General features: G+C 33.6%; 219 protein-coding genes and 3 tRNA genes (2 of these 222 only partly in view). 118 read left to right on the plus strand and 104 right to left on the minus strand.

Annotation, left to right across the window (positions count from 1 at the left end; genetic code table 11):
• The 4 genes from PQ462_RS17990 to PQ462_RS18005 form a co-directional block, all read right to left on the minus strand.
• A protein-coding gene (locus tag PQ462_RS17990) for an efflux RND transporter permease subunit (protein WP_012026827.1) crosses the window boundary here: on the minus strand, positions 1-1538 show its beginning. Its footprint begins 1630 nt before the window's first position; only the first 1538 of its 3168 coding nucleotides appear in the window; it begins with the start codon at positions 1536-1538; its stop codon lies off the left edge, out of view.
• A 120-nt stretch (positions 1539-1658) separates the two neighbouring features.
• Positions 1659-2741 (minus strand): efflux RND transporter periplasmic adaptor subunit, encoded by a 1083-nt coding sequence (locus PQ462_RS17995; protein ID WP_012026828.1) that lies wholly within the window; start codon positions 2739-2741, stop codon positions 1659-1661.
• Between the two features lie 173 nt (positions 2742-2914).
• Complete coding sequence (locus tag PQ462_RS18000) at positions 2915-3292, minus strand: hypothetical protein (protein ID WP_274251044.1); 378 nt, start codon at positions 3290-3292, stop codon at positions 2915-2917.
• A 168-nt stretch (positions 3293-3460) separates the two neighbouring features.
• The gene (locus PQ462_RS18005; RefSeq protein ID WP_274251045.1) at positions 3461-3871 is read right to left on the minus strand and encodes a GNAT family N-acetyltransferase; all 411 of its coding nucleotides are present in this window, start codon (positions 3869-3871) and stop codon (positions 3461-3463) included.
• Positions 3872-4040: 169 nt separating this feature from the next.
• On the opposite strand from PQ462_RS18005, the gene PQ462_RS18010 reads away from it, so the two are divergent.
• Entirely contained in the window at positions 4041-4604 is a 564-nt protein-coding gene (locus PQ462_RS18010) for an outer membrane beta-barrel protein (protein ID WP_274251046.1), read from the plus strand.
• A gap of 52 nt (positions 4605-4656) precedes the next feature.
• Here the strand turns inward: PQ462_RS18010 and PQ462_RS18015 are convergent, their stop codons facing one another.
• From PQ462_RS18015 to PQ462_RS18035, 5 genes are all read right to left on the minus strand, one after another.
• On the minus strand, positions 4657-5274 hold the full coding sequence (locus PQ462_RS18015; RefSeq protein WP_274251047.1) for a hypothetical protein: 618 nt from the start codon (positions 5272-5274) through the stop codon (positions 4657-4659).
• Between the two features lie 156 nt (positions 5275-5430).
• A complete protein-coding gene (locus PQ462_RS18020) occupies positions 5431-5823 on the minus strand; it encodes an ACT domain-containing protein (protein WP_274251048.1) in 393 nt (130 codons plus the stop codon).
• A gap of 17 nt (positions 5824-5840) precedes the next feature.
• Positions 5841-7712: a M1 family metallopeptidase gene (locus tag PQ462_RS18025; protein WP_274251049.1), complete on the minus strand. Its 1872-nt coding sequence runs from the start codon at positions 7710-7712 to the stop codon at positions 5841-5843.
• A 216-nt stretch (positions 7713-7928) separates the two neighbouring features.
• Positions 7929-9509, minus strand: coding sequence for an NADP-dependent glyceraldehyde-3-phosphate dehydrogenase (locus PQ462_RS18030; protein ID WP_121360419.1), 1581 nt, complete (start codon positions 9507-9509; stop codon positions 7929-7931).
• A gap of 75 nt (positions 9510-9584) precedes the next feature.
• Positions 9585-9896 (minus strand): rhodanese-like domain-containing protein, encoded by a 312-nt coding sequence (locus tag PQ462_RS18035; protein ID WP_012026835.1) that lies wholly within the window; start codon positions 9894-9896, stop codon positions 9585-9587.
• A gap of 401 nt (positions 9897-10297) precedes the next feature.
• Between PQ462_RS18035 and PQ462_RS18040 the strand changes: the two genes are divergently transcribed.
• Together PQ462_RS18040 and PQ462_RS18045 are read left to right on the plus strand one after the other, a co-directional pair.
• Positions 10298-10924: a Crp/Fnr family transcriptional regulator gene (locus tag PQ462_RS18040; RefSeq protein ID WP_274251050.1), complete on the plus strand. Its 627-nt coding sequence runs from the start codon at positions 10298-10300 to the stop codon at positions 10922-10924.
• A 309-nt stretch (positions 10925-11233) separates the two neighbouring features.
• Positions 11234-12019, plus strand: a complete 786-nt coding sequence (locus PQ462_RS18045) for a sulfite exporter TauE/SafE family protein (RefSeq protein ID WP_274251052.1) — start codon at positions 11234-11236, stop codon at positions 12017-12019.
• A gap of 152 nt (positions 12020-12171) precedes the next feature.
• Here PQ462_RS18045 and PQ462_RS18050 read toward each other — a convergent pair whose 3' ends face one another.
• The 7 genes from PQ462_RS18050 to PQ462_RS18080 form a co-directional block, all read right to left on the minus strand.
• Positions 12172-12621, minus strand: a complete 450-nt coding sequence (locus tag PQ462_RS18050) for a GNAT family N-acetyltransferase (protein WP_274251054.1) — start codon at positions 12619-12621, stop codon at positions 12172-12174.
• Between the two features lie 179 nt (positions 12622-12800).
• Positions 12801-13214, minus strand: coding sequence for a helix-turn-helix transcriptional regulator (locus tag PQ462_RS18055; protein WP_274251055.1), 414 nt, complete (start codon positions 13212-13214; stop codon positions 12801-12803).
• A 127-nt stretch (positions 13215-13341) separates the two neighbouring features.
• Positions 13342-13779 (minus strand): hypothetical protein, encoded by a 438-nt coding sequence (locus PQ462_RS18060; RefSeq protein WP_274251056.1) that lies wholly within the window; start codon positions 13777-13779, stop codon positions 13342-13344.
• Entirely contained in the window at positions 13780-14229 is a 450-nt protein-coding gene (locus PQ462_RS18065) for a Panacea domain-containing protein (RefSeq protein ID WP_274251057.1), read from the minus strand.
• Between the two features lie 242 nt (positions 14230-14471).
• Positions 14472-15548, minus strand: coding sequence for a cytochrome d ubiquinol oxidase subunit II (cydB, locus tag PQ462_RS18070; RefSeq protein ID WP_274251058.1), 1077 nt, complete (start codon positions 15546-15548; stop codon positions 14472-14474).
• A gap of 2 nt (positions 15549-15550) precedes the next feature.
• Positions 15551-16897 carry a cytochrome ubiquinol oxidase subunit I gene (locus PQ462_RS18075; protein WP_274253731.1) on the minus strand — a complete coding sequence of 449 codons (1347 nt, stop codon included), beginning with the start codon at positions 16895-16897 and terminating at the stop codon, positions 15551-15553.
• Positions 16898-17204: 307 nt separating this feature from the next.
• Positions 17205-17795, minus strand: a complete 591-nt coding sequence (locus PQ462_RS18080) for an HD domain-containing protein (RefSeq protein ID WP_274251059.1) — start codon at positions 17793-17795, stop codon at positions 17205-17207.
• A 203-nt stretch (positions 17796-17998) separates the two neighbouring features.
• Between PQ462_RS18080 and PQ462_RS18085 the strand changes: the two genes are divergently transcribed.
• From PQ462_RS18085 to PQ462_RS18200, 24 genes are all read left to right on the plus strand, one after another.
• Positions 17999-19414 (plus strand): MBL fold metallo-hydrolase, encoded by a 1416-nt coding sequence (locus PQ462_RS18085; protein ID WP_274251060.1) that lies wholly within the window; start codon positions 17999-18001, stop codon positions 19412-19414.
• 120 nt (positions 19415-19534) lie between these two features.
• Entirely contained in the window at positions 19535-20098 is a 564-nt protein-coding gene (locus tag PQ462_RS18090; RefSeq protein ID WP_274251061.1) for a YeeE/YedE family protein, read from the plus strand.
• Positions 20099-20108: 10 nt separating this feature from the next.
• Positions 20109-20588, plus strand: a complete 480-nt coding sequence (locus PQ462_RS18095; RefSeq protein ID WP_121360413.1) for a DUF6691 family protein — start codon at positions 20109-20111, stop codon at positions 20586-20588.
• Positions 20589-20608: 20 nt separating this feature from the next.
• A complete protein-coding gene (locus tag PQ462_RS18100) occupies positions 20609-21127 on the plus strand; it encodes a GNAT family N-acetyltransferase (protein ID WP_274251062.1) in 519 nt (172 codons plus the stop codon).
• 177 nt (positions 21128-21304) lie between these two features.
• Positions 21305-22882 carry a glycerol-3-phosphate dehydrogenase/oxidase gene (locus tag PQ462_RS18105; protein ID WP_274251063.1) on the plus strand — a complete coding sequence of 526 codons (1578 nt, stop codon included), beginning with the start codon at positions 21305-21307 and terminating at the stop codon, positions 22880-22882.
• Between the two features lie 290 nt (positions 22883-23172).
• On the plus strand, positions 23173-23634 hold the full coding sequence (locus PQ462_RS18110; protein ID WP_274251064.1) for a MarR family winged helix-turn-helix transcriptional regulator: 462 nt from the start codon (positions 23173-23175) through the stop codon (positions 23632-23634).
• Between the two features lie 4 nt (positions 23635-23638).
• Positions 23639-24271: an NAD(P)H-dependent oxidoreductase gene (locus tag PQ462_RS18115; protein ID WP_274251065.1), complete on the plus strand. Its 633-nt coding sequence runs from the start codon at positions 23639-23641 to the stop codon at positions 24269-24271.
• A 32-nt stretch (positions 24272-24303) separates the two neighbouring features.
• The gene (locus tag PQ462_RS18120; RefSeq protein WP_012026853.1) at positions 24304-24870 is read left to right on the plus strand and encodes a YceI family protein; all 567 of its coding nucleotides are present in this window, start codon (positions 24304-24306) and stop codon (positions 24868-24870) included.
• Between the two features lie 204 nt (positions 24871-25074).
• The gene (locus PQ462_RS18125) at positions 25075-26352 is read left to right on the plus strand and encodes a hypothetical protein (protein WP_274251066.1); all 1278 of its coding nucleotides are present in this window, start codon (positions 25075-25077) and stop codon (positions 26350-26352) included.
• Positions 26353-26652: 300 nt separating this feature from the next.
• Positions 26653-28053: an anthranilate synthase component I family protein gene (locus PQ462_RS18130; RefSeq protein WP_274251067.1), complete on the plus strand. Its 1401-nt coding sequence runs from the start codon at positions 26653-26655 to the stop codon at positions 28051-28053.
• A gap of 94 nt (positions 28054-28147) precedes the next feature.
• Positions 28148-28588, plus strand: coding sequence for a hypothetical protein (locus PQ462_RS18135; protein ID WP_274251068.1), 441 nt, complete (start codon positions 28148-28150; stop codon positions 28586-28588).
• A gap of 89 nt (positions 28589-28677) precedes the next feature.
• Entirely contained in the window at positions 28678-29244 is a 567-nt protein-coding gene (locus tag PQ462_RS18140; RefSeq protein ID WP_274251069.1) for an anthranilate synthase component II, read from the plus strand.
• A 138-nt stretch (positions 29245-29382) separates the two neighbouring features.
• Positions 29383-30375, plus strand: coding sequence for an anthranilate phosphoribosyltransferase (trpD, locus tag PQ462_RS18145; protein ID WP_274251070.1), 993 nt, complete (start codon positions 29383-29385; stop codon positions 30373-30375).
• A gap of 79 nt (positions 30376-30454) precedes the next feature.
• Positions 30455-31234 carry an indole-3-glycerol phosphate synthase TrpC gene (gene trpC / locus PQ462_RS18150; protein ID WP_274251071.1) on the plus strand — a complete coding sequence of 260 codons (780 nt, stop codon included), beginning with the start codon at positions 30455-30457 and terminating at the stop codon, positions 31232-31234.
• Between the two features lie 98 nt (positions 31235-31332).
• Positions 31333-31965, plus strand: coding sequence for a phosphoribosylanthranilate isomerase (locus PQ462_RS18155; protein WP_274251072.1), 633 nt, complete (start codon positions 31333-31335; stop codon positions 31963-31965).
• An 11-nt stretch (positions 31966-31976) separates the two neighbouring features.
• Positions 31977-33158, plus strand: a complete 1182-nt coding sequence (gene trpB / locus PQ462_RS18160; protein WP_274251073.1) for a tryptophan synthase subunit beta — start codon at positions 31977-31979, stop codon at positions 33156-33158.
• 69 nt (positions 33159-33227) lie between these two features.
• Positions 33228-33548 (plus strand): gamma-glutamylcyclotransferase family protein, encoded by a 321-nt coding sequence (locus tag PQ462_RS18165; RefSeq protein ID WP_012026862.1) that lies wholly within the window; start codon positions 33228-33230, stop codon positions 33546-33548.
• Positions 33549-33554: 6 nt separating this feature from the next.
• On the plus strand, positions 33555-34292 hold the full coding sequence (locus tag PQ462_RS18170) for a carbon-nitrogen hydrolase family protein (protein WP_012026863.1): 738 nt from the start codon (positions 33555-33557) through the stop codon (positions 34290-34292).
• 188 nt (positions 34293-34480) lie between these two features.
• Positions 34481-35242: a tryptophan synthase subunit alpha gene (trpA, locus tag PQ462_RS18175; RefSeq protein WP_121360405.1), complete on the plus strand. Its 762-nt coding sequence runs from the start codon at positions 34481-34483 to the stop codon at positions 35240-35242.
• Between the two features lie 18 nt (positions 35243-35260).
• Positions 35261-35974, plus strand: coding sequence for a hypothetical protein (locus tag PQ462_RS18180; RefSeq protein WP_274251074.1), 714 nt, complete (start codon positions 35261-35263; stop codon positions 35972-35974).
• 176 nt (positions 35975-36150) lie between these two features.
• The gene (locus PQ462_RS18185) at positions 36151-36780 is read left to right on the plus strand and encodes a TetR/AcrR family transcriptional regulator (protein ID WP_073408693.1); all 630 of its coding nucleotides are present in this window, start codon (positions 36151-36153) and stop codon (positions 36778-36780) included.
• The gene (locus PQ462_RS18190) at positions 36770-38089 is read left to right on the plus strand and encodes a TolC family protein (protein WP_012026867.1); all 1320 of its coding nucleotides are present in this window, start codon (positions 36770-36772) and stop codon (positions 38087-38089) included. The genes PQ462_RS18185 and PQ462_RS18190 overlap by 11 nt, the downstream gene beginning before the upstream one ends.
• Before the next feature lie 12 nt (positions 38090-38101).
• Positions 38102-39181: an HlyD family secretion protein gene (locus PQ462_RS18195; RefSeq protein WP_274251075.1), complete on the plus strand. Its 1080-nt coding sequence runs from the start codon at positions 38102-38104 to the stop codon at positions 39179-39181.
• A 3-nt stretch (positions 39182-39184) separates the two neighbouring features.
• A complete protein-coding gene (locus PQ462_RS18200) occupies positions 39185-40774 on the plus strand; it encodes an MDR family MFS transporter (protein WP_121360403.1) in 1590 nt (529 codons plus the stop codon).
• A 265-nt stretch (positions 40775-41039) separates the two neighbouring features.
• Here the strand turns inward: PQ462_RS18200 and yaaA are convergent, their stop codons facing one another.
• Positions 41040-41798, minus strand: a complete 759-nt coding sequence (gene yaaA / locus PQ462_RS18205) for a peroxide stress protein YaaA (RefSeq protein WP_274251077.1) — start codon at positions 41796-41798, stop codon at positions 41040-41042.
• Between the two features lie 343 nt (positions 41799-42141).
• Here yaaA and PQ462_RS18210 point away from each other — a divergent pair, with 343 nt between their 5' ends.
• Positions 42142-43629 carry a CCA tRNA nucleotidyltransferase gene (locus PQ462_RS18210; protein ID WP_274251078.1) on the plus strand — a complete coding sequence of 496 codons (1488 nt, stop codon included), beginning with the start codon at positions 42142-42144 and terminating at the stop codon, positions 43627-43629.
• A gap of 15 nt (positions 43630-43644) precedes the next feature.
• Positions 43645-44670, plus strand: coding sequence for a COX15/CtaA family protein (locus PQ462_RS18215; protein WP_274251079.1), 1026 nt, complete (start codon positions 43645-43647; stop codon positions 44668-44670).
• 247 nt (positions 44671-44917) lie between these two features.
• Here the strand turns inward: PQ462_RS18215 and PQ462_RS18220 are convergent, their stop codons facing one another.
• The 9 genes from PQ462_RS18220 to PQ462_RS18260 form a co-directional block, all read right to left on the minus strand.
• A complete protein-coding gene (locus tag PQ462_RS18220; protein WP_274251080.1) occupies positions 44918-45685 on the minus strand; it encodes a LytR/AlgR family response regulator transcription factor in 768 nt (255 codons plus the stop codon).
• Between the two features lie 38 nt (positions 45686-45723).
• Positions 45724-46116 (minus strand): 2TM domain-containing protein, encoded by a 393-nt coding sequence (locus PQ462_RS18225; RefSeq protein WP_316251608.1) that lies wholly within the window; start codon positions 46114-46116, stop codon positions 45724-45726.
• Complete coding sequence (locus tag PQ462_RS18230; protein WP_044048154.1) at positions 46107-46424, minus strand: 2TM domain-containing protein; 318 nt, start codon at positions 46422-46424, stop codon at positions 46107-46109. The genes PQ462_RS18225 and PQ462_RS18230 overlap by 10 nt, the downstream gene beginning before the upstream one ends.
• A complete protein-coding gene (locus tag PQ462_RS18235) occupies positions 46415-46744 on the minus strand; it encodes a 2TM domain-containing protein (RefSeq protein ID WP_012026876.1) in 330 nt (109 codons plus the stop codon). Before PQ462_RS18235 ends, PQ462_RS18230 begins: the two co-directional genes overlap by 10 nt.
• Positions 46728-47045 (minus strand): 2TM domain-containing protein, encoded by a 318-nt coding sequence (locus tag PQ462_RS18240; protein WP_073408698.1) that lies wholly within the window; start codon positions 47043-47045, stop codon positions 46728-46730. Before PQ462_RS18240 ends, PQ462_RS18235 begins: the two co-directional genes overlap by 17 nt.
• A gap of 2 nt (positions 47046-47047) precedes the next feature.
• Positions 47048-48385, minus strand: coding sequence for a 2TM domain-containing protein (locus PQ462_RS18245; protein WP_274251082.1), 1338 nt, complete (start codon positions 48383-48385; stop codon positions 47048-47050).
• An 18-nt stretch (positions 48386-48403) separates the two neighbouring features.
• A complete protein-coding gene (locus PQ462_RS18250) occupies positions 48404-49024 on the minus strand; it encodes a hypothetical protein (protein ID WP_012026879.1) in 621 nt (206 codons plus the stop codon).
• Positions 49025-49069: 45 nt separating this feature from the next.
• Positions 49070-49477 carry a DUF2141 domain-containing protein gene (locus PQ462_RS18255; protein WP_012026880.1) on the minus strand — a complete coding sequence of 136 codons (408 nt, stop codon included), beginning with the start codon at positions 49475-49477 and terminating at the stop codon, positions 49070-49072.
• Between the two features lie 340 nt (positions 49478-49817).
• Entirely contained in the window at positions 49818-51977 is a 2160-nt protein-coding gene (locus PQ462_RS18260) for a TonB-dependent receptor (protein ID WP_274251083.1), read from the minus strand.
• Positions 51978-52116: 139 nt separating this feature from the next.
• Between PQ462_RS18260 and PQ462_RS18265 the strand changes: the two genes are divergently transcribed.
• From PQ462_RS18265 to PQ462_RS18300, 8 genes are all read left to right on the plus strand, one after another.
• Positions 52117-52575: a DinB family protein gene (locus PQ462_RS18265; protein WP_012026882.1), complete on the plus strand. Its 459-nt coding sequence runs from the start codon at positions 52117-52119 to the stop codon at positions 52573-52575.
• A 191-nt stretch (positions 52576-52766) separates the two neighbouring features.
• Entirely contained in the window at positions 52767-53342 is a 576-nt protein-coding gene (locus PQ462_RS18270; protein WP_274251084.1) for a sugar O-acetyltransferase, read from the plus strand.
• Positions 53343-53732, plus strand: a complete 390-nt coding sequence (gloA2, locus tag PQ462_RS18275) for an SMU1112c/YaeR family gloxylase I-like metalloprotein (protein ID WP_274251085.1) — start codon at positions 53343-53345, stop codon at positions 53730-53732.
• Between the two features lie 321 nt (positions 53733-54053).
• Positions 54054-55334, plus strand: a complete 1281-nt coding sequence (locus PQ462_RS18280; RefSeq protein ID WP_274251086.1) for a chloride channel protein — start codon at positions 54054-54056, stop codon at positions 55332-55334.
• Positions 55335-55421: 87 nt separating this feature from the next.
• Positions 55422-56021 carry an HPP family protein gene (locus PQ462_RS18285; protein WP_274251087.1) on the plus strand — a complete coding sequence of 200 codons (600 nt, stop codon included), beginning with the start codon at positions 55422-55424 and terminating at the stop codon, positions 56019-56021.
• A gap of 193 nt (positions 56022-56214) precedes the next feature.
• The gene (locus PQ462_RS18290) at positions 56215-56757 is read left to right on the plus strand and encodes an IS1096 element passenger TnpR family protein (RefSeq protein ID WP_012026887.1); all 543 of its coding nucleotides are present in this window, start codon (positions 56215-56217) and stop codon (positions 56755-56757) included.
• A gap of 93 nt (positions 56758-56850) precedes the next feature.
• Positions 56851-57216 carry a four helix bundle protein gene (locus PQ462_RS18295; RefSeq protein ID WP_274251088.1) on the plus strand — a complete coding sequence of 122 codons (366 nt, stop codon included), beginning with the start codon at positions 56851-56853 and terminating at the stop codon, positions 57214-57216.
• Between the two features lie 36 nt (positions 57217-57252).
• Complete coding sequence (locus PQ462_RS18300) at positions 57253-58311, plus strand: nucleoid-associated protein (RefSeq protein WP_012026889.1); 1059 nt, start codon at positions 57253-57255, stop codon at positions 58309-58311.
• A gap of 83 nt (positions 58312-58394) precedes the next feature.
• On the opposite strand, the gene PQ462_RS18305 is transcribed toward PQ462_RS18300, so the two are convergent.
• Both PQ462_RS18305 and PQ462_RS18310 read right to left on the minus strand, forming a co-directional pair.
• On the minus strand, positions 58395-58976 hold the full coding sequence (locus PQ462_RS18305) for a TetR/AcrR family transcriptional regulator (RefSeq protein WP_274251089.1): 582 nt from the start codon (positions 58974-58976) through the stop codon (positions 58395-58397).
• Positions 58977-59048: 72 nt separating this feature from the next.
• Positions 59049-59801 (minus strand): SDR family oxidoreductase, encoded by a 753-nt coding sequence (locus PQ462_RS18310; RefSeq protein ID WP_012026891.1) that lies wholly within the window; start codon positions 59799-59801, stop codon positions 59049-59051.
• A gap of 230 nt (positions 59802-60031) precedes the next feature.
• Between PQ462_RS18310 and PQ462_RS18315 the strand changes: the two genes are divergently transcribed.
• Entirely contained in the window at positions 60032-62401 is a 2370-nt protein-coding gene (locus PQ462_RS18315) for a GAF domain-containing protein (RefSeq protein WP_274251090.1), read from the plus strand.
• Positions 62402-62539: 138 nt separating this feature from the next.
• Here PQ462_RS18315 and PQ462_RS18320 read toward each other — a convergent pair whose 3' ends face one another.
• Positions 62540-63715, minus strand: a complete 1176-nt coding sequence (locus PQ462_RS18320; protein ID WP_274251091.1) for a Pycsar system effector family protein — start codon at positions 63713-63715, stop codon at positions 62540-62542.
• Between the two features lie 27 nt (positions 63716-63742).
• Between PQ462_RS18320 and PQ462_RS18325 the strand changes: the two genes are divergently transcribed.
• Entirely contained in the window at positions 63743-67474 is a 3732-nt protein-coding gene (locus PQ462_RS18325) for a metallophosphoesterase (RefSeq protein WP_274251092.1), read from the plus strand.
• 109 nt (positions 67475-67583) lie between these two features.
• Here the strand turns inward: PQ462_RS18325 and PQ462_RS18330 are convergent, their stop codons facing one another.
• Together PQ462_RS18330 and PQ462_RS18335 are read right to left on the minus strand one after the other, a co-directional pair.
• The gene (locus PQ462_RS18330; protein WP_274251093.1) at positions 67584-68450 is read right to left on the minus strand and encodes a hypothetical protein; all 867 of its coding nucleotides are present in this window, start codon (positions 68448-68450) and stop codon (positions 67584-67586) included.
• Positions 68451-68562: 112 nt separating this feature from the next.
• The gene (locus PQ462_RS18335; RefSeq protein ID WP_012026896.1) at positions 68563-69615 is read right to left on the minus strand and encodes a hypothetical protein; all 1053 of its coding nucleotides are present in this window, start codon (positions 69613-69615) and stop codon (positions 68563-68565) included.
• 107 nt (positions 69616-69722) lie between these two features.
• On the opposite strand from PQ462_RS18335, the gene PQ462_RS18340 reads away from it, so the two are divergent.
• From PQ462_RS18340 to PQ462_RS18350, 3 genes are all read left to right on the plus strand, one after another.
• Complete coding sequence (locus PQ462_RS18340; RefSeq protein WP_274251094.1) at positions 69723-70631, plus strand: ABC transporter ATP-binding protein; 909 nt, start codon at positions 69723-69725, stop codon at positions 70629-70631.
• Positions 70632-70638: 7 nt separating this feature from the next.
• Positions 70639-71475, plus strand: a complete 837-nt coding sequence (locus PQ462_RS18345) for an ABC transporter permease (protein WP_274251095.1) — start codon at positions 70639-70641, stop codon at positions 71473-71475.
• Positions 71476-71547: 72 nt separating this feature from the next.
• Complete coding sequence (locus tag PQ462_RS18350; RefSeq protein WP_274251096.1) at positions 71548-73836, plus strand: T9SS type B sorting domain-containing protein; 2289 nt, start codon at positions 71548-71550, stop codon at positions 73834-73836.
• Positions 73837-73945: 109 nt separating this feature from the next.
• Here the strand turns inward: PQ462_RS18350 and typA are convergent, their stop codons facing one another.
• Positions 73946-75742 (minus strand): translational GTPase TypA, encoded by a 1797-nt coding sequence (gene typA, locus PQ462_RS18355; protein ID WP_012026900.1) that lies wholly within the window; start codon positions 75740-75742, stop codon positions 73946-73948.
• 168 nt (positions 75743-75910) lie between these two features.
• Here typA and PQ462_RS18360 point away from each other — a divergent pair, with 168 nt between their 5' ends.
• On the plus strand, positions 75911-77620 hold the full coding sequence (locus PQ462_RS18360; RefSeq protein ID WP_274251097.1) for a PAS domain-containing sensor histidine kinase: 1710 nt from the start codon (positions 75911-75913) through the stop codon (positions 77618-77620).
• A gap of 7 nt (positions 77621-77627) precedes the next feature.
• Positions 77628-78038 (plus strand): response regulator, encoded by a 411-nt coding sequence (locus PQ462_RS18365; protein ID WP_012026902.1) that lies wholly within the window; start codon positions 77628-77630, stop codon positions 78036-78038.
• Positions 78039-78194: 156 nt separating this feature from the next.
• On the opposite strand, the gene rpsT is transcribed toward PQ462_RS18365, so the two are convergent.
• The 4 genes from rpsT to proS all read right to left on the minus strand — a co-directional run bounded on the left by rpsT (position 78195) and on the right by proS (position 80346).
• Positions 78195-78446 carry a 30S ribosomal protein S20 gene (gene rpsT / locus PQ462_RS18370; protein ID WP_012026903.1) on the minus strand — a complete coding sequence of 84 codons (252 nt, stop codon included), beginning with the start codon at positions 78444-78446 and terminating at the stop codon, positions 78195-78197.
• 154 nt (positions 78447-78600) lie between these two features.
• Positions 78601-78672: transfer RNA gene (locus tag PQ462_RS18375), tRNA-Glu, on the minus strand.
• Positions 78673-78717: 45 nt separating this feature from the next.
• Positions 78718-78789 (minus strand) — tRNA-Glu (locus PQ462_RS18380).
• A gap of 78 nt (positions 78790-78867) precedes the next feature.
• Complete coding sequence (gene proS, locus PQ462_RS18385) at positions 78868-80346, minus strand: proline--tRNA ligase (protein WP_274251098.1); 1479 nt, start codon at positions 80344-80346, stop codon at positions 78868-78870.
• A gap of 102 nt (positions 80347-80448) precedes the next feature.
• On the opposite strand from proS, the gene PQ462_RS18390 reads away from it, so the two are divergent.
• From PQ462_RS18390 to PQ462_RS18410, 5 genes are all read left to right on the plus strand, one after another.
• Positions 80449-81486, plus strand: a complete 1038-nt coding sequence (locus PQ462_RS18390; RefSeq protein ID WP_274251099.1) for a hypothetical protein — start codon at positions 80449-80451, stop codon at positions 81484-81486.
• 49 nt (positions 81487-81535) lie between these two features.
• Complete coding sequence (locus tag PQ462_RS18395; protein WP_274251100.1) at positions 81536-83041, plus strand: OmpP1/FadL family transporter; 1506 nt, start codon at positions 81536-81538, stop codon at positions 83039-83041.
• 160 nt (positions 83042-83201) lie between these two features.
• On the plus strand, positions 83202-84515 hold the full coding sequence (rimO, locus tag PQ462_RS18400) for a 30S ribosomal protein S12 methylthiotransferase RimO (protein ID WP_012026907.1): 1314 nt from the start codon (positions 83202-83204) through the stop codon (positions 84513-84515).
• 41 nt (positions 84516-84556) lie between these two features.
• On the plus strand, positions 84557-85105 hold the full coding sequence (locus tag PQ462_RS18405; RefSeq protein WP_012026908.1) for a hypothetical protein: 549 nt from the start codon (positions 84557-84559) through the stop codon (positions 85103-85105).
• 31 nt (positions 85106-85136) lie between these two features.
• Complete coding sequence (locus PQ462_RS18410) at positions 85137-86042, plus strand: N-acetylmuramoyl-L-alanine amidase (RefSeq protein ID WP_274251101.1); 906 nt, start codon at positions 85137-85139, stop codon at positions 86040-86042.
• A gap of 410 nt (positions 86043-86452) precedes the next feature.
• On the opposite strand, the gene PQ462_RS18415 is transcribed toward PQ462_RS18410, so the two are convergent.
• From PQ462_RS18415 to PQ462_RS18450, 8 genes are all read right to left on the minus strand, one after another.
• Positions 86453-87544: an outer membrane beta-barrel protein gene (locus PQ462_RS18415; RefSeq protein WP_012026910.1), complete on the minus strand. Its 1092-nt coding sequence runs from the start codon at positions 87542-87544 to the stop codon at positions 86453-86455.
• Between the two features lie 596 nt (positions 87545-88140).
• Positions 88141-89106, minus strand: coding sequence for a glycoside hydrolase family 5 protein (locus tag PQ462_RS18420; RefSeq protein WP_274251102.1), 966 nt, complete (start codon positions 89104-89106; stop codon positions 88141-88143).
• Positions 89107-89116: 10 nt separating this feature from the next.
• Positions 89117-90352 (minus strand): glycoside hydrolase family 27 protein, encoded by a 1236-nt coding sequence (locus PQ462_RS18425; protein ID WP_274251103.1) that lies wholly within the window; start codon positions 90350-90352, stop codon positions 89117-89119.
• Positions 90353-90471: 119 nt separating this feature from the next.
• A complete protein-coding gene (locus PQ462_RS18430) occupies positions 90472-91434 on the minus strand; it encodes a T9SS type A sorting domain-containing protein (protein ID WP_274251104.1) in 963 nt (320 codons plus the stop codon).
• A gap of 194 nt (positions 91435-91628) precedes the next feature.
• On the minus strand, positions 91629-92666 hold the full coding sequence (locus tag PQ462_RS18435; RefSeq protein ID WP_274251105.1) for an IPT/TIG domain-containing protein: 1038 nt from the start codon (positions 92664-92666) through the stop codon (positions 91629-91631).
• 18 nt (positions 92667-92684) lie between these two features.
• Complete coding sequence (locus PQ462_RS18440; RefSeq protein ID WP_121360383.1) at positions 92685-94283, minus strand: RagB/SusD family nutrient uptake outer membrane protein; 1599 nt, start codon at positions 94281-94283, stop codon at positions 92685-92687.
• 13 nt (positions 94284-94296) lie between these two features.
• Positions 94297-97488 carry a SusC/RagA family TonB-linked outer membrane protein gene (locus PQ462_RS18445; protein ID WP_149206458.1) on the minus strand — a complete coding sequence of 1064 codons (3192 nt, stop codon included), beginning with the start codon at positions 97486-97488 and terminating at the stop codon, positions 94297-94299.
• Between the two features lie 312 nt (positions 97489-97800).
• Positions 97801-98679, minus strand: a complete 879-nt coding sequence (locus PQ462_RS18450) for a helix-turn-helix domain-containing protein (RefSeq protein WP_073408829.1) — start codon at positions 98677-98679, stop codon at positions 97801-97803.
• A gap of 307 nt (positions 98680-98986) precedes the next feature.
• On the opposite strand from PQ462_RS18450, the gene PQ462_RS18455 reads away from it, so the two are divergent.
• From PQ462_RS18455 to PQ462_RS18490, 8 genes are all read left to right on the plus strand, one after another.
• Positions 98987-100123 carry a glycoside hydrolase family 26 protein gene (locus PQ462_RS18455; RefSeq protein ID WP_274251106.1) on the plus strand — a complete coding sequence of 379 codons (1137 nt, stop codon included), beginning with the start codon at positions 98987-98989 and terminating at the stop codon, positions 100121-100123.
• A gap of 40 nt (positions 100124-100163) precedes the next feature.
• The gene (locus PQ462_RS18460) at positions 100164-101555 is read left to right on the plus strand and encodes an MFS transporter (protein WP_274251107.1); all 1392 of its coding nucleotides are present in this window, start codon (positions 100164-100166) and stop codon (positions 101553-101555) included.
• A 31-nt stretch (positions 101556-101586) separates the two neighbouring features.
• A complete protein-coding gene (locus tag PQ462_RS18465; protein ID WP_274251108.1) occupies positions 101587-102777 on the plus strand; it encodes a glycoside hydrolase family 130 protein in 1191 nt (396 codons plus the stop codon).
• Positions 102778-102783: 6 nt separating this feature from the next.
• On the plus strand, positions 102784-103974 hold the full coding sequence (locus PQ462_RS18470) for an AGE family epimerase/isomerase (protein WP_274251109.1): 1191 nt from the start codon (positions 102784-102786) through the stop codon (positions 103972-103974).
• Between the two features lie 3 nt (positions 103975-103977).
• Complete coding sequence (locus PQ462_RS18475) at positions 103978-105207, plus strand: glycoside hydrolase family 26 protein (protein ID WP_274251110.1); 1230 nt, start codon at positions 103978-103980, stop codon at positions 105205-105207.
• A gap of 147 nt (positions 105208-105354) precedes the next feature.
• Positions 105355-106644 (plus strand): glycoside hydrolase 5 family protein, encoded by a 1290-nt coding sequence (locus PQ462_RS18480; RefSeq protein WP_274251111.1) that lies wholly within the window; start codon positions 105355-105357, stop codon positions 106642-106644.
• A 36-nt stretch (positions 106645-106680) separates the two neighbouring features.
• Positions 106681-106821 (plus strand): hypothetical protein, encoded by a 141-nt coding sequence (locus PQ462_RS18485; RefSeq protein ID WP_274251112.1) that lies wholly within the window; start codon positions 106681-106683, stop codon positions 106819-106821.
• Between the two features lie 97 nt (positions 106822-106918).
• Positions 106919-108898, plus strand: coding sequence for a glycoside hydrolase family 97 protein (locus PQ462_RS18490; protein WP_274251113.1), 1980 nt, complete (start codon positions 106919-106921; stop codon positions 108896-108898).
• Positions 108899-109025: 127 nt separating this feature from the next.
• On the opposite strand, the gene mgrA is transcribed toward PQ462_RS18490, so the two are convergent.
• From mgrA to PQ462_RS18510, 4 genes are all read right to left on the minus strand, one after another.
• On the minus strand, positions 109026-109982 hold the full coding sequence (mgrA, locus tag PQ462_RS18495; RefSeq protein ID WP_274251114.1) for an L-glyceraldehyde 3-phosphate reductase: 957 nt from the start codon (positions 109980-109982) through the stop codon (positions 109026-109028).
• A gap of 359 nt (positions 109983-110341) precedes the next feature.
• Complete coding sequence (gene bglX, locus PQ462_RS18500; protein WP_274251115.1) at positions 110342-112639, minus strand: beta-glucosidase BglX; 2298 nt, start codon at positions 112637-112639, stop codon at positions 110342-110344.
• Positions 112640-112845: 206 nt separating this feature from the next.
• Positions 112846-114225 (minus strand): sialate O-acetylesterase, encoded by a 1380-nt coding sequence (locus PQ462_RS18505; protein ID WP_274251116.1) that lies wholly within the window; start codon positions 114223-114225, stop codon positions 112846-112848.
• Positions 114215-115276 (minus strand): SGNH/GDSL hydrolase family protein, encoded by a 1062-nt coding sequence (locus PQ462_RS18510; RefSeq protein WP_274251117.1) that lies wholly within the window; start codon positions 115274-115276, stop codon positions 114215-114217. The genes PQ462_RS18505 and PQ462_RS18510 overlap by 11 nt, the downstream gene beginning before the upstream one ends.
• A gap of 259 nt (positions 115277-115535) precedes the next feature.
• Between PQ462_RS18510 and PQ462_RS18515 the strand changes: the two genes are divergently transcribed.
• Positions 115536-116045 carry a C40 family peptidase gene (locus PQ462_RS18515; RefSeq protein WP_274251118.1) on the plus strand — a complete coding sequence of 170 codons (510 nt, stop codon included), beginning with the start codon at positions 115536-115538 and terminating at the stop codon, positions 116043-116045.
• 126 nt (positions 116046-116171) lie between these two features.
• Here PQ462_RS18515 and PQ462_RS18520 read toward each other — a convergent pair whose 3' ends face one another.
• Positions 116172-117743, minus strand: coding sequence for a L,D-transpeptidase family protein (locus tag PQ462_RS18520; protein ID WP_274251119.1), 1572 nt, complete (start codon positions 117741-117743; stop codon positions 116172-116174).
• 147 nt (positions 117744-117890) lie between these two features.
• A complete protein-coding gene (locus tag PQ462_RS18525) occupies positions 117891-118307 on the minus strand; it encodes a DUF1573 domain-containing protein (protein ID WP_274251120.1) in 417 nt (138 codons plus the stop codon).
• A 164-nt stretch (positions 118308-118471) separates the two neighbouring features.
• Between PQ462_RS18525 and PQ462_RS18530 the strand changes: the two genes are divergently transcribed.
• From PQ462_RS18530 to PQ462_RS18540, 3 genes are all read left to right on the plus strand, one after another.
• The gene (locus PQ462_RS18530) at positions 118472-119740 is read left to right on the plus strand and encodes a sensor histidine kinase (RefSeq protein WP_274251121.1); all 1269 of its coding nucleotides are present in this window, start codon (positions 118472-118474) and stop codon (positions 119738-119740) included.
• Complete coding sequence (locus PQ462_RS18535) at positions 119737-120423, plus strand: response regulator transcription factor (RefSeq protein WP_274251122.1); 687 nt, start codon at positions 119737-119739, stop codon at positions 120421-120423. Before PQ462_RS18530 ends, PQ462_RS18535 begins: the two co-directional genes overlap by 4 nt.
• A gap of 87 nt (positions 120424-120510) precedes the next feature.
• Entirely contained in the window at positions 120511-121278 is a 768-nt protein-coding gene (locus PQ462_RS18540; protein WP_274251123.1) for an MBL fold metallo-hydrolase, read from the plus strand.
• Here PQ462_RS18540 and PQ462_RS18545 read toward each other — a convergent pair.
• Positions 121273-123489 carry a B12-binding domain-containing radical SAM protein gene (locus PQ462_RS18545; protein WP_274251124.1) on the minus strand — a complete coding sequence of 739 codons (2217 nt, stop codon included), beginning with the start codon at positions 123487-123489 and terminating at the stop codon, positions 121273-121275. The genes PQ462_RS18540 and PQ462_RS18545 overlap by 6 nt on opposite strands.
• Before the next feature lie 150 nt (positions 123490-123639).
• Positions 123640-124917: an MFS transporter gene (locus tag PQ462_RS18550; RefSeq protein ID WP_012026938.1), complete on the minus strand. Its 1278-nt coding sequence runs from the start codon at positions 124915-124917 to the stop codon at positions 123640-123642.
• A gap of 271 nt (positions 124918-125188) precedes the next feature.
• Between PQ462_RS18550 and bshC the strand changes: the two genes are divergently transcribed.
• The 3 genes from bshC (at position 125189) to PQ462_RS18565 (ending at position 128809) form a co-directional block, all read left to right on the plus strand.
• Positions 125189-126778, plus strand: a complete 1590-nt coding sequence (gene bshC / locus PQ462_RS18555) for a bacillithiol biosynthesis cysteine-adding enzyme BshC (protein WP_274251125.1) — start codon at positions 125189-125191, stop codon at positions 126776-126778.
• A 118-nt stretch (positions 126779-126896) separates the two neighbouring features.
• On the plus strand, positions 126897-128168 hold the full coding sequence (locus PQ462_RS18560; protein ID WP_274251126.1) for an acyltransferase family protein: 1272 nt from the start codon (positions 126897-126899) through the stop codon (positions 128166-128168).
• Positions 128169-128389: 221 nt separating this feature from the next.
• The gene (locus PQ462_RS18565; protein WP_012026941.1) at positions 128390-128809 is read left to right on the plus strand and encodes a nucleoside-diphosphate kinase; all 420 of its coding nucleotides are present in this window, start codon (positions 128390-128392) and stop codon (positions 128807-128809) included.
• Between the two features lie 159 nt (positions 128810-128968).
• On the opposite strand, the gene PQ462_RS18570 is transcribed toward PQ462_RS18565, so the two are convergent.
• Together PQ462_RS18570 and PQ462_RS18575 are read right to left on the minus strand one after the other, a co-directional pair.
• Positions 128969-129265 (minus strand): DUF721 domain-containing protein, encoded by a 297-nt coding sequence (locus PQ462_RS18570; protein ID WP_012026942.1) that lies wholly within the window; start codon positions 129263-129265, stop codon positions 128969-128971.
• Positions 129246-129686, minus strand: a complete 441-nt coding sequence (locus PQ462_RS18575) for a hypothetical protein (RefSeq protein WP_073408741.1) — start codon at positions 129684-129686, stop codon at positions 129246-129248. Before PQ462_RS18575 ends, PQ462_RS18570 begins: the two co-directional genes overlap by 20 nt.
• Before the next feature lie 232 nt (positions 129687-129918).
• Between PQ462_RS18575 and PQ462_RS18580 the strand changes: the two genes are divergently transcribed.
• The gene (locus PQ462_RS18580) at positions 129919-130989 is read left to right on the plus strand and encodes a serine hydrolase domain-containing protein (RefSeq protein WP_274251127.1); all 1071 of its coding nucleotides are present in this window, start codon (positions 129919-129921) and stop codon (positions 130987-130989) included.
• 72 nt (positions 130990-131061) lie between these two features.
• Here the strand turns inward: PQ462_RS18580 and PQ462_RS18585 are convergent, their stop codons facing one another.
• From PQ462_RS18585 to PQ462_RS18640, 12 genes are all read right to left on the minus strand, one after another.
• Complete coding sequence (locus tag PQ462_RS18585) at positions 131062-131241, minus strand: hypothetical protein (protein WP_274251128.1); 180 nt, start codon at positions 131239-131241, stop codon at positions 131062-131064.
• Between the two features lie 6 nt (positions 131242-131247).
• A complete protein-coding gene (gene ftsY / locus PQ462_RS18590) occupies positions 131248-132201 on the minus strand; it encodes a signal recognition particle-docking protein FtsY (RefSeq protein WP_012026945.1) in 954 nt (317 codons plus the stop codon).
• Positions 132202-132465: 264 nt separating this feature from the next.
• Positions 132466-132618 (minus strand): DUF4295 domain-containing protein, encoded by a 153-nt coding sequence (locus PQ462_RS18595; RefSeq protein WP_012026946.1) that lies wholly within the window; start codon positions 132616-132618, stop codon positions 132466-132468.
• A 75-nt stretch (positions 132619-132693) separates the two neighbouring features.
• The gene (gene rpmG / locus PQ462_RS18600; protein WP_008253902.1) at positions 132694-132876 is read right to left on the minus strand and encodes a 50S ribosomal protein L33; all 183 of its coding nucleotides are present in this window, start codon (positions 132874-132876) and stop codon (positions 132694-132696) included.
• A gap of 27 nt (positions 132877-132903) precedes the next feature.
• Complete coding sequence (gene rpmB, locus PQ462_RS18605) at positions 132904-133140, minus strand: 50S ribosomal protein L28 (RefSeq protein ID WP_008468080.1); 237 nt, start codon at positions 133138-133140, stop codon at positions 132904-132906.
• Positions 133141-133211: 71 nt separating this feature from the next.
• Entirely contained in the window at positions 133212-134465 is a 1254-nt protein-coding gene (locus PQ462_RS18610; protein WP_274251131.1) for a competence/damage-inducible protein A, read from the minus strand.
• A 162-nt stretch (positions 134466-134627) separates the two neighbouring features.
• Positions 134628-134972 (minus strand): Hpt domain-containing protein, encoded by a 345-nt coding sequence (locus PQ462_RS18615; protein WP_012026948.1) that lies wholly within the window; start codon positions 134970-134972, stop codon positions 134628-134630.
• Complete coding sequence (locus PQ462_RS18620) at positions 134972-135583, minus strand: fumarylacetoacetate hydrolase family protein (RefSeq protein WP_274251132.1); 612 nt, start codon at positions 135581-135583, stop codon at positions 134972-134974. Before PQ462_RS18620 ends, PQ462_RS18615 begins: the two co-directional genes overlap by 1 nt.
• Before the next feature lie 83 nt (positions 135584-135666).
• Complete coding sequence (locus tag PQ462_RS18625; protein WP_274251134.1) at positions 135667-136437, minus strand: 3'-5' exonuclease; 771 nt, start codon at positions 136435-136437, stop codon at positions 135667-135669.
• Between the two features lie 206 nt (positions 136438-136643).
• Positions 136644-137999 carry a dihydrolipoamide acetyltransferase family protein gene (locus tag PQ462_RS18630; RefSeq protein ID WP_274251135.1) on the minus strand — a complete coding sequence of 452 codons (1356 nt, stop codon included), beginning with the start codon at positions 137997-137999 and terminating at the stop codon, positions 136644-136646.
• An 83-nt stretch (positions 138000-138082) separates the two neighbouring features.
• Positions 138083-139246: a glycosyltransferase family 2 protein gene (locus tag PQ462_RS18635; RefSeq protein ID WP_274251136.1), complete on the minus strand. Its 1164-nt coding sequence runs from the start codon at positions 139244-139246 to the stop codon at positions 138083-138085.
• A gap of 31 nt (positions 139247-139277) precedes the next feature.
• Positions 139278-140459, minus strand: a complete 1182-nt coding sequence (locus PQ462_RS18640) for a hypothetical protein (protein WP_274251137.1) — start codon at positions 140457-140459, stop codon at positions 139278-139280.
• Positions 140460-140579: 120 nt separating this feature from the next.
• Between PQ462_RS18640 and PQ462_RS18645 the strand changes: the two genes are divergently transcribed.
• Positions 140580-141170 (plus strand): hypothetical protein, encoded by a 591-nt coding sequence (locus tag PQ462_RS18645; RefSeq protein ID WP_274251138.1) that lies wholly within the window; start codon positions 140580-140582, stop codon positions 141168-141170.
• Positions 141171-141257: 87 nt separating this feature from the next.
• Here the strand turns inward: PQ462_RS18645 and PQ462_RS18650 are convergent, their stop codons facing one another.
• Positions 141258-142445 (minus strand): DUF5009 domain-containing protein, encoded by a 1188-nt coding sequence (locus PQ462_RS18650; protein WP_274251139.1) that lies wholly within the window; start codon positions 142443-142445, stop codon positions 141258-141260.
• Between the two features lie 125 nt (positions 142446-142570).
• Here PQ462_RS18650 and PQ462_RS18655 point away from each other — a divergent pair, with 125 nt between their 5' ends.
• Positions 142571-143308, plus strand: coding sequence for a tyrosine-protein phosphatase (locus tag PQ462_RS18655; protein ID WP_274251140.1), 738 nt, complete (start codon positions 142571-142573; stop codon positions 143306-143308).
• Here the strand turns inward: PQ462_RS18655 and PQ462_RS18660 are convergent.
• On the minus strand, positions 143305-144717 hold the full coding sequence (locus PQ462_RS18660) for an undecaprenyl-phosphate glucose phosphotransferase (RefSeq protein WP_274251141.1): 1413 nt from the start codon (positions 144715-144717) through the stop codon (positions 143305-143307). The two genes, PQ462_RS18655 and PQ462_RS18660, sit on opposite strands and share 4 nt — an antisense overlap.
• A 125-nt stretch (positions 144718-144842) precedes the next feature.
• Here PQ462_RS18660 and PQ462_RS18665 point away from each other — a divergent pair, with 125 nt between their 5' ends.
• The 5 genes from PQ462_RS18665 to PQ462_RS18685 all read left to right on the plus strand — a co-directional run bounded on the left by PQ462_RS18665 (position 144843) and on the right by PQ462_RS18685 (position 149765).
• Positions 144843-145814: a T9SS C-terminal target domain-containing protein gene (locus PQ462_RS18665; RefSeq protein WP_274251142.1), complete on the plus strand. Its 972-nt coding sequence runs from the start codon at positions 144843-144845 to the stop codon at positions 145812-145814.
• Positions 145815-145905: 91 nt separating this feature from the next.
• A complete protein-coding gene (locus PQ462_RS18670) occupies positions 145906-147768 on the plus strand; it encodes an ABC-F family ATP-binding cassette domain-containing protein (RefSeq protein ID WP_274251143.1) in 1863 nt (620 codons plus the stop codon).
• A gap of 122 nt (positions 147769-147890) precedes the next feature.
• On the plus strand, positions 147891-148385 hold the full coding sequence (locus PQ462_RS18675; protein ID WP_274251144.1) for an FKBP-type peptidyl-prolyl cis-trans isomerase: 495 nt from the start codon (positions 147891-147893) through the stop codon (positions 148383-148385).
• Between the two features lie 19 nt (positions 148386-148404).
• Positions 148405-149187: a class I SAM-dependent methyltransferase gene (locus PQ462_RS18680; RefSeq protein WP_274251145.1), complete on the plus strand. Its 783-nt coding sequence runs from the start codon at positions 148405-148407 to the stop codon at positions 149185-149187.
• A 176-nt stretch (positions 149188-149363) separates the two neighbouring features.
• Complete coding sequence (locus PQ462_RS18685; protein WP_274251146.1) at positions 149364-149765, plus strand: XRE family transcriptional regulator; 402 nt, start codon at positions 149364-149366, stop codon at positions 149763-149765.
• Between the two features lie 349 nt (positions 149766-150114).
• Here PQ462_RS18685 and PQ462_RS18690 read toward each other — a convergent pair whose 3' ends face one another.
• On the minus strand, positions 150115-150774 hold the full coding sequence (locus PQ462_RS18690) for a DUF6565 domain-containing protein (RefSeq protein WP_274251147.1): 660 nt from the start codon (positions 150772-150774) through the stop codon (positions 150115-150117).
• A 290-nt stretch (positions 150775-151064) separates the two neighbouring features.
• On the opposite strand from PQ462_RS18690, the gene PQ462_RS18695 reads away from it, so the two are divergent.
• The 8 genes from PQ462_RS18695 (at position 151065) to PQ462_RS18730 (ending at position 160067) form a co-directional block, all read left to right on the plus strand.
• On the plus strand, positions 151065-151757 hold the full coding sequence (locus PQ462_RS18695) for an ABC transporter ATP-binding protein (protein ID WP_012026964.1): 693 nt from the start codon (positions 151065-151067) through the stop codon (positions 151755-151757).
• A 114-nt stretch (positions 151758-151871) separates the two neighbouring features.
• Positions 151872-152441: a cob(I)yrinic acid a,c-diamide adenosyltransferase gene (locus PQ462_RS18700; protein ID WP_012026965.1), complete on the plus strand. Its 570-nt coding sequence runs from the start codon at positions 151872-151874 to the stop codon at positions 152439-152441.
• Positions 152442-152658: 217 nt separating this feature from the next.
• Complete coding sequence (locus PQ462_RS18705; RefSeq protein ID WP_007138072.1) at positions 152659-152880, plus strand: DUF2795 domain-containing protein; 222 nt, start codon at positions 152659-152661, stop codon at positions 152878-152880.
• An 87-nt stretch (positions 152881-152967) separates the two neighbouring features.
• Positions 152968-156312 carry a preprotein translocase subunit SecA gene (gene secA, locus PQ462_RS18710; protein ID WP_274251148.1) on the plus strand — a complete coding sequence of 1115 codons (3345 nt, stop codon included), beginning with the start codon at positions 152968-152970 and terminating at the stop codon, positions 156310-156312.
• Positions 156313-156533: 221 nt separating this feature from the next.
• The gene (locus PQ462_RS18715; RefSeq protein ID WP_274251149.1) at positions 156534-156911 is read left to right on the plus strand and encodes a hypothetical protein; all 378 of its coding nucleotides are present in this window, start codon (positions 156534-156536) and stop codon (positions 156909-156911) included.
• A 112-nt stretch (positions 156912-157023) separates the two neighbouring features.
• Complete coding sequence (locus tag PQ462_RS18720; RefSeq protein WP_274251150.1) at positions 157024-157824, plus strand: MbnP family protein; 801 nt, start codon at positions 157024-157026, stop codon at positions 157822-157824.
• A gap of 158 nt (positions 157825-157982) precedes the next feature.
• Positions 157983-159026, plus strand: coding sequence for a cytochrome-c peroxidase (locus tag PQ462_RS18725; protein ID WP_274251151.1), 1044 nt, complete (start codon positions 157983-157985; stop codon positions 159024-159026).
• An 81-nt stretch (positions 159027-159107) separates the two neighbouring features.
• On the plus strand, positions 159108-160067 hold the full coding sequence (locus tag PQ462_RS18730) for a hypothetical protein (RefSeq protein WP_012026970.1): 960 nt from the start codon (positions 159108-159110) through the stop codon (positions 160065-160067).
• Between the two features lie 86 nt (positions 160068-160153).
• Here PQ462_RS18730 and PQ462_RS18735 read toward each other — a convergent pair whose 3' ends face one another.
• The 4 genes from PQ462_RS18735 to cysC form a co-directional block, all read right to left on the minus strand.
• On the minus strand, positions 160154-160816 hold the full coding sequence (locus tag PQ462_RS18735; protein ID WP_012026971.1) for a TrmH family RNA methyltransferase: 663 nt from the start codon (positions 160814-160816) through the stop codon (positions 160154-160156).
• 62 nt (positions 160817-160878) lie between these two features.
• Complete coding sequence (locus PQ462_RS18740; RefSeq protein WP_274251152.1) at positions 160879-161847, minus strand: sulfotransferase family protein; 969 nt, start codon at positions 161845-161847, stop codon at positions 160879-160881.
• Between the two features lie 11 nt (positions 161848-161858).
• Positions 161859-162542, minus strand: coding sequence for an aspartyl/asparaginyl beta-hydroxylase domain-containing protein (locus tag PQ462_RS18745; RefSeq protein WP_274251153.1), 684 nt, complete (start codon positions 162540-162542; stop codon positions 161859-161861).
• A 123-nt stretch (positions 162543-162665) separates the two neighbouring features.
• A complete protein-coding gene (gene cysC / locus PQ462_RS18750; RefSeq protein WP_274251154.1) occupies positions 162666-163190 on the minus strand; it encodes an adenylyl-sulfate kinase in 525 nt (174 codons plus the stop codon).
• 166 nt (positions 163191-163356) lie between these two features.
• Between cysC and PQ462_RS18755 the strand changes: the two genes are divergently transcribed.
• From PQ462_RS18755 to PQ462_RS18770, 4 genes are all read left to right on the plus strand, one after another.
• Positions 163357-164058, plus strand: coding sequence for an SIR2 family NAD-dependent protein deacylase (locus tag PQ462_RS18755; RefSeq protein ID WP_274251155.1), 702 nt, complete (start codon positions 163357-163359; stop codon positions 164056-164058).
• A complete protein-coding gene (locus tag PQ462_RS18760) occupies positions 164055-164747 on the plus strand; it encodes a sterol desaturase family protein (RefSeq protein ID WP_274251157.1) in 693 nt (230 codons plus the stop codon). Before PQ462_RS18755 ends, PQ462_RS18760 begins: the two co-directional genes overlap by 4 nt.
• A gap of 89 nt (positions 164748-164836) precedes the next feature.
• Positions 164837-166183, plus strand: coding sequence for an adenylosuccinate lyase (purB, locus tag PQ462_RS18765; RefSeq protein WP_274251158.1), 1347 nt, complete (start codon positions 164837-164839; stop codon positions 166181-166183).
• Positions 166184-166313: 130 nt separating this feature from the next.
• Positions 166314-168551 carry a cation:proton antiporter domain-containing protein gene (locus tag PQ462_RS18770; protein WP_012026978.1) on the plus strand — a complete coding sequence of 746 codons (2238 nt, stop codon included), beginning with the start codon at positions 166314-166316 and terminating at the stop codon, positions 168549-168551.
• 175 nt (positions 168552-168726) lie between these two features.
• Here the strand turns inward: PQ462_RS18770 and PQ462_RS18775 are convergent, their stop codons facing one another.
• The gene (locus PQ462_RS18775) at positions 168727-169365 is read right to left on the minus strand and encodes a peroxiredoxin (RefSeq protein WP_073408764.1); all 639 of its coding nucleotides are present in this window, start codon (positions 169363-169365) and stop codon (positions 168727-168729) included.
• Between the two features lie 111 nt (positions 169366-169476).
• Positions 169477-170388: an AEC family transporter gene (locus tag PQ462_RS18780; RefSeq protein WP_274251159.1), complete on the minus strand. Its 912-nt coding sequence runs from the start codon at positions 170386-170388 to the stop codon at positions 169477-169479.
• A gap of 103 nt (positions 170389-170491) precedes the next feature.
• On the opposite strand from PQ462_RS18780, the gene PQ462_RS18785 reads away from it, so the two are divergent.
• From PQ462_RS18785 to meaB, 5 genes are all read left to right on the plus strand, one after another.
• Positions 170492-171058 (plus strand): Crp/Fnr family transcriptional regulator, encoded by a 567-nt coding sequence (locus tag PQ462_RS18785; protein ID WP_274251160.1) that lies wholly within the window; start codon positions 170492-170494, stop codon positions 171056-171058.
• Positions 171059-171112: 54 nt separating this feature from the next.
• A complete protein-coding gene (locus PQ462_RS18790) occupies positions 171113-171577 on the plus strand; it encodes a DoxX family protein (RefSeq protein ID WP_274251161.1) in 465 nt (154 codons plus the stop codon).
• 149 nt (positions 171578-171726) lie between these two features.
• Positions 171727-172134: an RrF2 family transcriptional regulator gene (locus PQ462_RS18795; RefSeq protein ID WP_012026981.1), complete on the plus strand. Its 408-nt coding sequence runs from the start codon at positions 171727-171729 to the stop codon at positions 172132-172134.
• Between the two features lie 58 nt (positions 172135-172192).
• Positions 172193-172834, plus strand: coding sequence for an NAD(P)-dependent oxidoreductase (locus PQ462_RS18800; RefSeq protein WP_012026982.1), 642 nt, complete (start codon positions 172193-172195; stop codon positions 172832-172834).
• A 287-nt stretch (positions 172835-173121) separates the two neighbouring features.
• Positions 173122-174213 (plus strand): methylmalonyl Co-A mutase-associated GTPase MeaB, encoded by a 1092-nt coding sequence (meaB, locus tag PQ462_RS18805; RefSeq protein WP_274251162.1) that lies wholly within the window; start codon positions 173122-173124, stop codon positions 174211-174213.
• Between the two features lie 26 nt (positions 174214-174239).
• On the opposite strand, the gene PQ462_RS18810 is transcribed toward meaB, so the two are convergent.
• The 4 genes from PQ462_RS18810 to PQ462_RS18825 all read right to left on the minus strand — a co-directional run bounded on the left by PQ462_RS18810 (position 174240) and on the right by PQ462_RS18825 (position 178673).
• Entirely contained in the window at positions 174240-174776 is a 537-nt protein-coding gene (locus tag PQ462_RS18810; RefSeq protein WP_274251163.1) for a hypothetical protein, read from the minus strand.
• Positions 174777-174955: 179 nt separating this feature from the next.
• Positions 174956-176896 (minus strand): LTA synthase family protein, encoded by a 1941-nt coding sequence (locus PQ462_RS18815; RefSeq protein ID WP_274251164.1) that lies wholly within the window; start codon positions 176894-176896, stop codon positions 174956-174958.
• A gap of 42 nt (positions 176897-176938) precedes the next feature.
• The gene (locus PQ462_RS18820; protein ID WP_012026986.1) at positions 176939-177166 is read right to left on the minus strand and encodes a hypothetical protein; all 228 of its coding nucleotides are present in this window, start codon (positions 177164-177166) and stop codon (positions 176939-176941) included.
• 121 nt (positions 177167-177287) lie between these two features.
• Entirely contained in the window at positions 177288-178673 is a 1386-nt protein-coding gene (locus tag PQ462_RS18825; protein ID WP_012026987.1) for an MATE family efflux transporter, read from the minus strand.
• A 190-nt stretch (positions 178674-178863) separates the two neighbouring features.
• Between PQ462_RS18825 and PQ462_RS18830 the strand changes: the two genes are divergently transcribed.
• A complete protein-coding gene (locus PQ462_RS18830) occupies positions 178864-179379 on the plus strand; it encodes a hypothetical protein (RefSeq protein ID WP_012026988.1) in 516 nt (171 codons plus the stop codon).
• 168 nt (positions 179380-179547) lie between these two features.
• Positions 179548-180483, plus strand: coding sequence for a DUF6268 family outer membrane beta-barrel protein (locus PQ462_RS18835; RefSeq protein WP_274251165.1), 936 nt, complete (start codon positions 179548-179550; stop codon positions 180481-180483).
• Between the two features lie 2 nt (positions 180484-180485).
• On the opposite strand, the gene PQ462_RS18840 is transcribed toward PQ462_RS18835, so the two are convergent.
• The 3 genes from PQ462_RS18840 to PQ462_RS18850 all read right to left on the minus strand — a co-directional run bounded on the left by PQ462_RS18840 (position 180486) and on the right by PQ462_RS18850 (position 183692).
• A complete protein-coding gene (locus PQ462_RS18840) occupies positions 180486-181199 on the minus strand; it encodes a LytR/AlgR family response regulator transcription factor (protein ID WP_121360335.1) in 714 nt (237 codons plus the stop codon).
• A 284-nt stretch (positions 181200-181483) separates the two neighbouring features.
• The gene (locus tag PQ462_RS18845) at positions 181484-182470 is read right to left on the minus strand and encodes a sensor histidine kinase (protein ID WP_274251166.1); all 987 of its coding nucleotides are present in this window, start codon (positions 182468-182470) and stop codon (positions 181484-181486) included.
• 343 nt (positions 182471-182813) lie between these two features.
• On the minus strand, positions 182814-183692 hold the full coding sequence (locus PQ462_RS18850) for a PPK2 family polyphosphate kinase (RefSeq protein WP_274251167.1): 879 nt from the start codon (positions 183690-183692) through the stop codon (positions 182814-182816).
• 93 nt (positions 183693-183785) lie between these two features.
• Here PQ462_RS18850 and PQ462_RS18855 point away from each other — a divergent pair, with 93 nt between their 5' ends.
• From PQ462_RS18855 to PQ462_RS18890, 8 genes are all read left to right on the plus strand, one after another.
• Positions 183786-184622 (plus strand): DUF6929 family protein, encoded by an 837-nt coding sequence (locus tag PQ462_RS18855; protein ID WP_274251168.1) that lies wholly within the window; start codon positions 183786-183788, stop codon positions 184620-184622.
• A 76-nt stretch (positions 184623-184698) separates the two neighbouring features.
• Positions 184699-186855 carry a prolyl oligopeptidase family serine peptidase gene (locus PQ462_RS18860; RefSeq protein ID WP_274251169.1) on the plus strand — a complete coding sequence of 719 codons (2157 nt, stop codon included), beginning with the start codon at positions 184699-184701 and terminating at the stop codon, positions 186853-186855.
• 195 nt (positions 186856-187050) lie between these two features.
• Entirely contained in the window at positions 187051-187551 is a 501-nt protein-coding gene (locus PQ462_RS18865) for an RNA polymerase sigma factor (protein ID WP_012026995.1), read from the plus strand.
• Positions 187552-187553: 2 nt separating this feature from the next.
• Complete coding sequence (locus PQ462_RS18870) at positions 187554-188531, plus strand: hypothetical protein (RefSeq protein WP_274251170.1); 978 nt, start codon at positions 187554-187556, stop codon at positions 188529-188531.
• 79 nt (positions 188532-188610) lie between these two features.
• Entirely contained in the window at positions 188611-190740 is a 2130-nt protein-coding gene (locus PQ462_RS18875; protein WP_274251171.1) for a vWA domain-containing protein, read from the plus strand.
• 55 nt (positions 190741-190795) lie between these two features.
• Positions 190796-191383: an LURP-one-related/scramblase family protein gene (locus PQ462_RS18880; protein ID WP_274251173.1), complete on the plus strand. Its 588-nt coding sequence runs from the start codon at positions 190796-190798 to the stop codon at positions 191381-191383.
• A 113-nt stretch (positions 191384-191496) separates the two neighbouring features.
• Positions 191497-192213, plus strand: coding sequence for a 3-ketoacyl-ACP reductase (locus PQ462_RS18885; protein WP_274251174.1), 717 nt, complete (start codon positions 191497-191499; stop codon positions 192211-192213).
• Between the two features lie 71 nt (positions 192214-192284).
• Positions 192285-192794, plus strand: coding sequence for a hypothetical protein (locus PQ462_RS18890; RefSeq protein WP_121360328.1), 510 nt, complete (start codon positions 192285-192287; stop codon positions 192792-192794).
• A 51-nt stretch (positions 192795-192845) separates the two neighbouring features.
• Here the strand turns inward: PQ462_RS18890 and mtaB are convergent, their stop codons facing one another.
• Positions 192846-194180, minus strand: coding sequence for a tRNA (N(6)-L-threonylcarbamoyladenosine(37)-C(2))-methylthiotransferase MtaB (gene mtaB, locus PQ462_RS18895; protein ID WP_274251175.1), 1335 nt, complete (start codon positions 194178-194180; stop codon positions 192846-192848).
• A gap of 487 nt (positions 194181-194667) precedes the next feature.
• Here mtaB and PQ462_RS18900 point away from each other — a divergent pair, with 487 nt between their 5' ends.
• Positions 194668-195189, plus strand: a complete 522-nt coding sequence (locus PQ462_RS18900) for a hypothetical protein (RefSeq protein WP_044048609.1) — start codon at positions 194668-194670, stop codon at positions 195187-195189.
• Between the two features lie 77 nt (positions 195190-195266).
• On the opposite strand, the gene PQ462_RS18905 is transcribed toward PQ462_RS18900, so the two are convergent.
• From PQ462_RS18905 to hisS, 13 genes are all read right to left on the minus strand, one after another.
• Positions 195267-195794 carry a GNAT family N-acetyltransferase gene (locus tag PQ462_RS18905; RefSeq protein WP_274251176.1) on the minus strand — a complete coding sequence of 176 codons (528 nt, stop codon included), beginning with the start codon at positions 195792-195794 and terminating at the stop codon, positions 195267-195269.
• Between the two features lie 6 nt (positions 195795-195800).
• On the minus strand, positions 195801-196604 hold the full coding sequence (locus tag PQ462_RS18910) for a Cof-type HAD-IIB family hydrolase (RefSeq protein ID WP_274251177.1): 804 nt from the start codon (positions 196602-196604) through the stop codon (positions 195801-195803).
• Between the two features lie 77 nt (positions 196605-196681).
• Positions 196682-196900 (minus strand): putative signal transducing protein, encoded by a 219-nt coding sequence (locus tag PQ462_RS18915; RefSeq protein ID WP_012027005.1) that lies wholly within the window; start codon positions 196898-196900, stop codon positions 196682-196684.
• A gap of 29 nt (positions 196901-196929) precedes the next feature.
• Positions 196930-197745, minus strand: coding sequence for an alpha/beta hydrolase (locus tag PQ462_RS18920; RefSeq protein ID WP_274251178.1), 816 nt, complete (start codon positions 197743-197745; stop codon positions 196930-196932).
• Positions 197746-197774: 29 nt separating this feature from the next.
• The gene (locus tag PQ462_RS18925) at positions 197775-198359 is read right to left on the minus strand and encodes a hypothetical protein (RefSeq protein WP_274251179.1); all 585 of its coding nucleotides are present in this window, start codon (positions 198357-198359) and stop codon (positions 197775-197777) included.
• Between the two features lie 68 nt (positions 198360-198427).
• Positions 198428-199093 (minus strand): DEAD/DEAH box helicase, encoded by a 666-nt coding sequence (locus PQ462_RS18930; RefSeq protein WP_073408783.1) that lies wholly within the window; start codon positions 199091-199093, stop codon positions 198428-198430.
• A gap of 101 nt (positions 199094-199194) precedes the next feature.
• Complete coding sequence (locus PQ462_RS18935) at positions 199195-200358, minus strand: sigma-54-dependent transcriptional regulator (protein ID WP_012027009.1); 1164 nt, start codon at positions 200356-200358, stop codon at positions 199195-199197.
• A gap of 115 nt (positions 200359-200473) precedes the next feature.
• Entirely contained in the window at positions 200474-201790 is a 1317-nt protein-coding gene (locus tag PQ462_RS18940; protein ID WP_274251180.1) for an ABC transporter permease, read from the minus strand.
• Between the two features lie 90 nt (positions 201791-201880).
• Positions 201881-202810, minus strand: coding sequence for an ABC transporter ATP-binding protein (locus tag PQ462_RS18945; protein ID WP_274251181.1), 930 nt, complete (start codon positions 202808-202810; stop codon positions 201881-201883).
• A gap of 161 nt (positions 202811-202971) precedes the next feature.
• Entirely contained in the window at positions 202972-204078 is a 1107-nt protein-coding gene (dnaJ, locus tag PQ462_RS18950) for a molecular chaperone DnaJ (RefSeq protein WP_012027012.1), read from the minus strand.
• 81 nt (positions 204079-204159) lie between these two features.
• Entirely contained in the window at positions 204160-204738 is a 579-nt protein-coding gene (locus PQ462_RS18955) for a nucleotide exchange factor GrpE (protein ID WP_012027013.1), read from the minus strand.
• 312 nt (positions 204739-205050) lie between these two features.
• Positions 205051-205121: transfer RNA gene (locus PQ462_RS18960), tRNA-Trp, on the minus strand.
• 120 nt (positions 205122-205241) lie between these two features.
• Positions 205242-206669, minus strand: coding sequence for a histidine--tRNA ligase (hisS, locus tag PQ462_RS18965; RefSeq protein ID WP_274251182.1), 1428 nt, complete (start codon positions 206667-206669; stop codon positions 205242-205244).
• A 238-nt stretch (positions 206670-206907) separates the two neighbouring features.
• Here hisS and PQ462_RS18970 point away from each other — a divergent pair, with 238 nt between their 5' ends.
• Positions 206908-208152 (plus strand): ABC transporter permease, encoded by a 1245-nt coding sequence (locus PQ462_RS18970; RefSeq protein WP_012027015.1) that lies wholly within the window; start codon positions 206908-206910, stop codon positions 208150-208152.
• Between the two features lie 74 nt (positions 208153-208226).
• Here PQ462_RS18970 and prmC read toward each other — a convergent pair whose 3' ends face one another.
• The 3 genes from prmC to PQ462_RS18985 are packed head-to-tail and all read right to left on the minus strand — an operon-like array spanning position 208227 to position 210416.
• Positions 208227-209081: a peptide chain release factor N(5)-glutamine methyltransferase gene (prmC, locus tag PQ462_RS18975; protein ID WP_274251183.1), complete on the minus strand. Its 855-nt coding sequence runs from the start codon at positions 209079-209081 to the stop codon at positions 208227-208229.
• A gap of 35 nt (positions 209082-209116) precedes the next feature.
• A complete protein-coding gene (locus PQ462_RS18980; protein WP_274251184.1) occupies positions 209117-209926 on the minus strand; it encodes an FG-GAP repeat protein in 810 nt (269 codons plus the stop codon).
• 4 nt (positions 209927-209930) lie between these two features.
• On the minus strand, positions 209931-210416 hold the full coding sequence (locus PQ462_RS18985; protein WP_274251185.1) for a GNAT family N-acetyltransferase: 486 nt from the start codon (positions 210414-210416) through the stop codon (positions 209931-209933).
• Between the two features lie 127 nt (positions 210417-210543).
• Between PQ462_RS18985 and ribD the strand changes: the two genes are divergently transcribed.
• The 3 genes from ribD to PQ462_RS19000 all read left to right on the plus strand — a co-directional run bounded on the left by ribD (position 210544) and on the right by PQ462_RS19000 (position 212904).
• The gene (gene ribD / locus PQ462_RS18990; RefSeq protein WP_274251186.1) at positions 210544-211593 is read left to right on the plus strand and encodes a bifunctional diaminohydroxyphosphoribosylaminopyrimidine deaminase/5-amino-6-(5-phosphoribosylamino)uracil reductase RibD; all 1050 of its coding nucleotides are present in this window, start codon (positions 210544-210546) and stop codon (positions 211591-211593) included.
• Entirely contained in the window at positions 211586-212188 is a 603-nt protein-coding gene (locus PQ462_RS18995) for an HAD-IA family hydrolase (protein WP_274251187.1), read from the plus strand. Before ribD ends, PQ462_RS18995 begins: the two co-directional genes overlap by 8 nt.
• 83 nt (positions 212189-212271) lie before the next feature.
• Complete coding sequence (locus tag PQ462_RS19000; RefSeq protein ID WP_274251188.1) at positions 212272-212904, plus strand: IMPACT family protein; 633 nt, start codon at positions 212272-212274, stop codon at positions 212902-212904.
• Positions 212905-212935: 31 nt separating this feature from the next.
• On the opposite strand, the gene PQ462_RS19005 is transcribed toward PQ462_RS19000, so the two are convergent.
• On the minus strand, positions 212936-213340 hold the full coding sequence (locus PQ462_RS19005) for an acyl-CoA thioesterase (protein WP_011921524.1): 405 nt from the start codon (positions 213338-213340) through the stop codon (positions 212936-212938).
• 187 nt (positions 213341-213527) lie between these two features.
• Between PQ462_RS19005 and dnaA the strand changes: the two genes are divergently transcribed.
• The 12 genes from dnaA (at position 213528) to scpA (ending at position 224185) form a co-directional block, all read left to right on the plus strand.
• Entirely contained in the window at positions 213528-214955 is a 1428-nt protein-coding gene (gene dnaA / locus PQ462_RS19010) for a chromosomal replication initiator protein DnaA (RefSeq protein ID WP_011921525.1), read from the plus strand.
• 8 nt (positions 214956-214963) lie between these two features.
• Positions 214964-215431, plus strand: a complete 468-nt coding sequence (locus tag PQ462_RS19015) for a low molecular weight protein-tyrosine-phosphatase (protein WP_073408795.1) — start codon at positions 214964-214966, stop codon at positions 215429-215431.
• A gap of 55 nt (positions 215432-215486) precedes the next feature.
• Positions 215487-216200, plus strand: coding sequence for an SAM-dependent methyltransferase (locus PQ462_RS19020; RefSeq protein WP_073408796.1), 714 nt, complete (start codon positions 215487-215489; stop codon positions 216198-216200).
• Between the two features lie 13 nt (positions 216201-216213).
• On the plus strand, positions 216214-216732 hold the full coding sequence (locus tag PQ462_RS19025; protein WP_274251189.1) for an energy transducer TonB: 519 nt from the start codon (positions 216214-216216) through the stop codon (positions 216730-216732).
• Positions 216716-217843 (plus strand): methionine aminotransferase, encoded by a 1128-nt coding sequence (locus PQ462_RS19030; protein ID WP_274251190.1) that lies wholly within the window; start codon positions 216716-216718, stop codon positions 217841-217843. The genes PQ462_RS19025 and PQ462_RS19030 overlap by 17 nt, the downstream gene beginning before the upstream one ends.
• 74 nt (positions 217844-217917) lie before the next feature.
• Positions 217918-218799 (plus strand): SDR family oxidoreductase, encoded by an 882-nt coding sequence (locus PQ462_RS19035; protein ID WP_053474060.1) that lies wholly within the window; start codon positions 217918-217920, stop codon positions 218797-218799.
• A 251-nt stretch (positions 218800-219050) separates the two neighbouring features.
• Positions 219051-219659, plus strand: coding sequence for a uridine kinase (gene udk, locus PQ462_RS19040; RefSeq protein WP_121360312.1), 609 nt, complete (start codon positions 219051-219053; stop codon positions 219657-219659).
• 106 nt (positions 219660-219765) lie between these two features.
• The gene (locus PQ462_RS19045) at positions 219766-220098 is read left to right on the plus strand and encodes an FtsB family cell division protein (RefSeq protein ID WP_011921532.1); all 333 of its coding nucleotides are present in this window, start codon (positions 219766-219768) and stop codon (positions 220096-220098) included.
• Positions 220099-220115: 17 nt separating this feature from the next.
• Positions 220116-221477 (plus strand): methylmalonyl-CoA mutase subunit beta, encoded by a 1362-nt coding sequence (locus PQ462_RS19050; RefSeq protein ID WP_274251191.1) that lies wholly within the window; start codon positions 220116-220118, stop codon positions 221475-221477.
• 42 nt (positions 221478-221519) lie between these two features.
• Complete coding sequence (locus tag PQ462_RS19055) at positions 221520-221756, plus strand: hypothetical protein (protein WP_121360310.1); 237 nt, start codon at positions 221520-221522, stop codon at positions 221754-221756.
• Positions 221746-222036: a type II toxin-antitoxin system RelE/ParE family toxin gene (locus tag PQ462_RS19060; protein ID WP_274251192.1), complete on the plus strand. Its 291-nt coding sequence runs from the start codon at positions 221746-221748 to the stop codon at positions 222034-222036. The genes PQ462_RS19055 and PQ462_RS19060 overlap by 11 nt, the downstream gene beginning before the upstream one ends.
• A 16-nt stretch (positions 222037-222052) precedes the next feature.
• Complete coding sequence (gene scpA, locus PQ462_RS19065) at positions 222053-224185, plus strand: methylmalonyl-CoA mutase (RefSeq protein ID WP_274251193.1); 2133 nt, start codon at positions 222053-222055, stop codon at positions 224183-224185.
• A gap of 51 nt (positions 224186-224236) precedes the next feature.
• Here scpA and PQ462_RS19070 read toward each other — a convergent pair whose 3' ends face one another.
• The 4 genes from PQ462_RS19070 to dapF all read right to left on the minus strand — a co-directional run bounded on the left by PQ462_RS19070 (position 224237) and on the right by dapF (position 227828).
• Entirely contained in the window at positions 224237-224881 is a 645-nt protein-coding gene (locus PQ462_RS19070; RefSeq protein WP_011921535.1) for a hypothetical protein, read from the minus strand.
• 509 nt (positions 224882-225390) lie between these two features.
• Positions 225391-226431, minus strand: coding sequence for an endolytic transglycosylase MltG (gene mltG, locus PQ462_RS19075; protein WP_274251194.1), 1041 nt, complete (start codon positions 226429-226431; stop codon positions 225391-225393).
• A gap of 10 nt (positions 226432-226441) precedes the next feature.
• Positions 226442-226975 carry a GNAT family N-acetyltransferase gene (locus tag PQ462_RS19080; RefSeq protein WP_274251195.1) on the minus strand — a complete coding sequence of 178 codons (534 nt, stop codon included), beginning with the start codon at positions 226973-226975 and terminating at the stop codon, positions 226442-226444.
• Positions 226976-227045: 70 nt separating this feature from the next.
• Positions 227046-227828, minus strand: a complete 783-nt coding sequence (dapF, locus tag PQ462_RS19085; protein ID WP_121360305.1) for a diaminopimelate epimerase — start codon at positions 227826-227828, stop codon at positions 227046-227048.
• A gap of 174 nt (positions 227829-228002) precedes the next feature.
• Here dapF and PQ462_RS19090 point away from each other — a divergent pair, with 174 nt between their 5' ends.
• The gene (locus tag PQ462_RS19090) at positions 228003-229403 is read left to right on the plus strand and encodes a trypsin-like peptidase domain-containing protein (RefSeq protein ID WP_149206387.1); all 1401 of its coding nucleotides are present in this window, start codon (positions 228003-228005) and stop codon (positions 229401-229403) included.
• Positions 229404-229611: 208 nt separating this feature from the next.
• On the plus strand, positions 229612-230686 hold the 5' portion of the coding sequence (locus PQ462_RS19095) for a glyceraldehyde-3-phosphate dehydrogenase (protein ID WP_274251196.1). Its footprint extends 374 nt past the window's final position; 1075 of the gene's 1449 nt are visible here — the first part of the coding sequence; it begins with the start codon at positions 229612-229614; its stop codon lies beyond the right edge, outside the window.

Below are 230686 nucleotides of genomic sequence, written 5' to 3' on the forward strand. Positions count from 1 at the left end.
CTATTTGCAGGTGTTTTCTTTTTAGGCTGTCCGTGATTGTTTTTTAACATCATCGCACAAAGTGCTGGTGTCAATGTCAATGCCACAATACCCGAAAGAATAATCGCTGTTGCCATAGTTACAGAGAACTGTCTGTAGAATACCCCAACAGGACCAGACATAAATGCAACCGGAATAAATACAGCCGCCATTAAGAACGTAATCGCAATAATTGCCCCCGCAATTTCATGCATAGCTTTTTTAGTTGCCTTAAACGGCGAGAGGTGTTCTTCTTCCATCTTGGCGTGAACGGCTTCGATAACCACAATCGCATCATCGACGACGACCCCAATTGCCAATACTAAAGCAAATAACGTAATCAAGTTCAATGAAATATCAAAGAATGTCATGAAAACAAAAGTTCCCACTAACGATACCGGTACTGCAATCGCCGGAATTACTGTCGAACGCCAGTCTCCTAAGAAAAGGAATACTACTAAACCTACCAGAATAAAGGCTTCAACAAGCGTGTGAATTACTTTTTCGATAGAAGCATCAAGGAATTTAGAAACGTCATACGAAATTTCATAATCCATTCCTTTTGGAAATCTTTGTTTGATTTTTTCCAGTTTAGCCTTAACTTCTTCAATAACCTGATTCGCGTTACTACCAAAAGATTGTTTTAATACGATCGCTGCAGATGGTCTTCCATTCAAATTAGAATAGATATCATACATCGAGCTTCCAAATTCAACTTTAGCAACATCTTTCAATCTTAAAAGCTCTCCGTTTGGATTTGCTTTTACTACAATATTCTCATATTGCTCTTTTGTCGTAAAACGTCCAGAATATTTTAATACATATTCGAATGCCTGAGAACGTTTACCAGAACTCTCTCCTGTTTTACCCGGAGAAGCCTCCAAACTCTGACTAGATAATGCTTCCATTATTTCATCAGCAGAAATTTTATATGCTAACATACGGTCTGGTTTCAGCCAGATACGCATTGCATATTCACGTGTCCCTAAGATATCTCCAGAACCAATACCGTTTACCCTTTTTAATTCAGAAAGTACATTGATATCGGCATAGTTGTATAAGAACTTCATGTCGGTATTTTTGTCTGTACTGTAAAGGTTCACGTACATCAACATACTCGGTACTTCTCTCGTAATTTTAATACCTTCACGAATTACCAAAGGAGGAAGTTTATTAGTAACAGAAGCTACACGGTTTTGCACGTTAATAGCTGCCTGATTTGGATCTGTACCTAAGTTAAAAACTACTTTAATTGTAGCCTCACCATCGTTTCCAGCATCAGAAGCCATATATTTCATTCCCGGAACCCCGTTTAGAGCTCTTTCCAGCGGAATAACAACCGCCTTAATCATCAGCTCACCGTTAGATCCAGGATAATCTGCAGTAACGTTCACCATTGGCGGTGAAATTGTAGGGAATTGGGTAATTGGTAAATTCAATACCGACAATACCCCTAAGAAGACAATAATCAACGATATTACTATCGACAGAACAGGTCTTTGAATAAATTTATTAAACATTTTTGTATTTTTTAAATGATTAAACTTATTGAAGTTTAAAATGTTTCAAGTTTCAGGTTTCAAGTTTCAGGTTCAGTACGTAACTTGAAACCTGAAACTTGACACTATTAAAACAAAAAACTATTCTGCTTTTAAACGTAAATGATTCATTACCTCTTTAGGCGATTGGTAATCATATTTGATTTTGTCGTTTTCTTTTACTTTCTGAACACCTTCAAGTAATATTCTGTCATTTTCTGAAATACCGCTTTTAATTACGTATAAATCAGGAATTTCACCAGTAATTGTAATTTCTCTTGAACTAACTTTATCGTCCTTACCTACTACAAAAACATATTTTTTATCCTGAATTTCGTAAGTCGCTTTTTGTGGAATTACAATAGCATTTTTAAGAGGAACATTCATTTGAACCTGTCCTGTTTCGCCATTTCTAAGTAATTTTCCAGAATTTGGAAATCTTGCTCTGAAAGCGATATTTCCTGTTTCGTTATTGAATTCACTTTCTATAACTTCAACATTTCCTTTATCTTTAAAAATATCTCCGTTTGCTAATACTAAAGCTACTTTGTTATCAGCACGATCTTTAATATTGGTTTCATACTGAAGATATTCTGGCTCCGAAACGTTGAAGTAAGCAAACATCTGGCTGTTGTCTGAAAGACTTGTCAGCAATTCGCCTTCGTCGATTAAACTTCCTAGTTTTAAAGGAATACGGTCAATTGTTCCGTCAAACGGAGCTCTGATTTCTGTAAATGATAAATGAAGTCTTGCTAATGATACTTCTGCTTTTGCAGATTGCAGTTTAGCCTGAGCAACGCTCAATTCGTTTTTAGAAACGATATTTTTATCTGCCAGTAATTTAGAGTTCTGTAATTCAATTTCTGCTGATTTTTGTTCAGACTGTGCTTTAAGCAGTTCAGCCTCATACATATTTGGCATAATTTTAAACAACAGTTGTCCTTTTTTTACAAACTGTCCTTCATCAACGTATATATTTTGTAAAAACCCTTTTTCCTGGGCACGCAATTCGATATTTCGAACTGATTTTATTTGTGATACATATTCTTTTGTAAACGAAGTATCGATTTTAACCGGATTAGTAACGGTAAATTTTTCAACTTCTTCTTTTTCTTCTTTTTTAGATGTACAGCTCGTTAAGCACACCAAGGCCATTAAGCCTGTGAAAACAATGATTTTTTTCATGATTAGTTTGGAAATTAAGCGATTGAAGCTTTGGAATGAAAATTCCTTTTGGATGTTAAAATGCATCAGTCAGCCTTAGTCCAGACCTTAACTTTGATATAAGCAGAAGTAGAAAATATACAACAGCAAGATACGCAGAGATCCAACTCAGGTAACCGATGTATATTGTAAAATCAAATTCTTAATACTCGTTGAGTAATATAGATAGGATTTGAATGCCCTAAGAAAGGGACAGAAATTTTTAAACGATTAGAATCATTCGCTGCAGACTGATCTGAAAGTGCCAGATATAAAGCGTCTACCAAACTATACGAAGCAGTAAAATACTTGTTCGTTAGTATATTAGTATCATCACCGCCAAGAAGATCCTCTTCAATATCAACATCAGCATCTTCAATTATTGAACTGCCTCGATCCTGATTGGTAAATTTAACTCGGTGTTTTTGCAGATGATGGTGATTATGAGCACCAAAAGTATTGGCATTCAAGTATTGGCCTCCGCCAAACAGAAGCATATTCATGAATACTAAAAATACTATTAACTTTCTCATTTCGGTGCGAAAGTAATAAAAGAATTAAAACAAAAAAAGAATTTTTAACAAGGTTTAACAGTTACTTAAAACGAAAACGTTTTCTTTTATTTAATATTCAGCAATAATCTTGTTCATTATCCTACATTTTTTGACATATACCTAAAAATCAATAATTTACACATATGCTCAGGAAAGCATAATTTCCATTATTGTAAATTCCTGATCTGCTTTTACAAAAGTTTTAAAAGTATCATTCATTCCAAATTTTTCATAAAATGCCTTTTTGCTGCTTCTGGCGTTACACCATACTCTTTTTAAGTCTCTGCTTTCTGCAAATTCGAAAATGTATTTTAAAAGACATGATGCAATTCCTTTTCCCTGATATGCTTCTAAAGTGGCTAATTTCCTAAACTGCATTTCTTTTCCTTCAATAAAACAAGAAACGATAGAAATTAATTTCTCTTCTTCAAAAACTCCAAAATGAAACCCTGAATTGTCTTCTTCTAATTGTACAAATTCAAAAGGCTGATGCGGCCACATTACTTTATGTCTAATCTGCCAGGTTTGCGAAGCTTGAATTTCTTTTATTTCCATCATTATATTTTTGAGATAAATCAAAATTAAGACATTTAAATTTCAACTAAAAAACCAAAATAGTATTTACAATCCATTCATTTAAAAAAATTACAAAAAATAAAATCAGATAAATCGTTCAATTTAAATCATTTATATCTAATTTTATATTACAAAAGCAAATAATCCCGTTATGAAAAAATTCCTTTCAGCCGTTTTTTTCTGTATTTGTGCAAACGGTTTTGCACAACTAATACAAATTGGACCTCAAATTTCTACTAATATTACGTCGGTAAATACAAAAAATTTCAGCTCAGATCATACCAATACCGGAATTGGTTTTGCAGCATTTGCACGTGTCAATCTTCTATTATTTTATGCTCAGGGTGAATTTGGTTATGCAAAATCTAATTTCAGTGTTTACCAAAACGGTATTGGTGAAACTGAATTTAAATTAGCTGGTACAGATGTATCACTAATTGCAGGGTACAAACTTGTACCTCTTGGAAAAGCAGGGAATGTGAGACTTTTTGCGGGCTATAATTGGAAAAATTATTCAGAGACGAAATCGAGTAACAATCTTAATTCTATTGATCTGGAAAAAAACAATCACAGTGTTTTGGGAGGAGTTGGTGTTGATATCTGGAAGCTGACTTTTGATGTAAGATATCTTGCCGGATTAAGTGATATTGATTCTTCTAATGGTGAAATTAAAACCGGAATAACTAATTTTTCTCTCGGATATAAATTTTTATAAATAAAAAAGGAATCTAAAATTAGATTCCTTTTTTATTTATTTAGATTGAAGCTTAAATAGCTTTTTTATAAAATACTTCTTCGTTGTTTTCTGTAATTTTTTCTACTCCTTTTTCTCCTTTTTTTGCAATATTAATTACATGAAGAACTTTTGATTTATCATCAACTGTACAATTCCAAATTGTACCATCTGATAAAATAAATGCTGAAAATAAAGCGTCTGATTTATCCATGTTGTAATACACCAAATCTTCAGTTTTTATAAGTTTTTTGGCTTTTGTTTTACGATCTACTTCATAAAACAAAATTTTATTATTACCAATTTCTACTAATTCATCAACTAATTTGTTCTTAAAATTGTCATTAGCATTTACAGTCCAGCTTGGCTTATCGCCAGTCATGAGCCAAGTACCATTTACTTTCTCTAAAATTTCTTTTCGTAAAATTTCTTTTAAGCTATCTACTTTTTTAATTGATTCCTGACCTATTTCATTTTCGGGTCTAATTTTAGATGCGATTGAAAATTGGTCTAAAGCATTTACAAAATCTGATTTTTTGTAATAAGAAACGGCCAATTCGTATTTATTTTTCTGGAATTTAGCCTTAGCATCATTTTGTGCAGCAATTTTCAGTGAAAACAACAAAATAATAAGAATTAAATAATTTTTCATTGGTTTATGGGTGTTTTTTTATTTTTTGCAAACGTAGTGAATAAAACTTTCTTACAAATACGGTTTTCCGTAATAAAGTATCAAAAAAAGCCAAATCTTTTTTAAGATTTGGCTTTCTCCTTATGTTGCAAGTAAAAAAGATTACTCCATATAAATTTAATTTGAAAATGAATTTAAAATTTTCATTGCTTGTGTAATATCTTTCTTATTTACAAAAATATGATCGTGATAAAACGCGGCTACAACATTGCAGCTTATTTCATGATCTGAAAGTGCTTTTGAAAAAGCAGCAGTTAAACCAACTGCTTCTAATGAAGAATGTACAGAAAGTGTAATCCAGGACATTACAACAGAATATTCTAAATTAAATTTATCAGCAGTTTCTTTTTTTAGAATCAGCGTTATGGCTTCATCTTCTCTAAAGATCATTGCAATTTCATCTAAATTTAGATTCTCTAATTTTTGGACTTTACAAAAAACATAATCCCCAGACTTATGTTCGGGTTTCATGCTTTTTAGTAACGTTTGTAAATCCTTTTCTCCAGACATTTTATTTATTTTGATTGTTATTTACTGTTCCAAATGTTATCATCCGGCGTTGCATCTAAAAATATTCCGCCGTCAACAGTCACTTTTTTAATTTGTTTTTTAGTATTAACTGCTACCTGTGCCGTTTTTTGATTTTTCTCCCAAACAGAAGGTGTTTCGTGAATTGTTTCTGTTGAGTTATCAGCATAAACCACAATCACATCAAACGGAATGGCAAAACCGCCTTTGTTTTGGATTGAAACAATATTTTTGGAAACATTTTTAACAGATATATCAATATAATTATTGGTAAAAAACCAGTTATTAAAAAACCAATTTAAGTTTTTGCCTGAACCTGTATTCATCGAATTGAAATAATCCCAAGGAATTGGATGTTTTCCGTTCCAGGTATCCATATAATGGTGAAGCGATTTTTTAAACAAATCATCTCCAAGCATATCTTTTAGTGCTAAATAAGACAGAGAAGCTTTTCCGTAAGAGTTATTTCCATAACCCGGACCAGAAACCTGTGTAGACATTGAAATTATAGGCTGATCTTCTTCTGTAGATTTATCGTTAATGTAGTATTCAACTCTAAATTCTTTGTAGAATTTATCCGCTGCTTCTTTTCCATGCTCAGCAATTCCAATTAAGTATTCAAAAGTTGTTGCCCAGCCTTCATCCATGTATGCATAACGGGTTTCGTTGATTCCCATATAAAACGGAAAATAAGTATGCGCTACTTCGTGATCCTGAACTAATTGAGCAAATTTTGGATCATTCATCTGCGAATCGTTACACATCATTGGGTATTCCATATCAGCAAACCCTTGAAAAGCAGTCATTTTAGAATACGGATACGGAATTCCAGGCCAGTTATTTGAGAACCAGTCTAAGGCAAACTGATTGTTTTTAACTGAGTTTACAAAGTCGGTTCCTTTAATATCATAAGCTGCCTGAACACTCGCGCGGCGGTTTGTTTTTTTATCTACCAAAACACTGCTGGCATCCCATAAATAATGATCACTTAAACCAAAACAGACATCAGTAATATTTTTGGCTTCAAATTTCCAGATATTCCATTCGTTTTGTTTGGTTACAATACCGCTTTTCATTTCCTGTTCGTTTGCAACATGCAGAATTTCATCTGTTGAATATGATTTTTTAAGACGTGCTGCAAACTCCGGCTGTAAAACCTCATCTGGATTTAAGAAATCACCAGTCGCATAAACCACAAAGTTTTTTGGTGCTTTTACAGAATAAACATAATCATTAAAGTCGTTATAAAATTCCTGACGATCTGTATGAGGAATTCTGTCCCAGCCGTTGTAATCATCAAAAACAGAAACTCTTGGATAACTGTAGGCCACAAAAAAAGTACTTTCGTCTATTTGCCCTTCTCTGCCGCTTTCTTTTGATAAAGGATAATTCCAGTCGATATTAATAGTTGTTTTAGAATGCGGTGCAAGTGCTTTTTTTAGCTTTACGTTTCCAACAGTTCCCCAATTTCTGGCATTTTCATTATAGGTTTCTCCAGCTACTTTAAGAGACGTAAGCGTTAAACCATTACTTAAAAAATCCTCGCTTACATCGCCGCTTCTTGGTGCAGATGGTTTATGAAGATTGTTTACAAAACGAATAACCAGATTTCTTAAACTGTCATTGCTGTTGTTTTCATAAATAATGGTTTCTGTTCCCGAAACTATTTTGGTTTTGGCATCAACGGTAATATCCATAGTATATTTACCATGATTCTGCCAATAATTTTTTCCCGGTTTTCCGTCTGCAGAACGGGTGCCTTTGGCATAAGCTGCCTTAATGTTTCTTGGCATATAAAGCTCTTGTGCAAATCCTGTTTGAGCCAGAATTAGAAAAGCAGTGAATGCAAGATGAATTGATAGTTTTTTCATAAGCTGGTTTTTGGTTTTATAAAATTTAAGTTTTTTATATAAGACCTTATTTTTAAAATAAAGTTACAAAATTGATAAAATTTATCTTCAAAGTTACAAAATCAAAAAACTTAACAGCTTAGAACCTTAATATCCCAGCACTTAAAAAAAAGAAAAACCGTCTGATTCTTATAAAGAAAAAGACGGCCTGCTACAATTAATATATAACCTTGATGCTTACAAGATATAGTCGGTATTAATAAAATTCGACTCTTTGCTGTTTAACAATTCCTGCAGAATTTCATTGTTATAAGCGATATCTTTTGAAGCGACAAACGTACGAATTGAGAAAGAGCGCAAAGCATCTGGAATACTTAATGTTCCTACTGCAGAATCTTTACGACCTGTAAATGGGAAAGCATCCGGACCTCTTTGGCAAGAACTGTTTAAGTTTACACGGCATACTAAGTTTACCAAAGCATCAATAAGCGGTGCAAGGGTTTTAATATCTTTTCCGAACAAACTTACCTGCTGTCCGTAATTAGATTCGGCCATATCTTCTAAAGGTTCCTGAATATCTTTGAAAGAAATAATTGGAACTACTGGACCAAACTGTTCTTCGTGATACACACGCATTTTACTGTTTACCGGATATAAAACGGCTGGAAAAATATAATTCTCTGAATGTTTTCCTCCTTTTTCGTTCAGGATTTTTGCTCCTTTGCTTACAGCATCGTCAATTAATCCCTGAATGTAATTTGGTTTTTCAGTTTCTGGAAGCGGCGTTAAAGACACTCCTTTTTCCCACGGATTTCCAAATTGCAGCGCATCTACTTTTTCAGAGAATCTTTTATTGAATTCTTCTCTGATTGATTCGTGAACGTAAAGAACTTTTAAAGCCGTACAACGCTGCCCGTTAAAAGACAAAGTTCCTGTAATACATTCCTGAATTGCCAAATCTAAATCGGCATCCGGAAGAATAATTGCCGGGTTTTTAGCTTCAAGACCTAAAATTAAACGAAGTCTGTTTTTATTTGGATGCTGATCCTGCAAAGCAATCGCCGATTTACTGTTTCCAATTAATGCCAAAACATCAATTTTACCAGATTTCATAATTGGCGAAGCTACTTCACGTCCTCTTCCGTAAACAATATTGATAACTCCTTTTGGAAAACTGCTTCTAAAAGCTTCTAATAATGGCGAAATACATAAAACACCATGTTTAGCAGGTTTAAAAATCACGGTATTCCCCATAATCAAAGCCGGAATCAACAATGAGAAAGTTTCATTTAAAGGATAATTGTATGGCCCAAGACATAAAACTACTCCAAGAGGCCCGCGGCGAATCATAGCGTTTACACCTTGCACTTTTTCAAAATGCGAACTGCGTCCGTTTAATTCTTTATAACTGGCAATGGTATCATAAATATATTCAACGGTTCTGTCAAACTCTTTTTGAGAATCACCAAGGTTTTTCCCAATTTCCCACATCAAAAGCTTAACCACTTCTTCGCGGGTTTCTTTCATTTGTTTAACGAAATTCTCCATGCATTTAATACGGTCAGCCACTTTCATGGTTGGCCATAAACCTTGTCCTTTATCATAGGCTGCATTTGCTGCTTCAACAACTTCTGCTGCTTCAGCTTCGGCCATAAAAGGAATTGATCCTAATAATGTAGGCGTGTATTTTTCTGTAGAAGAAATGGTAGAAAACACAGGAGTGGTTTGTCCTGTCCATTGTTTTAATTCACCATTTACAAGATAAGTATCTTGATTTATAAGGGTTTTAATCTCAAACTCTTCGGGTATTAAACTCATAATCTGGTAATTTTTGTTTGGTTATTAATAGTTTTTTTAATGAAAAAAGAGGCTTTTTGTGCCTCTTCTTCTTTTTTATGGTTGTACGGTTTCGCCTTCCCAGTCCAGTATACCACCAAGCAGATTGTAGGCATTTTCTATACCTAACTCGTTCATAATCTGACATGCTTTAGCACTTCTGGCTCCAGAACGACAATACACATAGTAGTTTTTATTTTTATCTAATTCTTCGATTTCATAAATAAAAGCCTGACCTTTATTGATATCAATGTTTAAAGCATTTTCAATATAGCCGTCATTAAATTCGTCTTCAGTTCTTACGTCCAGTATAACTGCATTCTCGTCAGCAGCAAGCTGATTAACCCAATCTTCTTGTGATAAATTCATAATATGTGTTTTTTGTAAAATTACGACGTTTCTATTTATAAAAAACGTACCAAATGCGATTTCGATTATTATTCTCAGAAAACGTTTTAGAGAAAGTATTATAATCAGTGATTTACAAATTTACTTACTATTTTTAAAATTATAGTCTGCAAAATCGATAGAAAATAGGATTTTTTCATTTACATAAAATTCAACCTAAATCTAGTTTTCTGACAATTAATATAACCTGAATCGATTATCTTTGTAAAAAATTATAATTTTTAATCTCTTTTTGACAAAACAAACAAGACACAAACATTAAAGTTTTTTATTTCCAGCCATTAAGAAATGAAGGTAAATTAAGCTTAATGAAACTTAATCGCTTAATGGTTAAATGTTGTTTCTATTTTTAAATCTCTCTAATGCAAAATTCATTAAAAACCATCTTTCCTAATTTTTCCAGCGAACTTATTGCCACTATTGAAGAAAACGGAAGTCTTCAGGATTTTGAAGCCGGAACTATTTTAATGCGCACCGGACAGTACATTAAAAATACGGTTTTGATAACCAAAGGAAAAATCAAAATTTATCGTGAAGGCGAAGATGGAGGCGAATTTTTAATGTATTATCTGCAACCCGGACAAGCCTGTGCTATTTCGATGATCTGTACCCCCAAAAGCGAAAAAAGCCAGATTATGGCAAAGGTTGTCGAAGATGTTTCGGTCATGATGATTCCGCTGCAAATGATGGATAAATGGATGATGGAACACAGATCGTGGTACGAATTTGTAATTGAAACCTATAGAAGCCGTTTTGAAGAAGTCCTGGAAGTTGTAGATAATATCGCTTTCCGTTCTATGGATGAGCGTTTGGAGTTTTACCTAAAAAGACATTCTGATGCCTGCGGCTGTTCTGAAGTAAATCTTTCACATCAGGAAATTGCAACCGAATTAAATACCTCCAGAGAAGTTGTTTCGAGATTGCTGAAAAAAATGGAACAGCGCGGTTTGGTAAAACTTAACCGAAACCAGATTGAATTACTAAAATAATATTGGCTCACGGATTTTACGGATGAAACGGGTTCACGCTGTTTTTCTTTTTGCCACAGATTAAAAGATTTACACAGATTGTTTTGTCACATTGAGCGAAGTCGAAATGCTTTGCGGGCTCTCGACTTCGCTCGAACTGACACACTTTATCTTAAATTTTTAAACACATAGAATCTTAACATTCCGCGACAACCCGTTTCATCCGTAAAATCCGCGGTCCAAAATTCACCTGCAAAAAAACATCTGTATGTGATAAATGTTACTGTAGGTTTCTAATTTCCGAAGCAACTTTGCATAAAAACAAATGCAATGGAATATTTAGGATATTTTGCTTCAATCATAATCGGGATTTCTCTTGGCTTAATTGGCGGAGGCGGTTCTATTCTTACTATTCCTATTTTAGTCTATTTATTTAAAGTAAATCCGGATCAGGCAACTTCTTATTCTTTATTTATTGTTGGGATGACGGCATTATTTGGAAGTTACAGCCATTACAAAATGGGAAATCTAAAGCTAAAGTCAGCATTGTATTTTGCTGTTCCGTCTGTAATTTCAATATTGATTATCCGCGAAGTTATTTTTCCGCAGATAGCTTCGACTATTTTCTCAATTGCGTCTTATTCAGTTTCAAAAGATTTTCTAATTATGATTGTCTTTTCGATTTTGATGATAACAGCGGCGATTTCGATGATCAAGAAAAATCAGTCCGAAATAAAAAGCACCGAAACCAATTACACTCAGCTAAGCATAATTGGTTTTTTGGTTGGAATCATAACAGGATTTCTTGGCGCCGGAGGAGGATTTCTCATTATTCCTGCCCTTTTATTTTTCGCCAAATTACCTATGAAACAAGCCGTTGGAACTTCATTATTAATCATCACCATTAATTCTTCAATAGGTTTTGGCGGCGATTTATACATCGGAACTCCAATTGATTATACATTTTTATTAGGTGTTTCAGGAATGGCGCTTTTGGGAATGTTTATCGGAAGCCAGCTATCTAAAAAAATCGACGGCGCGAGATTAAAACCATTATTTGGCTGGTTTGTTCTCGTAATGGGATTTTATATTATTACAAAAGAAGTTTTATTTTAATTCGAATTAGTTTGCACTTGTAAAGTAGTCTTTGTCAAGGTTTTTAATTTTGGCAAAGATGAAAACTAAAAAATCCATTTATTTTAGGGAATAAACGGATTTGTATTTAAATTAAGTTTTTTCTAATATTTTAAATTACAGTCAATTATTTATCAGTTTCTCCACCAATGATAATAATTGTGAAGTCCATCATATTCAAAACCGCATCGAGGATATAATGTATTCCCAATATCATTTGTTTTTTCAGTTTCAAGCATTAAACCACACGCTCCAGTTTCTTCACACCATAATTTACTTCGGTCAATTAAAGCCACAGATAATCCTTTACCTCGATAATCCGGATGTACAAAAAGATCGCTCAAAAGCCATTGTTTTTGCAGTTTTGTATAATGAAATAATTTGTAGAGCTGCACGAACCCAACCGCTTTTTCATTAATCGTTACTAAAAAAATATCCGACTCATTATTCAATAATCGTTCTTTAAGAAATGCTTTTCCTTTTTCTACATCAGATTCCTGACGATAAAAAACACGATAAAGATTAAAAAGTTCAGCTGTTTCATTAAGATCTTCAATACTTGCTTTTTTGATTTTGTAATCCATTGTTAAATGCTTTAGTTAAAAAAGCGAAAGTATGGCAAACCACAAGCTTACTTATAGTCCAGTTTACAGAAAACAAGGTCATCCAGCATTCTGCCAAAGTATTAACCTCAATAAAACTAAAAATCCGTTTATTTCTAAAAATAAACGGATTTGTATTTTTTGGGTAAAACTTAAAGTTTTTATTTTTCTTTATTCAATAGCTTTTCCAGATATTCAACTTTTTCTTTTTCAGCCTGAACTAATTCTTTTTCAGCCAAAACCAAACGCTCGTAAAGTTCAACCATCTTATCTAAAGGATTGAATGTGCAAGAGTTATTCGTTATAAAACTATCTGAAACAGTTTCATTAAAAGTGTTAAAATAATTAATCACATTTTCTTCAGAAAAATTTTCAATTGCTTCTATTGTAACGCCAAGTGCTTTTGCTATATCCAAAAGTCTTTCACGATCTACTGTTTCACTCGCTTCAATATTCGAAACAGTCTGCTGTGTAATCCCCATTTCAAATGCTAATGCGTCCTGTTTCATTCCTTTAAGCTCTCTAATTCGGCTTATGTTTCTTCCTATATGTCTAGATTTTTCTGCTACGCTCATAATTCAAAGATATTTAAAATTCTTGAAAAAATATTGGAATTAGTAAAATACACTTTGTCTTATGTATAATACAAGTTCGTGCATTTTGATTTAAACAAAAATATAATTTTTCTGACAAAAAAATCATCTAAACTATTTTCTTTTCTGTAGTTTTAGCATTTGGTTTTCTGTAAAATAAATATCTCAAAACCAAAGTATAAAAAGTAAAAATTGATGTCGTTAAAGTTCCTACAACAAATAAAAACTCAGTTTGTGATAAAATAAAGAATTTGTACGATGCGCCTGCTCCGTGCAGTAAAATAACAAGAGCAATAAAAATAGCCCATCTTGACGAAAAAATAAAAGCTTTTTTAGCATTTTCCTGTCTTAGCTTTCGCTCTAAACTTTCGTTTGCCTGCTCAATTTCAAATCTTTTTAATTCAATATATTCCGAATGGCTTTTCGGATCATAAGGTCTCATTAAATGTTGTTCTTTTTCGGCTTCTTTGGTAACATCTTTTGGAATATTAATAATATCGTTTCCTAAAGCACTTTCGGGTAATTTTTCTGCCAGTGTTTTTTCCATTTAACTATTTAGTTTTTCCTTATAATATTCTTTAATAATATCATTGCCAATAATTACATTGTGCGTTCCGTCCCAAGTCTGTGACCACGGACTTCCTTCTTCATGCGTTAAAGCCGAAAGCTGTAATCCTGATAAACCTTTATAATTATTCCAGATTTTTTTTAGAAACTCTTTGTCTTCTTGTTTCAATGGAGTTTTAGCCGAAATATTAATCAAAAACGGATCAACAGGATCTTTTCCAAACATTCGTATTTCGTAATACAAATCAGGAATAACCGAACCGTATTTCCAGGCCTGCACTTCATTATCGAAAAGAGGTTTTCCGGTAATTCCTAAATGCCAGCCGTGCGAAATGTAAGTAAGCTTGAGCAGTTTCATTGGGTCAAGTCCCTGACCTTCTTCTTCCGCCAGCTCAATAAAATATTTGGCTATATCAAAACAATTATACATTTGCTGTCTTTTAATTTCTCTTGTAACAAAACTAAGAAAAAGGAGATGAAATCCAAATTTGTAAAACTATATCTACAACATTTTTCTTTTTTGATTTTCAATGAATGCCTCTTTTCTTAGCCAGAGACAAATAATGTATATAAAATTCGGCTAAAGCCTTTTTCATCTCAAACAAAAAACCTCCAGTTAAAACTGGAGGCAGTTGATTTTATATTCAAAATAAAAATTCGGTATTAAAAGCATCAATGTTCCCCATACCCAATATCATCCATTTTACCGCTAAAAACGCGATATTGAATAATAAAGTAAATAATTACCAGAAACAAAGCGATAAAAAACCAGCTCAATCCGGCGCTTAATCCGTATTCATGAGCAGCGGTGTTGTAAATCGTTAACGACGGATTTACATTATTGGTTGATGGCAGAACATTCGGAAAAATCGAAACAGCTGTCGAAGCAAATCCGCCTACTAAAAATAAAGTTGAAAATATAAATCCGTGGCCGTCTTTTTTAAAGGAACGTACTTTAAATAAACCCGCAATGCCAACAAAAGTTAAAAGCGGGAAAAACCACAAAATAGGATTTTCAACAAAATTATGAAACGGTTTCGGCTCGATAAAATGCCAGATTTGTAATGATATACAAACTAAAACGAGCAAAACAATATTTAAGGCAAAAACCACTTTTCTAAGTTTTGGGTTCAACGATGAATTTGTTTTATAAATAATCCAGTTGGCACCGTGAATTGTTAGAGCAACCACACTCACAATTCCTAAGAAAAGCGTAAACCAGTCGATAATTCCTAATTCATTTGCCTGCGGACTAAAAGTCGGATTCCACAAAGGCAGAAAGAAAAAATGAGGTTCCTGAGTAGAAACGCCATTTTGAACCATTCCGAGATTGACACCGCGGACAATATTTCCTAAAGCGATTCCGAAGAATAAAGCCAAAAGCAGACTCGCAATCCCGAAAGCTTTATCCCAAATACTTTCCCACATAGGATTATGAATTTGCCCGCGCATTTCTAATCCGATGGCACGGAAAATCAAAAGCCATAAAATCATAATCAACGGCAGATAAAAACCGCTGAAAGAGGAAGCATATAAAGTTGGGAAAGCAAAAAATAAAACACCTCCGGCTGCAATAAGCCAGACTTCATTGGCATCCCAAAACGGACCAATGGCACTTGTAATTGCTTTTTTATCTTTTTCTGTATCAGCAAAAAATAAATGAATTATTCCTGCTCCAAAATCGTAGCCGTCTAAAACCAGATAAACAGCCAGGATTCCCATTAAAACTACGTACCAAAAAAATTCCATACTTATATTTTTTCTGATGAAAGGTCCACATTATGAGGTCCTTTATTAATAATTTTTCCAACTAAAAGCAAAAACAACATTCCCAGTAAAAGGTATAAACCAATAAAACCCAGTAATGTAAATAAGGTATTTCCGGATGAAACCGTTGGCGAAGCGCCGGCAGCAGTTCGCATTAAATTATAAACCAGCCACGGCTGTCTTCCTAATTCGGCCGTATACCAGCCTGTTGTATTGGCAATATATGGAAATGGCATCATAAACATTAAAGACCATAAAATCCATTTGGTTTGGAATAATTTCCCTCTGATTAATTGGAAAAGGGAAATAACCATTAATCCAATAAAAACCGTTCCAAGTCCTACCATAATATGATACGCATAATACAATCCCGAAATATTGGTTGGATGCAGATCTTCTTCAAACTGATCTAAACCTTTAATTTCCTGTTCCCAGTTTCCGTAAGTCAGGAAACTTAAAATATTAGGAACGGCAATTTTATTATCGAGTTTTTTGTCTTTTACATCGGGCTGTCCTATTAAAACAATTTCAGAACCTTTTTTCTCGGTATGAAAAATTCCTTCCATTGCAGCAAAAGTTACAGGCTGATATTTTACAACATTTTTAGCCAGTAAATCTCCGGTTGGAACTGCTACAATTACACTCGAAATAAGTCCGAAGATAACTCCCGTTTTTAGGAACAATTTCCCAAAAGAAACATTCTTCTGGCTCAAAATATAAAAAGCACCAATTCCTGCTACAACAAAAGAACTCGTAACTAAAGAAGCAGCCTGATTGTGTAAATAAGAAGGCCAAAGCCAAGGATTAAGGAATAAAGCCTGAAAATTAGTCAGAACAAATTTTCCGTTTTCGAGGATTTCATATCCAACAGGATTCTGCATCCAGGAATGTGTGGCTATAATTAAGTAACCGCTGGCCCAGGAGCCAATCATAATTAATAATCCGGTTACAAAATGCCATTTATGGCCAAGGAGTTTTTCTCCAAATAAAAATAATCCCAGAAAAGAGGATTCGAGAAAGAAAGAAAACATTCCTTCCATTGCGAGGGTCTGGCCTATGATTCCTCCGGTTAATTCGGAGAATTTTGCCCAGTTGGTTCCAAACTGAAATTCCATTGGAATTCCTGTTACCACACCCATTGCAAAATTGAGGGCAAAGATTTTCATCCAGAAATGGGTGGCGTGATTGTATTGTTCGTTATTAGTTTTTAAGTATTTCCATTTGAAGTAAACAATGATGAGTGAAAGACCCATTGTAAGCTGCGGAAAAAGATAATGAAAAGTAATGGTGAAGGCGAATTGCATTCGGTCATAAAAGAGCATTTCTTCCATAATGGTAATTTGTTTATGAAGTTCCACAAATTTAACCATTAGAACCCGAATTAACGCCCTTTAAAAAAAGTTTATCACCTGATATTTGTTAAACTTTTCAACAATTTAAAGGGTAAAAATGACACTTGCCATTTTTTGAGTTACATACAGTTTGTCATTTCTCCCTTTAGTCGAAATGACAATATTGCGTTTAGATTTACTTGCACAACATAACCCGTGGTTTCAACCACGGGAACACAATGCATATCATCATACGTTTCCTGCGGTTGAAACCGCAGGCTATGTTTGATTAGGTGGTTATTTTTGATTATTTTTCTAAGATACCTTTTTCAACGCTTTCGTTAATCAAACCTTCGGCGTAATTCCATAAAGATGTTGAACCATTTTTTATAACGCTCTTTTTCTCGTAAACCTTATTATACTTTACACCAAACTCTTTCCATGTTCCGCCATTGTTAGAAGTATTCTGCAATAAAGGTTCTAATCTGTCCATAGATCTGGCAAATTTAGCTTCGTTGGTTTCTCCGGCTTCAAATTCTTCCCAAATAGTTATAAAGTCTTCAGCTTGTTTTTTAGGCAGTAAACCAAAAATACGATTCGCTGCTAATCGTTCTTCATCTGTATTATCATGACTTTTTAACGTATCATACATGAAAACATCTCCAGCATCGATTTCTACAATGTCATGAATCAAAACCATTTTTACAACTTTCAAAACGTCAATAGGCTCATTAGAATGTTCTGCCAGAACAATTGCCATTAACGCCAGATGCCAGCTGTGTTCTGCATCATTTTCGCATCTGTCGCTGTTGAATAATTTTGTTTTGCGCTGAATGTATTTTACTTTATCAATTTCTTTTATAAAAGCAATTTGATCTAATAAGTCTTTTGTGTTCATTTTATTTTTTATTTTGAAATGACATTCGTCATATGCAAAATTAAAGCTTAAAGCGTAATTGCTCAATTTTAAATACACTTATATTAAAGCATATGGCAAAATCCGCATTATTTTACACAAAAACCTAATTTCTGTAACATTAGTCACCTATTTTTTTAAAAAACAAAACTACCTTTGTATCCCATCATTTTACAACACCTATCATGAAAATAGAACAAATTTACACCGGATGCTTAGCACAAGGTGCATATTATATCACTTCAAATGGCGAAGCGGCCATTATTGATCCGCTTAGAGAAATACAGCCTTATTTAGATCGTTTAGAACGCGACGGAGTAAAGCTGCAATATATTTTTGAAACGCATTTTCACGCTGATTTCGTTTCTGGACACGTTGATTTAAGCAAAGAAACCGGAGCGCCAATTGTTTACGGTCCAAATGCAGCCTGCGAATTTGACTGCATTTCTGCAAAAGACGGACAGGAATTTAAAGTTGGAAAAGTAACGATCAAAGTTTTGCACACTCCGGGACATACTATGGAGAGCACTACTTTTTTACTTATTGACGAAAATGGAAAAGATCACGCTATTTTCTCCGGAGATACTTTATTTATTGGCGATGTAGGCCGTCCGGATTTAGCTCAAAAAGCTTCTGGAATGACTCAGGATCAATTGGCGGGAATTTTATTTCATTCGTTAAGAGATAAAATCATGACGCTGGCTGATGATGTAATTGTATATCCTGCTCACGGTGCGGGAAGTGCCTGCGGAAAAAATATGAGTAAAGAAACGGTTTCGACTATTGGAAATCAAAAAGCTACAAATTATGCTTTGCGCTCTGATATGACCGAAGCAGAATTTATAAAAGAAGTTACTGACGGATTATTGCCTCCTCCGGCCTATTTTAGTATGAACGTTGCCATGAACAAACAAGGTTACGAAAGCTTTGAAACAGTTTTACATAACGGAATGAAGTCTATTAAAGCTGAAGAATTTGAGGCTGTGGCCGAAGAAACCGGGGCTTTAATTTTAGACACACGCAAAAGCGGTGATTTTGCCAAAGGATTTATTCCGCAGTCTATTAATATTGGAATCAACGGTGATTTTGCACCGTGGGTTGGAACTTTAATTGGAGACGTAAAACAACCTATTATATTAGTAACCGAAGCTGGCTTAGAAGAAGAAACCGTTACGCGCTTAAGCCGTGTAGGTTTTGACTCAATTATTGGGCATCTTGAAGGCGGTTTTGAAGCCTGGGAAAAAGCAGGTTTTGAAATTGATACGGTAAACCGAATTTCAGCAGAAGAATTTGCCGGGAAATTTAATATCAAAGAAGACAAGGTTATTGATGTCCGCAAGGAAACAGAATATGAGGCAGAACATATCGAAGATGCTTACAGTAAGCCTCTAGCTTATATTAATGACTGGGTGAAAGATATTAACCCAAATGAGCATTTTTTCCTGCATTGTGCCGGCGGTTACCGCAGTATGATTGCAGCTTCTATTCTTCAAGCACGCGGATTTAGAAATTTCAGCGAAGTTGACGGCGGTTTTGGAGCAATTTCTAAAACCAATATCCCAAAATCAGATTTTGTTTGTCAAAGTAAAGTATTAAAATAATTAAAGGTGCTAAGTTACTAAGACACTAAGGTTCTGAGGTTTTCAAACTTAGTATCTCAGGGCCTAAAAAAAATAAACCTTAGTAACTTTAGTATCTTAGCAACTTAGAACCTTATAAATATGCTAGAAATTATTAAAGAACCATGGCCTTGGTACGTAGCTGGCCCGCTAATTGGATTAACAGTTCCAATTTTATTAATTATCGGGAATAAATCTTTCGGGATTAGTTCGTCTCTGCGACATATTTGCGCGGCTTGTATTCCGTCGAATATTTCATTTTTTAAATACGACTGGAAAAAAGAAAGCTGGAATTTATTCTTTGTTTTCGGAATATTTCTGGGCGGTATAATCGCAGCGTATTTGTTATCTAATCCAAATCCGGTAGAAATTACTCCTGAACTTTCAGAACAATTGGCTTCTTACGGAATTACAGATCATACTGGTTTAGTTCCGGTACAGCTGTTTTCATGGGAAAGTTTGTTTACACTTCGCGGATTTATTATGATGGTCGTGGGCGGATTTTTAGTTGGTTTTGGAACACGTTATGCTGGCGGATGTACAAGCGGACATGCGATTATGGGAATATCAAATTTACAATGGCCTTCGGTTGTAGCTACAATTTGTTTTATGATTGGCGGTTTTGTAATGTCACTTTTGATTTTACCATATATTCTTTCACTTTAAAATTTTTAAAATGAGCAATTTAGAAAATAAAAATACAGACAGCGAAGGAATCAACGCAAGTCATAAAAAAGAAACAGCATTCGCAAACCTTAAATATTTAATCGTTGGAATCTTTTTCGGTATTGTATTCGTAAAAGCCGAAATCATCAGCTGGTTTCGTATTCAGGAAATGTTTCATTTGCAGTCATTCCACATGTATGGTGTAATTGGAAGTGCCGTTGCTGTTGGAGTAATTTCAGTATTTCTGATTAAAAAATTAAACATCAAAACCCTTCAGGGCGAAAAAATCGAAATTCAGCCTAAAACTTTCAATAAAGGACAAATCTACGGAGGCCTGATGTTTGGTTTTGGATGGGCAATTACAGGGGCTTGTCCAGGTCCTCTTTTTGCTCAAATTGGTACCGGAGCAACAGTAATCGTGGTAACTTTAGTAAGTGCCATTGCAGGAACTTGGGTTTATGGTTTGATAAAAGATAAACTGCCTCATTAATTTTTTATATAATCCAAAAAATGAATTCTACTCAACAATTAGTTTTACGAAAAGCAGTCATTTCTGAAATACCTGCTATTTGGGAAATATTGCAGGATGCAATTGAACAAAGAAGACTAGACGGAAGTACACAGTGGCAGGACGGTTATCCAAATGAGCTTACCATTAAAAATGACATTGAAAATGGTTATGGCTATGTGCTTACAGAAAATGAATCTATTTTATGTTATGCTGCTATTATTTTTGGTAAAGATCCTGCTTACGAAAATATCGAAGGCAAATGGCTTAGCGATGGTGATTATACTGTTGTACACCGCGTAGCAGTCTCGAAACTAGCAAAAGGAAAAGGAATTGCTACAAAATTATTTGAAAAAATTGAAGGCTTATCTATTGAAAATAACATTTACAGCATAAAAGTTGATACTAATTTTGATAATGTTCCAATGCTTAAAATTTTAGACAAATTGAAATATACTTATTGCGGTGAAGTCTATTTAAGAGGCTCTGCAAGAAAAGCATTTGAAAAACTGCTGCATTAAAATATAGTTCACAAAATATTCGATAACCCGACAGATTTTAAAAATTTGTCGGGTTTATTTTTTCACCATGCTTGAAACCTGAAGCCTAAAACAAATAAAAACCAGAAACTTTTTTCTTCATCAATTTTTAATTTCATTTCGTTAAGTTTGCTTTAAACAAAAAGTCCCGTAAAAAATATGAATCGTTCAGAGCAGTTACTAAAACTACAAAATACCGAAAATTGGGACGTAATAATTATAGGCGGAGGAGCCAGCGGTTTAGGAACCGCAATCGATGCTGCCAGCCGAGGCTATAAAACCATCTTACTTGAAGCTGTAGATTTTGCCAAAGGAACTTCCAGCAGAAGTACCAAATTAGTTCATGGAGGTGTACGATATTTGGCGCAGGGAGATGTACATTTAGTTAGAGAAGCATTAAAAGAGCGAGGTTTACTGGCACAAAATGCAAATCATTTGGTAAAAAATCAATCTTTTGTTATTCCAAATTACCATTGGCTAAGCGGTTACTTTTACACCATTGGATTAAAAATTTATGATCTATTATCAGGAGGTTTAAGTTTGGGGAGTTCTAAATATCTTTCAAAAAAGAAAACTATCGAAATGCTTCCAAATGTAGAAGAAGACGGACTTGTAAATGGTGTTATTTATCATGACGGGCAATTTGACGATTCTCGTTTGGCTGTAAATCTGGCTCAGACTGCGGTAGAAAACGGAGCTTGTGTTTTAAATTATACTAAGGTTGTTAATTTATTAAAGGATAATAACAATCAAATCACCGGCGTTCAGGCAGTTGATCAGGAAACCGGAATAAACTATAACATAAAAGGTGCAATTGTAATAAATGCAACAGGAGTTTTTACAAATGCCATCATGAAGCTAAACGATAAAGTTTACAAAAAATATATAGTGCCGAGTCAGGGAATTCATTTAGTATTTGATAAATCTTTTCTCCCGGGCGAACATGCTTTGATGATTCCAAAAACAAAAGATGGAAGAGTTTTATTTGCTGTTCCGTGGCACAATCACGTTGTAGTAGGCACAACCGACACTTTAATTAAAAAACAAAGTTTAGAACCTATTGCTTTAGAGAGCGAAATTGAATTTGTGCTTGAAACAGCGCAGCGATTCCTTGCCAAAAAACCAACAAGAGCCGATGTATTATCTGTTTTTGCAGGTCTGCGTCCGTTAGCAGCCCCAAAAGAAGAAGGCAAAAGCACGAAAGAAGTTTCCAGAAGTCATAAAATTATAGTTTCAGAAACTGGTTTAATAACCATAACAGGAGGAAAATGGACTACTTACCGAAAAATTGCCGAAGACATCATTGACAAAGCAATACTAAAAGGAAAACTTCCCAAAAAACCTTGTATTACGCAACACTTAAGCATTCACGGAAATAAACCTACGACGACTCTTGATAGAGAAGATCACTTATATATTTATGGTTCTGATATTGCAAAAATACTCCAGCTGCAAGAAGAAGAACCAGAATTAAAGGAAAAACTCCATCCTGATTATGAATTTACATTGGCAGAAATTGTTTGGGCTGTACGTTATGAAATGGCAAGAACTATAGATGATATTCTGGCAAGACGTGTTCGATTATTGTTTTTGAATGCCAGAGCTGCAATTGAAGTATCTGAAAAAACCGCAAGGGTAATTGCAAAAGAACTTGGACATGATGAAAATTGGATCGCTAAGGAAATTGCAGATTTTAAAGCGACAGCTAAAGGATTTTTTCTCTCAGAATTTCGATAAGCAGTTCAAAATCAAAGTATATTTAAACTCCCCTCTATTTATGGTTAAAAAAATTAGTCTTACAAAAATGCCTCAGCAATAAAAATACTTAAATTTGAATATTGTAGTTTAACTTTAAGTTAAATGTCAAAATATCAGCTATTTAAATTCAAAAAATAAATTAACTTTAGGCATTAATAATCAACTATTTATACGGTTGTTTTTCACATTAACAAATAATTAACAAAACACTTGTATATACAACTATTAAAAGTTATACATTTGTATATACAAATTATACACTTACGACTATGACAATTGAAGAGGTTATTAAGAGTACAGTTAAGATGGATAATGCGAAAAAAGTTATTCTGAACATTATGTACACACAAAATGTGATTCAGGATCATTTCAACGAGATAATGAAACCGTATGATTTGTCTGGAGAACAATATAATGTGCTGCGTATATTAAGAGGACAAAAAGGAAATCCTGCTAATATGTGTGTTATACAAGAACGTATGCTGGCAAAAACAAGTAATACAACACGATTAGTTGACAAATTATTACTAAAGGAACTAGTAACAAGAAACGTTTGTCCGGACAATCGCAGAAAGATTGAGGTGCTGATTACACAAAAAGGACTTGATGTTTTAAAAGAATTAGATCCCAAAGTAGATGCGCACGAGCGTGCATTTGCCGAGAATATAAGTACTGAAGAATTAGAATTATTAAATAAATTATTAGAAAAATACCGAACCCAACAAAATTAATATTATGAGCACATTATTAGACAATCTAAAATGGAGATATGCAACAAAGAAGTTTGATGCAACAAAAAAAATATCTGCTGCAGATTTAAATACTTTAAAAGAAGCTGTAAGATTAGCTGCTTCTTCATACGGATTACAACCTTATAAAGTAATTATTGTAGAAAATCCAGAAATTAGAGAAAAGTTAAAAGCAGCAGCTTATGGACAAACTCAAATTACTGATGCTTCTCAATTATTCATTTTTGCAAACGACTTAAATGCAGGACCAGAATCTGTTGCTGCTTATATTAAAAACATCAGCGAAACAAGAGGTGTTCCTGCTGAAGCTTTAGGCGGATTTGCTGATATGATGAATGGCGTAATTTCAAACTTATCACAAGAAGCTAAAAACATCTGGACAGCAAAACAAACTTATATTGCTTTAGGAACTTTATTAGCTGCTGCTGCAGAATTAAAAATCGACGCTACGCCAATGGAAGGATTCAATCCTGCTGCGTTTAACGAGATCTTAGGTTTCGATAAATTAGGTTTAAACGCTTCGGTTATTGCAACTGTAGGTTACAGACATGATGAGGACGATACGCAGCACTTCAAAAAAGTTAGAAAATCTCACGAGGAATTATTTATCACTATATAATTATTTACAAATCTAAATTCAATTTTAACAACATGAAAAATTTAAAAACAATTGCAATTGCATTATTCGTAGCTGCTGCTGGTATTTCAGTAAACGCACAAACTAAAAAAATCGACGTAAAAGCTTCTACTATTAAATGGGTAGGTAAAAAGGTAACTGGAGAACACTCAGGAACTGTAAACTTTAAAGACGGTGCTGTAGTTTTCAAAGGAAAAAAATTAACAGGCGGTTCATTTACTGTTGATATGACTTCATTAACAGCTACAGATTTAACTGGAGAATACCAAGGAAAATTAAACGGTCACTTAAAAGCTGACGATTTCTTTGGAACTGATAAATTCCCAACTTCTAAATTAGTTTTCAAAACTATTGGTGCTAAATCTGCTGACGTTTATACTGTAACTGCTGATTTAACTATTAAAGGAATTACTAAACCAGTAACTTTTGACATCACTGTAAACGGAAACACTGCAACAACTGCTTTCAAAGTTGACAGAACTAAATACGATATTAAATACAACTCTGGTAACTTCTTCGAAAACTTAGGAGACAAAACTATCAATGACGATTTCGAATTAGCTGTATCTTTAAAATTCTAATTAAGGCTTACTAATTTATATTATAAGAAAAACCCCGGCAGTTTGATTCTGCCGGGGTTTCTTTTTTTTATTACTTTTCAAAAAAATAACGTTCTTAATATTGTAATAACACTTTCATAACAACCATCCCCGTATTGATTAACATACGGCCTCTAATTTTGAGGAAAATAAAAACTCAAAAACTAGAAACTCAAAATTATAGTTATGAAAACAAAATTACGAATTGTATTTTTCGCTCTGATTACCAGCTTTTTTATACACGCACAACAACAGCCAAAAGGAATTATTGGAACTACAAACTGGATGAACAATTGGACAAATTTTAAACCAGCCATAAATGAATATAACGAAGCAACTAATATAATTGCCGGAACAATTGATAAAGATACCCGATTAGTAAAACGTAATACGTATCATTTAGTTGGTGTTGTGTATGTTACCAATAATGCAACTTTAACCATAGAACCAGGAACAGTAATTCGAGGCGACGATAAAACCTGCGGCACTCTTGTAATTACAAACGGAGCAAAAATTATGGCGGAAGGTCTTGAAACTGACCCAATTGTTTTTACATCAGAAAATGAAAAAAACAATAGAAAGCCAGGCGACTGGGGCGGAATTATTATTTTAGGAAAAGCGCCTATAAATACTTTGGGAGGCATCCACACTTTACCTTTTGACCTAGAACCAACCTTAAATCATTATGGAGGTCAGGATCCAGAAGATAATTCTGGAGTTATGAAATATATTAGAATTGAATATGCAGGACGAAAATTAAGTGCTTCTAAGGAATTAAACGGACTTTCTTTAGCCGGAGTGGGAAGAAAAACAGTTTTAAGCAACATTCAAATCAGTTTTTCAAATGATGATTCTTTTGAATGTTATGGAGGCGACTTGAATATGAGTAACTTAATCTCATACAGAACAACTGATGATGATTTTGATTTTACACAAGGTGCACAAATCAATATTACAAACAGTATTGCTGTTCGTCATCCGTTCTCATCAGACATTTCAGGATCAAGATGTTTTGAAGTAGATTCATACGATAAAGTTCAAAATACAGATATGAGCAAAAAAATGACAAAAATTAATGCTTCAAATATCACTTTAATAAATTTAGAAGAAAACAATCAGGGCTTGGTTAGAGAATCTATTTATGTAAGAGAAAATACATTTTTTAACTTAAACAATAGTATTGTTTCTGGTTTTTCGCCTTTTGTTTTATTAGAAGGAAACATTGGAAACGGAAATGAAAACTTAGCAAAAATGAGTTTTAAAAATACCATAGTTAACAATTGTAATGGAGGAATTACGAGCGAATCATCAAGTTCAGATGCATCAATTCAAAACTTTTACAATCCAAATTCTGGTCTTGAATACACAAAAATGAAAAATATAGAATTGTTTATAACGCCAAATATCAAAGGAAACCCAGATTTTAGAGCAAACGTAAACAACACGCTGGCAATTGGAAATTAAGCTTTTAGTCAAAAATTAGAATTTAAAATTTAACAAATTTCAAAGATTAGAAAAGTTTTTTTTGAAAATTTATGTATTCTAATTCAAATTACATTTATATCTTTGTCACATCAAAATAAAGAAATGAGAACAATAATGAACAATACTTGGTGGTGGAAGAATTTACGTCAAACGTCGTGAACGAAGCTTCCTATGGTATTTTCAAAACTATAAATATAAAAGGCTTGTCATCACGACAAGCCTTTTTTTTTGGCCGGAACTCTAACAGAAAAATATATTAAAACTAAAAAACAACATACATTGAAACCGTTTATACTCAACACACATTACAAACAAATTCTGGCAGATACCATTACGCCGGTAAGTATTTATTTTAAAATAAGAGATAAATTTCCAAATAGTTTATTGTTGGAAAGCAGTGATTATCACGGAAATGACAATAGTTTCTCGTACATCTGTTGTAATCCTATTGCAACAATAAAAATTGAAAACGAAACCATTTCAAAAACTTTTCCAGACGGAACTTCAGAGCAAAATACAATTGATGCTTCAACCAATATTCCAGAAGTAATTCAGGAGTTTTCGAATCAATTTAAATCAGAAAAAAACGACTTTAAATTCATCAATAATGGTTTATTCGGATACATTTCATATGATGCTGTCCGCTACTTCGAAAAAGTTTCAATTGCCAAAAAAGACAATGCAACTTCAATTCCTGATGTATTTTATGCGGTTTACCAAAACATCATTGCGATTAATCACTTTAAAAATGAAGCCTATATTTTCTGTCACAGTGTTGACGGAAGAAATAACATTTCTGAAATCGAACAATTATTGCAGTCAAGAAATATTGCTTTATACAAATTCACTAAAGAAGGTGAAGGTTTCTCTAACCTAACCGATGAAGAATTCAAACACAATGTAGCTTTAGCAAAAAAACACTGTTTTCGCGGCGACGTTTTTCAATTAGTTTTATCACGTCGTTTTACACAAGGTTTTAAAGGTGATGAATTTAATGTTTACAGAGCTTTACGAAGCATCAATCCTTCTCCTTACCTATTCTTTTTTGATTATGGAGATTTCAAAATATTTGGCTCTTCACCCGAAGCACAAATTATTGTAAAAAACAGAAAAGCCGAAATTCATCCAATTGCAGGAACTTTCAAAAGAACAGGAAATGATGAACGTGATGCGCTTTTAGCAAAAGAACTTTCTGAAGATAAAAAAGAAAACAGCGAACACGTAATGCTGGTAGATTTAGCCAGAAATGATTTAAGCCGCAACGGACATGATGTAAATGTAGAAAAATACAGAGAAGTTCAGTTTTTCTCTCATGTAATTCACTTAGTTTCAAAAGTTACAGGACATTTACATGACAAAGCTACAACTATGCAGGTCGTTGCAGATACTTTCCCGGCAGGAACATTAAGCGGTGCGCCTAAACACAGAGCGATGCAGTTGATTGAAGATTACGAAAAAACAAATCGTAATTTTTACGGAGGTGCAATTGGAGTAATGGATTTTGACGGAAACTTTAACCACGCGATTATGATTCGAACTTTCCTTTCAAAAAATCATCAATTGCATTGCCAGGCTGGTGCCGGAATTGTAGCCAGTTCTGACGAAGAAAGCGAAATGCAGGAAGTTTATAATAAATTAAGAGCCCTAAATACAGCGCTTGAAATGGCGGAGAAAATATAGTTTCAAGTTTTTTTGGTTTCAGGTTTCAAGTTGTTCGAACGTGAAACTTGGAAACCATGAACAATTAACCACAAACCATTAACTATAAATAATTATGAAAAAAGCAGTATCAATTTTAGTTTTAATCATTGCCATGACATCTTGTAATTCAGAGAAAAAACACAATCCGATTGAAGGAACCTGGCGTCTTATATCAGCAGAAACGACAGAAAAAGATTCAACTTTTTCTACTTTCAATTCAAAAACAAAAATGATTAAAATTATAAATGAAACACATTTTGCTTTTTTCAATCATGATTTAAATAATGGAAAAGATTCAACAAATGCAGTTTTCTTTGGCGGAGGCGGAAAATACACCTTAAAAGACAGCACATATACAGAAAATCTGGAGTTTTTCAATAACAGACAATGGGAAAACAACAAATTTGAATTTACAGTAAAAGTTAAAAACGACACATTGATTCAAAAAGGAATCGAAAAAATAGAAAAGTTAGGAGTAGATCGAATTATTACTGAAAAGTACGTTCGAGAGTAAAAAATAGTTTCAGGTTTAAAGTTTCAAGTTTCACGTTCCAATAACTTGAAACCTGAAACAAGGAAAACTTGAAACAAAACAAAAACACAATGAAAAAAATATTAGTTATAGACAATTACGATAGTTTCACTTATAATTTAGTACACTATCTTGAAGATTTAAACTGCGAAGTAACCGTTTACAGAAACGACGAATTTGAAATTGACGAAATCGCTTCTTTTGATAAAATATTACTTTCTCCTGGTCCCGGAATTCCAGATGAAGCAGGTTTACTAAAAGCGGTAATCGAAAAATACAGTCCAACCAAAAGTATTCTTGGAGTTTGTTTAGGACAACAGGCAATTGGAGAAGTTTTTGGCGGAACACTTTCTAATCTTGATAAAGTGTACCATGGAGTTGCTACAAATGTAAAAACGGTAGTTTCAGACGAAATTTTGTTTGAAAGTTTAGGAAATGAATTTGAAGTTGGAAGATATCATTCTTGGGTTGTTGATGCTAATTTACCTAATGATTTAGAAGCAACTTCGATAGACGAAAACGGGCAGATTATGTCTTTACGACACAAAAATTATGATGTTAGAGGCGTTCAGTTTCATCCGGAAAGTGTTTTAACACCAAAAGGAAAAAGGATTTTAGAGAATTGGATTAACAGCTAGTCGAAAGTTTTAAAGTCGAAAGTCATAAAGTCAAAAAAGGTCTTTCGCTATTTTAAAACTAAAAAACACAAGAAAAAAATGAATTACAAAGTCAAGGACTTTAAGACCTTCGACTTTAGACTTTAAGACTAAATTTCAATGAAAACTATATTAAACAAATTAATCAACCACGAAGTGCTTTCTAAAGAAGAAGCAAAACAAGTATTGATTAATATTTCAAGCGGACAATACAACCCAAGTCAGATCTCGGCATTTTTGACCGTATTTATGATGCGAAGCATTACGATTGACGAACTTTCTGGCTTTCGCGAAGCTTTATTAGAATTATGCATCCGTATCGATTTATCTGCATATAACACAATCGATTTATGCGGAACAGGCGGTGATGGAAAAGATACCTTTAATATTTCGACCTTAGCTTCTTTTGTAGCAGCAGGAGCTGGAATAAAAGTTGCCAAACACGGAAATTACGGTGTTTCTTCTATTTCAGGATCAAGCAACGTAATGGAAAAAATGGGAATTAAATTCAGCAACGATCCTTCATTTTTAGAAAAATGCATCGATCAGGCTGGAATCTGTGTTCTGCACGCTCCCCTATTTCACCCAGCAATGAAAAACGTTGGACCAATCAGAAAAGAACTGGCAGTAAAAACTTTCTTTAATATGTTAGGTCCAATGGTAAATCCATCATTTCCACAAAATCAGCTGGTCGGTGTTTTCAACTTAGAACTGGCAAGAATGTATGCGTATTTATACCAAAATACCAATGTAAATTTCACAATCCTGCATTCTCTTGATGGTTATGATGAAATTTCCCTAACCGGGCCAACAAAAATTATTACCAGCCACATGGAAGGAATGATAAAACCAGAAGATTTTGGCATTCGTCTTTTATCTCAATCTGAAATTGAAGGCGGAAAAACCATTGAAGAATCAGCCGAAATTTTCACCAATATTATTTCAAGAAAAGGAAACGAAGCACAAAATAATGTTGTTTGTGCCAATGCGGCAATGGCAATTGCAACAGTTACAAAATGTTCTCCTCAAGAAGGATTTGAATTAGCAAAAGAAAGTTTATTATCAGGAAAAGGATTAAAAGCTTTACAAAAATTACAGGAATTAAGCAGGTAAAAAATTGTTTCAAGTTTCAGGTTCCAAGTTTCAAGTTGTTGGAACGAACCTGAAACTTGAAACCTGAAACAAACAAAAAATGAATATTTTAGATAAAATAATAATAGATAAAAAACGAGAAGTTATTCTAAAGAAATCCATTATTCCGGTTTCTCAGCTGGAAGCTTCGGTGTTTTTTAATAAACAAACTATTTCTTTAAGTCAGAAATTAAAACAAAGCAATTCAGGAATTATAGCCGAACACAAACGTCGTTCACCTTCAAAATCAATCATCAACAACAATTTTACAGTTGAAGAAGTCGTAAAAGGATATGAAAATGCTGGTGCCTGCGGGATTTCGGTTTTAACAGACGGGAAATATTTTGGCGGCTCTTTAGACGATTTACTTTTAGCCAGAGCGAGCGTAAATATTCCACTTTTGCGAAAAGAATTTATTGTAGACGAATACCAAATTTTAGAAGCAAAAGCACACGGAGCCGATTTAATTCTATTAATCGCAGCGGTTTTAACCCGTGAAGAAATCAAATCTTTATCTGAATTTGCCAAAAAATTAGGTTTAGAAGTTTTACTGGAAGTTCACAATCAGGAAGAATTAGAAAAATCAATTATGCCAACTTTAGACATGATTGGCGTTAACAATAGAAACCTGAAAACTTTTGAAGTAAGTCTGGATTTCAGCAAAGAGTTAGCATCGCAAATTCCGGACGATTTTGTAAAAGTTTCAGAAAGCGGCATTTCATCAATAGAAGCCATTCAGGAACTAAAACCATACGGTTACAAAGGTTTCTTAATAGGAGAAAACTTCATGAAAACCGAAAACGCCGGTCAAGCAGCTGTTGACTTTATAAGTCAGCTGTAAGCTATAGGCTATAAGCTTTTAGCAAAAAGTAAATAAAAAAATCAGCACAAAGCAAAAAGCCTAAAGCCTATTGCTAAAGCTTAAAGCAGTATAAAAAAATGAAACTCAAAATATGCGGTATGAAATATCCTGAAAACATTCTCGAAGTAGGTGCACTCCTGCCCGATTATATGGGATTTATTTTCTGGGAAAAATCCGCGCGATATTTTAACGGAACCATTCCTGAACTTATAAAAACAGTCAAAAAAGTAGGTGTTTTTGTAAATCAAAGTCTGGAAGAAATTTTAGAAAAAGTCGTACAACACAATTTACAAGCCGTTCAGTTACACGGAAATGAATCCGTTGAATTTTTATCGGAACTAAAAAAACAATTATCAAAAAAAATCGAAATCATAAAAGTATTTTCAGCCGATGAAAATTTTGATTTTGAAATTATAAAACCTTTCGAACCATTCTGCGATTATTTTCTATTTGATACAAAAGGAAAACTACCCGGCGGTAATGGAACAACTTTCGACTGGAGCATATTAAAAAAATACAATTCGAAAAAGCCTTTCTTTTTAAGCGGCGGTATTGGAATGAAAGAATTAAAAGCCATCGAAGAAATTTCAAAAAGCAGTTTGCCTATTTATGCAGTCGATGTAAATAGTAAATTTGAAATTGAACCAGGGCTTAAAAACAGAAATTTATTTAGCAATTTCAAACGAAAATTTGATGTTGCCAACTTTTAAAATTTAAAAAAATGAGTTTTAACGTTAACGAAAAAGGATATTACGGGGAATTTGGAGGAGCTTACATTCCAGAAATGTTATATCCGAATGTAGAAGAACTACGCCAAAAATACTTAAGCATAATGGACGAACCTGATTTTAAGGCAGAGTTCAACCAATTGCTTAAAGATTATGTAGGACGCCCTAGTCCGCTGTATTTTGCAAAACGCTTATCAGAAAAATACAATACAAAGGTTTATCTAAAAAGAGAAGATTTAAACCATACCGGAGCACATAAAGTCAACAACACAATCGGGCAGATTTTATTAGCAAAACGTTTGGGTAAAAAAAGAATTATTGCCGAAACCGGTGCTGGTCAGCATGGTGTAGCAACAGCAACTGTCTGCGCTTTAATGGGAATCGAATGCATCGTTTATATGGGAGAAATTGACATTGCACGTCAGGCACCAAACGTTGCGCGTATGAAAATGCTTGGCGCAGAAGTTCGTCCGGCTCTTTCAGGTTCAAGAACCTTAAAAGATGCTACCAACGAAGCAATTCGTGATTGGATTAATAACCCTGTAGATACACATTATATCATTGGATCGGCAATTGGCCCGCATCCTTACCCTGATATGGTAACACGTTTTCAGAGTATTATTTCAGAAGAAATAAAATGGCAGTTAAAAGAAAAAGAAGGACGCGAAAATCCTGATTATGTTGTTGCCTGCATTGGCGGCGGAAGTAATGCCGCAGGAACGTATTATCACTTTCTGCACGAACCGAAAGTTGGAATTATTGCTGTTGAAGCTGCCGGAAAAGGTGTTGACAGCGGACACAGTGCTGCAACCAGTAAATTAGGAAAAGTTGGTGTTATTCACGGTTGTAAAACGCTGTTAATGCAGACTCCAGACGGACAAATTACTGAACCGTATTCGATTTCTGCCGGACTTGATTATCCTGGAGTTGGGCCTTTGCACGCACATTTAGCACAAACCGGGCGCGGCGAATTTTTCTCTGTAACAGATGATGATGCTATGAATGCTGGTTTGCAGCTGACAAAACTTGAAGGAATTATTCCTGCTATTGAAAGCGCTCATGCCTTTGCTGTTTTGGATCAGAAAAAATTCAAACCAGAAGATATTGTAGTGATCAGTCTTTCTGGACGTGGAGATAAAGATTTAGATAATTATATTGATTACTTTAAATTGTAATAAAAATTGTAATTTGGACGTTGGTTTTTAAAATCGCTAACGCAAACAATAACAAGAAAAATCATAATTATGGAACTATTATTTTCATACGGAACTTTAAGATCAAAACAAATTCAAATGCAGATTTTTAATAAAGTTTTAAGCGGAACACCAGACCAAATACTGGGTTTTAAACTTAAGAGTTTACAAATAGAAGAAGAATTTGGAATGGCAGATTATGTTGTTGCAGTACCAAGCGAAAATCTGGAAGACATTATACATGGTGTTGTTTTTGAAGTTTCTAGTCAAGAAATGTTAAAAGTAGATCAATTCGAGTCTAACTCATACAAAAGAGTTCAAGTAAAATTAAAATCAGGAAGAATTGCCTGGGTTTACACAGAAAACAAATAATTAAAAATGATTCTAGCGGCAGCACAGACCAAACCTAAACGAGGCAATATTGCTTCAAATTTATTAGACCATTACAAACTCATTGAATTGGCTGCTCAAAATGGAGCACAATTAATCGCTTTTCCTGAAATGTCGATTACAGGATATGAAAGAGAAAATGCTTTGGAACTGGCTTTCGCCGAAGATGATTACAGAATAGATCACCTGAAAGATTTAGCGACGGACAATAATATTATCATTATTGCCGGCGCTCCAATCTTAATTGAAAATCAGTTATTTATTGGTGAATTTATTATTTCTCCAAACGATTCGGTTTCTATTTACACGAAACAGTTTTTGCATGAAGGCGAAGATGAATTTTTCCAGTCTTCGTTTGACAATAATCCGATGATTACGATTGAAGATCAAAATATTTCATTTGCAATTTGTGCAGATATTGACAATCCGAAGCATCCTGAAAATGCAGAAAAAAATAATGTCGACATTTATATTGCCAGTATTTTCTTTTCTCCAAACGGAATCCCGAATGCTTACAGAGATTTAAAACATTATGCTGAAAAACATAAAATGAATGTTTTGATGTCGAATTTCAGCGGTGAATCTTGGGGTTCACCATCCGCTGGACAAAGTGCTTTCTGGAATAATAAAGGAGAATTGATCGGGCAAATGAATGATTCTGACTCTGGATTATTATTGGTTGAAAAACAAAATGATAATTGGACAAGTAAGGTTTTAAAATTTTAAAAAATTATATCAGAATTGGATAGATTACAAAGGTTTTTCTCGCAGATTTAGCAGATTTTATTAGATTTCATTAAAAAAAATCTGCGCGAATCAGCTTAAATCAATTTAAATCTGCGTGAAATATTTTTCAAATAAACTTAATATACCTACAAGGTTTTGAAAGCCTTGCAGTAGAAAAACATATCAAAATGAACAGAATAACTCAAAAATTACAAGAAGATAAAAAAATCCTTTCGATCTATTTTTCTGCGGGATATCCAAATTTAAATGATACCGTGCAGATTATTCAGGATTTAGAAAAAAACGGAGTTGATTTAATCGAAATTGGACTTCCTTTTAGTGATCCTTTGGCAGACGGACCAACTATTCAGGCGAGTTCTACACAGGCACTTCATAACGGAATGACAACTCAAATTCTTTTTGATCAGCTTCAAAACATCCGCGAAAGCGTAAAAATTCCATTAATCATTATGGGATATTTCAACCCGATGTTACAATACGGAGTTGAAGCTTTCTGTAAAAAATGTGCTGAAATTGGTATTGATGGTCTAATCATCCCAGATCTTCCGGTTGATGTTTATGCTGATGAATACAAAGCCATTTTCGAAAAATACGGTTTAATTAATGTATTCCTAATTACACCTCAAACTTCAGATGAGCGTATTCGTTTTATCGACAGCGTTTCAAACGGATTTATTTATATGGTAAGTTCTGCGAGTGTTACAGGATCACAAAGTGGTTTTGGAGATGTTCAGGAAACGTATTTTGAAAGAATTTCAAATCTAAATTTAAAAAATCCTCAAATTGTTGGTTTTGGAATTTCAAATAAAGAAACTTTTAACCAAGCCACTAAATATGCAAAAGGAGCTATTATTGGAAGTGCTTTTATCAAACATTTAAGCGAAAGCGGCAGTGGGAAAATTGAAGAGTTTGTTGGAGAAATTCGATAAATAGATTTTAAAAAATTAATGAAATATTTTAAAAGCCTCATATTTATAATAGCTCTCTTCTTAAATATGAGTTGTGATTTCAGTTGGGAAATTTCAGAGCTTTTTGTTCAAAAAATTGAAAATTCCTCAAAAGTTATTTATAAATATGATGCTTGGGGAGGACGCGATTCATACAAATTTGGATATGCTATTTTAGATTCAACCAATGTATTTGATGTTAACAATGTTGAATCATTACCTTTTCAATATTTTGAAAGCATACCAACAAAACAAAATATTTTTGGTGTTATCCCAGAAGAACTTGATGATCAAATAAATCCTAAAAAAATCTTTATACCTTTAAAAATTAAGGATAGTGACGAAAAAGGAATTAAAATTAGAGCTAAGATATTTCAAAATGAAGGTTTTGTACATAGAAGTCAAGGTTACAAACAATATCAATTTGAAGCATTTAAAGAATCTCGCGATAGTATTTTCTTTTATAATTTAAATGACATTAAGAGTTTAGAACCTGAACATTTAGACATTTTAAAATTCAAAAGGACAAATATTTTCATCAGGACTAAAACCTCAAATATTGTTTCTGCCATATCGATTGAAGATTTAAAACTATCTCAAAAAGATGAAATTATTTCTAATATCCGATATGACCTAACACCTAAAAACAAAACTAAAATTGAGTCATTTTCCAATATAGGGATTTTCAAACAAGTAAAGCTGCCTAAAGATTAATTGAAATATTAAGCCTGAAAAAATAGAGTTTTCAGGCTTTTTTATTTTAACTAATTAAAGCACGAATTAACATAAATTATCGAAAACGGTTTATGTTAATATTGTGTTAAAACAAAATTAAACAAGCGTTTAAATTAAACAACTGTTTAATTTTGCATTCGATTAGAAACAATACCATGTCACAGATCGAATTAAACGACAAAAAAATTCAAATACTTAACGTTGCAGAAAAGCTGTTTTCTGAGAAGGGATTTGAGGGGACATCTATACGGGACATTTCAAAAGAGGCAAAAATTAACATTGCCATGGTTTCGTATTATTTTGGTTCAAAAGAAAGACTTCTGGAAGCTTTAATTCTTTACAAAACTGTTGATTTAAAATTACAACTCGAAAACTTACTACAAGAAAACATTGAACCTCTTGATAAAGTCAATAAATTAATCGAAATTTACGTTAACAGAATCTGCCTTAACAAAGGGATTTACAGGGTTTTACATTTTGAACTTTACAACAAAAAGAGAGAAAAAAGCCTGCAGGCATTTACTGAACTTAAAAAAGGAAACTTAAAGTCAGTTGAAAGCATTATCAAGCAGGGTCAGGATCAGGGAGTTTTTAGAAAAGATGTTAATATCCAACTTATTACACCAACCATTATCGGTACCTTTTTTCACTTTCATATGAACCGTTCATTCTTTGAAGAATTATTGGGGTTAAAAACAGAAGAAATGTTTAACAATTACATTAACAACGATCTAAAAAAGCACATTCAACAAACTATAAAAGCGCTACTTGTTTATGAAAATTAGTCAATTAATGCTCTTTGGAGTTTTCTTTATCGGAATTTCTTCAATAGAAGCACAAGAAAAAACAAGTTTAACTTTAGATGAAGCCGTAAAAATGGCCTGGGAAAAAAGTAACGAAGTTACGCTTGCCAACACTAAGGTAAACTCGAAAAAATACGAATTACAATCGGTTAAGAATAACCAATATCCTGATTTAAAAATTTCCGGACAATATCAGCGTCTTACAAAAGCTTCGATTGATATGCCAGGTCAGGGTGAAGGTGCTTCTTTGGCATCTCCAGATCGTGCGATGCTGGGAATGGCAAATTTAAGCCTTCCTATTTTTGCCGGATTTAAAATCCAAAGCAGTATAGACGCATACGAAAGTTTATACGAAGCTGAAAGCGTTAACGCAGCAAAAACAAAAGAGGATGTTGCTTTAAAAGTAATTACCTACTATACAGCTTTATACAAAGCACAAAAAACTTTGGACGTTTTAAATGAAAACCAAAAAAGTGCAAAACAGCGTGTTACGGATTTTATTGAATTAGAGAAAAACGGAATTATTCCGAGAAATGATTTATTGAAAGCCCAATTATTGGTTTCAAAAACACAATTATCAATTGATGAAGCTAACAATAATATCAATAACATTAACTTTTATCTAACGACATTACTTAAATTAGAGCCATCTGTAAAAATTCAGGTTAATGAAGATGATTTCTTTAATTTAAAAACAACCAATGCACCAACATCTGATGCTTTGGCACTTGAAAACAGAAAAGATTTAGAGGCTATTCGTTTACAGCAAAGAGCTTCTGAAGCCAATGTTAAAATTGCAAAAGCGGGCTATTATCCAACACTTTCGTTACTTGGAGGCTATACAGCTTTAGATCTTAAAGACATTATTACTGTAAAATATGCTATGAATTTTGGTTTAGGTTTATCTTATGATTTATCTGGTATCCTTAAAAACAGCTCTCATGTAAAAGAAGCAGAAAGCAAAGCTCTTGAAGTAAAAAACACAGAAGCAATTATGACGGATCGCATAAAAGTTGAAGTTCAAAAATCTATTGAAGATTACGACTTAGCGATCAATCAAAGTGTTGTTTATGAAGAAGCATTTCAACAAGCTGCAGAAAATTACAGACTTGTAAAAGATAAATTCGACAATGGTCTTGCCGATACCAATGATTTGGTTGAAGCTGATGTTGAACAATTAAGTGCAAAAATTAATACAGCTGTAGCAAAAGCAACAATTATTCAAAAATATTACGAATTACTTTCAGTATCAGGACAATTATCACAATCATTCAATCTTTCTAAAATATAATCGATAGCTCTCATGGAAAAGAAAAAGACAAATAAAAAATTCATCATCATACTTGCAGTTCTGATTTTAGGAGGCGGAACTTATGGAATCACTAAATATTTACATTCACAAGCTCACGAAGAAACAGATGATGCTCAAATTGAGAAAAGAATGAACCCAATTATCCCGAGAGTTTCTGGATATATTAGTAAAGTGTATGTGAAAGATAATGACTATGTAAAAAAAGGAGATACTTTATTTACTATCGATAAGAGAGATTATCAATTAAAAATTGATGAAGCAAATGCTGCATTGTTAGGAGCTGAAGGTCAATTTGAAGCAGCAAAAGCTGATATTGGAAGTGCAAATGCAAGCATTTCAGTATCTGACGCTCAAATGAGATCTGCATCTGGTTCTATCGAAAGTGCAAAAATCAGATTAAGACAGCTTACAAACGATTTTAACCGTTACAACAATTTATACAAAACTCATACAATTACAAAACAGCAATTCGAACAGGCTCAGGCTGCAAAAGATGAAGCTGAAAATCAAGTACGTGTTTTAGAACAGCAGCAAAGAGCAAGCTCTTACCAAAAATCAGTTATTCAGTCAAAATCTAAAGTTTCTGATAAGCAGACAGAAGTTGCAGCTGCAAACATCAAAAAAGCAAAAACAATGCTTGATGTTGCTCACTTAAACCTTTCTTATACAGTAGTTACAGCTGCTATCGACGGTCAGGTTTCTAAAGTAGATATTCAGCCGGGACAATTGGTGCAGCCAGGACAATCATTATTCTATATCATTAATAATAATGAAGCCTGGGTTGTAGCTAACTTTAAAGAAACACAATTAAACAAAATGGTTGTGGGACAAAAAGTAGGTTTAAAAGTTGATGCTTATCCAAACTATGAGTTTAAAGGAACTGTATCTTCTTTCTCTCCTGCAACAGGATCTCGTTTTTCATTATTACCTCCTGATAATGCAACAGGAAACTTCGTAAAAACAATTCAGAGATTACCAGTAAAAATTACTATAGACGAATCTAACGATCCTGAGAAAGTAAAACTTTTAAGACCAGGAATGAACGTTGACGTTGATGTACATTTAAAATAAAACATGGCAGGAGCAGTACAAGCAGACGACGATTTAGTAGAATACGGTTTCAGACGTGTTATCATTACGATTACAGCAGTGCTTTGTGCACTGTTGGAAATTGTAGATACTACGATTGTAAACGTAGCGCTGACAGACATGCGCGGAAGTCTTGGTGCTACCTTGACTGATGTGGCATGGGTTATTACAGCATACGCAATTGCGAATGTTATTGTAATTCCGATGACGAGCTGGCTATCACAGCAATTTGGAAGACGTAATTATTTTGTGGCTTCCATTATAATATTTACAGTCTGTTCTTTTTTGTGTGGTAATGCCACAAATATTTGGGAACTTGTAGCTTTCCGATTCGTACAAGGTATGGGCGGTGGAGCATTGCTGGTAACAGCCCAAACGATTATTACAGAAAGTTATCCCGTAGCAAAACGTGGAATGGCACAGGCTATTTACGGAATGGGTGTAATTGTAGGTCCAACTTTAGGTCCGCCTTTGGGAGGATATTTAGTAGATAATTATTCTTGGCCTTATATATTTTATATCAATATCCCATTGGGAATTATTGCTACTATTTTGGCTTTAACGTTTGTTAGAAGTCCGAAATATGGAGAAAAATTAAAAGCCAATCAGGTTGACTGGTGGGGAATTATTCTGTTGAGTACCTTTATTGGTTCTTTACAATTCGTATTAGAACATGGGCAGCAAGACGACTGGTTTAACGATTCATTAATCGTAACCTTAAGTGTTGTTACCGTTCTTGGATTGGTTTTATTTATCTGGAGAGAGCTTACTTATAAACATCCAATCGTAAACTTAAGTGTTTTAAAAGACGGAAACTTAAGAATTGGAACCATAATGTGTTTTATTCTTGGTTTCGGTTTGTATGGTTCAACATTGATTATCCCGATTTATACACAGTCTATTTTAGGATGGACAGCTACTGATGCCGGTTTATTATTAATTCCAGGGTCTATCACAACGGCAATTATGATGCCTTTTGTTGGAAATATGATTCAGAAAGGTGTACCGCAAGGATATATGGTTGGAGTAGGATTTTTAATTTTCTTCTTCTTTACTTTCATGATGTACAGCCGTATGACACCTGATACTGGAGTTGAACATATGTACTGGCCTTTAATTTTAAGAGGAATTGGTTTAGGATTACTTTTCGTGCCTATTACGACACTTTCCCTTTCAACTTTAAAAGGAAAACAAATTGGTGAAGGAGCAGCATTTACAGGAATGATGCGTCAGTTAGGCGGATCTTTCGGTATTGCTATTATTACCACTTTCATCACACGTTTCAGCCAGTCACACAGAGTGGATTTAATTAATAATTTAGATCCAGCCAAATTTGAAGTACAACAGCGAATTGCAGGAATGCAGCACGCATTCATGGCAAAAGGATATAGCGCAGATGTTGCTTTGAAAAAAGCATATCAGGCTATAGAGTATTCTGTAATGAAACAAAGTACTGTAATGGCTTATATGGATATTTTCCTTTATCTGGGAATCATGTTTTTATGTTGCATACCGATTATTCTCTTTATCAAAAAAGGGAAGAACAAAATTAATGCAGCCGACGCAATGCATTAATAATAATAATTTTATAATACGCAGAAACGCCGAATTCATCATTTAGAATTCGGCGTTTATTTTTTTATAGTCGCAGTGTGCAGTGGCAGTATTCAGTTTATAAACTTTGCATAAACCTTTATGTCTTGCGGTAAAAACTTAGTATCTTTTTTATTTCATCTCTGCAGGGATTAAAATCCCTGCCTACAATATGCCCCGATCCTTCGGCTCTCTAGCAAAAAAACCTTTGCCACTTTGCCACTTTGAATCTTTGTCCCTCAAAAATCTATCTTGTAAAAACTAAATGACTTCCCTTAGAAAGATTAGCGTCAAACTGATATCCTTCGTAATTAAAGCCTTTTAAGTCGTCAATAGTTTCTGCATTCGTATCAATGATATAACGCACCATCATCCCTCTCGCCTTTTTGGCAAAGAAACTAATCATTTTTAATTTTCCGTCTTTATAATCTTTAAAATCAGGAGTAATAACTGGAACTTTCAATGCTTTTACGTCAACAGCAGAAAAATATTCATTACTCGCTAAATTCACGAATAATTCATCCTTTTTCAATTCTTTATTTAAAGCTTTGGTGACAGTGGGTTTCCAAAACTCATGCAAGTTTTTAAACTCACCAACCGGCATTTTAGTTCCCATTTCTAAACGGTACGCCTGCATTAAATCAAGCGGTTTTAAAAGACCATAAAGTCCCGACAAGATTCTTAATTTATCTTGTAAAGCATCTAATTTTTCTAACGGAATCGTATAAGCGTCTAAACCTGTATAAACATCACCGTCAAAAGTATAAACTGCCGGACGTGCATTTTCTGGAGTAAACGGAGTTTTCCAATCCTGGTTGCGTTTCCAGTTTAAATCAGCTAATTTGTCTGAGATAGACATTAATTCTGATAATTCAGAAGGCTTTTTTGTTTTTACAACTTTATGAACCACTCTCGCTTCTTTTAAAAATGAAGGTTCAGTATATTGAGATGTTGGTAATTCTTTTTCGAAATTCAGTGATTTCGCTGGCGATATAACGATTTTCATTTGTGCATTTTTGTATGACTCAAAAATACAAATTGAAATTTTAAAAATTAGAGATTGTAATTGATTTGTTTTATAGTTCTATTTTTTAAGCCACGAATTCACGAATTTCCACAAATTTTTCTCTCATGCAGTTTACAAAGATTTTTTGCCACAGATTAGAAAGATTCTCACAGATTTTTTAATCATTTTAATCCTTTAATCTGTGGCAGAAAAAAATGGTGGAAACTGGTGTAATTCGTGGCAGCCATTTCTATTTTAATAAAAATCTGCACTACAAAATGTGAAATTGTTCAAAAAAGTGAGCTCTAGATTATAATAGGCATTTTCTATGTTGTAAATTTGCATGCATTTTATTTCTATTAAAATTAGAAATGCTTTTTATTCAAAAACTGAATTCGTGGCGATACAAACAAATTATAAAACTGCTTTACAAAACAAAATCTTCGATGTTATTTCGAAAGCTTCTCAGGAATTAAAAGTTGACTCTTATGTGATCGGCGGATTTGTTCGTGATTTACTTTTAAACCGAGGTTCTAAAAAAGACATTGATGTTGTTGCAGTTGGAAGCGGCATCGAATTAGCTCTTAAAGTTTCAGATTTACTTCCGAACAAACCAAAAGTTCAGGTTTTTAAAACTTACGGGACAGCGATGCTTCGTTTTGAAGATACTGATATCGAGTTTGTAGGCGCCCGAAAAGAATCTTATACCCGAGACAGCCGAAATCCGATTGTCGAAAACGGAACTTTACAAGACGATCAAAATCGTCGTGATTTTACGATCAATGCATTGGCTTTATCTTTAAACGAGAATAATTTCGGAGATCTTCTGGATCCGTTTAATGGTTTAACCGATTTAGAAAATAAAACAATCAAAACGCCTTTGGATCCAGATATTACGTATTCTGATGATCCTTTGCGAATGCTTCGTGCCATTCGTTTTGCAACGCAGTTGAATTTTGAAATTGAAGAAAATTCCCTGAATGCCATCACAAAAAATGCTGATCGCATCAAAATAATTTCTGGTGAAAGAATAGTTGATGAATTAAACAAAATTCTTTCTACACCAAAACCTTCAACTGGATTTTTACTTTTATACAAAACCGGACTTTTAGATTTAATCTTACCTGAATTAACGGCGTTGAATCAGGTGGAAGAAATTGAAGGTCATACACATAAAAACAATTTTTATCATACACTTGAAGTTGTTGACAACATCTGCCCGAACACAGACGACGTTTGGCTTCGCTGGTCGGCATTACTGCATGATATTGGAAAAGCACCTACTAAACGTTTTACAAAAAAACAAGGATGGACTTTTCACGGACATGAATTTTTGGGAGGAAAAATGGCAAAGAAAATCTTCGAACGTTTGCACATGCCATTGAACCATAAAATGAAATTCGTTCAAAAAATGGTTATCATGAGTTCACGTCCCATTGTTTTGGCGCAGGATATTGTAACCGATAGTGCAGTTCGTCGTTTGGTTTTTGATGCTGGTGAAGATGTAGAAAACTTAATGACTTTGTGTGAAGCAGATATCACAACCAAAAATCCGTCGAAATTCAAGAAATATCATAAAAACTTCGAAATCGTCCGCAAGAAAATTGTAGAAGTCGAAGAACGCGATCATGTACGTAATTTTCAGCCGCCTATTTCCGGCGAAGAAATTATGGAAATGTTTGATTTAAAACCTTCAAGAGAAATCGGAATTTTGAAAGAAGCTGTAAAAGAAGCAATTCTGGAAGGCGATATTCCAAATGAATATCAAGCTGCTTATGATTTTGTGATTAAAAGAGCGGCGAAATTAGGCTTAAAAAAAGTTGAGAAATAAGTAGTATTTAATAAAATGAAAAAAGAGAATAAATCGGTAATCCTTTGGTTACTATCAGGTTGTGTTTTATTATTTTTAATGGTCGTAGTTGGCGGTATCACGCGTTTAACCAATTCAGGTTTATCTATGACCGACTGGCATTTAGTAACCGACACCTTCCCGCCGCTTACAGATGCAAAATGGCAGGCTGCATTTGATGAATATAAAAAATTTCCTGAGTACCAAAAAATCAATATTCACAACGATTTTCAGCTTTCAGATTATAAATTTATTTATTTCTGGGAATGGTTTCACCGTTTCATCGGCCGTATTATTGGATTGGTTTTCTTTGTTCCTTTTGTTTACTTTTTAGCAAAAAAGAAATTAGATACTCCAACTATTAAAAAATGTATCGTTCTTTTGGCAATGGGAGCATTCCAGGGATTTTTAGGATGGTTTATGGTTCGCAGCGGATTAATCGATAATCCAGATGTAAGCCACTTTAGACTTTCTCTGCACTTGACATTCGCATTTATAACTTTTGCGTATACACTTTGGGTTGCGCTTGATTTAATTTATCCGGAACGAAATATCAACAAGATTTTACCTTTAAGAAATATTGCCCGTTATGCTTTAGCCGCTTTATTAATTCAGATTATTTACGGCGGATTTGTCGCTGGACTAAATGCCGGATTAATTCACAATCACTGGCCTTTAATGAGCGATGGCGAGTTTATTCACGAATCGGTTTTTATTGAGCAGTCGAGCTTGATTAAAAATTTAATTGAAGGAAAAAGCGGTGTTCAGTTTGTACATAGAACTTTTGCTTATGCAGTTGTTGCTGTTATTCTTTTTCTTTTCTTTAAAAGTAAAAAATATACACTTACAAGAACGCAGTCAAACGGAATCAATACTTTAGTTGTTTTTGTTTTTATTCAATTCTTACTTGGAGTATTTACATTATTATACAGCGTTCCTTTGGCTTTAGGATTAATTCATCAAATTATGGCGTTTTTCCTTTTGAGTGCCATGACGTATACTTTACACCGATTAAGCAAATAAAATAGTATATTAACATAAAAAAGCTGTCTTAAAAGGACAGCTTTTTTATATGCTTCAGAGAAGCAAAATATATAAATGTTTTACAGCATCAAGCTCCGGAGGAGCGGTATGTTTTTTCTACATTCTTAATATATGCCGCTCCTCCGGAGCTTTTTTCATTTGCTTATTGTAATTCTATAAGTATTTCACCCCGCTGGGGCTATTATCGATAAAATGAATTAAAATCTGCTGAATTTTTGTTTGGATTTTATCCCAGCCAACCTTTAAAATCTTGCACTTTCTCACGGCTCACGATTACCTCATCATCTTTGTAACTCGGCAGAATAACTTTTAAACGGGAATTGGTGTAAACCTGAATTTCTTTAATTGCTTTTAATGGAACAATAAATTTTCTGCTTACGCGAAAGAAATCCTTTTTATCTAATTCCTGTTCCAGAATTTCTAAAGTAGAATCGATTAAATAATCACGGTTTTCAAATGTATGAATGTATGTTCCTTTGTTTTCACTAAAAAAACATTCGATTTCTTCTATGTTTATTACTTTTAAATGCTGCCCGATTTTAACCGTAAAACGCTTTTTATATGTTTTCTCAAACGGATTTGACAACATCTGTCGAATTTGCTCAAAATCTAACTGCATGTTTGAATTTTCTGCCGGAGCTTTGGGAATCCTTGATTTAAATTTTGTGACAGCAGCTTCAAGATCATCTTCATCAATTGGTTTTAAAAGATAATCAATACTGTTTAATTTAAAAGCTTTTAAAGCATACTCATCGTATGCTGTTGTAAATATAATTGCGCTTTTGATATCTATTTTCTCAAAAATTTCAAACGATAAACCATCTGACAGCTGAATATCCAAAAAAATCAAATCCGGATGCTGGTTGTTTGAAAACCACTCTACCGATTCTTCAACTGAGTGAAGCATCGTTTCTACTGTAACATCTAACTTTTCAAGTTTTCTTTGCAGCAATCTCGCTGCGGGTTTTTCGTCTTCTATAATTAATGTGATCATTTACTATATTGTAAAATTTGAAAAATATTAAATCAAAATTACTCCCATTTATTGGTATTTGCAGCTTCTTTTTCCATGTATTTTTGGATTTTTTTCTGCTCCCAGTCTGAACTGAAGAAAATATCACGCCCAAAAACTGATAATCCGTGTGCAGCTAGACCAATTCCCCAGAAAAATGCTGTAGAATAAGTCTGCCAATCAGTTAAACCGCTTGAGTGAATTCCTTCGGTAAAAAGTTCTTTATTTAAATTGGCAATAATAACAATAATATTTACAAATATATAAACTCTTAAATGCGAGTAAAATCCTCTCAGTCTTTTTACTTTTCTGTAAGCATTATTATAACTTTCATCTGAACTGAACTCCTGTCCGTATTGTTCATACATTCTTCTTCTAAAACGTCCCATGTCTTTATCTTTAATTATGTCCACTTATTTTTATTCTCTTTTTCTTTTTCCATGAATTCTTTTATTTTTCTTTCTTCCCAGTCTTTTCCAAGAACCGGAAAAACTTCAAAAACTTTTAATCCATGAAAAACAACTCCAATTCCCCACCACATCAAGGGCCAGAAAAACCATAAATATTTTGGAGAAGTATATAAATTAATAAAAATCAAAATTGCATTTACCAGTACATAAGCAACTAGATTTCCATAAAATCCTTTAATTCTTTCGACTTTCTTTTTGGCTAAAAAGTATTTATCTTCTTCATTAAAATTCATTTCCATAATTACTCCCATTTTTGTGTTTTATTTTTCTTTTCTAATAGACTTTTCAATTTGCGTTCTTCCCATTCTTTTCCAAAAATCTTAAAAGAAACAAAGACGTCAATGGCAGAACCTATATAAACTGCTGACCAGATAATAACTACTACAGGGTTTAAAAACTGAATAGGAAAGAAATTTAAAGGCAGTTGTGAATACTCTTTCAATAAAAATAAAGTCAGACCAATGATATATAGAAATGTATGTTTGTAGAATGACTTTAGCTTATGAACTTTTTTAACTGCTAAATCCTGAAGTTCTTTTTGTTCATTATTTGTATTAAAATCTGTTTCCATCTTTATTTTCAAATTTTTGATTTTCTTTTTCCAGAATTTCTCTAATTTTTCTTTCTTCCCATTTTTTATTGAAGAAAGGCGGGTAACTAAAAACCTGCAGTCCGTGTAAAATTATTGCTATTCCCCACCCCATCAAAGACCATATATACCACAAATATCCCGGCGAAGTCATATAATTTACCACTATTACAATTGGGTTAACCAAAACATATACTGTTAAATGCTCATAGAATTCTCTTATTTTCTTGACTCTTTTTTGAGCCTGATAATAACGTTCTGCTTCTGTATAATTAGGTTCCATAATTATTTCCAGTTTTTTTGATTGTTTTCTTTTTCCAGAATTTCTCTAATCTTTCTTTCCTCCCAGTCAGAACTGTAACCAAAAACTTTAAAAGCATGCATGGCTACTCCAAATCCCCAGCCTAAAGCTGAAAACCAAAACCATTGAAATCCCGGTGAAAACCTTAAATTAATAAACACTAAAAACGGAATTACACAACAGTATGAAATCACATTTCCGTAAAATCCTTTTAATTCTTCGACTCTTTTTTTAGCTCTGTAATAAGCTTTTGCTTCGTCGTTATATTCTGCACTTACATCCATGACGGTTATTTGTTTAGTTAAAATTGGAATTTTAACAGAGAAGTTTTTTTCATCCTGCTGAATCATCACTTTCCTATCGGTTATAATTCCGTAACGATTTACAATATTCTGCAGTCCAACACCTTGTCTGTCCTGCAAAACTTCTTTTTTCTGAAGATCATTTTGTATAACCAAATAATCTTTATCAACAAAAATTCGAATATGTAATGGTTTTTGTTCGCTCACTACATTGTGTTTCACTGTATTTTCAAGCAAAAGCTGTAAGGACAACGGCACTACTTTAGCATCAGGATTTATGTTCTCTGTTGGAAGTTCATAAAACAAACTGTTTTCGAAACGCATTTTAAGCAGATTCATATATGTTTTTGCAAACGATAATTCATCTTCTACAGAAACCAGTTCTTTATCTTTCTGCTCCAGAACATATCTGTAAATTTTAGATAAAGATGTTGTAAAACGCTGCGCATTGTCCGGGTTTTCTTCAATCAAAGAGCTTAGAACATTTAAGCTGTTAAAAAGAAAATGCGGGTCGATTTGATTTTTTAAACTTTCGAATTTAGCATTTGCCGTTCCCGCAATAATCTTTTGCTGTATAACTTTATTTTCCTGGTATGCCTTGTAAAAATGCAAGGCATGAAATCCTAACAGAATAATAAAAGCTATAACCGCATTTTCTATATATGTAGAAGCTTCTTCATTAGCCAGAAAACTTAAAATGGATCGTCTTTCAATTACTACATTTGTAAAAACCCGAAGGAGAAAAACAAAGAAAATCGAAACAACAAATGAACTTACAAAACCTATAAAAATTCTTTTATTAGAAAATCTGCTGTCTTTAAAAACCTTATCTAAATACACAAATAGAGAAGCATTAACAATATACAATACAACGCTGTAAAGCATACAGTACAAGAAAAATATGTACAGGTTATTGTTGAAAATTGCCGTTCCAAATGAAGCAAAACGAATCAGAAAGGAGAATAGAAAAACGATTCCGCCTACTAACAACGCCTTAAGTAGATTTGGTTTTAAAGTCATTATTTCTTTTGAATTAAATTATTTACAAGTTTTTTGGATTTCCAAAGCTCTGTCTAATCCCCATTTTGGAGAAAAAGGAGTAGCCGGTTTAAAAGTAGCAAAAAGTTCAATAGATTTATCAACCTGCGCGCATAATGGTTTTGTATCAACACCTGTCCATTTTGCTCCTCCTAACTGATAATCTGCCTCTCCAAAAACCGCTCTTGGATTATTAGGATCAATCGCTTTTGCTTTTGCATAAGCTTCCATCACTTTGCCAGAATATTTCATTCCGTTTGTCATTGGGTCAGCTACAACATATCCTGTATAAATTAAAGCCTGCAATACATACAATTCTGCATTGTTTTGATCTTTAATAAACTCTACATCTAATGCATCCTGTGCTTTTGTTAACAGCAGATCAATTTTAGTTTTGTCTTTTTCAGTAAAAACAGCTGTTGTATTGATTAGGGCAATATAATAATTTGGCAAATAACTGTTTTTTTCTGCAGCAGCAATTCTTTCAAATAATGCCGAAGCTTCTGCATTTTTTCCCTCTTTCCAAAGTCCGAAAGCTTTAGTCATTCCTTGTTCAAACTGTGTTTGAGCTGAACTTATTACTACTACAAATAATGCGATTAAAGTGATGATTTTTTTCATTTTATAAGTTATTTAATGGTTTGTTTATATGGATTAGTTATATATTTAGAATTGAATTTCGATTTTTGAATCTTTACTGACATCAAATTTAGCATCTTTATACGAAGGCGGCCCCATAAATCCTTTTGCATTGTTTGAAGCTGCATATTCTTCAGATGGAATTCCCATTGCATTTCTGTCAAGTTTTCCGTTGATGTTTTCATCATGATAAGTCGAGATGGCGTATTCTCCTGCAGGAAGATTATCAAAAGTTACAACTGCTTTATTATTTACAATTTCAGAATTAAGGCTTTTGTAAGTTGTTTTAAGAAACGTCCCTTCTGAATTATATAGTCCTACTTTAACAATTCCTGTATTGTTTTTTAAACCCGAAACAGCAACAGTTAATTTTACATTTTGAGCAGACATTAAGCTGCAGATAAATAAAATGGTTATTGTAATAATTTTGGTCATGATTTCTATTTTTTTAAGGTTCTGAGTTACTAAGGTTCTTAGGTTCTAAGTTTTTTTGTTGATGATTAAAACTCTTTTTTAAGGTTTAAAGGTTCAGAATTACAAAGTGGCAAAGATTTAATCTTCTTATTATTAAAATTTATGCCTTTGTCACTTTGTTTCTTTGTTCCTTTTAATTTATACTTCAAAAGTATACTGGTTTTTAGTCTTTTAAAATTAAATGCTGCTGAGTTGTTGATTTTGGTTACTGAATTGTTTTTTTAAGCTGCTAAGGTTCTGAGATACTAAGGGACTAAGTTTTTTCCTTAGTACCTTAGTAACTTAGCATCTTAGAACCTTTTTAAAGATTCTTCAACTGATTCTCATTTTTATTCTGGCTGATGGTCCAGAAGAAACCAATAAAGAAGAATCTATCAGCAGTTGGAACAACAGCTTGTCTTTGATAAACACCGCTGGCGTCTGGTACTTTTGCATAATCGTATCCAAAAACATTTTGAGTTCCTAAAACATTCGAAACTGAGAAATAAAGGATTTTTTGTGTGGTTAATAAATATGCCCAGTTAAAACTCAAGTTATTGTATGATTTTGTTTTTCCGTTCATAAATTGTGTCTGGTTTGGATCGTTGTACGGACGTCCTGTGCTGAAACTATTTGTGAATCCGATTTGTGATTTCCAGTCTGTAATAAAATATTTTGTTACAACAGATAAATTATGATTGGCTACAAAACTTGGAGTTGCCATAGTTGGAAAATTCTTGTATTGTCTTTCTGAATCGATGTATGAATATGAAATCCAATATTCTAAATTTTTGTACAAATTACTGTCTCTCCAAAAAATATCTAATCCTTTTGCATAACCTGAACCGTTGTTATTGAAAACCGAATTGTACTGAATATCTCTTGTATCGTATTGAACTAAATTGCTGTAATCTTTATAATAAGCCTCTGCTCTAAAAGTTTGTCCCGGCTGAGTAAACTGGTAATTTAAAATATAGTGTCTCGCTTTTTCACTTTCAAACTGATGGTATTTTGAATACTTAATATAATCTACAACTGGTGTCTGCGAAAAATCTCCGTAAGCAAATGAAAACTGGCTGCTTTTTGAAACTTTATAAGCTAATGAAGCTCTTGGTGCAATATTATTTTCGTTTAGTAAACTATTATTAGAATATCTAAAACCAACTTTCATTGCCAGTTTTTTAGAGAATAAAATATCTGCTTCTGTATAAGCTGCAAAAATGTTAGAATCATAACCATTTGAAACATCAATAGAAACATTATCATTAAAATTTTCATTGAATTTTGTAATAAAATAATCTGTACCAAAAGACAGTTTAAAATGATTTGAGATTTTTTTCTGCAATTTCAATTTTAACTGAGCAGCATTTTCATTGCTGTCAACATCATTAATATCGTATTTGATTTTGTTTTTGCTGTAACCGTAGCTTATTCCAGACGTTAACTGCCAGCCTGTTCCAAAAGTTCCTTTATAAGATGAGTTTAAGTAAAAGTTATTGTTGTTTAAATCTGTTCTGATTGGGTTTTCGAAATTCACATTTTTCTGGTTCAAATCGAATCTTTCAGAATCAAAAGAGGCATATAATTTGAAAATTCCGTTTGTAAAATTGTATCTGTAAACCGTTTCACCGCCAAGTGACTGATAAGGGCTGTTCCATTTTACATTTTGAGGAATTACTGCCTGATATGGCGCCAGATTGATATAAGCCATATTTACACTCAAAGAACTTTTTTTGAATTTTTGAGTATTTCCTAAACTCAAACCAACAGTCATTAATCCAATATCTGTTTTTTCATGATCTGCCTCATCCTGCGTATTTAAAAGTAAAACACTTGACAAAGCTTCACCATATTCTGCCGAATAACCACCAGTAGAAAATGCTATTCCGCTGAATAAGAAAGGAGAAAAACGGCTTCTGGTTGGTAAATTGTTCGTTGTTGCTCCATAAGGCTGTGCTACACGAATTCCGTCAACAAAAGTCTGCGTTTCGCTCGCTTCACCACCACGTACGAATAAACGTCCGTCTTCGCCAACACTTTGTGTTCCCGGTAAAGTCTGTAAAGCAGCCACTATATTTCCGGCAGAACCGGCAGTTGTAACAATATCGAGCGGTTTTAAAACCGAAACTCTTGCTTTGTCTCCAGATTCTAAAGTTCCGGCTGTAATAACAACTGCGTCCAGAGCATTTATGTTTTCTCTTAATTTAACCGTTTGATCTTTATAATTGGCAACATCAATTTCCTGTTTGAAAGTTTCGAAAAGTAAAAAGCTTACTACTAAAAATTTGTTGCCGGTTTCTGTAGTTTCAAAAGAAAACTCTCCCGTTTCAGAACTTGTAGCTCCGTCGTAAGTTCCGTCTAAATAAATATTTGCACCGGCAACCGGTTTTCCTTTTTGATCTACTACTTTACCTGAAATAATATTTTGAGCAAAAGTAAAAGTGCTAAGTAATAATAAAATAAAAGTAATTCTGGTTTTCATGATATTGGTTTTTGATGAGACAAATGTATTTTAACATTTCCTGTTAAAAAATATATAATAACCCAATTGTAGATTTTTAAGGATGAGTTGTAAATGACTAATTTGTATCTTAGCTAGGAATTCTAAAAAATTACCATTTATGTCAGAAAGCACCAGAATTTCAAATTTATATCAGTCCATTTATAATGGAAATCCTTGGCTGGAAGTAAACCTGGACAATACTTTAAAAAATGTCACGGCAGAACAAGCATACAAAAAAATAAACCCTAATCTTAATACGATTTGGGAAATTGTGAATCATTTGATACAGTGGAGAAGAAACATTTTAGAGCGAATGCAGGGCGAAGTAACCAAAACTCCGGATCATAATTATTTTGTTCCCGTTTTAGATCCCTCTGAAGCTGCTTGGGAACAGTCTCTTCAAACCTTAGCAAAATCACAAGAATCATGGAATGCATTTTTTGAAGATTTTGATGATGCCGATCTGGCAAAAATATACGTTAATAACGGCCACAGTTATTATGAACATCTGCACGGAATTATTCAGCATGATGTGTATCATTTAGGGCAGATTGTTATTTTAAAGAAACTGCTTTAAAAATTCATAATCATCAAAAAGTCTCTTTCAGTTTCATTTTTTTAGCAGTAAGTTCTGCAGGATTTGCTCAGGAAACTGAAACAAAATACGATGATAATAGGGCAAAATCCTTAAATGCCGATGAATACAGAATGTAAGGAAATCACAAGAATACAGGATAAGATCGCCAAGACGAAAATGTAATACACAATATGAAAACTGAAAAAGAAAAAATGATCTCTGGCGAATATTATAACGCCTTTGATCCTGAATTGGTAAAAGGACGCCGAAATGCTAAAAATCTCCTTCACAGCCTCAATGTAAAAGAATACAGAGTTACCAAAAAAGCAAAAGAAATTCTAAAGGAACTAATTCCAAATACCGGAGCCGGTTTTTATATCGAACCTCCTTTTCATTGTGATTATGGTTATAATATTTTTTGCGGAGAAAATGTATACTTTAATGTGAACTGTGTGGTTTTAGACTGCGCTCCTGTAAATATTGGATCAAATGTGTTTATTGCGCCAAATGTTCAAATTTACACGGCTTCGCATCCGCTTGACGCTGAATTAAGAAAATCACTGGAAAATGCTTATTCCGTTACAATTGGCGATGACTGCTGGATTGGCGGAAATTCGGTTATCTGCCCCGGAGTTACAATTGGTAAAGGCTGCGTTATTGGAGCCGGATCTGTAGTTACCAAAGATATTCCAGACAATTCGCTGGCAGTTGGAAATCCCGCAAAAGTAATTCGAAAATTAAATCAGGAATCTGAAACAAAAAAATAAATGCTTACCCTTAATAAAGTTCACCATATTGCCATTTTATGTTCTGATTACGAAAAATCTAAATATTTCTATACTCAGATTTTAGGCTTAACGATTATCCGGGAAATCTATCGTGAAGAACGCCAGTCTTATAAATTAGATTTGGCTTTAAACGGCACTTACGTTGTAGAATTATTCTCTTTTCCGAATCCTCCAAAACGTCCTTCACGTCCAGAAGCCGTTGGACTGCGCCATTTAGCATTTGAAGTAATTAATTTAAATGAAACTGTTGCTTTTTTAACCTCAAAAAACATCGAATCAGAACCGATAAGAATTGATGAAACTACAAACAAACGTTTCACTTTTATTGCAGATCCTGATTTACTGCCTATTGAGTTTTATGAGAGATAGGTGTTAAGGTTTAAAGGTGCAGAGGAACAAAGGGACAAAGGTTTCTCATTTATTGCTATAATTATAATATAGAGTTTGTCATTTCAAAAGAGAAATCTTTACAGAAAATGGTAGAGTTTCTTAAGATTTCTCCTTGGTCGAAATGACAAACATGAGAAAAAACTTTGCGTCTAGTACTTTTAAAGCAAAACTTAATTCGAGAGAATTTTCTTATTTATATCCATTTTAACACACTAAATTGAAGATTTCCTATAAAAAACCGAATTTGATGCTTAATTTTGTAATCCGCATAAAAAAAGTGCGGATTCAAATTTACTTCTGATGAACAAAACGGCGCAAATCAAAAAAAATCATCAATTTATCAAATTCCGAAAATTAGTTATTGTTTCTATTTTAATTGGCTTTCTGTCAGCTTTCCTCGGAATATCACTTAAAAAAATAACCGAATATTACGAAGAAATCTTCTTTCACGAAGTATCAGTTCATCCTATATTTTATATCGTTTTTCCGGTTTTTGGGTTATCAATAATTTATTTCCTGAGACAAAATCTTTTTAAGAAAAAAGAAAATAAAGGCATCAAAGAAGTTTTTGAAAGTACGGCTTCAAAATCTAAAAACCTCCCATCTTATAAAATTCCATCTCACTTTATAAACGGATTATTGACTGTTATTTTTGGAGGTTCAACCGGAATTGAAGTTTCAACAGTTGTTGCAACGGCAACGATTGGTTCTGTTGCCCATGAAAAAGAAAATGTTTTCCGCCAGTACAAAACCGAATTAATTTGTGCGGGTGTAGCAGCTGGAGTTACAGCACTTTTCAGCAGTCCAATTGCAGGAGTTTTGTTTGCTTTTGAAGTAATTTCACGAAAAGTGACACGAGCTTTTGTTATCTCTAATTTAATTTCTGTTTCGATTGCTTTTGGTTTGCTTACCATTTTAAAAGAAGAACCTTTATTTGCGGTTTCAATTGTATCCTGGCAGTTAAAAGCAATCCCATATTTTATTCTTCTTGGAATTTTGGCGGGAATGAATTCGGTGTATTTAACTAAATGTGTTTTATTCTTCAAATCTCAATTCGGAAAAATCGATACGCATTATTATAAAATCATTATTGGTTCAGCTGTTTTAAGTGTTTCGCTATTCTTTTTCCCTCAATTATACGGAGAAGGATATCATGCTGTTAAAGGAATTTTTGGAACTTCATCTCAGCTTCCTTTAACCATAACTTTGGCACTGACTTTTATTGCAATATTAATTTTAAAACCTATAGTTACATCCATTACATTGGCTTCAGGAGGCGACGGAGGTGTTTTTGCACCTAGTTTATTCATCGGAGCTTTTTTAGGATTATTACTGGCCTCGGTTTTAAACAGCTTTTTTCATGTAAATGTAATTCCGGTCAATTTTATGATTCTCGGAATGGCAGCCGTTTTAAGCGCCAGCATTCACGCACCTTTTACCGCTATCTTTTTGGTTTGCGGCTTAACAAACGACTATACTTTGTTTTTACCAATTCTTGCCGTTTGTTTAATTTCAAAATATACTGCAAAAACAATTTATCCTTATACAGTATACAGTTACGCTCCAAGCTTGACTAAATAATTTCAGACTAATCATAAAATCTGAAGATTAAAAACATACAGCAAAGTATATTTAAAAGCATAACGAGTAAAATATAATACCACAATAATGCCAACTGAAAAAATAAAAAGAAGCTATCGCAAAACACGTTACATTCTTTACAAAGAAACTTTAATTGATTATAAAGAACACTTTTGGTCATTTTTAGGTTCTTTCGTTGGAATAGGAATTTTAGCTTACGTTCAATCGATGCATTTTTCCGGAAGCGATGCCGTTTATTTAATTGGCTCTTTTGGAGCTTCAAGTGTTTTAGTTTACGGAATTATCCAGAGCCCTTTTTCTCAGCCAAGAAATTTAGTTGGCGGACATGTTTTTTCTGCTCTTGTTGGCGTAACCGTAAATAAATTGGTTCCGGATATTATGTATATCGCAGCACCGCTGGCGGTATCGATCGCCATAATTCTAATGCAGATTACCAAAACACTTCATCCGCCTGGAGGAGCAACGGCTTTAATCGCTGTTATTGGTACCGAAAAAGTAAAAGCTTTAGGTTACATGTATGTGCTTTCGCCTGTTTTTACAGGAGTTATGATTTTACTTTTAACCGCATTGGTTTTTAACAATATGACTTCAAGCAGAAGCTATCCAAGCCACAGCACGTATCACAAACATTATCATAAAATTAGAAAGAGATTGACAGGTAGATAGTTTTGAACTATTGTATGTTACCCTGAGCGAAGTCGAAGGGTTTTCTCGTTGTATTAGGGCTTCGACTCCGCTCAGCCTGACAGTCGACAGACTTAATCAGAAAAATGAAAAAATCTTTTCAACAAATCGTAATTCACAATTCGGATTTCGTTTTTTATATTTTACCTTTGACCTCTCAATAAAAACAAAGATTATGGTTTATAAATTTAGAGTAATTCTAGACGCCGAAGAAGATATTTTTAGAGACATTGCAATTCTTGAAGACGATACTCTTGAAGATTTACACAATGCAATCTTCAACGCTTTTGGTTTTGACGGATCTGAAGTGGCTTCATTCTATACTTGTGATGAAACTTGGAATCAGGAAGATGAAATTCCTCTTTTTGATACAGGAGATGTTCCTGGCGAAATAAGAACCATGAACGATTATCCGTTGTCTAGTATTTTAGATAAACAAAATACAAAGATTATCTACGTTTACGATTTCATCAGCATGTGGACTTTCTTAGTAGAATTAGCTGCTGTTGAAGATGAAGCTGTTGGAGCAACTTACCCGGAAACTTTATTTTCTCATGGTGAAATGCCAGACGAAGCTCTTGAAAAAAACTTTGAAGCCGATGATATGCACAACGATATCTACGGAGAATTTGAAGACGACCTAGATGAAGACGATCTAGACATGTTCGAAGGAGATGACAGTTTCGAGGATTATGGATTTGAGGAGAATTGGAATTAGTTTTTTGAGGTTCTAAGGTTCTGAGATGCTAAGGTTCTAAGGTTTTAAATTGAGGGATTTTTCTTATTTTTATATTTAATTTAAAAATAAGAAATGAGCAATTTTAGAACTTTATTGGTTTGGCAGAAATCTATGACCTTGATTACCAAAATTTATTCCTTAACAAACAAATTTCCCAAAGAAGAAGTCTTAGGACTAACTTCACAAATTAGACGCAGTTCGATTTCTATTCCCAGCAATATTGCCGAAGGATATGGAAGAGAAAGTGACAAAGAACTTTTACGGTTTTTAAGTATTTCAATTGGTTCTCTGTTTGAAATGCAAACGCAATTAGAAATAGCAAAAAACATATCTTATCTAAAAGAAGAAGATTTTAACAAATTATACGAGGATAGCCGCGAAGTAGAAAGAATGTTAGTTTCTTTTATAAAAAAAATAAAAGACAGAACTAAACCTTAGTACCTTAGCATCTTAGAACCTCAGCACCTTAAAAATATGATCAACCTATTCAACACCCACATCGACACGCTGGCAATACACCGCGTGGGAAACAAAAGCCGTAATGAGGCTATTTTTTTATCAGAGCAGCCATTTAATTTAAATGATGAGATTGTTCCTTTGATAAAAGAATTCTTTTTTAAGCCTTTTAGAGAGAAAGAAGAAAACTATTATCAGTTTGCACACGAAGTGGACTTGGACTACAACGACATGTTTAAATATGCAACTGAAATTTTTGCTAATCCGGCTAATGTTCATGAGGTTTCTAAAAAAATCACAAAACATTTATACGAGCAGTCAAATCACCCGCACATTAAAAACGGAGAGGTTTATGTTACTTATTTAACAAATCTGAGTATTGATAACAATGTTGTTGATGCAATTGGAATTTTTAAAAGTGAATTACAAGCCGACTTTTTACAGTTTGAAGAAAACGGAAGCAACCTGGAAATGATCCTGCAGCAAGGAATTAACCTGAGCAAACTAGACAAAGGATGTTTAATTTTTAACTACAAAAAAGAAGAAGGCTACAAAATCCTGACTGTAGACAGCAACCGTTATGATGCGCGTTACTGGTTAGAGCACTTTTTGTCTGTAGACGCTTTTGAAGATGAAAATTTCATCACTAAAAAATATTTAAAATTCTGCCAGAACTTCGCAAAAGACGTTGTTTTGCCAGCTGAAGACAAGAAAGAGGAAGTAATGTTTATGAACCGATCTGTGAATTATTTCGCTAAAAATGATCAGTTTGAAGAGCAGAATTTCTTGAATGAAGTATTAGACAATCCTGAATTAATTCCTGAATTTAAAAACTATAAAGTTGATAAAGGAGAAAAATACAGCATCGAAGATGTGACCTCATTCCCTATTGCAAACGCAGCAGTTTCTGACGCTAGAAAATCAATTAAAAACGTTATTAATCTGGATACTCATATTCAGATTAAAATGGATTTTATTAACCCTGAAAGTGCAGAAAAATTTGTTGAAAAAGGCTGGGATGAAGAAAAACAAATGTATTACTACTTAGTGTATTTCAATAAAGAAGAAAAAAGCTAAGAAGTTTTCATTTTCTATTACTTACTTAAAACAAAAAACGGCAGTTACAAATGTAACTGCCGTTTTTTATTGAAATTGATTTTCTAAAACAATGCGAAAATCGATTTTAAAATATCATCATAAACTTGTTTGTCTCTCTCGCCTGCTCTCGCCAAAACCCTTATTCCGGAGTAATTGTTAAAAATAAAACGAGCTAAAGATCTGGCTTCTTGCTTAGACGAAATCTGCCCCAGCTCCTGCCCCTTTTTTACAGCTGTGTAAAAAACTTCTTCCATGATTTTTCGGTTATCGTTTACAATTTTTGCGATATCAGCATCATGCATAGCAAGTTCTACAGCTGAATTTACCATAAAACAACCTTTCGTAATTCGGTCTTCGAGACTTTCTACTACAGCCAGCTTAAAAATTACGCTAAGTGTTTCTTTTATATTTGTTGCTGTTTCGAGTATTTCTTTAATCTTAATATAATTTTCATCATGATATTTTTTTAAAGCTCTGGCAAACAGTTTCTGTTTATCGCCAAAAGTATCATACAAACTCGAACGGCTTAATCCTAAATGATTTACCAAATCCTGAGCAGAAGTTCCGTTATAACCTTTGTACCAAAAAATTTCAATTGCTTTATCTAAAACCTGATCTTCATTAAATTCTTTCGCTCTAGCCATGATATTCAAATTAAATTCTTTTACAAAGATATTAAAAATACGGAACAATCGTTCCTGAATAAGTCAAAAAAATTATAATACTGTATTTACAGTAAGTCCGCCGTCAACAACAATTTCTGTTCCTGTAATAAATGATGAATCATCAGAAGCAAGAAAACTAATTGTTTTTGCAACTTCAGAAGCCTGACCAAAACGTTTCAACAAAATCTTTTCTCCCAAAGCTGCTCCTAAACCTTCTACTTCTTCTTTTTCTAAACCTACTTTACCATACAAAGGGGTTTCAATTGGACCAGGAGAAACTGCATTTACTCTGATTTTTCTTGAAGCTAATTCGGCAGCAAATATTCTGTTTAAAGATAAAACTGCTGCTTTGCTTGCTCCATATACACTTGAACCCGGCATTCCTAATTGAGCATTTACAGAAGTGTTAAAAATAATAGAACCTCCGTCATTTAAAATTGGCAGTACTTTTTGAACTGTAAAATAAACTCCTTTTACATTAACATTCATTATACTGTCATAATGTTCTTCTGAAGCTGAGTCTACCGGAGCAAAAGCAGCAATTCCTGCATTCAGGAATAAAATATCAACTTTCCCAAATTTTGCTTTTACTTCTTCTACTAAATTATCAATTGATTTTAAATCAGATTGGTCTGCCACAATTCCAGTAACATTTAATTCTGTTTCTGCTTTTGCCAAAGCTTCTTTGTTTCTTCCTGTTACAATTACTTTTGCACCTTTTGATGCTAATTCGGCAGCAGCTGCGTACCCAATTCCACTATTTCCACCTGTTACGATTGCTACTTTGTTTTCTAAATTTTTCATTTTATTTGTTATTTAAGTTATTGATTATTCAATTATTATGGTACAAAGATACAATAACGGAACGATCGTTCCGTTATTGTTATTGTTAATTTTTAGTTAAAATAATTACGCGGTTAGAAAAACGCCTATTTACAAGGGCTTATGTCTATGAAACTATAAGCGAAAGAAATTGTAAAATGCCGTTGATTCTTAATTTATGCTTAATTTTGTATTTCAAAAAAAATTATCAGATGGATCGACACGTACCTAAAGAAAGTCCTTTCGAAACGATAATCTCATTTCATAAACTAATTGAATCTTTTGAAGAAATTGCTTTATCTGATGTTGATTACCGATCTAACTATGCCAAAGCCATTTTAAAAGAAATTGATGCTTTTCCGGAATTTAGAACCGGAATTCGTGATCTTAATTCTATTCGAAACAATGAAGCTTTAATTAAAAATATAGCTGCTGATTTATTTCCAACGGCTCTGACTCACAACGAAATAAAAGCAATTACAATTCCGTTTCAAAACATCTCGTTTAATTATACAGAACGTTTCAAAAAAATTCTGCGTAATGCCGGAGATGAATTTTATATGGAAATTCGTGATTTTGATGATCATCAATTTTATGTAAACAACTGTTGTTTGATTTTGGCATATCATTACAATCAAAATGTAGATTTCAGCAAACCTTTTTTCTACGATATTCCTGATGAAGAAGGTGTAGAAAGACATTATAGAATCATGTACAATGCTGATTTCATGGAAATTATTCCTACCGAAAAATCAGTAGAACTTTCACAAGATGACATCGATCAATTGATAGACAACTACAATGATATTGATTTATGGAAATCTAAATTTCCTCCGGGAAGCTGGATTTTAAAAGGTTTTGGAATTGTTTCTTTATTTGATGCTACTACAGAAAGTGCTATTTCTACATTAAAAAGTAATTTATTAAAACCAGACAATACGAGAGTAACTTCTACAGATATTGTAGAAAATATCTTTAGATCTATTTTTAAAATTCCAAGTTTAAAAGTGGGTTTTATAATTTACAATCCTGAGGAAGAAAAGTTTATCAGACCAATGAAGTTTGATAATCATATGGAAAGTTATCTTTTGAAATCAGATCAGGAAATGGATTGCAAAAATGCTTTTTTTGGCTGTTCATTCGAGAATCTTCTGGATAACAAAGAACCTTTTGTCATTTCGAACGTTAAAAAATTTATTGAAGAATCCAGTAATAAAAAACTTGGCGAGCATTTGCTTAAACAAGGTATTCAAAGCTGTGTTTTTGCTCCGGTAATTAAAGACGATCATTTATTAGGAATTGTCGAATTGGTTTCTGAAAACCCTAGAGATTTAAACAGTGTAAATGCAATAAAATTAGATTTGGTTTTACCGTATTTAACTGATACCATCGATCGTTACAATACTGACATGCAGCATCAGATTGAAGCGATTATTCAGCGTGAGTACACAACAATTCACCCAAGTGTATATTGGAAATTTAGAAAAGAGTCACAAAATTACTTTCAAAATATAAGCCATACTAAAGATTACATTTTTAAGGAAATCGTATTTAAAAATGTATTCCCTTTATATGGTCAAATAGATATTAAAGGTTCTTCTGAACATAGAAATGAAACGGTTAAAATTGATTTAAAAAATCAATTGACTGCCTTGTTGGAAATTTTCGACAATCAGGACCCAAATTCTAATCTGGTACTTTTAGAACAAAGAAAATTTGAATTAGAATCGCTTAGAAGTGAATTAGATTTTCCGCTGAAAGCAGATATGGAACAACATATTCAGCGTTATATCGAAGAAGAAATTCACCCGATCCTGAAAAACACAAAAAGCAATGCTAAAAACGAAAAGTTAGAAGAATTGTATTTTGAAAGTCTGGATGAAAAAACAGGAATGTTTTATCAGGAAAGAAAGAAATTTGATAATGCAATGTCGATTATCAATAAAAAACTGGCTTCGGTTTTAGATAAAAAACAAGTTGAAGCACAGCAGATTTATCCGCATTATTACGAGCGTTTTAAAACTGATGGTGTTGAACATAATTTATACATTGGGGCATCGATTTCGCCAACAAAACCCTTTGATATTATGTACCTGCATAATCTGCGTTTATGGCAGCTGCAGACTTTATGCGAAATGGAATTAGAACATCATCAGCTTAAAGAATCGCTTCCGTATGAATTGGATGTGACTTCGCTGATTTTGGTTTTTAGTTCTCCGCTTTCTATTCGTTTTAGAATGGATGAAAAACGTTTTGATGTTGACGGAACCTATAATGCCAGATATGAAGTTGTAAAAAAACGTATCGATAAATCGCATATTAAAGGAACTAACGAACGTATTACTGAAAAAGAGAAAATTACAATTGTTTATTCTCAAAATAGTGAAGAAGCTGAATATTTAAAATACATTAAATATTTACAGCACAAAAAAATTCTTGAACCTTCAATAGAGCAATTTGAAGTCGAAGATCTTCAGGGAGTTTCTGGTTTAAAAGCAATTCGCGTAAAGGTGATTAACAACACCAATGCTTCAAAAATGAAAAAAATTACCTATCAGGATTTATTAGATGAGCTCAACTAAATAGCTGGTCTTTTTTCCATTTAAACACATATAAACATACCAGTTTCTATATAATATTTTAAAAAAGCTTTGTCAAGTTTTAAACTTCGACAAAGCTTTCTGTATTTTGAGCTACATATAAGAGACTAATTTGAAAAACTAAATTGATTTAAAAGCAATTACAAATGAAATTACAGTTATAATTAATCCGAACATGAAAAAGTTGTAAGCAATTCTCAGCAGATTATATTTTCGCTGTAAAACCAATCCAAGGTAATACAAATCTTTAATCATGGTCGAATAAAGATAATCTCGGTCTTTCATCATTTCATTCATTGCCCAATCGTAATCTTCAAGAGGCATTTTATAGAAATTTCCAAAAAACATTAAATTGACTTTTCTGGCTTCAACATCACCTCGTGTAAAAAATCCCGAAGTTACTTTTGGCCTTGTAGAAAGAATTGCAAAAATAATTGTGATAACACTCGACATCAGCATAATAAATGTCGGCACCACCAAATGGGCGTTTTTTGGACTGTCAAGTTTTGGAATAATTGTAGAAAGTGCGATCGAAATAATAATTGCATTTACAGACAATAAAATATTCGCTTTACTATCGGCAATACCGCTTAAACGAGTATGGTTTCCAAGCGTAACACGAAACAAAGTATCAATACCGCGCTCTGGTTTTTCTTTGTCTTTCTTTTTATTGTCTTCTTCAATTGCAGCGGCAGCTTTTAATTCTTGTTTGTTTATTTTTTTCTGAATCAAAAGCAGGTTTTTTTCTTTTAAAGGCTGCCATTTTCTTAAAGCATAATCCGTATAGAACCTGTGTTTATTTAATAAAAAATTCAGATTTTCTTTTGTCCACTCTGCATTTGTAAAACTAACTATTCCTGTGTTTTTTAATTCTAAACGCAGTAATTCGCAGGTTGTCGTATACTCAGTTCCCATTAAATGGGCATAATCTGCATCTTTTATAATTTTTTCTAAATGCGTTTTAGGTTCATATTCTTTTGCCGTAGCCAGAATTAAGCTGGAAACAAGTTCTATAAACTTATCTGATTTTCCTTTTTCTTTTAAAAAATCAGATGCAATTTTTACACTCTTGCTTTCATGGTTTTCATAACCATCAACATATCCTGTGTCATGAAACCAAGCTGCCACTAAAAGTGCCTCTTTATCATCATGTTCAACATCTTCTTTTTTACATAACTCTTTTACCGCAGTAACAACTGTGAAAGTATGGTTAAAATTATGATAAGAATATAAATTAGAAAGTTTATCTTTGAGTAAATTACTGACGAAATCTTCGGATTGTTCTATTAGATTCATAAAAGAATATTTTTACACCACTAAATTATGAAATTGTTTTTGGATAATCATTTTATTGCTAAGATTAAAAACTTTTCATTAGCAATTATAACACTGCTTTTCATTTATTCCTGTGCAACGCGCAAAGCGCAATATGGAAAAAATGTGAGTGCTAACGAAACTGAAAACGCAACAGATACTATAAAAATTGCCCATACTTTTTATCTTGTTGGAGATGCCGGAAATGCTGACGAAGAACAGGCGCAGCAAACATTAGAATTATTGCATGACAGGCTTAAAAAAGCCAGTAAAAAATCGACTCTTCTTTTTTTAGGCGATAATATTTATCCAAAAGGTTTTCCGGCTGATAAAAATGCTGAAGATAAAGAACTTGCAGAAACCAAACTCAAAAATCAGTTAAAACTGGCTAAAGGTTATAAAGGCAAAACCATTTTTATTCCCGGAAATCATGATTGGTACAGCGGTATTAAAGGGCTCGAAAGTCAGGCCGATTTTGTGACAAAAAAACTAGATGATAAAAAAGCATTTCTGCCAAGAAAATCCTGTGCCATTGAAGATGTCAAAATTGATAGCATTACAACGTTAGTAACCATTGACAGTGAATGGTTTCTGGAAGATTGGGATAATCACCCCACTATCAACGACAATTGCGAGATAAAAACCAGAGAAGCTTTTTTTGAGGAGCTTGAAAATATCTTAAATAAAAATCAGGAAAAAACAGTTGTTCTTGCCATTCATCATCCTTTGCTGAGCAACGGAACGCATGGAGGACAATTCTCGTTAGAGAAGCAGTTATTTCCGTTAGAGAAAAAAATTCCGCTTCCGGTAATTGGTTCTTTCATCAATTTACTGAGAAAAACTTCTGGAGTAAGTCCGCAGGATATTCAAAACAAACAATATACTATTTATGCCAAGCGAATTAAAACGCTTTTGCAGAAACAGAAAAATGTAATTGTAGTTTCGGGTCACGATCACAATTTACAATATATCAGCAAAGAAAATATTCAGCAGATTATCAGCGGAGCCGGTTCAAAATCTGAAGCTGCGAGAGCAATCAACGAAAATGATTTTTCATACGGAGGCAATGGTTACGCAGCCTTAACTTTGTATAAAAGCGGCGATGCTAAAGTTTCTTTTTATGGAAATGAAAATAATAAAGAGAAACTGCTTTTTGAAAAAGAAATTATAAAAGCTAAAGAAATCAATTGGGCTTCGGATATTCCGAATAAGTTTCCTTCAAGAATTACAACTTCTATCTATTCAGCCAAAATGACCGATAAAAGTTTGTTTCATAAATTCCTGTTCGGACAGCATTACAGAAAATACTACAGTATGCCAATTGATGTAAAAGCAGCAACTGTAGATACTTTAAAAGGCGGATTGAAACCTATTCGCGAAGGCGGCGGGCATCAATCTGTTTCTTTAAGAATGTCTGATCCAAAAGGACGTGAATACGTATTGCGAGGCATGAAAAAAAGTGCAACGGTATTTTTACAATCTGTGGCTTTTAAAGACCAATATGTAGTAAATGATTTTGAAGATACTTATACAGAAAGTTTCTTGTTTGATTTTTATACAACTTCGCACCCGTATGCTCCGTTTGTAATTGGCAGTATGTCTGATAAGATTGGCGTTTTGCATACTAATCCAATTTTATATTATGTACCAAAACAAAATGGTTTAGGAGAATTTAATGCCGGATTTGGAGACCAGCTTTATATGGTAGAAGAAAGACCGGCTGATAACCATTTAGACGGAAAGAACTTTGGAAATCCAAGTAATATAATTGGTACTGATGATATGATGCTGAATTTACACAAAGATGAAAAATACAGTGTTGATGAAAAGGAATATATAAAAGCCCGTTTGTTTGATATATTAATTGGCGACTGGGACAGACACAGCGACCAATGGCGCTGGGCAGAATTTAAAAAAGACGGTAAAGTTATTTACAGACCAATTCCGCGTGACAGAGATCAGGCTTTTGTAAAGTATGATGGTGCTTTACTTTCTATTTTAATGAATATTCCGGCACTTCGCCATATGAGAAGTTTTAAAGACCGAATTGGCAATGTGAAATGGCTGAGCAGAGAACCGTATCCAATGGATTTGGCTTTTTTAAGAACATCAGGCGAAAAAGAATGGGTTGAACAGGCTAAATTTATTCAGGAAAATTTATCTGACAGCGACATCGAAAATGCTTTTAAAAATATGCCTAAAGAAGTACAGGATGAAACGGTTGCTGAAATTATCCGAAAACTAAAAAACAGGAAAAAAGATCTTCAAAAATATGCTGTTAAATATTCTGATGTTTTAAGTAAAACAGTTATGATTGCCGGAACTGATAAAAAAGATAAATTTGTTTTGAACCATAATGCTAAAAAAAGCATTGAAGTTCAGGTTTACAGAGTTAAAAAAGACGGCGATGAATTGCAATACTCAAAAACACTTACTGATGCTAAGACCAAAAACTTATGGATTTATGGTTTAGATGATAATGATGTTTTTGAAGTAAAAGGCGATCAAAAATCAAAAATTAAAGTTCGTTTAATAGGTGGTCAGAATAATGACACTTACAATATTGAAAACGGAAGAAAGGTTATTGTTTACGATTTTAAATCAAAAGAAAACACTTATAACCTAGATTCTAAAACGCAGACGCAGCTGACAGACGATTATGATGTTAACTTGTATAATTATGAAAAACCGAAATATAACGTAATTTCAGGTCTTCCAAATATTGGATTTAATCCTGATGATGGCGTGAAATTGGGTATTAATTTAAATTATACGGTGAATAATTTCAAGCAGAACCCGTATACGCAAAGACATGTTTTAAATGCCTTTTATTATTTTGCAACTGGTGGTTTAGAATTTAATTATGCCGCACATTTCCCTGGTTTGTTAGGAAAATGGGTTATTGATGTTGAATCACTTTATACTACGCCAAATTTTGCAATGAACTATTTTGGATACGGAAATGAATCTCAATATGATGATGACCTAAGCATGGATTACAACCGTGTTCGTATTCGTAAATTTAATGCTTCTGGAGCCATTAGACACGTTGGAAGATACGGAAGCGAATTTAGCATTCAGCCTATTTTCCAGAGAATGACAGTTGAGGAAACGAGTAATAGATTTATTGACACTCCAAATATTGTAAATCCGGATGTTTTCAGCAGTCAGAATTACGGAAGTTTGAAAGTAAAATATCTTTTTAAAAATTCTGATTTTGCTGCCAAACCAACTCTTGGAATGTATTTTATGATTGCCGGAACTTGGACAACTAATTTAGAGGAAACCAAGAAAAATTTCCCAACGCTTGAAAGTGTTTTAGGTTTTACTCACCGAATTGACAAAAACGGTAAACTGGTTTTAGCAACTTATCTAAAAGGAAAAGCTATTTTAAATAATAACTACGAATTCTACCAAGGTGCTTCACTTGGAGGAGATACTGATTTACGTGGTTTTAGAAATGAACGTTTTTTAGGAAATTCATATTTTTCTCAAAGTTCTGATTTGCGTTTAAGCATAGGCAGAATTAGAAAAACAATTGCTCCGTTTACTTACGGAATTCTAGGCGGTTTTGATTATGGAAGGGTTTGGCTTGACGGCGAAAATTCAAGAAAATGGCATCAGGATTACGGAGGCGGACTTTGGTTAAATGCCATTAATGTTTTAACTGCCAGAATCTCGTACTTTAAATCTCCTGATGAAATTGGACGGGTTATTTTTGGAGCAGCGTACAGCTTTTAAAAAGCTGCTAAGGTTCTAAGATACTAAGATGCTAAGCCGCAATTTCACGATTTTATTTAAATATAATTCGTGAATTCGCGGCTAACTTTTTTATTAACATCTTAGAAACTTAGTGACTTAGAAGCTTAAACTCATAAATATTCCCTCCTATTTTATCAGCTTTTTCATCTGCGATTAAAAGGGTGTTGTTGTCTTTAAAAACGATGGCTTCTTTTTGAGAAAAATGATTTAGATTTAATTCTGTTTGAGTTCCTTTATGAAATAAATCTCCTTTAAAACCTTTAAATAAAAGGACTTTATCATGGCTTAACAAAGCCACTTTTTTTCCGTCAGGACTTATTGATGCACTGGTCAAAACACAATGATTGTAATTATTGCAGGTTTTAAACTCTCCTATTTTTACTGCTTTTTGAGTTCCGGCTGCATTTTTGATTTTGTAGATAAAAGCTGTTCCGTCAAAACCTTTGCTTCTGTTTTTTGTAAAAAGGTAGAAATAACCATTTTGTTCAAAAAAACCTTCAACATCATAAAACATTTCTTTTTTCTTTGGCGGAAATTCAGTTTGTTCAGGATAAGAGAATGAGATTTTATATTCGGCGGAAGCCACATCTTTACTTAACTGATTTTTGGCAATTTTGTAAATACACAAATCTCTGCGTTTGTTATCATTGTTTCCAAAATCCCCAATATAAATATTTCCGGCTTTATCTTTTGTAATATCTTCCCAATCAACATTTGAAGCGTTTGATATTGTAATCGTTTTTTCTAATTTCCCTTTAGAATTGATGGCATAAAGAGCATTTTTATTACCGCTGTCTTCAAGAGTATAAATTATATTGGTTTCGGGAAAATAAGTAATTCCCGAAACTTCTTTTAATTTCTTCGGCAGCGAATAAAGCGTTTTCAAATCGTTGCCTGATTGCTGCTGACAAGCCAATAAAACTATAGAAACAGCTATTAAAAAAGTTTTTTTCATAAGATTGTTTTTTTTTATTCAGCCACAGATTTCAGAGATTATAATGATTAAAGAATTGCAAAAAATCATTTTAATCTGTGAATCCCGATAACTATCGGGAGTAGCTAAAACTTTAAACTAAGTTAGTGTTTTTAAAATTACGGGTAATAAATTCAAAAGCAGCGTGCATGATATGTCCCATTGATTTGGCATTTTTAAATTTCATATCGTTGGTATATCGGTACAATTCCATTTTTAACTGATCTAAATGTTCTTGTGTCGAAATGGTATCGTGGCACATTATGTTCAGTAATTTTTTTATTCTGGTCTCGGCAGAATGAATACGTTTTGCAAGAATTGCTCTTTCTTCGTCTTTGTACTGAATAATTGAACGTTCTTCTAATTTCTCTTTAATCAGTTTAATCATTGGATAATTTTCCTTGAAAAACTGCGGACGATAAACTTTAAAATTACCTTCGTAACACTGCTGGTCAAAATCAATTGGACGTATTTTATAAACTACCTGATCAAAATCGTGAATTGGGACAATTACATAATTGTACGCTCTCATATCGCCCAAGAGCCTAATCATACAGCGTTCGTTGAATTTTACAAACTCTTTCGCTATTTGTGCTTTTTCCATTTCGGTACATTTGTCCAGCAAAGTATCCATAAAAACATCGCCCGGAATCCCAATAATGTGTTCCTCGATTAAAGTATCGTTATAAACCAAAAAGTTGATTTTGTCCGGCGAAAGTATATCTTCTAACTCTAATCCGTAAATTCTCGAAGCATCAGCCTTTTTTATGTAGAAATGAACGTAATTGTCATTTAGAATATTTCTTACTTTAATTCGAAATGGTTTTGAATTTCCAAAAGTGCAATAGTCAATGGCATCAACATTTAGATACTGAATAATCTCATTGTTTCCATCAGAATGTAAAAGAGAATAGATTTTTTTGAGATTTAGATCGATTTCATTTCTTTCAAATTCACTGTAATAAACCCGAATCCATAGAGTATCGGTTTCATTTTTATCATAAACATTAATCGAACCGGAAAACCGCAGTAAGTCATCATAAAACACAGAAACTTTCGAAATACGCTCGAATCTGTCTAAATAACTTAAAAGTGGCTGTGTTAAAGGAAAAGACGGTTTTTTTAACACCATTAAAGGTTCGCTCATTTTGAATATCTTTATTACAAATTTACATCAATAAGATTATAAAAATAAATTTGGCGTAACAATATGTAAGTTGATTCGTCTTACTTAAAACTAAAACCGAAATAAATTTGGAAACCATCCTTACTATTCAGAATCTCAGTAAAAGATACGGGCGAATTCAGGCTCTTAAAAATGTATCTTTTAGCATACAAAAAGGCCATGTCTACGGAATTCTAGGCCCTAACGGAAGCGGAAAATCAACTACTCTTGGAATTGTTTTAAATGTTGTAAACAAAACTTCGGGCGATTATAAGTGGTTTGACGGAAATATTGAAACGCATGAAGCTTTAAAAAAAGTTGGTGCTATTATCGAGCGTCCAAATTTTTATCCATACATGACGGCCGAAGAAAACCTTAAACTGGTTTGTAAAATTAAAAGTATTGATTATTCTAAAATTAAAGAAAAGCTTGATCTTGTTGGTTTAACCGAAAGAAAAGATTCAAAATTCAGCACTTTTTCTTTAGGTATGAAACAGCGTCTGGCTATTGCGTCTGCACTTTTAAATGATCCTGAAATTTTAATTCTCGATGAACCAACAAACGGTTTAGATCCGCAGGGAATTCATCAGATTAGAGATATTATTAAAGAAATTGCTTCGCAGGGAACTACCATTTTACTGGCTTCGCACTTATTAGACGAAGTAGAAAAAGTATGTTCGCACGTTATTGTTTTGCGAAAAGGCGAAGTTTTATATTCTGGTTCTGTAGATGGAATGTCTGCTAATGAAGGTTTCTTTGAAATTTCTTCAAATGATAACGCTGCATTGAAATCTGTTTTAGAAGGGCATCAGGCAGTAGCACAAATTAAAGATGAAGACGGAAAGGTTCTGGTGTATTTAAAATCTGACTTATCAGCTTCAGAATTGAATCAGTTTTTATTCTCAAAAAACATTGTTTTAAGTCATTTGATAAAACGTAAAAATAGTCTGGAAGCACAGTTTTTAGAATTAACCAAAAATACCAATCCAAAAATCTAACTAAGCCATGAACAGACTTATCTCTATAGAATTGCAAAAAATCTGGATGAACAAAGCCAGCCGCATCTTAACATTAACGTATTTTATCCTGCTTTCTTTTATCGCTTTAATTGCCTCAATTAAATTTGATATTGGTCCATTCAAATTTCATTTGGCCGAAATGGGAATCTTTAATTTTCCTTTTATATGGCATTTTAATACTTATGTAGCAGCTATCTTAAAATTGTTTCTTGCTATTGTAATTGTTTCTATGATGGCTAACGAATACAGCTATGGAACATTAAAACAAAACCTGATTGATGGTTTAAGTAAAAAAGAATTTATACTCTCAAAATTCCTTACAGTTGTTTTATTTGCATTTATCTCAACTGTTTTCATTTTTGTTATGAGTTTAATATTGGGATTGATTTTCTCTTCATACACTGAAATTGGTATTATTTTTAGCGATTTAGGTTATCTTCTTGCCTTTTTTGTAAAATTAACCGGATTCTTTTCTTTCTGCTTATTCCTTGGGATTTTAGTAAAACGCTCTGCTTTTGCATTAGGTTTTCTTTTAGTGTGGAATATAATCGAAACCATAATTAGAGGTTTCTTAGCTTTTAAGGTTTTTCCGGGAAGTGATATCGACAAAAAAATTACTCAGTTTCTTCCTTTAGAATCTATGTCAAATTTAATTGTTAATCCAGGTCCAAGATTATCTCTATTAAAAAATATTGGATCTCAAATGGGAATTGATACTGATATCGATTATAGTGTAAGCTATTTTGCAATTCTAATTGTATTAGTCTGGACATTTTTATTCATATACTTTTCTTACAAACTATTAAAAAATCGAGATTTATAGTATATTTGCTATACTATGAATTATGCAAGAAGTTTTTTTATTATTCTATTTTTATGCATTTCATCTTTAACGATGAATGCTCAAGTTATAACTATTGATGATACAAAAACACCACAGCAGCTCATTGAAGATGTTTTAGTTAACAGCTCGTGTGCTGCTGCCTCGAATTCCACCGGAAAAGGCGATACTTTTAGACCCGGAAAACAAAGCTTTGCTTATTTCAACAGAAACGGAACGAGTTTTCCTTTTGAAGAAGGAATAATTTTAGCAACGTCAACAGCTCAAAATGCGAGCGGTCACTTTGTCAGCAATCCAAATGATGGTGCTGATGACAGTGTTTTATGGGGTCGCGATACCGATTTGGATCAAACATTAGGTATAAATTCGATAAACACAACAGTTCTCGAATTTGACTTTATTGCAAATACAAATTCTTTGAGTTTTAATTATATTTTCGCTTCAAATGAATATCAATATAATTTTCCCTGTACCTATTCTGATGGATTTGCTTTTTTAATCAAAGAAGAAGGAACAGCTGATCCTTATAAAAATTTAGCCGTAATACCCAATACAAATATTCCTGTTTCTTCTGTAAATATTCACCCGAAAATTGAACCGGGAGTAAGTGTGGGAGGCATTAGTTATCAAGGCTGCGCAGCTTCAAACGAAAGTTACTTTAACGGTCTAAATACAAATACAAGTCCAATAAATTTTGCAGGGCAAACCGTTGTAATGACTGCTTACAGTACAGTAACTGCAGGAAAAAAATACCATGTAAAACTCGTAATTGGAGATGCTGATGTTAGATATCAGACTTCGGCAATTTTCCTTGAAGCTGGAAGTTTTGCTTCAAAAATTGCTCTTGGAGAAGATCGTACAATTACAAATAACAATCCGGCATGTTTTGGAGAAAAAATTACTTTAGACAGTAAACTATCATCTGCTGATTATACTTTTAAATGGTATAAAAAAGAAAACCCTGCTGTTAATCTAAGTTCAGCTTCAACTTATGATGTTACAGCCACAGGAAATTATGTCGTTGAAGCCACCGCAATAGGGACAACTTGTGTATTATCAGGAGAAATAAAAATTGATTATGCTCCTGAAATCCTTTCAACAAATACTACACTTTTACAGTGTGATGATAATACAGATGGGATTTCGATTTTCAACTTAAGCAAAGCCAATAATATTGTAAAAAACAATGTTACCAGCATTACTAATGAAGGATATTATGTAACATTAGCCGATGCTCAGACAAAAAACAACAAAATAACAACGCCTAATAATTATACCAATACGGCAAACAATCAAGTTGTATATGCTCGTTTAGAAAATCAATTTGAATGTTTTAAAATTGCCGAAGTAACATTACAAATCGCTGCAACATCAATTGCTGATCCTGCTCCTATAAGTACTTGTGATGGAGATGAAACCCAGGATGGACTGTATCAGTTTGATCTTAATGCTGAAGTTACTCCGAAAATCACGGCAGGACTTCCGAGTGGTTTAACTGTAAATTATTATTTGACTGCCAATGATGCTTTAACAGAAACAAACCCGCAATTAAATATCTTTAAAAACACAACTCCTTATAATCAAACTATTTACGCCCGAGTTGTAAATGGCCCGGATTGTTATGATGTTGTACCTGTTCCTCTTGTGGTAAATACTTTTGATCCGCCAAATTTTGAAAATGAATCTAAGTTTTTATGCAAAAATGATCAAATCACTTTAACCGTTGCAACTGGATTCAGCAGTTATTTGTGGAGTAATGGAGAAACTTCAAATTCAACAATAATTACTACTCCCGGCGATTACTCCGTAACAGTAAAAGATGCAAACGGCTGTGAAAAAACTAAAAAATTTAAAGTCATATTATCAGAACCTGCTACAATAACAAATGCTGCTGTTAAAGATTTTTCCGGAAATGACAATTCTGTTTTAATAGAATATACCGGAACCGGAAACTACGAATTCTCTTTAGACGGATTAACTTTTCAAGATAATCCTTTGTTTAGAGCTGTTGCAACAGGAACTTATAATGCAATTGCAAGAGATAAAAATGGCTGCGGATTATCAAATTCATTTTTGTTATATGTTTTAGATTATCCTAGATTTTTTACTCCAAACGGAGACGGTTATAATGACTTATGGGTTATCGAAGATTCTAATGTACTGCCTAATTACACAATTCATATTTTTGACCGCTATGGGAAATTTTTAAAAGAGATGAATCAAAACAGTCCAGGCTGGAACGGGTTATTTAATGGACAGCAGCTTCCGTCTGATGATTATTGGTTTACTTTGACCTTTGCAGACGGCAGAAATGTAAAAGGACATTTTAGCTTGAAAAGATAATGTATTTAAATTTCAATACTTGAAATTCTAAAGTCCGAACTATACCTTAAAAAAAAATCCCAAACTCCTACTGGAATTTGGGATTTTTTATATTGAAAGTTAAAACTAATTAGATTTTATATCTTTTTCTATCAGTTTCACTTAAGTAAATCTTTCTTAAACGAAGAGATTTTGGAGTAACTTCAACATACTCATCTTTTTGAATGTACTCTAAAGCTTCTTCTAAAGAGAATTTGATAGCTGGAATAATTCTAGCTTTATCATCTGCTCCAGAAGAACGTACGTTAGATAGTTTTTTCGTTTTAGTAACGTTAACCGTCATATCGTCACTACGAGTGTTTTCTCCGATTACCTGACCTTCATAGATATCCTCGTTAGGATCAACGAAGAATTTACCACGATCTTGTAATTTATCGATAGAGTAAGGAATTGCTTTTCCGTTTTCCATAGAGATTAATGAACCATTGTTACGTCCAGGAATTTCTCCTTTATATGGTTCGTACCCAATGAAACGGTGTGCCATAATAGCCTCACCAGCAGTTGCAGTAAGCAATTGATTTCTTAAACCGATAATTCCACGAGATGGAATGTTAAATTTAATGATCATACGCTCACCTTTACCTTCCATAGAAAGCATTTCACCTTTACGGATTGTTACAAATTCAACCGCTCTACCTGAAAGATTTTCTGGTAAATCGATAGTTAATTCCTCAATTGGCTCACATTTAACACCATCAACTTCTTTGATGATAACTTGCGGCTGACCAATTTGAAGCTCATACCCTTCTCTTCTCATTGTTTCGATAAGAACAGATAAGTGAAGTACACCACGACCAAAAACCATGAATTTATCAGCAGAATCAGTTTCTCCAACTTTCATCGCTAAGTTTTTCTCAAGCTCTTTTGTTAATCTTTCACGGATATGTCTAGAAGTAACAAATTTACCTTCTTTACCAAAGAAAGGAGAATCGTTAATTGTAAACAACATACTCATTGTTGGCTCATCGATAGCAATTGTTTGTAAAGCTTCCGGGTTTTCAAAATCTGCGATAGTATCACCAATTTCGAAACCTTCAATACCTACAACAGCACAAATATCTCCAGCAACAACTTCTTCAACTTTTCTACGGCCTAAACCTTCGAAAGTGTGTAATTCTTTAATTCTTGATTTGATAACTTTACCATCTCTTTTTACTAAAGAAATTGGCATTCCTTCTTTCAAAGTACCTCTTTCAAGACGTCCGATAGCGATACGACCTGTAAAAGAAGAGAAATCTAAAGATGTAATCAACATTTGTGGAGTACCTTCAGAAACTTTAGGAGCAGGAACATTAGCAATAACCATGTCTAATAAAGGCTCTATGTTTTCTGTTTGGTTTTTCCAGTCATCAGACATCCAGTTGTTTTTAGCAGAACCGTAAACAGCAGGGAAATCTAATTGCTCTTCTGTAGCACCTAATTCAAACATTAAGTCAAAAACTTTTTCGTGTACTTCTTCCGGAGTACAGTTTTCTTTATCAACTTTATTAATTACAACGCATGGTTTTAAACCTAAGTCAATAGCCTTTTGCAATACGAAACGCGTTTGCGGCATCGGCCCTTCAAAAGCATCTACCAGCAAACATACACCATCGGCCATGTTCAATACACGCTCAACTTCACCTCCAAAATCCGCGTGGCCTGGAGTGTCGATAATGTTGATTTTTGTTCCTTTGTACTGAACAGAAACGTTTTTAGAAGTAATAGTAATACCTCTCTCACGCTCTAAATCGTTATTATCAAGAATTAAATCACCTGTATTTTCGTTTTCACGAAATAATTGACAGTGATACATAATTTTATCAACCAAAGTGGTTTTACCGTGATCGACGTGGGCAATAATTGCAATATTTCTAATAGATTCCATTTGTGATTTTTAATGGGTGCAAAAGTACACTTTATTTTCTAAAAAAAAATGTTTCTGCGATAGTTTGCGTATATACAAGTAATTAGTTCATTAAAACAGTGTTAATTTACCCTCCAAAATGAACTTTACTTATTGTTTAATTATAGTTAATTTAACTATATTTGAGTGATGAAAAGTAAAACTCTCCAAATTACTCTTGTTTACGTTATCATATCGCTAATTATGGCAATTGTATGTCATAATTTAATAACTGACTACTTTTTTCAAACTAAATACTCTTATTTATTTTTCATAAAAGATGTTTTTTTCATAATAGCTACTGCATTTATTTTCAAATACATACTTTCAAGAAACGAAAAGAAAAATATTTCAGTTTTTAAAAAATTAAAAAAAACAAATGAAGAAATAAAAGAGTCGAATGAAAAATATGACATAGTTGCAAAAGCAACAAGCGATACTATTTGGGACTGGAAAATACAGGAAGACCGAATAAATTGGAACAAAGGCATCGAGGGTATTTTTGGCTATAATCCGGAAGAAGTTGGAAAAACTTCAAAATGGTGGTTTGATAAAATTCACCCGGAAGATAGTATCCGAATGTCAATAAAACTATATTCATTTATTGAACAAAAAACTGAAAAATGGCAGGATCAATATCGATTTAGATGTGCAGACGGAACATATAAATATGTATTGGACAGAGGTTTTTTACTTAAAGATGAAAACGGAAGAGCTATCAGAATGATTGGAGCGATTCAGGACATCACCAAACAAAAAGAGGAAGAACAGCGATTAAAACTTTTAGAAACTGTAATTACACAATCTAAAGACTCTATTCTTATTACCGAAGCTAATTCTGAAGATCGAAAAATCCCAAGAATAGTGTATGTTAATCCCGCATTCTCTCAAATGTCCGGGTACGAGTCAAACGAAATAATTGGAAAATCTACCAATATATTCAAAGGACCAAAATCAGATTCAGAAGAATTAAAAAAACTTTTAAGAGCTATTAAAAACGAAGAAGAATGTGTTATAGAAACCATAACCTATACAAAATCTAAGGAAGAATATTGGGTGCGTTTTGCCATGATTCCAATTTTCAACAACGAAGGTATAATTACACACTGGATTTCTATACAACGAGACATTACTGACGAGAAAAAGCTGGAAACAGAAAAAGAACATCTTATTCGTGAACTTACACAAAACAATAAAGATTTAAAACAGTTCTCTTACATCACCTCACACAATCTTCGTGCACCATTATCAAATTTAATTGGACTTTTAAATCTTATAGAAGATATTCCAATTGAAAACGAGGAACTTGAAGAAATTCTGGCAGGTTTCACAAAATCAACTCATTTATTAAATGAAACAATAAACGACTTGGTAAAAGTTATCATAATAAAAGACAACCCATCAATGCAAAAAGAGGAGGTTTCTTTAAAAGAGGTTTTTGAAAATGTTTTTAGCCAATTGTCTTTTCAAATCGAACTTCACAAACCTATTATAAAACTTAAATTTGACAAAGTACCGCTTTTAAATACAAATAAAGCGTATATTGAAAGTATTTTACTGAATTTACTAACCAATTCAATTAAATACAAATCAGAAAACAGAAAACTAAAAATATCAATTACTGCTGAGCAAATAGATCATCAGGCGATACTTACGTTCAAAGACAATGGAATTGGGATTGATTTAGAAAGAAACAAAGACAAAGTTTTTGGTCTTTACCAAAGATTTCATAATTATCCCGACAGCAAAGGACTAGGTTTATATCTTGTAAAATCTCAGGTCGAAACCATGGGAGGAACAATTTCTATAGACAGTGAAGTTAACAAAGGCACCACATTTACTATAACTTTTAAAAACTAAATTCATTATGTTTGAGCAAATCTTATGCATTGACGATGACCCAATTACGTTGATGCTGTGTAAAAAAGTAATTTCAAAATCTTCCTTTGCAAATGAAATTATTACTGCTCAAAATGGAGAAGAAGCTCTTCATCACTTCAATACTTTAAAATACAACAACAAAAATAAAGTAGAAAAAAAACCAGAATTAATTTTCTTAGACTTAAACATGCCGATTATGGGCGGATGGGAATTTTTAGATCACTTTACATCTGAAGCTTACTCCGAGTTTAATACAGCAAAAGTTATTGTATTGTCATCTACAATTGATCCTGAGGATTTAGCTAAAGCAAAAAAATATCCTATAATAATAGACTTTCTTTCAAAACCAATTACACAGGCAATGCTTGAATATCTCAAAAAGAAAATTGGGATATAAAATTTAAATCAATATTTAATTCCAATACTTTTTTACTTATTTCATTCAAAACTTCAGACATATTGATTCAGGAATTTTAAACCAAAATTCCAATAATAACTAAACAAAAAAAAGTCCTCGAAATGAGGACTTTTTATATCTTATAATTGTATTTAATTACAATTTAGCAACGTGTTTCGTTAATTTAGACTTCAAGTTAGAAGCTTTATTATCATGAATGATGTTCTTTTTAGCTAATTTATCAATCATAGAGATTACAGTTGATAATTTTGCAGCAGCATCAGATTTATCAGTAGCTAATCTTAATGCTTTAATAGCATTACGAGTAGTTTTATGCTGATATCTGTTAAGAACTCTTCTCTTTTCGTTACTTCTGATTCTTTTTAATGCTGACTTATGATTTGCCATTTTCTTTTAATTTTAGATGTAATAATTATTATAAATACTAGTTAAAAAAGAAAAACCTCCCACAACTGTAAAACAATCACTTTGGTTTTAACTAATAAAACAAGAACCGAGACACCAATTTTTGTTTTACAAAACTTATTTACAACTAATTCTGTAGTCCGTAGGGGAATCGAACCCCTGTTACCAGGATGAAAACCTGGCGTCCTAACCCCTAGACGAACGGACCAATATTCTCCTAAGTTGGAAACTTTTCAATATGTAATATAACTTGTAGTCCGTGGGGGAATCGAACCCCCCTTACCAGGATGAAAACCTGGCGTCCTAACCGATAGACGAACGGACCGCGCTTCTGTATTGCGGATGCAAAGATACATCTATTTTTTATTTGCGCAATACCTAATGCAAAAAAATCTATATTTTTTTAATAAGCCTTAGCAAAAAGCACTCTTTTAGAAGAAGGATTCCCAGTAAACACACAGGTTCCCACCTCTTCAACAGCGTCCAAAGGGATACAGCGAATGGTCGCTTTTGTCAAATCTTTTATCTTTTCTTCTGTAGCTGCAGTTCCATCCCAATGAGCCGAAATAAAACCTCCTTTACCTTCTAAAACTTCTTTAAATTCCTCAAAATTATTTACTTCTGTAATATGAGTATTTCTATAAGTCAAAGCTTTGTCAAATAAATCCTTTTGAATCTGCTCTAATAAATCATTCACATGATCCACTATTTTTTCAGCAGCCACAACTTCTTTTGATAAATTATCACGTCTTGCAACCTCAAAAGTTCCGTTTTCTAAATCTTTTGGACCAACAGCAATTCTAACAGGAACACCTTTTAATTCCCATTCAGCAAATTTAAATCCTGGTTTTTGAGTTGTTCTATCATCATATTTTACAGAAATCTTAAGTTTTCTCAATTTAGCAGTCAATTCATTAACCGCTGCTGTAATTTGAGCTAATTGTTCATCTGTTTTATGAATAGGTACAATTACAACTTGTATTGGAGCTAAATTTGGAGGCAGCACCAATCCCTGATCATCAGAATGTGTCATAATTAAAGCTCCCATCAAACGAGTAGAAACTCCCCATGAGGTTCCCCAAACGTGCTCTTGCTTTCCTTCTGCATTAGCAAATTTCACATCAAACGCTTTTGCAAAGTTCTGACCTAAAAAGTGTGAAGTTCCCGCCTGTAAAGCTTTTCCATCCTGCATCAAAGCTTCAATACAATACGTTTCATCTGCTCCTGCAAAACGCTCTGTTTCAGTTTTAAAACCTTTTACAACCGGAATTGCCATGAAGTTTTCTGCAAAATCAGCATAAACATTCATCATTTTCTCCGATTCCTCAATTGCCTCGTCTTTTGTAGCGTGAGCCGTATGTCCTTCCTGCCATAAAAATTCGGCAGTTCTTAAAAACAAACGTGTACGCATTTCCCAGCGAACCACATTTGCCCATTGATTAATAAGTAAAGGTAAATCTCTATAAGACTGCACCCATCCTTTATATGTAGACCAAATAATCGCCTCACTTGTTGGACGAACAATAAGCTCTTCTTCTAATTTCGCATTAGGATCAACCATAAGTTTCCCTGGTCTGTCCTCGTCATTTTTCAGCCTGTAATGCGTTACAACAGCACATTCTTTTGCAAATCCTTCAGCATTTTTCTCTTCAGCTTCGAACATACTCTTCGGCACAAATAAGGGGAAATAAGCATTTTGATGTCCTGTTTCTTTAAACATTCTATCTAACTCTGCCTGCATCTTTTCCCAAATTGCATAGCCGTATGGTTTGATTACCATACATCCTCTAACTCCTGAATTTTCAGCTAAATCTGCTTTAACAACCAGCTCATTATACCATTTGGAATAATCTTCTGATCGTGTAGTAAGGTTCTTACTCATATTATATAGTTTGGCACAAATTTTGTTTTAAATAATTTTAACTAAATAGTTTGACAAAACTAACTATTTTTGTAATGTGCAACAATAAAAAACACCACAGATATGAAAACTTATACTACTCTCCGCCAAAACTCAAGTCATTTTTACTTAATTGGATTACTGAGTTTTCTTTTAGCATCATGTGGTTCTTACCAAAACACATCTTATTATGACAGCGATGGTGTTTATGGTAATTCTACCAACAGATATGCTCAAACAAACAATACCACAGCAGCAAACAATCAATATAGAGACTACTTTAGATCACTTCAGGATGATGATCAGCCAACTGAAATTTTCACTGATGTAGACAATTATGGTAATTATTCTGAAAGCGACAGCACAAGAACCGCTTCTACAGCTTACCCAGCATGGGGAAGCAGTAATTCAGATGTATCTGTAAACGTATATACTACTCCAAACTGGTCATTCGGATTAGGCTGGGGATATCCTTATTATGGATGGGGTTACGGCGGATACTGGGGCGGAGCCTACTGGGGAGCTGGATGGGGTTATCCAGGATATGCCTGGGGATACCCTGGCTACTGGGGACCAGGATGGGGTTATCCAGGATACTGGGGAGGCGGCTATTACGGAAACTATTCATACAGCTACGGAAGAAGAGGATCTGCTGCTTACTACAACAACAGATATTATTCTTCAAACAGAGCATATGCTTCTAACAGAAACTACCTTTCAAACAGAAATTATTCTACCAACAGAAATAGTTTCTCTAACCGAAACAGCTATACTACAAACAGAAATTACACCAATAGATCAAACAGCTATTCTGATTACAGAAGAAGTTCATCTGTAAATGGAAGAACTTACGATAGTTCGAGCCCAAACTTCACAAATAGAAGAAGCTATTCTACTCAAGGCCAAAACAGCACTTACGATTATTCTAATAGAAGATCAAGCAGCAGCACCATGCCTTCAAACAGAAGCTACAACAACAGCAGTAACAGCAATTCATCAAGAAGCTACTCTCCTAGCCCATCACGTTCAATGAACAGCGGAGGAGGAAGCATGAGATCATCTGGCGGCGGCGGTGGCGGCGGAGGAAGATCTTACGGTGGCGGAGGAGGCGGAAGAAGGTAACATTTTCGCCCTTTTTCCAATCTAATATCACACTCTAAATACTTACCCAATGAAAAAAATATTATTCCTATTTATTACAGGACTGACTTTCAGCGTCTCATATTCTCAGGGAGTTTCTGACGCTGTACGATATGCACAAGACAATTTGACCGGAACTGCAAGATTCAGAGCAATGAGCGGTGCTTTTGGAGCTGTTGGAGGAGATTTATCTGCCATTACTGTAAATCCTGCCGGATCTGCCGTATTTAACAACAACCAGGTTGGAGTTTCTTTTAGCAATCAAAATGTTAAAAACAACTCTAACTATTTCGGAACTCAAACTTCTGACAAAAAGAATTCTTTTATTTTAAATCAAGCCGGAGCTGTTTTTGTTTTTAAAGACCATAATCAGAATAACGGATGGAACAAAATTGCAATTGGTGCCAGTTACGAAAACACTAATAATTTTGACAATAATATTTTTTCTGCCGGCACAAATCCAACAAATTCTATTGGATCATATTTTGTAAATTTTGCTAATGGAATTGAATTAGGAAACATAACCGGAATTCCTTACAGAGATCAGTTTTACAACGAACAACAGGCTTACTTTGGATATTACGGACACGTAATTAATCCTGTTAACGAAAACAGTAACACAAACACACAATACACATCAAACGTTCCTGCAGGTGGAAACTACTATCAAGAAAACAACATTTACACAACAGGATACAACAGTAAATTAAGTTTCAATATTGCAAGTTCTTATAAAGACAGACTTTATTTCGGAGCAAACTTAAATGTGCACGTTACAGATTATAGAAGATCAAGCAGTTTTTACGAAGACAACTCTAATCCGTTACAACCTACTGCGACTATTTCTAATTTACGTTTCAACAATGAACTTTATACATACGGAAACGGCTTTTCTTTTCAGCTAGGAGCTATTGCAAAAGTAACAGAAGCATTCAGACTTGGTTTAGCTTATGAATCGAATACCTGGTACAGTCTTTATGACGAAGTATCTCAAAGCCTTGGCACAACAAGACAAGCAACTGGAGGACCAGAAATTTTTGAAAATATAAATCCAAACGTTGTAAATGTATACGAATCTTATACATTACAAACACCAGGCAAATTTACTTTCAGCGGTGCTTATGTTTTTGGAAAATCAGGCTTAATTAGTGTTGATTACTCAATTAAAGACTACAGCAACACTAAATTTAAACCAACAAATGACACAGGGTTTAGAGGAGTTAACAACGACATCAGTAATCAGCTTACTACTGCCGGAGAATTAAGAGTTGGTGCCGAATACAAAATAAAACAATTGAGTTTACGAGGCGGATATCGTTTTGAAGGAAGTCCTTATAAAAACGGAACTACAATTGGAGACTTAAACAGCTATTCTGGAGGTTTAGGATACAGCTTTGGTTCTACAAAATTAGATCTGGCTTACTCTTATTTAGAAAGAAAATCTAACCAAGGTTTCTTTACAACAGGACTTACTGACGGCGCAAACATTACATCAAAGTTAAACAATGTGACTTTGACCTTATTATTTGAATTGTAATTAAGAATAAATAGATGAATGGAAATTTCCGTCAGGTTTACTTGGCGGATTTTTTTTGACTGAAAATTACTAGAAACCTTCATAAAAAACATCTAAATGAAACCGAAACAAGCGGTGTTTGAATAAAAAAGTGTAATTTTGCACTCCAATTTATAAAAGTATGAGAACCAAGTCTTTAAAAAAGAACAAAATTAACGTAATCACTCTTGGGTGTTCAAAAAATGTATATGACAGTGAAGTGCTTATGGGACAACTTCGTGCTAACGGAAAAGAAGTTACTCACGAAGCCACTGCTAAGGATGAAGGAAACATTATTGTAATTAACACTTGCGGATTTATTGATAACGCGAAGGCTGAATCAGTAAACATGATTTTGGAATATGCTGATAAAAAAGACAAAGGTTTAGTTGATAAAGTTTTCGTTACCGGATGTTTGTCTGAGCGTTACAGACCTGATTTAGAAAAAGAAATTCCAAATGTGGATCAATATTTTGGCACAACTGAGTTACCTCAATTATTGAAAGCTTTAGGAGCCGATTATAAACATGAATTATTAGGAGAAAGATTAACTACAACTCCTAAAAATTATGCCTATTTAAAAATTGCCGAAGGATGCGACAGACCTTGCAGTTTCTGCGCAATTCCGTTAATGAGAGGTTCGCATGTTTCTCAGCCAATTGAAAAATTAGTTAAAGAAGCACAAGGTTTAGCTAAAAACGGCGTTAAAGAATTAATATTAATTGCTCAGGATTTGACTTATTACGGTTTAGATCTTTATAAAAAGAGAAATCTGGCAGAATTATTAGAGGCTTTAGCAGCTGTTGAAGGAATTGAGTGGATTCGTCTGCATTATGCTTATCCTACTGGTTTCCCAATGGATGTTTTGGAATTAATGAAACGCGAACCAAAAATTTGTAATTATATTGATATTCCATTGCAGCATATTTCAGATTCAATTTTGAAATCAATGCGTCGTGGTACAACTCAGGCTAAAACAACTCAGTTATTAAAAGATTTCCGTGCTGCAGTTCCGGGAATGGCAATTAGAACTACTTTAATTGTAGGATACCCAGGAGAAACGCAGGAAGATTTTGAAATTCTGAAAGAGTTTGTTCAGGAAATGAAATTTGACAGAATGGGATGTTTTGCATATTCACATGAAGAAAACACTCATGCTTACTTACTTGAAGACGATGTTCCGGACGATGTAAAACAGGCAAGAGCAAATGAAATCATGGAGCTTCAGTCTCAAATTTCATGGGATCTAAACCAAGAGAAAGTTGGGCAAGTATTTAGATGTATAATTGATAGAAAAGAAGGTGCTCATTTTGTAGGAAGAACAGAATTTGACAGCCCGGATGTTGATAACGAAGTTTTAATTGACGCATCTAAACATTATGTAAAAACAGGCGAATTTGTTAATATCAAGATAATTGAAGCAACAGAATTTGATTTATACGGAGAACCTGCTTAAATTTACCGTAAACAATTGCTAACGCAGACAAAAATATTTTTATGAAACCTATACAAAACTTAATTATTTTAGTTTTTACTTTATTCTGTTTCAACTCTGTTTCTGCTCAATACGGAAATGGATATGGAAATGGTTACGGCGGGTACGGTAACGGTTATGGCGGATATGGAAGAGGCGGCGGAATGGGAATGGACAGAAGCATGATGTCTGGACCACAAGCCAACACCAGTAAACCAAAAGAAATTCCTGTTGAAGAGACTGCAGCTAAAATTGTTGAACAAATGAAACCGGCTGTTAATCTTGACGAGCTTCAGTCAATTGCAATTACAAATGTTTTTGCTGACGGTTTAAGAGAACAAGGAATTCTTTTAAAAAATGAAAGCAGTTCTCAGGATCAGAAAATGGAACAAATGAAAGCTTTAAAAGAAAGCATGACAAAAAAAATCACTGCTTTTTTAAATCCAGATCAAGTAGAGAAATATACTGCTTTTATGGAAAATTTTAAAGAAATAAAAAAGCCAAAATCAAAGAAGAAAAAAGATAAAGACAACAAAGAGGAAGAAAAACCAGCTGAAAAAATTCAGGAATAATTGTTCTAAACCTCATAAAATGTAAACTATCATGGTAAGAAAACATTTTTGTTATCTAATCTTAGCAATTATCATAACTTCTTGCTCAACAAATCCATATAAGACTACTGAAAAGGCATACGACCAGCAGTTAAAGACTTTAGAAAATCAAATTACAAGCAAAGAAGCGCAGGCAATACCGTCTATAAGTCCGGTTATTATCGACACTACTTATGCATCGCAGCTTGGCATTATAAAAGATACTTTATCAAAAACAGGGTCTACTTCTTTATTAAACGGAATTAGCACAGAATGGATTGGTACTGTAAACTTTAACTTAAGAAAACCAAGTTTTGTAATTATTCATCATACTGCACAGGATTCTTTGCAGCAAACTATCAATACATTTACAAAAACAAGAACTCAGGTAAGTTCTCACTATATTATTTCTGAAAATGGAAAAGTAGTTCAAATGCTGAATGATTATTTAAGAGCATGGCACGCAGGAAATTCAACTTGGGGAAAAAACACTGATTTGAATTCTTCATCTATAGGAATTGAACTTGATAATAATGGTTTTAAACCTTTTACAGAAGCTCAGATAAGCAGTTTGGTTGCTTTGTTGACAAAACTAAAAAAAGATTACAACATACCAACTCAAAACTTTTTAGGTCATGCTGATATCGCACCAGGAAGAAAACAAGATCCAAGTGCTTTATTTCCGTGGAAAACATTAGCCGAAAAAGGTTTCGGAATATGGCCGGATGCTGTTCTTGAAGAAGCACCATTTGATTTTAAAATTGAACCTGCATTAAGAATTATTGGTTATAACACTAAGAATCTTTCAGCAGCAATTCAGGCTTTTAAACTGCATTATATCCAAACTGATACAACTGCAACGCTTGACCGCAAAACAATTGATACGATATATTCTATATATAAAAAACAGATTCAGTAAAGACATCAATTAATAAATATATAAACGCATTTCTAATTTTATAGGAATGCGTTTTTTTTCGCCACAGATTAAGAGATTATAAAGATTATTATTCTCTTCTCTAGGCTTATTTTTGCCTCGAATTTCACGAATTTTCACTAATTATTTACAGAGTAACAAGTACGTAAAAATGTATTTCAAAGTTTGTGTAAAGAAAATTTGTTAAAGATTTTTCATCCTGCTGTATAAAAACAAGCAAAATTTAATTCGCGGCAATTCGTGAAATTCACGGCAAAAAACCTCAACCAAAGATTAAACAATCAATTTAATTCTTTTATCTCTAATCTATTAGGAACAGCAATAAAAAAGCTGCCAAAACATTAATATGTTTCGACAGCTCCAAAAAAAAAAAAAAATATCAATCTTTATCTCTAGAAAGAGTATGTTGTAGCAATTAATCCGAAGAATGAACCTCCTGTTGGAGCACCATCTTTATCTAAAAAGATATCTTCAGAAGCAGCGTCGTATCTTAACTCGGGAATTATTGTCAATTTCCCAACTTTATAGTTTAATGAAATTGTATTGGCAAATACACTTGATCCTGTTAACGTTCCTAAACTTGGAGCAGCATCTTTAGCATCAAAATATTCCATTCTGTAAGCTAATAACAATGATGGGCTGAATGAGTAATTTGCGTATCCTACTAATGAGAACCATTCACCGTCTAACGTACTGTCAAAATCATGTTTTGTTTTAGCATACGTTGCATTTAAACCCAATCCGAAACTATCGCTGATGGTTTTTGAAGCAGTTAAATCGAACTGTGTTTTATTTTCATTTGAAACAGGAATCAAACTTCCCGGCGTAGGGTTTGTACTTCCTGATGTAAAATTTAAATAAGCACTTCCAGTTTCACCTATATACCCAACTTGTCCGATATATGTTTTTTGGCTTGATCCGGCATCCATTGCAGATTTAAAGTCAGTTGGGTTGGTTATACCCAGCATGGCAGTAAATTTACCTGCAGTATATTGTGCTTTTACCCCTGTATTAAAAAATGGCCCATAAGAGAAAGCGTATGACATACTGTAGTTTTTATTGTCTACAGCATCTAACACTTCGTATCCAATGTGAGTACCAAAACTACCCGCAACAACTTTAAATTCATCTGTAATCTGGTAAGTAAAAAATAATTGTTTAATTAAAAATTTAGCATTAATATCTTTATCTGTTGTTTCATTGTATGAAAATTCCCCTGCTCTTTTCCCGAATCCTAAGTCAACAAAAACAGAAGCTTTCCCGAAAGTATGACTTGCTTCGATGGAAGCCATTCCTAATTCAAATGAATCCTGTGAGTTGGTAAAGCTCGTTAATCCATTCATTTGTTTAGAAAAATCATATTTATAGTATGCATCTGCAGACCCTCCCCAAGTTGTTGCCGGCGGAGTTGATGTTTCATCCTCTTGCGCAAAAGCAAAAGAACTCGTTAACGTGGCAGCTAAAACGTAAAATACTTTTTTCATGTGTTAATTGGTTTTTAGTTATTAATTGATTTTGGTTAGTTAATCTTTTATATATCTATTTAATAGTATAAGTCATTTTTAAAACCTTGAATCTTCCCCTAAAACCTCTTCATTTTCATTAGCGAATTTATTAACTTTTGTATGAGTAGAATAATTGAAAACTACTTTTTTGACGTTTTCAATGAAGAATTATGGATTACAAAAATTAAACTGCCAATAATTGTTATTTGGCATTTATAGCGTTTTGTTTTTGAAAAATCAATAACGTATTTCCAACATTAAAACCAAAAAATACAGGGTAATTCAAAATTTACAACGAAAAAACAGACACAAAATAGACTTAAAAACAATATTAAAAACCAAACACCCATAAAAAAATAGGGGGTATCTATTAAAAATAAAAAAACAACAAACAAAACAACTCAATTTTAAGCCTATCAAAAACCTCACAAACAGATAATAATTTTTCTTACAAAAATTTACATTCAAAATTCACTCATTTAAACATCCTTGACTATCAAATTTTAGAGAATATAAAAACAAAAAAGCCTGCTCAAATTTGAACAGGCTTTCAATTTATATAAAGAGCTTTTTTATTACTCTTGATTATATTTTCTTAAAAACTCTCTAACCTTGATTCCAGATTCTTTTAAATCTTCATCTTTCCACTTCCCTTCAGATTTTGCTGATTTTTTCAGAATAGAACATGTTTCGTCTTTATCAGAAACTGACCAGGTAATCCAGCTGAGTTTTTTAGCTTCCATCCAGTCAATATATTCCTGCCAGGCTTTTACATTTAGCGGCCCGTCTCCAGAAGCTTCCATTCCTGCTGATTCTGAAATAAAAATCGGCAGACCTCTTTTTATTGCTTCATCTGTTTTATCTCTTAAATCTTTACCATGTGTTGCTGCATAAAAATGCATGGTATACATTATATTATTGTATCCTAAAATTGGATCTTCTGCCGGAAGGTCAACATCCTGATCCCAATGCGGACTTCCAACCAAAATAATATTATTTGGATCATTTTCTCTAATAACGCGTATTACTTCCTCAGAGTAGGTTTTCACTTCCCACCAGGTTTCATAATCGGGTTCATTAAATATCTCATATATAATATTAGGATACTTGGCATATTTTTTAGACATCTCGGCAAAAAATTCTTTTGCCTCTTTAAGGTTGATATTATGACTGTGCCAATCGATAATTACATATATATCTGATTTTATGGCACCGTTTATAACAGCTTCTATTTTTTCTTTTGAAAACTTCGGATCTTTAATATAGGAGTATTCTCCAAGTTCAATTCCCATTGCGGCGCGAACCACATTGCATTTAAAATCTTTTTTCAGCCAGCTTACTGCTTTTTCATTGTAAAATCTCGGCCACATACTATGCCAGCCAAAACTTAAACCACGCAGCACTATTGGCTGATTGTTTTGATCTACCAATTGAGTTCCTAAAACACTTAACCGGCCATGTTCTTTTACAAACTGTGCCTGCGAGAAACAACAGATTAATAAAAGAGCTGCTGTAATTAAATTTGTTTTTAACTTAATCATATCATTATTTTTAAAGAGATAGTTTCAATGTTATGCAATCATGAGAAGCTAATTCTGCCGTAAAATTCTTTTTGGTATTTCCTGCTTCTTTATTTGTCCAAAGATTTTTTAGCTTGAATGCTGTTTTATTAAAATCAGCTTCGTAACCAAAATCAACATCTTTAAAAGTATTCTTTTTCCAGTCGAAATTAATCTTTTTAGAAACATCACTTCTATTTAAAAAAGTTACTGCCCAATTTCCATCAGACAAAGGTTTTACCCAAACTTCTAAACCGTCTTCAGCAGAATGTTTAAATCCTTGTATTCCTAATTTATCCTGATTAATCGCAATTAACTCCTTGTTTGTTAAAATTGCCAAGGTTTCTTTAGACATTTTTCTATAATCATTTCCGGTAAACAATGGTGAAGAAAGCATACACCACATAGCAAAATGCGATTTATCTTCGGTATCGTTCATTTCGTTGCCTACTTCCATCATATCAAAATCATTCCAATGATCCGGACCGGAATATTTACGAATATCTTTTCGCATTTCGGCAATTTTCATGAATCCCCACGAAGACCAATTTTCAGGATGTTTGAATTCGCAGTCAAAACAAGGATAAATATCGCCGGATATTCTCCAAAGATTTCCAACTGGTTTCCCCCACTCCCACGGCTGATTATCACCCCATTCGCAAAGACTAAAAACAATTGGCCTTCCGGCAGTTTTTAAAGCATTACTCATTGTGGTATAAGCTTCTGGCGCTGTTATGCCTTTTGTATTACACCAATCGTATTTTAAAAAATCAATTCCAAGTTTAGCATAAAAACGAGCATCCTGATATTCGTAACCGCGAGTCCCGGGATATCCTGCACAAGTCTGCGTTCCTGCGCAATTATACAACCCAAATTTTAAACCTTTACTGTGTACATAATCTATAAGAGCTTTCATTCCGTTAGGAAATTTAGCCGGATCAGGAACCAGATCACCATTTGCATCACGCTCCTTTGTCATCCAGCCGTCATCTAACACTATATAATTATATCCTGCAGCTGCTAAACCAGACGAAACCATAATATCTGCTGTTTCCTTTACCAGTTTCTCATCTATATTAGTTGCAAAAGTATTCCATGAATTCCATCCCATTGGCGGTGTCATGGCAAGACCTTCAAATTTACCTCCTGTTTGTGTGTGCGTATTTCCTTGGCTGAAGCCAAAATTAAATGAGCTCAAAACAGCTAATAGTACTATCGTTTTTTTCATTTTACTTTATTTTTGATATTTTTTTTATTATGGGCTTATAGAAATATTTAAATAAGATATAAAAAACTCCAAATCGATGTCTCGAATTGGAGTCCTTTCTTTTAAGAAGAACATTTTTTTTAATTCACAGCTAAGTTTTTAGTCTTCACAGTTCCATTTGCGTATGTTATCTGAAAAATATAAATACCAGTGGTTAATGATGGTATAGCGTTTCTAAGCGGAATGGATGTATATGAATTAGTTAAAGAAAAGCTTAATTTTAAAACACCTGAACTATCATAAATTCTGCATGTTGCTACAGATTGTGAAGAAACTGCATTTGCTGTAATTGTTATATTACCATTACTGTATGGGTTTGGCGACAACGTAAAATCATAATTTGTTCCCGGATTAGGAGTAGTATTAGCACAACCTGTTAAATTTAATGAAACCGAATTACTGTATGAAGTCGATGACAAAGTATTTGACTGACATCCTGATATTGGAGTTGTTTCTGTTATATTATATATAAAATAAGGCTGTCCGTTTAATGGCAGTTTTAATTCGAAAACATTTTTAGAGGTTTGAGTTATTACAATACTTGCATCTGCAACAGTTGGTGTAATTGAAAAATTGGTATTTGAACTCGGATTTGGATTAGGAGTTACTGTTAGTACTATAATATGATATTGAGATGTGCAGTAATCATTTGTTTTTGAAACTACATAACTAGGCTGTACGGGCATTTGCGGTGAAATAAATGCCAATTGTCTTTTTGCAACTACTACACCGGCATTTTTAAATTGTGCAGTAAGAGTATCTCCTGTGGCAATAAATCCTGGACTTTTGTATACTACTTTAGAAAGAGACAAAGGCGACGGATTTCCTGTAAAGGTTACTGCAGGATCTGTACACGACCATACTACTTCATCATATACTGTATTTGCCGGAGCTGTAACTGTGTAAGTGGGATTTGAAGCTAAACAGTAAGGATTTAAACCTAAAATTTCCTGAGCATTTAAATTAAAACTCATTAAAATTAAGATAATGCTCAACAAACGAAATTTTTGTTTTGTTGAAAACTGAGAGTCATTTTTTTTCATAATTTTTTCTTTTTGATTTGTTAGAAGGAACTAAATTTAACCAGAAAAAAATATCAAAAAAGATACTATTTTTTCAAAAAACAATACTAAAACAACTATATAAAAACCTCAATATCAAACCAATAAAAAAATATTCCCTAATTGAGTAGATTAGGGAATATTTAAACAAAACTCAAAACCAAAAAAAATGATTTTTATTTTAAAACAAATCCCATGTCATCCATAAGAATTGTATTTCCTCCAAAACTTCCAGATTCCTGAAGTGTCAGCTGATCAAATGTTGTTGGGTTTCCAATTTCAGAAAATGGAATTTCAATTGTAGTCCATTTGTTCGTTAATGTTTTTTTAATCTGATATGCCCATCCTCCAAAAACAAATATTACACTAGCATCTGTTTTTGTAGAAACACTTTTTACTCTTACTCTAAAGGCTTTATATTTTGAAACATCTCTCGAGTTAAATTTCATATCCGCTCCATTCCATCCTCCAAAAACAAATTTAATTGCAGCTTGTCCCTGCACTACATCATCTTTAAAGTTTGTATCAAAAACATCATCTCCATTCCACATCCAGTGCCCTGCATCACCTTGTATAACATCGTCATAGAGAGCAGATCCAACTGCTTCTTCAGAAGTAGTAGTTCCTGAGATATTAGTAACACTTACATATTTATCTGCTGCATTTGCCGGCATTTTAAATTTAATCTCTGTTAAAGTTGAAGAAACTACCTCAGCCTGAGTTGTTCCTACCTTAACTACAGGATCCAGAAAATAATCTCCATATATTGTAACAATATCACCTTCAGCCGCATTGATAGAATTAAAGCTGTTAAACTTAGGCGTTGGCGGTGCGATAACAAAATCATACAAAATTGTACCTTGATTTGTAACCAGTTTCAATTTATTACTTGCATCTGCATAAGGTGTTTTTTCATCAATTAAAACAAAAATTGCAGTATCTGTAACCAATGTTGGATTGAAATAAGTATCGAAATCATTAAAGTAAATTTTTGTTACTCCAGCAAGGCCTTTCCCCTGAATGATATAGTAATTTTTTGGATCACCAATTGTAACCGGAACTAAATCACCTTCTACAGATTTTGAAATGCTTGTAATTACAGGCGCTCCTGAACTGCCGGAAGAATCGTCATTATCACATGATGAAAACACACTCAGTACCATAAATGCCATCGCAATGAAAGGCAAAAGGTATTTTATTTTTATATTTTTCATATTAGTCAATTTTAGAAATTATTTAAAAGTATACGGAACTGGTGCCTGCAATAACTTAGGGTTTTTAGCCACTTCGTTGTCCGGATAATCCATATAGAAATCATTTGTTGCGTGATCTTCACTATACACAGGTGTATAATGCTGTGCTGCATATCTGTCTCCTCTATTTTGTGCCGACATAATTGCGATTGCTTTTGTTTTGTCGATACGTCCTAAATCAAACCAATAATCTCCTTCAAAACATAATTCTTTTCTTCTTTCTAAAAATATATCATCAAAAGTAACTGAAGTCAAATCTGTTAAACCTGCTCTTTTTCTAACCGCATTGATTGATCTCAAAGCTGATGCATCTGACGTGCTTGCTCCTCCTGCCAAAACTGCTTCTGCATGAATTAACAACAGCTCAGCATAACGCATTACATACGTATTATTATCCATCATAGCCCATGCATCGGCCTGACCTGTAACATTTCCGTTCACTACACCAATACAATATTTTTTAATTGCACCTCCAGATGCCTGAGCAAGATCTTTACCAGTTGGAACTGTAAACCCTATGCCTTGTGTGGTTTTAATTGTTGGGTAAACATCTCCTGCCGCCATTACAGTTTCATGCTTTCTTACATCTCCTGCATCATATAAAGACAAAAGCACATCCTGACTAGGACCAAAAACTCCCGCATAAGAAGCGTTTGAAGTTGACAATGTTCCATCCTGAAATCCGAATTGTGTATTACAGTTGTTTGCAGACCCATAATTACCATCACCTTTCCACTGAATAGCAAAAATAGATTCCTCATTGTTATTATTTGCATACGTAAACAAATCTGCAAAACTTTTACCAGGAAGCTGATCGCCTCCTAAAAGCTTAAACTCACCGCTGCTGATAACAGTCTCTGCCATTGCTCTTGCTTTTGCATAATCTTTTTGGTACAAATACACTTTTGCCAAAAATGCTCTTGCAGAACCTTTAGAAACGTGCCCGTTATTCGCATAATTTGTCCCTCTGTTTTTTTCTACTAATAAATCAATAGCTTTTAAATAATCTGATGTAATTAATGTATAAATATCTGCAACTGTATTTGTATTTACATAAGGATTACTTGTATAATCTAATGGGTTTTCGATAATTGGCACCGGCCCCCAAAGTCTTACTAAATCAAAATAAGCAGTAGCTCTCATAAAATAAGCTTCGCCAATAGTATTATTTAATACATCCTGAGATACCGCCGGACCAACTCTGGCAGAAAGGAAATTAATAATCATATTAGACTGCTGTACATTTGCCCATAAAGCCGACCAGCCGTTTACTAATTCAGGGTCACTTCCATTTAAAGAAAATGTTCTAATACCACTTACGTCTGGCGAACCAGAATACATATTTCCTGAACCAACTTCTAATGCCCACCAAAACTTGTTATACATTTGAAACCAGGTTCTGCTGTACATACCATTTGTTGCCGATGCTACCTGATCGTTTGTACTGTAATAAGAATCTAAACTTATTCCGTCTTCAGAAGGTCTGTCAGTAAAATCATCCTGACAAGATCCGAAAGTCAAAAATGCCACTGCCATAAAAAGCAGGCTATATCTATTTAAAAAAGATTTCTTTTTCATTTTTCTTTAATTTTTAAAATTCTAGGTTAAGTCCAACTAAAAATGTTCTAGCTACCGGATATCTTCCGTTGTCAATTCCTGATAAAAGCACATTTTGATTAAATGAACCAATCTCAGGATCATAACCTGAATATTTTGTAAACGTATACAGGTTTTGAGCAGATCCGTACAATCTTAATCTTGATATTTTATATTTTGAAATTACATCCTGAGGTAAAGAATACCCAAGCGTAACATTTTGAATTCTTAGGTAAGAGCCGTCTTCAACATAACGATCTGAAATAAGAAGGTTATTGTTTGAAGAATTTGCAATTGGTCTAGGGTTATTACTTGCCGTATTTGCTGGTGAATAATAATCTAATGCTTCTACTAGTTGATTATCATATAATGAAGCATTTGTTGTACCTGCTCTTTTCGTTAAATTCATAACATCATTTCCGTATGATCCCTGAAGGAAAATAGAAAGGTCAACATTTTTGTATTTGAAATTGTTAGTGAATCCATAAGTGAATTTTGGATGCGGGTTTCCGATGAAAGTTTTATCATTAGCATCAATTTTTCCGTCACCATTTACATCTACGTATTTAACATCACCCAAAGCAGTTTCTCCAGCACCCGTTCCTACAGCTTGTCCAAACTGAAGCGGTGCATTGTTTAAAACCGTTTGATCTTTAAAAATTCCGTCTGTTTTATATCCGTAGAACAATCCAATTGGGTTTCCAATCGTAGTATTGGTAACTACAACCGGCTGATATCCGTTAGTATTAACCTCCTGAGTCAATACAATTCCGTTTGCGATTTCATCCAGATTGTTTTTGTAATGAGAAATAACCAAAGAAGTATCCCAATTAAATTTCCCAGTAGATCTTAAATCGTATCCCAAAGTAATATCATATCCTTTATTACTCATTGTTCCTAAGTTAGAATACGGAGCAGAAATTCCTCCATACTGTCCGCCGCCGCCAGTAAGGTATAATGGCAATGGCACCTGAAATAAGAAACCTTTAGATTTTTTATCGTAAACATCAAAACTTGCAGAAAGTTTATTATTAAACAATGTAAAATCGATACCTAAATTCGTTTGGTTCAATGATTCCCAAACTAAATCAGGATTTGGATAATTTGATGGTAAAAACCCGCTTCCTAAACCTGAATTCTGCGCTCCTAACATAGCTGAATAACTATTGTTTGGAATCTGCTGATTTCCGGTTTCTCCGTAACCCACTCTAAATTTAATATTGTCGATATATTTACGAGTTCCTTCCATGAAAGATTCATTAGATAATTTCCAAGAACCAGAAATCGCATTAAAAACACCTTTTTGATTAGCTGTAGTTGGATCGAATTTAGATGAAACGTCCTGTCTGATAGAAGCCGTAATACTGTACTTATCATTAAAGTCATAAATAATACGAGCAAAAAGAGACGAAAGTGAAGCACTTCCTTTATATTGTGTAATCGTATTATTATCTACATCAGCTAAATTAATGGTATGAATTGAATTTGTTTTAAATCCCTGCGCCGATGCAATTAAACCTTCCCAATGAGAATCATTTGCCTCCTGACCTGCCAAAAGGGTAATTTTATGTTTGCCGAAAGTTCTGTCGTAAGTCAATAAGTTTTTAATGTTTGTAGAATACCAGTTTTGTCTTCTTACATCTAAATCTGCTAATAAATTCACCTGGCTTCCCCATGCGTATGATGGTCTAAAATCATCATTCTCAGAAAACTCTGTGTTTGCAGCGATCTCGATACGATATTTTAATCCTTTAAAAATATCAGCCTCAGCATAAATATTTCCTAAGAAATTTTTTCTAACTAATTTATTTTCTCTGGTTAATGCCTCAGCAACAGGATTATAGTAAGTAACACTTTGCTCAGAAGTTGGCGGTCCGGCAAATGAACCGTCAGTATTTCTAACCGGAATATCCGGTGCCTGCAATAAAGTATTTGAAATTAACCCAGAATAACTTTGGTTTACCGTAATTCTTTCATTTGTAATACCTCCAGTTAAATTTCCTCCCACTCTTAACCAAGATTTAATTTTTGAGTCTAAGTTTAATCTAACTGTATATCTTTTTAATCCAGAGTTTATAATAGTTCCTTCGTTATTTAAATAACTTCCAGACAAATAGTAACTCGTTCCGTCTTTAGCGCCCGAAAATGAAAGCTGGTGACTGTTTGAAATTGCGGTTCTATATACCTCATCCTGCCAGTTTGTACCGTTACCTAACAATTCAGGATGAGAAAATTCCTGACGAGTCTGAAAACCCCATTGTTTAGCCAAATTTGTTTTTAAAGTTGCATATTCTGACAGCGTTAAAACATCTAATTTATTAGCTACAGTTGCAAAAGAAGTATAGTTTTCATACGAAATTTTTCCACCGCCTTTTCTGCCAGATTTAGTTGTAATAATGATAACACCATTTGCACCGCGAGATCCATAAATTGCAGTTGCCGAAGCATCTTTCAAAATATCCATCGACTCAATATCATTTGGATTAATCATAGATAACGGGCTCATTGCTGTATTACCGCTTCCTCCAGAAGCAGAAAACCCATCTTTACCTGCCAGAGTCTGGCCGCTTGTAGATTTACCAGTTGCATCTCCTGAAATTGGCACACCATCAATTACATATAAAGGTTCGTTTGTTCCGGTAATAGAAGTAGTTCCACGAACTCTAACAGACGCTGCACCACCCGGCTGTCCAGAGTTATTAGTAACCGAAACCCCGGCTGCTTTACCCTGAAGCATCTGATCGATAGAAACTTGTTTTAGATTTTCAATATCTTTTGATCTAACTGAAGATATAGCACCATTTACATCTTTCTTTTTCTGAGTTCCATATCCAATTACAACAACTTCTTTTAAGTCTTCTGAAGTTGATTTTAAAGAAATATTGATTTTTGTTCGGCCTGCAATGGCAATTCTTTGAGAGTCAAAACCAATAAAAGTTACGACCAAAGTTCCGTTTGAAGGAGCATCAATGCTGTATTTACCATCAAAGTCTGAAGAGGCAGTATTTTTAGATCCAACAACAGAAATGTTGGCTCCGGGAATTGTCATTCCCTTATCATCAGACACTATTCCTGTTATTTTAACCTGGGCAGTAATAAAATTACTAGTCAACAGCAAGAATAAAATCAAAGGAACCGCTCTGTGGTTAGCATTCCAATGAATAAAGTTAGTCATTAGTTTTTTCATAATAAATGTTTGGTTAGTTTAAATTTGTTTTAATCATAATTAAGCAATAAAAGTGGTGTGATTTATCTTCTAAATTATTTAACAAATCTATAACACAACGAAACATCAAATCGATAGTATTACATCATTTAATGATAATATTTTTACTATATCAGCCTAAAAAAACATATATCAAAATAAAACCATGTAAAAAATACATTATTCGCAATGACACAACTTTAATCCTCAAAAATTATGCATAAAAAGTAACGAAATCAGCAAAATCAAACGATTTCGTTAAAAATAATATTTACTTGTGCAAAAAAAGTATCATTATAATATACGTTTCAATCCAGAAAAATCTTCTCTGTATTGGCTTGGTGTACAATTTTTAATAGCCTTAAAACTGCGGTTGAAGTTCGCAATATTATTAAAGCCGGATTTAAATGCAACTTCAGAAACACTCATATCTTTCTCTACAAGCCAGCGCGCAGCATATCCAATCCTGATATCATTTATATAATTGACAAAAGTTTTTCCGGTGCGCTTTTTTATAAATCGGTTAAAAGAAATAATCGACATACTGGCAACATTCGCTACATCTTCTAAAGTAATTTTTTCAGCAAAATGTTTTTGCACATATTCATATACCAGTTTCATTTTATCATAATCATCAAACTTATCATAATCTACTGTATAAGTAGAAAGCAGTCTTTGATTTCTTGAATTGGCAAGATCATATAATAAGGAAGTAATTTCTAAGAAATAATCAATACCATCCAGTTTAGAAAGCCTCACAAGCCTTGGCGTCAATTCTTCGGCCACTTTTTTAGAAAATAAAATCCCGTGAATCGAACGATTAAACATATCGCGAATTGGATTCATAATACGTCGAGCAAGCAAAGATTCATGAAATAAATCATTATGAAACTGAATCGTAATTTCATGTATTTTTTTATTTGTACACTTATTCAGTTCCCAGCCGTGATATAAATTCGGACCAATTAAAACCAATTCGACGTTATCAATTTCTTCAATATTATCTCCCACAACACGCCTTACTCCTTTTCCATTTAAAATAAAATTAATCTCAAATTCAGGATGATAATGAACCGGAAAATCAAAACTGTCTTTTACTCTGTCAAAAACCAAAAAACTATCTCCGGCAGAAAGCGGCGCGATCTCTCTATAAAAATTTTTAGCTGTACTCATTTTCTTAGAAACTGTTTTAGCAAAATTAGATTTCTTTTTTCCTGCAATAATATGATATATAATTGATAAAATAATATTGATTAAGCTATAAACATACATTTATCTTTGAAAAATAAAATTATCAACTTTACAAAAACAGTATTAATAATAAACAATAATCATTTTTAATACTTAACCTTTTTATAGTTTTAATAATTTTATCAGGAAAACAATACTGAATTACAAATAGACAAAAACAGCATTAATCAAGATCTGCAAATTTCCGGCAAAATAGCAGAAATACGCTGAAAAACAATATTTTCACAAAATGAAAAAATACTTTTATACACTTTTAATCACTGCTTTTATAGGAACTTCCTGTTCTGCCCAGCATAACAATAGTAATACGAATTTGTCACTTTCAGATAAAAAAGCAACAGCCGAAACCGTTCTTCTGTATAAAAACCTAAACAAACTGGTGCAAAAAGGATATCTTTTTGGGCATCAGGATGACCTTGCTTATGGCGTAAACTGGAAATACGAAAACAACCGAAGCGATATTAAAGATGTTACCGGAGATTATCCTGCAGTTTACGGCTGGGACATTGCAGGCTTAGAAAAAGATGATGCCAATAATATAGACGGCGTTCCTTTCGAAAAAATGAAACAATATATTATCGAAGCCAATGAAAGAGGCGGTATTTCAACCATAAGCTGGCATTTTGATAATCCCGCAACAGGAAAAAATGCCTGGGACAATACTCCAAATTCACTAAAAACAATTTTACCAGGAGGCGAAAACCATCAAAAATTTACTTCATGGCTTGATAAAGCTGCCAATTTCTTTCTTTCGTTAAAAGACAAAAAAGGAAAAAACATTCCAATTCTTTTTAGACCTTATCATGAACTTACCGGAGGCTGGTTTTGGTGGGGAAAAGGAAATTGCACTTCAGAAGAATTTAAAACAGCCTGGAAATTTACTTTTGAATACCTTCAGAAAAAAGGCGTTCATAATTTAATTTATGTATACAATACGAGCAGTTTCAATACAAAAGATGATTTTCTGGCAAATTATCCCGGTGATGATTTTGTCGATATTATAAGCTTTGATTCTTATCAAAACAATAATGATAAAGACGGACAAAAATTTATTGAAGAAGTTCAAAAACAATTGAAAATCATCGATGAAATTGGTCATGAAAAACACAAATTAACAGCCATTGCCGAAGCAGGTTATGAAGCTGTACCAGATCCAAAATGGTGGACAGGAACTCTCTCTAAAGCCATTGGAGATTATAAAATATCCTATGTTTTATTGTGGAGAAACCACGGCTGGCAGGAAAACGAAAAGAAAATGCATTATTATGCTCCCTTTAAAGGACAAGTAAGCGAAAAAGACTTTATTGAATATTACAATCTCGACAAAACCCTTTTTGAAAAAGACATAAAAAAAGCTTTAAAATAATTACCAGACTCAAAAATCAAAACCTTAAAATAACCACTCAATGCACGACAAAATTAGTTTAAAAGAAAAAATTGGTTACGGACTTGGAGATGCCGCTTCATCAATGTTCTGGAAAATCTTTAGTATGTATCTTTTGTTTTTCTATACCGATGTTTTCGGACTAGCACCTGCCATAGTAGGAACTATGTTTTTGATTACCAGAATTTGGGATTCCTGCTTTGACCCAATTGTTGGCATCATCGCAGACAGAACCAAAACGAAATGGGGAAAATTCAGACCTTACTTATTATGGGTTGCCGTGCCTTTTGCTGTGATTGGTGTTTTAACTTTTTATACACCCGACTTTGACGAAAAAGGAAAAATAATCTATGCCTATGTAACGTATTCTTTAATGATGATGATTTATTCCTTAATCAACGTTCCATACGCATCACTTTTGGGCGTAATGTCGTCTGACAGAAAAGACAGAAACACTTTATCCTCTTACAGAATGGTTTTTGCCTTTGGCGGGAGTCTTTTAGCACTTTGGCTGATTGAACCTCTTGTAAATTATTTCGGCGGAAGCCTAAATTCTAAAACCGGCTGGCTCGCTACTATATCTGTTTTTGGAGTTATTACAACTGTATTCTTCTGGGCCTGCTTTTTCTTTACAAAAGAAAGAGTAAAACCTATCGAAAACGAACAATCAAACTTAAAAGAAGATTTAAAAGATCTTTTAAAAAATAAACCGTGGTGGATTTTATTAGGAGCCGGAATCGGGACTTTGGTTTTTAATTCCATCAGAGACGGCGCTGCTGTTTACTATTTCAAATATTATGTAAGCAGTAATGTAAATTTTGACTTTTCGCTTTTTGGCACCGATTTTCACATGACACCAACCTCAATTTATTTGGTTTTGGGGCAGGCAGCCAATATTATCGGAGTTATTATTGCGACACCAATTGCGAATAAAATTGGTAAAAAGAAAACCTTTTTTGGCGCTATGGCAATCGCAGCCATTCTAAGTTTAATTTTCTATTTCTTTGGAAAAGAAGATGTATTCCTAATCATGAGTTTTCAGGTTTTAATCAGCATTTGTGCCGGCTGTATTTTTCCTTTAATCTGGTCAATGTACGCAGACAGCGCTGACTATTCTGAATGGAAACAAGGACGCAGAGCCACAGGATTAGTTTTCTCAGCTTCATCAATGTCACAAAAATTTGGCTGGACCATTGGAGGAGCCGGAACTGGATGGCTTTTAGCATATTACGGCTTTCAGGCCAATGTTGAGCAGACTGCCGTAACCCAAAACGGAATTCAATTAATGTTAAGCATACTTCCTGCAATCGCAGCCTCAATATCAGTCGTTTTCATTTTATTCTATCCTTTATCCGAAGAAAAACTACAGACAATTGAACAAGATTTAAACGAAAAAAGAGACCACGCAAACTAAAAAAATAAATCAGATACCGAAATCAAAAAATATGACAACAATATCCTCTTCAACTACTTTTCAAAATCGAAAAGCAGCATTAGAAAAAGAACATAAAACATTAATCGAGCAAAAAAATGCACCGCAGGAAAATGCCGGAAACGGAATTTACCAGCGTTATCAAAATCCTGTGGTTACCGCATCACATGTTCCGTTAAACTGGCGTTTTGATCTAAACGAAAAAACAAATCCGTTTTTACAGGAAAGAATCGGGATGAATGCCGCTTTCAATGCCGGAGCCATGAAATGGAATGGAAAATACCTTTTGGCAGTTCGCGTAGAAGGCATTGACAGAAAATCATTTTTTGCCATTGCAGAAAGTCCAAACGGCGTAGATAACTTCAAATTTTGGGACAAACCGTGTGTAATTCCACAAACCGAAGAACCAGACACCAACGTTTACGATATGCGTTTGATAAACCACGAAGACGGCTGGGTGTATGGTATTTTTTGCACTGAAAGAAAAGATCCAAAAGCTCCAAAAGGCGATACAAGTTCGGCTGTAGCCAATGCAGGAATCGTACGCTCAAAAGATTTAATAAACTGGGAAAGACTGCCGGATTTAATTTCGAATACAGGACAGCAGCGAAATGTAGTTTTACACCCTGAATTTGTAAACGGAAAATACGCCCTTTACACACGCCCACAAGACGGTTTTATTGATGTGGGTTCTGGTGGCGGAATTGGTTTAGGATATGTTGATGACATGAAAAATCCTGTTGTAAAAGATGAAAAAATCATTTTTGGAAAACAATATCATACCATTTATGAATTAAAAAACGGACTTGGCCCTGCTCCTATTAAAACGGAAAAAGGCTGGTTACATCTTGCACACGGAGTTCGTAACACCGCCGCAGGATTACGTTACACTTTATATATGTTCATGACTGATTTACATGATATTTCGAAAGTAACTCACGTTCCCGCAGGTCATTTTATGGGTCCGGAAGGTATCGAAAGAGTTGGCGACGTATCGAATGTTTTGTTCTCTAACGGATGGATTGAAGATGAAGACGGAACCGTTTATGTGTATTACGCATCATCAGACACAAGAATGCACGTTGCCGTTTCTTCTGTAGAAAAATTAGTCGATTATGTTATCAATACTCCGGCAGATACTTTTATTTCAGCAGGTTCTGTTGAAACGATAATCAATCAAATTGAAAAAAATAACGCAATATAATAGAACGTGCCAGCAAATATAAAACAGCTTAAATCTGAATTGACAGCCGAACTTGACTCGATTTTAAATTATTGGTCAAAACATACGCTCGATAATCAAAATGGAGGTTTTGTCGGGCAGATCGATTTCAACGATCATATTATTGCTAATGCCGAAAAAGGTTCCGTTTTGAATTCCAGAATTTTATGGACATTTTCATCCAGTTATCAGATCACAAAAAAAGAAAACCACAAAGAAATTGCAAAAAGAGCTTTTGAATATCTTTTAAAATATTTCTACGATCCTGAATTTAACGGACTTTTTTGGAGCATAAATGCTGATAAAACACCAAAAGACACTAAAAACCAAATCTATGCCTTAGCTTTTGCTATTTATGGATTATCTGAATATTATGTTATTTCTCAAGATCAAAAAGCTTTAGAAACTGCTGTTAATTTATACAAAAGCATACAAAAATACAGTTACGATCCTGTAAACAAAGGCTATCTCGAAGCTTTTACACGCGATTGGCAGCCCATTGAAGATTTACGTTTAAGCGACAAAGACGCCAACGAAAAAAAGACGATGAATACACATTTGCATATTATTGAAGCGTATGCCAATTTGTTTAAAGTCTGGAAAGATGAAACACTCAAAAAAGACAGCATCGAACTATTAGAAACAATAGAAAAACATTTTATTAATACCGAAACCGGACATCTTCGTTTGTTTTTTGATGAAAACTGGATCGAAAAACCAGACGTAATTTCATACGGACACGACATAGAAGCAGCCTGGCTTTTATTGCAATGTGCCGAAGTTTTAGAAGAGAAAAATCTAATTGCCAGTTATAAAAAACACGCTGTTCAAATTGCCGAAGTTACCAAAGAAGGATTAGATACTGATGGCGGATTATGGTACGAGTTTGAACCTAAAGAAAACGAATTAATTGCCGAAAAACACTGGTGGGTTCAGGCCGAAGCACTGATTGGTTTTTACAATGCCTATCAATTAACAGGAAATGAAGAATATCTCAAAATCGTTTTTGAGAACTGGAATTTCATTAAAAAACACATTTTGGATCATAAAAATGGTGAATGGTTCTGGGGAATTCATAAAGATTATTCACTCATCGAAAAAGACAAAGCCGGATTCTGGAAATGTCCGTATCATAACAGCCGTGCCTGTTTAGAACTTATTAACCGAATTAAAACCTAAAAAATGAAGACTGCATTTCTTAAAATAGCATTTATAAGCCTCACCGTTCTAGCATTTATAAGTTGTTCTTCTGATAACGAATCAGATCCTGTCATCATAATCGATCCGGTGGTAGAAGCAGATCCTTTAACAACTCAAAATGCTCCAACATTTATGGTCGATGCAAATGCGACAAAAGAAACTGTGGCTTTATTTTATAATTTAAAAAGGCTTGCCAAAACCAAAACGGCAATTGGCCAGCAAGATGCATTTAACAGCTTTTACCAAGATGCCGGCGGAGATTCTGACATCAAAAAAAATACAGGTTACGATCCGGCAGTTTTAGGGTCAGACTTTATGTTTATCACCGACAAAAACAATAATAACCAAGCAGATAACTGGTTTTATCAGCAGGAACAAAAAATTATAAGTGATGTTAAAGCCGCTTACGCAAAAGGAATAATCAACACGTTTAGCTGGCATTTAAGAGAACCTAACAAAGAAGATTCTTTTTATGCAGCCGATATGACAGCCGAACAAAAAGCAGCAGCTTTTAAAAGCATTTTACCTGGTGGAGCAAACAATGAATGGTACAAAAAGAAATTAGATAAAATAGCCAGCGTTATTTTAAATCTAAAAGGTTCTAATGGTGAATTGATTCCCGTAATTTTCAGACCCTTTCATGAATTTGACGGAAGCTGGTTTTGGTGGGGTGCCAGTTTTTGCACGCCCGAAGAATACAAACAGGCTTTTCAGTTTACTGTTGATTATTTAAAAAACACAAAAGGGGTTCACAATATTCTCTATGCTTTTTCTCCTGATAATTCATACACAACCGAAGCCAATTATTTAAGCCGTTATCCGGGCGATAAATATGTCGATATTATAGGAATGGATAATTATGGTGATTTCAATAACCAAGGTCAAACGGGATCTGACAAAGCAAATGCGAAACTCAAAATTCTTTCTGATTACGCTAAAGCAAAAGTAAAAATTGCAGCTTTAACCGAAACAGGTTATCGCGTTGCCAGTACAACGCCGGCCATTACAGATTGGTTTTCGACTTTATTATACAACGCTTTAACCAAAAATGATATTCAGATAAGTTATGTCATGTTTTGGAACAATAACAAAGACGGTTATTATGTACCAACCGGCTCAGTTTCTAACGCAGTAGATTTTAAAACCTACAGTTCTAAAACAAAATCAGCATTATTAAACACACTGCCGAAAATGTATGAAATGCCGAAATAATATTGTACCGCAATAGCACACAGATCAAACGGATGCAGCAGATTTTTCATTGTTGACAACTTAATGATAGATTTTAAAAGCTTATAAATAACAATCTGTTTCAATCAGTAAAATCAGCGTGCCATTAAACAGCCAAAAAAACAAACCATGAAAAATAAACTTCTCAAAACCTTCAGCTTTTCTTTAATTTTCTCCATAATTGCTTGTCAGGCGCAGGAAAGAATTACTGTAAAAGGAAATGAATTCTTTAAAGGTGATAAACCTTACGCTTACATTGGAACCAATTATTGGTACGGAAGCATGCTTGCCTCAAAGAAAATTGGCGATCGAAAAAGACTGCTTCGTGAATTGGATGTAATGAAGAAAAACGGAATTGATAATTTGCGTATTTTAGTTGGGGCTGATGGCGGAAAATACGATTTTACAGTTCGTCCTGCATTGCAATACGAGCAGGGTAAATATGATGAAGATTTATTAGACGGATTGGATTTTCTTATCAGCGAAATGAGCAAACGTAAAATGTATGCCGTTTTATACTTAACCAATAACTGGGAATGGTCTGGCGGAATGTCGCAATATTTAGAATGGAATGGTAAAGGAGCAATTCCAGTTCCGAATATTCCGCCGAATACCTGGCCTCAATTTATGTCGTATACAGAACAATTTCACAGCTGTGAACATTGTATGGAAGCGCTTAATAATCATGTAAAATTTATTATTGGCAGAACAAACGCTTATTCTAAAAAGAAATACAACGAAGACAATACCATTATGTCGTGGCAAGTTGGGAATGAACCCAGACTTTTTACGGTAGAAAATGAAGCAAAATTCACCAAATGGCTCAATAATATTGTGGATTTGATCGACAGTTTAGATAAAAATCATTTGGTTTCTACAGGTTCTGAAGGAAAAAACAGTTCTAATGACAGCATGGAAATCTTCGAAAGAACACATAAAAACCCAAATATTGATTATTTAACAATGCACATCTGGCCTAAAAACTGGAACTGGTTTAAAGCAGATAATGCCGAAGCTACAATACCAGCAACAATAGAAAATGCTGGTAAATATATTGACGACCATATTAAAGTGGCAGAAAATTTAAAAAGGCCAATCATTATTGAAGAATTTGGGCTTCCGAGAGAAAATGAAAGCTTGAATGCAGGAGCATCTTCTGTTTACAGAGATAAATTTTACAGCTATATTTTTGGAAGAGTTGCAGAAAGTGTCAAAAATAACGGCCCTTTAAGAGCTGCAAATTTCTGGGGTTACGGAGGCGAAGGAAAAGCAATTCACCCTGATGGGAAATGGAATCCCGGAGAGCCTTTCACAACAGATCCGCCGCAAGAACCACAAGGTTTAAATTCTGTATTTAATGACGATAAATCAACATTGGAAATTGTCAAAAACTACAATTTAGAATTGAAGAAAAAGTAATTTCTCCATATAAGCTGAAATTAAAATTCCGTAAGAATGATTTATATTGCAGCAACAGATTTCAATCCGTTGAATAAAAAGATCAACCTAATAGAAGAGTTCCGTAGAAACGTAACACATGATACTGCAAATAAAATGTTCCGATCCTACGGATCTCTTTTATTGATACATTTATAAATAACCGGATTAAAATCCGGCCCTAAAATATTAATCGAGCCTTAGGCTCTTTTCTAAACTGAACTTATATAACTTATATGGTTTAAAAAACATCCAGATGAAAAATGCAATTATTCTTTTTTGTTTATTATTTCTAAATCTTTCTTTTTCACAGCAAAAACAGAACTTTACTGTTAATTCTCCTGATGGAAAAATCGAAGTTACAGTTGTTGTGAGTGATAAAATTTCATGGACGATTTCGCATCAAAAAGATTTGATTCTGGCACCTTCTGAAATGTCGATGACTTTAGATGAAAATACCGTTTTAGGAAAAAATCCGGTTGTACTAAATACCAAAAAAGAAAGTGTAAATACTGAATTTGAAACACCTTTATATAAAAAGAAAACAGTTCAAAACAAATACAATCAGCTGGTTTTAAATTTTAAAAATGATTTCAGCATCGAATTTCGCGTTTTTGATGACGGCGCTGCTTATCGTTTTGTTACCAAAAAGAAAAAGAATATTACCGTAAAATGGGAAAACGTTTCTTTAAATTTCGATCAGGATTACAATACTTTAATGCCGTATGTGCGTGATTTAAGAAATCCAAAAGACCAATTTATTTCCTCGTTCGAATCGCATTACGAAAACAAAAAAATAAGCGGATTTTCTAAAGATACTCTGGCATTTTTACCTTTTTTAATTGATTATAAAAATCGTAAAAAAGCTGTTTTCCTAGAAGCAAATCTTGAAGATTATCCGGGATTATTTGTAACCAATAATAAAAACAAAACAGGTTTTGAATCTCGTTTTTCTAAATATCCAACTCAAGAAACCAACGGCGGATTCAACTACCTCAACAAATTAATTACCGAAAGAGCCGATTATTTGGTAAAAACCAAAGGAACGCGGACTTTTCCATGGAGAGCGATTGTTATTTCTGAAAATGATGCTGCTTTAGCCAATAATGATATGATCCAGAAATTAGCCGAACCATCAAAAATAAAAGATATTTCATGGATAAAACCTGGAAAAGTGGCTTGGGACTGGTGGAACGACTGGAATATTTATAACGTTGATTTTAAAGCAGGAATTAATACGCAGACATACAAATACTACATTGATTTTGCTTCTAAAAACAAAGTTGAATATGTGGTTTTGGATGAAGGCTGGAGTGTTGAAACCGACATTATGAAACACAACCCAAATGTAGATTTGGAAGCTTTAATTGCTTACGCGAAAGAAAGAAATGTTGGTATTATTTTGTGGGCTTCGTGGATGGCTTTGCATGAAAATATTGATGGCGTTTTTGACAATTATGCTAAATTGGGTGTAAAAGGTTTCAAAGTTGATTTCATTGATCGTGACGATGCTAAAATGGTAAACTCGGTTTATGAAATTGCTCAAAAAGCAGCCAATCACAAACTGATTATTGATTTTCACGGCATGTACAAGCCAACCGGAATTCAGCGAACGTATCCAAATATTTTAAATTTTGAAGGTGTAAAAGGCTTAGAAAATAATAAATGGACACCAAATGATGATGTCCCATTATACGACACCACAATTCCGTTTATCAGAATGATGGCAGGTCCAATGGATTATACGCCGGGTGCAATGAGAAATGCGACAAAAAGCGAGTTCAAACCTAGCCACTCCAACCCGATGAGTCAGGGAACAAGATGTCACCAGCTGGCACTTTACACGATTTTTGAAGCCCCTTTGCAAATGATGGCCGACAGCCCGACTGCTTTTATGAAAGAGCAGGAAAACACAGATTTTATTGCTAAAGTCCCAACGACTTTTGATGAAACTGCTGCTCTTGATGGAGAAGTTGGAAAATACGTTTCAATTGCCAGAAGAAAAGGAAATACATGGTATTTAGGCGCAATAACAAATTGGGATTCCAGAGACATTACTATTGATTTTTCTTTCCTTGAAAAAGGGAAAAAATTCCAAGCAGAAATTTTCTCAGATGGTCTTAACGCAGACAAAGCTGCAACTGATTATAAAAAAGAAATTGTTACTATTGATTCATCCACAAAACTAACATATCGTTTAGCAAACGGCGGCGGATTGGCGATGATTATTAAATAAAATTACATCCATTTTTATATAACAAACCCGACAGATTTCAAAAACCTGTCGAGTTTACTATTTAGAATCTAAACTTGACTACGACGCGTATCTACAATCCCGTGCATTCACAATTTACAACTCACAATTAAGATAAAATCTTCTCAATGGCATTCAATTCATCATGCGAAAACTCAGTATTTTGCAGACAATCAATATTATTGCATAATTGTTTTACAGAACTAGCACCAATTAAAACCGACGTAATTCGTTTATCTTTTTGCAGCCAAGCCAAAGCCATTTGTGCCAAAGACTGGTTTCTATTTTGAGCAATTTCATTCAGCTGTATTAATTTCTGAATGCGTTCCTGTGTTACCTCATCTTCTTTCAAATGTCCGTTTGGATTATGCGCTCTTGAGTTTTCTGGAATTCCGTTTAAATATTTATCTGTTAAAAGTCCTTGTGCCAAAGGCGAAAACGCAATACAGCCCACTCCTTTTTCTTCTAAAACATCTAATAATCCGTTTTCAACCCAGCGCTCCAGCATTGAATATTTCGCCTGATGAATCAAACACGGCGTTCCTAATTGTTTTAAAACATCAACTGCAGCTCTCGTTTGTTCGGCAGAATAATTACTAATTCCAACATACAAAGCTTTTCCGCTTCTAACTGCATGATCAAGTGCCATCATAGTTTCTTCAATCGGCGTTTCTGGATCTGGACGATGTGAGTAAAAAATATCAACATAATCAATACTCATTCGCTTTAAACTCTGATCTAAACTCGAAAGCAGATATTTTCGTGAACCCCAATCTCCATAAGGACCATCCCACATCGTGTAACCTGCTTTAGTAGAAATCACGATTTCATCGCGCAGATTTCCCTGAAAGTTGTGCCACAAGATTTTACCGAAATTTTCCTCAGCCGAACCCGGAACCGGCCCGTAATTATTCGCTAAATCAAAATGAGTAATTCCTTTATCAAAAGCTTCAATAGCGATACTTTCGGCATTTTCAAAATTATCAACCGAACCGAAGTTATGCCACAATCCTAAGGAAATCTCTGGAAGAAGCAATCCACTTTTCCCGCATCTGTTATATTTCATTGTTTAATTTTAAAGTTGGAGTTTTAATAGATTTTAAAAATACAAAAATCTCCCGCAGATTTAGCCGATTTAGGAGATAAAAAAATCTGCCTAATTTGCTAAATCTCCGAGAGAAAATATGCCTACAATTAATCTCGCAAAGTCGCAGAGTTGCAAAGTTTTAATTTAAAAATAATATTCAATAGCGTCCAGCTTTAGCTGGATGAAAATATAAACGCAATCAAAAAGGCTTTAGCCAAACTTTAAAGTTTGGCTAAAGCCTTTTTCTATTCAAATCTTATTCCCCTAGCTGAAGCTAGGGGCTATTCAAAAAAAACTTTGAAACTTTGTCCCTTTGAACCTTTGAACCTCAAAAAGAATTACTCTTTTATCTCAAAACCACTTTGCAAACCTTTATCAGAACTTCCTCCAACCATGATTTTAAAAGTTCCCGGTTCTACCAAATAAGTTCCTTCGTTATTATAAAAACCAAGTTCTTTATCCGTTAAAGTAAAAGTTACCGTTTTAGTTTCACCTTTTTTCAGGTTAATCAATTCAAAACCTTTTAGTTCTTTTATTGGGCGAACGATACTTGCATATTCATCGTGAATATACAATTGCACCACTTCTTTTCCGTCATAATTTCCTGAGTTGGTAACCTCAACGCTTACCTCAACTTTTTCTCCTTTTGCAAAAGATGTTTTATTTAGTTTCAGGTTTTTATAATCAAAAGTCGTGTAACTCAATCCAAAACCAAACGGAAACTGAGGCGTTTTTTCCACATCCATATAATGTGACCAAAAAACATTTTTATCACTGTCAATTGGTCTTCCTGTACTGTATTTGTTATAGTAAATTGGAACCTGACCTACATTTCTAGGAAACGACATTGGCAGTTTCCCACTTGGATTGTAATCTCCGTATAAAACCTGTGCAATCGCATTTCCTGCCTGTGTTCCTAAATGCCAAGCCTCAACAATTGCTGGAACATTTTCTGCCGCCCACGGAATACTCAACGGACGACCATTATTTAAAACCAAAACCACATTTGGATTTACCTTATAAATTTCTTCTAATAATTCCTGCTGCAAACCAGGCAGGTTTAAATCAGTACGGCTTCTTCCCTCACCGCTCTGGAAGCCGTATTCACCTAAAACCATTACCACAACATCGGCATTCTTTGCTGCTTTTTTAGCCGCTTCAAATCCGTTTTTGTCTGTTGTGTTAAAAACTGTTTCCGTTAAGAAAGTCGCTTTTTGTTTTAGTAAATCAACTCCTTTTTCAAAAGTCAGCTGATTGTCTTTGTATTGCTGCATTCCTTCTAAAACTGAAACAGCAGTATCATCAGAAGCCGCAATTCTCCAGCTTCCCAACGGACTGTTTTTATCATTCGCCAAAGCGCCAATCAAAGCGATATTCTGCCCTGATTTCTTTAGCGGAAGCAGATTCTTTTCGTTCTTCAATAAAACGATAGATTTCTTTGCCATATCCAAAACGCCTTCGTTATTGGCTTTACTTCCCACAACTTCTTTTTCGCGTTTTTCATCGCAATATCTGTACGGATCATCAAATAATCCCAATTCAAATTTCACACGCAAAATTCTGCGAACGGCATCATCTACCAAAGCTTCTTTTACTTTTCCAGATTTTACCAAATCAACCAGTTTTGCCACATACAAATAGGATTCCATATCCATATCAGAACCTGCGATTACCGCTTTTGCCGTTGCATCGGCTTCGTCTTTTGCATAGCCGTGTGCGATCATTTCGCGAATCGAAGCGTAATCAGAAATCACAAATCCGTCGAACTTCCATTTTCCTTTTAAAATATCTCTTTGCAAAAAAGCATTTCCCGTTGCAGGAACACCATTCAAAGTATTAAACGAATTCATAAACGTACGAACTCCAGCTTCAACCGTCGCTTCAAAAGGAGGCAGAACTGAATTGTACAATTTAGAATTACTAATATCAACGATGTTATATTCCAATCCCGCTTCAACATAGCCGTAAGCCGCAAAGTGTTTTGCACAAGCTGCAATCGTATTTACTTTTGCTAAATCTGCAACAGTTTCCCCTTGAAAACCTTTTACTCTGGCGTAACCCACTTTACTTCCTAAATACGGATCTTCTCCTGCGCCTTCCATTACACGTCCCCAGCGCGCATCATTTGCCACATCTACATTTGGCCCAAAAGTCCAGTTAATTCCAGATGCCGAAGCTTCATCTGCCGCAATTGCAGCCGACTTTTTAATCGCTTCTAAATCCCAGCTTGCCGCTTCTGCCAACGGAATCGGACTTAACGTTTTATAACCATGTATTACATCAAAACCAATAATCAGCGGAATTCCCAAACGGGTTTCTTCAACCGCAATTTTCTGCACGGCACGAACTTCTTTTACACTGCGAACCGTTAACATTGAGCCGACTAATCCTTTTCTTAAATGTTCGTATTTTAATTCAGCTGTTCCGCCTTTTGGAGCTGGTCCCGTTACGTCCCAAAAACCGTTATATTGGTTCATCTGCCCCACTTTCTCCTCCAAAGTCATCAAAGGCAAAAGCAAATCAATTCTTTGCTCAATAGTTTTATTTTTATCCAAATACGGCTTTTTTTGTGCATTCATATTTCCAACAGTAAACAGGGACAAAACCCCAATAATTATTATTTTTTTATTTTTCATGGTTAGTTAGTTTTTTTTAAAAGGTGCTAAGGTTCTAAGATTCTGAGGTTCTAAGCTTTTTCAAAACTTTGCGTCTTTGCGAGATTAAAATTATACGTTGTGGGCTTCAACTTCGCTCAGCCTGACAAAGCAAACAAAACATCTGTGTAAATCAGTTGAATCAGTAAAATCCGCGGGCAAAAAATCTAAAATCTAAAATCTACATTCTAAAATTCTGTCGTAAAACAAGAAGCCGGTAAATTCACCTTATTAAACAAATCTGACTGGATCGTATTTCCCCAGGCAAATCTCACCTTTACCGGATTCGATACTTTTTTACTTGTCAAAATCACCTCGTTATTTTTAATTGAAGCTTCGGCTGGATAAAAAACTCCATCAGCTGCCGCAACTTCAAATTGATTTGAAATTTTGTTTTTAAAATATAATCCGTCAGCGTAATCAAAAGAGACTGTCACTTTATTTTTATTTGTTTTAAAATCTTTAAAAAGTGGTCCGTTTACCAAATTTGAATTGACTTTATAAGTTTCAGCAAGAGCCAGATTTGCAAGACGAATTCCAACCGACTTTTTGTTTTTTGGATGAATATCAATCGTATCTGAAATGTCAGAAGTCAAAACCATTCCTGTTTTTGGAACTTCTTTTAAAATTTTTCTTTGAGAATTTCTAACCGTTACGTTCGAGAAATTATTTGTTCCGTTTTTATATGGTGCAATCTGAACAAAATAAAAAGGGAATTCATCATTCCAAGCTTTTCTCCATGAAGCAATCAAAGCCGAAAGCGTTTTATCGTAAACCAAAGAACCCACATTCGATTCGCCCTGATACCAGATTGTTCCAGCAATTTTAAACCCTGTAATTGGAGCAATCATAGCATTATAGGCACGTCCCGGCTGATGTGGTCCGTATTCTTGTTCATTTAACTTCTTAGCATTTTCTAATAAAACTGGATCATTTTGAACAACTTCTTCCGGCATCCAGATTTCGGCAGGAGTTCCGCCCCAGTTTGAAGAAATCAATCCAATTGGAACATTTTTTAAATCTTCGCGCAAACGTTTGGCAAAAAAATAACCAACGGCACTGAAATACTTCATGGTTTCCGGAGTCGATTCGACCCAATTTCCTAATACATTATTCTGCGGAGTTACGGCAGTAGATTTTGAAACTGTAAAAAATCGGATATTCGGATTTGCGGCATTTTTTACTTCTTCATCACCATTCTCGATTCCCCAGCTGGCCGACATTTCCATATTCGATTGTCCGGAACAAACCCAGACTTCTCCAATTAAAATGTTTTTAAGTACAACTTCATTATATCCTTTAATCGAAATTGTATAAGGTCCGCCCGCCTCAGCAGTTTTAATAGTAAGTTCCCATTTCGCCTGATTATTGGCAACGGTTTTATATTCCTGATTGTTCCAGCCCGAAACTAGTTTAATTTCTTCTTTTGGATTTGCCCAGCCCCAGATTTTAACTTCAGAATTGCGCTGTAAAACCATATTATCTCCAAAAATATTAGGAAGCGTAATATTTGCCTTTACTGAAACACAAATCATTAAAAAGAAAACAAATAGTAGATTATTTTTCATTTAAAAGCTTTTTTAAAAATGGTCCATATTCATCTGCCAGAACTTTATGATCGGCAACATCTGGATGACCTGTACACCCTTTTGGCGTCATAGGTTTGAATTTGAAAATCTGGATTGCTTTGTGTTTTTTATCTTCTGCAAAAGCATTTTTTACTTTTTTGAGGCACTCTTCAAAAACTACTGCTTTTTCGCCGTTAACCATTGGACTGTTTGTAATGACAATCTGTACATTCGGATTATGCTCGTACAGCATTTTTATAAAATTGATATAATTTGAAACATATTTAGCAGCATTAAAAGGCAGACGTTCCTTTTTGCCGTCTCCTCCCGAAAAATCATTTGTTCCTAAAGCAATACTGATAATATCAGGCTGAAAAGCAAAATCGTATTTAGGTTTTGAAGAATCTTTGGTTAAATATAAATTCGGATAAGCGTCCGGCATTATAACTTCATCTTTATTTTCGTCATTCCAGTTTCTGTACATTCCAATTCCCGAAACTGAACTCATCAAATATGCTGCTCCTATTTCTCTTGAAAGTGTTGGCCCATAAGCGTAATAACCATTATGGTGATCAAAATATTCGCCTTTATCACAAGGAACATCAGACGGATCGCTTGCGGCGCCGCAGGTAATAGAATCTCCAATGAATTCGATTTTCTTTTTCTTTTTAAAAGAAATTGCAGTAAGTTTTGCTGTTGTTCCGGCAAATAAAATACCACCGCTGTGCGCTTCTGTATTTTTATAAATTTCTAAACGATGTTCTTTTTTATTTGAAGTTACTTTTATTGGAAATGACTGTACTGCGCCTTTTTCAATTCTGATTTTTCCAATATATTTTCCGTCCAAAACCAACTGAACATAATTATGATGTTCATAAGAATCTACGCTTTGAAGTGAAATTGAACATTCGTTTCCTGTAAAATTAAAAGTTACAGAAGAAGCAGTTCCAATTAAAATGATGTTATCATTTTGAAGTTTATCTATTCGGCCTTCGTATAAAAAAGTTTTTGCTGAATTTTGAATTTGTGAGGTTGAAATAATTGAATTCAACAAAAACAAAATTAAAAGAGCTCTTTTTTTGAGAAACATAATTTATTTGTTAAAATATAAATGCAATTCACAAATATATTTCAAATACTGTTTCAAAAAAGATACTAAAACGTCAAAAAGCAATAAAAAAACACCACATAAACACATCATTTCATTTGTTAAAACTGTTAATTCTTACAATTAGTAACGAGGTATTCTTTTGATTTACAAAATTTAGAGTCTATCTTTATCGATTCAATATTTTCTTACTTACAAAAAAATGAGGTCATATCTTTTAACAGCTTTATTATCTATTACGCTATTTTCTTCTTTTACCATAAAAAAGAGCGAAAAGCAGACTTTAATTGATAATCGAAAAATTCAAACCGAAATCAATAGAGATTCTATCATCGAATATGCTAAAAAGTATTTAGATACGCCTTATAAATATGCCAGCAGTGATCCTAAAAAAGGATTTGACTGTTCTGGTTTTGTGAGTTATGTTTTTAAAAATTTTGGCATGAATCTGCCAAGAAGTTCCGGCAGTTACAAAAACTTAGGAACTGCCTTAAAACCTGAAGATTTTAAAGTTGGAGATATTTTAGTTTTTTACGGATATAAAGACAGAACAGTTATAGGCCATTTGGGAATCATCTGTGAAGCTGACGGAATGCATTCTAAATTCATTCATGCTTCATCAGGAAAAGCACAAAAAGTAACTATTACCGCATTAGACACAGAACATTATACCAAACGTTTTTATAAATGTATTAATGTTTTACCTGAATAATTTTCAGCCACAAATTAAACAGATTAACACAGAAATTTTATAATCTCTTAAATCCTTTAATCCGTGGCATTAGACAATAAACTTTTTTTGAAAATTTGGAATTTCAAAATTGGAGTTTAAATCTTTTTATTCTTCTGTCAATAATTTAAGCAGACTTTCATCTCTTTGATAAATGTCTTTATAAAAATTTAAATTGCCTTCGCGGTCTACCCATGCAGTAAAATATCCTATATAAACTGGGAATTTTTTCTTTATAGTGTACCAGCTTTCTTTTCCTGCATGCATGGCTTTATCAATTCGGGCTTCAGTCCATTTTGGATCTTCTTTTAAAATTTCTATTGCCAGTTCTCGAGGTTTTGCTACACGCACGCATCCGTGGCTAAAGGCTCTGCTTTCTCTCTCAAACAAACTTTTTGAAGGCGTATCGTGCAGATAAATATTACTTGAATTAGGAAATAAAAACTTTACAAGTCCTAAAGAATTGTTTTTTCCCGGAAGCTGACGAACTGCGCCATTGTTCCATTCAAGGTTTTTCTGAGCCAGATAGTTTTTATTTTTAGCCATTCCGGGTTTTATCTCCTTCGCAATAATACTTGGAGGCACATTCCAGTACGGACTGAAAACAATATTACTCATTGTTCCGCTGAAAATAACCGTTTTGGTCATCGCTTTTCCAACCACAACCGGAGAAGTAAATGCAATTTGTCTGTCGCGGATAAGATATAATTTGAATTCAGGAATATTTACTTCGATATACTGCTGTCCCTTTTCAAGTTCAGGATCAATCCATCGGCAGCGTTCCATATTGACAATAATGGTTTTAATACGGTCTGAAACCGGAATATTCAAATCGGTAATATGTTCTGGAAGAATCGTATTTTTTGGTGCAAAACCATGATGAAGTTCATAACTTTTTAATCCTTTTATTAAAGTAGAATCGCAGACTGCACTTTTATTGTCTTCTTCAATATCCTGAGTAATAAAAAGTCTTTCTCTTATTTGAGAAACAATTGGAGATGAATCACCAAGTTTTAAACCCTTATAAGTATCATCAATTTCAATAGTTTTCCAGCCTCCTTTTTTTTCTATTTCTCTATATCGTTTAAGAGCATCGCGCAGTTTGTAATACTGGCTGAACATTTTACTTTTCTTATCGTCGTTTATAGTCGATTTTTCAAAAATAGAATCAGAGAAAACCTGATAATTTAGTTTTTTTCTCGGCAGAAGCCATTCTAATGAAATCGAAGTTTTTTCGTCAAATCCTCTGTATACTTTTTCAGCATAGTAGAAATACAAATTTGTAATCATTAAATCTGTATTGACTTTTGAAAGTTTATTATCAGCATTTCCTTCAAAAACAGCGTTGATTTCTTTGTACGGAAAATTTGCTTTTAACCCTTCGTTTTCTAATCCTTTGTATTTATTAAACAAAGTATTTCCAAACTCCACTACACCTTTATTATCAAGCCATAGTTGTGTCGCGTTTTTCTTTTTATATAAGGATTTAACCTGCTCTTCAAAATTTTTCAATTTCGGGTAAGTCTCATAAAAACTTGCAATAGCTGTTGTATCTATCGTAAGCCTGAGTTCAGGCACAACTGCTTTTTCTTTCTTTTGATTTTCTTCTTTTTTATCTCCTTTACAGGAAACTGCTAAAAACAGAAACACAAAAGCGATAAATGAACACCAAATTTTCATACTATTTTTTTTGATAAAAGTAGAAAAGTTTTAATAAAAACAAAGCTCCTCAAAAAATAAAAAAACATTAAATTAAGACAAAAAAAAAGCTCCAAATGCATTACACATTTGGAGCTGCCACGATATAACCAACCTATTTAAAACTTTTTAGATAACTGTACCTTTTAGAGTAAGGATTTTTGGAGCAGTTTCGGCACTAGTTGTTACTGTAACTGTTTTTGTAAAAGCACCTTTGTTTGCTGCATTGTAAGTTGCTGTAACCTTTGCAGATTTTCCTGGTAAAATTGGTTCTTTGGTGTAATCTGTTGCTGTACAACCGCATGAACCCTGAACTTGTGTAATTACTACAGAAGTTTTTCCTGTATTTTTAAATTCATAAACAATCGCTTTTGGAGTTCCCTGCGGAATTTGTCCAACATCAATTGTTTCGGCTTTCCAAACAATTGTTGAAGCTGTTGTTCCTTCAATTTCTTTTTCATTTACAATTGACTTTACCGGAGCAATTGCCGAAAAAGACATTAGCCCTAAAGCCAAAGCAAGCATTGAGATTTTGATGATTTTCATAGTTAAATATATTAAATGGTTTAAAGTTCGATTTTCATATTACAAAGGTAATTCAGACAAAATCGAATCGCTGTTAACCGCTTTCAAATGTTTGTTAACGACTTGTTAATCGCTTTTTTTAAGTATATTTTTGATTAATATTACACTTTCTAAAGTCTGTTTTCTTGAAAATAAATAAACTCAATAGTATTATAGTTCTAGGACTTGTCGCCATAATAAGTATTTTGGTGGCACAATTGCTTTGGACTAAAGAAGCTTTTACGATTGAACAAAAAAAGCTGAGTCAAAAAGCGCATATTGCACTTCTGGAAGTTGCAAAAAAATTATATGAAGGAACCAATCATGAGCTTCCGGCACAAAATCCTGTGCAAAAAATTGCCAACGATTATTATATCGTAAATGTCGACAATGAGTTTGAGCCTGATATTCTGGAATTTTATCTCCTGACTGAATTCAAAAAAATGAATATCACGACAGATTTTGAATACGCTATGTACAATTGCCAGAGCGACGAAATGATTTATGGTGATTACATTTCTTTATCGCACAAAAAAAAATCTGAGTGTAAAAAAACCGTCTATTTTCCTAAACATAAAAATCTGGTTTATTATTTCGCAGTTCGTTTTCCTAACGAAACCACTTATTTATTCAGTTCAATGCGGTTTTGGTTTATTCTTTCGATTGCTTTAATCTTGATTTTATTGATTTACGTTTATTCGATTTTTACTCTTTTACAGCAAAAAAAATATTCAGAATTACAGCGTGATTTTATTAATAATATGACGCATGAGTTTAAAACTCCTTTGTCTTCTATTTTAATTGCTTCAAAATATTTAAGCGAACAAAGCCCGATTAAAGATGATAAGAAACTGTACACTTATACAGAAATCATTATTAATCAAAGCCACAAACTAAATCATCATGTAGAAAAAATTCTAAACGTTGCCAAATCAGATCATACTCCGTTAGAATTAAAAAAAGAAAGTGTTATAATTGTTCCGATAATCGAAGAAGCTATCGAAAATATCCAGTTAAAATGCCCTGACGCTGTTATTCAAATTGAAAGTGCATCTAAAGAATATATATTAGAAACTGATGTTTTTCATTTTGCTAATTTGATTTACAACCTTTTAGACAATGCGATAAAATACTGCAATAAAAAACCTGAAATTACAATTAGAATCTCAGAAGAAAATTCGACTTTAAAATTAGAATTTATTGATAACGGAATTGGTATTTCTTCTAAAAAAATATCCTTTATATTTGATAAATTTTATCGCGTTCAAAACGAAAAGAGCAATGAAGTAAATGGTTTTGGACTTGGATTATACTATGTTAAAGAAATCTGCAGCCTGCAGAACTGGAAAATAAAAGCTGAAAATAATTCTGAAAACGGAGTTACTATAACTTTGTTAATTCCTTATAAAAAATGAAAAACTTCAAAATACTTTACACAGAAGACGATGAAACTCTGGCATTTTTAACCAAAGATAATCTGGAACAGAATAATTATGAAGTTATTCACTGCACCAATGGAAAATCTGGTTTGGAAACGTTTAAAAATGAAGATTTTGATATTTGCATTTTTGACATCATGATGCCAAAAATGGACGGTTTTGAACTGGCCGAAGAAGTAAGAAAAATTGATAATGATGTACCTATTATTTTTCTTTCGGCTAAAACCTTAAAAGAAGACCGCATAAAAGGGCTTCGTCTTGGCGCCGATGATTATTTAGTAAAGCCTTTCAGCATTGAAGAATTAATTTTAAAGATTGAAATTTTCCTGAAACGTTCGCAGAAAAACAATAAAGTAGAAAAATCTGTATATGAAATTGGGAAATATCAGTTTGATACCAAAAATTTTATTCTTTTTAATGAAGAAGAAAAAGTGGGCCTTACACAACGTGAAGCTGAGTTACTGAAACTTTTTATAGACAATAAAAATCTGGTTTTAAAAAGAGAACAAATTTTAACTGCACTTTGGGGTACAGATGATTATTTTATGGGAAGAAGCCTTGATGTTTTTATTTCGCGCCTGCGTAAAATTTTAGCCAATGAAAAAGGTATTTCGATTGAAAACCTGCACGGAATTGGGTTTCGTTTTTCTATTGAATAAATAATAACAATTCTGTTAAAAATAAAGAAAAATCTGTAAAACAATTTTCAAAAAACTTTGTATTTTTAAGTTCTAATTTTCCCAGATATGAAAATACATCATTTGCGAAATGCCACATTGGTTATTGAAACAGAAGAGCATGTTATTCTGGTTGATCCAATGTTAGGAAAAAGAAAAACAATTGCACCTTTCACAATTTTTCGTTACAAACCTAAGAGGAATCCGCTGGTAGCTTTGCCAAAAAACAGCAGAGAAATTTTGAGCAGAGTAACTCACTGCCTGATAACACATTTACACCCAGATCATATTGATAAAGCGGGCGAAGTATTTTTGCGAAGAAAAAGTATTCCGGTTATCTGCAGTGCAAAAGATGAAAAATCTCTTTCATTAAGAGGTCTTAATATTATGCAGACTTTAAATTACTGGGAACCTCAGCCTTTTTTAGGAGGAAGAATTATTGGTATTCCTGCTCTTCACGGCTACGGTTTTATAGCAAAATTAATGGGAAATGTAATGGGTTTTTATGTTGAGCTTACCAACGAAAAGTCAATTTATATAAGTTCAGATACTATTTTTACTGATGATGTGCAAAAAGCATTGATAGAATTAAAACCAGACATTGCAACCGTTGCCTGCGGTACTGCCAGATTAGACATTGGACAGCCATTGTTAATGCGTATGAATGATATTTTGAAATTTGCGGCTCTTGCACCCGGAAAAGTTTTTGCAAATCATCTGGAAGCTCTAAATCACTGTCCTACAACACGCGAAGAATTGAGAAGAGCTTTGACAGAAAATAATCTTTTATATAAAACGGCAATTCCAAGTGACGGAACCAGCGTTGAATATTTATAAAACTAGGAGTCCAAATTCTCGCAGTGTATTTACAGGTTTAGAATACCAAAACAATTCAAAATCGTCCAGCGAAGTTTCAAAATCATTTTTCACTTCCTGAAAAGTGTAGTTTTTTGCATTAGAAATTGAAATTTTAGATAAAATTGATGTCAGCCATTCGCCTTCTTCCTTGCTCGTTTGAACGGTAAAACTTTCTTTTTTATCATGAAAAGTCAGGGACATCATTTCCCAGCTTCTTCCTTTTTTCGATTTTGTAAAAAGCTCTGCAAAAGGTTTTCCGCCAAGCCAGACTACTTTTGCATTTGGTTTAGTATTAAAATCATTTTGTTCTTCGAGTGCATTAAAAATAAAATCAGGATGGATTTTCGTTTTTGGAATTTTAAAGTCAAACCAGTCTTGTAATTCATAATCAAAACAAATTCCGTGCATGAAATTAAAAAGCGATTTCTTTAATCCGAAACTAAATTTATCGTGATTGATTCCTGTTGAATCTGTATATTCAATATCATTATTGGCAAAAGTGCCTATTAGTTCTGTTTTTTTAGTCACACCAAATTGTTCGGGATACAACCCAACCGGACTATGAGCTGTCAAAGCAAACTGATGCCAAAATCCTGACTGCAAAACTCCTGCCTCAAATAACTGACGAACCATTTCGAGACTGTCAATTGTTTCCTGAATGGTTTGTGTTGGATATCCGTACATTAAATACGCATGAACCATAATTCCCGCTTCGGTAAAGTTTCTTGTTACTTTGGCAACCTGTTCTACCGTTACACCTTTATCAATTAATTTCAACAATCGGTCTGAAGCAACTTCTAAACCACCTGAAACGGCAATACAGCCAGAAGCTTTCAGCAACAAACACAAATCTTTTGAAAAACTTTTCTCGAAACGAATATTAGTCCACCAAGTTACAGCCAGTTTTCTTTTTAAAATTTCCAGCGCCAAAGCACGCATCAATGCCGGCGGTGCCGCTTCATCAACAAAATGAAATCCGTTTTGTCCTGTCTGTTCTATTAATTCTTCCATTCGATCGCAAAGCAGACTTGCCGCAACTGGCTCGTAAACTTTTATATAATCTAAGGAAATATCACAAAAAGTACATTTTCCCCAATAACAGCCGTGCGCCATCGTAAGTTTATTCCAACGCCCGTCACTCCACATTCTATGCATTGGATTTACAATTTCAATAACCGAAATGTATTTATCCAAAGGCAGATCAGAATAATCAGGCGTTCCAACCTGAGATTGTTTGTAATCGTGTTTTAAAGAATTATTTTTATAAACTACTTCCCCGTTTTCTAATAAAAATGTTCTTTTATAACGCTTCTCTTCATTTGACTCCTCTCGGGATGACAAATTATCAACAAGTTCTTCAATTGGAACTTCGCCATCATCTAAAGTAATAAAATCGAAAAACTCAAAAACACGTTTGTCTGAAAGTGAACGCAGTTCAGTATTTGGAAAACCGCCTCCCATTGAAATTTTAATTTCGGGATGATTTTGTTTTACCCATTGTGCAGATCGGAATGCGCTGTATAAATTCCCAGGAAAAGGAACAGAAATTAAGAAAAAAGTTGGTTTTACATCTTCTATTTTCTTTTTCAAAATAGAAATTAAAATCGAATCAATATACGTTGGTTCTTTTTGAAGCTCGTTATATAATTCATCAAACGAATTGGCACTTCGTCCTAAACGTTCGGCATATCGGCTGAAACCAAAATTTTCATCGACACATTCTACAATAAAATCCGAAATATCTTCGAGATATAAAGTAGCCAGGTGTTTTGCCTTATCCTGAGTTCCCATTGTTCCAAAAGCCCAATCGAGTTCTTCCAGCTGTGCAAAACGAGAAGCTTCCGGCAGGAAATCTTCCTGACAAATCTGCAATGCCAAAGTTGGATTTTTTCCCTGCAGAAACTGAATTACAGAATCGATTGTTTTGATGTATTCGTCTTGTAGAGCAAAAATTCTTTTAGAATTATCTGAAATTTCAGCGTTCAAAACTTCAAACTTGAAACCTGAAACCTGAAACAAATCATAAAGTCCTTTTTTCGAAAACAATTCTAAAATAACATCAATACCCAAATCTGCCTGAACCGATTCGATATTTTTAGTATTCAGGAAACCTTTTATATACGCCGTTGCCGGATACGGAGTATTCAGTTGTGTAAATGGAGGCGTAATTACAAAAAGTTTCGTTTTCAAAGGGATTTATTTTTTTGCAAAAATACGAGTTCTTTAGAGACTTTTATGGTAAAGATTTTAAAGTGGTTCTAAGTTTAATTTTTTTTATTAAAAAATCCGCAGTCCTGATAATTTTCAAGATTGCGGATTTTATCTAAATCTTTAAAAAATTTAAAACTTATGTTCGTCTTTACTTATTACTAAAAATGAAATTAGAGAAATAAGCGCCGCAGTAACTAAATAGAATCCTACATAGCTCACATCGTATTTCTTTGCCAGCCAAATAGCAATCATAGGCGCAAAAGCCGCCCCCAGAATTCCTGCCATATTAAAAGTTAAAGATGCACCAGAATAACGAACGTTTGTTGGAAACAACTCTGACAAAAACGTTCCTAAAGGTCCATAAGTAAAGCCCATTAAAGCCATTCCTATACAGGCAAAAGTTGTTACTAAGGCAATATTTCCTGTGCTTAAAAAGAATGAAAAGAAAAATCCAAAAACAGCAATTGCAGCCGTAGCCAGAATAAGCATTTTACGACGTCCTATTTTATCTGCCACAACAGCCGAAACCGGAATAAAAATGGCAAAAAACAATACTGAGAATAACTGAATTAATAATCCGTCTCTTTTAACAATTCCTAAGTCTGAAGTTGCCCAGCTCAATGTAAACACAGTCATTAAATAAAAAACCAGGAAAGTTGTAATTGCTGCAAACGTTCCAAAAATCAATTGGTTTTTATACGATTTTACTAATTCTAAAAAAGGAACTTTTACTTCCTCTTCATGTTTTTTAGCATTTTCAAAAGAAGGTGTTTCTGTAATTTTTGTTCGAATATAAAATCCCACGATTACCAAAAGCGCGCTGGCAATAAACGGAATTCTCCAGCCGTAATCCATAAAATCTTCATTGCTCATGGAATCAGTCAATAATAAAAAAGTCCCGCCCGAAAGCAATAATCCAATTGGAGCACCCAATTGCGGGAACATTCCGTACCAGGCACGTTTGTGCGGCGGTGCATTTTCTATTGCCAATAAAACGGCTCCGCCCCATTCTCCTCCTAAACCAACGCCTTGCCCGAATCGGCAGAGCATTAATAACAAAGGAGCAGCAACACCAATACTGGCATAACTTGGCAAGAAACCTATTGTTACGGTCGAAATACCCATTGTTAATAAGGCAGCAACCAAAGTAAATTTACGCCCGATTTTATCGCCGTAATGTCCAAAAAAAGCTGAACCTAACGGACGAGACAAAAACGCTATTGAAAAAGTAGCTAACGATTCCAGAGTCGCCATAGTCGAATCTGAACCCGGAAAAAATAATTGCGGGAAAACCAATACTGCAGCATTGGCATAAATATAAAAGTCAAAAAATTCAATTGTAGTTCCAATTAAAGAACCAAAAAGAACATGTTTTAATGAGTTCTTCTTTTTCGGGTTAGTTTCCATGTAAAATAGATATATCTTTTTTTTGGTTACAAAAATATAGTTTCATTATTAATATTTCACGTTTCGAACAATTAGTTTCAAAACACTTCTGTATTTTTAACAAATTTGATATATTTTACATTTTAAAGAACATTAATTTATTCGAATTTAAAATACTGATTTTAGGAACTTTAAAATAAAAAGTAAAAATCAAATCATAAGCAATCGTTAAAACCGTTTTTAACTGTATATTTTCATTAAATTTACAGCTGTCAAAAATAAATTTAAAATTATGCCTACCGACTGTATCAGCTATCAAACCTCTGGATATTTTTCTAAATTGATACAAGATTATTTAGATCAAAAATCAGAATTAAAAACGCTGTACAACCATTTTCCAACATTGGAAAATTTCGAAAAACAAATTGCCGAAAAAGCTTCGAATTTTGATAACCATAACCGAATTGCATTAGTTAATACCTTAAAAAAGCAATATCAAAACATCGAAATCTCGGATTCGACCAAACAAAACATTGAGCTTTTAGCACTCGAAAATACCTTTACAATAACAACAGGGCATCAGTTAAACTTATTTAGCGGGCCTTTGTATTTCTTATACAAAATCATTTCGACCATTAATCTTACCAAAGAATTAAAATCGAAATATCCATCTTATAATTTTGTTCCCGTTTATTGGATGGCAACAGAAGATCATGATTTTGAAGAAATCAATTATTTTAATTTTAAAGGAAAAAAATTCAGATGGAATAAAGAAAGTAATGGTCCGGTTGGCCGACTTTCAACTGAAGGTCTAGCTGAGTTTTTAGATATTTATTCTTTAGAATTAGGTTCGAGTACGAATGCCAATACTTTAAAAAAGCTTTTTGAAGACACTTATTTAAAACACGATAATCTGGCCGATGCAACCCGATTTTTAGCCAACAGCTTATTTGCTAATTATGGTTTAGTAATTATAGATGCTGACGATGCTGATTTAAAACGTGCTTTTATTCCGTATGCCAAGGAAGAATTAGAAAAACAGACTTCATACAAAGCTGTTCAGGAAACAATTGAACAATTAAAAGAATATACCGTTCAGGTAAATCCGCGTGAGATTAATTTGTTTTATATTGAAGACAATCTGCGCGAAAGAATCATTTTTGAAGAAGATAAATATTTTGTAAACAATACAAAAATCTCGTTTTCTAAAGATCAAATTCTTTCTGAATTAGAAAATCATCCTGAAAAATTCAGTCCAAATGTGATTATGCGTCCGCTTTATCAGGAAATAATCCTGCCTAATTTATGTTACATTGGCGGAGGCGGAGAAATTGCTTATTGGCTGGAATTGAAATCTTTTTTTGATGCCGTAAACATCACTTTTCCGATGATTTTAGTTCGTAACTCTGTTCTTTTGGCAACAGAAAAACAAGCTAAAAAAGCAGACCAGTTAAATTTAAGCTGGAAAGACCTTTTTACCAAACAAGAAAATTTAGTAAACGCGATTACACATAAAATTTCTGCATTTCCAATTGACTTGACACCTCAAAAAGAAATATTGAAAACCCAATTTCAATATCTTTACGAATTAGCAGATCAAACCGATAAATCGTTTTCTGGAGCTGTAAAAGCACAAGAAGTAAAACAAACAAAAGGTCTGGAAAATCTTGAAAAACGTTTATTAAAAGCACAAAAAAGAAAACTGAGCGATCAATTGCAGCGCGTTATTGATTTACAATGTGAACTGTTCCCAAATAACAGTCTGCAGGAACGTCAAAGTAATTTTTCTGAATTTTATCTGGAAAAAGGTGAACAATTAGTACCGCTTTTATTACAGAAACTGAAACCTTTAGAAATGAATTTTAACATTATAACAATTTAAAAAACAATAAAGTAATAATTCTGAGAACCAAATAACCACCTATCTTCTCTAAAATTATTATTCTTCAAACCAAATAGCGATTTTTAAAATTATTAACTAACCAATTTACCCAAAACCAATGGTAAAAGAACGCTTAATTTCGCTAGATGTCTTTCGTGGACTAACAATTTTATTAATGACAATAGTAAACAATCCCGGTGACTGGGGAAATGTTTATCCGCCATTATTACACGCCGAATGGCACGGCTGCACCCCAACTGATTTAGTATTTCCGTTTTTCATTTTCATCATGGGAGTTGCTGTTCCGCTTGCAATGCCTGATAAATTTTATGACAGCACAACATTCAATAAAATCTTAGTTCGTTCTTTACGAATGCTTTGTTTGGGGATTTTCTTTAACTTTTTTGGAAAAATCCAGTTATTTGGACTCGAAGGTATTCCGCTTTTAATAGGCAGACTGGCAATAACTATTGCTGTAGGTTATGCCTTAATGGGAAGTTTTAGTTCAAAAGTCAAAAACATTCTGGCATTTTCAATACTGTTTATTTATCTTTTTTTAGCGTACAGTAGTATCGAAGCCTATCATGATGTAAGACTTCCGGGAGTTTTGCAGCGAATTGCAATTGTGTATTTTGTAGTTTCACTTTTGTATTTAAAAACCTCTCAAAGAACCCAGATCATAACCGGAATTGTTTTATTATTGGGTTATTGGGCAATCATGACTTTAATTCCTGTTCCCGGAATCGGTGAAGCCAATCTTGAAAAAGGAACCAATCTGGCTTCATGGCTTGACAGCGTTTTGTTAAAAGGCCACATGTACCGCGGTACCATAACCTGGGATCCGGAAGGAATTTTAACTACACTTCCATCAATCGTAAACGGAATTATTGGTTTACTAATCGGACAGGTTTTACAGCGTGATACAACTAAAATTCTAAAAGCCCAGAAAATGGGAATTGCAGGAACGATTCTTATATTTTTTGGATTAATGTGGGATTTGGTTTTTCCAATTAACAAGTCGCTTTGGACTAGCAGCTATGTTTTATATACAACAGGATTGGCAACAGTATTCCTGACAATTTTATATTACACCATCGATATTGCCGATTATAAAAAAGGATTCAAACCATTTTTAATCTGGGGTGTAAATCCAATGATTGTATTCTTTACTTCTCAGATTATTCCACAGGCATTAGTAATGATCGAGTTTCAAAACCCGAATAATCCTTCAGAAAAAATCAACTTATTAAATTATCTGTACAGCTTTTGCATTGCACCGTTTTTCAGCAATCCAATGACTGCTTCACTCGCAGGCGCATTAGTTTACGTGTGCATCTGGACCTTTATTTTGTGGATATTCTACAGAAACAAATTAATATTCAAAGTTTAAAATTTTCATCATATAAGTTATTTAAGTTCATTTAAATAACGTGTGCAGTATATCTCTGCAAAGTATAATGTATTTCTAAAATGAACTTAAATAACTTATATGGTTTCCAAAAAACAACTTTTCTTACTCAAAACATCATTCTAACGTGTTTTAATTACGAATTAATTAAAATCAATTCACAAAAAAAGTCTACTTTTGCACAAAATTTAATAAAATAGAAAATGGCAACAAATAGAACTTTTACAATGATTAAGCCAGATGCTGTTGCAAACGGACACATCGGAAATATCTTAGCAATGATCACTAATGGTGGTTTCAAAATCGTTTCATTAAAATTAACTCAATTAACTGTAGCTGATGCTAAAGCATTCTACGCAGTTCACGCAGAAAGACCTTTCTACGGAGAATTAGTTGAATTCATGTCACGCGGACCAATTGTTGCTGCAATTTTAGAAAAAGACAACGCAGTAGAAGATTTCAGAACTTTAATTGGTGCTACAAATCCAGCTGAAGCTGCTGAAGGAACTATTCGTAAAGCATACGCAACTTCTATTGGAGAAAATGCAGTTCACGGTTCAGACAGCGACGAAAATGCTGCTATCGAAAGTGCATTCCACTTTGCCGGAAGAGAGCAATTCTAATTTAAACTTCTTAGAAAGTTAGAATTTTAGACCGATTTAGATTTCTTAGAATCACATAAAAACAAAACCCACTTCAATGAAGTGGGTTTTGTTTTTTAATCAATTTATTTTTATTAAATAATCTAAGTCAGTCTAAAATTCTAAGAAGTCTAAGCAAGTCTAACGTAAAACAACATCCCTCACAACATCACGTCCTAATTCTTCATTAATCATTTTAACGATTTTTGATTTTCCGTGACTTAACTCTTCTCTTAGAACAGCCGAACCAAGTTCAACATAAAGCGTGCTTCCTTTTAAAACAACATTTCTGGTGTAAGTATTCACGCCATTTCCCATTAATTGTCTCCAAGCTTCTCGCACATCAATTTGATCCATTCCAGGCTGTAATTTATTCACCTGAATAATCTGTTGCAAAACAGCCCCAATCGTACTTTCGTTATTTAGTCTTTTTGCCATCGTTTAAAATATTTACTGGTCCTGCTTTTTTATAATGATATTCTTTGTTCTGATCATTTTTTACCACAAAAGTTTCGTCTGAAATCGAAATCAATTCCTCACTCCATTTTGCGTAATCTGTTTTGTAATCCAGAAAAGTTCCTTTGTCAGTAAATCGAACCGAAACATTTTCAAAAGTATCCGTTGTCAAAAAAGTACCGTCAAGCTGCGCCATTACTTTTGTACGCGTTCCTTTATTGCCTTTAATCTGGAAATAATCAAAATTCTCGTTCATGCCGTAAACCTTATCTTCACCTTTATCAAAAACCACTTTTTCAATTTCCCAATATCCGTTTAGTTTTGCAATATCTGCCGGTTTTATTTCCTGTTTACAGCTTACAAACAAAAGCGATAAAACCAAAATCATAAAAGTGTTTTTCATAATAATTATAATATTAATAAGGAGCTGATCCTGCTGTCTGCTATATCTTTTCCCGGCTAAAGAAGCCAGAAAAAGGATACCGCTCCCATCAGGGCTGTGGCTTCCGTTTTCAAAAGAAATTTAGTGAATACAAAGGTAACTTTATATCATTTAAAAGAAACAAAAAAATCATAAAACACATTAAACTATTTTACATATTTTTGGTCAAAGCCCTAAACCAAAAACACAAACCATGACCAAAACCATCTGCACATTACTGACAGCCCTATTCTTAATAAGCTGCAGTAAAGATTCAGCCGAACCTGAACAAAATCCAGAATCGGCAGAAACCATGTACTTTCCTCCATTAACAGGAACAGTCTGGGAAACAAAATCAATCGCCGACTTAAAATGGAATCAAAACGCCGTACAGCCGCTTTTAGATTATCTGGAACTTAAACATTCTAAATCTTTTATTATTTTAGTGAATGGCCGAATTGTTCTGGAAAATTATTTCAACGGACATAGCGCCTCAACAAACTGGTACTGGGCGAGCGCCGGAAAAACATTAACTTCAACAGTTACCGGAATTGCACAGCAGGAAAATCTGCTTAATATTAACAATAAGGTTTCGCAGTATTTAGGAACCGGATGGACCAGCGAAACATTAGCACAGGAAAATTTAATTACCTGCAAACATTTACTCACAATGACATCTGGACTTGATGACAGCACAGATGATGTTGATCCAGCCTCTTTAAAATACAAAGCCGATGCAGGAACACGCTGGGCTTATCATAATGTATATGTAAAACTGCAGGATGTCGTAGCAAAAGCAAGCGGACAAACCTGGGGAAATTATTTCAACGCTAAATTAAGAGACAAAATAGGAATGAATGGAACTTGGGTTCAGCTTGGCGTAAACAGCGTTTATACGAGTACAACAAGAAGCATGGCACGTTTTGGATTATTGATGCTGAATAAAGGAAAATGGGAAAACAATATTATTTTAAATGAAGCTTATTTTAACGAATCAACAACCACTTCTCAAAATATTAATTTAGGTTACGGCTATCTATGGTGGTTAAATGGAAAAAGTTCTTATCATTTACCGCAGTCACAACTTACTTTTCAGGGAAGCATAATTCCAACAGGACCAAACGATATGTTTATGGCTTTAGGAAAAAACGATCAAAAAATCTATGTAATTCCAAGCAAAAATATGGTTATCATTCGAATGGGAGACGCAGCAGATGATGAAAACCTTGCGTTATCTGATTTCGACAAAGTCTTATGGGAGAAAATCAGTGCTTTGTACAAATAAAAACAAATAAAAAATCCGAGGATGTTTTATCAAACTAAAATATCCTCGGATTTTTTTTTTAAACATAATGTTTTATCGCTTCGTTTTAAGTCTTTTCAGAATTCCCATAAAGAAAAAAACAACTCCCAAAACTAATAAAATATAGTAAAAAGAAAGGCTTTTATCTCTGGTAACATTTGCTAAAACAAAACACACAACACTCGCAAAATAAAAAGTAAGCGGTGTAATATTTTTAAAAGATTCTAAACTCATTATAAATTATTTAAAGAAACTGTCAACGAATTCATATTTATTAAAGACTTGTAAGTCTTCAATTCCTTCGCCTACACCAATATATTTTACCGGAATTTGAAACTGGTCAGAAATACCAATTACAACACCGCCTTTTGCTGTTCCGTCTAATTTTGTAACTGCAAGTGAAGTTACTTCTGTCGCAGCGGTAAATTGTTTTGCCTGTTCAAAAGCATTTTGGCCTGTTGAACCGTCTAAAACCAAAAGTACATCATGAGGCGCATCTGCAACAACTTTTTGCATAACACGTTTTACTTTAGAAAGCTCATTCATTAAATTGATTTTATTATGCAAACGTCCGGCAGTATCAATAATTACAACATCTGCATTTTGAGCCACGGCAGACTGCAGGGTATCAAAAGCTACAGAAGCGGGATCACTTCCCATATTTTGTCTTACAATTGGAACGTTTACACGATCTGCCCAAACTTGCAGCTGATCTATCGCAGCGGCACGGAAAGTATCGGCTGCACCTAAAACAACTTTATAACCTGCTTTTTTGAACTGATAAGCCAGTTTACCAATTGTTGTCGTTTTTCCAACACCATTTACTCCAACAACCATTAAAACATAAGGTTTTTTATCTTTTGGAATTTCAAATTCTGTTGCTTCACCTGTATTGGTTTCAGACAATAAACCGCCAATTTCATCACGAAGAATTTGATTTAATTCATCTGTTCCTAAATATTTGTCTTCGGCAACGCGTTTTTCGATTCTTTCGATAATTTTCAGCGTGGTGTTTACTCCAACATCTGAACCTACCAAAACTTCTTCAAGATTATCTAAAACGTCATCATCGACTTTAGATTTTCCTGCAACAGCTTTGCTTAACTTAGAGAAAAAAGTAGTTTTTGTTTTTTCAAGACCTTTATCTAAAGTCTCTTTTTTTTCGGTAGAGAATAATTTTTTAAAAAAACTCATTTTTAATTTATTGTTAGTTTTAGATTGTTCTTGAGTGTTGAAACAATCCTGATGTTTATAGAACGCGTATTGTTTTTAATCTAACCCCGACAGGATCGACATCCTTTGCCTGGCTTTTTTAGACAGGTAAAGATAAAGAGTATGGCGGGAACAAATGTTTAAAAAAAACACAATTTGTGGTGTTTCTATAAAATTTTAAACAAATATAAAAATAAAAAAGCTACTTCCGAAAGAAAGTAGCTTTTCTATATATTGTATTTGTAATTATTTCTTTTTCAAGAATTCATCAACTAATTCAGGAGCCATAATAGATTCTACGAATATATATGCACCAGTTTTTGGAGATTTTACCATTTTGATGGCTTTTGATAATCTCTTAGAAGATGTTTGTAACGATGCTACGGTTTTCTTTGCCATGATTCAAATGTTATTTGAAGTTTTTATAAAACTCAAATGGCAAACAACCATTGAGATTTACAAAATCTCTAATTATTACTTAATTTCTTTATGAACAGTTACTCTTTTTAAGATTGGATTAAATTTTTTAATCTCTAATCTGTCTGGAGTATTTTTTTTGTTCTTAGTTGTAATATATCTAGAAGTTCCTGGAACACCAGAAGTCTTGTGCTCAGTACATTCTAAAATTACTTGGATTCTATTACCTTTCTTTGCCATCTTGCTATATATTTATTTAGGAAAAGATTATTTGATAAATCCTTCTGACTGCGCTTTTTTCAAAACAGCAGTGATTCCATTTTTATTAATTGTTTTTATCGTAGATGCTGCTACTCTAAGAGTAATCCATCTATCTTCTTCTGGAAGATAAAAACGCTTTTTAACTAAGTTTACAGAAAACTTTCTCTTAGTTTTGTTCATAGCGTGAGAAACGTTATTTCCTACCATCGCTCTTTTACCTGTAAGGTCACAAACTCTTGACATTATACTTATCTTTTATCGTTATTCAAAATCAGGGTGCAAAGAAAAGAAAAATAAACCATTGTAGCAAAAAATTATTGCACAATTTTTAAAATTTCTTTCTGTAATATTTCTAAACTCTTAACAGTCGCCCTATCTATCACTTTTTCACGCGGTTGTCCGAAGTTAAATTCTTCTGTAATTACTCCGTTTGGTGTTGCCAAAGCAATAAAAACAGTTCCAATTTCAGCTTCTGAGTCACCTTTTGACGGACCAGCATTTCCGGTTGTCGCAATTGCATAGTCTGTTTTTAGTATGTTTTTCACATTCAAAGCCATAGCTGCCGCAACCTCAGCACTTACTACCGAAAACTGGTCTATTAAATCCTGCGGAACTCCCAAAACGTTAACCTTTGCTTCTGTTGCATACGAAACAACACTTCCTTTAAAATATACCGAAGCCCCCTGAACAGATGCCAAAAGCGACGCAACTTTTCCTCCTGTACAGCTTTCTGCTGTCGAAACGGTTTTATTTTGTTTGGCCAGCAGTTTTCCTACTACAGTTTCAATAGTTTCATTTTCTTCGTAACCTACTATAATATCGTGAATTATAGCATCAAGCGACTGAACATTTTCTTCTATTGCTTTTTCAAGCTCTTCTTTATCTGTTCCGCGGGCCGTCATACGAAGGCGGACTCTTCCCGGATTTGGCAGATAAGCCAGTTTTATAAATTCAGGCAGGTTGTTTTCCCAGTTTTCAATACGTTCTGCGACTAAACTTTCGCCCTGACCGTACGTTAAAATGGTTTTATGAATTATATATGGGCGTTTATATTCTTTTACAATCTTTGGGATTATTTCGTTTTCTACCAGATATTTCATTTCATACGGAACTCCCGGAAGCGAAATAAACACAGTATTTTCTTTTTTCATCCACATTCCCGGAGCTGTTCCCATTTTATTATGAAGAACGGTGCATTTTGATGGAACAAGTGCCTGATCTTTATTTAACTGCGAAATTGGTCTTTTATAAAATCCTTCTATAAGTTCTGTTACGTGAGCCAAAACTTCTGGATTTACCACCAGTTCATCATCAAAATATTCGCAGAAAGTTTTTTTTGTAACATCATCTTTTGTCGGCCCAAGACCGCCTGTTACAATTACAACATCTACTTTATTTTGTAATTGCGCAAAAGTGTTTAAAATATGCTGTTTATCATCGCTTATCGAAATCATTTCATACGTTTCGACACCAATTCTATCCAGCTCTTTAGCTATAAAATTTGAATTTGTATCTACAATTTGACCAATTAAAATTTCATCTCCAATGGTAACTATTGTTGCTTTCATAGTATTAAAAGTTTTACTTATAAAGATATAAGTTTATTTATGAAGTAGGATTGTGGAAATGATTTGAGGCAGGAAACAAAGAAACCTTTGTTTATATGTGAAGTAAAATCGTAAACAGAGAAAACAACCCCGCCTTTGGTTAAAAAGCGGGATTATTAAATTTTACAGATCAAAGTCTTTTTTTATTTCTTTGATCGCGTCTTTTACCTGAACTTTTATACTTTTAAAAGTTTCGATAATATCTTTTTTCTTTCCTTCTGCTTTTGTCCACGCTTCGACCTGCAGAATTTCTTCAAATGCCACATTCAGCCCCATTAAATCTAATGTAGGTTTGATTTTGTGTGCATACGAATAAGCATACTTATGATCCTTTTTCTTAATTCCTTCTTTGATTTGTTTTAAATCTTCAGGAACTTCTGTAACAAATAGTTTAAGAATTTCGTTTACAAATTCGGGGTCATTGTCTGAAAGCGCATACACTTTCGAAAGATTGTACTTTAAAGCCATTATTTTACTTGTATTCTGAATAATTTTTTATCTTCTAAAAAGCCTTCCAAAACATCATTTGGTTTTACCGGCCCAACACCTGCTGGTGTTCCTGTAAAAATAATATCTCCAATTTTTAACGTAAAAAACTGCGATACATACGAAATCAGTTCATCAATTTTCCAAAGCATTAAACTTGTATTTCCTTTTTGAATGATTTCAGAATTTTTTTTGAGTTCAAACGTAAGATTTTCTAACGAAACAAAATCACTTTTTGGTAAAAAATCTCCAATTACCGCAGAGCCGTCAAATGCTTTTGCTTTTTCCCAAGGCAGTCCTTTGGCTTTCAATTTATCCTGTAAATCCCTGGCAGTAAAATCGATACCTACACTTATATCATCATAATATTTGTGCGCAAACTTAGGTTCAATATACTTTCCTACTTTGTTAATTTTCACAATTATTTCTAATTCGTGATGAACTTCTTCAGAAAATTCAGGAATTACAAACGGATGCTGTTTCAACAAAACCGCCGAATCTGGTTTCATAAAAACCACCGGTTCATCCGGACGCTCGTTTTTTAATTCCTCTATATGATTGGTATAATTTCTACCGATACAAATGATTTTCATTTTTTTAAAGGTGCTGAGATACTAAGTTACTGAGCCGCTAAGAAAAAAAACTTAGAACCTTAGAAGCTCAGCAACTCAGAACCTTATTTTGTATTTAATTTTCTCAATTTAATTCCTGTCAGAACTTTTTTGGTGTACAAAGGAAAATCGGCGTTTTGAATCCAGCTGAAATATCCCGGTTCTGTTTCCAGTACTTTTTCAACTTTTGCTCCTTTGTGTTTTCCAAAAGTAAAGATTTCTTCATCGTCATTATCAAAAGCGATCATTCCGGCAAAATCAGCGATTCTTTTACGAGTTGTAAACTCAGACAATGATTTCATATCGTTTTCTAATTCCGGATAACGATCTAACTGTGCTTTTAAAATTTCGTAAGTCGCCATTGTATCTGCTTCTGCAGAGTGTGCATTATCAAGACTTTTTCCGCAGTAAAATTTTAAAGCCGCACTTAATGTACGCTCTTCCATTTTATGAAAAATAGTCTGAACATCTACCGAAACTTTATTTTTCATATCAAAATCAACCCCGGCACGAAGCAGTTCTTCTGCCAGCAGCGGAATATCAAAACGATCTGAATTAAAACCTGCAAGATCGCTGTCTTTTATCATATTATGAACCAGCGGAGCAAGTTCGGCAAAGGTTGGTTCGCTGGCTACCTTTTCATCAGTAATACCGTGAACCGCCGTAGTTTGTGGAGGAATTGGAATTGTTGGATTAACCAGCCAGGTTTTACTTTCTTTATTTCCGTTTGGAAAAACTTTAAATATCGAAATTTCTACTATTCGATCTTTACCGATATCAATTCCAGTTGTTTCAAGGTCAAAAAAGCAGATTGGTTTGTTAAGTTTTAATTCCATTTTTAATTTTTATAAGATTACAAATGTAATTTTTTAAAGCCAAAGTTCCTGAGCAAATTCTTATTTTTTTGACCAAAATTGGCTTTTTTTGTTGGTTTTGAGTTTAAAATCAAACCAAAACGAGTTGTTTTTCTCCATTTTTTATAAACGAAAAAACCCGAAAAACTTACAAATTTTTCGGGTTTTCAAATTTTATTTTAAATAGACTAGAAGTCTCTGTCTACATCAAAAGCTTCTAAATATTCTGCTACTCTTTTCACAAAACTTCCTCCTAATGCACCATCTACCACTCTATGATCGTAAGAGTGAGACAGGAACATTTTTTGACGGATTCCGATGAAATCTCCTTCCGGAGTTTCGATAACCGCAGGAACTTTACGAATCGCACCAAGGGCTAAAATTCCAACCTGAGGCTGATTAATAATAGGCGTTCCAAAAACACTTCCAAAAGTTCCAACATTTGTTACAGTGTAAGTTCCGCCTTGTGTATCGTCTGGTTTTAATTTTCCTGCTTTTGCACGGTTTCCTAAATCGTTAACCGCTTTTGCCATTCCAACAAGGTTTAACTGATCTGCATTTTTAATTACAGGAACAATTAAATTTCCGTTTGGCAATGCAGCCGCCATTCCTAAATTGATGTTTTTCTTTTTGATAATATAATCACCGTCAACAGAAATATTCATTCCCGGGAAATCTTTTAACGCTTTTGCAACTGCTTCCATCATAATTGGTGTAAAAGTCAGTTTTTCGCCTTCTCTTTTTTCAAAAGCAGTTTTAACTTTATCTCTCCATTTTACAATGTTGGTTACATCAACCTCAATAAAAGACTGAACGTGAGCCGAAGTTTGTACTGAAGCGGTCATGTAACCTGAAATCAGTTTACGCATTCTGTCCATTTCTACAATTTCGTCACCACCGTTTACAGAAACCGGAACAGCCTGCTGGCTTTTTTGAGCGACTGGTTCTGCTTTCGGAGTTTCAACAACAGCCTTTGGTGTTTCAACCACTGCTTTTAAAGCTTCTTCAACTGCTTTCGGAGCTTGTACAACACCTGATTTGCGGTCTTCTATATATTTAAAAATATCATCTTTTGTTACTCGGCCGTCTTTTCCTGAACCTTGGATACTATCTAGTTCTGCAACAGAAATACCTTCTTCTTTTGCAATATTTTTTACCAGAGGAGAAAAGAATTTATCTGACCCTGCAAAATCCTGCGGAGCAGTTACGGTTTCTTTTACTGCTTCGATAGTTTTTTCTATTTCTACTGCTTCTGCAGGTGCAGAAACTTCGGCAGCCGGAGTTACTGCAGGCGCATCACCACCTTCTGTTTCGATAATTGCAATAGTCTGCCCCACCTGAACTAAATCATCTTTGCCAAATAATTGTTCAACTAAAATTCCTGATACTTCACTTGGCACTTCGCTGTCAACTTTATCAGTTGCAATTTCCAGTACAGCTTCATCAGCTTCAATTTTGTCTCCCACTTCTTTCAACCAGTTAGTAATGGTTGCTTCAGCGACGCTCTCTCCCATTTTTGGAAGCTTTAATTCAAATCTTGCCATATTATTATTCTAAAGGGTGATTTTGATTTTCTGATTGCGAAATTACTGAAATTTTTAAATATAATTTACACTTAATATAATTTTTACTCAATTTTAATGATTTGCCCCCTGTCATTTCTTGAATTACTTCCAATAATATAACTTGCCTTTTTAGGGAAAATCTTAAAAGTAATGTTCTTATCTTTAAGAGTTTCTATGATATTGATACATTTTTTGAATGAAACATAGTGATTATCCAAAATGATCTCTGCCTTTTTGCCCTTTAAAATCAGGCACGAATTTACCATTTTTTCTTTTTTGAAATCTAAAAATCGAACTTTATTTTCTAAAATCGAAGCCAGTTTTTTAGACAAATTCGCATTTTCGGAGTACAAAATATAACTTTCCGGCAGCGGTTTTTCTTTTGGTTTTCCCTGAAACATTTTTACAAAAGAAAAAAACCATGTTCCTAATTTGATGAAAAAACTAAAAAACCATGATTTTTTAAAATGCTTTTGATAGAAAAAGTTCATCGCATCCTGAAAACGTTTCATATACAACTCGTCTTTTATGGTGCTTTCTCCTTTATAATGTAAAACAGTGGTTTCGTGAAAATAATAGTTATTTCTTTTCATCTCCAGCGTACGGTAAGACAAATCGATATCATCGGCATACATAAAACAGTTTTCATCAAAACCTTTTAATTTTTGGTATAAATCTTTCTCTAAAAGCATAAATGCTCCCACCAAAATCTCAACTTTACCGGTTTGATTTTCGTTTAAATGCTGGGCATAATAACGATTAAAGAGATTTGATTTGGGAAATATTTTATACAATCCGAAAATCTTTGTAAAAGCAACCCAGGGCGTTGGAATACCACGTTTACTTTCGGAAAGAAAACTTCCGGTGCCGTCAATTAATTTACAGCCTACAATTCCCAGATCTTGTTTTTCTTCGGCGAAAGCCAAAATTTTAGTAAATGTATCTTCGGCAACGACAGTATCAGGATTTAAAATGCAGATATATTTCCCTCCTGCCTGATTAACGGCAATATTATTTCCTTTTGGAAAACCGAAATTTTCTTTGTTTTCAATTAATTTAACTTCGGGAAATCTTGTTTTCATCATCAAACAACTATCATCTGATGAATTATTATCGACCACAATAATTTCAGCATCAAGACCAGAAATGGCTTCCTGAACACTTAAAACACATTGTTCCAGAAAGTAACGCACATTATAATTAAGGATGATAACCGATAATTGCATTGAAAAATTTGAAATTTTATTTTGGGGGAAGTTAGAAATTTTCGGCTAAACCTAACCGCAATGACCAGTCGTTTTTACTAATTCCGTAATCGAGAACTAAATTACTGTTGTTTTTCTTGTTCCATTTAATACGTAATCCCGTTCCAATTGCCGGATTCCATTTTTTAAACTGATACGTTTCTAATTTTGAAACCGAAGAAATATTGGTAAAAAATACGGCGCCCCAAAATCCGTTTTTTGAAATATCAGTTCGATATTCCGTTTCAAAATAAATCAGGGCATTACTTCGAAACCTGTTTCTGGTAAATCCGCGTCCGGTTCTTCCATCGCGATCCCAGCCAATACTTGGCAGATCTAAATAATGAGGTTTTCCGCCAAAAGTTGACCAATAAAAGGCACGATAAGCTAAAACCCGATGTTTGTATTTATGAAAAGAATGGTATTTCCGGGCATCAAAATAAATTGAATTCCATTTTTTACCTTCGACACCGCTTGTATTAATTCGGTAATCTGCCTCAACATACAAACCTTGTTCTGGGTTTACATTGTTTTCTCTGGAATCATAAAGTCCTTGAATAGCTGCTCCAAAAGAAGTTTCATCTGAAAAATCACCATTCATATATTTAACGTAATCTGTTTCTTCATCTATATAAGAGTCTTCTGAAATGTTTTGGTAATTATCCAGCAGCAATCCCAGTCCGAGTCTGAAATTACCAATTACTTTTCGGGTTGCAAACTGATAAAAACGCCATTGCTGATAATCCAGAGTTGACATTTTTTCATCTGTATTATGTCCGCCCAAACCGTAAGTATCCTGCGGATAAATCATATACCGATAATCGCCTATAAAATTCCATTTGTTATCTTTTGTATAAATATAACTTTGAACAGGAAAAACATATTGTTTGGTGAAACTAAAATAGGGCGAAAATGAAACCTGAGACATTTTAGTCTTGTTGCTGTCGCCAAGATAAAAGGTAGTTAAAAACGACACGACCAAACCGGCATTTTTATTGGCATCAAGTGGTACCGGAAGCAGGGAAAATGCTATTTTTTTATTCTCATTTTTTCGTAATGAATCGTTTTTATTAAAAAGCTTATACAAAACATCAAGAATATCTTTATTGTTTCTCGAAATAGAATCGTTTTGGCAATAGCAGACTTGCATTTGAAAAAAGAAAAAGAAACCCAATAGAAGTTTTGCAATTTTCATGTTGTAAGTTTTTCAAAAACAATATCTTACAAATTTAGAATTTTATTCAGAATAGACGTTATTTTAAAAATAATAAAAAGAAAATTCTATTTTTGAATACAGTAAACAATTTCTCTTTCGATGAAAAACAAAACTCTGGCTTTTTTAAGTGTCTTTCTTTTCCTGACTGTATGGTTTGGAATATTAGGTTTCGCTGCTATAGAAAAAACTTCGAATTCCGGTCTTGATTTGGTAAAAACCTCAACCTGGTATATTGCCGGTCCAGCCCTGGAAAATCAGGAAACGATTAACAGGATTCGAAAAGAAAAAGGTATAATAAAAGTTACCGCAAAAGATAATCCGATTGGAGAAATCGAACTGAATGTAATGATTACAGAAGCAGATTCTAACGACGGCGCGCCGACGATTTTATCTGAAAGTTCAAAATACCTCAGTATTACTTACAAATCTTCTCATCTTATAAAAATCCAGGCAAGAGAAGGAAACGCAGAAGGAACTGGCTGCATTCATGGCGGTGCGCACCCCAGAGTTGATTTACCTGTTTCTGCCAAAAAATTTACAACGATAAAAATCCCATGGACGGATTTTAAACAAGATGGTGATCCAAACGGAAAAACATTAAATATTCATAATCTCTGTAAATTCAATTTTGTGAACTATAATCCGGTTTCCGGAGCAAGTCTGGAGATAAAATCTGTTGTTATAGAATAGTTTACAGTATTCAGTCACAATTTACAGTTTACAGTCTCAGAATGAATACTGTGACTGCAAACTGTGACTGCAAACTGTGACTAAAAATTAAAGATGAAGCTGAATTTTAAACTTATTAAAGATTTTCATTACGTAAAGCATTATAATCGAAAACACTAAAGACCAAAGAATTCCGGGAATGCCTTCTCTAAAATATCCGGGAATTATATGAAGATTGACAACTTTGCAGAAATAATAAATAACACCCGGCAGAATATAAATTAATAACGGATTTGCTGCAGCAGGCATAAAAAACTCACTCCATTTAGTTTGTTTTTTAACTTCAATTAACCAATACAAAAAGTAAAACAGAACGGTGCAGATTCCGGCAGAAATTAGTGTCCATGCAGGTGTTCCGTGTATTTTTGAAATTCCATAATATTGACGTAGAAAAAATCCAGTGGCAAAGAACAAAATTATAAAACCTATTACCGGCCAATTGATTTTGTTTTCGATTTTTCTATCAAAAAACAAAAGCGAAATTACGATTCCGGCTGACACTAATGTCGCATGTGTCAAATGACCTGCTATAAAACCCAGCCATTCCGGCATATTTACACTTGGGGTCAGTTTAGCTGAATTTCCGGCAACACAGATTATCAGGAAAACAATCATTGCCCATAATTTTCCAGAAACCAGCCAATAGTAAATTACTGAAATAAGATAAGCCCAGCCTATTAAACCCAGAATTCCCCACCATTTTGGCGTGATTCCTATTTTTCCTGTTTCTTCCTGAACATATAAAAAATAAAGTGCAATTAAAACCAGCATGCCGCCATATTGCAAAATGGATTTTAATACAACCGAAAAATCTTTTGGATATTTATTCCAGATAGGAATTGGCATTGAATAAGCTAAAAGCCCCCAAAATGCAGGTGTAATTATCATTTTTGAGGCATCGTAACCTTCACTTGAATTAACCATATAAACACCAATTATGATTAATGCTAGAGCACGTTTTAAGGTATGAGTCCAAATTACTTTTGGACTGTCGCCTTTTATTAATCTGGCGTTAAATGAAAATGGAACTGACATTCCAACTATAAATAAAAAAGCAGGGAAAACTAAATCGACAAAGGTCATCGCATCTGCATCTGCGGGCATGTGTTTCATCCATTGAGGTACATTTTGAATGCTTGCAAGCTCATTTACAAATATCATTACAAAAATGGTAATTCCACGTAAAGCATCAATCGAAATAATCCTTTGATTATATAAATTCTCTTTAATTTTCATAAAATACTACTTTTTTATCAAATATAATATAATTCTAAAATGTTGTTACATTGTTACATTATTTTATTTTGAAGTATTTTGTGAAACATAAATAAAAACGAGATCAATTCTTTACTTTTGCACGCATGTTAGCATTCTTTAAATCAAAACCTTTTTTAAAAGATCTTTTAGCGGGCGATTATGTCGACATTCATTCGCATTTGCTTCCGGGAATTGACGACGGTGCAAAGACGATTAAAAAAACGGTTAAACTGGCAAAAGCTTTTCAGGAATTGGGAATCTCTCAATTTGTAACTACACCGCATATTAACCATTATGTCTGGAACAATTCTGAACAGGATATTTTAGAAAAATTAAACGAAACTCAGCTTTTATTAAAAGAAGAAAATATACCTATTCCGTTTAAAGCCGCTGCAGAATATTTTATGGATGACTGGTTTGAAAATCATCTAAAAACAGAAAAACTCCTCACTTTAAAAGACAATTACATATTGGTTGAAATATCGTATTTAAGTGCGCCTTTCAACTTATATAAAATTATTTTTGATATTCAGCTTGCCGGCTATATTCCGGTTTTGGCGCATCCGGAAAGATATACCTATTTTCATAAAAATTTTGATGAATATGAAAAGCTGAAAAAATCAGGATGTTTGTTTCAGCTTAATTTATTGGCTACAGTAGGTTATTATGGAAGTGAAATTACCAAAACTGCTGCACTTTTATTAAAAAAAGGAATGTACGATTTTACAGGAACCGATGTGCATCACAGCAGTCATATAGAATCTATGCATCAAAAAATCAAAATAGATGCGGCTTCAAACTTAAAGGAAGTTATTGCTAACAATCAGTTTTTTAAATTCTAATAGGCGTTTTCATCACCTTTAAGGATGTTTATTACAGTCCTCACTATGATTTTGATATCGAGAAGTAAACTCCAGTTTTCGATATACCAAATATCATATTCTACTCTATTTTCCATATCAGCCAGTTCTTTTGTCTCGCCTCGATAGCCGTTAACTTGTGCCCAGCCGGTAATACCTGGTTTTGCAAACTGGCGTACTAAATAATTATTAATCAATTCGCTGTATTCTTTGGCAAGATTTATCATGTGTGGCCTTGGCCCAACTACTGACATATCTCCCCAAAATACATTAAAAAACTGCGGCAGTTCATCAATACTGGTTTTACGAATAAAAGCTCCAAATTTTGTTACACGGCTGTCTCCTTTTCCTGCCTGCTTATCGTGTGCAAGATCGTTAACGTACATGCTCCTGAATTTTAAGCAGACAAAAGGTCTGTTATCTCGTCCGGAACGTTTTTGCCTAAAGAAAACTGGACCTGGCGATTCTAATTTTATAATCAGCATTACGATTGGAAAAAGCCAGGGAAATATCAGCAGAATCACCAAGGCCGAAAAACAAACATCAAAAGCTTTTTTTATCAGTTTATTGGTTACAGATTCTAAAGGTTCACGGCGGAGCATTAATACCGGAGTATTTTCATAAAAAGTAATTTCTACTTTACTTGATTTTGTGTACAATTGAAAATCAGGAACAAATTTAATTCTCACCATATTTTGTTCGCAGATTTTAACCAGTTTATTGATTACTGCAATATCATCTATATGCAGGGCAACGTACATTTCGTCTACTTCTTTTTGAACTATAAAATCCTGAATTTCATCAAAACCGCCAATGAGCTGATCTGAAAAAACAGGATCGGCTTTTTCATCAAAAAAACCCAAAAACTTATAGCCGTAAGTCAAATCTTTAGCCAAAATTTTTCGCATTCTTTCGCCAGTTTCATTTGCGCCTACGATAATAATTTTTCGAAAATTATATCCCTTTGCTCTAATTTCTTTTAAAAGCTTCATTGAAATATATCGGGAAACCAACAAAATCACAAAAAAGAACAAATAGAAATACAACAGTCGAAGTCTGGAAATATCAGCAAATTTTAGATACACTACAATAATTGAAATTATCGAAGCATGAATAACCAGTTTTCTTATGGTTCGTTTTAAAATAGATTCAATACGTTCTATACGAATCATTCTGTATGAATCTTTATTCAGCAATAATCCTATCCAAATTAAGTTAGCCAGGACAGAAACTGTCCTTTCTTCTTTTATTAAAAGTTCGTCTAAACTCCCAAATCTGGCTAAAGAAGAAAGCAGTATCGCAGTATTTAACAAAATGACATCCCAGCACACAAACAAAAGTTTGAAATACCTGGACATTCTAAATCGTGACAGTTCTTCTAAAATTCTCATATTTGGGGAAACTCAGTTTAAAGCTAAACTTACAAGTGCAAAATAACATTTTATTTATATTAATAATCTTATTTTTCCAGCTAATCTTGAAAAATTTTACTTTTGCTTCAACCAAAATTTAAGATATGGTAATATTGCGCTTTCTATTCTTTTTTCTTTTATCTGTTTTTTCGATTCATGCCCAAATTTCGGGCTGTACAGACCCTGTTTCTAAAAACTACAATTCAATTGCGACAGAAAATGACGGAAGCTGCGTTTATAAAAATTTAAAGTTAAAACCTGAATATTCAGTAAGGCTGAGCGATTCTGTTAAAGAAACTTCGGGATTAATTGTTTTTGATAATTTACTATGGACACATAATGACGATCATGACAAAACGATTTACGGATTAGATTCTTTAGGAAAAATTAAAAAGAAAATCATTCTTGAAAATGTTACCAATCATGACTGGGAAGAAATTTCGCAGGACAGTACACATATATACATTGGCGATTTTGGAAATAACTACAGTGGAAACCGAACGGATTTAAATATTTTGAAAATTGAAAAAAAGTCGTTTTTAGCACAGAATCCAATTATCGAAAAAATTTCATTTAACTATTCTGACCAGACAAATTTATCGGCACAAAAACCAAACACGACTGATTTTGACTGTGAAGCTTTTATAGTTTCAAAAGACAGTATTTATTTGTTTTCTAAACAATGGAAATCCTCTAAAACTAATATTTATGTTTTACCCAAACAACCCGGAAATCATATTGCTCAATTCAAAAACACTTTAGACACGAAAGGTTTAGTAACTGGTGCCGTTTATTTAGAAGATAAAAAAATCATTGCTCTCTGCGGTTATTCAAAAACCGGAAAAACTTTTTTATATCTTTTATATGATTTTAAAAACAATGATTTTTTATCCGGCAATAAACGAAAAATCGATCTTAAACTTCCATTTCATCAAATAGAAGGAATTGCGACAAAAGACGGTCTTCATTATTTTATTACAAACGAATCTTTGGTACGGAAACCTATTTTAAATAATCCGCAGCAAATTCATTATATAGATTTGAGTTCAATCCTGAGTTCGTATCTCCATAAATAATTCGCAAATCGTAAGATAAAAGTTTACTTTTGCAGAAAGTTATGTTTTTCAAAATACTCATAACTCATAATTTATAACTTACAATTACAAAGTGAATTACTTATCTGTAGAAAATATATCGAAGTCATTTGGCGAAAGAGTCCTTTTTGACAACATTTCTTTTGGAATCAATAAAGATCAAAAAATTGCTTTTATTGCCAAAAATGGTTCTGGTAAAACTACCATTATGAGCATTATTAACGGCTTAGACGAACCAGATACAGGGCAGGTTGTTTTAAGAAAAGGAATTAGAATGGCGTTTCTTTCTCAGGATAACAACCTTCAGGATGAACTTACAATTGAAGAAAGTATTTTCGCTTCAGATAATGAAACCCTTAAAATAATTGAAGCTTACGAAAAAGCATTAGAAAATCCAGATGACGAAGAAGCATATCAAAAAGCTTTTGACGGAATGGATCAGCATAATGCATGGGATTTTGAAACACAGTACAAACAGATTTTATTCAAATTAAAACTGGAAGATTTTAAACTGAAAGTAAAAAATCTTTCGGGAGGGCAAAAAAAACGTCTTTCACTGGCTATCATATTAATTAATCGCCCAGATTTATTGATTCTCGATGAGCCAACCAACCATTTAGATCTTGAAATGATCGAATGGCTTGAAAGCTATTTTGCCAAAGAAAATATTACGTTGTTTATGGTAACGCATGACCGTTTCTTTTTGGAACGTGTCTGCAATGAAATTATCGAATTAGACAACGGAAAATTATACCAATACAAAGGAAATTACTCTTACTATTTAGAGAAAAAAGAAGAGCGAATAACTTCTGAAAATTCGAGCATTGACAAAGCTAAAAACTTATTTGTAAAAGAATTAGAATGGATGCGACGCCAGCCAAAAGCAAGAACAACCAAATCTAAATCACGTCAGGATGACTTTTATGTAATTAAAGAAAAAGCACAAAGCCGACGTAAAGAAAACAAAGTCGAACTTGAAATTAATATGGAAAGAATGGGAAGCAAAATTATTGAGCTTCATAAACTTTCTAAAAAATTCAAAGACCGTGTTATTCTGGATAATTTCAGTTTTGATTTTCAGCGTGGTGAAAGAATTGGGATTATTGGTAAAAACGGAACCGGAAAATCTACTTTCTTAAATCTGCTTACGGGTACAATTCCGCCGGACAGCGGACGCGTTGTAAAAGGAGACACAATTAAAATTGGGTATTACACACAATCCGGAATTAATCCAAAACCGGGTCAGCGTGTTATTGATATTATTAAGGAATACGGAGAATATATTCCGCTTGCAAAAGGAAAAATCATTTCGGCTTCACAATTGTTAGAGCGTTTTCTTTTTGATGCTAAAAAACAATACGATTATGTAGAAAAATTAAGCGGAGGAGAATTAAAACGTTTGTATTTATGTACAGTTTTAATCCAGAATCCAAACTTTTTAATTCTTGATGAGCCTACAAACGATTTGGATATTGTAACGCTTAACGTTTTAGAGAGTTTCCTTTTAGATTATCCAGGCTGTTTATTGGTTGTTTCGCACGACCGTTACTTTATGGATAAAATCGTCGATCATTTATTTGTTTTTAGAGGACAAGGCGAAATCGAGAATTTCCCAGGAAACTATTCTGATTTCCGCGCTTACGAAGACAGTGCCGATGTTGCTCAAAAAGAAGAAAACAAAGCCGAAAAGAAAGACTGGAAACAAAATAACCCAACCGGAAATTTAAGCTTTAACGAACAAAAAGAATATCAAAAAATTGAAAGAGAAATCAAGGATTTAGAAATTGAAAAAGCTAAAATCGAACAGTTATTCTCTGATGGAAAAGTAGCCGATGCTGATATTGAAAAAAAAGCAAACGAGCTTCAAAATATCATAAATAAAATTGATTCAAAAGAAGAACGATGGTTCGAACTTTCTGCAAAGATTGAAGGGTAATCTATTACGCAAAGATTCACAAAGAAAACACACAGAGTTACACGAAATTTTTTGTGAATCTTTGCGTTTTCTTTGTGAAGCTCTGTGAAACCAAAATATTTAATTATTTAAAAAGATAAAATATGAAACAACTTTTAACTGCTTTACTTTCATTAATACTTTTTATTTCTTGTTCTAAAGACAAAGATGAAGTCAAAGATTATACTGCTGAAAATGAGAAAGAGATTGTTGATTATTTAGCTCAGAATAATTTAACTGCACAAAGAACAAATTCTGGTTTATATTACATTATTACCAAAGAAGGAGAAAGTCAAAGCGAAGGAGAAAACACAGAAGGAAATGAAAATGACGGACATCCTACATTAAATTCTAATATAACCGTTATTTACAAAGGTTACTTTACTAACGGGAAAGTTTTTGATGAAAGCACAGAAGGAGTTTCATATTCGCTTCGTACTCTTATTCCGGGATGGAAAGAGGGAATTCCGCTTTTAAAATCAGGCGGCGAAATACAGCTTTTTGTACCTGCTCATTTAGGATACGGCAGCAATGGAAACAAAACTGTTCCCGGAGGCGCTGTACTGATATTTGAAATCACTTTAGTTTCTGTTAATTAAGATCATATTTTAAACCCGCATGTTGTTTCAAATCAAATCGTATTTAAATTTTCTTTGGCATTCTACAAACGAACACGGCGTACATTCGCCTTTTGTTTTTAATTTACTTACGAAATGTTTTTATGATAAAAAGCCAAAACCAGAATATCAAATTCTAACGAATTACAGAAAATCACTTCTTGAAAATAAAAATTTCATTGAAGTAACAGATTTTGGCGCTGGTTCAAAAGTTTTTAAATCAAACAAAAGACAGATTTCAAAAATTGCATCAACAGCCGGAATTTCTCCAAAACGTGCTGAATTATTATTTCGTGTTACAAATTATTTTAAGCCGCAAAACATTCTAGAAATTGGTACTTCATTAGGATTAGCGAGTTCAGCTCTTACATTAGGAAGTAAAGAATCTTTTTTGCTTAGTCTTGAAGGCTGTCAAAATACACAATCAGTCGCGGAAAATTTATTTAACAAACAATTTCCAGATTTTAACTTTGACTTTGTTAATTCAGAATTTAGCAAATTCTTGCACGAAGGCTCAGCAAATATCTGTAGTTGGGATTTAATATATTTTGATGGCAATCATTCTAAAAAAGCAACTTTAGAATATTTTAATCTTTTACTTCCAACAATAAACAACGATTCTATCTGGATTTTTGATGACATTCATTGGTCTCCGGAAATGGAAGAAGCCTGGGAGATTATCAAAAATCATTCAAAAGTAAAAGTCACCATCGACACCTTTCAATGGGGATTCGTGTTTTTTAGATACGAACAGGAAAAAGAACATTTTGTAATTAGAGCATAAAAATTACTTCCTTTTACTTAAACATTTAAGAAAACAAATTAAGATAAACCATTCTAAATTTAGATATAATATCTGACAAAAAAAGATGTTTTATAAGATGTTTTTTTATCTTTGAAATTCAGATTTTTTAGTACAGATAGGTTTATCTTTGAACCTTAAGAAAAACGACATTCATTATGGAACAGAAAATTCATCAGGGAAGAAACGTAAAGCGATTCAGAGAAATGCTTGGCATAAAACAGGAAGCACTCGCTTATGATTTGGGAGAAGACTGGAACCAGAAAAAAATTTCTATACTCGAACAAAAAGAGGTTATTGAAGACAATCTGCTAAAACAAATCTCTAATTCTTTAAAAATTCCTGTTGAAGCTTTTCAAAATTTTGATGAAGGGCAAGCAGTAAATATTATTGCAAGTACGTTCAATGCCCATGATTATGCAACTGGATTAATAATCAACAACTATAATCCAATTGAAAAGATTGTTCAATTGCATGAAGAAAAAATTGCCTTATATGAGCGTATGCTGAAAGAAAAAGACGAAATGATGGCAAAGCTTGAAAAATTAATTGGCAAATAAATTTTAGAATTATCTTTCATTAAAACATAAAAAGCAACTGTCGCAAAAGTCAGAGCAGCATCATTTTATTTTACACATTTTTTTGTTCCATAGGAACATTTCATTGGTAGAAAATTATATTTTTTTCATCGTTTTACGTTCCGTAGGAACGTTTGGTTATTAAAATCTGGCATATCAAACGTTCCTACGGAACGTAAATCGCGCCCCTCTATTCTTTCTACTACCTACGAAACATTCCTAACGGAATGAAATCGTATATAAAAATCGACAAGTATAAGTTTACATTAAAAGCATAAAAAAAAGACGATCATTTCTGATCGTCTTTTTCATTTTAATAAAAATTTAAACTTTATTTTTTAGCATCTTTATTCTCTTCAGATTTAGCACCCATTCTGTTAACAGTATACATTGGTGCAAATTTGATTTTTAAACCGGCAATTTTTCTGTTATCTTCTGCTGTAAGACCTTCTTTTTCAACTGTATTTTTACGGCTGTCAAGTGCTTCATACATCAGTTTAACTTCATCCCAGTCTTCTCTTGAATATTTATCTTTATTATTTTCTACAGTGTGAACGAACTGCTGATAAACGCTGTGAATATTTTGAGCATTTACCCAGCTGAAATTCATATCATCACCAATTTTTCCAGCACCAAATAAGGCATCTCTTAATTGTTGTTTTGGGCTTGGAGCCGGAGGGGCAAAAACGGTGGTCATCTCATTTTTAAACTCTTCATATTTAATTTTGCTGGCGTTTATTTTTTCGGTCGCAGCCGAATTATCTTTAAGATCAGCCAGCGCTGTTTGAGCTTCTTGAGACTTTCTATCATATTCTGCTTCAACAGTTTTCCAGTTTTCTTTTAAATTATCTGCTGAAACATTTTTTACAGAATCGACGTAGGCTACATAAGAGTCGATTGTTTTTTGAGCTTTCTCTTGTTTTTCATCTTTACAAGATGTTAATCCTAATACTAATAATGTAACTGCCGAGGCTATTTTTATATTTCTCATAATGTTGATTGTTTTAATTAATTAATCAAATGTACCAAATACCCACCCGAACAATTTACATTATTAACACGTTTTTAAACCAAAAAACATCTTAATACTATAAAACTCTTAAAATAATGATAATTATACAAAACCCAACCAAAATCATGTAACTATTTTATGGTTTAAAAAACATATTCTTTTGGGCACATACCTATAAAAAAGCTTTTGTAACAAAATCCAATTCTAAACTACTTATCATTTTTATTGAAAAGTGTTTTGTACTTTTAAATCCAAAATTGTAAAATAAAATGGCAGATCCATTAATTAAAATAACCGACATACGACGAAATTTCATATTGGGCAATGAAACTGTATATGTTTTAAAAGGAATTAATTTAGAAATCAACAAAGGCGAATATGTCGCTTTAATGGGACCTTCGGGATCCGGAAAATCAACTTTAATGAATTTATTGGGTTGTTTGGATACGCCTACTTCCGGAAGATATGTTTTGAACGGAAAAGATGTCAGCCAAATGCGCGATGATGAACTTGCCGGAATACGTAATACAGAAATAGGTTTTGTTTTTCAAACCTTCAATCTTTTACCCAGAACAACGGCACTGGATAATGTTGCACTGCCAATGATTTATGCCGGATATTCAAAATCAGATAGAAATGTAAGAGCCACCGAGGTTTTAAAACAAGTAAATCTCGCTGATAGAATGGATCACCAGCCCAATCAGTTATCAGGAGGTCAGCGCCAGCGTGTTGCCATTGCCCGCGCTCTGGTAAACAAACCTTCGATTATTTTAGCCGATGAACCTACAGGAAACCTGGACAGTAAAACCTCTGTAGAAATCATGAAACTTTTTGGAGATATTCATGCACAGGGAAATACTGTTATTCTAGTAACCCACGAAGAAGATATTGCTGCGTATGCACACAGAGTTATCCGTTTACGAGACGGTTTAATTGAAAGTGACACGAGTAGATCTGTTTAACCGTTTATTTGGTTAATTGTTTAATCGGAAAAAGAAAAACTAGATTTTAGGTTATTTCAAAAGTATTGAAACCTTAGAATCTTAGTATCTCAGAACCTTAGCATCTTTAAAAAAATGAAAGTATACACCAAAACAGGCGATAAAGGAACAACAGCACTTTTTGGAGGCACACGTGTTCCTAAAGATCATATTAGAATTGACAGTTATGGAACTGTTGATGAACTCAATTCTTATATCGGATTAATTCGCGATCAGGAAATCGATTCGCATTATAAAACTATTTTAATAGAAATTCAGGATCGTCTTTTTACTGTAGGCGCCATTTTGGCAACACCGCAGGAAAAAGAAGTTTTAAAAAACGGAGAACTTCGCTTAAAAAATCTCGGAATAATTGATTCTGATATTGAATTGCTTGAAAATGAAATAGACAAAATGGAAGAAAGCCTTCCGCAAATGACACATTTTGTTTTACCGGGCGGCCATCCTACCGTGTCACATTGTCATATAGCGCGCTGTATATGCCGTCGCGCAGAGCGTTTGGCAGTACATTTAAGTCATAACGAACACGTTCCTGAAATCGCAATTATGTACTTAAACCGACTTTCTGACTATCTTTTTGTCTTGGCACGAAAGTTGTCCTCAGACCTTAAAGCGGAGGAAGTGAAATGGATTCCGCGTAAGTAAACAGTCACGGTTTTCAGTTTTCAAACTGCAAACTCACACAAAAACTGAGTACTAAAAAAATATAGCAATTAGCAGCAAATTTCAGTTTTTAAACTGAAAACTGGCACTGAAAACTGCATACTAGTAAAGACGTTCTTAAATTTTATTAAAATAAATCAAATTTTACTTGTCTTTTTCAGTAAAAAATTTATTTTTGCACAAACTAAACAGATAACAGATGTATTGGACATTAGAATTAGCATCTTATTTAAGTGATGCGCCATGGCCTGCTAACAAAGACGAACTTATAGACTACGCTATTAGAGCTGGTGCTCCATTAGAAGTAGTAGAGAACCTTCAGTCAATCGAAGATGAAGGTGAGATATATGAATCAATGGAAGAAATTTGGCCTGATTATCCAACAGACGAAGATTATCTTTGGAATGAGGATGAATATTAAAAAATAAACCAAAGGAAAAAGTCTCATCACAGAGGCTTTTTTTTTGGTTCAAATACACATTATATAATTATAGAAATACAATAAATTATGAGTTTCATAAACAGCATCATTAAGGTATTTGTGGGTGATAAGTCTCAAAAAGACGTTAAAGCCCTGCAGCCTTACCTAAACAAAATTAAAACTTTCGAATCGAGCTTAATGAGTTTGTCTCACGACGAATTAAGAGCAAGAACAACATACTTTAAAGAAAGAATTAAAGAAGCAAGAGCAGATAAAGATGCAAAGATTGCTTCTCTTAAAGCCGAAGTTGAAAAAATTGAAGATATCGACAAAAGAGAAGATATTTATGATGCGATAGACGCTCTTGAAAAAGAAGCTTATGAAATCTCTGAAAAAACTTTATTGGAAATTCTTCCGGAAGCGTTTTCTGTAGTAAAAGAAACGGCTCGTCGTTTCAAAGAAAACGCTCATATCGAAGTTACGGCTACTGCAAAAGACCGTGAGTTTTCTGCAACAAAACCATATATCGTTATTGACGGAGAAAAATCTATTTGGGCTAACAAATGGAATGCTGCCGGAAAAGACATCACTTGGGACATGATTCACTACGATGTTCAGTTAATTGGCGGTATGGTACTGCACGAAGGTAAAGTTGCCGAAATGCAAACGGGAGAAGGTAAAACTTTGGTTGCTACACTTCCTCTTTACTTAAATGCCTTAACTGGAAACGGAGTTCACTTAGTAACGGTGAATGACTACTTAGCAAAACGTGACAGCACGTGGAAAGCACCTTTATTCGAATTCCACGGTTTATCTGTTGACTGTATCGACAATCACCAGCCAAGTACTGAGGCTAGAAAAAAAGCTTACGACGCAGATATCACTTACGGAACCAACAACGAATTTGGTTTTGACTACCTAAGAGATAACATGGCACACTCTCCTAGCGATTTAGTGCAGAGAAAACACAATTTTGCAATTGTCGACGAGGTCGATTCTGTATTAATTGATGATGCAAGAACACCGCTTATCATTTCTGGACCAGTTCCTCAGGGAGATCGTCACGAATTCAACGAATTGAAACCAAAAATTGAAAACTTAGTTGCACAGCAGCGTCAGTTAGCAAATGGTTTCTTAGCCGAAGCTAAAAAATTAATCAAAGAAGGAAATACTAAAGAAGGTGGTTTCTTATTATTAAGAGCTTACAGATCTTTACCTAAAAACAAAGCATTAATTAAATTTTTAAGTGAAGAAGGAATTAAACAATTGCTTCAAAAAACTGAAAATCAATATATGCAGGACAACAATCGCGAAATGCATAAAGTTGACGAAGCTTTATACTTTGTGATTGAAGAGAAAAACAATCAGGTAGAATTAACAGACAATGGTATCAAATACCTTTCTGGAGATACTGATGCCGATTTCTTCGTTTTACCAGACATTGGAACAGAAATCGCTGCAATTGAAAAACAAAAATTAGATAAAGACGCTGAAGCGGAAGCTAAAGAAAGATTATTCCAGGATTTTGGAGTAAAAAGCGAGCGTATTCATACTCTTACTCAACTTTTAAAAGCGTATGCTTTATTCGAAAAAGATGTTGAGTACGTTATCATGGACAACAAAATTATGATTGTCGATGAGCAGACAGGTCGTATCATGGATGGTCGTCGTTATTCTGATGGTCTTCACCAAGCTATCGAAGCTAAAGAAAATGTAAAAATCGAAGCTGCAACGCAGACTTTTGCAACTGTTACATTACAGAACTATTTCAGAATGTATAACAAACTGGCTGGTATGACTGGTACAGCGGTTACTGAAGCAGGTGAGTTATGGCAGATTTATAAATTAGACGTTGTTGAAATTCCAACAAACCGCGGCATTGCAAGAATTGATAAAGAAGATTATATCTACAAAACAACACGTGAGAAATTCAACGCTGTAATCGAAGATGTTACGGAACTATCTCAAGCTGGAAGACCAGTTTTGATTGGAACAACTTCTGTAGAGATTTCAGAATTATTAAGCCGTATGCTTAAAATGAGAGGAATCACACACAACGTATTGAACGCTAAAATGCACAAGCAAGAGGCACAAATCGTTGAAGAAGCGGGTAAAGCTGGAGTTGTAACTATTGCAACAAATATGGCTGGTCGTGGTACCGATATTAAATTATCTCCAGAAGTAAAAGCTGCAGGAGGTTTAGCAATTGTTGGTACAGAGCGTCATGATTCTCGTCGTGTAGACAGACAGTTACGTGGTCGTTCTGGTCGTCAAGGAGATCCAGGAAGTTCTCAATTCTATGTTTCTCTTGAAGATAACTTAATGCGTTTATTCGGTTCTGAAAGAGTTGCGAAAGTAATGGACAGAATGGGATTGAAAGAAGGTGAAGTTATTCAGCATTCTATGATGACTAAATCTATCGAACGTGCTCAGAAAAAAGTAGAAGAAAACAACTTTGGTGTTCGTAAACGTTTATTAGAATATGATGACGTAATGAACTCGCAACGTGAAGTAGTTTACAAACGTCGTCGTCATGCATTGTTCGGAGAGCGTTTGAAACTGGATATTGCAAATATGCTTTATGATACTTGCGAATTAATCGTAAGCAACAGTAAAGTAACAAATGATTTTAAAGGATTTGAGTTTGATTTAATTCGTTATTTCGGAATCACTTCTCCAATTTCTGAAGCAGATTTCACAAAATTAAATGACATCGAAGTTACTGGAAAAGTATACAAAGAAGCTTTAGCTTTCTACACTGAAAAAACAGAAAGAAGCGCAAGAGAAGCTTTCCCAATTATCAAAGGAGTTTACGAAGAGCCAAACAATCATTTTGAAAGAATTGTAGTTCCATTTACAGACGGAATTAAAACTTTGAATGTGGTAACAGACTTGAAAAAAGCTTATGACAGCGAAGGCGCTCAATTAATTGCTGATTTCGAGAAAAACATCACACTTTCTATTGTTGATGAAGCATGGAAAAAACATTTGCGTAAAATGGACGAATTGAAACAATCTGTTCAATTAGCCGTTCACGAACAAAAAGATCCTTTGCTTATCTACAAATTAGAAGCTTTCAACTTGTTTAGGGGAATGCTTGACAACGTTAACAAAGAAGTTATTTCATTCTTATTCAAAGGTGATTTACCTGCTCAAAACGTTCCTGAAATTCACGAAGCAAGAGAAGTAGCTCGTCCAAAAGAAAATTTACAATTAAGTAAAGACGAAATTCCAAACAGCGAAAGTATCAACCGTGAAGCAGGAGAAACTCAACAGCGTCAGGTTACAGAAACTATCGTTAGAGATATGCCAAAAATCAACAGAAATGATACTGTTACAGTTCAGGAAGTTGCAACTGGCAAAACAGAAACAATGAAATTTAAAAAAGCTGAAAGTCTTATCGCTGCAGGAACTTGGGTTCTTGTTAAATAATAATTTTCAGTATTCGATTTTCAGCCGCAATTTTCAGACTGATAATCAAATTAAATATTCAAAACCGACAAGTTTCAAAAGCTTGTCGGTTTTTTTATTCAAATTACATTCATTTATAAAACATTAAAAAAAATAAAAAAAGCACTAAAAAAAACTTAAAAATAAATTCGTTCTAAAATGAATATAATGTATTTTTGCAGTCGAAACAACGAAATCAACCTTTGAAGAAGTTTTTTATCATATTACTTTCTTGTATCCTTCTGGTGCCATCTTTTGGCAATTTCTTTGTTTATGCTTCTTTTAAAATCAATCAGGACGAAATTGTAAAAACTATCTGTGTGCAGCGCAAACAGGTTTTTAATACATGTAACGGTCGATGTGAACTTCAAAAAAGCTTAAAAAAATACGCTGATAACGAAAAAAAAATGCAGGACAATCTAAAAGAGAAATCAGAGATTGTTTACATTCAAAATACAACAACTGCACAATACAAATTAATTGCACCTGTTGAAACAACAACCAGAAACTTTTCGTTTTTAGATAAAAAACCAGTTTCTGTTTCAATTGCGGCTTTTCATCCGCCTTCCCTTTTTATATAATTTTTTAAATTCTTATTTCAATTTTATTGAAATCAATTTTCATTGCTTTAAAATCAATGAAAAAGCGTTTACGCATACTTTAAATTTAAATTTTTATATAAAAATCCTTAAAATGAAAAACATACTATACAAAGCTTTCGCTATTGCAGCAATCTCTCTATCATTAATTTCTTGTTCAAGCGATGACAACGAGGAAGCAGCAGGAAACGGAAATATTACATTAAAATTTGACAACGCTTACGGAACAAACGACCTTATTTTAAATACACAGGGAAACACAACTTCTAACAATGAAGTATTAAAAATAAGCCTTGTAAAATATATTGTAAGCAATGTAGTTTTTACAAAAGCTGACGGAAGCACTTTTACTTACCCAAAAAGCAAAAGCTACTTTATTGCTGACGAATCTACTGCAGCCGGACAACAGTTTAAACTGACAGATATTCCTGCCGGAGATTACGTAAAAGTAAAATTTGGAATTGGAGTTGATGAAGAACAATGGAAATTAGGAGCAGCTGGTCAGGGAGATTTTCTTGCACAGGCAGATGCTGCAGGCATGATGTGGTCTTGGGCTGCAGGTTACAAATTCTTTGCTCTTGAAGGAACTTTTACTTCGCCTACTGTTACAACTGCAACTCCATTTATGATTCATACCGGAAAAACAGGAACTGACTACAACTATACTGAAGTAACTATAGATTTCCCTACTAAAGCTTTGGTTCGTACTAACATTACTCCAGCAGTTCACATCATTACAGATCTTTCTAAAGTTATCGACGGTACAAACAAAATCAAACTTTCAGACAACAACATGGGCGGAATGGGCGCTATGATTATGGGTGGTGCAAACTTACCTCTAATTACTCAAAACTTCAATACTATGTTTAGAGTAGACCACGTACATAACGACTAAATTCATTTTCAGGAGCACAAAAGTTAGAGTTTTCAAGAACTCACTTCCTGCTATCTCTTTTGCGTTTGCAGCTGCAAACGCAAAAAGATGCCACGTGTCCCGATTACCATCGGAAGGGCTAAACCAGAACTTTTGTGCTTCTTAAAAACTTAAAAATCATGTTGAAAATAAAATATTTTCTATGGCTGATTATTCCGTTGTTATGGAGCTGTTCTAATAATGAGGATGAAGAATATGTAAATGTACCTTTAGAATTTAAAGTACCATCTAACTTTCCTGCTCTGGCTTATAACATTGAACTAAATCCGCCTACAGAAAAAGGATTCGAATTAGGGAAAAAATTATTCTATGACGGTCGTTTAGCTTCAGACGGAGTAGTTTCTTGTGGTTTCTGCCATATACAAGCCAATGCTTTTACACATCACGGACACACCGTAAGCCACGGAGTAAACGACGCACAAGGAACAAGAAATACGCCGTCAATTCAAAATTTAGCGTATCAAAACATTTTTATGTACGATGGCGCAGCAGATCATTTAGATTTACAGCCAATTATTCCGCTTACAAGTATTATTGAGATGAATGGCGATTTAAATGCCATTTTAAAAATGATGAAAGCCGATAAGGAATATCAAAAATTGTTTAGTCAGGCTTTTGATGATGGCGCAATCACAACCGAAAATATGCTGAAAGCCCTTTCGCAGTTTATGGTTATGGTTGTTTCATCAAATTCAAAATTTGACAAATACAGAAGAAACGAAGCCGGCGGTACTTTTACAAGTGAAGAACAGGCAGGATACGATTTATTTAAATCAAAATGCGCTTCGTGCCATGCTACTGATTTACAAACCGACAATTCATTTAGAAATAATGGTTTAGCAGTAAATCCGGCTGTTAATGATGTAGGAAGATATAAGGTTACAGAGCTTGCATCTGACTATTATAAATTTAAGGTGCCAAGTTTACGAAATGTAGAAGTTTCCGGCCCATACATGCATGACGGAAGATTTGGAACTCTTGAAGGTGTTCTGGATCATTATGCCAGCGGTATTGAAGATTCTAAAACACTAGATCCTATTTTAAAACAAAATGGAAAATTTGGAATCCCGCTTTCTGCAACTGAAAAACAGCAGATAATTGCTTTTTTGAAAACACTGACGGATACGCAGTATTTGACAGATAAACGTTTCGCTGAATATTAGAATAAAAATACAGCCGCAGATTTCACAGATTAAATACAAAGTTTAATCATATCAAAAATCTGAGGCAAAAAAATAATTAAAATGAAAAAATTAATCGTAACATGTTTTCTTTTGGCTGGCTTTTCAGTTTTTAGTTTTACTGAAAAAGACAGTATTTCTGCTTTCACTTTTCATCGTTTAGAAATGATGGAAGATTTTGACTGTGATGCCTGCGGTTGTTCTGCAAGCGGCGGAAGTATGGGTTTCAGTTCTATGCTTAACAACAACTTTGTAGGTTTAAGATACTTCAAACAAAGCTACACAAGCCGTGACGGAATTTTTGCTAATTCTCCGTGGATAGATGAAAACTTTAATACCATTCAGGCCTGGGCAAGAATTCCAATTACTGAGAAAATTCAGATTTCAGCTTTGGTTCCGTATCATTTTCATGAAAGAGAATTAACTGCCGGAACGCAAAGCATTGAAGGATTAGGAGATATTACAATTATGGGACTTTATACGGTTTATGAAACTAAAAAAGACAGCACCGTTTTTACTCATAAATTAAATGTTGGCGGGGGAGTTAAAATACCAACCGGAAAATTTAAAGAAATTAACAACCTGGGGACTATAAACCAGAGTTTTCAATTAGGAACCGGAAGCTGGGATTTTCCTTTAGTAACAGAATATGTTATCAAACATAAAAATCTTGGTTTAAATACAACCGTAAATTATATCTTAAAAACAGAAAACACTAAAAATTACCAATACGGCGATCAGTTTAATTATGCCGGTACTTTCTTTTATTTGTTTAATGCAAATGATTTTCAGATTGTGCCGCAGGCAGGTCTTGCAGGAGAAGTCTATCAGACAAATAAACAGTACAATTTAGATTTACCCAATACTGCCGGAGATATTTTGTTTGGAAAATTTGGTATCGAAGCAGGTAAAGACCGTTTTTCTATTGGTATAAATGCAATGCTTCCTATTCAGCAGAATCTTTCAAATGGCAATATGGAAGCCAATTACAGATGGAGCATTAATTTGAATTATACTTTGTAGTTTTTAGGTGCTAGGCACTGAGGAACTAAGATTCTAAGTTTTTTTAGCCGTAAATTCGAATTTACGGCTAATTTTTATCTTGCAATTTATCTTGGGTTATCCTGATAATAACGTGCTTCGATTCTCTTAATATCTCTAATTGAATTTTTAGCCCAGTCAAGACGTTTTTGCAGTATTTCTTCATCAGACAGTTTCCATTTGATATCTGAATTTCGCAATCTGTTGGTTAAGTTTTGGATGATAATTGCAGCCGAAACAGAAATGTTCAAACTCTCAGTAAAACCTACCATTGGAATTTTAAGAAAACCATCTGCTTTTTCAAGAATTTCAGGCGAAAGACCGTCTTTTTCAGTTCCAAAAAATAAAGCACTTGGTTTTGAAATATCAAAATCCTGAATCAAGCAGTCATTTTCGTGCGGTGTTGTCGCAATAATTTGATATCCTTTATCTCTTAAAGACGAAATACAGCCGTCGACAGTATCAAATCGGTTTATGTCAACCCATTTTTGAGCGCCCAAAGCAATTTCTTTATCAATTCTTTTTCCAAAACGCTGTTCGATAATATTAAGCTCCTGAATTCCAAAAACTTCACAACTGCGCATTACAGCACTTGTGTTATGCATTTGGTAAACATCTTCGACAGCAATAGTAAAATGCTTCGTACGATTTTCTAATACTTTTAGAAATTTCTCTTTTCGGTTATCTGTTAATATATCTTCAAGAAATGCCAGGTAATCTAAATCAATCATTTTATATGTATTTGGCGCAAAAATACATTAGAAATAAACAAAATGAAAATTGATTTACATTTTCAACGTTCTGAGTACTCCAGAAGTATATTATTTAAATTCTCAAACAGTCGGTTAACTTTTTCAAAATCCACATCCAGCGCTTCTTCTTTAAAAGAATCTCCTTTAAAAACTACATTTCCATCTTTAGAATGCTTTTGTAAACGTTCAAACATTTTTTGACGTTCATCAAAACCATAATCGACATCAATAAACGATATGAATTTTTCGATAACATTTTCCATTCCTCCATTATAATTCAAAAGCGTAACATTTTCATCTGTTTGATAAAAATCCAGAAAACCCTTAAAATATTTTTCCAAGACCAAGGCTCCGTATTGCTGAAAATTTGTTTTTTCCATTTCCTGAGCGGTGATTCCAAAAACGGTGGGCGGAATTAAATTAGGAACCATGTGCATTCCCATTAACTTTTGGTGCGATTTTAAAACCTCAACGGGATTTCTGTAAAGCAGTGCAAAAGGAATTTCAGGAAAAATAGTTCTTAAATATCCTGCATTAAAAATATGCCAGGCATCGAGTTTTAAAATTAAATTCTTTTGTTCCGGAAATCTTTTTTGTCCCAGAAATTTCAGAACTGCTTTTAAAAGAGCTGCTTTTTTCTCTAAACCAAAATTATCGCTTCTTAGAATCTGGTCAAAAATGGGTCCTTCAGAAATCATAATATTTTCAGATGAAGTGGCCAGACACTGGCTCAGCATAGTCGAACCACAACGGGAAACATGAAAAACCAGCGATTTCAATTCAACTGATTCTAATTCCTGAGACCACTCTATCAGGTTCTCAACAGAACTTGCTGCTTTTACTATTTTAGAATTATATTGATGACTTTTACATTTGGAAATAGTTTCATCAAAAAAAGGCTCTGCAAATTTTATATCAGACACATAAAGCCATTCAAAATAAACTTGGTTATCTTTTTCAATTAACTTATACGGAATCCAATTAAAAAGAGGATGATTTATATTTTCCATTTTAATGATGATTATTTTGATTGAAGACTTGCAATAATTTTAGCATTTATTTCTGATGGTTCCTGCAGGGAAAGCTCCTCAATCATTCGCCGTTTCATTTCTTCTGAATATTCTTTTTTTGTCGAAGCGTGAATATCAAAACCCATTTCGGCAAACAATTTGTCAGACCATTCATTTCGAATACAATCAAGCGTTAGGTGAATTCTTGGTTCTGAGCTTTTATTTTCTACACTATGAGGCAGTTGAAAATTAGCATACCAGCACTCCCCCATTTTCATGGGAACCAATTTATGGTCAACATAAAAAAAGACTTGTGAATTGGTTATTATAGGAACATGAATTCTAAAAAATCCATCTTCATAAGACGTATCATTGTCAACATGTTCTTTTATTTCGCTGTCCGGCCCCAAACGAAGCAGTCGTACAGCTTCTTTTTCGCATTGAAACCAATCCGTAATTTCTTTAAAATAAACACAGCGGTCCAAAAGCGGCGTATTTTGATATTCTTTGTTTGGAAAAGAAGTAATATCGTTTATCAAACCAGACTGTGATCTTAAAGCAACACTGGTCCAGTTTCCTTCATAACGATGGGTATTAAAATGCGGTGTCCACAATTCGCTCTCACATAAAGCGAGTTCTTGCTGTAATTTATCTATTGAAAAAGTAATCGGAAGCTGGCTTGACGAAGGATTCATATACTCTAAAGATTAAATTTGATATTGTGGCTTTTGTCCTGTAAATATATAATTTATAAGAATTTAAAAGCCGAATACATCAGCAAAATTTTACAAATTATAAATTTGATTTTTTCAGGCAGATTACGAAATAGCAGAAACTATAAATTCGTAAAGTTTATGAGTAGACAGCATCACCGATTCAGAATCAGTTTTAAGAATTAAATCGGCTTTTTGCGGGATTTCAAAAACATCACTTATGCCGGTAAAGTTTTTAATTTTATCTTGATTTCCGTCTGGCAATAATGCTTTTTTGTACAATCCTTTTGGATCTCTTTCAATTAAATTATCGACTGAACAATCTAAAAATACGGTTCTAACAAACTCATGGTTTCGCAATTCGTTTCGAATATCTTCATACGGATTTATGACAGACATGAGAACAATGGTATTTTCTTCAACAAAATTTCGTCCCACATTAAAAAGACGTCTCACATTTTCGCATCGGTCTTCTTTAGAAAATCCTAAATCTTTACAAATTGTTTTTCGGTAAACATCACCGTCAATGATTTCAACTTTATAATTGTTTTGAATTAATAAATGCCGAACATTTTCTGCCAATGTCGTTTTTCCCGAACCCGATAATCCTGTAAATTGTATTAAAAGCATTTAGAAATTTCTTTTCTTAATTGAGACGTTAAAACTAGATAATTTGCAATGCCCAAACAATAAGTAGAATTACGGTTTATGATATCTGAAATTATTAAAAAAAGAACACTTTAAAGATGTCTTACATTTTCGAAATTGTTATTTTTATCTTTTAATAAATTTGAAAATGAAAAAGAAACTTGTGGTTTTAACCGGAGCCGGAATTAGTGCCGAAAGCGGTATTAAAACATTCCGCGACAGCGATGGTTTATGGGAAGGACATGACGTTATGGAAGTAGCAACTCCGGAAGGCTGGCAAAAAAATCAGGATCTGGTTTTGGATTTTTACAATAAAAGACGTCAGCAGTTAAAAGAAGTACAGCCCAACTTGGGCCACCAGATTCTGGCTGAATTAGAAAAAGATTTTGATGTTTATATTATCACCCAAAACGTCGACGATTTGCACGAACGCGCCGGAAGCACAAAAGTGCTGCATTTGCATGGAGAATTATTAAAAGTGAGAAGCACCCGAAATCCTGAGTTAATTCTAGACTGGCAGGATGATTTATTTACAGGTGATTTTGATGAAAACGGACATCAGCTGCGCCCGCATATTGTTTGGTTTGGAGAAATGGTTCCTGCACTCGAACAAGCTATCCCAATTGTAGAAAATGCTGATTATTTTGCCGTTATTGGAACTTCGCTGCAGGTTTATCCTGCTGCAGGTTTAATTTCGTACACATACAGCATTACTCCGGTTTTTTATATTGACCCAAAACCTATTTCTATCCCTAATATTCAAAACAAAGTTGAAGTTATCGCTAAAACTGCTACAGAAGGTGTTGCAGAAATGAGGATAAAATTGTTTGAATTAGAAAACCTGTCATGAATGTAGAATCTCAATTACAGCAATTAAGTCAGTTACATTTTCTGGCTCAGTTTCTTATTTTTTCTGTCGAAAATATAAGTCTGTTATTGATTGCTGTATTAATTGGAAAACTAATTGAACCTAAAAATACCGTTTTAAGCAGCCAAGATCAAAAATGGGTTATATCCACTCTCATTTGCAACATATTGATTACAGTTCTGGGTTTTGAATTGTATCAATTAGAAATAATTAAAATTGATTTCTCCCACAATATAATTTCAATTATTCTAGACACGTTACTACTCATTATTTTAATGGACTTTTTTATGTTCTGCTTTCATTATCTTGCACATACTTTGAAATGGTTTCATCCTATTCACAAACTGCATCATACCCATGTCGACACCAATGTTTACAGTTTATTTGTACTTCATCCTGTAGAAACTTTGGGTTTTGGTTTTATCTGGCTCATTTTGATTTCTGTTTTCCAGTTCAATTATATTAGTCTTATAATTTATTTGTTCCTGAATTTAATGTACGGCATATTTGGTCATATCGAAAAAGATCTTTTTCCGGCCTTTTGGTACAAAAGTTATTTTACAAAATGGATTTCTACGACAAAATTTCATTCCGATCATCACAAGAATCAAGCTCATAATTTTGGATTTTATTTTACTTTTTGGGATAAAATCTTCAAAACCATGATTTAAATTGAAAGTTAGGGCATAATAAAGCTTCAGTAATTTTCAGAAGTTTTAACAATCACTTATATTTGCACCTTTCGAAAAACAACATAACAATGACTACTCTAAACGAATTGAATGCTATATCGCCAATTGACGGAAGATATAGAAATAAAACTCAAAATTTAGCACCTTTCTTTTCTGAAGAAGCTTTAATAAAATACCGTGTATTAGTTGAAATTGAATATTTCATCGCTTTATGCGAAATTCCTTTACCACAGCTTTCTGGCGTAAATTCAGATTTATTCGACAGTTTGAGAAACATCTACAAAAATTTCTCTACTGAAGATGCGCTTTGGATTAAAGAAACTGAGAAAGTAACCAACCACGACGTAAAAGCGGTTGAATACTTTATTAAAGATGCTTTCGAAAAATTAGGTTTGTCTCAGTACAAAGAGTTCATTCACTTCGGATTAACATCTCAGGATATTAACAATACTGCAATTCCTCTTTCTACAAAAGAAGCATTTGAACAAGTTTACATGCCGTCTTTAGTAGCTTTAATTGCTAAGCTAAAAGAATTAAGCGTTGAATGGAAAGATATTCCAATGCTTGCCCGTACACACGGACAGCCGGCTTCTCCTACTCGTTTAGGAAAAGAAATTCTTGTTTTTGTAGAGCGTTTAGAAGAGCAGATGCGTTTGTTATTCAATATTCCGTTTGCTGCTAAATTTGGCGGTGCAACCGGAAACTTTAATGCACACCACGTTGCATACCCGCAGATTGACTGGAAACAATTTGGAAATAAATTTGTTGAAACCGATTTAGGTTTGCACCATTCTTTTCCAACAACTCAAATTGAGCATTACGATCATTTTGCTGCTTTTTTTGATGGTTTAAAAAGAATCAACAATATCATTATCGATTTAGACCGAGATATCTGGACGTATGTTTCAATGGATTATTTTAAACAAAAAATCAAAGCAGGAGAAATTGGTTCATCTGCAATGCCTCATAAAGTAAACCCAATTGATTTTGAAAATTCTGAAGGAAACTTAGGAATTGCTAATGCTATTTTCGAACATTTAGCTGCTAAACTTCCAATTTCAAGATTACAGCGTGATTTAACTGACAGTACTGTTTTGCGTAATGTTGGTGTACCGGTTGGGCATACTATTATTGCTTTTGAAGCTACTCTTAAAGGTTTAAACAAATTACTTTTAAACGAAAGCAAGTTTGCTGAAGACTTAGAAAAAAACTGGGCAGTTGTGGCAGAAGCTATTCAAACAATCTTACGTCGTGAAGCTTATCCAAACCCATACGAAGCTCTAAAAGGTTTAACAAGAACTAATGAAGCAATTGATAAAAATGCGATTCATAATTTCATTGCAACTTTACAAGTTTCTGACACAGTTAGAGCAGAATTAATGCAGATAACTCCTAGCAATTACACAGGAATTTAAAGAAAATCTAGAATATTTTATCAAAAAAAGCTATCTTTATCGAGATAGCTTTTTTTATTTAACCGGAGCAGTTCAGTGAATCTATTTGAGATTAAAAACTGAATAGATTCCTGAAAACAAATACCACTTTATGATTGCCTTAAATGCCGCTGCCGAATCGACACACCATTTGCAACCCCTGATCAGTGACCTGGGATTGATTTTGATGACTGCCGGAATCGCAGTTCTTATATTTAAAAAAATGAAACAGCCCTTGGTTTTGGGTTACCTGATTGCAGGTTTTTTAGCCGGAAACCATTTTGATTTTTTCCCTTCGATAACCGACATGAAAAGTGTTGAAGTTTGGGCAGAAATTGGGGTTATATTTTTATTATTCAGTTTAGGACTCGAATTCAGCTTTAAAAAATTAATGAAAGTCGGCGGGACATCTTCCGTCACCGCAATAACCCAGATTTTATTCATGACGCTTATTGGATATTGTGTGGGTCAATGGATGGGCTGGGGACAAATGGATAGTATTTTTCTTGGTGCAACACTTTCGATTTCTTCAACAACCATTATTATCAGAGCTTTTGACGAATTAGGTGTAAAGGGAAAAAAGTTCGTTGGGATTGTATTTGGAGCCCTGATTGTTGAAGATATCGTAGCCATTTTAATGCTCGTATTGTTATCGACCATTGCAGTGAGCGATCAGGTATCTGGAGGCGAATTATTACAATCCGTTTTAAAATTAGTTTTCTTTTTAATTATATGGTTTTTGGGTGGAATATTTATCATTCCAACCATTTTGAAAAAAGCCAAACATCTTTTAACCGATGAAATGCTGCTTATTATTTCATTGGCATTATGTTTAATGATGGTAATTTTTGCAGCAAATGTTGGTTTCTCTCCCGCGTTAGGAGCCTTTATAATGGGTTCTATTATTGCTGAAACTACAATGGCAGAAAAAATTGAACATTTAATTCAGCCCGTAAAAGATTTATTTGGTGCTGTTTTCTTTGTATCCGTGGGAATGTTAATTAACCCGGAAACACTGGTAACTTATGCCCTTCCGGTGGCTTTAATTACACTTTTAACCATTTTTGGAAAAGCTTTCAGTTCTTCTATCGGAGCTTTAATTTCCGGACAGCCTCTAAAACAATCTGTTCAAACGGGAATGAGTTTAGCGCAAATTGGAGAGTTTTCTTTTATTATTGCAACACTGGGCATGACCTTAAAAGTTACAAGCGATTTCTTGTATCCTATAATCGTTGCCGTATCAGCTATTACAACTTTTACAACACCTTTTTTAATTAAATATTCCGAATCTTTTGCTCAGTTTCTGGAACAAAAAATGCCCAAAAGATGGGTTAAAAATATCAACCGTTACAGCGTAAATGCTCAGGCCATTAAATCTGTAAGCACCTGGCAGATTGTATTACGATCATCAATTACACAAATTATACTGCACACTATAATTATTACGGCTATAATTTTATTATCGTCAAAATTTGTAGCGCCATTAGTAGCCGATACCCGATTTGGAAATACATTGGCCGCTTTATTGACACTCGTTGTCATTGCTCCGTTTTTATGGGCGCTTTCACTGCGCCGTGTAAAAGTTGACGAAGTCGAAGCGCTTTGGGAAGAACGTAAATACAGAGGCGCACTTTTAATGCTTATTTTAATTAGAATGAGCCTTGGATTATTTTTCGTTGGATTCCTATTGAATATTTTCTTCTCACCTTTAGTGGCTTTTGTAGCCTTGATTATTGCAATTGGAGCGTATCAAATTTTCCCTAAAAAATTAAACGAACAATACCACCGAATTGAAAATCACTTTTTGAAGAACTTAAACGATCGCGAAAACAAAAAGATCGACAGACGATATGCCAATTTAATGCCATGGGACGGTCACATGTCATTTTTTGATATTGGAAAAGAATCTAATTTAGCCGGAAAAACATTAGAAGAATTAAAGATTCGTGAACAATTGGGAATCAATATTGCCTACATTAAACGAGGCGAAGTAACTATTCCGATTCCTATGAAAACTGAACGTTTGTTTCCCGGAGATGAAATCTGTGTTATTGGTACTGATGCCCAAATTACTGAGTTTACCAAGTATTTAAACCACAATGAAACGGAAGCTCCGCCAAAAGTAGAAGAAACCGACATTGTACTGCGTCAGCTTGAAGTTTCTCAGGAAGAATTTATTCAAAAAAGTATCGGCCAGTTCAGAGCCAAAACAAACGGAATGGTTGTGGGAATTGAACGAAACGGAAATCGTATCTTAAATCCTGAATCTAGTTTAATTTTAGAGAAAAACGACATCCTTTGGGTTGTAGGTGACAAAAAAAGAATGACCGCTTTGTTGACAGCAAAATAAAGGTGCTGAGATGCGCTAAGGGACTAAGGTGCTGAGGGACTAAGGTTTTTAATATAAAAGCGCCAAGATTTAAAAATTGAAATCTTGGCGCTTTGTTTATTTTCAGAAAAAAAAATGCTAAAATTCTAAGAAAAAAACTTAGAACCTTAGCATCTTAGTATCTCAGAACCTCAGATTACTTATTAGGCTGCGGTGTCAATCTCAAATAAGGTTTAATAGGCGTGTGCCCTTTTGGGAATTTTGCCGGAATATCGCTGTCAGGAATTGCAGGTGCAATTACTACATCTTCTCCATCTTTCCAGTTTGCAGGAGTTGCAACGCTGTAATTTGCAGTTAATTGTAAACTGTCAATTACACGAAGTAATTCATCAAAATTTCTTCCTGTCGAAGCTGGGTACGTCAATGTTAATTTGATTTTTTTATCTGGTCCAATAACAAAAACTGAACGTACTGTAAATTTATCGCTTGCATTGGGATGAAGCATATCGTATAAATTCGCTACTTTTTTATCTTCATCGGCAATAATTGGAAAATTCACTTCTGTATTTTGAGTTTCATTAATGTCTTTAATCCACTCTTTGTGAGAATCTAATCCGTCTACACTCAAAGCAATAACCTTAGTATTTCTTTTGGTAAATTCCGGAACATAATTCGCCACTGTTCCCAACTCAGTTGTACAAACTGGAGTAAAATCTGCTGGATGCGAAAATAAAACGCCCCAAGAATCTCCTAACCATTCATGAAAATTGATTGGTCCTTGTGTGGTTTCTGCGTGAAAATCCGGAGCTATATCGCCTAATCTTAATGTTGACATAATTTATATTTTTTAGTTCCTCTAAAATTAACTAAAAAATACATTTAGAAAACATGTAAGAATTAAAAAAAAGTTAAAATTCTATCAGCTCTATCTAATTACTATTCTAAATTAAATAAAACCAACTACAAAGTACCAGATGGCAAGGGTTACAAACGAAATCGGAATTCCAAAACCAATCATCATACTGCTTAATTTTGGTTTTAAACCATAGGTAGAAGCGAGAATTGCACCTGTAATCATGGGCGCCATTGCAATTTCAATAATCGTAATTTTTATAGCTTCAGAATGCTGGTTGAAAATAAAAACATACAGAATAAAAATGATAAGCGGTGTTACGATCAGTCTGAAGAAAAGTCCGAGTCTTAAAAATTTCCAATGTTTGCTTTTTCGGTCAAAAGTCAGCTGCAACCCAACCGAAAACAAAGCCAAAGGCGTAACCAGACTTCCTAATTTTAATAATAAGGACTGTATATTGACATCTAAATCGTAGTCTAAAACATTTAATAAACACGAAACAACAAACGTAATAAACGGCGGAAAGAAAATTATCTTTTTAGCTATACTTTTAAAATCAGGACTCCCTTTTGAATAGAAAGCCGCTACAAAAACACCTAAAGTCGAAACCACAACAAAAGTTCCCGGCTGATCTACCAGAACAGCAGTTTCTAAACCTTTTTTTCCAAATAAAGCTTCAACAATTGGATAGCCCAAAAAGGAAGAATTACTTAATCCGGCTGTTAAAACCAAACATCCAATTAATTTATTAGACCAGCCCAGCCTTCTTCCTAAAAAATGAAAAAATACAAAAGCCAGAAAAAAACTAATCCACCCCGCTCCTATTGGAAACAGCAATTCGTTACTCCATTTTATTTTGGGAATATGATATAAGGTAATCGCTGGAAGGCAGATGTAAATGACAATTTTATTTATGCTTTTGTAAATATGAGTTGGAAACCGCTTTACGTTTTGCAAAAGCAATCCTAAAAATAAAAAGAAGAATATTATAATAAAGTTGTTCATATCAAGGCTTCAACGCAAAAATAGGCATTTATAAACAGATGTATAAAACAAATTACACCTTCTATAAGATTTTTGTTATTTTAGTGTGTAATTTTAAAAATCGATGGAGCAAATAAGAGATAATATGGAGCGGATGGCTAAACTTTCAGATGAAGAATGGGCTATTTTTTCGTCTAAGCTCATACGTCGGGAATTTTCAAAAAAAATGCCTTTACTCAAAATGGGGCAAACTGAAAATTATTTGTCTTTTATAGAAAAAGGGATGGTAAGATATTATATTCCCAAAGAAGATAATGATCTCACTTTTGCGTTTGTTTTTGACGGCGAATTTACAAGTGCTTACGATTCATTTATTACCAGATTACCAGCAAATTATACCGTTGAAGCACTTTCTGACACCATACTTTGGCAAATATCATATGCTGACTTACAAGATATTTATACCGAAACAAAAATTGGAAACACGATTGGCCGTTATGCCGGCGAGGGATTATTTCTTAAAAAATCTAAACGTGAACTTTCGCTCCTCAACGATTCTGCAGAACAACGTTATCGCAATTTATTTACAGAACGGCCTGAACTCATTGAAAAAATTCCCCAAAGATATCTCGCTTCTTATATTGGCATAACACCACAGGCTTTGAGCAGAATAAGAAAACGAATTTATTAACCCAGGTTCATTGTTTTTGTTTCCATCACATTGCAACTTTGCATAAAAAAAGATATGGAAACTTTAATTGTGTTGTTAGGGACTTTTACAATTTCGCTGCTTATTATAAAGCTTATAACCAAAAGATTTGAAATTTCGCAAGCAGGCAGAATTGCGATGTCAGTTATGCTGGTATTTACTGCCATAAGTCATTTTGTATTTGCAAAAGGAATGACCATGATGGTTTCATTTCTTCCTTTTCCAATGGCAATTGTATACATTGCAGGAATAATCGAAATTATAGCCGCTCTTGGGCTCTTGATTCCGAAAATGAGATTACTTACAGGCTGGCTGCTTATACTCTTTTTTATAGTACTGCTTCCTGCTAATATTTACGCTTCCTATCATAATATAAATTTACAGAGTGCTGACTATACAGGAAAAGGAATCTCTTACTTATGGTTTAGAATCCCTTTGCAACTTCTTTTTATAGCTTGGATTTATTTTTCTTCTATCAGAAATCAATTAAAAATCAAATAGTTATTTCGGAAATGCGCATCATTTATTGAACGTTGTGCATTTCCTTCTGCTCTTCTTTAATGACCTGAAACAAAAGAAATTAATTTTTAGTTAAAAAATATTTTTTATTCCAAAAAAGCGCCTACATTTGTAACATATTTTATTACAGTATGCTTTCAGGTAAATTTGCCATAACGATTCACATTCTTACTCTGCTCAATAAATTTCCGAATGATTATTTGTCATCTGAGTTTATTGCGGGAAGTATTAATTTAAATCCGGTTTTGGTTCGAAAAGAAATTGCCAACCTAAAAGCACATCATATTGTAGAAAGTAAAGAAGGAAAAAATGGCGGAACCAAACTGGCCGTTGATTCTTCTAAACTGACTTTAAAAGAGATTTTTGAAATGACTTTTGAGACCATTGGTTTAGGTTATGCTAAAAACCAGCCTAATCCGGATTGTCCTGTTGGAAAGAATATTAATCAGCATCTGGCCAATTTATATGCTGATATGAATGAGAAAGTGAGTGCACAATTAGAAGGAATTTCTTTAGAGGATTTTTCGAACCAATTTTAAAAACTATTTTTTTACCCAAAACTGTAACATTTTTTATTACTAAATAAATTTATATATTATGAAAATCGCAATTATTGGAGCAACAGGATTTGTTGGCTCAGCAATTTTAAACGAATTAGCAGACAGAAAACACGATATTACAGCTATTGCAAGAAACCCAAAAGACACAGCAAATGTGACATGGAAAAGTGCTGATATCTTTAATGTAAATGAATTAGCAGAAATTTTAAAAGGAAATGACGCTGTTATCAATGCGTATAATTCAGGATGGACAAACCCAAATATTTATGATGATTTTATTGCCGGATCAAAAGCCATTCAGGAAGCGGTAAAAAAATCAGGTGTAAAACGCTACATCACAATTGGAGGCGCGGGCAGTTTATTTGTAGCTCCGGGTTTACAAGCGGTTGACACACCAGATTTTCCAAAAGAATATCACGCAGGTGCTACGGCTGCAAGAGATTATTTAAATATCCTAAAAGAAGAAAAAGAATTAGACTGGGCATTTTTCAGCCCTGCTTTTGAAATGCATCAGGGAATTACAACCGGAAGAACAGGAAAATACCGTTTAGGATTAGAAAACCCTGTATTTAATGACGAACAAAGAAGTATTTTATCTGTAGAGGATTTAGCAGTTGTTATTGCTGATGAAGCAGAAAATCCAAAACATCACCAAGTTAGATTTACAGCTGCTTATTAATTCTTTAAAAGGTGCTAAGGTTCTAAGATGCTAAGTTTTATATGATTCTGAGCAGGAAACGCTGCAATACTACTCAAACCCGACAGGTTTTTAAAATCTGTCGGGTTTCTTTATGTTAAAAATTACTGCTAAACAACATTTGTTGGGTCTTTTTGTATCAATTCTTCTAATTCCTTCAGAAAGAAAAAATAGGATAACAAATTCGTGTAAATTCGTGCAATTAGTGACAAACTAACCTTTTGAAACTGTTTTTGTTTTCTGTACTTTTACAATATTAAAAAAGTATTTTGTCAAGTTTTAAAAAACAGTCGGGAAGTTTAACTGAAAAAGCTGGAATTTCATCTCCTGAAATTACCAATGTTTCGGCTATCAATCAAATTAAAAACAAACGCAGACAACAGCCTTTGGCAGCAGAATTAATTACTGGAATTCTAGCAGGAAACAGAACTGCTTTGAGTCGTGCAATTACGCTCGTTGAAAGCACTAATCCCGAGCATACGGCAAAGGCAGAAGAAGTTATAAATGGCTGTATTTCTCATGCCAATAAATCTATCCGCATAGGAATTACCGGAGTTCCCGGAGTTGGAAAAAGTACTTTTATTGAAGCTTTTGGAACTTCTTTAACTCAGATTGGAAAAAAAGTCGCTGTTTTGGCTGTTGATCCAAGCAGTTCAATCTCTCACGGAAGTATTCTGGGTGATAAAACCAGAATGGAAGAATTGGTAAAAGATGAAAATGCTTTTATCAGACCAAGTGCTTCGGGCGAAAATTTAGGCGGTGTTGCCCGTAAAACCCGCGAAACTATTATTTTGTGCGAAGCTGCAGGTTTTGATACTATAATTATTGAAACTGTTGGAGTTGGCCAAAGCGAAACTGCGGTTCACAGCATGGTAGATTTTTTTCTTTTATTGAAAATTTCCGGTGCGGGTGATGAGCTTCAGGGAATAAAACGCGGCATTATGGAAATGGCAGATGCCATTGTCATTAATAAAGCAGATGGTGATAATATTAAGAAAGCAAATCAGGCGAAACTTGAATTTAACCGCGCTTTGCATTTATTTCCTCCAAAAAAATCAAACTGGCAGCCAAAAGTGACTACTTGCAGTGCGATTACAAAAGACGGCATTTCAGAAATTTGGAATACCATTTCTGATTATTTTGAAATGACCAAAGAGTCTGGCTTTTTTCAGGAAAAACGAAACGAACAAAACCAGTTTTGGATGATGGAAACTATCAACGAACAGCTGAAACAAAATTTCTACAATCAGCCTGAAATCATTTCATTATTGGAACAAAATAAAAAAGCGGTGCAAAATAATGAAATATCACCTTTTGCAGCCGCTCAGCTTTTATTAAACGAATATAAAAAGAGCTTCTAATTCCTTAAAGCTTTTTACTATTTCATTTATTTTACATTGATTGAAATTGTATAAGTATCTTCACTTTCTACGATACGATATTTACCAGGAATTAAAATGTCTGAATTGAACTTAAGAGATTTGACTAATTCCGGAACTATAGTTTGCCCTTCGGGTATTACATAAACGTCTCCATTTCGTAATAATACTTTTTTGTGTTCTGCGGTTAAAGCGCTTTTTTGAATTTCCATAACAAAATTCCCTTTTTCATTTGCAACACGTACTGGTGTTCCGTCAGGATTTGGTTTCGCAAAGCCATAGGTTCTCCATTCGTAATAAACAAAATTACAAAACCCTTCCGGCTGGCTGCAGTCAATATTATGCGCTCCCCAGGCTCGCACAATAGTTCCTTCATAGTGAGGTAAATATCTTTGAGTATTGGGTTGATTTTCCTGCTCTGTATTTGATAATTGAGCATTTTGATCTTCACTAGAATCGTTGTTACAGCTTATAAAAAAAGCGGCAAACGCAAAAACTAACATTGCTTTTAATACTTTCGATTTTGTTTGTTGTAAATTTTTCATAATAAATTAATTTAATTGACCTTACTCTATTACTGGCTTTTCAGGTTACGCCTTTTGGTTTAGTGTATATCAATTAAATTTATTTTTTGTTACCCTTTTCGTTTGAATTTTAATACAAAAAAAAGCTGTTAAGTATGAAATTACACACCTAACAGCTTTTCTTTTAAATGAATTGAAAATTATTTTTTCGTATCTCTAAGCTTATATTTGTTTTCTTTATATAAATTCCCAGCCGTAATTACGTGAGCTAAAGCATCTTTTGCCAATTCTTCATTTAATTTTACCGGAATTAAAGTTGTGTCGTTTTTGATTTCAAACTGAAGCGGTTTCAAATTTGGCTGCATAATGACAACCTGATTTTCAACTCTAAAAGCGTTAATATCATTAAACTGCATAATAGATCTTCCCTGAACTTTCAGATCTAATCTGCTTAAATTTCTTCCTACCATTGGCGTTTCAAAAGGAATTCCTAAATAACTCAATAATGTAGGCGGAATATCAATTTGACTTGTCAGTCTGTCATAAACGGCACCTTTTGGAACTCCCGGCCCCATAATAAATGCCGGAATATGGAATTTATTAATTGGCACTAAATTCTTTCCGTATGTTCTGGTGTTATGGTCAGCAATTACAATAAAAATTGTGTTCTTGAAATACGGTTCTTTTTTAGCCATTTCAAAGAATTTCCCAATCGAGAAATCGGCATATTTCATGGCGTTATTTACTGTTGCCGGTTTTGCATCATAAGGTTTAATTCTTCCCGCAGGATATTCAAACGGCTCATGATTTGAAGTTGAAAACATTAAAGAAAAGAACGGTTTATCGCCTTTTGATTTGAAATAATTATTGGCTTTCTTAACCAAATCTTCATCAGAATAACCCCAGGTTCCTTTGAAAGCGTATTTATTTCCGTCTGATTCAAAATCGGTCTGGTCTACGATATCTGTAAAACCATTTCCGTTGAAAAACGAAGCCATATTATCAAAATTAGCCATTCCGCCATAAATGAAACTGGTATCATAACCTTTATGTTTTAAAGCATCGGCAAGTGTAAAAAATCCTTGCTGTGAGTTTCCAAGTTTTACAACACTTTCTGATGGTGATGGCAAAAATCCGGTTACAACGGCTTCAATCCCGCGTACACTTCTGGTTCCTGTACAATATAAATTGGTAAACAATAATCCTTCTTTTGATAATTTATCAAATTCTGGCGTTAATGGTTTTCCGCCTAAAATTCCAACGTATTCTGCACCTAAACTTTCTTGTAGAAATATTACCAAATTATATGGCTTTTTCATAACAGAATCAGGCTGCTGTACATGCAAAAACGGAATTGCTGCATCTGTAAAATCATTTGGACCGGCGATCATGTATTTTTTTACACGGGCAATCGCTTCGGCTTCATCCATTTTACCATACATTTTAGTGTTTCCTTCGTTCTTAATTGAGTAAGCGGCAAAAGCAACCGTATAAAATGAGTTTAATCCTAGAGTATTTGTTAATTGATCTGTTGAGAAAACAGCATTACTGGCATTAATAGGGCGTTTTGAAGTAAGGCTTGAACGTGCTCCAAAAAACAATAAAAAAGCAACTAATGGAAAAATCATTAATTTGAATTTATATTGTGTGCTTGTAGTATGGAAATATTTTTTTCCTTTTTTGAAGGCAAAATAAATCACAACTCCCAAAATCAAAAAAGTCACGATAATAGAAGTCAAGTAACTTTTTAAAAGCATTCCCACTACTTCTTTTGGATAAATAAGATAATCTAAGAAAATCTTATTTGGACGTGTATCGTACTGTTTTACAAAATCTGGTGAAGCCAGTTCTACAAAAAGTATTAAAAACAGAAACAAGAAACTGTAAATTACCAGAAACTTATTGGTGAATTTAATCCAGTTGTTTGGCAGAAAAGTGATTAAAACGGCCGGCAGAAATGACAAATAACAAAGTAAAATTAAGTCCATTCGTAAACCGATTGGAAAAATATACCAGAAATCTGGTGTCTGCTCTACTCTTTCTTTAAAAAGAAAAAACAAAAAGATTCGGCTTAAAGTCGTAATCAGTAATCCGATCAATATAAAATTGAAAATAGGTTTTAAGAAACTTAATTTTTTCATTAGATGATTTAAATTAATTTTTGGTTGAAAAATACTGTATCGTTACTCTTCGTAACGATTTACTTCTCTATCATAAAACTCGTTTGCTTTTTCAATTAAGCCTTCCATTTCTGCATTTAATTCTGCTTCATCAAGATCTTCAGCTTCTTCCAAAAATTCAACCTCATCATCTTTTAGGTTAATTATAAATCTTGGATAATCCAGGTGAATGATAAAAATATCATCTGGAAAATCAGTATTATCTCCGAGTAAAAATTTAGGTAATTCCATATTATTTAAGTTTATTTTTAGATGTTACAATTGTCTGTCATGCAGACTCCTTTTTTGTCACAAATTAAAATGATTTTTCAATCCTAAAATCTGTTTTTATACTATTATTCAAGCTTCAAACTTAATTATTTAAAGGTGAATTTGCGATTAACTTCTTCGTTAGAAAATGAAAGCGAATATACAGAAAAATTGCTGCTGCTGTTAAACCTGCCAAAAGTCCTATCCAAACGCCTTGTGCTTTTAGTTCTGTATGCTCTCCTAAATAATATGAAATAGGAAAACCAATGATCCAATAAGCCACAAATGTAATATACATAGGTACTTTTACATCCTGTAAGCCGCGCAAAGCACCCAAAACTACAACTTGAATTCCATCAGAAATTTGGAAAACAGCCGCAATTAAAAGCAGTTTTGATGCAATTGCAATTACTTCGGTATTATCCAGAACCTGTCCTGTATTTTCCATATTTAAAAACATATGTGGCAAATAATTATGGAATACTATAAATAGAAGTGCAAAGAAAGTTTCGAGTATAATTGCCAGTAAGAAAATAGAACGGGCTACGACAATCAGCTTTTTATAATCGTTTAATCCTCTTTGGTTGCTGACTCTGATCATCGAAGTGACGCTCAATCCCATTGCAAACATAAAAGTCATCGAAGCCAGACTTAAAGCAATCTGATTAGCGGCCTGACTGGTTTTTCCAATATTGCCGCAAAGCCATATCGAAGCGGTAAACAAAACTACTTCAAACAACATTTGCATTGCCGATGGAAATCCAATGCTGATAATTTTTTTGATTGTTGCTTTTTTGATTTCATCAAAACTGAAACCTTTAAAGAAACGTTTTAAATCGTCTCTTCTTGACAACATTATATGCATAAACATTACCAAAAATATTCTCGAAATCACAGTTCCTAATGCCGCCCCGATAATTCCCATTTTTGGAAAAATCCAGATTCCGTAAATTAAAACATAGTTTAACCCTACGTGCAGCACGTTTGCCATAACCATAGCATACATAGAATATTTGGTAAGAGACATTCCGTCTGCAAATTGTTTATATCCCTGATACATAATTAAAGGTATCAAAGAGAAAGCTACCCAGCCCAAATAAGGTTTTGCCAGAACGATAACATCTGCAGGCTGTTTTAATAATTCCATTATAGGTTTTGCAAACATGATTACCGTAAAAAGTACTAAGCCTAAAATGGTGCATAAAAATAATCCGTGGTGAAAAGCAGAACGAATTTTACTGTCATTTTTTTCTGCATCGCCTTCGGCTACAATTGGAGTTATGGCAGTAGAAAAACCAATTCCCAGAGACATTGCAATAAAAATCATGCTGTTTCCTAATGAAACTGCTGCTAATTCTGTACTGCCAATTTTCCCTACCATTATATTGTCGACAATACCAATTAAAGTATGGCCAACCATTCCTAAAATAACAGGATAGGCAAGTTTAAAATTATATGAAAATTCTTTTGTGTACTGCTTTAAATTCACTTGTATTCTTTTTTAGTGCGCAAAGATAATCAGAAGCTTCGAATTCTGATCTATTTATAAAAACATAAGCCAATATTAAGACTAAAATCAGCATACCATAATATTATATAACGATTTTTAAAAATTATATAACAAGCTCAAAAGACCTCTATTTTACTTTTACATTATTAATAATTCAAAAATATTTGCCATGAAAAAATTACAGATTATATGCCTAGCTGCCTTTGCTTTTTTATACTCCAACACAACTTTCGCTCAAGACGCCGCAACAAATTACAATCAGGGATTTAGATTAGGTTTTGGGTTAAATGGCGGTATTCCAACCGATAATGATTATGACTGGTCACTTGGAGGAGACGTTCGTTTACAATATGATTTATCTAAAAAAACATCATTAACACTAACAACAGGTTTTACAAATTTATTTTTAGGAAAAGATGATTTAGGAAATGACATAAAAGATTTAGGATTTATTCCTGCAAAAGCTGGTTTTAAAGCTTTTATCTGGGAAGATCAATTTTATGTTTTAGGTGAAGTAGGTGCCGGTTTTGCTGTAACAAACGGTTATAACGACACTACTTTTTTATGGGCGCCTGGAATTGGGTACGCCAACAAATACATTGATATAAGTGTCCGCTACGAGGACTACAACAAATTCAAAACCAATCAAGTGGCTTTACGTTTAGCCTATGGTTTTGATCTATAAAAAGAAAGGTTTATTTTATTTTTTTGTTTTTGGTAACAGACCCGGAAGTTTTCATAGTCTTCCGGGTTTTGTATTTTATGCCATTGGTCAAAACAAAATTACCATTAGTCAAATGATTTTTCAGGATTGATTTAGATCGCGGTAATTCGCAGAAAAATTAATCAAATCATGAACAAAACAGTTTTTTATCTATCGCAGCTTTTTCTTCTTTTATTGGTTTCTGCTGCAGCACAATCACAATCCGGAATTTCAGGTGAGTTTAAAGTCGATTATGTTCCTTTTTCTAAATATGTCCGGCCAATAGACAGCACCAAAACAAATGCCGAAAGCAATTTTAAAAGAGCCCAGATTGTTTTTGAAGTGCCAATTTCGTTAGAAATAGACAAATACAATAATCCCAGACTCTGGTCTGTTTTTGTAAATGGAAGTTATGCCAGAATGGAAAACAGAAACTACAATATTCAAGATCTTCCGATAGAATTTCAGGCAGGATTTCCAACTGAATTATTGAACACACAAGTTGGTATTAAACATTTACGCTCTATTTCTCCATCCTGGTCTTTATTAATCCTGGCTTCTGTTGGAGTTTATACAGATATGGTCGAAATTAACAAAGATGATGTCCTGATACAAGGAGGCGTGCTTTTTATCAAACAATTTAACCCTAATCTGGCTTTAGGTATAGGCCCGGTTTTAACCAATAGTTTTGGTGTTCCAATGGTATTACCCGGAATTTATTTTAATTGGGAATCCAGAGGCGCTCTGCATTTTAAAGTTGCTTTTCCTGAAGGCGTGGAGTTTGGCTATAAAATGTCTGACAATCTTGATTTAAAGCTTGTGGGAGAATTAAGCGGTATGACGGCCGAAACCAAGATTGGGAATAAATCTTCGTTATTGGGATATCAGCAGATAATTGCAGGATTACGACCTCAGCTTAAGTTTGGCGAACATTGGACTCTTGAACCTACTGCTGGAACTACTCTTCTTCGCAGTTTCTCTACTACTAATAGAAAGATTAAAGATATTTTTAAAGAAAAAGATATAGCCGATCCAAGATTTACTACTACTTTTTACGGAGCATTAGCTCTAAAATGGAAATTCTAGAGCTACCTGCTTAATAAGTTTTTATAGACTACCTCTTTCAATAATTCCTCACGGCGGGTTCTTGAAATTGGTAGTTCTTGTCCGTTTATAAATAATCGGCCGCCCGAAACAGAATCGATATGGGTGATGTTTACTAAAAACGATTTATGAATTCTAAAGAAAATCTCTGCCGGAAGCGTTTCTTCTAATGAAATCATGGTTTGATGAATTACAATGACTTTTTCTTTAAAATGAAGTTTAGCATAATTCTGCATTCCTTCAATGTATAAAATATCTACCCATGAAATTTTCTGAAATCCTTCTTCCTGGCGCACATATAAAAACGGATCTAATTGATTTTGTTTTGGAGCGTGCATCATTTGATGCCATTGTCTGGCTTTTAAAGATGCCTGATAAAAGCGTTGAAACGTAATAGGTTTTAATAAATAATCTACAACCTGTAAACGATATCCGTCTAAAGCATGTTCTGAATAGGCAGTTGTAAATATAACCAATGGCGGATTATCTAAGGATTCCAGAAACTCTAATCCGGTAAGATAAGGCATATTGATATCGAGAAACATCAAATCGATTTGCTTTTCCTGAAGATACGAAGTCGCTTCTAATGCCGAAGCGCATGTGCCTGCAGCTTCCAGAAAATCAATTTTAGAAATAAAATCTACGATTCCGTTTCTTGCAATAGGTTCATCGTCTATAACGAGGCATTTCATGTTCATAATATTGTTTTTGTTTCAGGTTTTCTTTGTTTCAGGTTTAATATTTTTTTAATCCTTTTAATCTATGTAATCTGTGGCTAAAAAATTTAACCGCAAAGGACGCAATCCCGATAGCTGTCGGGATACGCAAAGTTCGCAAAGTTTTAAGTTTAATAAGAATGCAGACACAAAGCATTAGATTAAAAATTCGTGCTAATTAGTGCAATTGCTTCGCCTGTTCGCTATCGCTCGGGTCGTGGCAAAAATAAAATCTTTTTAATCCTTTTAATCTGTGGCAAAAAAAATCATTTTAAATCTAAAACCACAGTAACCGTAAAATCAGAATCGGTTTTATTGATATTGAATTGATGTTTTTCCGGATATTGAATCGCTAATCTTTTCTTTACGTTTTCAAGTCCTAATCCCTGACTTTTAGACGGAATTTTATATTGTTCTGTATACGAGTTTTCGATTCTAAAATTCAATTGATGATTTATCTGCTCGCACGATAAATGCACGTATCCTTTTTGATTTGGAAGTCGGGACACATGTTTAAAAGCATTTTCTATTAAAGGAACCAAAAGCAATGGTACGATTTGAAGCTGTCCGTCTTCAATATTCCATTTACTTTTTACTTCCAGTTCATTCCCCCAGCGGGTTTCTTCAACAGCAATCAAATCTTTCAAATATTTAATTTCAAGATGCAATGGCACATATTCTTTGTTGCATTCATACAATTGATAACGCAGAATATCTGAAAACTGAACCAATAAAACTGATGCCAATTGTACATTACTCTGCATTAGAATATGAATATGATTCAAAATATTAAACATCAAATGCGGATTTATCTGATCCTGCAAAATCTTGATTTGCGCTTCAAGATGAACTTGCTGCAATTGTGCATGATTTCTTTCGATGACATTATGCTCCTGATAAAACCGAAGTCCGCAGGCAGTACCGCAGATTAAAATCGCCGATGGAATGTTGCCGTAAAATCGTGACCACAGAAAATGAAGAGACTCCACATCAGCTTCTCCGGGATATGCTTTCCTTCTCAAAACCGAATCAGAAAAAACAATATAAATCAATGACAGACAAAATGCCAAAAGCAGCACAACAATAACGCTTTGTACTGCAAACCAGTTCATTTTATTTTGTTTTAGTGCTTTAGGCAGTATAACATCACTTAAAATATGAGCTAAAACGGCAGAACAAAACAAAACTAAAACGGCCTGAATCGTGGCCGTCAAAAAATCGTAATCTTCAATCATCTGGGCCCAGATTGTCATGCCTAATAAGCTCCAGAAAAAGACTAAAAATATCCAATGCCTATTTTTATAATTTGCAACCATCTAAATAATTTATAAGATTTACATTCAAAATTAACCTATATATTTTAAACAAACAGCAAAGGAGCACAAACCACAATTGCTGTTAAAATTAGTTTGATGAACTACACTATTGTTTTGACCAACGGAATTTTTGAAGGTATCTAAATGAAAAACAATCCTTAAAACAAAAAAGCTCCAGAGGAGTGACATATATTTTTCTGTAATCTAAATATATGTCACTCCTCCGGAGCTTTATAATGCAAACGTTTATTCTTTGCTATAAATATTTTGCTTCTCTAAACTATTCTTTTGCAAGCTGTTCTTTATAAAGCGCAAAATTGGCTTTTATCTTATCGTCCAGTTCCGGTTCTTTAATATCTGTGTACTGCTTCATTTCTTCCCAAATAATTTTGGCTACAATATAACGCGCCATATCTTTATCATCGGCCGGAACAATGTACCATGGCGCATGTTCTTTAGAAGTTTCATTTATAGCTTCTTCGTAATACTTTTGATATTCATCCCAATGTTCACGCTCTTTAAGATCGCCGGGAGAGAATTTCCAATTGTGTTTTCCTTCTTCTAAACGGCGTAATAAACGCTGACGCTGTTCTTCTTTACTTAAGTTCAGAAAAAACTTCATGACAATAGTTCCATTTTCGGCAATATGCTTTTCGAAGTTATTGATTTGTTCAATTCTGTTTTTCCAGAATTTAGGTTTAATATCGTCAACAGAATTAATTCCCGGTAAATTCTCTGCCAAAATATATTCCGGATGCACACGTGTTACCAAAACATTCTCATAATGCGTGCGGTTAAAAATGGCAAACTTTCCTTTTTCCGGCAGGGCAATATAATGGCGCCATAAATAGTCGTGTTCCAGTTCTGAAGAATTTGGCGTTTTAAAACTATGCACCACAACCCCGCGCGGATTAAATTCTTTAAAAACTTCTCTGATTAAACTGTCTTTTCCGGAAGTATCCATTCCCTGCAGACAAATTAAAACCGCATATTTATTGTGTGCATACATTACATCCTGCAAATCACTCAATTTCGCCTGGACTTTATCTAATTTTTCTTCTTTTTCATCAGCATCTGCATCGACTTTTAATAAAGTAGGAAATTTACTTAATTTGATTTTGTCAGTAACTTTAAAATCTTTCGGATCTATTGATTTCATATTTTTCACATTTATATCATAAATATACTACTTTTACGAATTCTGTCAGCTATCGGCATCACTATTAGCTGCCTGTTTTTCAAAATAACATTCATGGAAAAATTTACATTAGAAATATTATTTCAAATCATCGGAATCGGTTCTGCATCAGGATTATTTTATAGCAATGATGCACTTTACATTATTGGCGACAACAGCGGATTTTTATACGAATACAACATGCAGAATCAGCAGTTAAATCAGCATGCTTTAATTGATAATCCAATGCAGAATATCCCAAAAAATCTAAAACCGGATTTTGAATCTTTAACGCATCACAACGATACGCTTTATGTTTTTGGTTCAGGCTCAACCGAAAATCGAAACAAAATGATTGAGTTTGATATTAAAAATAAAAAGGTTTTACAAAAAAACAATTTAGTCGATTTATATGCCGTAATGCAGAATTTCGGTTCTATAAAACCCGAAGATTTCAATCTGGAAGGAGCTGTTTTTGATGGTGAAAACTGGTATTTATTTAACCGTGGAAATGGAATTTCTAACAAAAACACCATTTTTACCATTCACGCCAAAAGTCTCGGTGATGAATTTGCTTTGGTTGCAACCAATTATAAACTTCCAAAAATAAAAGGCATTCGTTCCAGTTTTACTGATGCTGTTTTAGTCGAAGACAAAATCTATTTTCTTTCAACCGTCGAAGACACAAAATCAACTTATGATGATGGCGAAATTTTAGGAAGTTTTATTGGCAGAATTGATCTTAAAACGATGAAAATTGATTTTACTCAAAAAATTACCTCAACCAATAAATTTGAAGGTTTGACTTTCTATAAAAAAGAAAACAATAAAATTGAGTTTTTACTTTGCGAGGATAATGACACGGAATTGTTAGAAACGAAGATTTTCAAATTGACTCTTCCAATTAAATAAAATGTAACATTTTTCTTAAAATAACGTCTTTTATAACAAAACCAAGAACCAATAATTATAAATTTATTTAAAAATAATGATCAAAAAAACCGCTTTCGCTCTTTTAGCTTTTATTACAAGTCAAGCTTTACAAGCCCAGTACAAATACCCTGCAACTCCTGAACGTCCTGTTGTAGATGATTATTTTGGAACAAAAATTACAGATTCATACAGATGGCTTGAAGACATGAACAATCTTGAAGTTCAAAAATGGTTCAAAGACGAATCGGATTATACCAACTCTATTGTGAAAACAATTTCCGGACGTGATGCTCTTTTTAACAGAATGAAAGAAATTCAAGCTTTGAGTGGAGATCAATACGGAACTATTAGACAAGTTGGTGATATTTATTACTATACAAAAAATAAAAAGAAAGAAAACATATATAAGTTGTATTTCCGTAAAAATAGAAACGGAGCTGAAATTTTATTATTAGATCCCAGCACAATAACTAAAGGTGCCACTATAACCAGTTTTAATATTAGTCCTGACAATAAAAAATTGGCTGTAACTATATCTGAAGATGGTGCAGAAGTTTGCGATCTTAAAATTATGGATCTCGAATCAAAAAAATTCCTCTCAGATAAACTTACGCCTGTTTGGAGCGAATTCCCTTTTGAATTTACTCCAGACAGTAAAGCCATAACATACACTCAAATGTTCACTAGAGATAATACAAGTGATGATTTTTTGAAGAACATGAAATCTCTTCTGCATGTAATTGGCACTGATCCCAAAACAGATAAAATACTTGCTTCAAAAGAAAACAATCCTGAATTAGAAATCTTAGCGGCACAATTTCCTTCTATTAAGCTTCCTGATGATTATTCGTATATCATTTTGGATATTGGATCTACAAAAAATGAAGAATTTTCTTTTTATGCCCCGTTTTCAGAACTGGGAAAATCAAAAATTAATTGGAAACCATTAATAAAATATGAAGATGAAATAACTGACAGCCAAATTATTGGCGACAAAATCTTTTTCCTTACTCATAAAAATGCACCTAATTATAAACTAGCATATACAAGTCTAAAAAATCCAGATTTCAACAATCCAACGATTCTTGTTCCTGAAAGCAATAAAATAGTACGAAGATTAAGAAAGTCTAAAAACTTCATTTACTATAATTTGAGTGACGGAATCAATCAGGAAATTTTTCAACTTAATGCCAAAACTTTAGAAATCAAAAAGATTCCAATACCTGCAGGTTCTAATGCCGGATATCCACTAAGTCCACGTTACAACGATGACCTGATGTTTTTTAACAATGGCTGGGTTACACCGTCAACAGATTATGATTATAACGCCTTAACAGGTAAATTAGAAAAAAGCAAAGAATTAACATCCAATGGTACATTCCCTGACTTTAGTAAAGATTATATTGTAAAAGAAGTAGAAGTGCCAAGTCATGATGGAGTAATGGTGCCTTTATCTATAATTTACCCTAAAAACATCAAAATGGATGGTTCTACATCTTGCTTTATTACAGGATATGGCGCCTATGGAATTAGCCAATATCCATATTTTGTCGGCCCTAGTTTAATGACTTTATTAGAACAGCATACTATTGTAGCTTTTACCCACATAAGAGGCGGAGGTGAAAAAGGCAATCAATGGCATGTAGACGGAATGAAAGCTAAAAAACCAAATACATGGAAAGACTTTATTGCCTGCTCTGAATATTTGATAAAAGAAAAATATACTTCAAAAGAAAAACTGATTGGAAATGGAGTAAGTATGGGAGGTGTACTGATTGGAAGAGCAATTACCGAACGTCCTGATCTTTACAAAGTCGCACTTGTAGAAGTAGGCTGCACAAACACCTTAAGAATGGAAACTACTCCTAATGGTCCAAACCAAATACCTGAAATTGGCTCTCTAAAAAATGAAGAAGATGTAAAACATATATTAGAAATGGATTCACAAAGCAAGGTAAAGAAAGGAGTAAAATATCCTGCGGTTTTAATTCGCACCGGTATTAACGACCCTAGAGTTACCCCTTGGGAGCCTGGTAAATTTGCAGCTATTTTACAAAATTCCACCAGCTCTGCTAATCCGGTTTTACTGCATGTTAATTATGCCAATGGTCATCATTCTAATGATTTGGATGTTACCTTTGGAGATGAAGCCGACATGTATGCATTTGCATTATGGCAGGTTGGAAATACAAAATTTCAAATTAAACCATAACTTTTAAATTTTTGCTTTTTTCTAAGATTTTATAAATGTTTGCGAAGACGTGCTGTAGTGCGTCTTCGCAAAATAATTAATAAAAAAAATTAAACTTTTTTCATCTGCGTCCCAACCTTTTTATCTTTTTAGCACTCTTTATAATTAAAGACCAAAATTGTGATAAACGAAACTCTAATTTCTAACTGCAAAAAAATGAACCGTGATGCCCAGCGTCAGGTTTATGAGCACATGGCTCCAAAATTGTATCGCGTCTGCAAACGATACCTAAAGAAGGAAGAAGAAATCGAAGAGGCTCTAGCCGATGCTTTCTATACCATATTTACAAAATTAGATCAGCTTAAGGAAGAAAAAGCCTTTGAAGCCTGGGCCAGAAAAATTGCCGTTAATTACTGTTTGGCATCAATCAAGAAAAATACAAACTTTAATATGTATCTTGATGATGTAAAGGTTCTTTCACAGCCTTTTACAGAAGAAATGAACGCATTAGAAGAAGAAGATTTACTCAATTTATTAAACCATATTCCAGACGGCTGTAAAACTGTTTTTAACCTTTTTGTTATTGAAGGTTACGGACATAAAGAAATTGCAGCTATGCTTAACATTTCTGAAGGCACTTCAAAATCACAATTGAATGCCTCAAAAACCAAACTAAAGGAATTAGTAAATAAATTGTATTATCAAAAAGCAAAATAGTCATGGACAATCAAGATAAAATATTCAACAGATTTAAGGAAGCTGCAGATAATGCAGAAACCAAAGATTTTCCGGGAATGGAAAAAGTCTGGTCGCGCGTTGAAGAAAAACTCGACAGAAAAGAAGACAGAAAAACCATTTCACTTTGGAAAAAAATTGCGGTTGCGGCTTCTCTTTTATTAGTAATCTCTTTAGGATACCAATTTTTAAAAACCGATAAGAAAGCCATTATCGAGACCCAAAAAATTGTAGTTAACGAAGAAGAGAAACCAACAACAGAAGGCCCGTCTTTTGAAGAAAACAAAGCAGTAGTTTCTTCAGATTCGCAATTGGTTCCAAAAGAAGAAGCCGTTAAAATTCTGGACAAACAAATTAAACAGCAAGAAAAAGTAGCGGTTCAGGAAGTACAAGCAGCACCAAATGCAGTTTTTACTCCGCCTGTTGTAACCGAAAGAGCAAATTATGACGCGATAATGCCTGCACCTTCTCCAATTCGCGCAGAAGAAGAAGCAAAAGACGAAGAGATTATGCTTTCAAAATCTAAAGTGCAGACTGAACCTGGTTTTGGTTATGCTAAAAAAGCAGCAAAAGAATCTTTTAGTTCTTCTGCCGAAAAAGCAGCACAATCTCCTAGAAAAAGTGCTCCATTAGTTGTACTGAACGGAAATGCAATTTCTCACACCGATGATGTAAAAAGAGACAGAATGATGCAGAGAGAGCTTCCTAATCTGGAACCTTCAAATGTTGAGTCTCTTGTTATATTAGATGATCCGCTTTATATTATTGACGGAATATATTATTCAGAAAATGATTTATTCGGGAAAAATCCAACAAGTCCGTATGCTCCACTAAACGAGCAGGAAATTAAAACCATAACAATTCTACAGGATCTGGAAGCCACAGAAAAATATGGCGAAAAAGGAAAAAAAGGAGTTGTCATTATTACTACAAAAACAGGAAAACCGGCTCAGAAAAAATAGCCAAAACAGTAAATCTTTGTCAAAGTTTTGAGCTTTGGTAAAGAAAAAAAATCCGAACATTAATTTAAAACTTACTATCATGAAAAGTCTAAAACTTATTTCATCAGCCATTGCTATGCTTATATGTTTCGTAACAATGGCGCAGCAAAGAACCATTACAGGAACTGTTACAGATGAAAATTCAATTGCGCTTCCGGGAGTTAATGTCTACATTCAAAAAACAAAAACAGCTGCCACAACCGATTTTGACGGCAAATACAGCATTCAGGCTCAAAAAGGAGATATTCTTGTTTTTAGTTTTGTTGGAATGAACACGCAAACCGTTACGGTACAAGATTCTAATATCATAAATATTACACTAAAAGAAAACGGGAATCAGCTGCAAGAAGTTGTTACAGTGGGTTATGGGACTTCAAAATCCAGAAAGAAAATGGTAAAAGAATCCCGAATGACGGCACAAGGAAAAGTCTCAAGTTTACAAATCTCATCAAACAGCCAATATACTCCGGCTCCAAATGTTTCTATGCCTGCTTCTGAATCTGCTGCGCCTAAAAACGAACCAATGTATATCGTAGACGGAGTTCCTATAAAAGCTGATCAAATGGCAAAAATTAATCCGAATGATATTGACGATGTAAAAGTTCTAAAAGATGAATCGGCTGCTTTAATTTACGGAAGTAAAGCTGCAAATGGTGCCGTTATTATTGCAACAAAAAAAGGACTTTACAAAAATCTTTCGGAGCAGGAATTAGATAAAAAACTAAATATTATCAGACCAAATCCTACTCTGCCAACTCAGGAAGATTATGATACTTTTGTGGAAAATGCTTTCGAAAGCCCGAAAACGGCGCCGCTTTCTACTTTTTCTATTGATGTAGATAATGCTTCTTACACCAACATCAGACGTTTTTTAAACAGCGGACAAGAAGTTCCAAAAGATGCTGTTCGTGTAGAAGAAATGGTAAACTTTTTTAAATACAATTATCCGCAGCCAAAAAATGAACATCCATTTTCTATTAATACAGAATACAGCGATTCGCCTTGGAACTCACAAAATAAAATTCTAAAAATTGGTTTACAGGGAAAAAACATTCCAACAAACGATCTTCCTTCATCAAATCTTGTTTTTTTAATCGATGTTTCGGGTTCAATGGAAGATATGAACAAACTGCCTCTGCTAAAACAATCCATGAAAATATTGGTAAATGAATTACGCCCAACCGACAAAGTATCTATCGTAGTATATGCAGGTGCAGCAGGAATGGTTCTGCCTCCAACATCTGGAAATGAGAAAAAAACAATAATTAAAGCTCTTGATCAATTAGAAGCCGGAGGAAGTACTGCCGGAGGTGCAGGAATTGAACTTGCTTATAAAATTGCCACAGAAAATTTCATTAAAGGCGGTAATAATCGTGTCATTCTGGCAACCGATGGAGACTTTAACGTAGGAAGTTCGTCTAATTCTGATATGGAAAAACTAATCGAAGAAAAAAGAAAAACGGGTGTTTTCTTAACTTGTTTAGGCTACGGAATGGGAAATTATAAAGACAGCAAAATGGAAATCCTGGCTGATAAAGGAAACGGAAATTATGCTTATATCGATAACATTCAGGAAGCCAATCGTTTTTTAGGAAAAGAATTTAAAGGTTCTATGTTTGCTATTGCAAAAGATGTAAAAATCCAGATTGAATTTAATCCAAAACAAGTTCAGGCGTATCGATTGATTGGTTATGAAAACAGAAAACTTCGTCCGGAAGATTTTAAAAATGATGCTATTGATGCCGGAGAATTAGGAAGTAATCATACCGTTACGGCTTTGTATGAAATTATTCCGGCTGGTGTAAAAAGTGATTTTTTAAATGTACAGCCAGATGATTTAAAATACACTAAAACCGAAACCAATTCTGCCAGTTACAGCAATGAACTTGCGACAATAAAATTCCGTTATAAAAAACCTGACGGAGACAAAAGCATCGAAATGGTTCAGATAATCAATACTAAATCGGTTAGTTTAGACCAAGCAAGTGATGACTTTAAATTCAGCACAGCCGTGGCTTGGTTCGGGTTAAAATTAAGAGATTCAAAATTAATTACTGATAAATCTTCAGAGAGTATTGCCGAATTGGCACAACAGGGAATGTCATTTGACAAAGGCGGTTACAAAGCCGAATTTATTCGTCTTGTCGAAACTTCTGAGCGATACAATTAATAAATATTTTATTACATTTGCGCTTTATTCGAAATACTAATTTTTTTACAAACGTATGAATCCAATTTTAAGCCAAAATCTATTTTTAGTTAAAGAACACATCGGAATGTTTAAAGCCGCTAACAACTATGATATTTATGATCCTGAAACGAATCAAATTATAATGAACTGCCGAGAAAATAATCTTGGTTTCTTTACTAAAATATTTCGTTTTACAGATTATAAAAGAGCAACGCCTTTTGACATTGAAATTACAACGGCTTCTGGCGAGAAATTAATTTCTGTAAAAAGAGGAGTTGCCATTTTTCGCTCAACAGTTGAAGTTTTTGACGAGAAAGACATATTACTTGGAACCTTCAAACAAAAGTTCTTTTCTATTGGCGGTAAATTTGACATCTTAGATAAAAATGAAAAACCTGCTGCAACATTACAGGGAAAATGGACCGGATGGGATTTTAAATTCTCGCATGAAAACAAACAGCTTGCTCAGGTAAGCAAAAAATGGGCAGGATTAGGTAAAGAGTTTTTTACAAGTGCAGATAATTATGTACTAAAAATTGAAGAAACCGTACCATCAGATAGTCCGCTTAGACAATTAATCCTTGCAGCCGTAATGTGTATCGACATGGTTTTAAAGGAATAAGAAAGTTGTTAAACTTAGATTAAGAAAACATAAGAAAGCATCATTTTAGCTGGCAAAAGTTTTATTTTTGTTATACTTAAAATGATGCTTTCTGCATTTCTAAAAAATAAATCATGACAGACTTAAAAAATAAAAATGCGTTTATTACAGGCGCCGGAAAAGGAATTGGAAAAGCAGTTGCAATTGCTTTGGCAATAGAAGGCGTAAATGTAATTTTAGTTTCAAGAACGCAAGCCGATGTTGATCAACTGGCAGCAGAAACCAATAAATTGGGCGTAAAATCTTTGGCATTATCTGCTGACGTTTCTGATATCAATTCTATCAATTCAGCTGTTGAAAAAGCTTTAGCTGAATTTAAACATATCGACATTTTAATTAACAGCGCCGGGATTGCTTCTTTTGGAAAATTTTTAGAATTAGAACCTGCCGAATTCGAAAAAATTATTCAGGTTAATTTAATGGGAACGTATTATACAACACGTGCTATTATTCCGAATATGATTGAAAGACAAACCGGTGATATTATCAATATTTCATCAACTGCAGGTTTAAACGGAAACGCTTTAACAAGTGCGTACAGTGCTTCAAAATTTGCTGTTTTAGGTTTAACCGATTCTTTAATGCAGGAAATGAGAAAACATAATATTCGTGTTACCGCTTTAACACCAAGTACAGTTGCGACTGATATGGCGAAAGACTTAAAGTTAACCGATGGAAATCCTGAAAAAGTGATGCAGTCTGAAGATATGGCAGATTTAATTATTGCTCAGTTAAAATTAAACCGCAGAGTGTTTATTAAAAACAGCAGTATTTGGTCTACAAATCCGTAAAACCTTTTTCTACGCTTTGACAAAGTTTAAAACTTTGACAAAGTTCTTAACAGCCTTTAACATAAAATCAAATGGAACAATATTTAAGACAATTAATTGCTATAGAATTTCAGGATAAAAAAGAAATTTTTACCGGTTTTCTTATTGATTATTCTGATGATTGGATTTTACTTCGAAACAATCCTGTTGATTATATTTTGGATGGTTATGTAATTTTGAAAAACAAGAACATTGAAGCCGTACACAGAGATCAGGATTTGGCTTTCACCGAAAAAGTAATCCGTTTAAAAGGTTTAAAAACAAATGCCGAAGATATTATTCCAATCCGGGATTTAAGTTCTATTTTAAGCTTTATAAATAATAAGCATGGAATTTTTCAAATTTCTAAAAAGTCTGCAAAATCAGCTTATTTAGGAAAATTAATTTCTTTGACAGATGAAGAACTTTTAATCGATTTTCTGGATACAAGAGGTCAGTTTGGCGGAGAATTGAGTTTTAATCCTGAGAAAATCAGAGTTATTGAATTTGATACGGATTATATTAATTCTTTGAAATTGGTGATTACCGAGAATCCGAAATAATTAATATAAAATAAAAAGCCTCTTAAAAGAGGCTTTTTATTTTATATTTTTTTAAGCTTCTGCCAGCTTATTAAGAAACTCCATACGAACACTTCCGTCTTCATCAATCTTTGTTAAATTGATTTCGTGTAGAGTATTAATCAATTCAGGGTTCCAAGGTGTTTTTACTTTAACGTAGTTTTCAGTAAAACCGTGAATATATCCTTCTTTATTTTCACTTTCAAAAAGTACGGTTCTGTTTGTTCCTAACTGACTTTCATAAAAAGCACGGCGTTTTTTAACTGATAAACCTCGCAGCATTTTACTGCGTTTTGCCCTTACATTTGAAGGAACAACTCCAGGCATATCTACAGCTTCTGTATTATCTCTTTCTGAATAGGTAAAAACGTGTAAATAAGAAATATCCAACTCGTTTAAAAAATGATACGTTTCTAAGAAATGCTCATCTGTTTCTCCCGGAAAACCAACAATTACATCTACACCAATACAAGCATGCGGCATAACTTCGCGAATTTTATTTACCCGGTCAATATATACTTCACGCAGATAACGGCGTTTCATTAATTTTAAAATATCATTGCTTCCTGATTGTAATGGAATATGAAAATGCGGTACAAAAGTTCGGCTTTTTGAAACAAAATCTATTGTTTCATTTTTCAATAAATTGGGTTCGATAGAGGAAATACGAAGACGCTCAATTCCATCAACTTTATCCAAAGCCTGAACTAAATCAAGAAAAGTATGTTCGTGTTTTTTGTTTCCAAACTCCCCTTTTCCGTAATCTCCAATATTTACTCCTGTTAAAACAATTTCTCTAATATTTTGAGCAGAGATTTCTTTAGCATTTTTTAGAACATTTTCTAAAGCATCACTTCTTGAAATTCCACGAGCCAGCGGAATTGTACAATACGTACATTTATAATCGCATCCGTCCTGAACTTTCAGGAAAGCACGTGTACGATCGCCAATAGAATAACTCCCTACATAAAAATCAGCTTCGGCAATTTCGCATGAATGAACTTCACCCATATCGTTTTTGCTCAAATCGTGAATATAATCTGTGATTTTAAATTTTTCTGTAGCTCCCAAAACCAAATCGACACCGTCTACAGCAGCTAATTCTTCTGGTTTCAGCTGAGCATAACAGCCAACTGCTGCTACGAAGGCCTTTTCATTTAATTTCATTGCCTTTTTTACAACCTGCTTAAATTGTTTATCAGCATTGTCTGTAACAGAGCAGGTATTAATAACATAAATATCGGCAACTTCCTCAAAATCGACGCGGTCAAAACCTTCATCATTAAAATTTCTGGCGATTGTTGAAGTTTCTGAAAAATTCAGTTTACAACCCAGAGTGTAAAAGGCAACTTTTTTTCTATTTTCCATAATTTTCTTAAATTAATGAAATCGTTGTCAAAAAATTTAAGGCTGCAAATTTACAAACAAAATTGGTAAAAGAAAACCAATTAAGACACTTCATTTCAACAATTTGCATTATTGATTAAAATATTCAAATAAAAACGTTGTATAGTATGATATCTTATTTTGATAAGACAATATTTTTCACGATCTTTATCTCTACAATTCGATAAGAATAAAATGACAAAAACATCGATTAAGTGCAAATTTTATCGATTAAATGCATTTTTTGTAGATTTAAATTCAAAAAATCTTACATTTACCTTTGTCTAAATTCTAGTGCTGAATTTATTCGGTTTTGAGAATTTTAGATGGTTTTGATTAATTTAATAATAAATCGAACATAACAATTTTGAATTTTACTCGTTATGTTGTTGTTTTGTGTTACAAAATGAAATGGGAAAGCCGAAAACCAAAGAGAGTAGGCAAAATTAAAATACAAATACCACGCTTTATGAAAGCATTTTTACCCACAATCTGCTTGATGTTCTTAACCGTTTTTAGTTCGCAAGCGCAAACTACTAATGCCCCAGTTGCAAATCCATTTCCTTCTATCAGCACTTTAACAACTTGGGCAAGTTTAAATTCGCAGCAGCAATTTGATGTTGCTATTCGTGCAGTTGGATTTAAATTTGAAGTAAAAGAACCAGGTGAAGGATCAACAGCCTATACTTACATTCGTAAAGTAACTGTAAACGAAGTAAATTATACTGATAGAATTGTTTACAGAATTACAAACAACAACTCAGCAAGTATCATTTCATTAGTAACTGCTTCTACAGATTTAGTAAGTTTATATACACCGCAATTGGCTACTTTTAAAAACAACAATTGTAAAACTGAAATGTCTAAAGATAAAAACACAACTTGCAGCTGTTACGAAAGTGCAAATTTTGCAATCGATCTTTGCGACGAGCGTGTAAAACTTACAATGGGTGACGGAAACAAGTATTTTGTTTCTGTAGCAAAAAAATAATTAAAGAAACTACGTTTTCCAAATCTTTGCAGGTTTTATAAGCTTACAAAGATTTGGAACGCATTTCTTTTAAAATCTTATAAGTTTGGATTTTTGATTTCGTACCAGACTTCGATTTCTCCTTCATGTTCAAAAGAGTTTACGTAATGTAAGCCTAGTTTCTCGAGAATTTTTATTGAATTTTCGTTACCTGCGTCCGCATATGCATAAAGTGCATCTACTTTCATTTCATTAAAAGCATAATTAACAAAAGCTTTTCCCGCTTCTGTTGCATATCCTTTTCCCCAATGTTTTTCAATCAAACGGTAACCAATTTCATAAAAGTTAGTATGTCCGTTAATTTCATCGGTAATAAACTTTATTCCTGACCAGCCCAAAAATTCATTAGTTTCTTTAAGAATAACAGCCCAGCGTCCTGTTCCAAAATCTTTATATTGTTTTTGAACAAAATGAATGTATTCAATACTTTGTTCAATATTTTTTACAGGATTATTACCAACGAATAAATGCACATTTGGATTTGAATCTAATTCAAACATTCCATCAACATCAGAAAGAAGTAATTCCCGCAATAGCAAACGCTCAGTTTCAATTGGATTTTTCATCAAAATTTAATTTAAAATATATTTCTGCACTACTTCTGCCACTCCGTCATTATTATTTGAAGCCACAATTAAATCAGCCTTATCGCGTAATTCCGGCGTTACATTATCAACCCAAACACCAAGTCCGGCATATTCTATCATTGTCAGGTCATTTCCTGCATTACCAACAGCAATAATTTCGCTTTGAAGCACTCCAAGTTTTTGTGCCAAAAGTTTTAAGCTTGCCGCTTTATCAATCCCTTGCTGTGCAGCTTCCAGAAAAAAGGGTTTAGACATTGAAACACTTAAATGAGGCATTGTTGATTTCAAATCTTTTTCAACTTCTTTTAAATAAGCCGGATTTTCTAATAAAATACATTTTACAGCCGGTCTGTCAACATAATCTTTAAAACCAGCCACTTTGCGATGCACCATTCCGGTAATTTCTTTCTCAACTTCTATATACTCAGAATCTGTTTCGCTTATAATTTCATTATCTAAATAAGTAATAATATGCGTTTTCATTTTAACACTGTAATCGTACAATGCATGAATTTGTTCTATAGTAAGTTTTTGTTCAAACAAAACCAAATCGTCCTTAACACGGCTGATAATTGCTCCGTTAAACGAAATCATATAGGAATCGTTTAAATCTAATTCCAGTTCTTTGGCATAAGCTGTCATTGCCGAAGTTGGGCGTCCGGATGCCAAAACAACATGAACTCCTTTTGACTGAGCTTCTAATAAAACTTTTTTATTTAAATCAGAAATTTTGTGGTCGTCTGTCAACAAGGTATCATCCATGTCGAGAACTAACATTTTATATTGCATTTTTTTTAGTTTTCAGTCGCAGTTTACAGTCACAGCATCAGTAATTACTGAAAACTGCGACTGTAAACTGAAAACTATTAAAGACTCATTCTAAATTCTTCAATAACCGGATTTGCTTTTGCAAAATCTGTTTCCTGAATAAAAACCTCAACAGCCAGATCTGTACCGCCGAAACCTCCTAAACGAGCCGATTGAATATTATCTTTTTTTACTGTTTCTACTCCAGCTTCTTCTAATCTTTCCTGAAGAGCAATTGCAAGTATTTCACTTCCTGAATACACTTTCATTAATCCCATGGCATTTATTTTTTTTATAATTATTTAATTTATTCTAATATGATTTTTAACTGATTTTGAAAATCTTCATTCTCATTTACTCCAATATGCCCTTGATTTTTTAAAGGATAAAAATTTATTTTTGACTTTAAAAGCTCTTTTAATCTAACTGAATTATTAAAAGGAATTAATTGATCATCTGTTCCGTGAAAAATATAAATTGGAGCTTTTACTTCTGGAAGATAAACATTAGTTTCTAAACTAAACTTTTTCATAAAATCCGGAAAAAATGGAACTCGTGAACTTGACAGCTCTAAAAAATTATAATAGGGAGCCTGAAGTATTAAAGCTTTAGGTTTGTTCTCTACAGCTAGTTTTACAGCAAACCCAGACCCAATAGAATATCCGGCAATTATAATTTTATCTTTTGAATATCTTTTAGAAATTGAGTTGTAAACGATCGAAATATCTTTTGATAATTGTTCTTCATCTTCAATTTTACCCTCACTTTTTCCAAAACTTCTGTAATCAAGAATAAAAATGTCATAACCTAAAGAAGTATATCTTTTTGCAATGCTTCCCCAAGTTTCAAGTGTTCCAGCGTTTCCGTGTAAATAAAAAACAAGTCCTTTCGATTTTTCAGCTTTAAATAAAAGCCCGTTTAAATTTACGCCGTCAAACGATGTAATATTAATTTCTTCAAACTTTTGCTGATATCCAAATTTATAATCTTTAGGCAGTCTTGAACTATGAAAAACCAGTTCAACCTGATTAAAATAGACATAGGAAATTATTAAAATATAAATTACCAGAAAAAAACACAAAAGCGCAATAATCAAAAATTTAAATGTTTTAATAATTTCCATTAATCGAATTATAAAATTTCAAACTGCCTCTATTTCCTTTGGTATTCGTAAGTCACATTATAGGCACTTCCGGCCCAGAAGAATAACAAAAGAGCACCGCTGTTATCAGAAGCTTCATTTACTAAAAGATTGCCATTTTTATTTAGGCCTATTCTTCTTTTATTGTTTTCGCATCCGCCAAAAAGATACGGAATGTGGCGGCATTTCAAGAATTTGTTATCCAGATAAAACATTCCTTTTTTATATTTACCTGAAAGCACAGTATCTATAATAATCTCCGAATTTTCATGGATTTTTATAGACAATAAATTTTCGTTTTGAAATTTAAGATCGATTGAGCGATTGTTGTTTTCACTCTTCTTAAATATATTCTTTTTAAAACTGGAATTTGGCGTTACCATAAATTGGTAAACGTTATTTCTGACTAGTGAATCCGGAACTTTATTTTCTGAATCAAGTTCTTCCGGCTTGTCGTTCAGATATTTTACAATTGGATTTAGTGTATAACTTCCTTCTAGTTTAGAAATATCTTCTCTTTTTAAATTCTGCAGTACATTACTAAATTTCTTTTTTGAAAAACTGGCACAACTTAAAAAACTAGTTGTAATAAACATTGTAAGCAAAAAATATAAAAAATGTTTTCTCATTCGATGTTTATTACAATTTCAAGTTTCTCTAAATATTATTCTTCTTCCTCAATATCGTCGTCTTCTTCGTCAAGTTCTTCCTCGCCTTCTTCATCCATATCAAATAAATAAGGCTCTACAAGCATTTTATCAGCCAATATTTCGATACGCTCTGACAATGTTTCAGCAAAAATTAAACGCTGCGTTTTAGCAATACTGTTTGAAATACGCATGATCTTGGTTTCATGACGCAGTTTTAAAATAGGATCAGCATCATCTAAGATAAACATTCTTAAACGATTTACGTTATAACCAGCCGTTGAAAACATTTCGCTTAATTTATTTGGCGTTCCAATTAAAACATCGATTCCAGTAGAAACATAATTTTTATCGTAATCCATATCACCTTTATCATGCACGCCATAAACTTCGAGATTGGTATATTTTCCGTATTTCTCAAAAAGTTCTTCCATTTCAAGCACTTTTTCTTTGTCTTCAACAATAATCAAAGCACGAGGCGATTCTTCATTTTTTCCAGCTAACTGCTGAATAACATTCAGGACAATTGTAGTGGTTTTTCCACTTTTTTCAGGAGAAATAATTATACAATCGGCGCCGCTTTTTATGGTCGAAAAAGTTTCCATCTGCAAAACATTTGCTTCTGTTAAACCATTTTCAATTAATCCGTCTTGTAATTTCTCGTTTATCTTTTTTAGTTTCATTTTTTTATGCTTTAAGCTTTAAGCTGTAGGCTATAAGCGAAAATTATTTAGTTTCTATAAAAGCTTAAAGCCTAAAGCTTACAGCCTAAAACGCGAAGCACTTATTTGCTTGCGAACATTTTCACGTCATTTTCGGAGATTTCACTGCCTCCTAAAATGATTAATCTTTCTACCACATTTCGCAGTTCACGAATATTTCCGGTCCAATCATATTCCTGCAGTAATTGTATAGCCTGCGCCGAAAATCCTTTAACCGCATTTCCTTGTTCTGATGCAATTTTCTCTGCAAAATGCGAAATTAAAGCTGGAATATCATCACGTCTTTCATTCAAAGGCGGTACTTTAATTAAAATTACTGCCAGACGGTGGTATAAATCTTCACGGAAACGACCTTCGGCAATTTCTGTTTTTAAATCTTTATTAGTTGCCGCAACAACACGAACATCAACTTTAATATCTTTATCGGCACCAACTCTTGTAATCATACTTTCCTGCAAGGCGCGTAAAACTTTGGCTTGCGCCGAAAGACTCATATCACCAATTTCATCTAAGAAAATAGTTCCTTTATCTGCAGCCTCAAACTTTCCGGCACGATCTTTTACTGCCGATGTAAAAGCACCTTTTACGTGTCCGAATAACTCACTTTCAATCAACTCACTCGGAATTGCCGCACAGTTTACTTCAATTAAAGGAAAACCAGAACGCTCACTTTTTTCGTGTAATTGGTGTGCTACTAATTCTTTTCCGGTTCCGTTTGGTCCAGTGATTAAAACTCTGGCTTCTGTTGGGGCTACTTTGTCAATCATTACTTTTATATGATTGATTGATTCGCTCTCACCAATCATTTCGTAATTTTTGCTGACTTTTTTCTTTAGAATTTTATTTTCAACTACTAATTGTTTTTTATCTAAAGCATTACGGACAGTATTCAATAAACGATTCAAATCGGGCGGTTTCGAAATATAATCAAAAGCTCCTAAACGCATAGTCTGGATCGCAGTTTCCATATCGCCGTGACCCGATATCATGACCATCGGAATTTCCGGCTTTATCTTTTTTGCTTCTTCTAAAACCTCAACACCGTCCATTTTTGGCATTTTGATATCGCACAAAACCAAATCATAATCGTTGTTTTTTATTTTTTCAAGTCCTGCAGCCCCATCTTCGGCTTCATCTACCTGATAGGAATCATTTTCTTCTGATAAAATTTTTACCAAAACTCTTCTAATCGCTGCTTCGTCTTCGATAATTAGTATTTTACTCATTTTTTTTGAGGTTCTAAGGTTCTGAGCTGCTAAGGTTCTGAGTTTTTTTTATTTTAAGCAGCTAAAGAAAACCTTAGCGACTTAGTTCCTTAGAACCTTAGCAGCTTTTAAAAAATTAATATTTAAGCCACTTATACAATTCCTTCCATGTTGGTTTTTTGCCGTACATTAAAATACCTACCCGGTAAATTTTAGCTGCGAACCATACAACAAGGAAAAATGAAGCAAACAATAATGATACCGAAATTGCAATTTGCCACCACGGCACGCCAAACGGTATACGCATTAACATAACTATTGGCGAGGTTAACGGAATCATCGAAAACACAACTGCAATAGTTCCGTGCGGATCGTTTACTACAGTAAAAAATCCGATGTAAACACTTAGTATCAGCGGCATTAAAATTGGTAATAAAAACTGCTGTGAATCTGTTTGATTATCAACTGCTGCTCCAATTGCGGCATAGAATGAACTGTATAGAAAATATCCTCCAATAAAATAAATTACAAAACCAATTATAATGCTTGCTATTGGCAGATTCCATAATTCTGCAATATACATTTGCGCAGAACCTGAAAATTGATGCTGAGCCGTTTGCATCATTTCTGGTGAAATTCTTGCCGTTGGCCCTACATTTACGCCAAAAAATGCCGAAGCTGCAAACATTAATCCCAAACCAATAATAGCCCAAATCATAAACTGTAAAATTCCGGCCAGCGAAGTTCCTACAATTTTACCAATCATTAACTGAAATGGTTTTACTGATGAAATAATGATCTCGATAATTCTATTTGTTTTTTCTTCGATTACGCTTCGCATTACCATATTTCCGTAAATGATAATAAACATCATAATCAAGTATCCAAATGCACCGCCAATTCCAATTTTAATTTCGTTTAATCCTTTTAGACTTTCTTCTCCGGAAGCTTTAACCAAGTGAATATTAACATTTGACTGTGCTTTTTGAATTGCCAGCGTATCTAGTTTAGCTTCTTCGAGATTTAGTTTTGTAATTTTATTTCCAATGATATCCTGTGTGTTCTCGATAAAAGAAATACTTGGGCTGTTATTAGAAATAAATTCAATTTTACTTTCTAAATCTTTTTTATCATTTGTTTTTGGGATAACAATTAAACCGCTGAAATTTTCTTTTGTAATACTGTCTTTTAAAGCTTTTACTTCAATTTCAGATAAATTATAATATTTAAACTCTGAACTGTTTTTGTTTTCTTTCAAAAAATCGGCAGCAAAAAGTCCAGTTTCATCATGAATCGCTATTCGTTTCGTTTCGGCTTTCATTGAACTTAAATAGCCGATAAAAACAGCAATAGCTACAAATAAAAGCGGACTCAAAAAAGTCATGACAACAAAAGATTTATTGCGGACTTTGGCAATAAATTCTCTTTTTATAATTAATGAAATAATACTCATTTCTTGATTTTAGATTTTAGATTGTTGACTTTAGATTTTTAAATTTCAGGATTAATTCTGAAATCTATCCTGAGGCTTCGGGACTGAAATCTAAACTTTATTTTCTGTAACTGTCTGGATAAAAATATCGTTAATGCTTGGAATTTTTTCCACGAAATGTGTTACTTGTCCGAGCTGCGTCAAAACATTTAATAATTCGTTTGGTGAAGCATTTCCTATTTGAATATTCAATTTTAAATCATCATTTAAAGATTTAAAACTCGCAGGAGAAACAGTAAATTTTTGTGTAATGTCATACATCAAACCTTCAACATTATTTGTCAGGATTCCCACTTCAAAACTGTTCGTTCTAAATTGACGTTTTACATCAACAACTTTTCCTTCAATTAATTTATTTGATTTGTGGATTAAGGCAATGTTTTCACAAAGCTCTTCTACGCTTTCCATTCGGTGCGTAGAAAAAATTATAGTAGAGCCTTGTTCTTTTAATGCCAGAATTTCATCTTTAATAACATTGGCATTTACAGGATCAAATCCAGAAAAAGGCTCATCTAAAATAAGCAGTTTTGGTTTGTGCAAAACACAAACTACAAACTGAATTTTTTGCGCCATTCCTTTAGAAAGTTCCTGGATTTTTTTGTTCCACCAGCCTTGAATTCCTAAACGGTCAAACCAATAATCCAATTGTTTTTTGGCTTCGGTTTTAGAAAGTCCTTTCATTTGAGCAAGATATAAACATTGCTCCCCTACTTTCATTGAACTGTACAAACCTCTTTCTTCCGGCAGATAACCAATTGTCTGCACGTGTTTGGGATGTAATTTTTCTCCATCTAAAATTATCTCACCGCTATCCGGAAGTGTAATTTGATTTATGATTCGAATAAGGGATGTTTTTCCAGCTCCATTTGGACCTAAAAGTCCATATATACTGCCTTTTGGCACATTTAATGAAACTTCGTTAAGCGCTACATAATCGCCATATTGTTTTACGACTTTATGTACTTCTAGTAAGTTGCTCATTTTATTTTTTAGGTTTTCTTTTAGCGGCTTTTTTTATTTTAGCCAACAATCTGTAAAAGTAAATAATTCATAGCGAATCTGCATTATAATACACAAAAAACCCATTCTATTTGTATAGAATGGGTTTTTGTTTTATATAAACCTCTTAGAGAAAGTTTAGATTATGAGAACATATCTTTTACTTTTTCAAAAAATGATTTCTCTGATTTTTCAGGACTTGGAACAAAGTGTTCATCGTTTAAAGCATTCTCAAAGAATTGTTTTTGTTCTTTGTTTAATGTTTTTGGAGTCCAAACGTTTACGTGAACTAATAAATCTCCGCTTCCGTAACCATTTAAACTTGGAATTCCTTTTCCTTTTAATCTTAAGATTTTTCCAGACTGAATTCCTTCTTCTAATTTAATACGAACTTTTCCATTAATAGCTTCAATATCTTTTGAAGCTCCTAAAACTGCTTCTGGGAAACTGATGTATAAATCGAAGTGAACGTTTTCACCTTCACGTTTCAAAAATTCGTGCTCTACTTCTTCAATTGCAACAATTAAATCTCCAGGAATACTATTTCCTGGTGCATCGTTACCTTTGTTAGAAACTTTTAACTGCATTCCATCAACAACTCCCGCAGGAATTTTGATTGATACTGTTTCATCTTCCTGAACCATTCCCTGAGCATCTGCTTCGGCAGGTCTTTTGTCTAAAATCTGACCAGAACCGCCACAGGTAGGACAAGTTGATGCAGACTGCATTCTTCCTAAAATAGTATTGGTTACACGCATTACTTGTCCCTGACCGTTACAAGTTGTACAAGTTTTATACGTTACGCCTTTAGCCTGAACTTTACGTTTTACTTTAACTTTTTTCTCAACTCCATTTGCAATTTCTTCTAAAGTCAGTTTTACTTTAATTCGAAGATTGCTTCCTTTTGCACGGCGAGGACCTCCGCCTCCGCCTCCGAAACCGCCAAATCCACCTCCAAAAATATCACCAAACTGGCTGAAAATGTCATCCATATTCATACCACCGTGACCGCCAAATCCGCCAGAACCATCAAATGCCTGATGTCCATATTGATCGTATTTTGCTTTTTTCTGCGGATCACTTAAAACTTCATACGCTTCTGCCGCTAATTTGAAGTTTTCTTCTGCCTCTTTGTCGCCTGGATTTTTATCAGGATGGTATTTTAAAGCACTTTTTCTATATGCTTTTTTAATTTCGGCAGCATCAGCATTTTTTGAAATGCCTAGTATTTCGTAAAAATCTTTTTTCATAATTAGATTAAGTTCCAAATCTTATCCCGAAGCTTCGGGACCAAAATCCAAAATAATTCATCGGACTTTGTTTACATTTTTTTAGTTTCCAACAACAACTTTAGGATAACGAATAATTTTTTCTCCTAATTTGTATCCTTTTTCAATAACATCTACAACTTTCCCTTTTAATTTATCCGATGGAGCTGGAATTTGGGTAATTGCTTCAGCAATATCAGCATTGAATGCATCTCCTGCCTGAATTTCAACCTGCTCTAAGCCTTTAGAAACTAAAGTGCTTTTTAATTTTTCGTGAATCAGTTCAACACCTTTTTTCAAATTTTCATCATCAGATTTGTTGATCTCTACAGCTGCTCTGTCGAAATCATCTAAAACAGGAAGCATAGCCAATAAAACTTCTTGGTTTGCCGTTTTAAATAAATCGATACGCTCTTTTGAAGTTCTTTTTTTGTAATTTTCAAATTCAGCAAATAATCTCAGAAACTTATCTTTTTCTTTCGCCAAGTCTTGGGCTAATTGCTCCTCAACACTTAATTCTTCAACAATTAACTGCTCTCCGTTTGCATTGTTCTCTAACGTTACATCGTCTAATTCCTGATCGAATTCTGTATTTTCCGTAGTCATATTACTTTTATTTTTAAAAATATTCTTAAACTTCATTTTTTATTTCTTTCTTTTGGATTGCAAAAGTACTGCCAAATCTCATAAAATGTCAAATTGTCACTTTATTAGTTATGAGACTTTTAAAAACAGAAAACAGTCCGTGAAATTTTATTATAATTTTAAGACTATTACGTTTTAGTTGTCGTATATTTGAGTACCAAAGTATAATTAAATTATTACCTAACAAAATTGAATTTAAGGGTTGGCTTCGGCCTCTAAATAATTATTAATTCAAGTTTACCTTATATTAAAAAAAGCTTCGCCTTTATAGAGACGAAGCTTTTTTTTATACTTAACTATTTAATTTTGCACGGGCGGAGGGATTCGAACCCCCATCAACGGTTTTGGAGACCGCTATTCTACCCTTGAACTACGCCCGTAACTTAAGGTCGGCAAATTAAAAGTTTTTTTTCTTTACAGGCAACTATTTTAGGCAGAGATTTAAAAAGAAAATCCTTTAAATGACTGTAATCTACAGCAAAAATCTCCACTCCAGACAGTTAACCTAACAAAGTATTTTTTAATCCTTCAAAATCTACAGACACCTGTTCTCCAGTCACTAAATTTTTAAGCGCATAAGAATTTGAATTAATTTCCTGATCTCCGACTAATACAGCAAACGGAATCAAACGTTTATCTGCATATTGAAATTGTTTACCCACTTTTACATTATCCGGATATAACTCTACTTTTATATTTTCCTGTCTTAATTTTTGAATAGCTTTTGAAGCATATAAAGCTTCTTTGTCTCCAAAATTTAAAAATATAGCTTTTGAAGCAGCAGCAACTGTTTCAGGAAATAATTGTAATTCTTCTAAAACCAGATAAATTCTATCCAATCCAAAAGAGATTCCAACACCGCTCATATTTTTCAAACCAAAAATACCAGTCAAATCGTCGTATCTTCCGCCTCCGCCAATAGAGCCCATTGCAACGGTTTTTGGCGCCGCTACTTCAAAAATAGCTCCTGTATAATAATTTAAACCACGAGCTAATGTCACATCAAGATCTAAAACTGCAGTAGACAAACCTAAATCTGCAACATTGTCACAAATAAATTTTAGTTCTTCAACTCCTTTCATTCCTTCTTCAGAAGAAGACAATAAGTCCGAAAGCTGTGCAATTTTGTCTGCAAAAGTTCCTGAAAAACTAAAAAGTGGCTGCACTTTTACTAAAGCATCTTCAGAAATTCCTTTTTCAATCATTTCTTTCTTTACGCCGTCTTCACCAATTTTGTCTAATTTATCAAGCGCAACTGTAAAATCAATCAATTTATCTGAAGCGCCAATTACCTCAGCAATTCCAGATAAAATTTTTCGGTTATTGATTTTAATTGTAACTCCTTCTAATCCTAAAGAGGTAAAAACAGTATCGTACAATTGAACTAATTCAACTTCCTGCCATAAAGATTTTGAACCTACAACATCAGCATCACATTGAAAAAATTCTCTAAAACGTCCTTTTTGCGGATTATCTGCTCTCCAAACTGGCTGAATTTGGTATCTTTTAAAAGGAAATTCGATTTCACTTTGGTGTTGTACAACGTATCTTGCAAACGGTACTGTTAAATCGTAACGTAATGCTTTTTCAGAAATTTTTCCTGTGAATTTATTCAGCTCAATTCTTTGCTCTAAAGTTATTTTTTCAGCAGAATTTAATTGTAATTCTTCGATTGATTCTGGCAATTCGATTTTACTTTTATTGTAGAAAAAATTACCTGAATTTAAAATTTTGAAAATCAGACGATCTCCTTCTTCTCCATATTTCCCCATTAAGGTATCTGAATTTTCAAACGAAGGCGTTTCGATTGGCTGAAAACCAAATTTTTCAAAATTAGCTTTTATAGTCTGAATAATATATTGACGTTTTGACACCTCAGCTGGTGAAAAATCTCTTGTTCCTTTTGGTATACTTGGTTTTGAAGCCATCTTCTTTATTTTAGATTGTTGATTTTAGATTTTAGATTTCTTTTGAAACTCAAATTCAAAAACCTTTACGATTAATTTATTTATTATTTTTTGATTGCTGGTTCTTTAAACTTTCGACTTTATGACATTCCAGCTTTCGACTTAATTTAAGTCTGCAAATATCTTACTTTTTAAAATAAATAATAACACTTCGAAAACAAACTTGTAACAAAAACCGTATTTTCGTGACAAATTGGTCATGATGCTAAAATTATTTAAAGAAAATATCCGAATTGCTTTTGGTTCCATCAAAACTCAATTACTGCGAACCATTCTTACGGTTTTAATTATTGCAATTGGAATTACCGCTTTAGTTGGAATTCTTACTGTTGTAACAGCACTTGAAAACACTGTTTCGACCAATTTTGCATCAATGGGAGCTAATACTTTTAACATTAACCAATACGAAAACACGGTTCGAAATCGTGGCGGAAATGAACGTGAAATTATCAACCCAATTATTTCGTATCCCGAAGCTGTTGCTTTTAAAAACAAATACAAATACCCTTTTACCGAGACTTCTCTTTCGTTTACTGCAACATCAAAAGCCGAAGTAAAATTTTTAGATACTAAAACTGATCCCGAAATTACAATTTTAGGCGTTGACGAACATTTTATTTCTAACTCAGGTTTAGAAACTACTTTAGGCAGATCTTTTAATCAATTTGACATTGACAATAATACCTATACCTGCGTTGTAGGTTCAGATTTTGAAAAGGGCTTATTAAAAGATGTCAACCCAATTGATAAAGTAATTTCTATTCGCGGTGCCCGTTTTAAAGTTATCGGCGTTTTAAAAGAAAAAGGTTCAACTTTTGGAAACAGTCAGGATTTACGGGTTTTAATTCCTATACAGGTTGCCAGATCATTATTTACGGCACCCAACATCAATTATACTATCAGTGTTATGGTTTCTAAAAAAGAACTTTTAGACGAAGCGGTTGACAATGCAACCAGCACAATGAGAAGGGTTCGAAAACTAAGTCCGGTTCGTGATAATAATTTTGGTATTGGCCGAAGCGACGATTTAATCAATCGAATTTTAGGTATTACGCAATATTTAGGCTGGGCATCATGGATTATTTCGATCATTACAATTTTAGGATCTTCAATTGCTCTAATGAATATTATGATTGTTTCGGTTACAGAACGTACACGAGAAATTGGTGTCAGAAAAGCGCTTGGTGCAACAAAAATTACAATTTCTGTTCAATTTTTTATCGAAACTTTATTAATTGGACAAATTGGCGGTTTAGTTGGAATTGTTCTGGGAATCTTGATTGGTTTTGCTTTTGCGGCCGCAATGAGTTTTGCTTTTGTGATTCCGTGGATGGCAATTTTTGCCGCTTTTGCAACTAGTTTTATGGTAGCAATAGTTTCTGGTTTATATCCTGCCATAAAAGCATCTCAGTTAGATCCTATTGAGGCTTTGCGATACGAGTAATTTTTTTTAGTTTTCAGTCGCAGTCCCAGTTTGCAGTTTTACTGTGACTGAATACTACGACTGAAAACTAAAAATTAAATATTAACTTTTATCATTCTGTCGTTATCGTAAATATCTTTTCGGAGATCAATATTGATAAAATCCATTTTACCCAGAAGTTCTATCATTTCTTTTCCTAAATATTGGTTGATTTCAAAATAAAGCTGTCCTTTTGCCAAAAGATTGTTTTGTGCCAGCGAAGCTATTTTTCTGTAGAAAAGCAAAGCATCGTTGTCATCAACAAAAAGTGCTAAATGAGGTTCGTAGTCTAAAACATTCTTTTTGATTTCTTCTTTTTCAAGATTGCGTACATAAGGCGGATTAGAAACTATGACATCATATTTGCATTTTAATTCTTCGGCTTGTAAAATATCCTGAAATATAAAAGTTACATTAACATCATTTCTAATGGCATTTCGCTTCGCAGTTTCGATTGCTTTTTTTGAAACATCGATAGCATATACATCTGCATTTGGCAGATTTTTAGCGAGTGAAACAGCAATACAGCCGCTTCCGGTACCAATATCAAGAATTTTTATTTTTTCTTTTTTATCAATTCCTTTATTTTCACTAATAATCCATTCGACCAACTCTTCGGTTTCGGGTCTCGGAATTAAAACATTTTCGTTTACTTCAAAATCTAAACCGTAGAAATTTGTTTTTCCTAATAAATATTGAATTGGAACTTCTTTTTTCAGCTGGGCTAACAATGAATCCCAAACAACAAAATCTTCTTCTGTAAAAGCTAATTCGTGATTTAATGCCAAATCTATTTGACGCAGTTTGTGTTTATCTTCTAAAATTAAATAGAAAAAACTCTCTGCTTCGTACGCATCGTACAAAGAAGATAATTCCTTAATAAACTGAGTACGATATTGCTTGATTTTCATTTTATATATCTGTTATTAGATAATATTTTGGTTAGTTAGCAGTCAAATTGTACTGCTATTTCTGAAACTTTTTTTACTGAATTTTCATTTTCAGCTTTTGACGAAAGAAATAAAATCACACGCTCTTCTTCATAATCTCTGTTTGCTCCAAAAACAAAGTCGAGTTTTCCGTCACCGTCAATATCTCCTGCAAAAAGAAACTCCACAAAAGTGTCATTAAAAGACGCTTCGGTCAGAATCAGTTTTTCAGGATTATTACCAATGGTTAAGTATAATTTATAATCTTCTACTTTTTTAAAGATTTCAATTTTATCATCATCTGTGCTTACTTTTTCTTCAGATAAAACTTTTCCTTCTCCGCGTAAAGTATAATTGACATTATTAAAAGTAAAACTCGTTTTTTCTTTGGGCCAGATTTTATCCCTTTCAATTTTCAGAGATTTTATTTTTCCGGTTTTCAATTTAGCATCGTCTATTAAAAGCAACACCTTTTTTTCTGGCATAATAGAAAGCGTAGAATCACCGGAACACTCACTGTATCCTTTTTCAATTTTAAAATTTGCTTTTCCTAAAAAAAAATCTCCATTTTCCTCGTACAACTCAACCCATTTTTGGTTTAAAGCTTTTACAGGGTTTTGACTATCATAAGTTCGATACGTTTGGGGTATTAAAATATCGAATTCATTTTTAAAGACTTCTTCTGTAATCGCGGTATTTTCACTTTCCTCAGTTTTAGCAACTGAATCTTTGACAACTACGGCTTTGTCTGCCGTTTTTTCTTGTTTAGCATCTTTACAAGAGAACAATACTGAGACTAAAAGAATAGCAAAAATATTTTTTTTCATTGGCTTATAATTTTTTCAACATCCAGACAGGGCAGGAATTGTGCCCGGTGCAACCTAACGGAGCGTCTAAATATTCAAATCCTGATTTTCTATATAATTTTTGAGCAGCATGCATAAACGGCATTGTCTCGATATAACATTTTTCAAATCCAAAATTTCTTGCGCTCTCCAAACATTCATCCATCATTTTGCTTCCAATTCCTAATCCGCGCACTTTTGGCAAAAAATACATTTTTTGTAATTCACAAATTTTAGGATCTCCATTTTCTAAAGGAGCAATTCCTGCACAACCCAAAATTTCACCTTCACTTTCTACTACAAAATAAACCGATTCTGGCTTGCTGTACTCTTCAAACATTAAATCTAAATATGGATCTTCATAAGCGGTACCTACTTTTGGAATTTCCATTTCATCAAAAACTGATCTTATTAATTTTGCAACTGATTGATTGTCTTCTTTTTCAATCTTTCTGATAACCCAATTTTTCATTTTATTTATTCACTTATATCTACAAAAATAAAAATACTTTTTCGATAGTTTCATAACAATTTGTAATGTTTCACAACAATAGCTATAAGATTAGACTCAAAATTTAAAAATAAGTTACTTTTGCAAAGTGAATAAACATGAAAAATATATTAAACGATGCATAGAGCTTGCTAGAAATGGCTTTGGAACAACATATCCAAATCCGATGGTGGGGAGTGTAATTGTTTATGAAGATACCATTATTGGTGAAGGCTGGCATAAAAAAGCCGGTGAACCGCACGCCGAAGTAAATGCAGTTCGATCTGTAAAAGACAAATCGTTATTAAAAAAAGCTACAATTTATGTCAGCTTAGAACCTTGCTCCCATTTTGGAAAAACACCTCCTTGCTGTGATTTGATTATTGCAAACGAAATTCCAAATGTGGTTGTAGGAACAGTCGATCCAAACGAAAAAGTAGCAGGCAGAGGAATTAAAAAACTAATTGAAGCCGGTGCCAATGTTGTAGTTGGAATTTTAGAAGATGAATGTAACGAACTCAACAAACGTTTTTTTACATTTCACCAGAAAAAACGACCGTATATTATTTTAAAATGGGCTGAAAGTCTGGACGGATTTCTCGCTCCTGAAAAAGAAATCGATCAGGAAAGAAAACCAGTTTGGATTACCAATCAATATTCTCGTCAATTAGTTCATAAATGGCGAAGTGAAGAACAGGCTATTTTAGCAGGAACTCAAACGGTTATTGACGACAATCCGAAATTAAACGTCAGAGATTGGTCTGGAAATAATCCGGTTAGAGTCATTTTAGATCAAAACAACCGAATTTCTAAAGACAGTTTTGTTTTTGATGAAAGTGTAAAAACTATTGTTTTTACGAAATCTGAAAACATGCTTTCGACAGAAAATACGATTTTTGAAAAAATTGATTTTGATAAAAATATAATTGAAAATATTTTAACTGTTTTATACCAGCATCAAATTCAATCTATAATTATTGAAGGAGGCAGACAGACTTTAGAATCTTTTATAAATGAAAATATTTGGGATGAAGCCCGGATATTTGTTGGAAAAAACACTTTTAAGAAAGGGGCCAAAGCTCCGGAACTTCAAAAACAAAATGCCATTAAAACTTATATTCAAAACGACGAATTAATATATGTAAGAAATCATGATTGATACGATAATTTTTGACTTTGGAGATATTTTTATCAATTTAAACAAACAAGGAACAATTTCTGGCTTGCAAAAATTAGGTCTGAAAGAATGGAATGCTGAACTTGACCGCTTGAATTTATTATTTGAAACTGGAGATATTTCATATGATGATTTTGTGGGCGGATTTCAAAAACAACTTCCAAATACTTCTACAGAAGAAATTTTGGAAGCCTGGAATGCGGTTTTAGCAGATTTCCCTTCTTATAGATTAGATTTCGTAAAAGAGCTTTCAAAAAAATACCGTTTGTTTTTATTAAGCAATACTGATTCTATTCATATTGCCACTTTCGAAAAAACTGTCGGCGTTCCTTTTTATACTGATTTTTACAATTGTTTTGAAAAAGTTCATTTTTCATTTGAAATTGGAAAAAGAAAACCAAATGCTAATTCGTATCAGCATTTAATTGATGAACATAATTTAGTTCCACAAAAGACTTTATTTGTTGATGACAAAAAAGAAAACACAGATGCCGCTGCAGTATTAGGTTTGCATGTTTGGAATTTACAAGTTGGGCAGGAAGATGTTGTGGATTTGTTTGATAAAAACATACTATAAAATATCTTGCCGCAGATTAAAAGGATTAAAAAGATTTTTTACTTATAATTCTGCAGCAAAAAAAACAATTTAGAATATTAGATTTGGAATATAACGATACGTACCAAACCATTGCCAGAGAATCTGAAGAAGTACTTTTTAAAGAAAAAGGAAGTAAATTCTTTGGTTATGCTTTTCCTATAGAAAACGAAGAAGAGGTAAAACCTATTATAGAAGATTTACGAAAACTTCATCCGCATGCTGTACATTATTGTTACGCCTATCAATTAGGCACAGCTCCCAAAATTTCTTATCGTGCAAATGATGATGGAGAGCCAAGCAACACCGCGGGAGCACCAATCTACGGACAGATACAATCTTTTGGCGTAACAAACGTTCTTGTAGTGGTGGTTCGTATTTTTGGAGGTACAAAATTGGGCGTTGGCGGATTAATTGCAGCGTATAGAACAACTGCACAGATGACATTAGAAGTTTGTGAAATTGTTGAAAAAACGATCGATGTTCATTTTTTAATTTCTTTTGATTACAAAAACATGAATAAAGTGATGCGTGTTATAAAAGAAAAAAAACTGGAAATAACATCTCAGGAAATGGAAATAGATGAAAATTCCGGTCTTCCAATTGGAAAAATCATCACAAAAACGCGAAAAAAAAATGCCGAAATGATATTCGACATTTTTGATTTAATGTTTGAAATTGATGTTAAAATTATATAATTTAGTATAAAAACGTGTTTCGATTTAACAATTATTCCATCGTTTTAAACAATTCTAAAATATAATCTGGAGGTGCCGTTGGGCGGCCCGTTTTTAACGAAATAAATACTAAAATAAACACTGCTGTTGTTAATAACTCATTTGCCTCGTTATAAATTTCGCAGTCAAATTCGATCTTAACAGATGACTGGCTTTTGAATGTTGTATGAATAGTTAAAAGCTCATCGTAACGAGCAGATTTTTTATAGTTGATCTGCATGGAAACAATTGGAAGCCCAATACCGCTTTCTTCCATGCTTTTATACGAAATCCCTTTATTTCTAAGCCATTCCACGCGTCCAATCTCAAAATAAGGCACATAATTTCCGTGATAAACGACTCCCATTTGGTCAGTTTCGGAGTAACGAACACGCACTTGCGTTTGATGTTTTTTCATTATTAATGTATTAAAAAAATTTAAATTATTCAAGCCCTCTTACAACATTTTTTTATAAAATTAGATACCAAAATATTTTTTTTTACAGAAATTTGTTCACATATTTGTTATCCCGAAATAAGGAATAAAATCGCTCCTTTTTTTACAGGAGAATCTTTATTAATAATATAAAAATTTATTTGAATCTATGACTAAAACTGCTCAATCGGTATGGGAAAACTGTTTGTCTTTTATAAAGGACAATATTCAAGATCAAGCATACAAAACTTGGTTTGAACCAATCAAATCAGTTGAGCTAACCGATAACGCGTTATATATTCAAGTACCAAGTAAATTTTTCTACGAATGGCTCGAAGAGCATTACGTAAAATTATTAAAAGTTGCACTTACCAAAGAACTTGGGAAAAATGCAAAGTTACTCTATAAAATTAAAATGGAGAACACTTATGGAAATAAACAGCCATTTACCGAACAGCTGCCAAGTTCCAACAGAGTTCCAATGAAACCGCAAGAGGTTGATGCTCCGTTTAAAAACTTAAATCCTGAGCTTAAAAATCCTTTCGTAATTCCTGGAATCAGAAATTTAAAAATTGAATCTCAGTTAAATCCTAATTATAGTTTTGATAATTTCCTTGAAGGAGATTCTAACCGTTTAGCCCGTTCTGCCGGTATGGCTGTTGCCAATAAACCTGGAGGAACTTCATTTAATCCTTTGTTGATTTTTGGGGGAGTTGGTTTAGGAAAAACACACTTAGCACACGCTATTGGGGTTGAAGTAAAAGACAAATATCCTGAAAAAACGGTTTTATATATATCTGCCGAAATTTTCACACAACAATATATTGATTCGGTTAAAAAGAATAATCGTAACGATTTCATTCACTTTTACCAATTAATCGACGTTTTGATTATTGATGATGTTCAGTTTTTATCTGGTAAATCAGGAACTCAGGACGTATTTTTCCACATTTTCAATTACCTGCACCAAAACGGAAAACAAGTAATCTTAACTTCTGACAAAGCTCCTGTTGATATGCAGGATATTGAACAGCGTTTATTATCTCGTTTTAAATGGGGATTATCTGCTGAGCTTCATCAGCCTGATTACGAAACCCGTATCTCGATCTTAAAAAACATTTTATATCGTGATGGTGTTGATATGCCGGAAGACATTCTTGAATATGTTGCCCGCAATATCAAATCTAACGTAAGAGAATTAGAAGGAGCTATTATCTCACTTATCGCTCAGTCTTCTTTCAACAAAAAAGAAGTTACGATTGAATTAGCAAAAAGTGTAGTTGAGAAATTTGTTAAAAACGTAAAGAGAGAAATCTCTATCGATTATATCCAAAAAATTGTTTCCGATTATTTCCAGCTGGATATCGAAACGCTTCAATCTAAAACAAGAAAGAGGCATGTTGTTCAGGCTAGACAATTGGCCATGTTTTTTGCAAAGAAATTTACTAAAGCTTCTTTGGCAAATATTGGTTCACAAATTGGAGACCGTGATCACGCAACAGTATTACACGCTTGTAAAACCGTTGACAATTTAGTTTCTACAGACAAACAATTCAAAAAATTTGTCGAAGACATCAACAAAAAACTAACGCTATAACGCGAATCATGCCAGTAAAAGTTTTAATGGTTTGTTTGGGAAATATTTGCAGATCTCCTTTAGCAGAAGGAATTTTAGCATCAAAATTACCCGCAGACAAATTTATTGTAGATTCTGCCGGAACAGGATCATGGCATGTAGGACACTGCCCCGATAAGCGTTCTATAGATGTTGCCCGCAAAAACGGAATCAACATAAGCGCACAAAAAGGCAGACAAATTAAATCATCCGATTTTGATGAATTTGATTATATCTATGTAATGGATAATTCAAATTTTCGCGATGTAGTTCATCTGGCAAAAACTCCTGAACATAAAAATAAAGTTCGTTTAATTCTTAACGAATTATTCCCAGACGAAAATGTTGATGTTCCAGATCCTTATTATGGTTCTGCAAATGGTTTTGACAACGTTTACCAAATGCTCGATGAAGTAACAGATTTAATTGCTGACCAGCTTCTAAAAAAACATTCTTAATTCAATTGTTTCTGCAAAAGAGATAGTTGAATTTTTTAATTTTAAACATATACACATGAAACTTCTCGGAAAATTATATCTTATTCCAACTACAATGGGCGAAAGCGATCCGATGGATGTTTTACCACAAACGGTAAGAAGAACGATAGAAGTTATCGACCATTATATTGTTGAAAACGATAAAACAGCCCGAAAATCTATAAAAGCCGTTTATCCAGAAAAAAAACAATCTGAACTTGTTCTTTTTACTTTAAACAAACGAACTGAACCAAGCGAACATTTAGACTTTATAAAACCTTTATTAGAAGGTAAAAATATGGGATTAATGAGCGAAGCCGGATGTCCGGGCGTTGCTGATCCTGGTGCCGTAATTGTAAAATTGGCACATGAAAAAGGAATTCAGGTTGTTCCGTTAGTCGGTCCTTCTTCTATTCTATTAGCGATGATGGCTTCTGGAATGAATGGCCAGAGTTTTACTTTCAACGGTTATTTACCAATTGACAAAGACGAAAAAAAATCGGCATTAAGACATTTTGAGAGATTATCTCAGGACAAAAACCAATCACAGATTTTTATTGAAACGCCTTATAGAAACAACAAACTAATTGAAGATCTTTTACAGATTTTAAATCCGTCAACACATTTGTGTATTGCTACAGACATAACTTTGCCAACAGAATTCATTAAAACAATGAAAATTTCGGATTGGAAAAAATTGAAAATAGATATTGACAAACGTCCTACGATTTTTATTATTCATAAAATGTAATTAAACCTAGATAATGAAAAAGGCTTTAATTCTAATTTTGACTTCAATCTGTTTTGTACAATGTAATTCTTCAACAGATACTAAAGATTCAAAAAACAAAAAAACGGAACAAAATATTACTAAAGAAAACAACTCTGAAGAGTTTCTTACTGAAGTTAATTCAACTGTTAATAAAGATACAGTTAAAATAAAAGAGGACACTAAAATATATGATATTGACTCGATAGATGTAAAACCTGATTTTGATAAAGGAATTGCAAAACTTCATAAATTTATTAGAAACAATTACAAATATCCTGACGAAGAACTTCAAGTAAAAGGCATCGTTGATGTGAATTTTGTAGTTGAAAAGGATGGCACACTAACTGATATAACAGTTACCAAAGATGCTGATTATGGAACAGGAAAAGAAGCGATTCGCATTCTAAAAAAATGTCCAAAATGGTTTCCCGGCACACAAAACAACAAACTTGTGAGAGTTCGTTACTATTTAACTATACCAATACATGTATATCATGAGCAAGCTCCCTAACGTAACCACAAGCATTTTCACAGTAATGTCTAAAATGGCATCTGAATATAATGCAATAAATCTTTCGCAGGGATTTCCAAATTTTCCTGTTGACGAAAGATTAACAGATATTGTTGCAAGATTATCCAAGGAAAATGTGCATCAATATACACCAATGGCAGGTTATCCGCCATTGATGAATAAAATTGCAAAGCTGATTAAGGATTCTTATAAAAGAACCATTAATCCAGATTTAGAACTTTTGGTTACAGCCGGAGCAACACAGGGAATTTTCACTACAATTTTGGCTCTGGTAAAAGAAAATGACGAAGTAATTATTCTCGATCCAAGTTATGATTCTTACGAATCTCCTGTTTTACTCTGCAAAGCAAAACCTGTTCGTGTGGCACTAAATGACGATTATACTCCAAATTGGGAAACAATCGAAAAAGCTTGTTCGGAAAAAAGCCGAATGATTATCATCAATAATCCACATAATCCGACGGGAAAAATTTTAACTGAAAATGATTTTATTCAGCTAAAAAATCTTCTTGAAAAATATCCAGACATTATTGTTTTGTCTGACGAAGTTTACGAATACATTACTTTTGAAGAAAAACACATTTCAGCACATACAAAAGATTTTCTTTTAGAACGCTGTATTATGGTTTCATCATTTGGAAAATCTTTTCATATTACTGGCTGGAAAATTGGTTATACAATTGCACCAGAACATTTAATGAAAGAAATTAAAAAGGTTCACCAGTTTTTGGTTTTCAGTGTAAACAGTATTTCTCAGTTTGCAATCAGCGAATATTTGGATGTTGTTGATGTAAATCTGCTTGGAAAATTCTATCAGGAAAAAAGAGATTACTTTCAGAAACTGCTTCAAAACAGTCGCTTTGAACTCAAACCATGTGAAGGAACCTATTTTCAGGTTGCTTCTTATGCCAATATTTCAAATGAAGATGATGTTACTTTCTGCAAAAATCTAATAATTAATCACGGTGTAGCTGCCATTCCAATTTCTACTTTTTATTCAGATCATAAAGATCAAAAATTAATTCGTTTTTGCTTTGCAAAAGATAATTTTACGCTGGAATCTGCTGCAAAAAAATTGTGTGAGATATAAAGTTTATCAAAATTTTATAACATTATTATGCGTGCATCCTATTATTTTAATTAATATTGTAAAAAAAGAAAAGTATGAGTTACACAGATAAAATGTTACGAGACGACGCTTTAAAAGGTAAAGTTATTGTAGTTACTGGCGGCGGAAGCGGTTTAGGCAAAGCAATGACCAAATATTTTTTAGAATTGGGCGCTCAGGTTGCGATTACTTCCAGAGACTTAGAAAAGCTGAAAACAACAGCTGCAGAACTCGAAAGTGAAACTGGCGGAAAATGTTTACCTCTTCAATGTGATGTTCGCCATTATGAAGAAGTAGAAAATATGCTTCAGGAAACTTTAAAAGTTTTCGGGAAAGTGGATGTTCTTTTAAACAATGCGGCAGGAAATTTCATTTCACCAACAGAACGTTTATCTGCAAATGCATTTGATACTGTTATCGATATTGTTCTTAAAGGTTCTAAAAACTGTACACTGGCTTTTGGAAAACACTGGATCGACACGAAACAAACATCGGCAACGATTTTAAATATTGTAACAACTTACGCATGGACAGGCTCAGCTTATGTAGTGCCAAGTGCAACGGCTAAAGCCGGGGTTTTAGCCATGACAAGAAGCCTTGCTGTAGAATGGGCTAAATACGGAATCCGTTCTAATGCAATCGCTCCGGGACCATTTCCAACAAAAGGAGCATGGGACAGATTATTGCCGGGAGATCTTTCTGAGAAGTTTGATATGGCAAAAAAAGTGCCGTTGAAACGTGTAGGAGATCATCAGGAATTAGCCAATTTAGCTGCTTATTTAGTTTCTGATTTTTCAGCTTATGTAAATGGTGATGTTATTACAATCGACGGAGGCGAATGGTTAAAAGGTGCCGGACAATTTAATTTATTAGAAGCAATTCCAGAGGAACTTTGGGATCAGCTTGAAATGATGATAAAAGCAAAAAAGAATAAATAATTACAAGTGCTTACTAAATTCAGAATATTTTTTAAAACTATACTGATTGCACGAAATCCCGAAGGTTTACTTTCGGGATTTTTTTTATGTTTTTTACTATACAAATAATATAATTTCAGTTAAGTAACATTTTGTTTAAACATTTTACAGCTTAAATTTAGTTACATTACTTATATGGTTAAATTACATTCTATGTTTAGCAATTCAGTTTAATTATTATTTTTGCCAAACAAATATCAAACAAAAATTTTATGCTCATTATTGGAATTGCAGGAGGAACTGGAAGCGGAAAAACAACGGTTGTACACCAAATCATGAATGAATTGCCAGACACAGAAGTTGGTGTAATTTCTCAGGATTCGTATTATAAAGAAAACCATAACTTGTCTTTTGACGAGAGAGCATTAATAAACTTTGATCATCCTCGTGCCATTGATTTTGAATTATTGGTAAAACACCTTAAAGCTTTAAAAGCAGGAGAAACTATCAATCAGCCGGTTTATTCTTTTATTCAGCATAACAGAACCGACGATACGATTTCAACTCATCCAAGAAAAGTAATGATTGTGGAAGGGATCTTAATTTTAACAAATCCGGAATTAAGAGAGCTTTTTGACATTAAAGTATATGTTCACGCTGATTCTGACGAAAGATTAATTCGTCGTTTAAAAAGAGATATTTCTGAACGCGGACGTGATATTGACGAGGTTTTAAACCGTTATCAAACAACTTTAAAACCAATGCACGAACAATTTATCGAACCAACAAAAGCTTTTGCAGATATTATTATTCCAAACGATAAATACAATACGGTTGCAATTGATGTAGTTCGGGCCGTAATTAATCAGAGAATTTTATAATTTTTATCGTAAATTTAAACCATAAAAATACAGGCTTCCCGATAATTATCGGGAATGCTTTCTATAATGTCTAAAACTCAATCATATACAAAAGAAACAATCTTATATGAAATTCAAAAATCCGTATAAAGACAAAAAATGGTTTAAATTTCTGGGCAATAAATACGTCTGGGTATTGTTGTTTTTTGTTATCTGGATGCTATTTTTAGACAATTACTCCTATTTTGACCATCGTTTTTTAGACGGACAAATTAATGAGCTAAAAGACAACAAAAAATATTATCAGGAAGAAATAAAAAAAGATCAGGAACAGATCAAACAACTTAAAAATCCTGAACAAATAGAAAAATATGCCCGCGAAAAGTACTTTATGAAAAAGGACAGCGAAGATATTTACATCATTCATTTTGAAGGAGACACTATTCAGGAAAAAGAATAATTCAGAAAAAACACCAAATGGCCACTAACCTATTCGAAGATTTTAATCCGATTTCATCCAAACAATGGAAACAAAAAATTCAGTTTGAATTGGATGGAGCCGATTACAACCAAACTGTTATTTGGAATTCTCCAGAAGATATTCAGGTAAAACCTTTTTATCACAGCGACGAATTTACAAAATCAGCTTCTGTACAAACTCAGGCATCAGAATTTAAAATCTGCCAAAATATATTTGTTCACGATGTCGAAAAATCTATTAATAGAGCCCTAAACACTATAGAAAGAGGTGCCGAAAGTTTACGTTTTACAATTCAAAACGAAAATACTGACGTTCAAAAATTATTAGAAAATCTTCCTTTAGAAAGCAGAACTGTTTATTTTCATTTGAGTTTTCTCTCAATCGATTTCGTAAAAAAACTGGACGTTATTTCGCTTCAAAAAAATGCGATTTTTTATTGCAATTTAGATCCAATAGGGCAACTGGCACGAGACGGAAACTGGTTTACAACATCAGATAAAAATAATTTTGAAACACTTGAAAAAATTTCAAACCAAACTAACCTTCCGTTTCTTAGTGTTGATTTAGGTTTGTATCAAAATTCAGGTGCAAATATTACACAGCAGATTGCTTATAGTTTAGCACATGCTAATGAGTATTTAAACCGTTTCCCTGCTTCAACAAAAACAATAGTTTTCCAAATTTCTGTTGGAACAAATTACTTTTTTGAAATTGCAAAACTTCGTGCTTTACGAATGCTTTTTAAATTAATTGCTGCAGAATATAATCCCAATATAGATTGTCATTTTTTAGTTACGCCGACTAAGCGAAATAAAACGATTTACGATTATAATGTCAATATGCTTCGCACCACAACCGAATGTATGTCGGCAATTTTAGGCGGTGCCGATGCTGTGGCTAATTTACCTTACGATGCTTTATATCACAAAGACAACGAATTTGGTGACCGAATTGCCCGAAACCAGCTTTTAATTCTAAAACACGAAAGTTATTTTGACAAAGTTGATAATCCAGCCGATGGAAGTTATTACATCGAAAGTTTAACCATGCAATTGGCTGAAAAAAGTTTGACTTTGTTCAAAGATATTGAAGCAAATGGAGGTTTTTTAAAACTTTTGAATGACGGAACAATCAAAAAGAAAATTCAGGAAAGTGCCAGTAAAGAACAAGAATTATTCGATTCTAAAAAAGAAGTTTTGTTAGGCACCAATAAATATCCAAACAAAGAAGACAGAATGAAACACGATTTAGAATTGTTTCCTTTTGTAAAAATCAAACCAAGAAAAACATTAATTACACCCATTATAGAAAAAAGATTAGCTGAAAAGCTGGAGCAAGAAAGACTTGAACTTGAATAAATTGATTCAATCAGCTATATTTGAATATAAACCTAAATAATTATGGAAGCAATTAGAAGAATAATATCAGTTAAAAATCATTCAGTAACAGTTATTTTACCAGATGATTTTAAAGCAGATGAAGTAGAAGTAATTATTTTGCCTGTTCAAAATGATGAATATAAAATTCCACAATGGCAGATTGACCAAGTTAGAGAAAGAACAGAAACGTATTTAAAAAATCCCAAGAATGTTACTGACATTGATGATTTTTTAAAAGAAATTGAAAATGATTTATAAAGTTGTTATTATTGAAGAAGCTAAATTGGATTATAAAAAATCTTTATTTTTTTACAAAGATATACATCCAAAATTAGCTGTTAGATTTAATGATTCCTTTAAAAAAAGTTTAGAAACAATTAAACAAAACCCATTATTGTTTCAAATAAGATATGACAACATTCGAATCATATTTTTAAAATCGTTTCCATACGCATTACATTATTCAATTTATGAAAATTGTGTTGTTATTAAATCCATTTTTCACACATCAAGAGATAGCGAATTAAACTTATTTTAAATAACAATTTTTACAATTGAGAAAAGACCTTAAACATATTAACCTTCAAAGTCAACAGTCGAAAGCCGAAAGTCAAAAGACTGAAGATTTGACTAATAACTTTATAACCGCCGAAGGAATCGAACTTAAAAAAAACTATTCTGAAAAAGATATAGAAGATTTGGAGTTTATTGATTTTGGAGCTGGCTTTACGCCCAATTTACGCGGCCCTTATGCTACGATGTACGTTCGTCGTCCGTGGACGATTCGCCAGTATGCCGGATTTTCGACTGCAGAAGAAAGTAATGCTTTTTACAGAAGAAATCTTGCTGCGGGTCAAAAAGGGCTTTCAATTGCTTTTGATTTACCTACGCACCGCGGCTACGATTCAGATCATGAAAGAGTTGTTGGTGATGTTGGAAAAGCAGGTGTAGCCATCGATTCTGTTGAAGATATGAAGGTATTATTCGATCAGATTCCACTAGACGAAATGTCGGTTTCAATGACCATGAATGGTGCTGTTTTACCTATTATGGCCTTTTACATTGTAGCAGCCGAAGAACAAGGTGTGGAATTGAACAAACTTTCGGGAACAATTCAAAATGACATTTTGAAGGAATTCATGGTGCGTAATACTTATATTTATCCACCTGCACCTTCAATGAAAATTATCGCTGATATTTTTGAATTTACGAGCAAAAAAATGCCAAAATTCAATTCTATCTCAATTTCAGGTTACCACATGCAGGAAGCCGGAGCAACAGCTGATATAGAATTAGCGTATACTTTGGCAGATGGCTTAGAATATATTCGAACCGGATTATCAACCGGAATGACTATTGATGAATTTGCCCCTCGTCTTTCTTTCTTTTGGGCAATAGGAATGAATCATTTTATGGAAATTGCCAAAATGAGAGCCGGCCGAATGATTTGGGCAAAACTAATTCAGCAGTTTAATCCAAAAAGTGAGAAATCATTAGCATTAAGAACGCACTGTCAAACCAGCGGCTGGAGTTTAACTGAACAAGATCCGTTTAATAATGTAGCCAGAACCTGTATAGAAGCTACTGCAGCTGCTTTTGGAGGAACGCAGTCTTTACATACCAATGCACTTGACGAAGCGATTGCTCTGCCAACAGATTTTTCGGCTAGAATTGCACGAAATACGCAGATTTATTTACAGGAAGAAACTAAAATCACTAAAACCGTTGATCCTTGGGGCGGCAGTTATTATGTTGAATCTTTAACAAACGAAATTTTAGAAAATACCTGGAAACTTATTGAGGAAGTTGAGGAACTGGGCGGCATGACAAAAGCAATTGAAGCCGGAATTCCAAAACTTAGAATTGAAGAAGCAGCGGCCCGAAAACAAGCCAGAATCGACAGCGGTCAGGATATTATTGTTGGTGTAAATAAATTTAGATTAGAAAAAGAAGATCCTTTACATATTTTGGATGTTGATAACCAAATGGTGCGTAAACAGCAAATTGAGCGGCTTGAAGAAATTAAAGCAAAAAGAGATACTGAAAAAGTAAATCTATCACTGGAAAAATTAATTCATTGTGCCAAAACCGGAGAAGGAAACTTACTAGAAATTGCTATAGAAGCTGCCAGAAACAGAGCTACACTAGGCGAAATCAGCGATGCCCTGGAAAGTATTTTTGGAAGGTTTAAAGCACAGATTAAATCATTTAGCGGTGTGTATAGTGCAGCAATAAAAAACGATGAGAATTTTGAAAAAGCAAAACAGCTGGCTGATGCTTTTGCAAAACAAGAAGGACGACGACCAAGAATTATGATTGCCAAAATGGGACAAGACGGTCATGACCGCGGTGCAAAAGTAGTAGCAACTGGTTATGCCGATGTGGGTTTTGATGTAGATATAGGTCCGTTATTTCAAACTCCCGCTGAAGCTGCAAAACAAGCTGTAGAAAATGATGTACATATTTTAGGTGTTTCATCTCTTGCAGCCGGACATAAAACATTAGTTCCGCAAGTTATTGAAGAACTTAAAAAACATGACCGTGAAGATATTATGGTGATTGTGGGCGGCGTAATTCCTGCACAGGATTATCAGTTTTTATTTGATGCCGGTGCAGCAGCAATTTTTGGCCCGGGAACTAAAATTAGTGAAGCAGCTATTCAAATACTTGAAATATTAATAGACTAAAATAAAGTGCAAAAAAAATCCCGAAATAAATTCGGGATTTTTTTTGTTTGTTTAATTGGTTATTACAGCGTTGTTATCCGCTTCAATAAACGAGAGGTCGTAGCCTGCAAAATCTCGCATGTAACTTTTTAATGAGGTTCCAAAAGCATCTCTAAAATGCCTGTTGCCATTGTGTTTAAAAAAGTTTTTTACTGATCCGGCACCTCCTAAATGTGCCGCCGCTAAAATACCAGATTCGGTAATTTCTACGCCATTAATAACTTTTCCTTCATACTTTCTGATTTCATTACGTAAAATCCATTTATTTTTAGATAATAACGCAACAAAAGCTTTTTCCTGTAATGCAGGATCTTTTAAAAAGGCTTCGTCATTTTTAACTCCGATAGCGCGTAAGGCTTTTGTACCAAATTGATATTTTCCCATGTAACCCAGTGAATTTACCATTCGGTATTTTCCCTGAGATTCTTTAAAAGCTACTGCTTCTTTAAAACCGATTAGATGATTTCCGGTATAAGGGACGTTTAGATTAACTTTAGGATATTCATCCTTTTCTAAAGATGGAAAGATATATTCTGATCCATCTGTTTTTTCTGTTAGAAACCACGGTTTGGTTTCGACGTTAAAGGGCTTAAAACCCAAACTTAAAAATGTAATAATAACGATTAAACTCGCATAAAAATACCACTTCTTTATCATAAATTGTTTTTCTTCAAAACGCTGTCACCCTTTTGAAATTTCTACGTTGCAAAGATAAGGAATACAAAACAATACTGTTATTCAGCAACTTACAGGTTTATCAAAATTCTAAAATCTCGCTTAACCCGCTAATGATGCAGTTTTCGAAGCTTTATCACAAATTGAAACTGAGGTTAAAAATACCAATATTAAATTTTCAAAAAACGGCATTTTTATCAAATTTTTATCAATTTAGTTAAAATAGAAAGACAAAACCTACAATATTAATCTATTTTTTATCGAAACAATATTTTAACTTACAGAAATTTACCTTTAATTAACAAGTTAAAACTTTCTTTTTAGGTGAATTTGAGATAATTTATGTCTAAAATTGCTTTTGAAAATCTATTTTCTTCAATAATTTTACCTAAAAATAATATTGAGTTTAAAATAAAATGATCATTTTAATTTTTACAATTGCATAAAAAACCGAAGCTGCAAACTTCGGTTTTTATTAGAATATCTAAACTTTATCTTGTTACACCTTGACTAGCAATCCAGTCTGAGTATTTTTTTGCATTTTTTGTATGATCTGCATAATTTGAAGCAAATTCATGATAACCAAAACGATCAACACTTGCACAGAAATATATGTAATCATTTTTCTCTGGATTTAAAACTGCTTCCAGTGCAGTAATATCAGCCATTGCAATTGGTCCCGGAGGAAGTCCGATATTTATATAAGTATTGTATGGAGATTTCATAACTAAATCATTATAGAAAACTCTTTTTATAACCTGATCAAAATTATTATCTCTTAATTTTAAAGCATAGATCACAGTAGGATCTGCCTGTAATGGCATTTCTAAACGCAGACGGTTTAGATAAACTCCTGCAATTCGAGGTCTTTCATCTTTTTTAACTGATTCTTTATGAACAATTGATGCTAAAATAGAAACCTGAACTGGAGTTAAACCTTGTTTTTTTGCTTGTTCGATTCTTTCAGGAGTCCAAAATTTATGGTATTCTTTGATCATTTTATCGCGGAACTTTTCTGCAGATGTATTCCAATACACTTCATAAGTATTAGGGATAAACATAGCAAAAACATTTTCTTCGTTAAATCCGTTGTCTGATAAAAATTTAGGATCTCTAAAAGCTTTCAATAAAGATAAACTGTCGGCTTCTATTTCAGAGCCTACTCTGCCTGCAAAATTTTCTAAACGCTCCTGATTGTTAAACGCTAATTTAACCGGAACATTAGAACGCATTGCACGAACTAAATCAATGTTGTTCATGTCTTTTTTAAGAAGAAAACGACCTGATTTTACATTTTCAGGATAACTTCTTTTATTGGCAACTAATTCAAAATTGTCAAAATTCTTGATATAAGGTTCTAATATTTTTTTTACGTCACTGTAATTTGATCCAGTTGGAACATGAACGTAAACTTCTTTTTCTTCAAATTTTGTGTTGGCACTAAAAATTTGGCTGATTAAAATAAAACCGTAAATCAGAAGAACAGAAATTACGGCTACAGCAGTTATCGTGATAATTTTCTTTAATTTCAAAGCGATTGGTTTAAATGTTTTTATTGATTAACTGAAAAATTGCTTCATCATGGTATTGGTTATCGAGCAAAATCCAGTCTTTTTTAATTCCTATTTTCTCGAAACCAAATTTAGTAAAAAGAGCTATACTTGCTTCATTTTTTGTACTAATATTTGCATAAAGCTGATGCAGATTTAAATTAAAAAAAGAATATTTAATTAAAAGCTCTAATGCCTCAGAACCAATATTTTGCCTTCTGTTTTCATCTTTTTGAATCACAATACCGATTCCTGCCCTGTTATTCCTCGGATCAAATTCAAACAAATCAATTAATCCAATGGCAGGAAAATGCCGGTCTTGACAAATTGCCAGACGCAGTTGTTTTGCTTCATAAATATCCTGTTGTGCATTTTCAAGATACTGACGAATTAAAAAACGGCTGTAAGGTGTATTGGTATTGCTGACTTCCCAAATGCTCTGGTCATTTTCCATTCCATACACAAATTCCAAATCTTCCGGTTCCAGTGCGCGAAGATAAATAGTATCGCCTTTGAGTGTGATCATTCTCTTGTTTTAGATTTTAGAGTGTTGATTTTAGAATTTATCTTCGACTCACTCGGATTGACATCATTAATTAGATTTCTATAGTTCCTTTGAAAACAAATTTAGCAGGACCTGTCAAAAAGACGTTTGTAAAATGATCTCCTAATTTATCAAAAGAAACTACAAGTTTTCCTCCTTCAACATTTAAATTAATCGAAGTTTTATCAGTCTGTCCAATTGCATTCATGGCAATTGCAACTGCTGTTGCTCCGGTTCCGCAGGCTAAAGTTTCGTCTTCAACACCTCTTTCGTAAGTACGAAGTGAAAAAGTGCCGTCATCTACTTTTTTTACAAAATTAATGTTGCTTCCTTTTTCTCCGTATAGTTCTCCGTAACGAATTGCAGCACCGTTTTCTTTTACATTATAATGTTCTAAATCATCTACAATTTGTACATGATGCGGTGATCCTGTATTTAAAAAAGTATAAGAATCATTTTTTTGTACTTCATCAACATCGATCATTTGCAATGAAACAATTGAATCATCACCAACAGATGCATGGTGCAATCCGTCAGTGGCAATAAATGTCGTTTTGTCATTAATAACTCCTAATTGATTTGCAAAAGCTACAAGGCAGCGTCCGCCATTTCCGCACATCGAACTTTGGTTTCCATCTGAATTATAGTATACCATTCTAAAATCGGTTTCAGAATCATTTTCTAACAAAATAAGTCCATCAGCTCCAATTCCGAAACGTCTGTCGCACAAGCGTTCAATTAGTTTTACATCTTCTTTTGGGAAGAAATTAGATCTGTTATCGATCATTACAAAATCGTTGCCTGTACCTTGATATTTATAAAATTCTACTTGCATTTTTTAGTTGTTAAGAAGTACAAAAGTACGAAGAAACTCCGAAGATTAATTAACGAAATGTTAATCATTGTTAAAGAGCGTTAAACCGTTTTATGAAATAATTTTTTGGTATAATTTTACGTTATAAATGTTAAAAACAAATACCTAAAATAACTTAAAAACATAAACTGTAATATGAAAAAATTTTCAACCTTATTTTTAGTTTCACTACTAAGCGGTGCTACTACCCTTGGTGCTTACAAGTTATTATTTGACAGCAGTGATTCTTTTTTTGGAAAAGGAAATTCTGTTGTTACCCTTGCTCCTAATTCATACGGAAGAACGGTTGGTTTACCTGGCGAAGCTGTTGATTTTACCGAAGCGGCAGACAAAACAATTCATACGGTTGTTCACGTGAAAAATGTTTCCCGAAGAACTGTCAGCAACCCAATGATGGAATTTTTCTACGGATACGGCGGACAGCAGCAACAAGAACAGGTAGGAACCGGATCTGGTGTTATTATTTCTGAAGATGGATATATTGTAACAAATAATCATGTTATTAAAGATGCCACCGAAATTGAAATAACACTAAATAACAAGAAATCTTATAAAGCAAAATTAGTCGGCACCGATTCTAAAATGGATATCGCATTATTAAAAATCAATGCTGATGAGAAATTACCTTATACTGCTTTTGCCAATTCTGATTCTGTAAAAATTGGTGAATGGGTTTTAGCAGTTGGAAATCCGTATAATTTAACGTCGACTGTTACTGCCGGAATTGTTTCGGCGAAAGCCAGAAATTTAGACCAAAGCGGTATTCAGTCTTTTATTCAAACTGACGCTGCTGTAAATCCTGGAAACTCTGGAGGTGCATTAGTAAACACAAGAGGAGAATTAATTGGTATTAATACTATGATTTCGTCTATGACAGGATCGTATGTTGGGTACTCATTTGCAGTTCCTTCAAACATTGCCAGAAAAATTATTGAGGACATTATGGAATATGGAAATGTTCAAAGAGGTATTCTAGGTGTTGAAGGAGGCGAATTAAACAGTACGGCTTCAAAAGAATTAGGAATTACTGAGACTCAAGGTTTCTACATTAACAAAGTTTCTAAAAATTCCGGAGCCGAAAAAGCGGGATTGACAAAAGGTGATATTATTGTAAAATTAGATGAGCAAAACATTTCGACTTTTGCTGATTTATCTGGTTACATTAATACAAAACGTCCGAATGATGTCGTAAAAGTAACTTACATTAAAGATGGAAAAACTAAAACTGTTCCAGTTACTTTAAGCAAAAACGAATTCTTTAGTACTGAATTTAAAGGTATTGAATTAGAAAACATTGATGCTGCAGATAAAAAGAAATTCAGAATTGATTATGGTGTAAAGATCAAAAACATCACAAATGAGAATTTAATGCAGTATCAAAATGAATTACAAGGAAATATCATCTTGAGCATAGATAACGTAAAAGCTACAAATGTTGAAACTGTTTCTAAATTATTAAACAAAAAAGATGAAGGACAAAGTATTCGTATCGAAATGATCAATAAAAACGGAGAAATATTTAGAATTATTATTTAAGTCGCAGTTTGCAGTCTCAGTATTCAGTTCTTTGAAATTGTAAACTTTGACTGTGACTGAAAACTTTTAAAAGCCATCTTAAGAAATTAAGGTGGCTTTTTGTTTTATAAAATAAATGCTAAAATAGTTTACGAAATCGATTGAAATAGATACTTTTGCGCCAAATTATAAAATAAGTGAGTGTTTTATTATTTCAATTTAATCAATTATGAGCAAAAAAACTTTATACCAAAAAGAGGTATCATTACAGGTCGACCGAAGAAGAGCTGGTGTCGAATTAATCAAAGTGATAAGTGATTTATGGTATGACAAGTCCATCGAAATGGTTTTATTTAAAAATCAATTATTGGATAAAAATGTCAGCGACATTATCAATCTTCATCAATATGCCGGTGAATTTGTAGGCAAACCTATTACGATTTTCGATTCGGTCGAAATAGCAAAAGTTGTTTTATCATTAGATCTTCCGCCTGCTAAAATAGATCTGGGTAAATTAACTTATGAATATCGACTTGAAGATGAAAAATATCCAGACGCAAGATATTTTGTTATCGAAAAATTAAAAAAGTCAAAATCTTCAAAAGAAATTCAACCTAAAGATGTTGTTCTCTACGGTTTTGGAAGAATAGGCCGTTTATTAGCACGAGAATTAATGTCTAAAACCGGAAAAGGAAACCAATTGCGTCTGAGAGCAATTGTTACCCGAGATAAAAACGACGCAACAAGTTTAGAAAAACGAGCTTCTTTATTGCGTTATGATTCTATACATGGTGATTTTCAAGGTTCTGTAACTGCTGATTCTAAAAACAATGCTTTAATAATAAATGGAACAACAGTTCATGTTATTACTGCAAATTCTCCAGAAGAAATCGATTATACTGAATACGGAATCAATGATGCATTAGTAATCGATAATACTGGAGCTTTTACAACCCAAGAAGCATTAAAAAGACATTTGAAATCTAATGGAGTAAATAAAGTTTTATTAACAGCACCAGGAAAGGGAGTTCCAAATATTGTTCATGGTGTAAATCATAACGAATACGATCCAGATGAAAATGATATTTTTTCTGCCGCTTCCTGTACAACAAATGCTATTACACCTGTTTTAAAAGTTATTGAGGAAACTTTAGGAGTTGTAAAAGGGCATTTAGAAACGATTCACGCTTATACAAACGATCAAAATCTGGTCGATAATATGCATAGAAAATACCGTCGCGGAAGAGCTGCTGCCTTAAACATGGTTATTACTGAAACAGGCGCAGGAAGTGCTGTCGCCAAAG

Origin of the sequence: Flavobacterium sp. KACC 22758, from assembly GCF_028736135.1 — a bacterium.
Taxonomy (GTDB): domain Bacteria; phylum Bacteroidota; class Bacteroidia; order Flavobacteriales; family Flavobacteriaceae; genus Flavobacterium; species Flavobacterium johnsoniae.

What these genes read in the sequence shown, in the direction of transcription:
- PQ462_RS17995 (WP_012026828.1), bottom strand. Translation starts at nt 2,741, where the DNA reads ATGAAAAAAATCATTGTTTTCACAGGCTTAATGGCCTTGGTGTGCTTA.
- PQ462_RS18000 (WP_274251044.1), bottom strand. Translation starts at nt 3,292, where the DNA reads ATGAGAAAGTTAATAGTATTTTTAGTATTCATGAATATGCTTCTGTTT.
- PQ462_RS18005 (WP_274251045.1), bottom strand. Translation starts at nt 3,871, where the DNA reads ATGATGGAAATAAAAGAAATTCAAGCTTCGCAAACCTGGCAGATTAGA.
- PQ462_RS18010 (WP_274251046.1), top strand. Translation starts at nt 4,041, where the DNA reads ATGAAAAAATTCCTTTCAGCCGTTTTTTTCTGTATTTGTGCAAACGGT.
- PQ462_RS18015 (WP_274251047.1), bottom strand. Translation starts at nt 5,274, where the DNA reads ATGAAAAATTATTTAATTCTTATTATTTTGTTGTTTTCACTGAAAATT.
- PQ462_RS18020 (WP_274251048.1), bottom strand. Translation starts at nt 5,823, where the DNA reads ATGTCTGGAGAAAAGGATTTACAAACGTTACTAAAAAGCATGAAACCC.
- PQ462_RS18025 (WP_274251049.1), bottom strand. Translation starts at nt 7,712, where the DNA reads ATGAAAAAACTATCAATTCATCTTGCATTCACTGCTTTTCTAATTCTG.
- PQ462_RS18030 (WP_121360419.1), bottom strand. Translation starts at nt 9,509, where the DNA reads ATGAGTTTAATACCCGAAGAGTTTGAGATTAAAACCCTTATAAATCAA.
- PQ462_RS18035 (WP_012026835.1), bottom strand. Translation starts at nt 9,896, where the DNA reads ATGAATTTATCACAAGAAGATTGGGTTAATCAGCTTGCTGCTGACGAG.
- PQ462_RS18040 (WP_274251050.1), top strand. Translation starts at nt 10,298, where the DNA reads ATGCAAAATTCATTAAAAACCATCTTTCCTAATTTTTCCAGCGAACTT.
- PQ462_RS18045 (WP_274251052.1), top strand. Translation starts at nt 11,234, where the DNA reads ATGGAATATTTAGGATATTTTGCTTCAATCATAATCGGGATTTCTCTT.
- PQ462_RS18050 (WP_274251054.1), bottom strand. Translation starts at nt 12,621, where the DNA reads ATGGATTACAAAATCAAAAAAGCAAGTATTGAAGATCTTAATGAAACA.
- PQ462_RS18055 (WP_274251055.1), bottom strand. Translation starts at nt 13,214, where the DNA reads ATGAGCGTAGCAGAAAAATCTAGACATATAGGAAGAAACATAAGCCGA.
- PQ462_RS18060 (WP_274251056.1), bottom strand. Translation starts at nt 13,779, where the DNA reads ATGGAAAAAACACTGGCAGAAAAATTACCCGAAAGTGCTTTAGGAAAC.
- PQ462_RS18065 (WP_274251057.1), bottom strand. Translation starts at nt 14,229, where the DNA reads ATGTATAATTGTTTTGATATAGCCAAATATTTTATTGAGCTGGCGGAA.
- cydB (WP_274251058.1), bottom strand. Translation starts at nt 15,548, where the DNA reads ATGGAATTTTTTTGGTACGTAGTTTTAATGGGAATCCTGGCTGTTTAT.
- PQ462_RS18075 (WP_274253731.1), bottom strand. Translation starts at nt 16,897, where the DNA reads ATGGAAGAAATGCTCTTTTATGACCGAATGCAATTCGCCTTCACCATT.
- PQ462_RS18080 (WP_274251059.1), bottom strand. Translation starts at nt 17,795, where the DNA reads ATGAACACAAAAGACTTATTAGATCAAATTGCTTTTATAAAAGAAATT.
- PQ462_RS18085 (WP_274251060.1), top strand. Translation starts at nt 17,999, where the DNA reads ATGAAAATAGAACAAATTTACACCGGATGCTTAGCACAAGGTGCATAT.
- PQ462_RS18090 (WP_274251061.1), top strand. Translation starts at nt 19,535, where the DNA reads ATGCTAGAAATTATTAAAGAACCATGGCCTTGGTACGTAGCTGGCCCG.
- PQ462_RS18095 (WP_121360413.1), top strand. Translation starts at nt 20,109, where the DNA reads ATGAGCAATTTAGAAAATAAAAATACAGACAGCGAAGGAATCAACGCA.
- PQ462_RS18100 (WP_274251062.1), top strand. Translation starts at nt 20,609, where the DNA reads ATGAATTCTACTCAACAATTAGTTTTACGAAAAGCAGTCATTTCTGAA.
- PQ462_RS18105 (WP_274251063.1), top strand. Translation starts at nt 21,305, where the DNA reads ATGAATCGTTCAGAGCAGTTACTAAAACTACAAAATACCGAAAATTGG.
- PQ462_RS18110 (WP_274251064.1), top strand. Translation starts at nt 23,173, where the DNA reads ATGACAATTGAAGAGGTTATTAAGAGTACAGTTAAGATGGATAATGCG.
- PQ462_RS18115 (WP_274251065.1), top strand. Translation starts at nt 23,639, where the DNA reads ATGAGCACATTATTAGACAATCTAAAATGGAGATATGCAACAAAGAAG.
- PQ462_RS18120 (WP_012026853.1), top strand. Translation starts at nt 24,304, where the DNA reads ATGAAAAATTTAAAAACAATTGCAATTGCATTATTCGTAGCTGCTGCT.
- PQ462_RS18125 (WP_274251066.1), top strand. Translation starts at nt 25,075, where the DNA reads ATGAAAACAAAATTACGAATTGTATTTTTCGCTCTGATTACCAGCTTT.
- PQ462_RS18135 (WP_274251068.1), top strand. Translation starts at nt 28,148, where the DNA reads ATGAAAAAAGCAGTATCAATTTTAGTTTTAATCATTGCCATGACATCT.
- PQ462_RS18140 (WP_274251069.1), top strand. Translation starts at nt 28,678, where the DNA reads ATGAAAAAAATATTAGTTATAGACAATTACGATAGTTTCACTTATAAT.
- trpD (WP_274251070.1), top strand. Translation starts at nt 29,383, where the DNA reads ATGAAAACTATATTAAACAAATTAATCAACCACGAAGTGCTTTCTAAA.
- trpC (WP_274251071.1), top strand. Translation starts at nt 30,455, where the DNA reads ATGAATATTTTAGATAAAATAATAATAGATAAAAAACGAGAAGTTATT.
- PQ462_RS18155 (WP_274251072.1), top strand. Translation starts at nt 31,333, where the DNA reads ATGAAACTCAAAATATGCGGTATGAAATATCCTGAAAACATTCTCGAA.
- trpB (WP_274251073.1), top strand. Translation starts at nt 31,977, where the DNA reads ATGAGTTTTAACGTTAACGAAAAAGGATATTACGGGGAATTTGGAGGA.
- PQ462_RS18165 (WP_012026862.1), top strand. Translation starts at nt 33,228, where the DNA reads ATGGAACTATTATTTTCATACGGAACTTTAAGATCAAAACAAATTCAA.
- PQ462_RS18170 (WP_012026863.1), top strand. Translation starts at nt 33,555, where the DNA reads ATGATTCTAGCGGCAGCACAGACCAAACCTAAACGAGGCAATATTGCT.
- trpA (WP_121360405.1), top strand. Translation starts at nt 34,481, where the DNA reads ATGAACAGAATAACTCAAAAATTACAAGAAGATAAAAAAATCCTTTCG.
- PQ462_RS18180 (WP_274251074.1), top strand. Translation starts at nt 35,261, where the DNA reads ATGAAATATTTTAAAAGCCTCATATTTATAATAGCTCTCTTCTTAAAT.
- PQ462_RS18185 (WP_073408693.1), top strand. Translation starts at nt 36,151, where the DNA reads ATGTCACAGATCGAATTAAACGACAAAAAAATTCAAATACTTAACGTT.
- PQ462_RS18190 (WP_012026867.1), top strand. Translation starts at nt 36,770, where the DNA reads ATGAAAATTAGTCAATTAATGCTCTTTGGAGTTTTCTTTATCGGAATT.
- PQ462_RS18195 (WP_274251075.1), top strand. Translation starts at nt 38,102, where the DNA reads ATGGAAAAGAAAAAGACAAATAAAAAATTCATCATCATACTTGCAGTT.
- PQ462_RS18200 (WP_121360403.1), top strand. Translation starts at nt 39,185, where the DNA reads ATGGCAGGAGCAGTACAAGCAGACGACGATTTAGTAGAATACGGTTTC.
- yaaA (WP_274251077.1), bottom strand. Translation starts at nt 41,798, where the DNA reads ATGAAAATCGTTATATCGCCAGCGAAATCACTGAATTTCGAAAAAGAA.
- PQ462_RS18210 (WP_274251078.1), top strand. Translation starts at nt 42,142, where the DNA reads ATGCATTTTATTTCTATTAAAATTAGAAATGCTTTTTATTCAAAAACT.
- PQ462_RS18215 (WP_274251079.1), top strand. Translation starts at nt 43,645, where the DNA reads ATGAAAAAAGAGAATAAATCGGTAATCCTTTGGTTACTATCAGGTTGT.
- PQ462_RS18220 (WP_274251080.1), bottom strand. Translation starts at nt 45,685, where the DNA reads ATGATCACATTAATTATAGAAGACGAAAAACCCGCAGCGAGATTGCTG.
- PQ462_RS18230 (WP_044048154.1), bottom strand. Translation starts at nt 46,424, where the DNA reads ATGGGAGTAATTATGGAAATGAATTTTAATGAAGAAGATAAATACTTT.
- PQ462_RS18235 (WP_012026876.1), bottom strand. Translation starts at nt 46,744, where the DNA reads ATGGAAACAGATTTTAATACAAATAATGAACAAAAAGAACTTCAGGAT.
- PQ462_RS18240 (WP_073408698.1), bottom strand. Translation starts at nt 47,045, where the DNA reads ATGGAACCTAATTATACAGAAGCAGAACGTTATTATCAGGCTCAAAAA.
- PQ462_RS18245 (WP_274251082.1), bottom strand. Translation starts at nt 48,385, where the DNA reads ATGACTTTAAAACCAAATCTACTTAAGGCGTTGTTAGTAGGCGGAATC.
- PQ462_RS18250 (WP_012026879.1), bottom strand. Translation starts at nt 49,024, where the DNA reads ATGAAAAAAATCATCACTTTAATCGCATTATTTGTAGTAGTAATAAGT.
- PQ462_RS18255 (WP_012026880.1), bottom strand. Translation starts at nt 49,477, where the DNA reads ATGACCAAAATTATTACAATAACCATTTTATTTATCTGCAGCTTAATG.
- PQ462_RS18260 (WP_274251083.1), bottom strand. Translation starts at nt 51,977, where the DNA reads ATGAAAACCAGAATTACTTTTATTTTATTATTACTTAGCACTTTTACT.
- PQ462_RS18265 (WP_012026882.1), top strand. Translation starts at nt 52,117, where the DNA reads ATGTCAGAAAGCACCAGAATTTCAAATTTATATCAGTCCATTTATAAT.
- PQ462_RS18270 (WP_274251084.1), top strand. Translation starts at nt 52,767, where the DNA reads ATGAAAACTGAAAAAGAAAAAATGATCTCTGGCGAATATTATAACGCC.
- gloA2 (WP_274251085.1), top strand. Translation starts at nt 53,343, where the DNA reads ATGCTTACCCTTAATAAAGTTCACCATATTGCCATTTTATGTTCTGAT.
- PQ462_RS18280 (WP_274251086.1), top strand. Translation starts at nt 54,054, where the DNA reads ATGAACAAAACGGCGCAAATCAAAAAAAATCATCAATTTATCAAATTC.
- PQ462_RS18285 (WP_274251087.1), top strand. Translation starts at nt 55,422, where the DNA reads ATGCCAACTGAAAAAATAAAAAGAAGCTATCGCAAAACACGTTACATT.
- PQ462_RS18290 (WP_012026887.1), top strand. Translation starts at nt 56,215, where the DNA reads ATGGTTTATAAATTTAGAGTAATTCTAGACGCCGAAGAAGATATTTTT.
- PQ462_RS18295 (WP_274251088.1), top strand. Translation starts at nt 56,851, where the DNA reads ATGAGCAATTTTAGAACTTTATTGGTTTGGCAGAAATCTATGACCTTG.
- PQ462_RS18300 (WP_012026889.1), top strand. Translation starts at nt 57,253, where the DNA reads ATGATCAACCTATTCAACACCCACATCGACACGCTGGCAATACACCGC.
- PQ462_RS18305 (WP_274251089.1), bottom strand. Translation starts at nt 58,976, where the DNA reads ATGGCTAGAGCGAAAGAATTTAATGAAGATCAGGTTTTAGATAAAGCA.
- PQ462_RS18310 (WP_012026891.1), bottom strand. Translation starts at nt 59,801, where the DNA reads ATGAAAAATTTAGAAAACAAAGTAGCAATCGTAACAGGTGGAAATAGT.
- PQ462_RS18315 (WP_274251090.1), top strand. Translation starts at nt 60,032, where the DNA reads ATGGATCGACACGTACCTAAAGAAAGTCCTTTCGAAACGATAATCTCA.
- PQ462_RS18320 (WP_274251091.1), bottom strand. Translation starts at nt 63,715, where the DNA reads ATGAATCTAATAGAACAATCCGAAGATTTCGTCAGTAATTTACTCAAA.
- PQ462_RS18325 (WP_274251092.1), top strand. Translation starts at nt 63,743, where the DNA reads ATGAAATTGTTTTTGGATAATCATTTTATTGCTAAGATTAAAAACTTT.
- PQ462_RS18330 (WP_274251093.1), bottom strand. Translation starts at nt 68,450, where the DNA reads ATGAAAAAAACTTTTTTAATAGCTGTTTCTATAGTTTTATTGGCTTGT.
- PQ462_RS18335 (WP_012026896.1), bottom strand. Translation starts at nt 69,615, where the DNA reads ATGAGCGAACCTTTAATGGTGTTAAAAAAACCGTCTTTTCCTTTAACA.
- PQ462_RS18345 (WP_274251095.1), top strand. Translation starts at nt 70,639, where the DNA reads ATGAACAGACTTATCTCTATAGAATTGCAAAAAATCTGGATGAACAAA.
- PQ462_RS18350 (WP_274251096.1), top strand. Translation starts at nt 71,548, where the DNA reads ATGAATGCTCAAGTTATAACTATTGATGATACAAAAACACCACAGCAG.
- typA (WP_012026900.1), bottom strand. Translation starts at nt 75,742, where the DNA reads ATGGAATCTATTAGAAATATTGCAATTATTGCCCACGTCGATCACGGT.
- PQ462_RS18360 (WP_274251097.1), top strand. Translation starts at nt 75,911, where the DNA reads ATGAAAAGTAAAACTCTCCAAATTACTCTTGTTTACGTTATCATATCG.
- PQ462_RS18365 (WP_012026902.1), top strand. Translation starts at nt 77,628, where the DNA reads ATGTTTGAGCAAATCTTATGCATTGACGATGACCCAATTACGTTGATG.
- rpsT (WP_012026903.1), bottom strand. Translation starts at nt 78,446, where the DNA reads ATGGCAAATCATAAGTCAGCATTAAAAAGAATCAGAAGTAACGAAAAG.
- proS (WP_274251098.1), bottom strand. Translation starts at nt 80,346, where the DNA reads ATGAGTAAGAACCTTACTACACGATCAGAAGATTATTCCAAATGGTAT.
- PQ462_RS18390 (WP_274251099.1), top strand. Translation starts at nt 80,449, where the DNA reads ATGAAAACTTATACTACTCTCCGCCAAAACTCAAGTCATTTTTACTTA.
- PQ462_RS18395 (WP_274251100.1), top strand. Translation starts at nt 81,536, where the DNA reads ATGAAAAAAATATTATTCCTATTTATTACAGGACTGACTTTCAGCGTC.
- rimO (WP_012026907.1), top strand. Translation starts at nt 83,202, where the DNA reads ATGAGAACCAAGTCTTTAAAAAAGAACAAAATTAACGTAATCACTCTT.
- PQ462_RS18405 (WP_012026908.1), top strand. Translation starts at nt 84,557, where the DNA reads ATGAAACCTATACAAAACTTAATTATTTTAGTTTTTACTTTATTCTGT.
- PQ462_RS18410 (WP_274251101.1), top strand. Translation starts at nt 85,137, where the DNA reads ATGGTAAGAAAACATTTTTGTTATCTAATCTTAGCAATTATCATAACT.
- PQ462_RS18415 (WP_012026910.1), bottom strand. Translation starts at nt 87,544, where the DNA reads ATGAAAAAAGTATTTTACGTTTTAGCTGCCACGTTAACGAGTTCTTTT.
- PQ462_RS18420 (WP_274251102.1), bottom strand. Translation starts at nt 89,106, where the DNA reads ATGATTAAGTTAAAAACAAATTTAATTACAGCAGCTCTTTTATTAATC.
- PQ462_RS18425 (WP_274251103.1), bottom strand. Translation starts at nt 90,352, where the DNA reads ATGAAAAAAACGATAGTACTATTAGCTGTTTTGAGCTCATTTAATTTT.
- PQ462_RS18430 (WP_274251104.1), bottom strand. Translation starts at nt 91,434, where the DNA reads ATGAAAAAAAATGACTCTCAGTTTTCAACAAAACAAAAATTTCGTTTG.
- PQ462_RS18435 (WP_274251105.1), bottom strand. Translation starts at nt 92,666, where the DNA reads ATGAAAAATATAAAAATAAAATACCTTTTGCCTTTCATTGCGATGGCA.
- PQ462_RS18440 (WP_121360383.1), bottom strand. Translation starts at nt 94,283, where the DNA reads ATGAAAAAGAAATCTTTTTTAAATAGATATAGCCTGCTTTTTATGGCA.
- PQ462_RS18445 (WP_149206458.1), bottom strand. Translation starts at nt 97,488, where the DNA reads ATGAAAAAACTAATGACTAACTTTATTCATTGGAATGCTAACCACAGA.
- PQ462_RS18450 (WP_073408829.1), bottom strand. Translation starts at nt 98,679, where the DNA reads ATGAGTACAGCTAAAAATTTTTATAGAGAGATCGCGCCGCTTTCTGCC.
- PQ462_RS18455 (WP_274251106.1), top strand. Translation starts at nt 98,987, where the DNA reads ATGAAAAAATACTTTTATACACTTTTAATCACTGCTTTTATAGGAACT.
- PQ462_RS18460 (WP_274251107.1), top strand. Translation starts at nt 100,164, where the DNA reads ATGCACGACAAAATTAGTTTAAAAGAAAAAATTGGTTACGGACTTGGA.
- PQ462_RS18465 (WP_274251108.1), top strand. Translation starts at nt 101,587, where the DNA reads ATGACAACAATATCCTCTTCAACTACTTTTCAAAATCGAAAAGCAGCA.
- PQ462_RS18475 (WP_274251110.1), top strand. Translation starts at nt 103,978, where the DNA reads ATGAAGACTGCATTTCTTAAAATAGCATTTATAAGCCTCACCGTTCTA.
- PQ462_RS18480 (WP_274251111.1), top strand. Translation starts at nt 105,355, where the DNA reads ATGAAAAATAAACTTCTCAAAACCTTCAGCTTTTCTTTAATTTTCTCC.
- PQ462_RS18485 (WP_274251112.1), top strand. Translation starts at nt 106,681, where the DNA reads ATGATTTATATTGCAGCAACAGATTTCAATCCGTTGAATAAAAAGATC.
- PQ462_RS18490 (WP_274251113.1), top strand. Translation starts at nt 106,919, where the DNA reads ATGAAAAATGCAATTATTCTTTTTTGTTTATTATTTCTAAATCTTTCT.
- mgrA (WP_274251114.1), bottom strand. Translation starts at nt 109,982, where the DNA reads ATGAAATATAACAGATGCGGGAAAAGTGGATTGCTTCTTCCAGAGATT.
- bglX (WP_274251115.1), bottom strand. Translation starts at nt 112,639, where the DNA reads ATGAAAAATAAAAAAATAATAATTATTGGGGTTTTGTCCCTGTTTACT.
- PQ462_RS18505 (WP_274251116.1), bottom strand. Translation starts at nt 114,225, where the DNA reads ATGAAAAATAATCTACTATTTGTTTTCTTTTTAATGATTTGTGTTTCA.
- PQ462_RS18515 (WP_274251118.1), top strand. Translation starts at nt 115,536, where the DNA reads ATGAGGTCATATCTTTTAACAGCTTTATTATCTATTACGCTATTTTCT.
- PQ462_RS18520 (WP_274251119.1), bottom strand. Translation starts at nt 117,743, where the DNA reads ATGAAAATTTGGTGTTCATTTATCGCTTTTGTGTTTCTGTTTTTAGCA.
- PQ462_RS18525 (WP_274251120.1), bottom strand. Translation starts at nt 118,307, where the DNA reads ATGAAAATCATCAAAATCTCAATGCTTGCTTTGGCTTTAGGGCTAATG.
- PQ462_RS18535 (WP_274251122.1), top strand. Translation starts at nt 119,737, where the DNA reads ATGAAAAACTTCAAAATACTTTACACAGAAGACGATGAAACTCTGGCA.
- PQ462_RS18540 (WP_274251123.1), top strand. Translation starts at nt 120,511, where the DNA reads ATGAAAATACATCATTTGCGAAATGCCACATTGGTTATTGAAACAGAA.
- PQ462_RS18550 (WP_012026938.1), bottom strand. Translation starts at nt 124,917, where the DNA reads ATGGAAACTAACCCGAAAAAGAAGAACTCATTAAAACATGTTCTTTTT.
- bshC (WP_274251125.1), top strand. Translation starts at nt 125,189, where the DNA reads ATGCCTACCGACTGTATCAGCTATCAAACCTCTGGATATTTTTCTAAA.
- PQ462_RS18560 (WP_274251126.1), top strand. Translation starts at nt 126,897, where the DNA reads ATGGTAAAAGAACGCTTAATTTCGCTAGATGTCTTTCGTGGACTAACA.
- PQ462_RS18565 (WP_012026941.1), top strand. Translation starts at nt 128,390, where the DNA reads ATGGCAACAAATAGAACTTTTACAATGATTAAGCCAGATGCTGTTGCA.
- PQ462_RS18570 (WP_012026942.1), bottom strand. Translation starts at nt 129,265, where the DNA reads ATGGCAAAAAGACTAAATAACGAAAGTACGATTGGGGCTGTTTTGCAA.
- PQ462_RS18575 (WP_073408741.1), bottom strand. Translation starts at nt 129,686, where the DNA reads ATGAAAAACACTTTTATGATTTTGGTTTTATCGCTTTTGTTTGTAAGC.
- PQ462_RS18580 (WP_274251127.1), top strand. Translation starts at nt 129,919, where the DNA reads ATGACCAAAACCATCTGCACATTACTGACAGCCCTATTCTTAATAAGC.
- PQ462_RS18585 (WP_274251128.1), bottom strand. Translation starts at nt 131,241, where the DNA reads ATGAGTTTAGAATCTTTTAAAAATATTACACCGCTTACTTTTTATTTT.
- ftsY (WP_012026945.1), bottom strand. Translation starts at nt 132,201, where the DNA reads ATGAGTTTTTTTAAAAAATTATTCTCTACCGAAAAAAAAGAGACTTTA.
- PQ462_RS18595 (WP_012026946.1), bottom strand. Translation starts at nt 132,618, where the DNA reads ATGGCAAAGAAAACCGTAGCATCGTTACAAACATCTTCTAAGAGATTA.
- rpmG (WP_008253902.1), bottom strand. Translation starts at nt 132,876, where the DNA reads ATGGCAAAGAAAGGTAATAGAATCCAAGTAATTTTAGAATGTACTGAG.
- rpmB (WP_008468080.1), bottom strand. Translation starts at nt 133,140, where the DNA reads ATGTCAAGAGTTTGTGACCTTACAGGTAAAAGAGCGATGGTAGGAAAT.
- PQ462_RS18610 (WP_274251131.1), bottom strand. Translation starts at nt 134,465, where the DNA reads ATGAAAGCAACAATAGTTACCATTGGAGATGAAATTTTAATTGGTCAA.
- PQ462_RS18615 (WP_012026948.1), bottom strand. Translation starts at nt 134,972, where the DNA reads ATGGCTTTAAAGTACAATCTTTCGAAAGTGTATGCGCTTTCAGACAAT.
- PQ462_RS18620 (WP_274251132.1), bottom strand. Translation starts at nt 135,583, where the DNA reads ATGAAAATCATTTGTATCGGTAGAAATTATACCAATCATATAGAGGAA.
- PQ462_RS18625 (WP_274251134.1), bottom strand. Translation starts at nt 136,437, where the DNA reads ATGGAATTAAAACTTAACAAACCAATCTGCTTTTTTGACCTTGAAACA.
- PQ462_RS18630 (WP_274251135.1), bottom strand. Translation starts at nt 137,999, where the DNA reads ATGGCAAGATTTGAATTAAAGCTTCCAAAAATGGGAGAGAGCGTCGCT.
- PQ462_RS18635 (WP_274251136.1), bottom strand. Translation starts at nt 139,246, where the DNA reads ATGCAATTATCGGTTATCATCCTTAATTATAATGTGCGTTACTTTCTG.
- PQ462_RS18640 (WP_274251137.1), bottom strand. Translation starts at nt 140,459, where the DNA reads ATGAAAATTGCAAAACTTCTATTGGGTTTCTTTTTCTTTTTTCAAATG.
- PQ462_RS18645 (WP_274251138.1), top strand. Translation starts at nt 140,580, where the DNA reads ATGAAAAACAAAACTCTGGCTTTTTTAAGTGTCTTTCTTTTCCTGACT.
- PQ462_RS18650 (WP_274251139.1), bottom strand. Translation starts at nt 142,445, where the DNA reads ATGAAAATTAAAGAGAATTTATATAATCAAAGGATTATTTCGATTGAT.
- PQ462_RS18655 (WP_274251140.1), top strand. Translation starts at nt 142,571, where the DNA reads ATGTTAGCATTCTTTAAATCAAAACCTTTTTTAAAAGATCTTTTAGCG.
- PQ462_RS18660 (WP_274251141.1), bottom strand. Translation starts at nt 144,717, where the DNA reads ATGAGAATTTTAGAAGAACTGTCACGATTTAGAATGTCCAGGTATTTC.
- PQ462_RS18665 (WP_274251142.1), top strand. Translation starts at nt 144,843, where the DNA reads ATGGTAATATTGCGCTTTCTATTCTTTTTTCTTTTATCTGTTTTTTCG.
- PQ462_RS18675 (WP_274251144.1), top strand. Translation starts at nt 147,891, where the DNA reads ATGAAACAACTTTTAACTGCTTTACTTTCATTAATACTTTTTATTTCT.
- PQ462_RS18680 (WP_274251145.1), top strand. Translation starts at nt 148,405, where the DNA reads ATGTTGTTTCAAATCAAATCGTATTTAAATTTTCTTTGGCATTCTACA.
- PQ462_RS18685 (WP_274251146.1), top strand. Translation starts at nt 149,364, where the DNA reads ATGGAACAGAAAATTCATCAGGGAAGAAACGTAAAGCGATTCAGAGAA.
- PQ462_RS18690 (WP_274251147.1), bottom strand. Translation starts at nt 150,774, where the DNA reads ATGAGAAATATAAAAATAGCCTCGGCAGTTACATTATTAGTATTAGGA.
- PQ462_RS18695 (WP_012026964.1), top strand. Translation starts at nt 151,065, where the DNA reads ATGGCAGATCCATTAATTAAAATAACCGACATACGACGAAATTTCATA.
- PQ462_RS18700 (WP_012026965.1), top strand. Translation starts at nt 151,872, where the DNA reads ATGAAAGTATACACCAAAACAGGCGATAAAGGAACAACAGCACTTTTT.
- PQ462_RS18705 (WP_007138072.1), top strand. Translation starts at nt 152,659, where the DNA reads ATGTATTGGACATTAGAATTAGCATCTTATTTAAGTGATGCGCCATGG.
- secA (WP_274251148.1), top strand. Translation starts at nt 152,968, where the DNA reads ATGAGTTTCATAAACAGCATCATTAAGGTATTTGTGGGTGATAAGTCT.
- PQ462_RS18720 (WP_274251150.1), top strand. Translation starts at nt 157,024, where the DNA reads ATGAAAAACATACTATACAAAGCTTTCGCTATTGCAGCAATCTCTCTA.
- PQ462_RS18725 (WP_274251151.1), top strand. Translation starts at nt 157,983, where the DNA reads ATGTTGAAAATAAAATATTTTCTATGGCTGATTATTCCGTTGTTATGG.
- PQ462_RS18730 (WP_012026970.1), top strand. Translation starts at nt 159,108, where the DNA reads ATGAAAAAATTAATCGTAACATGTTTTCTTTTGGCTGGCTTTTCAGTT.
- PQ462_RS18735 (WP_012026971.1), bottom strand. Translation starts at nt 160,816, where the DNA reads ATGATTGATTTAGATTACCTGGCATTTCTTGAAGATATATTAACAGAT.
- PQ462_RS18740 (WP_274251152.1), bottom strand. Translation starts at nt 161,847, where the DNA reads ATGGAAAATATAAATCATCCTCTTTTTAATTGGATTCCGTATAAGTTA.
- PQ462_RS18745 (WP_274251153.1), bottom strand. Translation starts at nt 162,542, where the DNA reads ATGAATCCTTCGTCAAGCCAGCTTCCGATTACTTTTTCAATAGATAAA.
- cysC (WP_274251154.1), bottom strand. Translation starts at nt 163,190, where the DNA reads ATGCTTTTAATACAATTTACAGGATTATCGGGTTCGGGAAAAACGACA.
- PQ462_RS18755 (WP_274251155.1), top strand. Translation starts at nt 163,357, where the DNA reads ATGAAAAAGAAACTTGTGGTTTTAACCGGAGCCGGAATTAGTGCCGAA.
- PQ462_RS18760 (WP_274251157.1), top strand. Translation starts at nt 164,055, where the DNA reads ATGAATGTAGAATCTCAATTACAGCAATTAAGTCAGTTACATTTTCTG.
- purB (WP_274251158.1), top strand. Translation starts at nt 164,837, where the DNA reads ATGACTACTCTAAACGAATTGAATGCTATATCGCCAATTGACGGAAGA.
- PQ462_RS18770 (WP_012026978.1), top strand. Translation starts at nt 166,314, where the DNA reads ATGATTGCCTTAAATGCCGCTGCCGAATCGACACACCATTTGCAACCC.
- PQ462_RS18775 (WP_073408764.1), bottom strand. Translation starts at nt 169,365, where the DNA reads ATGTCAACATTAAGATTAGGCGATATAGCTCCGGATTTTCACGCAGAA.
- PQ462_RS18780 (WP_274251159.1), bottom strand. Translation starts at nt 170,388, where the DNA reads ATGAACAACTTTATTATAATATTCTTCTTTTTATTTTTAGGATTGCTT.
- PQ462_RS18785 (WP_274251160.1), top strand. Translation starts at nt 170,492, where the DNA reads ATGGAGCAAATAAGAGATAATATGGAGCGGATGGCTAAACTTTCAGAT.
- PQ462_RS18790 (WP_274251161.1), top strand. Translation starts at nt 171,113, where the DNA reads ATGGAAACTTTAATTGTGTTGTTAGGGACTTTTACAATTTCGCTGCTT.
- PQ462_RS18795 (WP_012026981.1), top strand. Translation starts at nt 171,727, where the DNA reads ATGCTTTCAGGTAAATTTGCCATAACGATTCACATTCTTACTCTGCTC.
- PQ462_RS18800 (WP_012026982.1), top strand. Translation starts at nt 172,193, where the DNA reads ATGAAAATCGCAATTATTGGAGCAACAGGATTTGTTGGCTCAGCAATT.
- PQ462_RS18810 (WP_274251163.1), bottom strand. Translation starts at nt 174,776, where the DNA reads ATGAAAAATTTACAACAAACAAAATCGAAAGTATTAAAAGCAATGTTA.
- PQ462_RS18815 (WP_274251164.1), bottom strand. Translation starts at nt 176,896, where the DNA reads ATGAAAAAATTAAGTTTCTTAAAACCTATTTTCAATTTTATATTGATC.
- PQ462_RS18820 (WP_012026986.1), bottom strand. Translation starts at nt 177,166, where the DNA reads ATGGAATTACCTAAATTTTTACTCGGAGATAATACTGATTTTCCAGAT.
- PQ462_RS18830 (WP_012026988.1), top strand. Translation starts at nt 178,864, where the DNA reads ATGAAAAAATTACAGATTATATGCCTAGCTGCCTTTGCTTTTTTATAC.
- PQ462_RS18835 (WP_274251165.1), top strand. Translation starts at nt 179,548, where the DNA reads ATGAACAAAACAGTTTTTTATCTATCGCAGCTTTTTCTTCTTTTATTG.
- PQ462_RS18840 (WP_121360335.1), bottom strand. Translation starts at nt 181,199, where the DNA reads ATGAACATGAAATGCCTCGTTATAGACGATGAACCTATTGCAAGAAAC.
- PQ462_RS18845 (WP_274251166.1), bottom strand. Translation starts at nt 182,470, where the DNA reads ATGACAATCTGGGCCCAGATGATTGAAGATTACGATTTTTTGACGGCC.
- PQ462_RS18850 (WP_274251167.1), bottom strand. Translation starts at nt 183,692, where the DNA reads ATGAAATCAATAGATCCGAAAGATTTTAAAGTTACTGACAAAATCAAA.
- PQ462_RS18855 (WP_274251168.1), top strand. Translation starts at nt 183,786, where the DNA reads ATGGAAAAATTTACATTAGAAATATTATTTCAAATCATCGGAATCGGT.
- PQ462_RS18860 (WP_274251169.1), top strand. Translation starts at nt 184,699, where the DNA reads ATGATCAAAAAAACCGCTTTCGCTCTTTTAGCTTTTATTACAAGTCAA.
- PQ462_RS18865 (WP_012026995.1), top strand. Translation starts at nt 187,051, where the DNA reads ATGAACCGTGATGCCCAGCGTCAGGTTTATGAGCACATGGCTCCAAAA.
- PQ462_RS18870 (WP_274251170.1), top strand. Translation starts at nt 187,554, where the DNA reads ATGGACAATCAAGATAAAATATTCAACAGATTTAAGGAAGCTGCAGAT.
- PQ462_RS18875 (WP_274251171.1), top strand. Translation starts at nt 188,611, where the DNA reads ATGAAAAGTCTAAAACTTATTTCATCAGCCATTGCTATGCTTATATGT.
- PQ462_RS18880 (WP_274251173.1), top strand. Translation starts at nt 190,796, where the DNA reads ATGAATCCAATTTTAAGCCAAAATCTATTTTTAGTTAAAGAACACATC.
- PQ462_RS18885 (WP_274251174.1), top strand. Translation starts at nt 191,497, where the DNA reads ATGACAGACTTAAAAAATAAAAATGCGTTTATTACAGGCGCCGGAAAA.
- PQ462_RS18890 (WP_121360328.1), top strand. Translation starts at nt 192,285, where the DNA reads ATGGAACAATATTTAAGACAATTAATTGCTATAGAATTTCAGGATAAA.
- mtaB (WP_274251175.1), bottom strand. Translation starts at nt 194,180, where the DNA reads ATGGAAAATAGAAAAAAAGTTGCCTTTTACACTCTGGGTTGTAAACTG.
- PQ462_RS18900 (WP_044048609.1), top strand. Translation starts at nt 194,668, where the DNA reads ATGAAAGCATTTTTACCCACAATCTGCTTGATGTTCTTAACCGTTTTT.
- PQ462_RS18905 (WP_274251176.1), bottom strand. Translation starts at nt 195,794, where the DNA reads ATGAAAAATCCAATTGAAACTGAGCGTTTGCTATTGCGGGAATTACTT.
- PQ462_RS18910 (WP_274251177.1), bottom strand. Translation starts at nt 196,604, where the DNA reads ATGCAATATAAAATGTTAGTTCTCGACATGGATGATACCTTGTTGACA.
- PQ462_RS18915 (WP_012027005.1), bottom strand. Translation starts at nt 196,900, where the DNA reads ATGGGATTAATGAAAGTGTATTCAGGAAGTGAAATACTTGCAATTGCT.
- PQ462_RS18920 (WP_274251178.1), bottom strand. Translation starts at nt 197,745, where the DNA reads ATGGAAATTATTAAAACATTTAAATTTTTGATTATTGCGCTTTTGTGT.
- PQ462_RS18925 (WP_274251179.1), bottom strand. Translation starts at nt 198,359, where the DNA reads ATGTTTATTACAACTAGTTTTTTAAGTTGTGCCAGTTTTTCAAAAAAG.
- PQ462_RS18930 (WP_073408783.1), bottom strand. Translation starts at nt 199,093, where the DNA reads ATGAAACTAAAAAAGATAAACGAGAAATTACAAGACGGATTAATTGAA.
- PQ462_RS18935 (WP_012027009.1), bottom strand. Translation starts at nt 200,358, where the DNA reads ATGAGTAAAATACTAATTATCGAAGACGAAGCAGCGATTAGAAGAGTT.
- PQ462_RS18940 (WP_274251180.1), bottom strand. Translation starts at nt 201,790, where the DNA reads ATGAGTATTATTTCATTAATTATAAAAAGAGAATTTATTGCCAAAGTC.
- PQ462_RS18945 (WP_274251181.1), bottom strand. Translation starts at nt 202,810, where the DNA reads ATGAGCAACTTACTAGAAGTACATAAAGTCGTAAAACAATATGGCGAT.
- dnaJ (WP_012027012.1), bottom strand. Translation starts at nt 204,078, where the DNA reads ATGAAAAAAGATTTTTACGAAATACTAGGCATTTCAAAAAATGCTGAT.
- PQ462_RS18955 (WP_012027013.1), bottom strand. Translation starts at nt 204,738, where the DNA reads ATGAAGTTTAAGAATATTTTTAAAAATAAAAGTAATATGACTACGGAA.
- hisS (WP_274251182.1), bottom strand. Translation starts at nt 206,669, where the DNA reads ATGGCTTCAAAACCAAGTATACCAAAAGGAACAAGAGATTTTTCACCA.
- PQ462_RS18970 (WP_012027015.1), top strand. Translation starts at nt 206,908, where the DNA reads ATGATGCTAAAATTATTTAAAGAAAATATCCGAATTGCTTTTGGTTCC.
- prmC (WP_274251183.1), bottom strand. Translation starts at nt 209,081, where the DNA reads ATGAAAATCAAGCAATATCGTACTCAGTTTATTAAGGAATTATCTTCT.
- PQ462_RS18980 (WP_274251184.1), bottom strand. Translation starts at nt 209,926, where the DNA reads ATGAAAAAAAATATTTTTGCTATTCTTTTAGTCTCAGTATTGTTCTCT.
- PQ462_RS18985 (WP_274251185.1), bottom strand. Translation starts at nt 210,416, where the DNA reads ATGAAAAATTGGGTTATCAGAAAGATTGAAAAAGAAGACAATCAATCA.
- PQ462_RS18995 (WP_274251187.1), top strand. Translation starts at nt 211,586, where the DNA reads ATGATTGATACGATAATTTTTGACTTTGGAGATATTTTTATCAATTTA.
- PQ462_RS19005 (WP_011921524.1), bottom strand. Translation starts at nt 213,340, where the DNA reads ATGAAAAAACATCAAACGCAAGTGCGTGTTCGTTACTCCGAAACTGAC.
- dnaA (WP_011921525.1), top strand. Translation starts at nt 213,528, where the DNA reads ATGACTAAAACTGCTCAATCGGTATGGGAAAACTGTTTGTCTTTTATA.
- PQ462_RS19015 (WP_073408795.1), top strand. Translation starts at nt 214,964, where the DNA reads ATGCCAGTAAAAGTTTTAATGGTTTGTTTGGGAAATATTTGCAGATCT.
- PQ462_RS19020 (WP_073408796.1), top strand. Translation starts at nt 215,487, where the DNA reads ATGAAACTTCTCGGAAAATTATATCTTATTCCAACTACAATGGGCGAA.
- PQ462_RS19025 (WP_274251189.1), top strand. Translation starts at nt 216,214, where the DNA reads ATGAAAAAGGCTTTAATTCTAATTTTGACTTCAATCTGTTTTGTACAA.
- PQ462_RS19030 (WP_274251190.1), top strand. Translation starts at nt 216,716, where the DNA reads ATGAGCAAGCTCCCTAACGTAACCACAAGCATTTTCACAGTAATGTCT.
- PQ462_RS19035 (WP_053474060.1), top strand. Translation starts at nt 217,918, where the DNA reads ATGAGTTACACAGATAAAATGTTACGAGACGACGCTTTAAAAGGTAAA.
- udk (WP_121360312.1), top strand. Translation starts at nt 219,051, where the DNA reads ATGCTCATTATTGGAATTGCAGGAGGAACTGGAAGCGGAAAAACAACG.
- PQ462_RS19045 (WP_011921532.1), top strand. Translation starts at nt 219,766, where the DNA reads ATGAAATTCAAAAATCCGTATAAAGACAAAAAATGGTTTAAATTTCTG.
- PQ462_RS19050 (WP_274251191.1), top strand. Translation starts at nt 220,116, where the DNA reads ATGGCCACTAACCTATTCGAAGATTTTAATCCGATTTCATCCAAACAA.
- PQ462_RS19055 (WP_121360310.1), top strand. Translation starts at nt 221,520, where the DNA reads ATGGAAGCAATTAGAAGAATAATATCAGTTAAAAATCATTCAGTAACA.
- PQ462_RS19060 (WP_274251192.1), top strand. Translation starts at nt 221,746, where the DNA reads ATGATTTATAAAGTTGTTATTATTGAAGAAGCTAAATTGGATTATAAA.
- PQ462_RS19070 (WP_011921535.1), bottom strand. Translation starts at nt 224,881, where the DNA reads ATGATAAAGAAGTGGTATTTTTATGCGAGTTTAATCGTTATTATTACA.
- PQ462_RS19080 (WP_274251195.1), bottom strand. Translation starts at nt 226,975, where the DNA reads ATGATCACACTCAAAGGCGATACTATTTATCTTCGCGCACTGGAACCG.
- dapF (WP_121360305.1), bottom strand. Translation starts at nt 227,828, where the DNA reads ATGCAAGTAGAATTTTATAAATATCAAGGTACAGGCAACGATTTTGTA.
- PQ462_RS19090 (WP_149206387.1), top strand. Translation starts at nt 228,003, where the DNA reads ATGAAAAAATTTTCAACCTTATTTTTAGTTTCACTACTAAGCGGTGCT.